Consider the following 174,539-nt stretch of genomic DNA (forward strand, 5'->3'; position numbering starts at 1 on the left):
AAGTACCCGAAGTACCCGAAGTACCCGAAGTACCCGAAGTACCCGAAGTACCCGAGGTGCCGGAAGTACCAGAGCTACCCGAACTACCACCGCCCGACGTCCCCGACGAACCGCCGCCCGACGTACCGGACGTCCCCGAAGTGCCGCCCGTCCCCGAAGTGCCGCCCGTCCCCGACGTGCTCGTCTTGATCGTCGGCGGGGTCGTCGGTCCATCGACCGAGCCGCAACCGTACAGCGCGAGCAGCGACGAGACGGCTATCGTTACCGTCGTCTTCTTGAAAATATGGTGCATGTATTGGCCTCGACATTGGAAGTGTGTCCGAGCCTCCACTGCAAATTCCGCGCCACAACATCTGTTTCGAAAAGGCGTCGCGTTTTGTTGCGGAAATCGGGAATATCAACGCGATTTAAACGAAGTAGTGACGGTTTCGCGCGACGGGCTCGCGCGGCGCTCGGGCGTGGCGGTTGCGATGTTCCCGGAAGGCGCCGTAACGCGCGGCCGGATGTTACGTAGCGTTCGGCCGCCGGTTACGCGAACGACCACGAACCGAGGGCTGCATCTTTGACGAAACGCGTCGGCCCCATGAACATGGCGCGAAATCTCCCGCCTGCCGGCGATGCCGACGCCGACGAGGCCACGACCACGACCACGACTTCACACAGGACACGGACATGAGCGAACAGGACAGGGAATACGGCAAGGCGCGGCGGATCGAGGTGATGGGCGAGGCGTTCGTCGAGCGCGCGATGCGCGACCTCGACGGATTTTCGCGTCCGTTGCAGAACTGGCTGAACGAACACGCGTGGGGCAGCACGTGGCAGCGGAGCGGGATCGACCTGAAGACGCGCAGCCTGTGCACGTGCGCGATGCTGGCGGCACTCGGCCGCGGCACGGAACTGAAGGGTCACATTCGCGGCGCGCTCAACAACGGCGCGAGCCTCGTCGAGATCCGCGAGGTGCTGCTGCACAGCGCGCTGTACGCGGGCGCGCCGGCTGCGGTCGAGGCATTCCGCAGCGCGCGTGAGGTGATCGCGGATCTCGGGCTGTCGGTGCCCGACGACGAAGCCTGATTCCGCCGCGGCGCCGGCTGCACGGCGCTGAATCAGGCTCCGCGTCGCTCGCGCTCAGGACTCGATACGCGCAGCTCGTGCGGCGGCGTCGGCCGGCGCGGCGGCGACTTCGAGCAGCCAGTCGGCCGTCGCATCCGGAAGCGTGACCGGCAGCATGTGCCCGCCCTCGACGACCTTCAGCCGCACGTGCGCCGATTTCTTCGCGAGCGCGTCGCCGTGCTCGCGCCAGTTCAGGATCGGATCGGCGTGGCCGTACAGCACGTCGACCGGCAGCGTGAGTTCCGCATAGCGGCGCACCATCGCGGGCAGGTCGACGGGCGCCGACAGCAGGTCGGTCGCGGTCGCGTAGAACACATGCGGCCGCATCCCGAGCAGCCCGCCGCCCTTGGTGGGGAAGTCGCGCGGCACGTCTTCCGGCTCGAACACCTGGCGCACGGCGTTGCGGCCGGTCAGGATCGTCAGCGGGATTGCGAAGGTCCACGACACGAAGCGGCGCACCAGCGGCGACGGTAACATCAGCGGCCGGAACGGCGCCGGCGGCTCGGATTGCTCGTGCGACAGCGGCGCGATCAGCGCGAGCCGGCTCACGCGGTCCGGATGGTTGAGGCCGACCGCGAGCGCGATCGCGCCGCCGAGCGAATGGCCGACGAGCACGGGTTTGTCGAGCCGCAGCGCGTCGATGAACGCGGCGACCGTGCGCGCCTGCGCGAACACGTTCGCCTGCGAGCCCGCGCCGCGGGTCGAGCGGCCGGCGCCGGGCCGGTCGATCAGGATCACGCGATGCTGCTGCGCGAGCCGCGCGAGCGGCAGGTACGCGAAGTTGCGCAGTTGCCCCGCGAGCCCGTGGACGAACACGATCGGCGGGCCGTTGCCGTATTCGACGTAATGGATGCGGTCGCCGCCGATGTCGACGAAGCGGCCTTCGGGCGGAAACGCGCGCGTCACGCGGCTGGCGACGTAGCCGGAAAACAGCGCGAGCGCGGCGAGCACCGCGACGCCGCCGAGCAGCACGTTCTGGATCAGATGGAGCGTAGGGGTCATGTCGGCCTCAGCGGGTTTCGAGTGCGGGTTCGGCAACCGGCGCTGTTGCGGCCGGCCCGGCTTTCGCGCGGCGTTCGAAATGCATCGCCGAATCGGCGAGGGCGCTGAACTTCAGCGATGCGAGATCGAGCACGTAGTTTTGATGGAATTTCCACGGCTTGCGATGGCCCTGCTTCGGCAGGATGCCGGCCGCGCGCTGGATGTAGCCCGAGCTCAGGTTGACGGCCGGCACGTCGCCGAGATCGCCGGCGCCGAGCCGCGGCACGCAGGTGTCATAGCCGTTCGCGCGCATGTGGTTGAGCAACCGGCACACGTAGCGCGCGATCAGCTCGGCCTTCAGCGTCCACGACGCATTCGTGTAGCCGAACGACGACGCGAGGTTCGGCACGTCGCTATACATCATTCCCTTGTACGACACGGTCTCCGGCAGGTCGACCGCGCGGCCGTCGACCGTGACGCGCGCGCCGCCGAGCAGCTTCACCTTCAGCCCGGTCGCGGTGACGATCACGTCCGCGTCGAGCTGCTGGCCGCTCTTCAGCTGGAGGCCGGTCGGCGTGAAGCGCTCGATCTCGTCGGTGACGATCGACGCGCGGCCCGCGCGGATCGACTTGAACAGGTCGCCGTTCGGCACGAGGCACACGCGCTGGTCCCACGGCATGTAGCGCGGCGTCAGGTGCTTCGCGATGTCGAAGCCGGGGCCGAGCTGCTTGCTGGCCGCGCGGATGATGAATTTCTTCGTCTGGTCGGGCTTGCGGCGCGACACGTTGTACAGGTACATCGTCAGCAGTACGTTCTTTACGCGCACGAGCCGGTGCGCGAGCCGCGACGGCAGCACGCGGCGCAGCGCGTTCGCGATCCTGTCGCGCGCGGGCAGCGACACGATGTAGGTCGGCGAGCGCTGCAGCATCGTCACGTGCCGCGCGTCGGCCGCCATCGACGGCACGAGCGTGACGGCCGTCGCGCCGCTGCCGATCACGACGACGCGCCGGTTCGCGTAGGACAGATCCTTCGGCCAGTGCTGCGGATGCACAAGCTTGCCCTCGAACGTGTCCATGCCGGGCCAGTCGGGCAGGTAGCCTGCGTCGTAGTCGTAATAGCCGCTGCACATGAACAGGAAGCGGCAGGTATGGACGAGCGTGTCGGCCGCGCCGTCGCGCGTGCGCTCGATGCGCACCGTCCAGCGCGCGCGGTTCGAGTCCCAGTCGGCCGCGACGACTTTCTGGCCGTAGCGGATCGTCTTGTCGATCCCGTACGTGCGCGCGGTGTCGCGGATGTAGTCGAGGATCGTCTGGCCGTCGGAGATCGCGTTGTCGCTGTGCCACGGGCGGAAGCTGTAGCCGAGCGTGAACATGTCGGAATCCGAACGGACGCCCGGATAGCGGAACAGGTCCCAGGTGCCGCCGATCGCGTCGCGCGCCTCGACGATCGCGACGCTCGCATGCGGGCAGCGCTGCTTCAGGTGATACGCGGCGCCGATGCCGGACAGGCCGGCGCCGACGATCAGCACGTCGAGGTCGTTGCCGTCGCCACGGTCATGGCGGGCGCCGGGGGCGGGCGGCGCGTCGCGCCGGTCGGTCGTCGTCGAGGTCATGCGAGGTCCTTGGTCGGCGTGGCCGGGCGTGCGGCCGGGGCGTGGGTGCGTTCGAGATTGCGTGCACGGGCGCGGCGCACATGGCGCAGCATCAGCCACTGGTAACCGGCGCCGAGCAGGCGCGCGATCCGGTCGAGGCGGCGCGCGTCGGCGCCGACGAGCACGCGGCGCGCATTGCGCTCGACGCCCGCGAGGATCTGCCGCGCGGCATCGTCGGCCGTCGTCGCGTTGATCAGGCGGTTCGCCTGCCGGCGGTGGGTCGCTTCGTCCTGGCCCGTGAGTGCGTGGATGCTGGTATCGACGCGGCCCGCATCGACGATGTTCGTCGCGACGCCGCCCGGATGCACGCAGGTTGCGCTCACCGGCGCGCCGTCGAGTTCGAGCTCCATCCTGAGCGCCTCGGTGAAGCCGCGCACCGCGAACTTGGTGGCGTTGTACGCGCTTTGCGTCGGCATCGCGACGAGCCCGAACAGGCTCGACGTGTTGACGACATGCCCGTCGCCCGACGCGCGCAGGTGCGGCAGGAACGCCTGCGTGCCGTGCACGACGCCCCAGAAGTTGATGCCGACGATCCATTCGAGATCGGCGATGCGCGCGGTTTCGGCGCTGGCGGCGAGCGACACGCCCGCGTTGTTGAAGATCAGGTTGACCTTGCCGTGTTCGGCGCGGACGAAATCGGCCCATGCGAACACCGCGTCGCGGTCGGCGACGTCGAGCCGCCGCGTGCTCACGCGCACGCCGTGCTGCGCGCACGCGGCCGCCGTGCCGGCGAGCCCGGTTTCGCTGACGTCGGCGAGCGCGACCTCGCAGCCGCGCCGCGCGAGCTCGACCGCGAGGCTGCGGCCCATGCCCGAACCGGCGCCCGTGATCGCGGCGACCTTGCCGGAAAACCCGTTCATCCGTTGCTCCTCCCGTTCCGCTTGTGCTGCGCCGGCGGCACGTCTATTGTGGTGTTGGTCGTCACCACTTTAGTTTTCGGGTGTCCTGATGTCAAATAGCGGAATGGAGAAAGCACTCGAAACGGAAAAACGGGGCCGGTCGTATGGTGGCGTGGCGCCCGAGGTGCGTGCCGCCGAGCGGCGCGACGCGCTGATCCGCGCGGCGACGCGCGTGTTCGGCACGGTCGGGTTCCGCAAGGCGACCGTGCGGTCGATCTGCCAGGAAGCGAAGCTGAACGATCGCTATTTCTATGCGGCGTTCGACAGCACCGAGGATTTGCTGCGCTGCACCTACCTGCATCACGCGGAGCAGCTGCATGACGCGGTCGCGCAGGCGGTCGCCGCGCGCGGCGGCGATCTGCGCGAGAGCGTCGACGCGGGGCTCGCCGCGTTCTTCGCATTCCTGCGCGACCCGTGTGCGGCGCGCGTGCTGCTGCTCGAGGTGATGGGCGTGAGCGCGGATACCGACATGACGTACCAGCGCATGCTGATCGACTTCGGCAAGCTGATCATGGCGATCGGCGCGCCGCGCGAGGCCGCAACGCCCGCGGAGCGCACGGAGCAGCGGCTGATCGGGCTCGCGCTCGTCGGCGCGATGACGAACGTCGGCGCCGCATGGCTGCTCACCGGCTATCGCGATCCGGAAGCGCAGATGGTCGCGAGCTGCAGGAAGGTGCTGCTGGGGACGTTGCGGGAGATCGGCTGACCGGATGGCATCGCACTGTTCGTGTTACCCCCGGCAATTGCGGGCTGGAAATGAAAAGAAAGCGGCAACCGCACGGCGCACGGGCGCCGTTTTGTTTTTTCGTGCGATTTAGTCGTCTTTTTAATAATTAATAGGCGATCGTTTTCAGGTGGGTAATAAGTTCCGGGAAATCTCCATTGTTTTTGATTTCGCTTCCATGTGGCGATTAATTGATAAAAACAATGTGGAGCGAATTAAAAAAGCGGCGCAACGCAAAAAAACAGCTCGCATTGCGCCGATCGTGGCGCGAAACCCTCCGCGCCCCAGGCACGATTGATCAGGATCCCGTGTATCCGCCCCGGGTCCAGCCGTCGCCGTCCCAGCAATACTCGGTCGTCGTGCCGCCGCTCGTCGCGTACACGCGGATGTGAATAGCGCTCCCGACCAGCCAGCACGTGGCGGACACGTTGTCGCCGGCCTGGTTGAACGCGCCCGTGTACCATTTCTGCCCGTCGTAGCAGCGCTCGGTGATCTTGTTGCCGTTGGCCGTGTAGACACGAATCGACGGCGTGGTTCCCCATGAAATCGCAGCGGTTTGCATTTCCAGACTCCTTGTTCGATTGAATAAAGCGGGGAATTGAAACGTTTCGGTAAACGCGAATTGGCGTATTACCGGGAATAAGGTTAGTAGAAAATCTGGAAAGCGATGCGCGTTTTTTATGATAAATAAAAGGGCGTATTTGTTCGGGGCAAGAAAGCCCCGCGAAAGGAGAGTGGAGGCGCCGTGAGAACGCGCGGCGATCCGGATCCAGCCTGCCGCGCGTTTCGATCGTGTCGGCGCCGCCGGCTCAGGCCGGCGCGACGCTCGTCGCGCGCTCGCGTTCGTCCGCGATCCAGCCGCCGAACAGCCGGATCTTCTGCTGCTGTTCGACACCGTCCGGATACACGAAGTAGTAGCCCATGCCCGTCGGCAGCGATACGTCGAACGGCATCACGAGCCGGTGTGCCGCCACGCTTTCGTCGACGAGCGACCGGTCGCCGATCGCGATGCCGTAGCCGTCGATCGCCGCATGCGTCGCGAGGTCGAGCGTCTCGAAGCTCAGCCCGCGAGTCGAGTCGATGTGCGGTGCGCCGGCATGTGCGAGCCAGCGTTTCCAGTCCCGGTGGTCGCGAGTCGGATGCAGCAGCGTATGGCCGGCCAGATCGTCGAGGCTCGCGAGCGGCTGCCGGTCCAGCAAGCCCGGCGCACACACGGGCGTGAGCCGCTCTTCGAACAGCGGGATCGCATGCATGTCGGGGCCGGCGCCGGGGGCGTAGATCACCGCGGCGTCGAACGGTTCCATGCGGAAATCGACATGGTGGCCCCAGGTCGTCGTGATCTGCACCTGGAGTTCCGGGTGTTCGGACTGGAATCGCATGATCCGCGGCAGCATCCACTGCATCATGCAGGTCGGCACCTTCAGCGCGAGTTCGGTGCGCCGGCGCGACAGGCGCATCGATACCTCTTCGATGCGCGCGAAGCTTTCGCGAACGGTCGGCAGCAGCAGTTCGCCTTCCGCCGTCAGCGTCAAGCCTTTCGGCGTGCGCTTGAACAGCGAAAACTGGTAGTAGCTCTCGAGCGCGAGGATCTGCCGGCTCACGGCGCCCTGGGTCAGGCACAGGTGCTCGGCGGCGCGCGTGAAGCTGCCGTGGTGCGCGACGATGTCGAAGATCTGCAGCGCGTTGAGGGAGGGAAGTCGTCTCATCGGGAAGGCCGGCGTCGAACAGGCGATCGGAAGGGGCAGGTGCGGCTCGTCGGGCGGGGCGCGCGCATGACCGCCGCTCAGTGCAGGATCTTCGCGAGGAAGTCCTTCGCGCGTTCCGACTTCGGGTTCGAGAAGAAATCGTCCTTGCGGTCGTCCTCGACGATCGCGCCCTTGTCCATGAAGATCACGCGATGCGCGACCTTCTTCGCGAAGCCCATCTCGTGCGTGACGACCATCATCGTCATCCCTTCCTGCGCGAGTTCGACCATCACGTCGAGCACTTCGTTGATCATCTCCGGATCGAGCGCGGACGTCGGTTCGTCGAACAGCATCGCGATCGGGTCCATCGACAGCGCGCGCGCGATCGCGACACGCTGCTGCTGGCCGCCCGACAGCTGGCCCGGAAACTTGTGTGCATGCGCCTTCAGGCCGACGCGATCGAGCAGCTTCATGCCCTTCTCGGCCGCCTCGTCCTTGCTGCGGCCGAGCACCTTGATCTGCGCGAGCGTCAGGTTCTCGGTGATCGACAGGTGCGGGAACAGCTCGAAATGCTGGAACACCATCCCGACCTTCGAGCGCAGCTTCGACAGGTTCGTCTTCCTGTCGCCGACCGACTGGCCGTTCACGAGGATCTCGCCCTGCTGGAACGGCTCGAGGCCGTTCACCGTCTTGATCAGCGTCGACTTGCCGGAGCCCGACGGGCCGCACACGACGACCACTTCGCCTTTCCTGACCTCGGTCGTGCAGTCGGTGAGAACCTGAAACTGGCCGTACCACTTCGAAACGTTGCTGATGGAAATCATGTCTGACCTTGAGTCGTATTGAGGCGCGCGCGGCGCCGGTTCAGCGCGCTTTCGCGACGCGATAGCGCCGTTCGAGCGTGCGCGCGTACCACGTCAACGGAAAGCACATCGCGAAGTAGAGCAGCGCAACCATCGCGTAGATCGGAAACGGCTTGAACACCGCGTTGGTGATGATGTTGCCGGTCTTGGTGAGCTCGGTCAGCCCGATGATCGACGTGAGCGCGGTGCTCTTCACCGCCTGCACGAGAAAGCCGACGGTCGGCGGCAGAGCGATCTTCCACGCTTGCGGCCAGACCGCGTAGCGCAACTGCTGCGTCCACGTCATGCCGAGACTCGCCGCGGCATGCCACTGGCCGCGCGGCACGGCGTCGACGCAGCCGCGCCAGATGTCGGCCAGATACGCGCTCGCGTTCAACGTCAGCACGACCGAGGCGGCGATCCACGGCGTCACGTCGATGCCGACGAGCGGCAGTCCGAAGAAACCGAGGAACAACTGCATCAGCAGCGGCGTGCCCTGAAACACCTCGACATACAGGCTCACGAAGCGGCGCAGCGCGGGCACCGGCGATACGCGCATCGCGAGCAGCACGAATCCGGCCAGGCCGCCGCCGGCGAACGTGATCAGCGACAGCAGAACGGTCCAGCGCGCGGCGAGCAGCAGGTTCCGCGCAATGTCCCACAGAGTGAATTCGATCATCGTGCACGCTCCGTCGGGAGGTGGGTTTCGAGGGGGCGGGCGCGCCGCATGATGCGGGCAACACGCGCGAGTCGCGGTGCCGCGGCTGCACCGTGCGGCGTGCGGCCCGTGAAGAGGCGGCGGCCGGCGCGATTGAGCAGCATGCGCAGCGCGATCGACAGCAGCAGGTAGATCGCGGTGACGACGATGTAGATCTCGAACGCGCGGAAGTTGCGCGACTGGATGAAGTTCGCCGCGTACGTCAGGTCGGGTACCGAGATCTGAGATACGACGGCCGAGCCCAGCATCACGATCAGCACCTGCCCGAGCAGCGCGGGATACACGTTCGCGAGCGCCTGCGGCAGCACGATGTGGCCGAACACTTGACGGCCGTGCAAGCCTAGCGCCTGCGCGGCCTGGGCCTGTCCGTGCGGTACCGATTCGATGCCGGCGCGCAGGATCTCGACCGCATAGGCGCCGAGGTTGACCGTCATCGCCAGCACGGCCGCCTGCGCTTCGTCGATATGCACACCGATTCCGGGCAGGCCGAAGAAGATGAAGAACAGCTGGACCAGGAACGGCGTGTTGCGGATCAATTCGACATAGGCCGCGACGAGCGCGCGCGCCCAGCGGGGGCCGGCGAGCGAGATCCATGCGCCGGCCGTGCCGATCAGGCCGCCGAGCACGGTCGAGGCCGCGGTAAGGCCAAGCGTCACGCCGATCCCGCGCGCGAGCATGCCGGCGTACAGGCTGAAATCGCTGAAATCGAACACGTAGGTCATTGCGGTGCCTCGGGTCGTGAATGCGGGGCGGGTACGGAGCGCATCACAGGTCGGCCGGCAGTGCCGCATGCAGCCACTTCTGCGACAGCGTGTTCAGCGTGCCGTTCTTTTTCGCGCTGGCGATCGCGTCGTTGACCTTCTGCATCAGGCGCGGCTCGTTCTTGTTCAGGCCGACATGATCGGGAGAACTGAACAGCGAGAACTTCTGCTCCGGGTCGATCGAAGGATGGCGGGCGATGATCGTCGCACCGACGTCGTTGCCGACCACGAGCAGTTGCGCCTGTCCCGACAGGAAGGCGGCGATCGCGCCGTTCGGATCGTCGAAGCGCTTGATCGTCGCGCTCGGCGGCGCGACCTTGCTCACGCTCAGGTCCTCGAGCGTGCCGCGCGCGACCGCGACCGATTTGCCGGCGAGGTCGGCGGTGCCCTTCACGGCGAGCGATTTCGAGCCGAATACCGCGAGATAGTACGGTGCATACGCGTTCGAGAAGTCGATCACCTTCGCGCGCTCGGGCGTCTGGCCGACCGACAGCAGCATGTCGGTCTTGCGGTCGGCAAGGTACGCCATCCGGTTGTCGCCGGTAACCTGCACGAGCTCGACCTTCGCGTTGAGCGCCTTGCCGAGCAGGTTGGCCATGTCGATGTCATAGCCTTGCGGCTTCATGTCGGCGCCGATCGAGCCGAACGGCGGATAGTCCTCGAATATGCCGATGCGAACGACCCCGGATTTCGCGATCGTGTCGAGTGCGTCGGCATGCGCGAGCGGTGCGAAGGCGGCGAGCCCCGCGCCGGTGCACGCGCAGAGGAGGGCGGTACGGACGAGCAGGCGTTGCACGAGACGGGTGGCTTGGGTCGATGAGTTCATGGTGAGATCCTTGTCGCTGCGGTGGTGAATGGGAAGGGTGTCAGGCGCCGCGTGCGGCGATCAGCTTGCATGCGCGTGCCGGCAGTTCGGCGAATACCGGCATGCCGACGTGCAGGTCGGGCGTTTCGCGCGGCGTCGTTGCGGCCGTCAGCGTGAAGCCGCGACAATCGATCGTCGCTTCGATCGACGCGCCGACGTCGCGCACGAACGTGATCGTGCCGGCAAGCGTATTGGGCGTGGACGACGGCGCCGCGCTCGGGCGAACGCAGACGTCCTCCGGACGGATCAGCAGGCGCACGGCGTCGGCCGCCGGCCGCGTGTCCGGCGCGCACCGGATCGTGAGCCGTTGTCCGCCCGGCAGGACAATCGCATCGTCGCCGTCGCGGGCGACCGGCAGGATATTGCCGAGGCCGATGAAATCGGCGACGAATTCGTTGACCGGATCGCGGTAGATATCGAGCGGCCGGCCAACCTGCTGAATCCGGCCTTTGTCCATCACGACGATCTCGTCGGCCATCGTCATCGCTTCGCGCTGGTCGTGCGTGACCATGATCGTCGTGATGCCGAGCCGCTGCTGGAGCAGCCGGATCTCGACCTGCATCGCCTCGCGCAGCTTCGCGTCGAGCGCGGAGAGCGGCTCGTCGAGCAGCAGCAGGCGCGGCGACGAAGCGATCGCGCGTGCAATCGCGACGCGCTGGCGCTGCCCGCCCGACAATTGCGTGACGAGTCGGTCGGCCATGTGCGGCAGCTGGATCAGCTCCAGCAGCTCGGCGACGCGCCGGGCCTGCGCGGCCCTGGCGGTCTTGCGCAGCCGCAGCGGATACGCGATGTTCTGCGCGACCGTCATGTGCGGGAACAGCGCGAGGGACTGGAACACCATGCCGAAATCGCGCCGGTTGGCGGGAACGTGCGTGAGTTCGCGGCCGGCGAACGAGATCGTGCCCGATGTCGGCGTCTCGAGGCCGGCGATGATCCGCATCAGCGTTGTCTTGCCGCAACCCGACGGGCCGAGAAAGCAGACGAGCTTGCCGTCCGGCACGGACAGGTCGACGTGGTCGACGGCATACGCCTGGTGGAAGCGCTTCGTGACGTGCTGGAGGATGAGCTGGGACATGAGGTCTCCTTGAACGGGCGAGGACGGCGCGCGGATCAGAGCGCAACGCCCTTGTCGCCGACGAGTTTTTCGAGCATCCAGATCAGCGCGAAGTCGATCGCGACGGTGAACACCGCGAAGCAGAACACGGTCGGGTCGAGCGACGACACGGTGCGGCTGTAGAGCCAGACCGGCAGCGTCATCGTGTCGACGCTGTACAGAAAGAACGTCACCGTGAATTCGTTGAACGACACGATGAACGCGAACAGCATGCCGGCGAGGATGCCCGGCCGCATCAGCGGCAGCACGACGTCGACGAGCGCGCGGCGCGGGCTCGCGCCCATCAGGCACGCGGCTTCCTCGAATTCCGGGCCGATCGACGCAACCGATGCCGCGCAGTTCTTCACGGTGAACGGCAGCGTCAGGATCACGTGCGCGACCACGAGCCGCACGAGTCCGAGTTCGGCCGGCAGCGCGTTGAACACGAGCAGCAGTGCGAGACCGAGCATTACGAGCGGGTAGACGATCGGCAGCGCGACCAGCTGCTCGACGAGCGCCTTGCCGCGAAAGCGATAGCGCGACAGCGCGTAGGCCGCGGGTACCGAGACGGCGGTCGCGATCAGCATCGTCGCGATCGCGACGACGAGACTCGTCGTCAGCGCGGTGCCCATCGATTGCGCGCTGCCCGCGTCGGTCGACACGAAGGTCTGCCATGCGGAGCGGTACCAGTGCAGGCTGAACTGGCGCGGCGGGAATTCGAGCGTGCCCGACGAGCCGAACGACATCGTGATCATCGTCACGATCGGCAGCGCCGCGAGGCCCAACACGAGCGTCGCGAGCGCGCCGGTCGTGCGCCCGAGGCGGCCGGGCAGCGGGGTGCGCAGCAGGAAGGCATTCATCGGGCGACCTCGTCGTGACGTTGCAGGACGCGCGCGAGGCGCTGGGAAACCGCCATCGCGACGAGCGTCGCACCCATCAGCACGATGCCGGAAGCGGCGGCGGCAGGCCAGTTGAGCAGGGGCGCGACCTGGTCGTGCACGAGCACCGCGAGCATCGGCACGCGCCGGCCGCCCAGCAGCAGCGGCACCGCGAACGCGCTCGCGTTGTACGCGAACACGAGCAGCGCACCTGATACAAGGCCCGGCATCGCGAGCGGCAGCGTCACGTGGCGCAGCGTTTGCCAGCGCGTCGCGCCGAGGGTCGCGGCTGCTTCGTCGTATGCGCGGGACACCGCGCGCAGCGCGCTCGACAGCGGCAGCACGGCGAGCGGGAACGCCGTCTGGATCAGCCCGAGCAGCACACCGTGCTCGCGGTACAGCAGTTGCAGCGGCTGTTCGATCAGGCCGGTCGCCAGCAACGCGCGGTTGAGCAGGCCCGCCGGCCCGAGCATGACGAGCCAGCCGTAGCCCTGCAGCAGCAGATTCACGAGCAGCGGCAGCAACACGCCGGCGAGCATCAGCCGGCGGGCGAGCCGCGATTCGGCACGCGCCATTGCCAGCGCGACCGGGATCGCGAGCAGCACCGCGCACACCATGCTCTGGAACGCGAGGCGCAGCGTGAGCCACAGCGAGTGCGTGAAGTATGGATCGGCGAGATCGGCGTAGTTCTGCAGCGTGAACGTGTGCCATTCGTCGCCCGGCGTGCCGACGCTCATCCGCAGCACGGTGAGCGTCGCGGCCGCGAGCACCGCGAGGAAGGCGAGGATCGGCGCCAGCAGCAGCCACGGCGGCACGCCGGGCAGCGGGCTTGCGGCGGCGGAACCGGCGTGGCCGGCGGCGGCCGGCCCCGCGTCACGGGAGGTAGACAGCGAAGTCATGTCGTTACGCCGCGAAGAGGCTCGTATAGCGCTTGATCCACGCAGGCTGGACAGCCGCCAGCGCCTTGTCGTCGTGCAGGACGGCCTTCTCCGCGATTTGCCGCGGCGACGGCACGAACGCGCGGCTTTCCGCCGGGATCACGGCCTTCGAATTCACCGGCCCGTTCAGCACGTCGGCCGCCATCCGGCCCTGCACACCCGCATCGAGCGAGTGGTTGATGAACGCGTGGATCAGGTCGAGGTCGCCCGGGTGCGCTTTCGGGATCACCGTGAACATCAACTGCGTCGCGAAGCCTTCCTTCATCCCGTACGTGACGCCCATCCGGTATTCGGGCTTGCGGATCTGGTCCGGGAAGAACGCGGGCGAATAGATCCCGCCGATGTCGAGCGAGCCGGTGCGGAACAGGTCGGCGACCTGGTTCGGGTTTTCGCCGAGCGTCATCACGCGGTCCTTGAGCTCCGCGAGCTTGCGGAAGCCCGGCTCGATGTTCTGCTGGGAACCACCGGCCAGCTTCGCGGCGACGATCGCGAGATCGACTGCCTCGGCCCATTCCGGCGGCGGCAGGAACAGGCGCCCTGCGTATTTCGGATCCCAAAGCGCTTCGTAGCTCGACGGCGCGCTCTTCACGGTCGACGTGTTGTAGATCAGCCCGTCGGACCACAGCAGGTAGCCGATGCCGAAGCCGTTCGCGCCCGTGCGGTACGGCGGCGCGACGTCCTTCAGGTTCGGCAGCCGGTTCAGGTCCGGCTTCGCGAGCAGGCCCGCGTCGGCGAGGCCGGCCGCGCCGACACCGGCCAGCGTGATCACGTCGTAGGTCGGCCGCTCGCCGGCGGCCTTGACCTTGGCGACCATGCCCGAAGTGCCGTCCGCGCGGTCGGCGATCACACGGGCGCCGGTTTGCTTGCTGAAGGTTTCCGCGATGTTGCGCAGTGCGGCCGCACCGGTATCGTCAGACCACGTGAGCAAGCGCAGCGTCTTGCCCGCGAAGCTGCTCGACTGTGCCTTCGCAGTACTGATGAACGGCATCGGAAGGGCGGATGCGGCGAGTGCCGTGCCGAGGGTTTTGATCACCTGCCTTCTGCCCGCCTTGAAGTGTTGCATGGCCGTCTCCTGATGAACGATGCCGTGTGGTTCGATGCCGGTCGCCGAACGGCGGCGCGGGTGTGGATGAACTGTAGGGAGGTCAAATTTCCGCAACAAACGAAATATCCGCATGCGCGGCATGACATAAACGCATGGACCGGTCGGTCTCAGCGGGTCGGCATCATGACCTGCTTGATCTCCTGGAATGCTGCCAGCCCGAACGGGCCGAGCTCGCGTCCGATGCTGCTGCGCTTGTAGCCGCCCCATGAGGTTTGCGGATAGATCAGTTGTGGCGTATTGATCCAGACGACACCTGCCTCGAGCGCGTCGGCGACCCGCTTGCCGCGTGCGGCGTCGCGCGTGACGACGGTCGCGACGAGCCCGTACTCGGTATCGTTGGCGGCCGCGATCGCGTCGTCCTCGGTGTCGAACGCGCGTACGCACAGCACCGGGCCGAAGATTTCCTCGCGCCATAGCGCGCTGTCGGCCGGCACGTCGGCGAACAGCGCGGGCCGGATGAAGTAGCCGGGGCCCGCGAGCACGTCGCCGCCCGTCACGAGCCGCGCGCCGTCGGCCTTGCCTTGCGCGATGTGACGCTTCACGCGTTCGTATTGCGCGCGGTTCGTCAGCGGCCCCATCTGCACGCCGGCGGCGAACGGCGGGCCGACCACGGTCGAGTCGATCCGCCGCGCGAGGCGCGCGATCAGGTCGTCGGCGAGCGGCGCGGCGACGAGCACACGTGAGGTCGCCGAACACATCTGCCCGGCGTTGAACAGGCCGCCGCCCGCGATCAACTCGACCGCGTGGTCGGGGTCGGCGTCGTCGAACACGACGATCGACGATTTGCCGCCGAGTTCGAGGCCGACGCCCTTGATCGTGTCCGCCGCCGTCTTCATGACCTGCGCGCCGACCGCCGTGCTGCCGGTAAACGACACCTTCGCGACGAGCGGATGCGCGCACAGCCGGGCGCCGACGTCGTGGCCGGTACCCGTCACGACGTTCAGCACGCCGGGCGGCAGGCCCGCTTCGGCGGCGATCGCGGCGAGTTCGAGTTCGGGCAGCGGTGTGATCTCGGACGGCTTCAGCACGACGGTGCAGCCGGCCGCGAGCGCGGGCGCGAGCTTCCACGCGGTCGTCACCATCGGAAAATTCCACGGCACGATCAGTGCGGCGACGCCGGCCGGCTCGCGCCGTATCCATGCGCGGTGGTCGTCGCCGGGCAGCGCGACCTCGGTTTCGCCGTCCGTGTCGAGGCGTTCCGCGAGGCCCGCGTAGTAGTCGAACGTGGCGATCACGTCGGCGACGTCGATCTCGGCTTCGGCGAACGGCTTGCCGTTGTTGAGCGATTGCAGTGTCGCGAGCCGCGTGCGGCGTGCGTCGACGCCGCGCGCGATTGCGCGGAGCAGGGCCGCGCGCACGGCGCCCGTCGTGCGTTTCCAGCCCGGAAACGCGCGGGCCGCAGCCCGGACGGCGCGCTCGACGTCCGCGTCGCCGCCGGCATCCACATGCACGATGACCGCTTCCGTCGACGGATCGACGACGGGCAGCGTGGCGCCGTCGATGCCGGGGCCCCACGCGCCGTCGATGAAGAGCCCGGTATGCAGCGGCGGATCGAAGCGAAGCTCGGCAGCTCGACTCATTGCTGCACCTGGCCGAACCATGTCGCTTCGTCGATCTCGATCACGGTCGGAATCGCGCGCGCCTCGGCGTCGCGCAACGCGGCGGCGAGCGCGTCGGGTGTCGCGGCCGCGTGCGCCGCGCAGCCGAAACCGCACGCGAGCGCCAGGAAATCGGGCGTGTACGGATCGACGCCGATCGGCGTGATGTCGCGCGCGACCATGAATTTGCGGATCTCGCCGTAGCCGCGGTTGTTCCAGACGATCACGATCACCGGCAGGCGGGCCTCGACCGCGCTCGCGAGCTCCGGCAACGTGAACTGCAGGCCGCCATCGCCGATCAGGCAGACAACCGGGCGCGCGGGCGCGGCGAGCTTTGCGCCGATCGCCGCGGGCAGCCCGTAGCCGAGCGTGCCGTAGCCGGTCGACGAGTTGAACCAGCTGCGCGGCGCCGGCGCGTCGTGGGTGAAGTTGCCGACGTAGACGGGGCTCGTCGAATCGCCCGCGACGATCGCGCCGGGCAGCGCCGAGACGATCGTGTCGATCAGCAGCGCTTGCGCGCGCGCGGGGCCGTCGTGGCCGGCCGCGATCGCGGCGCGCACGGCGGCCACGCGCAGCGCGCCCCAACCGGCCGCGGGTGTCGGCGCCGGCTTCTCGTGCAGGCGGGTCGACAGCGCGCCGAGCGCCAGCCGCGAATCGCCGGCGATGGCGATCTCCGCACGGGCATTGCGCATCAGCTGTTGCGCATCGATGTCGATGCGGATCAGCCGGCCGTCGATCGCGAAGCCGCCATCGAACGTCACGTCGTAATCCGTTTCGCCGAGCTCGGTGCCGACGGCGAGCACGACATCCGCGTCGCGGATCGCCGCGCGGGTGGGCGGCAGCGACTGCGTGGAGCCGATCAGCAACGGATGACCGGCCGGCAGCAAGCCCTTCGCGTTGATCGTCAGCGCGACCGGCGCGTGCAGGCGCTCGGCGAGTTCGCGCAGTTCGGCCGCCGCGTGGACGGCGCCGCCGCCTGCCAGGATCAGCGGCCGGCGCGCGTGCGCGAGCAGGTCCGCGGCCGCTGCGAGCGCATTTGCGTCGGGCGCGGGTTTCGTGGGCAGGGCAACCGGGGCGTCGGGCATCGCGCTGGCCGGCATGACGATCACGTCGAGCGGAATCTCGATATGCACGGGCCGCGGCCGCGCGCTTTCGAAGACTGCGAATGCGCGCGCGAGGACCTGCGGCAGGTCGGCCGCGTCGAGCAGCGTGTGCGAGAACGCGGTGAGGCCCGCGAACACATCGCGCTGCGACGGCAGCTCGTGCAGGCGGCCGTCGCCGCTGCCGAGCTCGCGCCGCGCGTTGACGCTCGAGATCACCAGCATCGGGATCGAATCCGCGTAGGCCTGTGCCATCGCGGTCGCGATATTGGTCATCCCCGGCCCGGTGATGATGAAGCAGACGCCCGGCCGGCCCGTGACGCGTGCATAGCCGTCGGCCATGAAGCCGGCTCCCTGTTCGTGGCGCGGCGTCACATGGCGGATCGACGATGCGGCGAGACCGCGATAGAGCTCGACGGTATGCACGCCGGGAATGCCGAACACGCATTCGACGCCATAGCGTTCGAGCAGGTCGACGAGCGCTTCGCCGCAGGTGCGGGGGCGGCCATGGAACGGTGCCGGCGCGGCCGTGCGGGCCTCGGCGATGCAGGAGAGGGAAGCTGGGTGGTTCATGGATCGTGATGTGCCGGTTGGGAGGGTGAGTGGCCCGTACCGCAAACGAGGGGGCATGAAGCGGATTGTCGGCGTCGATCCGGGTCGCCAACAATCGATTAGTTCTCATGCGGCGCATGAGTGACGTGCATGGCGACGCCCGCTGATGGAGCGTCGCGATTCGTCGGTGGAATGCACGGGCCGGCATGGGCGATTAGGTCGCCGCTCAGGAGACGGTGCGAACTCCGGTGCGGCCGGCGACCGTCAAAGCGCGGCAGCCGCAACGGATTTCAGCTTGCGTCAATGCTCGCGCTTCCCCTTTCGTACCGGCCGCGTGTCCCCGATCCTCCCCTTCATCGCATCGATGAACGCCCGCACCTTCGACGAAGGCAATCGTGTCGACGGATACACCGCATGGATCCCGGCCGGCGCCGAGCGCCATGCGGGCAGCAGTCGCACGAGCCGGCCGTCCGCGATGTCGTCGGCGGTCGAGAAATCCGTCAGCAAGCCGAATGCGCCGCCGGCCAGCACGATCGCGCGGCAGGCGGTCGCGGTGTTCGACACGAAACGCGGCACGCAGCGCACCGATGCCTTGCCGCCGCGCGCGCTTTCAAGCTCGAGCGTCTGCGGGCGCGCCAGCGTCGACAGCATCACGAACGGCAGCGCGGCGAGCGTGTCCGTATCGCGCGGCAGCCCGTAGCGCGCGACGAACGCAGGGCTCGCGACCAGCCATTTCTCGTACGTGCCGAGCTGCACCGCGCGATAGTTCGAATCGGCGAGGCGGCCGATGCGGATCGCGACGTCGAGGTTGTCCGCGACGAGATCGACGACGCGGTCGTTCGCGACGAGTTCGATGTCGAGCCCCGGATGCAAGTCGCGCAGCGCGACGACGGCCGGCGCGACGACCTGTGCGCCGTAGTCGATCGGCACGCTCACGCGCAGCGTGCCGCGAAGCGGCCCCGCGTCGGACGACACCGCATCGAGCGCGGTTTCGGTGGCGCGCACGATGGCGCGGCACGCGTCGTAGAAGGTACGTCCGGCGTCGGTCACGCTCAGCCGCCGCGTCGTGCGCACCAGCAGGTTCGCGCCGACCTCGGATTCGAGGCGCTGCATGTGCGTGCTGACGACCGTCTTCGCGAGGCCGAGCCGCTCGGCCGCGGCCGTCAGCGAGCCGGCATCGACCACCGCGACGAAGATCGCCAGCCGGTTCAGGTTCACGTCACGCAGATCGGCCATCGTCGATTGTCCTATAGGAGCGGATAATGTTTCAGCGATTATCCGTCTTCTGGCCATGAACCGCGAGCGCTACTGTGGGGCTGTTCGTCGCCGACTCCCGGCGACGCGAGATTCCGGAGTGTTTTCCATGTCCGTCGCCAGCAAGCACGCTGCCGTTGAGCCTGTCACCGGTAAGCCTGTCACCGGTAAGCCCGTCGCCGGTGTGCCCGTCGCCGGTGTGCCCGTCGCCCCGATTCGCGTCTATTCGTTCCTGCTTTCCGGGCACGCGCATCGCGTCCGGTTGTTCCTGTCGCTGCTCGGCTTGCCGTCCGAGATCGTCGACGTCGACCTCGCGGCCGGCGCGCAGCGCGAACCGGCGTTCCTCGCGCTCAATCCGCTCGGGCAGGTGCCGGTGATCGACGACGGCGGCACCGTGCTCGCCGATTCGAACGCGATCCTCGTGTATCTCGCGAAACGCTACGGCGACGCGCACTGGCTGCCGGACGACCCGGCCGGCGCGGCGGCCGTGCAGCGCTGGCTGTCGTACGCGGCCGGCCCGATCGCGTCGGGGCCCGCGGCGGCACGGCTCGTGACCGTGTTCGGCGCGCCGCTCGACCAGGAGGCGGCCAAGCGTACGGCCGCGAAGCTGCTCGACGTGATCGACCGCGAACTGGCCGGCAAGCCGTTTGCGGCCGGCGCGCAGCCGACGATCGCGGACATTGCCGCATACACGTACATCGCGCACGCGCCGGAAGGCGGCGTGTCGCTCGAACCGTATCCGCACGTGCGCGCATGGCTGGCACGTGTCGAGGCGCTGCCGGGTTTCGTCGGCATGCCGACGACGCGCGCGGGCCTGCTCGCCGCATAACGTCAACCGAAGCCGCGCCTGTTCAGGAGAACGCGATGAACGCCCCGACCGCCGCCGTACCGGGCTGGGAACTCGATGCCGCGCCGTTTCACGCGGGCGAGCTCGCCGTGCAGCAGCGCGCGGGCGTGACGGACGCCGCGGGTGCGGCCGGCCGGCGCGGAATCCGGCGCTTCATGCCGGATCAGCACCGGACGTTTTTCGCGCAACTGCCGTTTTTCGTGCTCGGCGGCGTCGATGCGCACGGCCAGCCGTGGGCGACGCTGCGCGCCGGCGCGCCGGGGTTCGTCACGTCGCCGGATGCGCGCACGCTGCGCATCGCGGCGCCCGCGCTGCCGGGCGATCCGCTGGCCGGCGCGTGGCGGCCGGGCGCGCCGCTCGGCGGGCTCGGGATCGAATTCGATACGCGCCGGCGCAATCGCGTCAACGGCGTCGTGCGCGCGGTCGACGGCGATGCGCTGACGATCGCGGTCGAGCAGAGCTTCGGCAACTGCGCGAAGTACATCCAGGGCCGTACGCCGACGTTCGTCGCGCGCGACCGCGATGCGGATGTCGAGCCCGATGTGTCGGACCGGCTGAACGATGCGGATCGTGCGCTGCTCGCGCAGGCCGATACGTTCTTCGTCGCGAGCGCGAACACGTCGGCGGACGCGGGCGCCGCGCGCGGCGCGGACGTGTCGCATCGCGGCGGCATGCCGGGCTTCGTGCGCGTCGACGATGCGCACACGCTGACGACGCCGGATTTCAGCGGCAACCGTTTCTTCAACACGCTTGGGAACCTGCTGCACGATCCGCGCGCGGGGCTGCTGTTCGTCGATTTCGACAGCGGCGACCTGCTGTATGTCGCCGCGCGCGCGGAGATCGTGTGGGGTGGGCCGCTCGTCGCGTCGTTCGACGGCGCGCAGCGTGTCGTGCGGTTTCATGTGCGGGAGGTGCGGCGCATGCGTGCGGTGCTGCCGTTCCGGTGGTCGGCGGTCGAGCGTGCGCCGCAGTTCGCGGTGATGACGGCGGCCGCTGGTGGAGCGGTGACGGTGGCGGTCGCGCCGGTACCGTCCGCATCGGCAACCGGATTGGCAAGTGCATCGGCAAGCACATCGGCAAGCACATCGGCAAGCGCATCGGCAAGCGCATCGGCAAGCACATCGGCAAGCACATCGGCAAGCACATCGGCAAGCACATCGGCAAGTGCATGGCGATCGCTGCGCATCGCGAAGATCGTCGACGAAGCGCGCGCGATCCGCTCGTTCCATTTCGAACTGGTGGACGACGGCGCGTTGCCCGCGTACGAAGCCGGGCAGCATCTGACGCTGCGTGTTGCGTTGCCGGGCAGCGATGCACCGTCGATACGCAGCTACACGCTTTCCGACGCACCGGGCGACGCGCATTACCGGATCACGGTGAAGCGCGAAGGGCGTGTGTCGACATGGCTGCACGATCACGCACAGGTGGGCATGACGCTCGACGCGCAGATGCCGCGCGGCCGCTTCACGTTCGATTTCGCAAGCCCGCGCCCGGCCGTGCTCGTATCGGCCGGCATCGGCATCACGCCGATGATCGCGATGCTGCGCCGTGCGCTGGCCGACGCCGCGCCGTCGCGCCGCGTGGTGTTCGTGCATGGCGCGCGCGAAGCGGCCGACCGGCCGTTCGCGGCGGAACTGGCGCGTATCGCGGCCACCGATGCGCGGCTGTCGCTCCACTGTTTCGACAGCCGTCCGCACGGCGACACGGCCGCGCGGGCCGGCCGCATCGACATCGCGCAACTGAAGCGGCTCCTGCCGTTCGACGACTACGACTTCTACCTGTGCGGCCCGTCGGCGTTCATGCGCGACCTGTACGACGGGCTGCACGCGCTGAACGTGCCGGACGAACGCATCCGTTTCGAGGCGTTCGGGCCGTCGAGCGTGGCGCGCAGCGTGACCCGAGCGGCAGGCACGGCAGGCGCGCCGGCGGCGAGCGTGCCCGTCGTGTTCCGGCGCACCGGGCGTGAAGCCGCATGGACGCACGCCGACGGCACGCTGCTCGACTTCGCGGAAGGGCAGCGCGTCGCCGTGCCGTCCGAATGTCGCTCCGGATCGTGCGGCACGTGCGCGACGCGCGTGCTGTCCGGAGCGGTCGACTACGAGCAAGCGCCCGATGCGGCGGTCGAACCCGGTTGCGCGCTGCTGTGCGTCGCACGGCCCGCGCAAGGCGCCACGGAGCCGCTCGTGCTCGACCGCTGACGCGCCTGCGACATGCGGCCGCAGACGGCCTGCTGCGCGAAAAGCGCGCGCAACTGCTTCTTTTTTCGGATGCCGGTCGGATCGACGATAGCGTCAACCGATTCGATGAAAGGAGCGTAATCATGAAACTGCTCGGCATGATCAAGCTGGTCTTGTGGAGTTTCTTCGGCGTACGCAACAGCAAGGCGCACGCGGCCGATCTCGCGAACGTCAACTTCACGCTGCTGCCGTTCGTGGCGATCCTGCTCGCGCTGCTCGTCGGCGCGGTCATCTACGGCGTCGTGCATCTGGTCGTCGATCCGACCGTGACGATGCAGGGGTTCTGAGCCGCGTATGAACCGCGAGCGGGCTGTCACGCCCGCTGCGGTTTCCGGCCTCCTGACCTTGAAGACCCGCGCGTGGCGTGCGCCGGCCTTCAAGATTGCACCGCGCGACGCGCGTGGCGGTCACATTGCGGCCTCTGTCGTCCCGCCCGATCGCGTTTCTCCGTCCCCACCTCCCGTTCTGCCCGATTCCACGGTCCTGATCCCCGCCCGGGGTAAAATGCGCGCCACGCCGCGATGTCGCGCGCGCTGGGCAGGCCGCCGTTCCGACGAACGGCGCGCGCAACTGCCCGGCGCCCGCGCCGCGGCGTTCGAAGCGTCCCCCGCATGACATGACCGCGCGATGCAGCCGGCCGCCCGACAGGCACCCGACGAACCGTCGACGGCTGCGTCGGCTCCCGGTGCGTCACCCGAATCCGATGTCCCATCCTGCGTCTCCCCGATCGACCGGCACGCATGCGTGCCGTCTCGTCCGGTTCGTCCGATGAATGTCGTACCGGCCGGATGCGCCGCGGGTGACGATTCGTCCGCGAGCGTGCGCTTCGCAGCTTCGTAACGTGTTTCGACAGGGTCGAGTGGCGAGTTTTCCATCCAGAACAATGACGGTGAATAGAACAACAGCGTCGCCCGCACGGCGGCGGCGCGCGAAGGTCGGGCTCGGCGTCGGTCTCGGCATCACGCTTTTCGCGGCGCAGGCCGCCGCGGCACAGGGCGACGCGCCGGCGCCGGACGCCGATGCGGCCGGCAGCGCGACGTTGCCGACGATCACGGTGAGCGGCGAGCGCGGCAACGCGTTTCGCGTGCGCAACGCGTCGGTCGCGGGGCTCGACGACACGCCGCTGCGCGACACGCCGGCGTCGGTGAGCGTCGTCACGCGCGCGCAACTCGACGACCAGCAGGCGAAACGACTCAGCGACGTCGTGCGCAACGACGCGTCGGTCGTCAACGACTATGCGCCGGTCGGCTATTTCGAAGGCTTCGCGATCCGCGGCTTTCCGGTCGATCTCGCGAGCGCGATCCGGATCGACGGGCTGACGGTGTCCGGCGAGCAGAACGTGCCGCTCGAGAACAAGGAGCGCGTCGAGATCCTGAAGGGGCTCGCCGGCATCGACAGCGGTGTCGTCGCGCCCGGTGGCGTGATCAACTTCGTGACGAAGCGCTCCGCGAACGTCGCGAGCGTGACGGGCGGCGTCGACAGTCGCGGCTCGACGTCGGCGGCCCTCGATCTCGGCCGCCGCTTCGGCCCCGACAATCAGTTCGGCTTCCGGATCAATGCCGCGAAGGAGAACATGCACTCGTATATCGACGGCACGAACGGGCGGCGCACGTTCGGCTCAATCGCCGCCGACTGGGACATCGGCCCGCGCGCGAGCCTGCAGCTCAATGCCGAATTCCAGCAGTGGATCCAGCGCTCCGCGCCCGGCTATCAGCTGCTCGGCGGCACCGTCGTGCCGTCGGTCAAGACGACGTCGAAGGCGCTCGGCACGCAGCCGTGGGCGAAACCGGTGACGACCGACGCGCTGAACCTGAATGCGCGCTTCGACTACCAGTTCAACGACGACTGGAAGGCATACGTCGCCGCCGGCCGCAGCCGCACGATGATCGACGACAACAGCGCGTTCGCGTACGGCTGCTCGTACGCGGCAAGCTGCACGGCCGGCACGACGTCGCCGTTCTTCTTCGGCGCGAACGGCGACTACGACGTATACGATTTCCGCAGCCCCGGCGAATACCGGCGCAACGACGATCTGCGCGCGGTCACGACGGGCAAGTTCGCGACGGGGCCGCTGCGGCACGAGCTGACGCTCGGCGTGAGCGTGCAGCGCCGCGTCGTGCACATGGCCGACGCCGTGTACGACTACGTGGGCAGCGAGAATATCTACGGGCCCGACGTGGCGTTCCCGCCGTCGCCGAATTCGCCCGGGCCGTCGTATCCGCGCCTCGACGCGTGGCAGTACGGCGTGTTCGGGCTCGACCGCATCAGCATCGGCGAGCACTGGCAGGTGCTCGCAGGCGGCAAGGAAGTGTTGCTGCGCCAGCGTAGCTGGAGCAGCCTCGACGGCCCGACGACGCATACCGACCGCTCGGTGTTCCTGCCGCAGGTCGCGCTCGTCTACAAGCCGGTGAACGTGCTGTCGCTGTACGCGTCGTACAGCAAGGCGCTGTCGCTCGGCGACCAGGCGCCCGTGCGCGCGACCAACGCGTATGCGTTCCTGCCGCCGGTCGAATCGCACCAGATCGAGGTCGGCGCGAAATACGACTGGCTCGACCGGCTGAGCCTCACGGCCGCCGTGTTCTCGATCAGCAAGCCGTTCCAGTTCGCCGACCCGGACGCGTCGGGCACGACCTACACGTTCGTGCAGCGCGGCACGCAGCGGCACCAGGGGATCGAGCTCGGCGCGGCCGGGCGCATGACCGAGCGCCTCGCGCTGACGGCCAGCGTCGCCGCGATCCGCGCCCGCGCGGTCGATTCGGGTTCGCCGGCGTACGAAGGACACCAGATCATCAACGTGCCCGCGCTGCGCGCGTCGCTGTATGCGGACTACGCGGTGCCGGGCGTCGCGGGCTTGAACGTGCTCGGCGGCGTCGAGTACAGCGCGGCCCGCAACGCGAACGAGGAAGGCACCGCGCGCGTGCCGTCGTGGTTCGTGTTCAATCTCGGCGCACGCTATACGACGAAGATCGGCGGCCATCGCACGGTGCTGCGCTTATCGGTGGACAATCTGTTCAACAAGTTCTACTGGCGCGATGCGGGCGAGCAGCAGGGCGATGCGTACTTGTTCCCGGGTGCGCCGCGCACCGCGCGCGTATCGTTGACCTATGATTTCTGATCGTCCGGAACCGGCCGCGTGACGCGCGGCCCCGGCAGCTACCCAGGAGAGCACAGACGATGTCCCCACTCGAAATCGCCGGCGTGATCGTCAGCGCGCTCGCGATCTGGCTGACCGCGAAGCGGCGCATGCTGTGCTGGCCGGTCGGGCTCGCGTCGGTCGCGCTGTACGGCTGGATCTTCTTCGACGCGAAGCTGTACTCGGACATGCTGCTGCAGGGCGCGTTCGCGGTGCTGCAGGTGTACGGCTGGCAGCGCTGGCTCGCGCAGCGCGCGAGCGAAGCCGACGGCGGCGCGGCGCCGGCCGGCGACGTGGCGCCCGTCACGGGTGTGCGGCCGCGCCAGATGCTGCCCGACCTGATCGCGGCCGTCGTCGGCAGCGCGCTGCTCGGCGGCATGATGGCGCGCTGGACCGATGCGGCGCTGCCGTTCGTCGATGCGTCGCTGACCGCGTTCAGCCTCGTCGCGCAATACTGGACCGCGCGGCGCTACATCGCGTCGTGGGGGCTGTGGATCGTCGTGAACGTCGTGTACGTCGGGATGTTCGTGTTCAAGGAACTGTATCTGACGGCCGGACTCTATGCGCTGTTCATCGGGCTCGCTGTCATCGGCTGGCGCGACTGGAGCCGGACGGCCGCGACGCTGCGCGCGGCGGCCGGCGGCGCGCTCGCGTCGGGCAGCGGTGCGCGCTGATTCACGCATCGATTCAACTACGGAGCAACGTCGGTCATGTCATTCCCACTCGAGCCGGACGGGCCAGTATCGCGTGACGTCGCGCCGCCGCAATTCGGCGTCGACGGCGAGCAGGCCGAACGCGACTGGCCGCTGATGACGCACGACGAGGTCGCGGCGGTGCTCGCGCGGATCGACGGCGCCGGCGATCCGGCCCGGCTGACGTGGCACAGCCCGCGGCAGTTCGCGGCGGCCGTGCTGGTGCGGATGGCGGACGGGCGCGGGTTGTTCGTCAAGCGTCATCACGTGAGCCTGCGCGATGTCGAGGGGCTCGAGGAAGAGCATCGCTTCATCGCGCATCTGCGCGAACGCGGCATGCCCGTGGTCGACGTGCTCGCCGGCCGCGACGGCGCGACCGCGTTCGCCTCCGGCGAATGGACCTACGAGGTGCATGTGCTCGCGCCCGGCGTCGATCCGTATCGCGGCGTGATGTCGTGGCAGCCGTTCACGCATCCGTCGCATGCGTATGCGGCCGGCCGCGCGCTGGCCGAGCTGCATCGCGCGTCGGCCGGCTACGATGCGCCCGCGCGGCCCGTGCGCACGCTGCTGTCGAGTTTCCGCGTGCTGTCGTGCGCCGATCTGGCGGGTGCGCTCGAACGCTGGGTCGAATCACAGCCGCTGCTTGTGCGCGCGCTCGGCGCGCGCGACTGGCGCGGCGACGTTGCCGACGCGATCGGCCCGTATCACGCGCGCCTCGTGCCGCTGCTGCCCGCGTTGCCGCCGTTGTGGACGCATGGCGACTGGCATGCGTCGAACCTGCTGTGGACCGATGCGGGGCCCGGCGCGCAGGTGCGGACCGTGCTCGATTTCGGGTTGTCGGATCGAACCTGTGCGGTGATGGACCTCGCGCTCGCGATCGAGCGCAATACGGTCGACTGGATGGCGCCGGCCGACGCGCGGCGCATCGAATACGAGCAGATCGACGCGCTGCTCGATGGCTACGAATCGCTCGAACCGCTGAGCGACGACGCGTATGCGGCGCTGGTCGCGCTGTTGCCGATCGTGCATACGGAGTTCGCGCTGTCGGAGGTCGCGTATTTCGGCTGCATCATCGATGCGCCGGCCATCGTCGACATCGCGTACGACGGCTACCTGATCGGGCACGCGCGCTGGTTCGGCGAACGCGACGGGCGGCAATTGCTCGACTGGCTCGAACGGCGCCGGCGGATGAAGACGCGCAACGTCTGAGCGTCGTGGCGCGCTCTTCGGTTCATTCAGACGAAACGCAGGTCTTCTGATCGAGTGCGGCGGTTCTCGCCGCGCTCAAGTTCTTCTCTCGTGCGCAGCGTATGATCCCCGCGCGCCACGTTCCTGCCGGATCGCTTCAACGAAGATGACGGAAATATCATCTTCGCCTCATGTTTGCACTGCGGTTGCTCCGTAGCATCGGTCGCGAAACAGTAACCGCAGGCTCGCACATGTTCACGCACACTCTGGTTGCGCTCGCCGTCCTCGCGACGGCGGCGACAGCCCATGCCCAATCGTCCCCGCCACCCGCCACGCCAGGCGAGCTGCCTGCAGCCGTTTCGCCACAGCCCGATGCGACCGCCGCAGCACCGCTGACGCTCGCCGACGCGCTCGACACGGCCGCGCGCAGCAATCCGGCGCTGCGCGGCGCGCGCGCCGACGTCGATGCGTCCGCGGGCGTGCTGATGCAGGCCGGCGCACGCCCGAACCCGGAACTCTCGTTGCTGCAGGAGGGCTTTCGCCGCGCGGAGCGCACGTCGACCGTGCTGCTCAACCAGACGATCGAACTCGGCGGCAAGCGCAACGCGCGGCTCGACGTCGCGTCGTACGGCAGGGAAGCGGCCGATGCGTCGCTCGACGAGCAGCGCGCCGTCGTGCGCGCCGACGTGACCGCCGCGTTCTACGGCTTGCTCGCCGCGCAGCGGCAGCTTCAGGTGACCGAGGAGTCGGCTGCGATCGCCGCGCGTTCGGCGGATCTCGCCGGGCGGCGCGCGCAGGCCGGCAAGGTGTCGCCGGTTGAGGCGACCAAGGCGCAGGTGGCCGCGGCGGCCGTGCTGATCGAAGTCGCGACCGCACGCGGCCGCGTCGACGTCGCCCGCGAAAAGCTGAATGCGGCGATGGGTGGCGCGCGCACCGACCGGCGCGATGCGGTCGGCGATCTTGAAGTCGTACCGACGGTCGACCCGCTGCCCGCGCTCGTCGAACGGCTCGACGACGCGCCGCTCGCGCGCATCGCGCGCGCCGAGATGCTGCGCTCGAACGCGGCCGTGTCGCTCGAACGCGCGCGGCGCATTCCGGACGTGACGGTCAGCGCGGGCGTGAAACGCGTGACCACGGGCGGCGTGCCGGACAACCAGGCCGTCGTCGGCGTGTCGATCCCGATTCCGCTGTTCAACACGAACAAGGGCGCGCTGCTCGAAGCGACGCACAAGGCCGAGCGCGCGAACGCCGATCTCGATCGCGAACGCGCACGGCTGCGACTGGATCTGACGCAGGCCTATGCGAATTTCGAGGCCGCCGCGCAGGAGGCACGGCGCCTGAAGACCGACATCCTGCCCGGCGCGCGCACGGCGCTCGACGCGATGTCGCGCGGCTACCAGCTCGGGAAGTTCGGCTTCCTCGACGTGCTCGACGCGCAGCGCACGCTGTTCCAGGGGCAATCGCAATACGTGCGCGCGCTCGCCGACGCGCACACGGCGCGCGCCGACATCGGCCGGCTCGTCGGCACGCCGCTCGCGGCCGTCGCGCAATAAGCGCCCCTCTCACCTGAAGGATCATCATGTCACGCAGCAGAATCTTCATCATTGCGGCGGCCGTGCTCGGCGGCGCAGGAATCGTGCTCGGCGCGCTCGCCGTCACGCGGGGCGGCAGCGCGCCGGCGCCATCGGCCGCCGAAGCCGCACAGTCGGCCGATGGCGCCGGCGCGCGCGGCGGTGTCGTGCTGAAGCGCGGCAGGCTGTCCGTCGAGATCGTCATGACGGAAAAGCCCGGCGACGCGCGGCTCGTCGTCTATCCGTTCGTCGACGGCAAGCCGGCCGACACGGGCGTGACCGTGTCCGGCACGCTGGTCCGGTACGAGCGCACGCACGAACCGATGCGTTTCGACGCGGTCGGCCAGAAGTTCGTGTCTGCGCAGCCGATCGCGAAGCCGCACGTGTTCGATGCGACGATCGACGTCAAGGCGGGCAGCGACGCGGCGTCGTTCCCGTTCGCGCGCGCCGACGGCGCGATCGCGCTGACCGACGCGCAGTTGGCCACCTCGAAGATCGCGCTCGCGAAGGCCGGCCCCGCACAGATCGCGACACCGTTCCAGTTGCCGGGCGAGATCAAGTTCAACGAGGATCGCACCGCGCACGTCGTGCCGCGCGTGGCCGGCATCGTCGAGCAGGTATCGGTGTCGCTCGGGCAGAACGTCGCGAAAGGGCAGGTGCTGGCCGTGATCGCGAGCACCGATCTTGCGGACCGGCGCAGCGAACTGCTGACGGCCGAGCGCCGGCTGTCGGGTGCGCGCGCAACCTACGAGCGCGAACGCACGCTGTGGCAGGAGCGCATCTCGGCGGAACAGGACTACCAGCAGGCACAGGTGCAGTTGCGCGAGGCCGAGATCGCCGTGCAGAACGCGCGGCAGAAGCTCGCCGCGCTGAACGCGCCGGCGGGCGCGGGCGCGCTGAACCGCTACGAGCTGCGCGCGCCGTTCGCGGGCACGATCGTCGAGAAGCATGCGACGCCCGGCGAAGCGATCGCCGCCGATGCGAGCATGTTCGTGATCTCCGACCTGTCGACGGTGTGGGCCGAGATGGCCGTGCCGGCGCAGCGACTGAACGATGTGCGGGTCGGCCGCGACGCGACCGTCAGCGCGACCGCGTTCGAATCGCGTTCGAGCGGCCCGATCGCGTATGTGGGCTCGCTGCTCGGCGAACAGACACGCACCGCGCCGGCGCGCGTCGTGCTGCCGAACCCCGATGGCGTGTGGCGGCCGGGCATGTTCGTGAACGTGTCGGTCGACGCGGGCAAGCAGGGCGTGGCGCTCGCGGTCGCGAGCGATGCATTGCAGGACGTCGACGGCGCGCCGTCGGTGTTCGTGCGCTCGCCGAAGGGGTTCGTCGCGCAGGCGGTCGAGACGGGGCGGCGCGACGAACGCGCGACCGAAGTACTGAAGGGGCTCAAGCCCGGGCAGGAATACGCGGCGGCGAACAGCTTCGTGCTGAAGGCCGAGCTCGGCAAGGGGGGCGCGGAACATGAATGAGCGTCGCGCGCGTGCCATTGCACGAATTTCGGCCCGATATTCGGTCCGCCATGCGGCTCGCCATGCGACCTGCCGAATGACCGGTCGCGCGGCCCGTCCGGCGAGGGTGACCGTTCCCCGTTTCAAGGAATCTCGCAATGTTTGAGCGCCTGATCCGCTTTGCGATTGCGCACCGCTGGCTCGTGATGCTGGCGATCGCGGCCGTGGCCGCGCTGGGTGTCTTCAGCTACCAGAAGCTGCCGATCGACGCGGTGCCCGACATCACGAACGTGCAGGTCCAGATCAACACGGCCGTGCCCGGTTATTCGCCGCTCGAGGCCGAGCAGCGGATCACCTACCCGATCGAGACCGTGATGGCCGGGCTGCCTGGCCTCGAGCAGACGCGCTCGATCTCGCGCTACGGGCTGTCGCAGGTCACCGTGATCTTCAAGGACGGCACCGACATCTACTTCGCGCGTCAGCTCGTCAACGAGCGCATCCAGGAAGCGAAGGACAAGCTGCCGCCCGGCATCGCGCCCGCGATGGGTCCGACGTCGACGGGCCTCGGCGAAATCTACCTGTGGACCGTCGAAGCCGACGCCGCCGCGCGCAAGCCCGACGGCACGCGCTATACGGCGGCCGACCTGCGCGAGCTGCAGGACTGGGTCGTGCGGCCGCAGCTCAGGAACGTACGCGGCGTGACCGAGGTCAACTCCATCGGCGGCTACGTGAAGGAATACCGTGTCGCGCCGAACCCGGCGAAGCTGATGTCGTACGGGCTGACGCTCGCCGACGTCGTGCGCGCGCTCGAACGCAACAACGACAACGTCGGCGCCGGCTACATCGAAAAGCGCGGCGAGCAGTATCTCGTGCGCGTGCCGGGCCAGGCGCGCACCGTCGACGACATCGCCAACGTCGTGCTGACCAACGTCGGTGGCGTGCCGGTGCGGATGAAGGACGTGGGGCTGGTCGACATCGGCCGCGAGCTGCGCACCGGCGCCGCGACGTCGAACGGCGAGGAGGTCGTGCTCGGCACGGTCTTCATGCTGATGGGCGAGAACAGCCGGACGGTCTCGAAGGCCGTCGCGGCAAAGATGGAAGACGTGAACCGCACGCTGCCGGCCGGCGTGAAGGCGATTCCCGTGTACGACCGCACGGTGCTCGTCGAGAAAGCCGTCGCGACGGTGAAGAAGAACCTGCTCGAAGGCGCGATCCTCGTGATCGCCGTGCTGTTCCTGTTCCTCGGCAACATCCGCGCGGCGCTGATTACCGCGCTCGTGATTCCGCTGTCGATGCTGATGACCTTCACCGGCATGGTCAACGCGAAGGTGAGCGCGAACCTGATGAGCCTCGGCGCGCTCGACTTCGGGATCATCGTCGACGGCGCGGTGGTGATCGTCGAGAACTGCGTGCGGCGGCTCGCACATGCGCAAGCGGCGGCCGGGCGGCCGCTCACGCGCGACGAGCGCTTCGCCGAAGTGTTCGGCGCGTCGCAGGAAGCGCGCCGCGCGCTGATCTTCGGGCAACTGATCATCATGGTCGTGTACCTGCCGATCTTTGCGTTGACCGGCGTCGAAGGCAAGATGTTCCATCCGATGGCCATCACCGTCGTGATGGCGCTCGCGGCCGCGATGGTGCTGACCGTCACGTTCATTCCGGCGGCGGTCGCGCTGTTCATCGGCGAGCGGGTCGAGGAGAAGGAGAACCGGCTGATGGGCTGGGCGCGGCGCGCCTACGAACCGGTGCTCACCGTGTTCATGACGCGCCCGGCGCGCGTGATGTTCGGCGCGGGCGCGATCGTGCTCGTCACGCTCGGGCTTGCCACGCGGCTCGGCAGCGAGTTCATCCCGAGCCTCAACGAAGGCGACCTGGCCGTCGCCGCGCTGCGGATTCCCGGCACGAGCCTGTCGCAGTCGGTCGAGATGCAGAAGTCGATCGAGAAGACGCTGAAGGCGCGTTTCCCCGAGATCGAGCGTGTGTTCGCGCGCACCGGCACGGCCGAGATCGCGGCCGACCCGATGCCGCCGAACCTGTCGGACGGCTACATCATGCTGAAACCGGCCGACCGGTGGCCCGATCCGAAGAAGCCGCGCGACACGCTCGTGCGCGAGATCGAGGAAGCGCTCGCCGAGCTGCCGGGTAATGCGTACGAGTTCTCGCAGCCGATCCAGCTGCGCTTCAACGAACTGATCTCGGGCGTGCGCAGCGACGTCGCCGTGAAGATCTTCGGCGACGACATGGCCGTGCTGAACCAGACCGGCGAGCAGATCGCGGCCGCGCTGCAGAAGGTGCCGGGCGCATCGGAGGTGAAGGTCGAGCAGACGACCGGGCTGCCGGTACTCACCGTCAACCTCGACCGCGACAAGCTCGCGCGCTACGGCGTGAGCGTCGCCGACCTGCAGGACACGGTGGCCGCGGCCGTCGGCGGGCAGAAGGCCGGCACGCTGTTCCAGGGCGACCGCCGCTTCGACATCGTCGTGAGGCTCCCCGACGAGCTGCGCTCGGACATCGACGCGATCAAGCGGCTGCCGATCGCGCTGCCCGCGCCGGCAGCGGGCGCCAGCGCGCCGCTCGCGGCGGCGCCGTACGTGCCGCTCGCGGAACTCGCGACGATCGACGTCGCGCCGGGCCCGAACCAGATCAGCCGCGAGGACGGCAAGCGGCGCGTCGTCGTCAGCGCGAACGTGCGCGGCCGCGACGTCGGCTCGTTCGTCGCCGATGCGCGCGAGCAGTTGCAGCAGGACGTGCGCGTGCCGGCCGGCTACTGGGTGTCGTGGGGCGGGCAGTTCGAGCAGTTGCAAAGCGCGAGCGAGCGCCTGAAGCTCGTCGTGCCGCTCGCGCTGTTCATGGTGTTCGTGCTGCTGTTCGTGATGTTCAACAACGTAAAGGACGGCTTGCTCGTGTTCACCGGCATTCCGTTCGCGCTGAGCGGCGGCGTCGTGTCGCTGTGGCTGCGCGGGATTCCGCTGTCGATCACGGCGGCGGTCGGCTTCATCGCGCTGTCCGGCGTCGCCGTGCTCAACGGTCTCGTGATGATCTCGTTCATCCGCAACCTGCGCGACGAAGGGGTGCCGCTCGACGCCGCCGTGCGCGAAGGCGCGCTCACGCGGTTGCGGCCGGTGCTGATGACCGCACTCGTCGCGTCGCTCGGTTTCCTGCCGATGGCGTTCGCAACCGGCACCGGCGCCGAGGTGCAGCGCCCGCTTGCGACGGTCGTGATCGGCGGTATCCTGTCGTCCACGGCGCTGACGCTGCTGGTGCTGCCCGTGCTGTATCGCGTCAGCCATGCGGTGTCGTGGCGCGCCGCGCTTCTGGGCAGCTTCGGCGGCGGCTTCGGCATGGGCGTGCTGCGCCGGCTGGGTTTCTTCAAGGGTAATGCGTAATGCGAATTCTGATTGTCGAGGATGAACCGAAGACGGGCGCCTATCTGCGCAAGGGCCTGACCGAGGCCGGTTATGTCGTCGACTGGGTCGAGGACGGCATCACGGGCCAGCACCAGGCCGAGACCGAGGAATACGACCTGCTCGTGCTCGACGTGATGCTGCCGGGGCAGGACGGCTGGACGCTGTTGCAGAACCTGCGGCGCAGCAAGTCGACGCCCGTGCTGTTCCTCACCGCGCGCGACGACGTCGGCGATCGCGTGAAGGGGCTCGAACTCGGCGCCGACGACTATCTCGCGAAGCCGTTCGACTTCGTCGAGCTGACCGCGCGCATCAAGTCGATCCTGCGGCGCGGCCAGCCGCGCGATTCGAACACGCTGCGCGTGGCCGACCTCGAACTCGACCTGACGCGCCGCAAGGCCACGCGGCAGGGCGACACGATCCTGCTGACCGCGAAGGAGTTCGCGCTGCTGTGGCTGTTGATGCGTCGCGAGGGCGAGATCCTGCCGCGCGCGACGATCGCATCGCAGGTGTGGGACATGAACTTCAACAGCGATACGAACGTCGTCGATTCGGCGATCCGGCGGCTGCGCTCGAAGATCGACGACGCATACGAACCCAAGCTGATCCACACCGTGCGCGGGATGGGCTACGTGCTCGAAGCGCGCGGCGGCGCGGCCGCATGATCGCGCGCCTGCTGCCGCGCACGTTGCGCGGACGCCTGACCGCGCTGATCATCCTGTCGACGTCGGTGATCCTTGCGTCGAGCGGCGTCGCGCTTTACGAAGCGCTGAGCAACCGCGTCGAAATGACGGCGGCCGAGCAGATGGCCGGAATATCCGCCGCACTGGGCACGCATCTGGCCGAAGCGCGCACGACGGCCGACGTTGCGCGCAACACCGACATCTGGATCGACCAGCTGCACGGCCATCCGAACATGGATCTCGCGATCTACGATGCGACGGGCGCGCGCCTCGTCGGCACGCCCGGTTTCCGCTCGTACGCGCCGCTGCTGTCGCTGGACGCGGGGCGCGTGCCGGTCGGCGTCGCGCCGCCTGGCGCGCGGCATCAGTACCTGGTGACGACCGTGCCGCTTGCGGGCATGGGTGCACCGGTGGTGCGGGTCGCGGTGCAGTACGACCGCAGCGCCGACGTGCTGCTGTTGCGTACGCATGCTTATACGATCGTCGTGATCGAGGTGTTCGGCGTGGTGCTCGCGACCGCGATCGCGTATGGCATCGCGGCGCTCGGGCTGAGCCCGCTGCGGCGTTTCGCGGCGCGCGCCGAGCAGATGTCGTCGAGCCGGCTCGCGCATCCGCTGCCGGAGCTCGATACGTCCGGCGAGCTGAAGGAGCTCGAGCACGCATTCAACGGGATGCTCGCACGGCTGAACGAATCGTTTACGCGGCTGAGCCAGTTCTCGTCGAATCTCGCGCACGACATGCGCACGCCGCTCACGAACCTGCAGGCGGCCGCACAGGTCGTGCTGTCGCAGCCGCGCAGCGCGGACGAATACCGGAACGTGATCGAGTCGAGCATCGACGAGTATCAGCGGCTGTCGCGAATGATCGAGGACATGCTGTTTATCGCGCGCTCGGAACAGGCCGGCACGTCGATCGACGTGCGACGGCTGAATGCGGCGGAAGAGGCCGGGCGTGTCGCCGGTTACTACGAGCCGCTTGCGGAGGATGCGGGCGTGTCGGTGAAGGTCGACGGCCACGCGTGGGTCGATGCGGATCTCACGCTGTACCAGCGCGCGTTGAGCAACCTGCTGTCGAATGCGCTGGCTTACGCGCCGCGCGGCAGCGTCGTGACGATCGACTGCGTGGAGCAGGGCGGCGCGACGACGATCGCCGTGTCGGATACGGGGCCCGGCATCGCGGCGGAACATGTCGGGCTGATCTTCGAACGCTTCTATCGCGTCGATCCGTCGCGGCACAATTCGGCATCGGGAACCGGGCTCGGCCTCGCGATCGTCCGGTCGATCATGGACAACCACGGCGGCGAATGCGGCGTCGACAGCGATCCCGGCCGGCGCACGACGTTCTGGCTGCGCTTCCCGCGACACACGGCCGAGCCGACGCGGCCGGCCGCCATCCGCACCTGACATCGCGGGCGGGCACGCCCGCGCGTTCGCCGCCAGGCGGTTGCGCGCGGCACGTTGCCCGCAGTCATGCGACCGAGCGGCATCAACGCGTCGCCAGGTTGTCGTGGTTATCGGCCTGCGGCGCCTTCTCGCCGCCATGCACCGAGATCCCGTGCAGTTCCTTGTTGCGCGCGACGAGTTCGCCGCTCGGCGGGTACTGCGTCTTGCCCGTCGGTACGACGCCGTCGTGCTGCGCCTGCTTCAGTTCGTTGACCACCTGCGTGCGGGTCTTGCCCTGCGTTTGCGTCTGCGTCTGTGCGAACGCGGCCTGCGCGGCCATGCCGAGCGACAGCGTGGCGGTGACGAACAGTGCTGCGAGTTTTGCCGTTTTCATTGAGCTCTCTCCTTGATCAGGGTCGCCGGGTGGCGAACCATGGACCCAGTATGCGAAAGCAGCCATGCGCCACCGTGATCGGCAGATGAAAAAAAAGTCAGATTGCGCGAGGCGGCGGCGCGCCGTACGCGCTCGATCGACGTGACGCAATCGTCATGTTCGCGTCATGAGCGCGATGAGCGGAAAGCGGAACATGAAGCCTGCCGGTGGCCTGTGCGGCCGATGGCATTCGCGCCGTTCGCGCCAGCAGCATCGAAAGCGAACGGTCCTGTTCAGACTTTCATTCCGGACCGAAACGTGCATCGCCCCGTCATTCGCCTGTCGTTGATCGCAGTCCTGATCGTCCCATTGTTCGCGGGCTGCGTATCGCCACGTTCCGACACCGGCACGACCGCGTCGACCGCCGCGCGCAAGCCGGTGCCGGCCGACCTCATGCCCGGCGAGCAGATCGACTATGCCGGGCACCGCTGCGGCAATCCGAACCTGTACGTGAAGACGCATCCGTGCCTGTTTCCGCAACGCAGTCCAACGCCCTGATCGTCTGCCTCGCGACCAAAAAAAGGCCCGGTACTCGATGAGTCCGGGCCTAACGCGTGATCGTGCCGTACGACAGCGACCCGCTGCGTGGATGGGAACGGGCATCGCCCGTTACCGTTCCGATCGTAGCGAAACGACGCATCGTGAACCTGATCGGAACATGAAATTTTTGTCACGCAGGCGCGAGCGTACCGCCGCCGCGATCAGAACCGATGGCGCAACCCGAGATTGACGATGCCTTGCGTGCGCGTTCCGCCGTAGCCATAGGAGCCGATCGACGCCTGCGCCGTTTGCGTGCCGCCGTCGAGCGTGCGCTGTTCGCCGTTCGCGCGTTGCCACGCGCCGACCGCATAGAGATCGGTGCGTTTCGACAGCACATAGTCGGCGCCGGCGGACACCTGGTGGTAGGCCGCGCTCGTATCGCCGCGCGCTCGCGTGTAGCTGTAGCCGACGCCGACGAGCAGGCTGGGCGTTGCCTGATAGTTGAAGAAGCCGCGTGCGGTGTCGTACTTTTGCGTGCTGCGAAACGCAGACATCGCGTCGGCCTTGTACAGCGCGTTGCTGTAGTCGACGCCGACCGCGAACGGCGCGAAGTTGTAGCGCAACGCGCCGCGCGCAATGCCGATCGATTTCGCGGAGATGTAGCCGCCGTTGACCAGTGACCCGTCGAATGTCCCGTCCGAGGTGCCGTTCCAGCCGGTTCGGATGCCGTTGGCGAGCGACGAACGATTGGCCGCGTAATAGTAGCCGCCTGCCACGTCGACCGGACCGTTGCTGTACGACAGGCCGGCCGACCAGGTTTGCCCGGCGCCGCTCTTGCCGGCCACGCCGCCGAGCGCATACATGCCGACGAACTGGAAGCCGGCGATCATGGGAGACGTGTACTTCACCGCGTTGTCGGTTCGCGACGACGTGTCGTAGTTGTCGACGTCGCCGGGCGTCGCATAGACGCTGCCGAAGTAGAAGTCGCCGGTCACGGGCCACGCGACATCAGCAAGCGCGTCGTACTGGCGGCCGAGCGTCAGCGTGCCCCAGCGCGCGCTTTCGATACCGACGAACGCCTGCCGGCCGAACATCCGGTTGCCTTGCCCGAGCGCGCCGGTGTTCGGATTGAAGCCGTTTTCGAGCGTGAAGATCGCTTTCAGCCCGCCACCCAGATCCTCCGCGCCTTTCACCCCAAAGCGGTTGCCGAGCAGGTTGCCGTTGCCGAGGCCGACGAGATTATTGCCTTTCGCATTGGCGTTCCACACATACGTCAGCGACGTATCGAACAGGCCGTACAGCATGACTTCCGACGCGTGCGCCGCGTGGGCGGTCGTGAGCAGCGCACCCGACAACATGACGAGCCGAACTGGAGTTTTCATGGTGTGTCCCTGAAGTTCAAGATGATCGTTTCGTGCATCGGTCGATTCCAGTGCCGTACCTGCGGCCGGCGCTCGGAAATGTCGCGAGTGCGTTGGCGATTCTGGAAAGCGTTCGGATCGTGAAGGTGAGGGACAAATGAGAAAAATGTCATCGCCGCGTCATGAGCGCTGAAATCAATGACGAATTTAATTCGTATTGCGACGCAGTGAATGTGTGAATCGTGACGAAACCGTCATGCCGGGATCACGATGCCGCACCGCCGCCGGATCAAAGTGAAGGCTCCTGTCACGGATTCCCGGCAAGGAGCGAACGACATGAACATTCCGCGACCGGTGATCGCCATGACCGTTGCCGCGCTGTCGATCGCGGCCTTCTCGCAGACCGTCGCCGCGCAGGCGAAGACCCGGCAGGAAGTGCGTCGGGAACTGATGCGCGCGCGGCACGATGGCGTGATCCCGAGCCCGAATCACGACTACCCGGCGAGCCCGGCCGCCGTCGCACGCAATCAGGAAATCCATCGATCGACGGTTCACCGCGGCGAGAACGCACCGATGGTCGACGCGCACGACAACCGCTTCGCGGTGCGTTGATCCGTCATTCACGGCCGGCCGCGACGACGCGGTTCGGCCGGTTCCACCTCTGAAAAGGAGCATGCCATGCGCACTATCGCAACAGGAATCGTGCTGTCTGTCTGTTTGATGTCGACGGCCGCGATGGCGGCCGGCTGGCCGGAACGCGCGCTTTCGCATGCGTCGGCGCACGACGCCGGACGCCGCACGAACGAGCGGATGCACTGCGAATTCGCGGCGGTGCCGTCGGGCGAGTGGAGTGCGACGTTTACGCGCGGGCAATGCGAGGTCGACAACGGCCGGCTGACGTTCGTGCCGACCGACGCGGGCGGCGAGCCGAAGGTCGCGGAGAAGCGGATCGTGCTGGGCGATGTCCGTACCGCTTCGTATCAGTCGCGCAAGTTGAAGGAACAACTGCAACTGACGACACGCGACGAAGTGATCGCGCTGAACGTGCTGACCGACGACGGCAGCCGCAAATCGCGCGAGCATGCGATCGACTTGTGGGCCGCATTGCGCAACGCAGGCGTCACGCCCGTCAACGGCGCGCGCATCGTCGACACGTATCCGGCGGGCGCGACGACGTGGTAGCCGGCGCGCCCGTTCCGGTCAAAGCTGCGCGAGCGCCTGGTCGAGATCGGCGAGCAGGTCGTCGATATGCTCGATGCCGATCGACAGCCGCACCGTTTCCTCCTTCACGCCGGCCTTCGCGAGTTCGGCCGGCGACAGTTGCCGGTGCGTCGTCGATGCCGGGTGCGTCGCGAGCGACTTCGTATCGCCGATGTTGACGAGCCGCGTGAACAGCTTCAGCGCGTCCTGGAACTTCGCGCCGCCGTCGCGGCCGCCCTTCACGCCGAACGTCAGGATGCCCGGCGCGCGGCCCGACAGGTAGCGTGCGACGAGCGGATGGTCCGGGTGATCGGGCAGCCCCGCATAGTTCACCCATTTGACGTGCTCGTGGCGCGCGAGATGCCGCGCGATCTTCAGTGCGTTGTCGCTGATCCGTTCGACGCGCAGCGCGAGCGTTTCGATGCCCTGCAGGATCTGGAATGCATTGAACGGCGAGATCGCCGCGCCCATGTTGCGCAGCGGCACCACGCGCGCGCGGCCGATATAGGCGGCCGGCCCGAACGCCTCCGTATAGACGACGCCGTGATAGCTGACGTCCGGCTCGTTCAGCCGCTTGAAGCGGTCCGCGTGCTCGACCCACGGGAATTTGCCCGAATCGACGATCGCGCCGCCGAGGCTCGTGCCGTGCCCGCCGAGATACTTCGTCAGCGAGTGCACGACGATGTCCGCACCGTGCTCGAACGGGCGCAGCAGATACGGCGACGGCACGGTGTTGTCGACGATCAGCGGGATCCCGTGGCGATGCGCGATTTCCGCGAGCGCGGCGATATCGGTGATGTTGCCGAGCGGGTTGCCGACCGATTCCGCGAAGATCGCCTTCGTGCGCGCGTCGATCAGCGGCTCGAACGACGCGGGGTCGCGCGGATCGGCGAAGCGCGTCGTGATCCCGTATTGCGGCAGCGTATGCGCGAACAGGTTGTAGGTGCCGCCGTACAGCGAACTCGCGGACACGATGTTGTCGCCGGCTTCGGCGATCGTCTGGATCGCATACGTGACCGCGGATTGTCCCGACGCGAGCGCAAGCGCGCCGATGCCGCCCTCGAGCGCGGCGATCCGCTTCTCGAGCACATCTGTCGTCGGGTTCATGATTCGCGTATAGATGTTGCCCTGGACCTTCAGGTCGAACAGGTCGGCGCCGTGCTGCGTGTCGTCGAATGCGTACGCAACGGTCTGGTAGATCGGTACGGCGACCGCGCGCGTGGTCGGGTCGGGACGATAACCGCCGTGCACGGCGATGGTTTCGAGGCGCCAGTTCGAAGAGGCCTGATCGGTCATGGGTGCTCCGTCTGTTGTTGTGAAGTTCGAGAGGTACGGCCGTCCGGCGATTATAGGAGTACGAGTGCTGCTGTCCTTAGAACGAATGGTGTGTTGCTTATGGGGATGCCGCGCATAGAATGCCTTTTCCGAAGACAGGAGGCGTGCGATGGATCAGGACCAGTGGAACCAGGTGGATGCGTATTTTTCCGCGACGCTCGTGCCGTCCGACGATGCGCTCGACGCCGCGCTGGCGGCCAGCCACGCGGCCGGGCTGCCCGCGATCAACGTCGCGCCGAACCAGGGCAAGCTGCTGCAACTGCTCGCGACGATACGCGGCGCGCGGCGCATCCTCGAGGTCGGCACGCTCGGCGGCTACAGCACGATCTGGCTTGCGCGCGCGTTGCCGCCGGGCGGCACGCTCGTGACGCTCGAACTGCGCCCCGAGCACGCAAAGGTCGCGACGCAGAACATCGCGCGAGCCGGGTTCGCGGAGGTCGTGTCGGTGATCGTCGGCAGCGCGAAGGACAGTCTCGCGCGGCTCGTCGATGCGGGTGGCGCGCCGTTCGATTTCATCTTCATCGATGCGGACAAGGACAACAATCCGGTCTATCTCGACGCGGCGCTGAAGCTGTCGCGGCCCGGCACGGTGATCGTGGTCGACAACGTCGTGCGCGGCGGGCGCGTGGCCGATCCGGGCAATCGTGAGCCCGATGTGGTTGGCGTGCGCGACGGGTTCGCGCGTCTCGCGGCCGAGCAGAAGCTCACGACGACGGCCGTGCAGACGGTCGGACAGAAGGGCTGGGACGGGTTCTCGATCTCGATCGTCGGCGCGTGACGTGATGGCGGCACGCCACGCGCGTCAGCGGTTTTCCGACGCGGCGGCCCGGCGATACAGGCGCGGCCATTGATCCTGGAACAGGCCGTTGCAGGTGCCGTGCGTTGCGATGTCGGCGAGCAGGAAGCGCCGGCCGTCGAAGATCCACGACGCGGTCGAGCCGCAATCGCCGGCACTGCGCAGGCGGACCTTGCTCGACAGCATCGCGCTGGCGGAATCGTAGCCGGCCTCGGTCAGTTCGTTTGCGAACGACGCCGAATCGAGCCCCGCGTTCGCGTTCTCGCCGAAATTCATCGCCGTCGGCGCGTACGGCGCCGCACGTCGCACGCGGTACCACAGGTCGGTGTGGTTATACATGCTGCTGGTCTGGCACGGGATCGCGACAAGCGCGTCGTCGGCCGAGATCGCCACGGCGCGCGACGCCTTCCTGCGATCGCCGGCCGACATTTCGTCTTCGACATCGGCGGCGCATTGCTTCACGTCGGCGCCGAATTTCGCGAGCACGGCATCGACGAGCGGGCGCTGTTCGGCGGCCGACAGGTTCGCGACGGGCGGCGCCGGAACGACGGCGGGCGGCAGAGCCGGCGCGGGCGGCACCGACGACGCCGGCCGGGGGCCGGGGCGCAGCAGCGCCGTGACCGTGCCGACGCGGCCCTGCGTGTCGTCGATCAGCAGCAGTGCGGCATTCAATCCCGACAGCGGCGTGCGGGATGTTTGTGCCGACGCCGGATCGCCGAAGCTCAGCAGTTGCGCATTGCGCGACGCGGCGAGCCACGCGGCAACCGTTGCCGGATCGCTCGTCCGGATCCGGAACGGGTGCGCGTCGTTATTGTCCGACTTGTCGCCGAACGCATGCCATTGGGCCGGCATCGCGTCGAACGGTCGGCCATCGACGCGTGCCGTGCGCAGATCCAGTGGCGCCGACGCGAAGATGTCGAGCGATGGTTGCGCGTCGGGGCCGGCATCGCGCGTCACGCGCAGGATGAGGTTGGCGCGTGCATCGTCGATATCGTCGGCGTGGCTTTCTGCGATGCAGCGGTTGCCGTTGTCGCAGACGACCGACCAGCTCTTGAAGTCGCGCTCGACCGGCGGCCGCGAAAGCGGGCGGGCCTGTGCAGCGAGCGGGGAAGTGGCAAGGAGGGCGGCGAGGGCGAGCGAAAAGCGGTGCGACATGACGGTTCGTATCGGCTGTGAATGGGCGGGCGGAAGACGTCGGACTGCAAGCGCATCGTCAGCAAGCGGTGCACGTCGAGTGCAGCGGCGCATGACGCGGCGCGCTTTGCCGAATGACGCCAAGTATACCGCCGCAACGGATGGCGTTCGGTGCGACGACGCGTAGTATGCGGGCACGCACGTTGCTCACCGGCAGCGGCCGGGCGCGTGCAGATGCGGAAACGGCGCGATGCCCGCAGGCATCGCGCCGTTCGTCTTTCACCGACCGTCGACCACGTCGCGCAGGAACGTGTCGAGCATCGCCACATCGCCCCACGGCCGCTTGTATTCGCGATCGTGTTCGGCATCCGCGAGCATCGTCTCGACGAGCGCGTGGATCGCGCGCCGCACTATCCTTTCACGCACACCACCTGGCGCAGCGTATGCACCACTTCCACGAGGCTGCGCTGAGCCGCCATCACCGCATCGATGTCCTTGTAGGCCATCGGGATTTCGTCGACGACACCCGCGTCCTTCCGGCATTCGACGCCTTGCGTCGCCTTCACCTGGTCGTCGGCCGTGAAGCGGCGCTTCGCTTCGGTGCGGCTCATCGTCCGGCCTGCGCCGTGGCTGCACGAACAGAAGCTTTCCGGGTTGCCGAGCCCGCGCACGATGAAGCTCTTTGCCCCCATCGAACCCGGAATGATCCCGAGCTGCCCCTTCTGCGCGGATACCGCGCCCTTGCGCGTCACGAACACGTCTTCGCCGAAGTGGCGTTCGCGCTGCACGTAGTTGTGGTGGCAGTTCACCGCGTGCTCGTCGACCGCGAACGGCTTGCCGATCACGCCGCGCGCCGCGCCGATCACCGCGTCCATCATCGCCTGCCGGTTGCGCCGCGCGTAGTCCTGCGCCCAGCCGACCGCTTCGACGTAATCGTCGAAGTGCCGGCTGCCCTCGGTGAAATACGCGAGGTTGCGGTCCGGCAGGTTCGCGATGTGCTGGCGCATGTCGGCCTGCGCGAGTTCGATGAACAGGCTGCCGATCGCGTTGCCGACGCCGCGCGAGCCGCTGTGCAGCATGAACCACACATGGTCCGCTTCGTCGACGCACACTTCGATGAAGTGGTTGCCGGTGCCGAGCGTGCCGAGATGCGCGTAGTGGTTCGTCTTTTCCAGCTTCGGATACTTGTCGACGATCCGCTGGAAACCCGGCAGCAGCGATTTCCACGATTCGGTCACGGCGGCCGGCGTGCGATCGCCCCACGCGCCCGGATCGCGGCGGCCGGGCGCGCGGCCGTGCGGCACCGCGCGTTCGATCGCGCTGCGCAGCCCGCCAAGCGAGTCCGGCAGGTCGGACGCCGTCAGCGTCGTGCGCGCGGCCATCATCCCGCAGCCGATGTCGACGCCGACCGCGGCCGGAATGATCGCGCCCTTCGTCGGAATCACGCTGCCGATCGTCGAGCCCTTGCCGAGGTGCACGTCCGGCATCACCGCGACGTGGCGGAAGATGAACGGCATCTGCGCGGTGTTGCGCAGTTGCGCGCGCGCTTCGTCCTCGACGGCGACGCCTTGCGTCCACATCTTCACCGGCTTGCCGTTCGCCAGTTCCATCACCTGATAATCCATGTCAGCCATTTGCTTCACCTGATTCGTTCATTCGTGCGGCGCGGTGCACATGCGCCGCGCCGCTTGTTTCGAGCCTTATGCACCCTTGATGCTGACGAGTCCGTTCAGCACCTGGTCGAGACCGCCGAACACCGAGATGCGGTCGATCCGTTCCGCGACGCGCTCGAGCGTTTCCAGCTCCTTGAGCCGCAGCGCGGTCGGGTTTTCTTCCATCACCTTCGCGGTGTTCAGCAGCGAACGCGTCGCCGCCGTTTCCTCGCGGCGGCGAATCACGTTCGCCTGCGCGGCCTTTTCGGCTTCGACCACCTGCGCGAGGATCGTCTTCATGTCGCCCGGCAGCACGATATCCTTCACACCGACGCTGCGCACGTCCACGCCCGAGTTTTCGAGGCGCGCACGCACCTGTGCGATCACGACCTCGTCGATCGACTGCTTGTCCTCCAGCAGTTCGTCGAGCGAGCGCGTACCGACGGCCGCACGCAGTGCGAACTGCAGCTCGCGATACAGGTGCTCGACCGGCTTCTGCAACTGGCCGAACGCATGCAGCACGTCCGCATAGCACCACGTCGCCGACAGGTTCAGCCGCAGCGCGACCTTGTCGCGCGTCAGGATTTCCTGTCCGCCGACTTCGAGCGCCTGCACGCGCAGGTCGACGAGTTCGACCGCGACGTCGCGGTTGAAGCGCCAGAACGCCGACACGCCCGCGTCGAGCAGCCGCTCGATCTTGCCGTCGATCTTCAGCACACCGACGTGGTATGCCGGCACCTGCGCCAGCAGCACGCCCGTCAGGCCCGCCACGCCGCGCGCACGCAGCGTCGGTTGCACGATGCGCTTCACGAGCGCGGCCGGCAGCATGCTGTTCTCCGCGAGATCGACGCGTTCGAGACGGTGCGTGGTCAGGCCGCGCCAGTACAGGCGGCGCGTGCCCGGTGCCAGGATCTCGACGAGCACGTCGTCTTCATAGCGCAGGCCGGCTTCGTCGTCGGCCAGATCCATCGCGACGAAGTATTGCGCGAGCACGTCCTGTGCGTCGTGACGCAGGTAGTCGGCCAGCGCTTCGTCGGCGAGCGGCGCGTCGAGACGCGCGGTCTGCACCGACAGGCGCTTGAACGGATCGAAGGCCTTGAACACGCCCGGTTCCAGCACCTTCACGAAATCGCCCTCGCTCATCAGCAGCGCGCGTTCGTTCTTTTTCACTACATGACGCTTCCACATATTCTTGTCCTTTTCTTCAACGACCGCCGGGTGACGCGCATCGTGCGGATCGCGGTGCGACGCAATCGGGCGGGCGGCGCGGGGGCCGGCGCGGGCGCGGCACGGCGACGCATCCTGCATCGCGTCGTCGTGCGCGTTCGCGCGGGCTGTCCGGCCGCCTGGCCGATCGCGCGGAGCCGTGACCGGTCCGACGCGCGGCGGGCCTTGCGGCCCGCACCGGCGGGTACTGCCTTCATAACGAGACTGTCCTTGCGGACAGCGTTCGGACGGGATTCGAACCCGCCACACACCGGCTTTCGCCGGCTGCTCCACCTGAATGAGCTTCCGAACAGTGGGCGCCCCGGGATTCGAACCCGGACGTGGCATGCCTCGCGCGCCCCTTTGCCTTCGTCTGTCCATGGCGGCATGCGCTGCCGCGACGAACGAGGTTCGGCGGCGGCGCACCAGCAGGGCTTTGTGAACCCTGGCTCGCGGGCCAGCGGGACATCCGGCGCTTTCTATTTAGCGAGGAGCGTGCCAGCGGGGAGTTCAGTGCTCGAAGAAATTTCTAGTTAATTGAAATTAAAGGGGAATTGCCTGCGTCGAATTGATTCGCGTCGGCCTTGCCCGCCAGGAGGGATCAGGAAAATCCGATACAATCGGATCGCTTCTTATCCTATGAGATAAACATGCGAAAGACAGTCGTAATCGGCTTTCTCGGCACGGTGCTCGACCAGGGCGGTCGCGCGCCGCGCCGCTACCGCAAATGGCGGCCGACGATCTCGTTGTGCGAGCAGCCCGACCTGCCGATCGACCGGCTCGAGTTGCTGCATCCGCCGAGCTACACGCGCCTCGCCAACCAGGTGCGGGACGATCTCGCGCACCTGTCGCCGCACACCGACGTGCGGCTCACGCCGCTCACGATCCACGACCCGTGGGATTTCGAGGAGGTCTATGCGACGCTGCACGACTACGCGCGCGCCTATCCGTTCGACCTCGAACAAGAGGATTACCTGATCCACATCACGACCGGCACGCACGTCGCTCAGATCTGCTGGTTCCTGCTGGCGGAAGCGCGCTACCTGCCCGCGCGCCTCGTGCAGACGGGGCCGCCGCAGCGGACCGACGAAGGGCCGAGCGGGCCGGGCACGGTGTCGGTGATCGATCTCGACCTGTCGCGCTACAACCGGATCGCCCAGCGCTTCACGCGCGAACGCGACGAAACGGTGTCGTTCCTGAAGGCCGGCATCGCGACGCGCAACGCGCGCTTCAATGCGCTGATCGAGCAACTGGAGCGCGTGGCCGTGCGTTCGCGCGCGCCGATGCTGCTCGTCGGGCCGACGGGCGCCGGCAAGTCGTTTCTCGCCAAGCGCGTGTACGAGCTGAAGCGCGGCCGCCATCGGCTCGCGGGGCCGTTCATCGAGATCAACTGCGCGACGCTGCGCGGCGATGCGGCGATGTCGACGCTGTTCGGCCACGTGAAGGGCGCGTTCACGGGCGCGCAGTCGGCGCGCGCGGGGCTGCTGCGCGCGGCGGACGGCGGCCTGCTGTTTCTCGACGAGATCGGCGAACTCGGGCTCGACGAGCAGGCGATGCTGCTGAAGGCGATCGAGGAGAAGCGCTTCCTGCCGGTCGGCGCGGACGTCGAGGCGACCAGCGATTTCGAGCTGATCGCCGGCACGCACCGCGACTTGCGGCTGATGGTGGCGGCCGGCACGTTCCGCGAGGATCTCTATGCGCGGATCAATCTGTGGACGTACGAACTGCCGGGGCTTGCCGAGCGTCGCGAGGACATCGAGCCGAACCTCGAATTCGAGCTCGACCGTTTCGGCCGCGAGCAGGGCGAGCAGGTGCGGTTCAACGTGGAGGCGAAGCGGCGTTATCTCGCGTTCGCCGCGTCGCCGCGTGCGGCATGGGCCGGCAACTTCCGCGAGCTGTCGGCTTCGGTCACGCGAATGGCGACGCTGGCCGATGCGGGGCGGATTACCGAGGCGCTTGCCGAGCAGGAAGTCGAGCGGCTGGCGCGCACGTGGTCGCTACCCGGCGGCGCGGGCGGGTCCGATACGTGGGTCGATGCGGTGTTCGGCGCGCGTGCGGCGGAACTCGACCTGTTCGACCGCGCGCAGCTCGAACGCGTGCTCGACGTGTGCCGCGTGTCGGCGAGCCTGTCGGAAGCCGGGCGCACGCTGTTCGCGGTGTCGCGGCAGGGCAAGAAGCAGCCGAACGATGCGGATCGGCTGCGCAAGTATCTTGCGCGCTTCGGGCTGGATTGGGAAGCAGTGCGGCAGGTGCTCGACAGGGGCGTACCGTCGACCGGTGGGCGTTAGCGACGTCACATTGCAAGCGCTCGTTGCGCGAGCCATCGGAGCGGCCGTCCCGAACGGTCTGCGGCCAGCCACCGGTCAGGGCGGCTGGCCGCAGGGAACCTTCTCGCTCAAAAAGGAGCTGATTCATCCGCAGCGGCGATTGGAGAAGCTTCATCCCCCCGCGTCTATCGGATATCGCTTCAGGCGAGGCAGGTCACTTCCGGATCCCACTTGTAGTATCCGGAGTTTGCATAATTGATGTCCCCGGTCCTGCGGTCGACCTCCATTGCGTAGAAGGTCACGATGTATTGATCGGTGCCTTGACCGACAACCGATGCGCTGACGCGGTTGTCCAGGAAGTTCTTGATATCGTAGGGTTCCTTCTTGTCGATGTTGTACGCCAGATAGGATCCCGGAACATCGTTCGGCGGGCCCTGGAACTTGAGGACTCTGGAGGCGCCGTTCGGTTCGATCGAAACCAGCGCTCCCGCATGATTGATGTTCCCGCTGAACGAGAGGCCGCGCCAGCGAACGGTGTCGCCGGTGAGGCCGTAGATCGAGATGTCCGGCGTCGCGTTCGTCGAGGGTTTCACATATTCCTCGGGCGCAACCATGTACGCATATTTCACCGAGGTCGGCCCGTGAGGGAGCCAGATTGCGGTCTGAGGCGTCTTGTTACCCACGGGTTTGAAGTCGTGCAGAATCAGCTCGACGTCGAACAGCGAGATGATTTCGATGGTCGCCGGTGCGCCGGCCAGAATTTCGCGGTGTCCCATGATTCGCTCCGAAGAGAAATGATGTACCAAGTGAAGGCGCTCGCGGCACCTTCTCCCCCTTCCAGGTCGATCGTCTTCTCGGTCGAAGAATTCAAATCGTGTGAAAGAGTGCTGGAAGCGTAAGCGGAATGGGCGCGCGAATCGATTACACGCAATTACAGTCCGGTGCAGGTGATGGCCGACGCGGTCTGCGTCGGCCCGGCCGGGAGCGCACGTGCCTTTGCCGTGTAATTTCGTTTCAAAGCTAAATTCGCATGATCGTACGGAGCGTCGAAGTCGTGGCCAAGCAGCAAGAGGAGTCCGTTCTGACGATTACCAGCCCGATCTGTGGACATACGAACTGCCGGGGCTCGCCGAACGTCGCAAGGGCATCGAGCCGAACCTCGAATTCGCGCTCGACCGTTTCGGCCGCGAGCAGGGCGAGCAGGTGCGCTTCAACGTCGAGGCGAAGCGGCGCTATCTCGCGTTCGCCGCCGCCGCGGGTCCGGCACGCGGCCGGCGGGACGAGTCACGCTGCCGCCGCTGCCTCCCGGAACGGCGCGACGAATGCCCAATCCGGCTGCGCCGCCGCCACATCCGCCAACCCGCGCGCGAACGCCTGCACCGGCAGCCACGGATAGCCGAATGCCGTGTGCAGCGCATCGAGTTTCACCGACTGCGGGTCGTCGATCGTATCCATCCGCGCGATATGAATGTGCAGCGCGGCAACCCGCGCAACGCCTTCGCCATCGCACGCGAACTGCCAGCGATACGTGCCGTGCCCGATCCGCAACGCGCCGTTGTCCTTCTGCCGCATCACGACGAGCCACGGCATTCCGCTGACGCCGTGTTCGTCGACGGCCGGTTCCATGCAGACGTAATAGGTCCGGCACCGCTCGAACCGCTCGCCGAATTCCTCGACCAGCGTGCGCGCAATGGCCGCCGCGCCCGTCACGCGCGGCGGAAAATCGATGTCGTCGTTCGCGAGCGAAAAGCTCAGCTCGGCATCGGCCGCGAAGCAGTCGGCGATCAGTGCGGGCCGGTTCAGGTCCTTCGCGCGCAGATAGCATTCGAGCAGTGCGCGAACCTGCGCGGGATGAAGCGGGAAGGGCATGGTCGAGTCTCCGGTATCGGGTTATCGGGCAGCACGCTCCGGCATGCGTATGCGGTGGCCGCGCTGCCGGTTGCGGGCTGACGTATTCGAACGCGCACTCACGCGCGGCAGATCGCGATGATCTCCGCGCTGGTTGCGTCGTCGAACGGTGCGTGTTGCCAGTCGCCGCACCAGTCGGCCGATGCGAATCCGGCCGCGGCTACGCGCGCCTGCAATTCGGGTTGCGCGATGAAGCGCAGCCGGCTCGTGTTCTTCAGCAACATGTCGTCGCGGCGGAAACGGTAGTACGTGTCGAACGTCACGATCGCGCCGTCTACCGCGCGCACCGCGTGATGGAGATCGACGACGCCGGATTCGCGCGATTCGACGCTGCATGCCGAATGCTCCGGTGTCCATGCGCGCCACGGCGCGACGCGCGGGTTGCGGGTGTCGAACAGGAAGCGGCCGCCGTCGGCGAGCACGCGTCGCACGCCGCGCAACGTCGTGTCGATTTCGTCGTCGGTCAGCAGGCACTGGAATGCGTGCCCGGTCATCACGACGACATCGAACGGCGCGCCGGGCGGCAGGCTGCCGAGTTCGCACGCGATCCAGCGTACCGCGTCGGCGTCCGGCTGGCGTCGTGCGTAATCGATCATCGCCGGCGCGGGATCGATCGCGACGACGTCGTGCCCGGCCGCCGCGAGCCGGCGCGCGAACGTGCCGGTGCCGCAGCCGAGATCGAGAATGCGTTGGCGCGCGGCGCCGATAACGGATGCGTAGAACGCAAAATCGCGATCGCCCGCGTTGAACAGGTCGTAGACCGCGACGAGGCGCGGCTCGGTGTAGAGGGCTTCGCCGGCGGGCGCCGCGCGGGACGTCATGCGGCCGCGTGCATCAGCGCTGCTGCACGGCCACGCGCAGCCCGAGCGCGATGAAGATCGAGCCGATGATCTTCCCCTGCCAGCGCGTAAGCCATGTGAGCCGCTTCACGATGCGGCCGAGCGGGCGGATCGAGCATGCGATCAGCGACGTATAGAGCGAGCTGAGCACGACGAAGATCAGCCCGAGCACCGCGAACTGCACGAACGTCGAACCGCGTTCCGGATGCACGAACTGCGGCATGAACGCGAGGAAGAACAGCGCGGTCTTTGGATTCAGCACTTCCGCGGGAATCGCCTGCAGGTACGCGTTGAGCGGCGTGACGGGCGGTACCGTCGGCAGCGACGGGTCGGACGGTTTGTCGAGCAGCGCGCGCACGCCGAGATAGATCAGGTACGCGGCGCCGACCAGCTTCACGACGTTGAATGCGAGCGCCGACGTCATCAGCAGCGCGGACAGCCCGACCGCCGCGAACAGCGTATGCACGAAGTCGCCGCTCGCGACGCCGAGGCCGGTCAGGATGCCGGTCTTGCGGCCGCCCTGCACGGTGCGGCTCAGCACGAGCAGCACGGCGGGGCCGGGGATCAGGAACAGGCCCAGAACGACGGCCGTGAAGGTGGTCAGCGTGGTCAGGTCGAACATGGCGGCTCCGGCAGGTTGGCGCAGCGGCGGGGGATCGGCGCATTGTATTCGGTTCGGCGCGCGGCCGCAGACGCAGCCCGCGAACCGCCCTGCTGCGCCGCTGCCATTCTGGTTTAAGCACGAAAGGGCGCGCGGGCACGGCATGCGCTTCCTCCGCCGCCTACCGTTTCATGCGCAAGCTTCCATCGACCACCGATCCCGCAGCGGACGCTGATGTCTACCATGTGCCGCGTGCGCTCGTCGTGTTCATCGTGTTCATCGACTGGATCGCCGAGCGGTTTGCGCAGTACCGGAAGGGCGTGGTCGTCGCGGGGGCCATGCGCTCGTGCTCGCGGCCGGGAATCGCGAGTCGCGTTCCAGGATGAAGTCCGGTGCATCGAGATGTAAATATTCTGGCGATTATTTGCGATGTTTCGCCAGAATATTTTCCTTTTGATGTCCACCCAGGCGAGGCAAACCCGTGTGCATCCGGAGCGATGCGTGAGCAGGTGCAGAGCGTTCGGCCGTCGAGCGCTGTCGGTGCCGGACGCTTGTAGCGACGGTGGTTTGCGCGATCCGTACGGTTTTCCCTACACCGCCCTCAGCCGCCCCAGCTCGTCCGCCAGAAAATCGACGAACGCGCGAATCCGCGCGGACATCTGGTGACGTTGCGCGTACACCGCATAGATGTCGGCGCCCGGCGTTTCGTGGTCGGGCAGCACGACCACGAGGCGGCCGTCGGCCAGATAGTCGCGGAGGTCCCATTCCGCGCGCATCAGAATCCCGTGCCCGTCGAGCGCCCACTTCACGGCGATCTCGCCGTCGTTCGTCGTCAGGTTGCCGTCGATCCGCACGACTTCCGTGTTGCGCGCCGCGCCGCGCCCGCTGGTCAGGCGCCAGATTCCGTAACCTTCGTCGCCTTGCCGGATGCCGATGCAGTTGTGCCGCGTCAGGTCGTGCGGCGTGCCGGGCGTCCCGTGCCGCGCGAGATACGCGGGCGCCGCGCACAGCAGCCGGCGGTTCGGCGCGAGCCGCCGCGCGACGACGCGCGTGTCGGGCGGCTCGCCGAAGCGGATGCACACGTCGAACGCGTCGTCGGTGAGCGGCGGCGGCATCACCGACAACTGCAACTGCACCGACACCTCCGGATAGCGCGCGACGAAGCGCGAGATCGCGGGGCCGACGTGGCTGCGCCCGAAACCGAGCGTCGCGTTCACGCGCAGCAGCCCCTTCGGGCGCTGCTTCGCGCTGCCGAGCAGCTCGCCGAGTTCGTCCATCTGGTCGAGGATCCGGCGCGCGTAGTCGAGATACACGTCGCCTTCGGGCGTCAGCATCATCCGCCGCGTCGTTCGGTTGACGAGCGTCACGCCCGCGCGCCGCTCCATCTGCGTGAGCCGCTTGCTGACGGCCGCCGCGGTCAGCCCGAGTTCGCGCGCGGCCGCGCTCAGGCTGCCCGACGCGGCCAGCGTCGAGAAGAAGCCGAGATCGGCCGGCTGGACAGTATCCGCCATGACGGGATTCATGAATCGAAGTTAAAGATGCTTTGATTCTAGCGCCAGTTCCTGCACTCCTGGTTCGGTAAAGTGCGTTCACGCTCACGATCAATCGAGGATGTCCGCATGAAGACCTACCGTATCGCAACGATTCCCGGCGACGGCATCGGCAAGGAAGTGGTGCCGGCCGGCAAGCAGGTGCTGGAAGCGCTGGCCCGCGGCAGCGATCGTTTCGCGTTCGAGTTCGAGGATTTCGACTGGGGCGCCGATTACTACCGCCTGCATGGCGCGATGATGCCGGCCGACGGCCTCGACGCGCTGCGCGGCAAGGACGCGATCCTGTTCGGCTCGGCGGGCGACCCCGACGTGCCCGATCACGTCACGCTGTGGGGGCTGCGCCTGAAGATCTGCCAGGGCTTCGACCAGTACGCGAACGTGCGCCCGACGCGCATCCTGCCCGGCATCGACGCGCCGCTGAAGCGCTGCGGGCCGGACGACCTGAACTGGGTCATCGTCCGCGAGAACTCCGAAGGCGAATACGCGGGCGTCGGTGGCCGCGTGCACCAGGGCCATCCGATCGAGGTTGCCACCGACGTGTCGATCCTCACGCGTGCCGGCGTCGAACGCATCATGCGCTTCGCGTTCCGGCTCGCGCAGTCGCGCCCGCGCAAGATGCTGACCGTGATCACGAAGAGCAACGCGCAGCGGCACGCGATGGTGATGTGGGACGAGATCGCGAAGCAGGTCGCGCAGGAATTCCCCGACGTCACATGGGACAAGGAGCTCGTCGACGCGGCGACCGCGCGCATGGTCAACCGGCCGGCGTCGCTCGACACGATCGTCGCGACCAACCTGCACGCGGACATCCTCAGCGATCTCGCCGCCGCGCTCGCCGGCAGCCTCGGCATCGCGCCGACCGGCAACATCGATCCCGAGCGCCGCTATCCGTCGATGTTCGAGCCGATCCACGGCTCCGCGTTCGACATCATGGGCCAGGGGCTCGCGAATCCGGTCGGCACGTTCTGGTCGGTCGTGATGCTGCTCGAGCATCTCGGCGAGACAGAAGCCGCGGCGCGCGTGATGCAGGCGATCGAGGCCGTGACGGCCGACCCGTCGCTGCATACGCGCGACCTCGGCGGCAGAGCGACGACCGCGCAGGTGACGGCGGCTGTGTGCGAGCGCGTCGCGAACGCAGCGGTCGCGGCCTGACGATCGACGCGGCGCTGCGCATGCGCGCCGCGATGTAGCGGCGGCGCGAGTGCGGAACCGGCAGCCGGCCGCTGCCCGTTCGTCGTCCTACCGGTTTTTTATGCCCGCGACTCGCGCATCCGACGCGAGCCGGGCGCCGGCCCGCGCGCTTCGTCGCGGCGCCGGCGAGTATTCACAGACAGAGCACGGCTCGACCTCGAAGGAGGAGACACATGCAAACGGATCTGGAAACCCGCGTCGCGCGGAAACTGATGTGGCGCATCATTCCGTTCGTGATGCTGCTTTATTTCGTCAGCTTTCTCGATCGCGTCAACGTCGGCTTTGCCGCGATGACGATGAACAAGGCGATCGGCCTGTCGCCGACCGCGTTCGGGTTCGGCGGCGGCCTGTTCTTCATCGGCTACTTCCTGTTCGAGGTGCCGTCCAATCTGATCCTCCATCGCGTCGGCGCACGCATCTGGATCGCGCGCGTGATGATCACGTGGGGCCTCGTGTCGGCCGTGTCCGCGTTCGCGGCCGGGCCGACCAGCTTCTATGTGCTGCGCTTCCTGCTTGGCGTGGCCGAAGCCGGGTTCTTCCCCGGCATCATCCTGTATCTCAGCCTGTGGTTCCCCGCGAAGCAGCGCGCGGTGGCGGCCGCGTGGTTCATGGCGGCCGCGCCGATCTCGACCGCGATCGGTTCGCCGTTGTCGGGCGCGATCATGCAGATGCCGCCGATGTTCGGGCTCGCCGACTGGCAGATGCTGTACATCGTCGAAGCGCTGCCGGCGGTCGCGCTCGGCTTCGTCGTGCTGAAGTGCCTGACCGATTCGCCGTCGAAGGCCGCGTGGCTGCGGCCGGACGAGCGCGACTGGCTGATCGCGAAGCTGAAGGCCGAAGCCGAGGTGCGCCACACGCATGCCGGTCATACGGCCGGCGCGTGGCAGGCGCTGCGCGATCCGCGCGTGCTGGCGCTCGCGCTGATCTACTTCGGCACGTCGGCGGGGCTGTATACGCTCGGGCTGTGGGCGCCGCTGATGGTCAAGCAGTTCGGCTTCACCGCGCTGCAGACGGGCCTGCTGACCGGCATCCCCAGCATCGCCGCGGTCGTCGCGATGATCGTCTGGGCGCGGCATTCGGATCGCACCGGCGAGCGCACGTGGCACGTGGTGATTCCGTGCGTGCTCGCGTGCATCGGCTTCGTGTTCGCGGGGCAGGCGAGCACCGCGTTGCTGACCGTGCTCGCGCTGGTCGTCGTCAACATCGGGATCAGCGCCGCGAAGGCGCCGCTGTGGGCGATGCCGAGCGCGTTCCTGTCGGGCGCCGGCGCGGCCGCGGGGATCGCGATGATCAATTCGATCGGCAATCTCGGCGGGTTCGTCGGGCCGTTCGCGATCGGCTGGCTCAAGCACGTGACGGGTGGGTATGCGGCGGGGCTTTATGTGGTGGCGGGCACGCTGGCGGTGTCAGCGGTCGTTACGCTGATGTTGAGCCGGAAGGGGGCGCGGGAGGCGGTCGTGCCGGGGGCGCGGCCGCATCATTGAAGGCGGCGCGCGCCCGCGATCATGCATCCGGACGCGCACGCTGCGCGGTCACGACGGTGAGCGCGAGCGGATTCACCGGCCGGGGTATTGCTTACGCAGGGAGCCAGAACCACAAGCCCGGAATGCAGAGCAGAAGGTGCAGCGGGAGCGCGACGCGGAATGATGCTCGTGGGGGTTGGTCCGGTTTCGGCGCGTCGGCCGCGAGACAAACGATGCCGACGGCAAGCGCCAGGACGGAGATGGTGGCCATGCTCCGCAGGCCGAAGCCGAGAACGCCGACACCCGCATAGGGATCGGCCATCGAGCTGGCGTAGCCGTAGCACATCACCATCGCGATGATTTCAATGACCGCGATCCACGCGAGGATAGAGCCGCATCGCGTCGTCATGTTGTCTCCGGTGTCGTTCCCGGTTGGCGAAAAGTCTCGAGGATACACGGGGCTGCGGTGAGGTTCTTCGCGACGATGCGCGGCCGAAGCGGCCGCGTCAATGTGCGGGAAGCGCCGCGCGGCGAGTGATCTCCGCTGCGCATGCGTCGGCCGACGCCTTCGACGTATCGATCACGCAATCGCTGAACGCGCGCGCCGCATACCCTTCCCGATACATCTCGGCGATACGTTGCCGCTCCCAATCCGTCAGCGCGCGCGTGCCGCGATTCGAAGCCGCGACCGCTTCGGGCGGCGCGAGCGTCACGACGAACAGGCGCGCAGCGCGTGCGGCGCAGGCGGCGCGCAGCCGTTCGAATTCCACGTCGCCGATCGGATAGGCGATCACCAGATGGCGTTCGCGCGCCTGCGTGATTTGCGTGACGAGACGCTCCAGCGCGATCGCCCACTGCACGTCGAACGGTGCGTCTTCGGGCGCATCGTGATCGTCGCCGTCGATGAAGCGCGCGTCGGGCAGCGCGCGTGCGAGTGCGAGTCCGATCGTCGTCTTGCCGCTGTTGATCGGGCCGTTCAGGTGGATGACGGTGAGAGGGCTCATGAGGACGGACAGGAATCGGACGACTCGCAGCTTGCCATGACTGGCGCGGCGGTGCAGTGCCGTTTGCGCGTGGCGCGGGTTGGTGCGGGTGGTGCGATTGCGGAGGGAAAGCGAAACGGCGGGGAGAGGCGGGAGGAACAGCAGGCTGCGTGCGCGATGATTTGCACACGCAGCCTGCCCGGCCGTGCCGCATTCAGCGATGCGGCACGGCGTCGAGCGAGGCGACTTACTTGTCGTCGCCCTTGATCTGCGGCAACGCCGACGCCTCGCCCGGCGTCAGCAGCCCGACTTGCGCATACACGCGCAGCTTGTCGCGCGTATCGGTGATGTCGAGGTTGCGCATCGTCAGCTGGCCGATCCGGTCGCGCGGCGAGAACGTCGATGCCACCTTCTCCATCGACAGGCGTTCCGGCTGGTACGTGAGGTTCGGCGACTTCGTGCTCAGGATCGAGTAGTCGTTGCCGCGGCGCAGTTCGATCTTCACTTCGCCGGTGATCGCGCGCGCGACCCAGCGCTGGGCCGTTTCGCGCAGCATGATCGCCTGCGGGTCGAACCAGCGGCCCTGGTACAGCAGGCGGCCGAGACGGCGGCCGTTCTCGCGGTACTGCTCGATCGTGTCTTCGTTGTGGATGCCGGTGACGAGACGCTCGTACGCGATGTACAGCAGCGCGAGGCCCGGGGCTTCATAGATGCCGCGGCTCTTCGCCTCGATGATCCGGTTCTCGATCTGGTCGCTCATGCCGAGGCCGTGGCGGCCGCCGATGCGGTTGGCTTCCAGCAGCAGCTCGACCTGATCCTTGAACTCGACGCCGTTCAGCGCGACCGGCTGGCCGGCTTCGAAGCGCACCGTCACTTCTTCCGCGGCGATCTTCACGTCGTCGCGCCAGAACGCGACGCCCATGATCGGGTTCACGATCTTGATGCCGCTTTCGAGGCTTTCGAGATCCTTCGCCTCGTGCGTCGCGCCGAGCAGGTTCGAATCGGTCGAATACGCCTTTTCGGCCGACATCTTGTACGCGAAGCCCGCCTGGTTCATGAATTCGGACATTTCGGCGCGGCCGCCGAGCTCGTCGATGAACGTCTGGTCGAGCCACGGCTTGTAGATCTTCAGGTCCGGGTTCACGAGCAGGCCGTAGCGGTAGAAGCGCTCGATGTCGTTGCCCTTGTACGTGCTGCCGTCGCCCCAGATGTTGACGCCGTCTTCCTTCATCGCGGCGACGAGCATCGTGCCCGTCACGGCGCGGCCGATCGGCGTCGTGTTGAAGTACGTGACGCCGGCCGTCGTGATGTGGAATGCGCCGCTTTGCAGCGCCGCGATGCCTTCGGCGACGAGCTGCGCGCGGCAGTCGATCAGGCGGGCGCCGGCTGCGCCGTATTCGATCGCACGCTTCGGGATCGCGTCGTAATCGTCTTCGTCGGGCTGGCCGAGGTTCGCCGTGTATGCGTACGGGACGGCGCCCTTCAGTTTCATCCAGTGCAGCGCGGCGCTGGTGTCCAGGCCGCCGGAGAAGGCGATACCGACCTTCTGGCCGGTCGGGAGGCTTTCGAGAATCGTGCTCATAGGAATTACCGTGGATTGGGTCCGGTGGGATCGTATTTCGCGGAATATGCGAGTATCGGCTGTCCGGGAAGTTGGGGCAAGGGCTGATTTTCGCGCGGATACGTCGTCCGGCCTGTCGCGGCGGGCCCGGCGGCCGGTTAACCAGGCGGAGAACGCCGCGCGAACGGGCGCTGAATGGCGGCCCAAACGGGCTTGGACGAGCGCCGTCGCGGGCCGTGCTTCCGGGGCCGGATCGGCCGAACGGCGGGGCTGCCGCCGTCAGGATAGCGGTCCGCCAACTCGAAAGGCATATGAAAGGCGGGCGTGTGAAGCCCGGAATCCCGCGAACCTCAGATATTCCACGACTGCGCGGTGTCGAGCAGCTTCTCGCGCAACTGATCGACTTCGCCGGCCAGCTTGGCCGTGATCGACACGTAGCCCGACAGCTGCGGCGGCGGCGCGTCGTGCGGCGGGTCGGCCGGTCGGCGGCGCGGCGCGAGCCGGCTCGGCTTGCCGAACTTGAGCGCGCGGCTCGCGCCGACCAGCGTGTCGCGGATGCGCCGGTTCACGGCCTTCATCCCGACGCGCATGTATTCGCGGGCCGCCACGTCGTCGCGGGCCGGCACCGCGCTCGACAGGATCTCCAGATAGCCGATGCAGAGGCGCAGGCTGCGCTGGATCGCCTCGAGCTGCGCCATCGACGTTTCGCATTCCTTCGACACCGACGGCATCAGCGAACGCAACTGCACGAGCAGCGCGCTCAGCGCGGCCATTTCCTTCAGGTGCGCGTCGTCGCCGACCTGGCGGTCGCCGGCGACCCGCGCATGCACGGCCGCGCACGCGCGCAGCGCGTCGGCGAGCTTGTAGCGCCACGAATAGGTCGCATAGAGCGGCAGCGCGAACGAGAACGCCAGCGCGATCGCGATGCCGATCAGCACGTTCACCGCGCGCCACAAGCCGTCGACGATCTCGTTGTCGCCGTGCCCGGCGACGATCACCATCGTGATCGCCGACAGCAGCGCGATATAGCCGGCCTTGCCGATCGCGTGATACGCGCAGATGCCGCAGGCAACCGCCATCAGCAGGTAGATCGCGATCGGTGCGTGCGCGGCGGAATACAGCAGGATCAGCCCGAGCCCCGCGAGCGCGCCGATCGACGTGCCGAGCGCGCGCTCGGCCGCCTTCTTGCGGATGTTGCCGTGATGCTGCAGCCCGCCGACGACGATCAGCACGGTGATCGTGGACCACTCGCCGTGCGGCACGCGCAGGCCGGTGGACAGGCCGATCGACACGAGAATCGCGAGCGCGACGCGCGCGGCATGAATCAGCTTCGCGTGCCGATAGCGACGGTACGGATCGAGTAGCGGGCGGAGCGCGTGGCGCAAGAGGGAGGGGAGCCGGGTAGGGAGCGGGGCGGTCATGACGGAGCTGGAGTGGCCGGAACGCGCACGGCGGCTTGCGCGGGGCGGCGCCGCGCCGCATGCGCAGCAGCCGTAACGCTAGCCGAACGCGCGCGGGCTGTCCACGGCGCTGCTGTCCGGCGCGGCCGGCAGCCACATCGTGTCACGACGACACGTCACGCCGTGTCACGCCATGCGTCGGCCGAGCTCGGCTGCGCGTCCGACACGCGGTTGCGCCCGCCGGACTTCGCGCGGTACAGCGCCTCGTCGGCGCGCCGCAGCAGCGTCGCGGCGGTCATGCGACCGTCGGCGGCGGTCGCCGTGCCGATGCTCGCCGTGACGCGCCCGTACGGGCTTTTCACGTGCTCGATGCCGAGCTCCGCGATTGCTTGCCGGATGCCTTCGGCAACGGTCGCCGCGCCTTGCGCGTCGGTGTCGGGCAGCGTGACGACGAACTCCTCGCCGCCGTAGCGCGCGACGTGGTCGCCTTCGCGGCGCAGGCAGCGCGACGCGGATTGCGCGACGCGGCGCAGCACGTCGTCGCCGGCCGGGTGGCCGTAGTAGTCGTTGAACGCCTTGAAGTGATCGACGTCGACGAACAGCACCGACAGCGGGCGGCCGCTGCGCGCCGCACGCTGCGCCTCCTTCGCGAGCACCGTGTCGAACGTGCCGCGGTTGTCGAGGCCCGTCAGCGAATCGGTGTGCGCGAGGCGGTACAGCTTCGATTCGGCGATCTGCCGGCGCCGCAGTTCGCGCGACAGCGCCAGCGAGCCCCACGCGATGAACCCGGTGAACATGCACATCAGTACGACGGTCCAGATCGCGCGGTGGTGCCACGACGCGTAGACGTCGATCTCGGCCGGCGCGACGTCGACGATCAGCGGCAGGCCGGGGAGATGCTTGTAAACATAGATGCGCCGCACGCCGTCGATGCTGCCGATGCCCGACAGCACGCCTTCGCGGCTGCGCAGCGCCGCGATGAACAGCGGCGAAGTGCGCAGGTCGAGGCCGACCACGCGCGCGTCGTAAGGCAGGCGGCTCACGAGCATGCCGTTGAGCTCGGCGATTGCCGCGCTGCCGTGCTTGCCGACCGCGAGGCCGTCGAGCAGCGCGCGGAAGTAGTCGATGCTGAGCGTGCCGACGACGACGCCGCCGAACGTGCCGTCGGACAGCGTGATTCGGCGGCTGAGCGCGATCGTCAGCGCGCCGCCGCGCAGCCGGGACGCGTAGGGGCGGCTGATGTAGAGGCCCTGCGCGAGATCGTTGCGATGCACGGTGAAATAATCGCGGTCCGCAAAGTTGCCTTGCCGCGCGGGCGTCGCGCTCGAATCGATCACGATATTGCCGTGCGCATCCATCACGAAAAGCGAACCGAGATACGCGCCGGTGGCGGCGCGGTCGAACAGCAGCCGGTGGCGCTGGCGCGGCGGCAATGTCATCAGTTCCGGATCGACTACACCGTCGACGACGTTTTGCAGCGACAAATCGTAGAGTTCGATATTGCGTGCGATATCGCGTTCGATCAGCAGCATCAGGTTGCGCGCATTTTCGACCGCATGGTCATGCGCGTCGCGTCGCGCCTCGATTAAAAGCGACGTGGAAAGTCCCCAACTGAACATCAGCAGGACGATGCCCGCAACGAGCACGCCGCGGGGCGACAGAATGCGTGCCACGATCGACGCGGTATGGCGGCGCAGTGCGGCGGGCAGCGGGAATGACTTCATCCTCTGGACGGGGCAGGGCGGCGGATATTCGCGTAGTCGACGGTTCCGCGCGCTGATTATTTCGAATTAGCCCGCATTATCTCGCGAATTCCTGCAATTCGTGTGTACATGCAAAACATGCATGTGGAAATGGCGATTCGAAACGATTACGCATCATTACCGCATTGCGCGCGGGCAATTTGATTTGAATCAATTATCAGTTTCGGTCGTTTTGTCTGATTAATGATGTTCTGATCGGTCGATTTTTCGTATCGGCGCGGTATTTGGCGGATTGAGACAGGATTGCGCGCTTGCCGGGGCGGAATGAAAAGCCGAATAACCATGAATTATTTATGGTTTTTGCGCCGGCATGCGGCTGCGGCCGCGCCGGCGGAGCCAACTCGTTGATTCCGCGAAATCTCGCCGGCCGCCGCAGGCGTGTGCGCCTGAGTTCCCCCATGACGAATCGGGTAGAATCCGCGCTTCGCCGCAGGCGCCCGACGCGCAACGCGTATCGGGGCCGCATCGAATGCATCGCAGGACGCGCACCGCGCTCCGATTCCGCATGCGCCGGCTACGGATGCCGGCCCGCTCAACGTTCGTCTCGTTTATGTCCGCAATTCCGAATTCCGACCAACCCGGTTCGTCCGCGAACCCACCCAAGCTTCATCGCGCGCTGAAGGCGCGCCACCTGACGATGATCGCCATCGGCGGCTCGATCGGCACGGGCCTGTTCGTCGCGTCCGGCGCGTCGATCTCGCAGGCCGGCCCCGGCGGCGCGATGGTCGCGTACATGCTGATCGGCCTGATGGTCTACTTCCTGATGACGAGCCTCGGCGAGATGGCCGCGTTCATGCCCGTGTCGGGTTCGTTCGCGACCTACGGCGCGAAATACGTGGACGAAGGCTTCGGCTTCGCGCTCGGCTGGAACTACTGGTACAACTGGGCCGTGACGATCGCGGTGGAGCTCGTCGCCGCGCAGCTCGTGATGCACTACTGGTTTCCGGACGTGCCGGGCGTGTGGTGGAGCGCGGCCTTCCTCGGCGTGATGTTCCTGCTCAACGCGCTCACCGTGCGCGGCTTTGGCGAAGCCGAATACTGGTTCGCGCTGATCAAGGTCGTCACCGTGGTTGCGTTCATCGGCGTCGGCCTGCTGATGATCTTCGGCATTCTGAAGGGTGCGCCGAGCAACGGCTGGGGCAACCTGACGATCGGCGACGCGCCGTTCGCGGGCGGCCTGCCGGCGTTGATGGGCGTCGCGATGATCGCGGGCTTCTCGTTCCAGGGCACCGAGCTGATCGGCGTCGCGGCCGGCGAATCGGAAAACCCGCGCACGACGATCCCGCGCGCGGTAAAGCAGATCTTTTGGCGGATTCTGCTGTTCTACGTGTTCGCGATCTTCGTGATCGGCGTGCTGATTCCTTACACCGACCCGAACCTGCTGAAGACGGACGTGACCGACATCGGCGTGAGCCCGTTTACGCTCGTATTCCGCCACGCGGGCCTTGCGTTCGCGGCCGGCGTGATGAACGCGGTGATCCTGACGGCCGTGCTGTCGGCCGGCAACTCGGGCATGTACGCGTCGACGCGGATGCTCTACAACCTCGCGGTCGAAGGTCGCGCGCCGAAGGTGTTCGCGAAGCTGTCGCCGGGCGGCGTGCCGCGCAATGCGCTGTATGCGACGACGGCCGTCGGCGCGCTGTGTTTCTTCACGTCGCTGTACGGCGACAAGACCGTGTACCTGTGGCTGCTGAACACGTCGGGGATGACCGGCTTCATCGCGTGGCTCGGCATCGCGGTCAGTCACTACCGGTTCCGCAAGGGCTACGTGAAGCAGGGTTATTCGCTCGACCAGCTGCCGTACCGGTCGAAGTGGTTCCCGTTCGGCCCGCTGTTCGCGTTCGTGCTGTGCCTCGTGATCGCGCTCGGGCAGGATTACCAGGCGTTCCTCGCGAACCGGATCGACTGGGCCGGCGTCACCGCGACCTATGTCGGCATTCCGCTGTTCCTCGTCGTGTGGCTCGGCTTCCGGTTCCTGAACAAGAGCCGTTTCGTGCGCTACGAGGACATGGAGATCGCGCCGTGGGTCGCCGCGAGCCGCGGCGCGCAGCGGCAGTTGGTGGTGAACCGCGAAACCGCGGGCTGACGCGCGTGCGGCAGGCGGCCGCGCGACGTGCGATGAAACGGGAAGCCTCGCGCTTCCCGTTTTTTTTGCCCGGCTTTTGCCTGCACGGGGTCAAAGCCGGTTATATTGCCCGACCCTACCGGGCCACGGCCCGGCCGGCGCGACAGGCGCAGCGCGGATCGGCATCCGGCGCGCGCGGCGCGCGGCGGCCGGCGGCGCCCGGCGTTTTCATCGTTCCATCCGGGCCGGCATGGCCCGCGGAGCGCGCAACCCAGAGGAATCCATGAGCGCATCACCCGCCGAGCGGAAGGCCGGACCCGTTTCCATCGTGCGAATCGAAGCCGCGATCAATGCGTGGCGCGAAGTGTACCCGCCGGCACCGGACGGCGAGGACGGCTACGCGCTCGACGCCGGCAGCAATTGCCTCGCCGAGCTGTACGGCACGATGATCTGCTATCGGCTGCCGGATGTGCCGCTCGACTCGCTGAGCAACGAGCAGCGCGACGCGCTGTACGCGACCGAGGTGTGACAAGCGGTCGTGACGCTGCCGGGACACGGCGGTGTCGATCGGAAACGGGAAGCTCGAGGGCTTCCCGTTTTGCTTTGGGCGGCGCGTGGCTGTGTGCGTGGAGGTTTGCGCCGCCTGCGGTATCGTGATGACATCGTCCGGCCGTGGTTTGACGTCGGATCGCTGTCCGGGAGGCATCGAAAATGGAGTTGAGACACCTCCGCTACTTCGTCGCGGTTGCCGAGGAGCGGAATTTCACGCGTGCGGCCGAACGGCTGCATATCGCGCAGCCGCCGCTGAGCCGGCAGATCCAGCAGCTCGAGGAGGCGCTCGGCGTGCCGCTGTTCGAGCGCAACGCACGACCGCTGAAACTGACCGACGCCGGGCGCTTCTTCTATTCGCACGCGGTGCAGTTGCTCGCGCAGACCACCGAGCTCGAATCGATGACGAAGCGGGTCGGCAAGATCGAGCGCAGCATGTCGGTCGGCTTCGTCGGCTCGACGCTGTACGGGATGCTGCCGAAGATCATCCGGCGCTTTCGCAGCGAATATCCGGCCGTCGAGCTGAGCCTGCACGAGATGTCGACGATGGACCAGATCAAGGCGTTGAAGGAAGGGCGCATCGACGTCGGGTTCGGGCGCATCCGCCATGAAGATCCGAGCGTGCGGCGCGTCGTGCTGCGCGAGGAGCGGATGATCGTCGCGCTGCCGGTCGGCCATCCGCTCGACGGCGCGAAGCCCGTGCTGTCGCTGCACGATCTCGTGAACGACACGCTGATCATCTTCCCGAAGGCGCCGCGCCCGAGCTATGCGGACCAGGTGCTCGCGGCCTTTCACGATCGCGCGTTGCAGCCGCGGCGGATCTACGAAACGCGCGAACTGCAGATCGCGCTCGGCCTCGTCGCGATGGGCGAGGGCGTGTCGGTCGTGCCGCACAGCGTGTACGGGCTGAAGCGCGACGACATCAGCTACAAGCCGCTCGACGATCCGAACCTCGTGTCGCCGATCATCATGAGCATGCGGATGCTCGACGAATCGGAGGACATCCGCGCGATGCAGGCGCTGATCTACCGGCTGTACGACGAAGCGCAGATGGAGTATCTGCCGCCGCAGCCCGAATGAGCGCGCGAGCGGTGGGGGCTTGCTTGACGCTGCGCGCGCCGCCGGGACAACATGCGGCATCCACTGGGGCCGCCGACCTGCGGCCGCTTTCACGCAGACGACCGACACATGACCGATAGCCCGACCGACGAGACAATCGTTGAGACGCCGCAAGGGCGTCTCCTTGCGAAACGCTGGCGTGCTCGTCCGGTGCAAGACGCGACGAACACGTCCAGGCCCGCCGCGCCCGAGCCGGCCGCGCCCATCATTCTGCTGCACGATTCGCTCGGCTGCGTCGACCTGTGGCGCGACTTTCCCGCGCAGCTCGCAAACGCCACGCAACGCGACGTGATCGCATACGACCGCCTCGGCTTCGGCCGTTCGGATCGTCATCCGGGGAAGCTCGGCACGACGTTCGTGCGCGACGAGGCCGATCACGCATTCGAAGCCGTGCTCGAGCAACTGCGCGTCGATGCGTTCGTCGCGTTCGGGCACAGCGTCGGCGGCGGGATGGCGGTGAGCTGCGCCGCCGTGCATCCGGAGCGTTGCCGCGCGCTCGTGACGGTCGCCGCGCAGGCGTTCGTCGAGGATCGCACGCTGGCCGGCATTCGCGACGCGGCGCTGCAGTTCGACGAACCGGGCCAGCTCGATCGGCTCGCGCGCTATCACGGCGACAAGGCCGAATGGGTGCTGCGCGCGTGGGTCGACACGTGGCTGTCGCCGGCGTTTCGCGACTGGAATCTCGACGACGACTTGCCGCGCGTGCAATGCGCGACGCTCGCGATTCACGGCGAAGACGACGAATACGGATCCGACGTGCATCCGAAGCGGATCGCCGCGCGCGTCGCGGGGCCGGCGTCGTTCCTGTTGCTCGCCGGATGCGGGCACATGCCGCACCGCGAGCGGACGGACGACGTGCTGGCCGCCGTGGCGGCGTTCCTGCGCGACGCAGGCGCTTGAGCGTCCGACAACCGGCGGGCGTGTGCCCGCCGGCCGTCAGAACGCCAGCTGGATCGCGAGATCGATCGCGAGCAGCGCGATCGAGCAGCCGATGCCGAGGATCACATTCGGCAGCCGATGCTCGAAGTCGCGATCGCGACGCATCGCGGCACCGAGCAGGAAGATCGCCTCGACGACGATCTGCAGCCCGACGAACAGCAGCATCAGCAGATACTCGTAACCCATCTGCTTGAACGCGGCGAATTGCATGCCGTGATCGCGGATCCACTGGCCGACGCGCAGCAATTCATAGACGAACAGCAGGGCGGGAAACAGGTAGCTGATGAAATAGGTCGGCGCGGTGGCGTGCCGTAGTTCGAGGTGGAAGTGCTGATGCGTGGTAGCCATCACGAATCCCTCCTTGCAACGCATGGTTGCGGTCGCGACGGCGGCGCGACAACGTGCGAATTACGGGATTACCCGATGCACCGTGCGCAGCCGTTCGACACCAGCATACTGCTGCGCGGCAAATTTGGCATGCGATGCGTGCATTCGTCGTGAAAATCCGTATGCGCCGCGCGACGCGCTTACCGCGATCTACTTGCCGGATGCGGCGTATCGGCCGGTTGCGTGGCGCCCGAAGCATTCGGCAGCAACCATTCCGGATGCTGTTCCAGATCGCCGGCCAATGCGCGCAGTGCGCTCGACGTGCGTGCGAATTGCGTCAGCGTGCGGTGGACGTTCGATGTGGTCGCACCCTGTTGCACGAGCATCGCCTGCGCGGCCGTGAACGCCTGTCGCGCGGTGCCGAGCGCATCGCGCGCATGCGGCGCGAGTTCGGTATCGAGTTGCGTGAATAGCGCATTGGTGCGCATAAGCGCTGCGTTCAGGTCCGTGCCCATGCGATCGAGCGGCAATCGCGAAAGTGTTCCGGCGATATCGGCAATATGTACGCGCAGCACGTCGAGCGTGCCGGGCACGGTCGGCAACACGATCGGCATGCGGTCCGTATCGACCGAGGCGGGCGGCGCGTGCGGGAACATGTCGAGCGCGACATACGAGCGGTTCGCGATCGGATTGCCGACACGCAACTGTCCGCGCAAACCGCGCGCGACGAGCGTGCGCAGCAGCGCCTTGCCGGCATCGGTGTCGCCGTTGCCGAGCACGTTGCGATAGCGCTGCCCGAGGCGATCGGGGTAAAGCGCGATCGTCACGCGCATCGTGACGCCGCCGCGTGCCGCGTCGTATTCGGTGCCGACCGCCGTCACGTTGCCGAGTTCGATGCCGCGAAAATCCACCGGCGCGCCGACATCGAGCCCGCGCAGCGACCGGTCGAAACGCATCACGACCGGCGCGGCCGGTGCGTTCGGCGTGCGCATCGCGTCGATTTCATCGTCGGCCATGCGAAAGCGCGCGCCGTCCGGCGCCGCGACGTTCGAGGTGCGCCCGGGTGGCGCCGCGAACGCGAGCGCGCCGGCGAGCAGCGCGGCGATCGACGGCGTGCCGAGCCTCATGCCGCCCGCGTCGAGCCGCAGACCGAGACCGCCCGCCTGCCACCAGCGCGCATCGACGTCGACGTATCGATCGAATGGCGCGGCGACGAACACGTCGATCGATACGCCGCGTCCGTCGGCATCGAGCGTATAGCCGGCCACCTGACCGACGCGAGCGCGCCGGTGATAGACCGGCGAACCGATCGCGACCGAGCCGAGCGACGTCGCGCGCAGCGTGTAGTGACGGCCGCCGTTCTCGTTGACGGGCGGCGCGTCGAGCCCGGTGAACGTCGTGCGCGGTTCGCGCGAACTGCCAGTTGCGGCCGCGATATACGAACCGGACAGCACCGAATCGAGACCGGAGAGGCCACCGGGCCCGATGCGCGGCCGCACGATCCAGAAGCGTGTGTCCGCAACCGCCAGGGCCTGCGCGTCGGCGTCCAGTCGCACGTCGATCATCACGCCGGGTTGCCCGCGCAACGCGCGAACGCGCGTGACGCGACCGATTTCGACATTGCGCAGCCGCAGCGTCGATCGGCCGGCTTCCAGCCCGTCGGCGGTCGCGAATGCGATCGTGATCGTCGGCCCGCGGCTGCCGAGCGACGAGATGCCCCATGCGATACAGAACGCGGCGGCCGCGAGCGGCGCGACCCAGAAAATCGCCGCTCGCGGCCAGCGCGCGAGCACCTGCCTGAAACGCGCCAAGGTGCACAGAAGGATGTCAGTCGAACTGCGCGACGAGTGCATCGGCGCCCTTGTCGATGCCGGTCTTTGCCGCGCTCAGCGCGCCGAAACTCGCGCCGATGTTCATCGCATTCGGATACTGCTTCGTCACGTACGCGTTGATCAACCGGTTCGTCGATGCATCGCGGATCTCCACCGCGTAGATGACCGAGCCCGTGAATGCGCCTTCGCGGCCGCGGATCGCCTGCACGCCGTTGTACACGTTGCCCGCGAGATCGAAATGCGCGAATGTGCCGGCAAATGTCGTCGTCGTCACGGCGCCCGTCAGCGTCAGCTTCACGCGCAGCGTGTCGGGACCCGGCGCGCTCGTCAGCTCGAAGCGCTTGCCGAGCTTCTTCGCGAACGTGTCGCCCATGTACGTCGCGAGTGTCGACTTGTCCTGGTCGCTCAGGTCGCCGAACTGATGGTCGGTGCCGCGATAGACGGCCACCGGGTCGAGAATCAGCTTTCGGTACTTGTGCCAGTCCGCCGGCAGCGCGTAGCGGTAGGGCACGCGCCCGGACTTGTCCTGCGGATCGCTGCGCAGGTAGGGCGACGATTCGATGCCGCTGTAGCGGGTGGGCTGGACGCCTGCGCATCCGGCGAGCGCGACGCAAAGCGCGGCGTTGAGCAGGTGGCTGGGCTTGATCGATCGGTTCATTTGATGCTCCGGGTCGGGGTTCGCGCCGGTAGAGCCGGTGCGAAGGGGGGGTGCAACAGGGCGGCATCGCCGCTCGGGGTTCTTGAAAAAAGCCAACCAGACGGTTTGTTTTTGACGCGCAATCACCGCATGAATCGACGGAGCGGCAAGCCGGCCGGCAGCGTCTATCGGTCGGCCAGCCTTGCCACAGGCGGCATTCGCGCCGCGCCATGCGGTGCGCGACGCGGGCCGTCATCCGGCCGGGGCCGATGCGGGAGCCGATCGTAGCACCGCCATTTCAAGATGTAAACCGACCAGGCGGTTTGTTTGTGATAGACTCCGCGCACTTCCTTCATGCGGTCATGCCGGTTCGGCGCGATCGTGTGGCGTTTTTTCATACCGGGGAAAGTTCATGGATAACCCGACGCGTTCCGAGCGAACGCGCACTGCCGCGATCCAGGCGGCGCTCGCGATCCTCGAGCGCGACGGCCCGGGCAAGCTCACGTTCGATGCGATCTCGCGCGAAAGCGGCATCAGCAAGGGCGGGCTGATGCATCAGTTCCGCACGAAAGGCGATGTGCTGAATGCGTTGATGGAACATCAACAGGACTACTACCAACGATTCCAGCGCGATTACCTGGCCGCGCGGGATCCGCGCGAAGCGCAGCCGACGCTGTCCGCGCAGATCGCGACGATGCGCGAAGTGATCGACCAGCAGCCGTCGGCCGCGCTCGCGATCATGGCGGCGCTAGTCGAGGATCCGGCGCCGCTGCAGCAGGTTCGGGATACCGACGGCGAGAACGCGAAGCGCATTGCGGCCGAATCCGACGATCCCGATCTTGCGCTGCTGCGATGGAAAGCGGCCTGGGGGCTCGCGCTATCGGCGATGTTCGGGCTGTGCCCGCTGTCGGCCGACGAGCGCGCGCGGCTGTTCGACCGGCTGCTCGACGAGACGCAATGGCCGTCGGGCGGCGGTAATGCCGCGAAGCGCAGTGTGCCGGCGGCGAAAGCGTCGCGGAAGAAATGAAGCGAGCGTTTGCCGCATGCGGTGCGGCGGTCGCCCGTTTCGGGCGCTCGCTGCTCGCGGTCGTGCTCGGGCAATTGTGAGCCGCCGGTGAGCCGTGAGCCGGTGAGCTTGTGAGCGCCCGACCGGCGCCTTGCACTGCTCAGCGTTGCGCTTGCGCGCCTTCAATAAACAACTTCGCGACCGACTGGAACTCCCGTTTCAGCGACAGCCCCGGCACGGTCAGCCAGCGCAACATCGCCGCGAGATACAGGTGATGGAACCACGTCGCGAGCTGGTCGGCCCGCAGCGTTGCGTTCAGTTCGCCGGACTGCTGCCCCGCGGCGATCAGTTGCTGCCACACCAGCGCGATATCGCTGCCGTTCTCCCCGCCGTTTTCAGGTTCGACCGCACCGATGCTCAGGAAGCGGTGCCGCAGATACGCGAGCAGGTACACCGGATGCTGCTCGCACCACGCAGCCGATGCGTCGAGCACACAGCCGATGCGCGACGCAAAGGTCTTGCGCCGCGCGACGTCGCGCTGCAGATGCGCGAGGTCACGCGCGAGCTCGCCTTCGAGCCAGTGCGCGAGCACGGCTTCCTTGGTCGGAAAATGGTTGTACAGCGTGCGCTTCGCGACATCGGCCTGCGCGGCGATCTGCTCCATCGTGACGGCTTCGTAGCCGTGCGCGTCGAACAGGCGCGCGCCGGTGGCGGCGAGATGCGCGAGCATCTGGATGCGCTTGCGCGCGCGGCGGCCCGGATCGTCGGTCGGAATCGGCATGGCAGGAGGATCGACTTAAAGTGCACGAATTACATTAGTATACGACGTGCATTTTTTTAGGTCCACCTGTTCCCGTCGACGGGAACGAGGAGTCGCGCATGAAGCTTGTCATCGCCACCTACGGCACCGAAGGAGACACGCGCCCGCTCGCGGCGCTCGGCCGCGCGCTGATGGATGCCGGCCACGATGTCCGGCTGCTGGCCGATGCCGCGACGCTTGGCTCGGCTGACGCGCTCGGCGTGCCGTCGGCGCGGTTGTCCGGCGATATCCGCCGCGCGATCGCGCCGGACGGTGCGTTGTCGGACGCGGTGCGCGGGAGCGGCGGTTTCAACGACACGTCGAAGGCGCTCGCGGCGATCGCGAATGCGAACACGGCCGCATGGATGCGCGAAATCGCGGACGCATCGGCCGGTTGCGATGCGATCCTCGTGTCCGGGCTCGCGTCGTTCGTCGGGTTGTCGGTTGCCGAATTTCGCCGCGTGCCGGCGATCGGCACCGGCATGATCCCGATCACGCCGACCGCCGAATTCGCGTCGCCGTTCCTGCCGCCGGGCAAGCTGCCGCGCTGGCTGAACCGTGCGAGCCACCGGTTCGTCAACGCACTGTTGTGGCAGGCGTTCAGGAAAGCGACGAATGCGGCGCGCGCAAGCGTGTGCGCGCTGCCGCCGCGCAAGCAGGTGTGGACCGATCATCCGATGCTGTACGGCGTGTCGCCGGCGCTGCTGTCCGGCCCGGCGGATTGGCCGTCGCAGGTGCTCGCATGCGGCCAGTGGCGTATCGATGCGCGCGCATGGGCGCCGCCGCCTGAACTTTCCGCCTTTCTCGAATCGGGCGATCCGCCGGTATACATCGGCTTCGGCAGCATGGCCGGCTTCGACCGCGCGGCGATGGCGGGCGCGCTGGTGCGTGCGCTCGGCGGCCGGCGCGCGCTGTTCTATCCGGGCTGGAGCGGCATCGATGCGTCGCTGTTGCCGGCGCACGTACGCATGATCGGCGACACACCGCACGACTGGCTGTTCCCGCGCGTGTCGATGGCGATCCATCACGGCGGATCGGGCACCACGCATTCGGCCGCGCGGGCCGGCATTCCGTCGATCGTCGTGCCGTTCGCGGGCGATCAGTTCTTCTGGGCGAACCGGCTGCGGCGGCTCGGCGTCGCGGATGGGCCGGTCGCGGGGCGGCGCGTGGACGCTGCCGCGCTTGCTCGGGCGATCGCCTTTGCCGAACGTGGCGACACGAAAGCGCGCGCAACGGAACTCGGCGAGCGCATCGAGCAGGAGGACGGCTTGAAGCTTGCGGTCAGCGCGATCGAGCGATGGGGGCGGCCCGGCGCGCGGTGAGCCAGCGGGTCAGAAATGCCCGGTGAACCGGTAACGGCTGCCCGGGTGCCACAGGTTGGCTACCGACGCGACCAACCCTTGCGACCACGTGCGCCGATGCAGCAGCAGGCACGGCTCGCGGTCGTCCATCGTCAGATGGCGGCGCGTTTCGGCGTCGGGCATCGCGGCCTCGATCCGGTATTCCACACGCTGCAACGGTGCGACGCGCGTCAGGTACTGGTTCGGCGTCGTCGTCGTGAAGTCCTGCAACGCGTATTCGGGTGCGCAGGTCGGATTGACCCAGCGTTCCTCGAGCTGCACGGGCGTGTCGTTCTCGAAATGCAGCACGCGCGAATGGAAGATCGGGCTGCCGGTGTCGATTTGCAGCTCGTCGGCGAGCTTCGCATCGGCGACGGCCGCGCCGACCTGCAGCACCTGCGCGCGATAGCCGTGGCCGCGCGCGGCGACTTCGTCCGAGATGCTGCGGATCGCGACGAGCGTCGATTCGTACTTCGGCGATGCGACGTACGTGCCCGAGCCGCGCGTGCGCGTGAGCACCTGTTCGGCCGTCAGCTCGCGCAGCGCGCGGTTGACGGTCATCCGCGCGACGTTGAATTCGCGCGCGAGCTCGTTCTCCGACGGCACCTGGTCGCCTTCCGCCCACTCGCCGGCATGAATGCGCGCGAGGATGAAGTCCTTGATTTCCTGATAGATCGGTGTGGTCATGGGATCACGATTCGAGAGTCGGCAGCGGCCCGCCGCCGAATGCCGATCCGGCGCGCGCCCGGCGCCGAGTGTACCGGTTTCGCGGGCGCGCGGGCCCGGATTCCACGAATGATCCCTGTTCGGCCGGCGCGCGTCCATGCGGGATTGCACAGAGCGGCCGGCCGTCGATGGCCGGCGCGCGGTCAGAACCGATGCCGGATGCCGACCGTCGCGACCACCTGCGTGTTCGTCGACGAAGCCGCGAGCCCCGTGACGTTCGCGAACCCGAGCGGCGCGCCCGACGGCACGCCGAACTGGTGCTGGTACACGGTTTCCGCATACACGTCGGTGCGCTTGCTCAGCGCGTAGTCGGCCATCAGCGTCACCTGGTGCCATTTCGGCCGGTGGCTGCCGGTTGCGTCGTCGTAGCGGCCTTCGGTGAACGTGTAGGCGCCCGCGAACGAGACCGCCGGTGTCAGCGCATAGCGCGCGTTGATCTCGTAGTTGTCGAAGCGCAGCGCGTTCAGCGCGCCGGGCAGCGACGACGCGGCCGTTTCGTCGAACATCGAATGCGTCCAAAGCGCGCCGACCGTCAGCCGGTCGAACGCATAGCTGCCGCCGGCGCCCATCACGCGCTGGCGTACCGCCGGGAAGTTCGGCGCGTCGTTCGTCGACAGCGCCCCACCGTCCGTCAACCCACCGCGGTTGAGCTGCAGGTACGCGGCGCCGAGGCTGACCGGCCCGTTCGCATACGACACGCCCGCGCTGTACGCACGGTTGTTCGCGAAGCTGCCGGCCGCGTTGCTGAACCCGTACAGGCCGCCGAACTGCCAGCCGGCGAGCGTCGGGCTCGTGTATTTCACCGCGTTGTCGATGTAGAACGAATCGTCGATGTTGTCGTTGTCGAACGGATGCGATGCGAGGTTGTTGCCGTCGCCGTTGTTTGCCATTGCCAGCGGGCCGAGATAGTCGACCACGGAGTCGTATTGCCGGCCGAGCGTCAGCGCGCCGTATTGGTCGCTTTGCAGGCCGACGTACGCGCGGCGGCCGAACATCGAGTTTCGGTAGGACTGCGTGCCGTTGTTCAGGTTGAAACCGTTCTCGAGGCGGAACAGCGCATGCAGGCCACCGCCGAGATCTTCGCTGCCGCTCAGCCCGAAGACCGTATTCGACAGCAGGCCACTGCCTTGCTGCCATACGCTCTTGCCCGACTGGTTGTTCGTATAGGCGATACCGGCATCCAGCATCCCGTAGAGCGTGACGCTGCTTTGCGCATGCGCGGCGGCGCTGAAGAACGCGACAGAGAGGGTACCGACGACTGCTTTTTTCATTGTTTGTGCTTCCTGGGAAAGGCCCGTAACGACGGGAACGACGATCCGACGCGCGCGTCGGCCGCGAACGCGCGCGGTTCGTGAAGAACCGCGTGCGTTCGTGCCGGCTGCGTGCGTTCGGATCGATGAAAGGGTGGCGTCGCGCGGCCGAAATGGCTGCCGGCTAGTGCTGCAACAAGCGGATCGTGCCGAACTCGGCGGCCGGCAGCAGGCGGAGGATCGCCATGATGGCCGGCGACGCCTGCGACCGCGCGACTTCCAGTTCGATGCACGCGCGCCCGGTGCGCTTGTCGATCGCGGCCGTGTAGAAATTGAGCGCGGCGCCGACAGCCTGATGCAACAGGCGCCGCACGACGGCGAGATTGTCCGATTCGACGCGGATCGACAGCAGCACGAGGTCGTCCGCGGGGCACCGGCGCCGCGAACGAACGGGCGGCAGATCGCGTGAAGCAGCGGATTCGGTTCTGGTCGGTTTCATGCGTTCATCCCCGGGTCGCATCGTGCTCCGCACCGCGGAGATCTCGTGTTGGACATGGCGCTCATTCTAGGAATCGCCGTGACGATACGGTGTATAGACTCGAACCGGCCGTGAAAAGAACGCATAAAAACACCGCGCCAACCGGTTTCTGTCTTTACAGCTTTTTTATTCCCCGTAAGGAAATTGAACACCGCTTTGATACGCGGATTTCTACACTGTCGCATCCCATTCGCCAGATGAGCATGGGGGCGTCATCCGGGCCCGCGCCGACACGGCAAGGGTCGATACGCCGACGATCGCGTGGATATTCCGCGCATACGAACAAAAAGGGGAAAGCCATGTTGTGGATCACCGGCGCGTTATCGATCGCGCTCTTTATCTATCTGTTTCATGCATTGATCAAGCCCGAGCGGTATTGATCGGCGCGATTCAACAGGAATTCGAAAATATCGGTGAATGTCATGAGCGATCTGCTTTTCGTATTGTTCACGCTTGCGTTTTTTGCACTGACGGCCGGTTTCATCACCGGCCTCGACCGGATCTGAGCGAGCGTCGACATGTTTAACAACTTCATTCAATTCGCGATCGTTCTCGCGATCATGCTGGCGCTGGTGCCCGTCGTCGGGAAATGGCTTGCGCACGCCTTTACGAGCCCGCGCCACGCGTGGGTCGAACGCCGCACCTATGCGCTGCTCGGCGTGAATCCCGACGAAGCGATGCCGTGGCAGCGTTACGGGATGGTGCTGCTGCTCAGTAATGCCGGGATGATGCTGCTCGGCTATCTGCTGCTGCGCATCCAGGACGCGCTGCCGTTCGATGCGCTGCAGCGCGCCGCGCAAAGCCCCGACCTCGCGTTCAACACGGCCGCGTCGTTCATCACGAACACGAACTGGCAGGCGTATGCGGGCGAGAGCAGCCTGTCGAACTTCTCGCAGATGGCCGTCATCACGTTCCTGATGATGGTCAGCGCCGCAACCGGCATCGCGGCCGCGGGCGGCTTCATCCGCGGGTTGAGCCGCAAGAGCGCGGCCGACATCGGCAACTACTGGGTCGATTTCACGCGCGTGACCTATCGCGTGCTGCTGCCGCTCAGCTTCGCGATGGCGCTCGTGTACGTGTGGCAGGGCATGCCGCAGACGCTCGCGTCCGACGCGTGGGCGACCACGCTCGAAGGCGCGCGCCAGCAGATCGTGATGGGGCCTGTCGCGAGCCTCGAATCGATCAAGCACATCGGCACGAACGGCGGCGGCTTCTTCAGCATGAACGCCGCGCATCCGTTCGAGAACCCGACGCCGCTCACCAACACGTTGCACATGCTGTCGATGCTGCTGATTCCGTCCGCGCTGACCTATACGCTCGGCACGATGATCGGCCGGCGCCGCCAGGGCCGGGTGATCCTCGGCGCGTTCGTCGTGATGTTCGTCGGCTTCCTGGCCGTGATCTATCAGGCCGAGCAGCACGGCAACCCACTGCTGACCGGGCTCGGCGTCGACCAGCAGATGAGCGCCGTGCAGCCGGGCGGCAACATGGAAGGCAAGGAGATGCGCTTCGGCATCGCGCAGACGAGCCTGTTCGCGACCGTCACGACGGCGGCGACCACCGGCTCGGTCGACGCGATGCACGACTCGCTGACGCCGCTCGGCGGACTCGTGCCGATCGCGCAGATGATGCTGAACAACGTGTTCGGCGGCGACGGCGTCGGGCTGATCAACCTGTTCACGTTCGCGATCCTCACGGTGTTCCTCGTCGGGATGATGATCGGCCGCACGCCGGAATTCCTCGGCAAGAAGATCGAGGCGCGCGAGATGAAGCTCGTGATGCTCGCGGTGCTCGCGCATCCGTTCAGCATCCTCGGCTTCACCGCGCTGGCCGCGATGCTGCATTCGACGCTGGACAGCCTCGCGAACCTCGGGCCGCACGGCTTCAGCGAAGTGCTGTACGCGTACACGTCGGGCACGGCCAACAACGGCTCCGCGTTCGCGGGCCTGAATGCGAACACGCCGTTCTTCAACACGACGATCGGCTTCGCGATGCTGATCGGCCGCTACCTGACGCTGCTGCCGATGCTCGCGGTCGCGGGCAGCCTCGCCGCGAAGAAGAGCGTGCCCGAAAGCGCCGGCACGCTGTCGACGTCGACGGGCCTGTTCGCCGGCCTGCTGATCTTCGTGATCCTCGTCGTCGGCGGTCTCACGTTCCTGCCCGCGCTCGCGCTTGGCCCGGTCGTCGAGCACCTGCTGATGTCGGGCGGCCAACTGTTCTGAGGGAAACATCATGATTCAACGCAATCACCAGGCAGCGGCCGTCGCCGCGCCGGCACCCGGTTCTTCGTTCGGCGCGGCGACGCGCGGCCTCGTGCGGCCCGTGATCGCATCGTCGGTGCTGTTCATGCTCGCGACGGGCATCGCGTATCCGCTGCTCACCACGGGTGTCGCGAACGTGCTGTTCCCGGCGCAGGCGCGTGGCAGTCTCGTCGAGCGCAACGGCACGACGATCGGCTCGGCGGTGATCGGGCAGCACTTCACGCGCGCCGGCTACTTCCATTCGCGTCCGAGTGCGACGGTCGGCGCCGATCCGGCCGATCCGTCGAAGACGGTCGACCAGCCGTACAACGCGGCCGGCAGCGGCGCGAGCAACCAGGGCGCGACCAGCAAGAAGCTGCTCGCGGACATCGCGCAGCGCGTGCGTGCGTACCGCCACGAGAACGCGCTCGCCGACGGCACGCCGGTGCCGGCGGATGCCGTCACCGCGTCCGCGTCGGGGCTCGATCCGGAGATCTCGGTCGCGAACGCGCGGCTGCAGGCGGCGCGGGTCGCCCATGCGCGCGGCGTCGATGCCGTGCAGGTCGCGGCGCTGGTCGACCGTATCGCATCGCCGCGCCAACTGGGCGTGCTCGGCGAACCGCGCGTGCGCGTGCTCGACCTGAATCTCGCGCTCGACCGCGCATTCGGCGCTCGGAAAGAGCAGGAATAACGGAGTCATTCATGTCCCATATCGAAACCCCGATCAACCCCGCGGCCATGCCGATCGGCGGCATGCCGCCGATGCGCTGGACGGCCGTGCTGCGCGAGGCGTTCCGCAAGCTCGCACCGCGCGTGCAGTTGAAGAACCCGGTGATGTTCGTCGTCTATCTCGGCAGCATCGTCACGACCGTGCTGTGGCTGCAGGCGCTGACCGGCGCCGCCGACGCGCCGGCCGGCTTCATCTTCGCGGTCGCGTGCTGGCTGTGGTTCACCGTGCTGTTCGCGAACGCGGCCGAGGCGCTGGCCGAAGGGCGCGGCAAGGCGCAGGCCGATGCGCTGCGCGCGGCGCGCAAGCGCGTGTACGCGAAGGTGCTCGACGAGCCGAAGCAATACGGCAGCACCAGCCATCGCGTGCCGAGCGACGAACTCGCCGCCGGCAGCATCGTGCTCGTCGAGGCCGGCGACACGATTCCGGCTGACGGCGAAGTGATCGACGGCGTCGCGTCGGTCGACGAATCGGCGATCACCGGCGAATCGGCGCCGGTGATCCGCGAATCGGGCGGCGATTTCTCGTCGGTGACGGGCGGCACGCGCGTGCTGTCCGACTGGATCGTCGTGAAGATCACCGCGCAACCCGGCGAAGCGTTTCTCGACCGGATGATCGCGATGGTCGAAGGCGCGAAACGCGGCAAGACGCCGAACGAGATCGCGCTGACGATCCTGCTCGTCGCGCTGACGATCATCTTCCTGCTCGTGTGCGTGACGCTGCTGCCGTTCTCGCAATTCAGCGTGCTGCTGAACGCATCGGGTGCGGCCGTGAGCCTGACCGTGCTGATCGCGCTGCTCGTTTGCCTGATCCCGACGACGATCGGCGCGCTGCTGTCGGCGATCGGCATCGCCGGGATGAGCCGCATGATGCGTGCGAACGTGCTCGCGACGTCGGGCCGCGCGATCGAGGCGGCCGGCGACGTCGACGTGCTGCTGCTCGACAAGACCGGCACGATCACGCTCGGCAACCGCGAGGCCGTGCAGTTCCGGCCGGCGCCCGGCGTGGACGAGCGCGCGCTGGCCGAGGCCGCGCAACTGTCGTCGCTGGCCGACGAGACACCCGAAGGGCGCTCGATCGTCGCGCTCGCGAAGCAGCGCTTTTCGCTGGAGGTAGCCGCAATCGATGGCGGCATCGCGGTGCCGTTCAGCGCACGTACGCGGATGAGCGGCCTCGATATCGGCGAGCGGCAGGTGCGCAAGGGCGCGGCGTCGGCGATCCGCGCGCACGTCGATGCGCTCGGCGGCGCGTTTCCGCATGCGGTCGAGACGGCCGTCAACGACATCGCGCGGCGCGGCGGCACGCCGCTCGTCGTTGCCGACGGCTTGCGCGTGCTGGGCACGATCGAGCTGAAGGACATCGTCAAGCACGGGATCGGCGCGCGCTTCGCCGAGTTGCGCAAGGTCGGCGTGAAGACCGTGATGATCACCGGCGACAACCGGCTGACCGCTGCCGCGATCGCGGCGGAAGCCGGTGTCGACGACTACCTTGCCGAAGCGACGCCCGAGGACAAGCTGCGGCTGATCCGCGAGCACCAGGCGAAGGGCCATCTCGTCGCGATGACGGGCGACGGCACCAACGACGCGCCCGCGCTCGCGCAGGCCGACGTGGCCGTCGCGATGCACAGCGGCACGCAGGCGGCGAAGGAGGCGGCCAACATGGTCGACCTCGACAGCAACCCGACGAAGCTGATGCAGGTGGTCGAAGTCGGCAAGCAGATGATCATGACGCGCGGCGCGCTGACCACGTTCAGCGTCGCCAACGATCTCGCGAAGTACTTCGCGATCATCCCGGCCGCGTTCGTCGCGACGTATCCGGCGCTCGGCGCGCTGAACGTGATGGGGCTGCACAGCCCGACGTCGGCGATCCTGTCGGCGGTGATCTTCAATGCGCTGATCATCGTCGCGCTGATTCCGCTCGCGCTGAAGGGCGTGAAGTATCGCGCGGAGCCGGCCGGGAAGCTGCTCGCGCGCAACCTGCTGATCTACGGCGTGGGCGGAATCGTCGCACCGTTCATCGGCATCAAGCTGATCGACATGCTGTTGACGCCGTTTATCTGACCGAACGCGCCGTCGCGGCCCCGCTCACGCCTTCGCGGCGTGCGCGGGGCCGTTCGGCGTTTCAATTGCCGGAAGCGATCATGGATGCGAATGTGGACGTGAACGAAGCGAATCGACGGGCGAGGGTGCCGCTGGAAACCGCGTCGGGCCGCGACCGCTGGCGGCGTGTGCTGCGTGCGTGCGCTGGGGTGGCCGACCACATCGCGGGCGCCGGGCCCGATACGCGGCCGGGGCTGGCCGTGCGCGAAGCACGCCCGCGCACGCGCGTGTGGGCGTCGCAGTACGCGGCGCCGCTGCTGTGGGCCACGCTCGTCTGCGCGCTGGCGACGCTCGCGGCGAGCGCGCTGCTGCGTGTGTTCGACCTGTCGAACGTCGTGATGCTGTTCCTGATGACCGTCGTGCTGATCGCGTTGCGGCTCGGCCGGCTGGCCGGCGCGTGGGCCGCATTCGTCTGCGTCGGCTGCTTCGACTTCTTCTTCGTCGAGCCGCGATTGTCGTTCGCGGTGTCCGATACGCAGTACGTGTTCACGTTCGCGCTGATGCTGGCCGTCGCGCTCGCGATCGGCCAGCTCGCGGCGCGCCTGCGCGCGGAGGCGCGCGCCGCGCGTGCGAACGAGAAGCGCTCGGCCGCGCTCGCGCGGGTCGCGCACGATCTGTCGGCCGCGATCGAGACCGAGCAGATCGCATCGATCTGCACCGGCACGATTGCGCCGCTGCTCGGCGTGCGCGTCGCGCTCGTGCTGCCCGACGAGAACGACCGGCTGATGCCGACGCAACACGCAGGCTTCGTGGAAACGCCGATCGCGCGCTGGGCGTACGAGCACGCGCGCGGCGCCGGGTGCGGGATCGCGCCGTTCGAGCGCGCGGCCGCGCAGTATCTGCCGCTGAAGGCGCCGATGCGCGTGCGCGGCGTGCTCGTGCTGTTCGGCGACGCGCAGCCGGTGCCGACGGACCCCGACGATCGCCGCCTGATCGACGCGCTGTGCTCGTCGATCGCGATGGCGCTCGAACGCGTGCACTACGTCGACGTCGCGCAGCACACGCTCGTCCGGATCGAAGGCGAGCGGTTGCGCAATGCGCTGCTGGCCGCCGTGTCGCACGACCTGAAGACGCCGCTCACCGCGATTCGCGGGCTCGCCGAGACGCTGGAGCGGCCGGAACGTCTGGCGGACGGGCAGCCGGCGGCGCTCGCGCACGGCATCCGCAATCAGGCCGAGGCCCTGCACGGGCTCGTCGTGAACCTGCTCGACCTCGCGCGGATGCAGAGCGAAGGCGTGCGGCTCAATCGCGAGTGGCACATGCTCGACGAGATCGTCGGCAGCGCGCTCGCGCATTCGGCCGGCGTGCTGGCCGGCCGTGACGTGAGCGCCGACTTGCCCGCCGACCTGCCGCTGATCGACGTCGACGCGCTGCTGATCGAGCGCGTGCTGATGAACCTGCTCGACAACGCCGCGAAGTACGCGGGCGCGGACGCGGCCGTGGCGGTGCGCGCGCGCGTGTTCGGCGAAACGCTCTATGTGTTCGTCGAGGACGACGGGCCCGGCTTCGTCGCGCGCAACACCGAGCCGCTGTTCGAGCCGTTCGAGCGCGAACGCAAGGAATCGTCGATCAGCGGCGTGGGGCTCGGGCTCGCACTGTGCCGCAGCATCGTCAACGCGCACGGCGGTTCGATCCGCGCGGTGCCGCTCGATCCGCACGGCGCGCGGTTCGAGATTCGACTGCCATTGGGCGCGCCGCCCGACATCGAACACGAGAGCCGGACATGATCAGATCGCGCGTACTTATCGTTGAAGACGAAGCGGATATTCGCCGTTTCGTCCGGATGGCGCTGGAACAGGAAGGGCTCGACACCTGCGAGGCGTCGACGGCCCGCGAGGCGCGGATGTATGCGTCGAGCAGCAAGCCCGATCTCGTGATCGTCGATCTCGGGTTGCCGGACGACGACGGCAAGACGTTCATCCGCGAACTGCGCGAGTGGTCGACGGTGCCCGTGATCGTGCTGTCGGCGCGGCAGCAGGAAGTGGAGAAGGTCGCGGCGCTCGACGCGGGCGCGGACGATTACCTCGCGAAGCCGTTCGGCGTGCCCGAACTGCTCGCGCGTGCGCGTGCGCTGTTGCGGCGCGCGGCGTTCGTGCAGGCCGACGGGCAAGCGTCGTCGGTCGTGCGGTTCGGCGACGTGACGGTCGATCTCGGCCGGCATGAAGTCGTGCGCGGTGGCGAGCCCGTCCATCTGACGCGCCTCGAATTCCGGCTGCTCGCCGCGCTGATCCGCGCGCGCGGCGGCGTGATTGCCGCGCGACAACTGCTGGCCGAGGTCTGGGGCATTCACGACGCGGATCGCGCGCACTACGTGCGCGTGTACATGACGAACCTGCGGCAGAAGCTCGAACCCGTTCCGGCGAGGCCACGGCACCTGCTGACGGAACTGCAGTTCGGCTACCGGCTGGTCGGACTGGAAACCGTCGGCGCGGCTCGCGAGGTCTAGACAGGTGGCGCGTCCCCTTTGGCCGCTCCCGGACGCGTCAAGAAAGCCGGAATTCAGCATCGCGTAACCAATAGGTAATTGAAAATTAAGGAAAATTGCGTTCGATGGCCATAATCATCCGACAATTAGAGATAAACACGGATTGCTGGCGATACCTGTGAAAAGGCAAAGTTGTATGTACAACTTGGGGCGTCGCCTGGCAGGGCGATTCCCGGGTTGGAAGGGGTCGCGGCGGAGTTCGCCGTGCCGGCAGCGCCGGTACGGGCCGCCCGGCGGGACCCCTGCCCAGTTCGCCTCTGACAGGAACACCATGAAGAAACTCGCGCTCAGTATTGCCCTTGCCTGCATCGCGGTCGGTGCCCACGCCAAGGATTGGTCGACGATCCGGTTCGGCGTCGACGCCAGCTATCCGCCGTTCGAATCGAAGGACGCAAGCGGCAAGGTCGTCGGCTTCGACGTCGATCTCGGCAACGAGATCTGCGCTCGCCTGAAGGCGAAATGCGTGTGGATCGAGAACGACTTCGACGGGATGATTCCGGCGCTGAAGGCGAAGAAGTTCGACGGCGTGCTGTCGTCGATGTCGATGACGCCGGCGCGCGCCGAGCAGATCGCGTTCTCCGACAAGCTGTTCAACACGCCGACGCGCCTCGTCGCGAAGAAAGGCGCGAACCTGCAGCCGACGGCCGAATCGCTGAAGGGCAAGTCGGTCGGCGTCGAGCAGGGCACCATTCAGGAAACCTACGCGAAGGCGTACTGGGCGCCGAAGGGCGTGCAGGTCGTGCCTTATCAGAACCAGGACGGCGTGTACCAGGACCTGATGTCCGGCCGCCTCGACGCGGCGCTGCAGGACGCGGTTCAGGCCGACATCGGCTTCCTGAAGACGCCGCGCGGCGCGAACTTCGATTTCGCCGGCAAGGATATCGACGATCCGAAGACGCTCGGCAACGGCGCGGGTATCGGCCTGCGCAAGGACGACGCCGACCTGAAGGCGAAGATCGACCACGCGATCGCCGACATCATCAAGGACGGCACGTACAAGAAGCTCGAGAAGAAATACTTCGCGTTCGACGTCTACGGCGGCTGAACGTCCATGCGGCGCGCATCGGCTGCGGTGCGCGCCGCGTCTGTTGCCGGGCGCCGCCCGCGTCACGGGATGCGTCGGGCTTGATGAGCAGGTTGCATCAGGTAGTGCGTAGATATCGTTTGATGCGCGGTTAATGGCTATTAACAATCCAGCCACATCGTTCTGGATCCCTTATATGATCTTCCAAGGATTTGGCCCGCTGCTGTGGGCCGGCACGGTCGAGACCGTGAAGCTCGCGGTGCTGTCGCTTGCCGCGTCGCTCGTGCTGGGGCTCGCCGGCGCGGGCGCGAAACTGTCGACCAACCGTGTGCTCAAGTCGATCGGCACCTTCTATACGACGCTGATCCGCGCGGTGCCGGACCTCGTGCTGATGCTGCTGCTGTTCTACGGGATCCAGATCCTGCTGAACAACGCGACCGACCTGATCGGCTGGGACCAGATCGACATCGACCCGTTCGTGGCCGGCGTCGTGACGCTCGGCTTCATCTACGGCGCGTATTTCACCGAGACGTTCCGCGGCGCGTTCCTCGCGGTGCCGCGCGGCCAGCTCGAAGCAGGCTTCGCGTACGGAATGGGCGGCTGGCGCGTGTTTCGCCGCATCCTGTTCCCGCAGATGATGCGCTTCGCGCTGCCCGGCATCGGCAACAACTGGCAGGTGCTCGTGAAAGCCACCGCGCTCGTGTCGATCATCGGCTTGGCCGACGTGGTCAAGGCGTCGCAGGACGCGGGCAAGAGCACGCTCGATTTCTTTTTCTTCACGCTGGCCGCGGGCGCGATCTACCTCGCGATCACGACGGTATCCAACGTCGTGCTGCACCACCTCGAGAAGCGCTATTCCGTCGGCGTCCGGAGGCTCGCACTGTGATCGAACTCGTCAGCCAGTACTGGCAAAGCTATCTGTACACCGACGGCTACCGCTTCAGCGGCCTCGCGATCACGCTGTGGCTGCTGGTCGTGTCGATCGCGCTCGGTTTCGCGCTCGCCGTGCCGCTCGCGATCGCGCGCGCATCGTCGAACCGCTGGATTTCGGGCCCCGTGTGGCTCTATACGTATGTGTTCCGCGGCACGCCGCTCTACGTGCAGCTGCTGATGTGCTACACGGGCATCTACAGCCTTCAGGTCGTGCACAACCACGTGCTGCTCGATACGTTCTTCCGCAACGCGATGAACTGCACGCTGCTCGCGTTCGTGCTGAACGAATGCGCGTATGCGACGGAGATCTTCGCGGGCGCGATCAAGGCCACGTCGGCCGGCGAGATCGAGGCCGGGCTCGCGTACGGGATGTCGCGCTTCAAGCTCTATACGCGGATCATCGTGCCTTCCGCGCTGCGCCGCTCGCTGCCGAGCTACAGCAACGAGGTGATCCTGATGCTGCACGCGACCACGCTCGCGTTCACCGCGACCGTGCCCGACATCCTGAAGGTCACGCGCGACGTCAATTCGGCGACGTACATGTCGTTCCAGGCCTACGGCATCGCAGCCGTGCTGTACGCCGCCGTCGTGTTCGCGCTCATCTGGGCGTTCCGCAAGCTCGAGACGCGCTGGCTCGCGTACCTCTCGCCGCGCGGCCACTAATGCATTCGCAAGGAAGGACCAAGCATGTACAAGCTCACCGTTGACAACCTGCACAAGAAATTCGGCGACAACGAGGTGTTGAAGGGCGTGTCGATGAAGGCGAAGGCCGGCGACGTGATCAGCATCATCGGCTCGAGCGGCTCCGGCAAGAGCACGTTCCTGCGCTGCATCAACTTCCTCGAGCAGCCGTGCTCGGGGCAGATCACGATCGGCAGCGAGCCGATCCAGACCACGCGCGATCGCAACGGGGCGCTGCGCGTGGCCGACCAGAAGCAGCTTCAGCGGATGCGTACGAAGCTGTCGATGGTGTTCCAGCACTTCAACCTGTGGGCGCACATGACGGTGCTGGAGAACGTGATCGAGGCGCCGATGGCCGTGCTCGGGATCGGCAAGGACGAAGCGATCGCGCGGGCCCGCAAGTATCTGGAGAAGGTCGGCCTCGCGCCGCGCGTCGAGGGCATGTATCCGTCGCACCTGTCGGGCGGCCAGCAGCAGCGTGTCGCGATCGCGCGCGCGCTCGCGATGGAGCCGGAAGTGATGCTGTTCGACGAGCCGACGTCGGCGCTCGATCCGGAACTCGTCGGCGAGGTGCTGAAGGTGATGCAGAAGCTCGCCGAGGAGGGCCGCACGATGGTCGTCGTCACGCACGAGATGGGCTTCGCCCGCAACGTGTCGAATCACGTGATCTTCCTGCATCAGGGGAAGATCGAGGAGGAAGGGAATCCGCAGGAGATTCTCGTGAATCCGAAGAGCGAACGGCTCGGGCAGTTCTTGTCGGGTCGGTTGAAGTAGGCAGCGTTGCGCATCGCTCGTGACATCGCCCGTGAAGCTGCAATGGCGTCACGGGCGATGCGGAGATTGAAGTACGCTTACAGTTGCGCGAGCGCGTCCGTCAAAGGCCGCTGCGCGACACGCATGAGCGGTAACCCGCATGGCTTCGCGCCGTCGCAAACTGGAACGCAAAATGCTTGTCAGGCTTGATCCTTTCGATGAAGGAGCACCACGATGAGCACACCGACCGCCACCGCCTTTTCCCACGTGAAGCCGCACGAAACCGCGTATCAAGGCGAGGGCCTGCGCGACTTCTTCCTGTATCGCGATCTCGGCATCGCGGCCGCGACGAACGGCAAGGTGGTCGCGCAACTCGTCAGGGCGAATCATGCACCGACGGCGGGCACCGGCTGGCACCGTCACGAGGCCGAGTTCCATATCGTGTTCATGCTGAAGGGTTGGGCGCGTTTCATGTACGGCGAGCAGGAAACGCTGGTGTCCGCCGGAGACTGCGTGCATCAGGCTCCAGGGATCGTTCATTACCTGTTCGACTACTCGCCGGACATGGAGTATCTGGAGATCGTCGGGCCCGCCGATTTCAAGTCGATCGACGTCGAAGGGCCGTGCGCCGTGCCCGCGCCGACGCCGTGGGGAGAGACGGGCGCGTAGCTGCCCGGTTTCCCGACGCGCGCATGCGCCGACCGACGTGCACCGTGCGCACGTTCGCGACAAACCGCCTTCGGGCGGTTTTTTGTTGATCCTTCCCGGAATTTTCCGCTTGCTCCGCCGACACCGGCGGCTTGCTTTCCCCTTCGATCCGATCATTCGAATTCCGTAGGATCGCGAAGCTGAAGATCCGGAAAGAAAGGAAAGATATTCGTCAGCTTCGCGTGACGGATTGTTACGCGGTGTCAAAGATCGTCAATTGCGGGCTGCGCGGTGCACGGCCTGTCGACGGCCGGCGTTAAGGAGGTACCAGCCGGATCACCGGCTGCTCTACCCGGGAGAAATCCATGAAGCGCATCGCGAAGATCCTGACGGCCACCGCAGTGGCTTGCGCCGTTCTCGCTCCGGCGCTTGCCGAAGCCCATTCGCACCGTGTGTGCCACTACGACCATCACCACCATCGCGTGTGCCGCTGGGTGCGGTAACCGGGATTTCCCTCGGGTACGCCCGAGACGCATTGATCATTCAGGCAAATCAGGAGAGGAATATGAAAAAGACGATGTTGATCGCCGCGCTGGTCGCCGGCATGGGTGTGTCGATCGGTGCGTTCGCGCAGGTTCCGGCCAGCGCGCCGGCCGGCACGACCGGTCTGTGCAAGGACGGTTCGTTCTACTCGGGCGCATCGAAGAAGGGCGCGTGTGCGGGCCATAAGGGCGTGAAGACCTGGTACGGCGCATCGTCGGCGGCAGCAGCCAGCGCGCCGGCCGCGATGGCGCCGGCAACGGCGGCTTCCGCTGCCGCTGCGTCCGGTGCCGCGCCCGCGAAGAGCGCCTCCGCGACGACCGCCGCTGCTGCGCCGGGCGGTGGCGCGGGCAAGGTGTGGGCCAACGACAGCACGAAGGTCTATCACTGCTCGACCGACAAGTACTACGGCAAGACGAAGCACGGCAGCTACATGTCGGAAGCGGATGCGAAGGCGAAGGGCTTCCATGCGTCGCACGGCAAGGCCTGTTCGTAACGCAAGCCGGGCGCGCGGGTTCATTCGCTCGCGCGTCGCCTGAAGGCTGCTGGAAATCACGCCCCGCCATCCCGGCGGGGCGATTCATTTGCGACGCCAGTCGTTGCGTCGTTGCCCGGATTCAGTGGGCGTGATGCGATGAGGGTTCGACGGTCCCCGCATCGTGTTCGGTTGCGCGCGCATCGAGCAGCGCGCGCAGCGTGACGTAGTGCGTGCCGTTCGCATTGCCTTCCGCATCCGCGGTGCGATCGTACGGTTCGTTGTCGTGGATCGTCGCGCGCACGATCGGATAGATCTGCGTTTCCCATCGGCTGCCGTTGAACACGCCGTAATGGCCCGCGCCCGTCTGCACATGGTGCGTCTTCAGATACGGCGGCAACCCCGAACACAGCTCCTGCGCGGCCACCGTCTGGCCCACCGCGCAGATATCGTCCTTCTCGCCTTCGATCGTCAGCAGCGCGGTGCGGTGAATCGCCGCCGGTTCGACGAGCCTGTCGCCCACCGTCAGTTCGCCGCGCGCGAGCGCGTATTGCTGGAACACCTTCTCGACCGTCTCCAGATAGAACTCCGCGGTGAGGTCGGCCGTCGCGAAGTATTCGTCGTAGAAGTGCCGCAGCGTGTCGGCTTTCGCGGGGTCGCCTTTCGCGCGCTCGTAATACAGGTCGGCGAACGACGCCGCATGCCGGTCGGGGTTCATCGACATGAACGCGCCGACCTGCACGAAGCCCGGATACACGCACCGCTGCGCACCGACGAAACCCGCCGGCACCACACTGATCAGGTTCTTCGCGAACCACTCGATCGGCTGGCTCGTGGCGAGCGCGTTGACCTTCGTGGGATTCACGCGGCAGTCGATCGGGCCCGCCATCAGCGTCAGGCTCGCGGGCTGCGCCGGATCGCCGCCGGCCGCCATCAGCGCGACCGCCGCGAGCGCGGCGACGGTCGGCTGGCAGATCGCAAGCACATGCGTGTCCGGGCCGATCTGGCGAATGAAGTCGATCACGTGCGTGACGTATTCGTCGAAACCGAAGCGCCCGGCCGTCAGCGGGATGTCGCGCGGGTTGTGCCAGTCGGTGATGTACACGTCGTGGTCGGCCAGCATCGTGTGCACCGTGCCGCGCAGCAGCGTCGCGAAATGCCCGGACATCGGCGCGACGATCAGCACGCGCGGCTGTCGCGCGACCGGCCGCGCCTTGCGGAAATGCAGCAGCGTGCCGAACGGCGTGGCCGCTGCCGCTTCCTCGACGATCGGCACCGTTTCCCCGTCGACGGCGATCGACGCGATCCCGAACGGCGGACGCCGATGCGAGAACGCGCAGCATTCGAGCAGTTCGCACAGTGCGTCGAGCATGCGGCCCGTCGGCGTTGACGTAGATGGGGGCCACAGCGACATCGTCGCGCGCGTGGTCGCAGCCCATGCGCGCGCCGGCCGCAGGCATTCGGCAGACCATTGGTAAAACGGGTAGGCAAGCAGGTTCATGGCCATCGCTCGTTGCGCTGCGTTGCATTGAACGAGGCAAGGCGTGTGCCAGCACGTAGCTGGCACGCGCGTTGCACGCAGTTCGGGAGTGCAGCGGTTCAGGCGGCACGCGACGACCGGCAGCCGAACGCGACGCGTTGCCGCGCCGGTCTCGCGAGCGGCCCGTGCCGCGACGCGGTGCGGCGCTGCGCCAGTTCGGCGAATGCGTCGCACAGGCGTGGTGCGGGTGACGGGTGCGGCGTCCGCTTTCGGTGCAGGGGCACGAACGGCTTTCAGCAGGGGAGCGACATGGAATCAACCGAACTGACGACGCTGACCATCAGCAGCCGCAATTACTCGTCGTGGTCGATGCGCGGCTGGCTGCTCACGAAGCTCAGCGGGCTTCCGTTCGAGACCGTCAGCGTGCCGATCGATGCCGCGTCGCGCGCGGAGCTGCTGCTGCTGTCGCCGTCGATTCTCGTGCCATGCCTGACGCACGACGGCAACAAGGTGTGGGATACCCTCGCGATCGCCGAATACCTGAACGAAATCCGGCCGCAGGCGCGGCTGCTGCCTGAAGGCCGGCGTGCGCGCGCGCATTGCCGGTCGATCTGCGGCGAGATGCATTCCGGTTTCAGCGCGCTGCGCTCCGCGCTGCCGATGAACCTGCGCGCGCATTTCCCCGGCTTCCGGATCTGGTCGCGCGCGCAGCACGACATCCAGCGGATCGTGACGATCTGGCACGAGTGTCTGGCCGCGTACGGCGGCCCCTGGCTGTTCGGCGCGGAGATCGGCGTTGCCGACGCGATGTATGCGCCGGTCGTCACGCGCTTCCTGACCTACGACGTGAAGCTGGAACCGGAAATCGCCGAGTACTGCATGCGTGTGCTCGCGCATCCGTTCGTCGCCGAGTGGATCGACGCGGCGAAGGCGGAGCAGGAAGACATCGACGAACTCGACATGGAGTTTTGATGCGCGCGATCGCGGCGTGCTTTCAATTGCAATACACGCGCAAGCATCGAAATTGACTTCCCGATGCAGCCGCGCGATCCGCAAACGTTTTACCTTGATTTCGCGCAGAAACGAGTGCGAATTCCCTAAAGGATGTTGAGCCCGATGACGTAAACGAGTCACGGGGACGACTCGCGACACGCATGCTTTCGACGTGCGGCGCGCAGTCTGCAATATTCAGCGCAGCAGGGGAATCGACGTGAATCGTCAGCAATCGTGGACGCGTACAGCGGCGCCCGGAGAAATCATTTACTCGGAGGGCTTCGCGGGCGAGCCCGTGATCTTTCTGATCACCGACGGCAAGGTCGAGCTGTCCACGCGGTGCGACGACAAGCGCGTCATCGTCGCGACGCTCGGCCGCGGCGAGTTCTTCGGCGAATCGGCGCTGCTCGCCGCCGAGCCGCGTGCCCATACCGCGAAGGCGCTTTCATTCTGTCAGCTCACGGTCGTGCCGGCCGGCATGCTCGATGAAGAAATCGAGCGCGTGTCGGCGCTGCTGCGCCATATCGTGCGAACGATGATCCGGCGCGTGAAGCGCAAGGACGACCAGCTCGCGACCTACACGCACGCGGACTTCATGCCCGGCGTGCTGTCGTATGCGCATGTGCTGTCGCTGATGGCCGGCGCCGATGCGCGCGAATCCGGCGACGGGTGGGCGCGCCGGCCGATGCAGGCCCATGCGACCGAAACCTCGGTGCCGCTCGCCGAAGTGATCCGCAAATGCCGCGCGATTGCCGGCCATTCGCGGCCGCACGTGCTCGCGATGCTGCGGCGCATGGAGAAGCTCAATCTCGTCACGATCGAAGCCGCGCAGGCCGACCACGTCGGCGGTGCAGCCGACTATGCGGCTTCGTCGGATGCGCGCCAGGTCGTCACATTCGATGCCGCGCGCGTGATCGATCGCGCGCAGCAAGTTGCCGATCACGATCTCGACTTGTCGATCAACAGCGAACTCGAGCTCATCGAGCTGGCCGATCTCGAATCGCTGATCGGCGTCGAGAAGACGCTGTTGCTCAACAAGCTGTCGAACGGCGAGATTGCCGACGAGGTGTTCGCGTTCCGCAAATCGAAGGTGCTCAGTTACGTCGAGCAAAAGGGTGTCGCGTACTTTTCGCGGCGCAACGCGCGTCGCGGTGGCGACGTGCGCGCGCTGGAGGATCTCGTATGGGTCGACCAGCGCACGCTGTTCGACGTGATCAGCGCGTTCGATACGTACGATCTCGCGAAGCTGATCGCGAACCTCGACGATCGCGCGGTGGCCGACAAGCTGTTTTCCGTGATGACCGAGGCGCGGCGCAACGAGGTGTCGTGGGTGATGCGCCGCGAGCTCAAGCTCGATCCGATCGAGATCGAGGATATCGAACAGCGCGTGCTGGATGCCGTTCGAGCGGCCAAGGCGCCGGCGACGGGTGCGGCGTCCGTGGCGTCGGATGCGTGACACGGGGAGGCGTATGGATCTGTTGACCTTGGCCGGTGTGGTGCTGGGCGGCGCGGCGATCGTGTTCGGTTTCGCGCTGGAAGGCGGGCATTTCACGATGCTGTTCCAGTTCGAGGCGCTCGTCATCGTGCTCGGCGGCACGCTCGGCGCGGTGATGATCCAGAACACCTCGGCGCGGTTCTTCGACGCGGTAAGGCAGTTGCGGCTTGCGTTCGTGCGCGCGAGAGAGGTCGATCGCAAGCACCTGTTCGACCTGCTCGAATGGGGCGATCGCGCGAAGCTCGACGGGCTGCTCGCGTTCGAATCGATGGACGTGAGCGGCATCCATCCGTTCGCGCGCCGCGGGCTCGAACTGCTGGCGAACGGCGTGTCGACCGCCGTGCTCGAGGATGCACTGCAGCGCGAACTCGACGCATACGAGCGCAGCCGGCTGGCCGCCGTGCGCGTATGGCAGCAGGCCGGCGGTTATGCGCCGACGTTCGGCATTCTCGGATCGGTGCTCGGGCTCGTTCAGGTGACGAGTCATATCCTCGAACCCGCGCAGCTCGGGCCGGGCATCGCGGTTGCGTTCATCGCGACGCTGTACGGGCTGGCGTTTGCGAACCTCGTGTTTCTGCCGCTTTACGGCAAGCTGCGTGCGCAGATCGATAGCGAACTGCGGTTTCGCAAGCTGTATCTCGATGGATTGCTGGCGATCTCGCGCAAGGAGTCGCCGCATACGATCGAAACGCGGCTGACCGGCGATGTGCGTGGGCGTGCGGCCGAGTCGCTCGCGTGATGTGCTGCGTATGCGGTACGACAGACAGGGATCTTCGGTATGACAGCCCGAGCTGACGGTACGACCGCCGCCGATCGCGACCACGACGAACTCGAAGGCACGCAGTCCGGACGCTGGCTGATTTCGTACGCGGATCTCATCACGACGCTGATGGTGCTGTTTCTCGCGCTGTATGTGCTCCAGCTCGCGAAATACAACGCGCTCGACGCGCGATACCAGACGCTCGCGCGACACGCCGGTGGCGCTGCGAATACTGCCAATATCGTCACACCCGAACGCACGCCGGCCTGGCTCGCGTTGCTCGATTCGTTGAAGACGAACGGCCGGATCTCGCTGGTGAAGGCGCCGCACGGCGTCGAGATCGGCATCGACGCGAAGATCCTGTTCAATGTCGGCGATGCGCGCTTGCTGCCCGATTCGTCGCCCGTGCTGAACCAGATCGCGCAGGCACTGAGCGAGCACGCGACCGGCGACATTCTCGTCGAAGGGCATACGGACAACGTGCCGATCGCGAACGCGAAATACGAATCGAACTGGGAGCTTTCGTCGGCGCGCGCGGGAAGCGTCGTGCGCTACCTGACCGAACGCGGTGTGGCACCGCACCGCCTCGCGGCGATCGGGCGGGCCGATACGCAGCCGCTTGTGACGGGTGATGATGCCGCTGCGCGGGCGCGGAATCGGCGCGTGACGATCTTCGTTGCGTATTGATCGGATTACTCACGCTTACCCAAGATTTGAACCTGAGGGAATTTGTCGATGTCGACGGAGAATAATGTGGTGGCAGTTGTAAATCGCACTGGGAAGCGAAGTGTTCGGGCTTTTGCCCAACTGCTGATGCGCGCATTGACAGCCGATTTGTCGCCCAGATTCTTGATCATCCAGACGATTGCCACCACGTTGGTGATCACACTGGTGTGCCATTTCTGGCTGGATCCATGGATGGCAAGTCATGTTACGTACCCGTGGTTGAGCCAGTGGCGCTGGATACCGTTACCGTGGGCTATCGGTTATGTGGCGTTAATCGGAACCATGCGGCATCGATCGCTGATGGCGGTACATGCAAGATTTGGTGATCTGCCGAAGGACGCACCTGATGATCTGAAGCGCAGCCTCAAGAGCCAGGTTGAAAGAAAGCGCACTCTGTATAAGATGATTGGGGAGATATTCGCGGCGATGTCAGTATTTGGAGCCGCGTTTTCTCTGGTGACTTCCTACTATTCGTTCGATACGCGATTCCTGCGGCCGGCTGCCGCAGCGGTCGATGCGGATCTCGCGAGAATTCGGGAATTGACCGAGCAGACATGCCGTCTTGGTGTGACTACGGACGCGTGTACTTCCCGACCGTCGGTGAGCCAGATGGTCAAGATCATCGAGAAAGAAACCGACGTGATTCAGAGGCACGCTGCGGTGACAGCGATGCTGGACCGTTTGCGCCCGGTGCTGTTGACTATTCAGGGAAACGGCCGTGACGAACTGGCGCAACTGCTCGATGAAGTCGATGCCGCGTTCCCGAATGATGTGCTGTTTTCGTTGCTACAGATGACCGCAGCATCGTTTCTAGTTTTGACTGTTACAGTCGCAGTCGGCTTCAAACTTGCCGTCGCCGTGTACGAATACAGGATCACGCCTCAGTCGGCGGGAGACGGTGCCTCGCCTGCAGCTGCACACGACGCTCAACGGCGCGAGAGTGCACCGAATCCAATTGAGCAAAAACGTTAGCTCGAATATCTATCTGACGCCCGCCTGTCAACGACATAACCAATCCCGCATGATCGATATCTGAAATCTGCGATGCGCTTCTGTGCGTGCATGCCGATAACTCAAACTGGCTCAGACCGAGCGGTTACCGAGGGTTCCCATGCATTTCTGGCGCAAGCTTTCCATTCAGAACAAGCTGATTCTCAGCATGACGAGTTGCCTGCTCGTGTTCGTCGCGATTTCGAGCGGGCTGAGCGTCCGTCTGATCGGCAACGCGGTGCGCGATCGCGTCGTCCGCGAAGAGTTGCCGACCGCCGTGAACGGCATCCGCGCCGACGTGCAGCGTCAGATGGCCGGGCCGATCGCCGCGTCGCGCATTCTCGCGCGCGATGCGTTCCTGCTGCAATGGGAAGCCGATGGTGAGCCCGACGCCGGCACGCGCAACTGGATCCAACTCGCGAAGAACGTGAAGGACGAGCAGAAGGCGGCGTCCGTGCAGTGGGTGTCGGTGAAGAGCGGCAACTACTACAACGAAGCCGGCCTGCAGCGGAAGGTTACCGACAAGGATCAGTGGCTGACTAGTTTCCTGTCGTCCGGCAAGGCGTTCGACGTGAACATGGATCGCGAGGTGACCGTCGGCGGCTACATGATGTTCATCAACAGCCGCGTCGAACTCGATGGCATGCCGATCGGCGCGGCGAGCATGAGCCTGTCCGTCGACGCGCTCGCGAAGGGCATCTCGGCATACCGGATTGGCGAGACCGGGTTCGCGTATCTCGTGCGTCCGGACGGCGCGATCATGATGCATCGCGATACGTCGCTGATCGACGGCAAGCATTTCCTGAAGGATCAGCATGGCCTGCCTGACGATGCGTCTTCGACGCTGCTCGCCGGCAAGCCGTATGCGTACCTGAGCTACGACGGCGACGGCGGCGCGCGCTTCATCGCGACGTCGTTCGTTCCGGAGCTGAATGCGTATGTCGTCGTCGAGGTGCCGCAGGCGGAACTGCTCGGGCCGGTGACGCGCGCGATCCGCAGCGCGGCACTGGTCGCGGCCGTGGTGGGGCTGGGTGTCGCGCTGCTCGTGATCTGGCTGGTCGGGCGCGCGATTGCCGCGCCGATCCGGCGTGCGGCGACGTTGCTGTCGGAGATTGCGAGCGGCCAGGGCGATCTGACGCGCCGGATGACGGTCGAGAGCCAGGACGAGATCGGGCAGTTGTCGGATGCGTTCAACCGGTTCGTGTCGTCGCTGTCGACGCTGGTTCACCGGATTCGTGCGGCTTCCGCGTCGATTGCGACAGGGTCGGCGCAGATCGCTTCGGGGAACGCGGATCTGAGCGAACGCACCGAAGGGCAATCGAGCAACCTGGAGCGGACGGCTTCGTCGATGGAAGAGATCACGGCCGTGGTGCGGAACAATACCGAGACGGCGACGACGGCCGCGAAGATGATCAACGGCGCGTCGGATGCGGCGGCGCGCGGCGGGCAGGTGGTGGGTGAAGTTGTGAGCACGATGGAGCAGATCAGCGACGCGTCGCAGCGGATCTCCGAGATCATCGTGATGATCGATAGCATCTCGTTTCAGACGAATATTCTTGCGTTGAATGCCGCGGTTGAGGCGGCGCGGGCCGGGGAGCAGGGGCGTGGGTTTGCGGTAGTGGCTTCGGAGGTGCGGAATCTGGCGCAGCGCAGCGCGCAGGCGGCGAAGGAGATCAAGGCGCTGATCGAACATAGCGCGGGGACGGTGAATACCGGGTCGCGGTTGGTTAGCGAGGCGGGGAAGGTGATGAGGGATGTCGTCTCGCGGGTGCAGGGCGTCAGCGCGATGATGAGTGAGATTGCTGAGGCTAGCCTGGAGCAGAGTGCTGGGATCGACCAGATTGGGGACGCGGTGCAGTCGCTCGATCAGATGACGCAGCAGAATGCGGCTTTGGTCGAGGAAAGTGCGGCGGCCGCCGAGAGCTTGAAACAGCAGGCGGCGGAATTGACCAAACTGGTGTCGGCGTTCAAGGTGGATGAATAAAGTCTGCTTCGCGTTTTAGAATGAGGCGTTTCTGAGGGACGGCTGCCGTGGGTTCACGGCAGCCGTTTTGCATCCGGGCTTGGTTTCGGGACGTCATAGAAGAATGAAAAGCATTTCCAAACTGAAAGTCGGGGTGGGGGCGGTTGTGCTTCTGGCTCTGATCGCTGTTGTCGGGGCGAAGGTCATTACGTCGCCGACCGATTCTTATCTCGCGGATCGGAAGAAGGCTGCCGAGGCAGTTAATGCGGCTCGGATGGAAGATCGGGCGGATCTGGAAAGGAAATACACCGCCGAGTTGAATGCGAAGCTGGTAAAGCTTGTCGGGACGGTCAAGGCGAAAGGGTTTTCCGGGAAGGCCGGAAGTACCGTGCAAAGCGCCGTTCCTGACGACGGGATGACGCCGGGGCCGGACGGGCTGTCCTTCAAGTCGGATGACGGGAAGGTGAATCTTGTTGTTACGACGGTTCCACTTTTGAAGGCTTGGGCGAAGTCGGCGGATGCGGGGCTCAAGGCAACGGATGATGTTGCCGTTATCTTCGATAACGAGACGTTTTATACCGACGTGTTCAGTGATGATGCTGCGGCATTTCGATTTGCCGAGTTGCCGGTGAAGCGGAAGCCGGCTGATGCGGTGGTGAAGGCGTTGCTGCTGGGGGGAAGCCAGGACGGAGTGCCGGAGGGGCCGAATACGCTGGCGGTGGCGGTCAGGCAGGGGGAGCGGGTTTATATCGTCTGGAGGGAGGTAACGATGCCGGCGATTGCTGCTTGTGGTGCGGGGCGGGTGGCGGAGGAGCAGCGGCAGGAATGTTTCGCGAAGCATTTGCCGGTGCAGAAGAGCTATTCGAGGCTTGGGTCAGAGGTGCAGGCGGTAGTGGATAGAGTCGTTCAATAGCTCACAATCGTTTCGACGTCGTTCAGCCGGTTGAGGAATCTACTAGATGCGATTATCGACATCTTTTGATTTGCGGCTCTTTGCATCATGCGAAGGTGATGTCTCGGTGCGTTTCATGACCGGATTCGGTCACAAACGAACGATGAAATTCCTCCTGCGTTGACGCTACAATGTCGCTTTCGCCAAAGAACCGGTCATTTATGACACGGAAAGTTAAATCGTAAGTTTTTGGGGCGGCTTATGCTAATCGCATATTCCGACAGTATTCCATCCGAGCGCCAATGGCGTCCGGTGGAGTTCTGCTATTACGTACGTCACGCTTCGCGGAGGAACAGTGATATCTAATCCGCGTATGGGGCGTATAACGCAAGGGACCGTCTTCTGTGGGGCATATGCAGAAGAGTATCCGGAACGTCCGGTTTGGGGAATTGTGATTACGGCTCGATGCGATACCACACATGAGAAAACTCCAATCGTTAATTACCTCCCCGTCGTTACCGTGGAGGATTGGTTGCAAGCGCATGGTGGGTTGCTGAGCATCGACCGCGAATACGCAGAAACGAGGAATCGATACAAAAATCTCTTGGCGAAGAAGCAGTTGAGCGATAGCCTGTTGGATGTTCACTCGCCGTCACAAGTCGCAGAACTCAACTTTCCTTTCCCAGAAGAGTCGACGGGCCAAAAAGCAGTGAAGGAACGAAAGGACGCTGAAGATGCCCGAGCTATCGCGTCTCGCTTGACTGAGTTTGACGACTGTCTTACGAGCCCGCTCCCAAATCGTAGGGCAATCGGTCCCCTTTTGCCCTCATGTCTCAGGGCGGTTGAAGCCGTGGTCAAAGACCTAGTCAGCCACAAACTTGCGGGATACTACTTTCTTCCAACTCTAGGTGAACTCACCGAGCAGGCGTCGGAAAAAGGATACGTCGTTCTACTTCGAGAAGTTCACCACATTCCTAGGGAAACGGTACGACGTTTGATGTCAGGTGTGACGCAAGATGTATTCGATCCCGCTGTTCAGTCACTGCGCTTCGACTGTTTCGATTTTGCGTACCCGGTCGCAGAACTTCAATCGCCTTGGACTGAGCACTTGATGCAGGTGTTTTGCAACCTTTTCGGTCGAATTGGCGTCGCCGACGCAGACAAGGGCCTTGTTGCTCAAATCGTCACAAACTTGGTATTTACAGATTAGAGGGCAATATGCGTCGCTTTATTTTGGTTGATGGTGCTGCCGCAGACGATCTCGTGTCGACTCGTACATTACAATCAGATGACTTCGAGCATGGAAAAATCCTCGGAGAGGTTCTAAAAGGGAATTCTGCCATCAAGCAATTAACTACCCGAGCTTACTTGGTGGAGGACGAACACGGCTTGTATTTTCTTCATGACGCGCCCAAGGATGAGAATATCCTCGTCATTGATCTAGATGCTGCTCCGGTATTCATCGACGGTTCGACGCGCGACGCGATCATCAGGTTTCAGAAGTTGTTGCGATTCGCAAGGCGTCGGTGGGCCAAAGTTGGTCCGGCTCAGAACGAAAAATTATTCAATGGCAGCTCAAAAGCTGTAGTGTTCCCATATCCGATTACTACCCAGTCGTCGATTCGAATGTCGGTTGAGATGGCTCCGGACCGCCACCGACGCGAAAAACGAGCCAAAGGTATCGAACTGCTGGTGTATCGTATCGGTACTAATGAAGGCGGAGGTCTGCAAGAAGAGGCGCCTGTAACAAACTTCAGGAAGGCAATTGAAGGTCTCGCCGCGGCGAGGACGGCGCTGTATGAGCGTATTCGAACGGAGAATCGAGTCCCATCCGCATCTTCGGTCGATAGTCTCAGTGTGACAAAGTTGACCGAAGGCACAGTCCGCGGTGCAATCGCTGGATGCGATTTTGACCAGTGGGAAGACTACCTGACGGATGCACAGAAGGCGTTCATTCATCAAGAACTCAAGGCGCCCCACCGAATTGAAGGCCCTGCAGGCACGGGTAAGACGCTTAGTCTAGTGCTGAAATGTATTTTCCAGATGCGCGCGGCGAAAAAGCGGGGCGAGGCACACTCTGCGCTGTTCGTCGCACATAGTGAGGCAACCCGCCGAACGATCGAGTCCATGTTTGATCCGGAAACGGAAAAGGAGAGAATGGGGCCGACCGATTTTTCCCTTCAATCGGTCAAGATCACGACGCTGCATGAACTGTGTGGGGAATTGCTCAGATACGAAATTTCGGATACGGAACTTCTCGACCGAGATGCATTTGAATCGAAACAATCTCAACTGCTTTACGCGGTAGAGGCGCTTCAGGAGGTGATGAAGTCCGATTTGCCCAGTCATCGTTCTCACATGAGCACCGCATTCTGCGAGTACCTCGCGTCAAATGACGAATGGGTTGTGGCAGAAATGCTTCAGCACGAAATCAGTGTAATGATTAAAGGTAGAGCAGACGAGGACCTGGAGAAGTATAAGAGGCTTGCGAGGCTGCGATATGGTTTGCCGGTTGAAAACGAAGGCGATAAGGCGTTCACATACTTACTGTTTTCTGCGTACCAGCGTAGACTGCGCGCCAGTGGACAATTCGATACTGACGATGTGGTGCTAAGCGCACTGCAGCAATTGGATACTCCTATTTGGAGAAGGCGTCGAGAAAAGGAGGGTTATGATAGTATTTTTGTCGATGAAACCCATCTTTTTAACATCAATGAGCTATCGATCTTCCATCGGCTGACACGGTCGGCGAATCATTTTCCAATTGCGTATTCAGCCGATATATCTCAATCGTTGGCCGATAAAGGCTGGGCGGACAACCAATTGAGCGATGCGCTACTGGGCCCCACGACACGTGATGAGAACGAGAAAGAGACCACTTTTAGCTCCATCTTCCGATGCTCGCCTGAAATCGTGAATCTCGCCTTCAGTGTTACGTCGTCGGGAGCCACGTTATTTACAAATTTTCATGACCCACTGCGAGCAGCATCGTCAGCTTTCACCGAAACTGAGGAGCGAAAGTGCCAGCCGCCCCGTTATATTTTGTATCCAACGGACGAGGCCATGATTTCGGGGGCGTTCGATCTCGCTGACGCACTTGCGAGTGAGATGCAAAGCACTCGAGGAGATATCGCTCTAATTGTGTTTGGCAGCGTACTTTTTTCGGAGATTGAGCGCCACGTGAGATCCGCGAACAAGCCGGCCGAAATGTTGAAGCATCGTGGGGATATGGCAGTGGTCCGTCAGGCCCGTTCCTCGGGGAGATTCGTTGTCTCCACACCGGATTATGTGGGCGGCTTGGAGTTTGACGCCGTCATCCTCATTGGTGTGGATAAGGGTCGTGTGCCGCCTAAGGTGTCGGCTGATTCTGCCGATAGCGAAAATTTTGTGAGCTATGCAACGCACCAGCGGCTGTATGTTGCCATAACCAGAGCCCGATATCGGATCGCCTTGCTTGGTGTCAAAGCACGCGGAATATCCGAAGTCTTGGGAAGTGCAGTGACTCACGGGCTAGTTCAACAGGAACAGTGACGCACCGAGCTTGGATTTCGGACCAACTTCAATCAAGGGCATCGCGATCTGCGTCTACCTGATACTGGTCGTTGTTCATTTCTATTAGTGGTGGGGATCAATCGATCCGGAGCAGCAGCCGCTAATCTGCCCGGACAGGTTCCCCCGGCTTGATCAAAGGAGCGGCTACCAATGATCAGAAGCACGGTGGTAACCCCAGCGCCACTTACAGGTGTAAATGGTCCCCCTAGCGTTGGGTGCCTCGGTTATTTGCGATCAGCGATTGATTGAGGTCTGCGTCGGACCATCTACGGCCATTGGATTGATGAAAGTTGTGGTCGTTCGAATGGCTTCTTCGCTTCGGCACCGGCCTGTCTATCATCAGCCTAAAGCACTGCTCGGTAGAAAGGGACGTCGATTGCGTCGCTACCTGTGGCGGTCGCATGAGTAAACGCGGATCTGGCATGGAGAATAGGTACAAGTAAATCCCCGTCAAGCTATTACACGGGGATTTTTATTTAATTATGTATGCGTTGAGAGATTCATCATTAAATTTCAGCGCCAGTGCGCTTTCACAACGAGGCGCCATTGAATTGGGCCTTGGCCATATTGATGTTGATGATGGTTCTGGGGAGGGAGTGCATTCCCGAGTGTCGATACTGCGCTTCCCCCGCAGCCCTCACATCGATAAATGCCAGAGTGCGGTGTCAGCCCGCCGGGAGCGTGCAAAGCATCGAATTCGGCTCCCTGTTGTTGCACGAGATAATTTCCGTTTTTGTAATATGCCATTCCAAGTCTCCTTTGTTTAGTCTGGCTAAATTGGGCGCAGTGATATTTTCAGGTGCGGCTGGATTGTCGCCGACGTGGCGATTTTTTATCATAGTAGATGGAAGTTGTGGTTTCAATCACGACGCTCACGGAGATGAGTCGCCATTGATGTGCGCCGCCTGAACAATCGGAAATGGTCTGGCGAGCTGGAATAACTCCAGCAAACAGTGTCTCTTTCAATGTCGACTACCGATATTGGTACTTGACGCAGTCGCACGCGACCGGTATTCCTGTGCCGTACTTCTGGGTTCAACCGCTAGCGGTCGCGTGCCGCAGAGCTTAAAAAGGGCAGTGGTCTAGGTCATTTCCCACGATTGAAATGGCTCTGAACCGGCCAGCCTTAGCGATTCGACAGGTACAAAAGATCGCCAAACGACCGACCGGCAATATCGGTCCCGCCTCCTGCCCATTCCTATACCTAACGGCCAATCCCCCCAACTCCCCATTTCTGAGATGCCAGCGCGACTACACTGGTCATGAAGCCTTGCTTCTCGTCCATCGGAGTTGGTCGCAGCACCCTTCGCACCGATGGTCGAAAAAAATCCGTCTTGCCCAACAAGACGCAGCGAAGGGGGAGAGAGAAGGGAAATCCACGGCAACAAAAAAGCGCGGGCCGCATGGGCGGCAACCCATACGACCCGCTGACCACCACCAACTCGAACCAGGAGTCGGAAATGGCTAACGCCTATAGTAAGTCACGTCCCAAGAAGCGCAAACTGTACCCCGAGGTTGAGCTGACGCTCGACAACAAGCCTGACCTTCCGCAGGATGGCCAGCCGTACATGCGATGGATGCGCGCCATCGACGCGCATTTCGAGATGTTCGGATTCAAACCGGGCGATCGCGTCTATCTCGAGTTCAATTTCGATCTCCGAAAGGTCACGATCACGCCGGACCACAGCGCGCTGAACTGGCGAGAGCAGCCTTACGGTGCGGCTGCCCAGGAAGACGAGGCGAAATAAACAGCAAGGGCCGCTTTGCGCGGCCCTTGCGGGTGCATCGAAAGCTTTGCACGAACGCGACTGACTGCCGGGGCGCAACTGCCCCGGCCATGGTCTCGAATAGTGCGATTCGCGCTCACATCCACCGTCAACAACTGTCACGGCCGCATGGCACGTGAGGCCGCGCCGTGGGTGTCGAAACAATCGGGTGGCGTGCGTGAACAAACAACGCGTCAACGCTCACCATCCCGCGCCTTCACGATCCGTCCGCGCTGCATCACATAGGCGACGTGCTCGCCTTCACCGGCCACGACGCCGATATCGTCGAGCGGGTTTCCGTCGAGCACGACCATGTCGGCGATCGCACCGGCGGCCACGACGCCCAGTTGCCCCGTCATGTTCACGATCTCCGCCGCCACCGTCGTCGCCGACCTGAGCGCTTCCAGATTCCCCAGCACCTCAGCCCGAATCCGAAACTCACCGGATTGAAACGCGTGCATCTCGCCAAGCAGATCCGACCCGAACCCCATCTTCACGCCGGCCTTCGCATAGATCTCCAGCGACTCGCGTCCTTTCTGCTGCACGGAAGCGACCTTTGCCACGGAGTCCGCCGGCATCCCGAACTCCGCTCCATGTTTGGCAAGCGCGTCATAGGTAACCAGCGTAGGCACCACAAACGCCCCATGCTCATGCATGACCTTCGCGGCCGCTTCATCCACGAGGTTCCCGTGCTCGATCGTCCTCACGCCACATCGCACAGCCCGCGCAATCGCCCGCCCGGTATACGCATGCGCCATCACATAAGTATTCGCGGCCTCGGCTTCATCGACGATCGCCCGAATCTCGTCCTCCGAATATTGCGTGTTGGCAATCGGATCAGTCGGCGACGCAACCCCACCGGAAGCCATGATCTTGATCTGCGTCGCGCCTTTCTGAATCTCTTCGCGCACGGCGAGCCGCACACCTTCAACGCCATCCACGACCCGCGCAATCGCCCCCGTCCGAAAACAGCACGAACAGGGCTCCAGCAAATCCCCCCGAGGCCGAAAATCCCCATGCCCGCCGGTCTGCGACAACGCCTTCCCCGACGGAAAAATCCTCGGCCCTGAAACCAGCCCTGTCTCGACCGCTTGCATCAACCCCCAATCCGCCCCCCCGGCATCCCGCACACTGGTAAACCCACGCGACAACATCGCATCGAGAATCGGCAACGATCGAATCGCCGCGAGAATATTCGGCTGCACCGCATTGGCACCAAGATTCGCATTCGAAGCCAGCACATGCACGTGGCAATCGATGAATCCCGGCATCACGGTTTTACCGCGCACATCGACCACCTGCGCATTCGGCAAATCCACCGGCCGATCGGTGACTTCGACAATCCGCTCGCCGTCGATCACGACATGATGATGTTCGAGCAACACGCCTCGTTCGAGGTCCAGAACGTTGCCGCCTTGAAGCACGGTAATGGTCATGAGGCAATATCCTTATCGAGTCATGGAGGCAGCCCGCTTCGCATCCTTCACGAAGCGCGTTCCGACGAAACTGACTGCCGCCGCGAGGATCACGTAGCAGGCGGGCGCCATATTGCTGCCCGTGCGGGCGATGAGCCACGTGATCAGGAACGGCGCGAACCCGCCGAAGATCGTCACCGCGAAGTTGTACGCAACGGAAAGCCCCGTCGACAGCACCTTGGTCGGAAACAGCTCCGCAAACGCCGCGAGGATCGGCCCGGTATAAGTCGCGATCAGCACGCCGAACACGGCCTGGAACACGATCAGCGACGTGAACCCGGGCGCGTGGTTGATCCACGCGAACATCGGCCACGCAAGCACGAGGATCGCGAGCGCCGAGCCGGACAGGAACACGCGTCGCCCCCACACGTCGGCGAGCCTGCCGACGATCGGCGAGCAGCACATGATCATCAGCCCGCCGACCATGCCGGCCGCGAAGCCGGTCGACTGCGGCAGATGCAGCGTGCGCACGGAATACGTCGGCATGTAGAAGAGCAGTACGTAGGTGCAGACGGTCCACAGGATGACCATCGAAAAGCTCGCGAACGTCTCGCGCGGGTAGGTGGACAGCACTTCCTTCAGCGGCGAGCTTTCCTTCGCCTGCGCTTCGACGGCACTGAACGCGGGCGTCTCGTCGATATGGCTGCGGATGAAGTAACCGACCGGCCCGACGATGATCCCGAGCAGGAACGGCAGCCGCCAGCCCCAGCTATGCAGCGCCTGCGCGTCGAGCGACGTCGTGACGAACGTGCCGGTCGCCGCGCCGAGCAGCACCGCGAAGCCGATGCTCGACTGGATCCAGCTCGAGTAATACGCGCGTTTCTCCGGCGGCGCGTATTCGGTGAGGAACGCGGTGGCGCCGCCCATCTCGCCGCCGGCCGAGAAGCCTTGCAGCAGCCGCGCGACGACGATCAACAGCGGCGCGGCGATGCCGGCCTGTTCGTAGGTTGGCGCGATCCCGATGAGCGCGGTGCCGGCTGCCATCAGCAGGATGGTGAGCGACAGCGCTGCCTTGCGTCCGACCTTGTCCGCATAGACGCCGAGCACGATGCCGCCCACCGGCCGCATGAAGAAGCCGACGCCGAACGTCGCGACGGTCAGCAGCACGGACGTCAGTTCGTTGCCGGTCGGGAAGAACAGCTTCGCGATGATTACCGCGAAGAAGCTGTAGACGGTGAAGTCGAACCATTCGAGGCCGTTGCCGATCACGGTCGCGACGATGGCGCGGCGGCGCTGCTGCACTGCCACATCGATGGAAGGCGCGGCGCGCGGGGAAAGCGTTCCTTGCATGGTCTCTTCCTTTGTCAGAAGACGGGACGGCTGCCCCGCGTGAATCCCATGCTAAGGACAGCCGGATTTTTTTCTGAAACGAAAGATTCGCATGCACGCATGCGCTGCACGCATGCATCGCGCTCAGGGCACGGTTTGCTTCTCGGCCTGTTCGAACAGCCAGCGCGTGAACAGGCGGGCGGCCTGGTTCTGTGCGCGGTCGTTGGGCGAGATCACGTAATAACCGCCGCCGTGGCTCGCGGACGCGTCCGTCACACGCACGAGCAGGCCGGCCTCGATGCATGCGTCGATCATGTAGCGCCAGCCGAGCGACACGCCCTGGCCGAGAATGGTCATCTGCACGATCTGCGGATAGGAGTTGATCATGATGTCCTGCGGCTGCGCCTTCTGCCGGTCGACGTCGTTCATGTCGAACCATTCGGACCAGGACATCCATTGGCGTTGCCCGTCCTCGAGGCGCAACAGCGTCTCGTTCGCGAGATCGGCCGCGTCGAGCGTGCGGCCGGCCAGATAGCCGGGCGAACAGACGGGGAACACTTCCTCGTCGAACAGCCGGCGCGCGGTGTATTCGGCCGGCGCTTGCTGGCGCACGTAGTAGACGCCGACGTCGAATTCCGCGGGCGACATCGACGCAAGGCCGTCGCGCACGATCAGACGCAGCTTGATGTTCGGATACGCGGCGCGAAAGTCCGGCAGCCGGGGCGTGAGCCACAGGAGGGCGACGCCGGACGAGCACGCGATCGTCAGTTCGAGGTCGCCGTACGGCTTCATCACGTCTTGCGTGGCTTCCGCGCATTGGGTGAGCAGGTGGTGGACCTGCGTCGCATATTGCTCGCCGGCGATCGTCAGCCGCAACGAACGATGTTCGCGGACGAATAGCGAGCGGCCGAGGAATTCCTCGAGCTGCTGGATCTGGCGGCTGATCGCGCTTTGGGTCAGGTGCAGTTCGGCGGCGGCTTTCGTGAAGCTCGCGTGCCGCACGGCGGCTTCGAACGCGACGAGGCACTGAAGGGGCGGCAGGGGCGTGATGCGCATGGCGGGCAGGGGAGTCGATGGCGCTGCCGACATGATACGGGGGGATCGAAAGGAAATCACAAGGCGGGAAGGGGGCTGAGGCCAGCGGACAGACGCAGTGTGGGTGAGCGGGGCGCATCGAAAAATACCGGTTCAGTCAGTCCATTTCACATCGGGAGTGGGAAGCGTTTGGGGGGGATCGTCCATCCGGCGCCGCTTTGCGAGCGACGCTCGTCGCTACGCGGTCAGTCGCAGCGGTATCTCGTCAGTTGCCCGGTGCTTTAACCACTGACGACTACGCACGTACTCGTGACTCCGGCCGTGTTTTCTGTCCCTAACATGCGAGAGCATCTCTTACGTTTTAACGTTTCGTGACACGGAAACGGTCCTAGAAGCTGGCGGCATGCGATCGATAAGGTGAGTCACAGTATTGAACGCGCTGCACACTCTGCGTGTTGGTACTGGAGAAAGGGAAGCAATTGAGGGGATATAAACCCAAAGGCGGATAAGAATGATTTCTACGCAATTACAGTGGCAGTTAACGGTGGTTTCAATCACGTGGATGATCGATTTGTTGCCTTGAATAAGCTGGTAAAATTGTTGGGAGCAGAACAGTGTGCGACGAATCCAGGGCTGACGTTCAAGGATTACGATATGGAAAAGAGCTCGATCTGCGGTTCTAAATTTTACAAAGCTCATTCGGATGGTGTAAAAAAAGCTGTGGAGGATGTTAATGCAAAGAAATCGCAAGTTTGATTTCGCAATAAAAAACCTGTTCTTGCTTGCGTTCTGGTTGATTTTTTTGCCAGATGTTGCGAGGGCGGAATCGGTGCATGGGAAGTTTTTTAATGGGCAGGCATATAGTGGTGAGTATTTGGTTGCAGAGGCCACTAATTCTGACGGGATGCGTGTTCATCCCGTGACGGTAAGGCTGAAGGTCGATGGAGAAAAATTTCCGTTACCGTACTCATACATTGCAGATGATATTCCGTCTGTAAAATCAAATGATGCGGGTTTCTTGTTAATCGTTGTGAGTTCGGGTGGAATGGAGGGGAGTGTTACGTACAATTACGTGGTCCCTATTCGCGGGAAATTGGCATCAATTGGTACCGTTCAAACAACGCTCCATCTCGGAAAAATTGAAAGTATCGATGTGCAGTCAAACAAAGGGTTGGAGAAAAAAGAAATCAATGAGCTTGTAGAGGGGATTGTGAGGTACAATCCATCGGCATTGACCGACCCCCTAAACGCATATCCTACTGCGATCCTGTTGCTTCTTGGTCAAGGTAAATTTTTGACGCCTGATGATGATTCTAGGTTGTCGAAGCTTTATGTGAATAAAGAAATATCCGATGATCCAGTTTTGCTGAAGGCGATCAAGACGGTGATCGGCAAAGATGTGAAAGAGAACGGAGAGGCTCAAGCGTCGAACGGGAAAGTTGTTGTTAGCAATAGAGCATATTTCTATAACTATCCGGAATCATCGAATATTGGGAAATCCTACTTGATTAAAGGGGGTGTTGTGAATTTGGTTAAAAAATCGGATGATGGTCAGTACTGGCTCGTTGATTATGTTTCATCGCATGGCCGGAGGGCGGAAAAGTGGCTCCGCTGCGAAGACATAGGCTACTGCCGCTGATGCGTATTAAATACTTAACATATGCTTTTGTGAATCGGTGGAATTGCGCGAAACGCCTTCTGGCTGCAGTAGTGGCGGCGGCTGATAAGGTGTGGCTGTGAGGTGGAAATTTTGATTAATTTGCAAAGATATACTCCGTAAAATTTTGGATAATTGAATTGATTTATATTGGTGATTTTTGATATTTTGTGAGATATCGTATGAAATGGGTGTGCTGGTATCCTGAGGTGGGTTGGGGGTGGTGTCTTTTTTGAAATTAAATTATTTGCTTTTTGGATGGGGTGGGTTTGTATAATTAAAAGTGGTGAATATTTCTAAATTTAAATGATCAATCTAATTAGGGTTGGAGATGACACCGACCACGGTGGCAAGGTTGAAGCCGGGTCAACGACTATGCGTTTCGACGGTCGCTTTGTTGCGCGCAAAGGCGATCTTGTTTCATGCCCTCAGCACCCCGGCGTCTCGCCGAATGTCATTGAGGAGGGGGATCCGTCTATGACGGATGACGGTATTCCGATTGCGCGTCACGGGCATCGTGCGACATGCGGTTGTCACCTGATTTCCAGTCTCTTGTAGCGTATGGCACGCGTGGCATTCTGCGCCGCTTTACCGGCGACCGCTCGTCGCTACGCGGCATTCATGCGAAGATTGACCGCAAATTACACTCGCTCGAGACTGACGTGACCCGATCGACCCCCGAGGGCAATCGAGAATCGACCGCCCACCCACCCTGGATGCCCGTCGCCCTGGCCGAACTCGGCATCCGCCGCCACCCGCCCGGCAGCATCAACCCGCGCATCGTCGAGTACAACAACCACACGAACCTGGTCGGCTACGACGACAAGATTTCCTGGTGCTCGTCGTTCGTCAACTGGTGCATGGCACACGCCGGACTCCGCGGCACGGGCTCCGCGCTCGCGCGCTCGTGGCTCGAATGGGGCCGCCCGCTGGAGCGTCCGGTCTACGGTTGCATCGCGATCCTGACGCGCGACGACCCGGCAAGCTGGAAAGGGCACGTCGGTTTCTACCTGCGTCACGACGACGAATACGTGCATCTGTTCGGCGGCAACCAACTGGAAGAAGTGCGCGAACTCGCGTACCCGTTGAACGAAGTGATCGGATACCGCTGGCCCGACGCCGGGTGACCGCATCGCCGCGCTTGCGTAAAAGTGCAGGCCGTCGACGCGGCCTGCATTCGTATCGGGCCCCGGCCTCAATTCCTCGCCACAGCCTCTGTCTCCACCTCCGGCCCACCCGCCGCCTCATTCCTGCTCCACCCACCCCCAAGCGACCGATAAAGCGCGACCGCCGCCAGCGCATGCTCGCGCTTGACCTGATTGAGCGAATCCGAGTCCCTTAGATAAACCTCCTGCGCCGACAGCACATCCAGAAAATCCGTCGCGCCCCCCTTATAGAGCTGATTCGCCAGCCCAAGCGCCTTGTCCGACGCGGAAAGCGCGCTATCGAGCCGCCGTGTCGCCTCATCGGAACTGACGAGATTCGCGCGCGCATCCTCGACTTCCCTCAACGCCTGCAGCATCGTCTGCCTTAACCCGAGTTCGGACTCGCGCATCCGGCTTTCGCTCTGCGTGATATCGGCGGTAATACGCCCCGCATTGAAGATCGGGCTTGTCGCGCTCAACGCCGCGCTGAACAGGTTGTCGGTCAACGTAGGCAACCCGAGATACGACGCCGCCAGAATCCCGTCCGTCAAATTCAGCGAAAACTTCGGATACCGCTCGGCCTTCGCAACCCCCACTTGCGCCGCTCTCCGCTCGACCTGCGCATAAGCAGTCAGCACATCGGGTCGCCGCAACAAAGCCTGCGAAGGCAATGTCCCCGGCGCACCAGCCGGCGGCGCGGGAATCTCCCCCGCCTGCGCCAACACGAGCCGATCAACCGATTCCGGCGTCCGCCCCGAATACACGGCAATCAGATTGAGTTGATGCGAAATCTGCGCCTGCGTCGGCGGAATCCGCGCTTCGAGCGCATCGAGCTGGTTCTGCGCGCGCGTGACATCGAGTTCCGTCGACAGCCCGAACGCCTGCCGCTTGCGCGTGAGTTCGAGCGCGTGCTGCCGGATCTTCGCGTTGTCCTGCAGGATCTTCATTTCCTGCTGCGCCCAGCGCAGGTCGACATACGCGGATGCCGCATCGGCCGCGAGCGCGAGCCGCATCGCATCTTCCGCGTGCTTCTGCCCGACCAGTTCGGCCTGCGCGGCGAGCAGATCGAGCCGTTCGCCGCCGAATACATCGGGCGACCAGCTCAGCGCGAGCCCCACGCCGGCCTGCCGCACATAGCCGAGCGGCGGCGGCGTGTTCTGGCGCGCGTCGGCCGCGTGCGCGGTCGCGTCGAGTTCGGGCAGCAGCACCGCGCGCTTCTGCACGGTCAGCGCCTGCGCCTGCTTCACGCGTTCGGCGGCGGCCTGCAGATCGAGGTTGCCGTCGAGCACGGTCGCGATCAGCCGGTCGAGCACGGGATCGTGGAATTGCGCCCACCATGCGGCGGCGTCGATGTCCGCGCGCGGCACGTCGGTATCCCATGCGGTGGGCGCGAGCGTCTGAACGGATTCGTTAAGCGCCGGATGCTGCGCGGGCTGCACCGCACACCCTGCGGCGAATGCGCTGACAGCCAGCGCGACGAGTAGCTTTTTCATGATGATGACCTCAACCTCAGTGCGCGTCCGGCGGCGGCGCGTTCAACGTAATGGGTTTGGAAAACGCGACGGCAAGCAGCGCGACGACGAAGCACAGCGACAGCGCGTAGTACGCATCCGCATAGGTGAGCGTCAGCGCTTCGCGATAAATCAGCCGATGCAGGTTCGCGAGCCCCGCCTGCGCCGTATTCAGCGTGTTGCCCGCAACAGCCGTCCAGTACGCGGCCTGATGATCGAGCAGCGACGCGATCTGCGGCTCGCCCGCGCTCACGTGCTCGTTCAGGCGCAGGTAGTGAAAGTTCAGACGGTCGTTGAGCATCGTCGCGCTCACCGCGATGCCGATCGCACCGCCGAGATTGCGCATCAGGTTGAACAGCCCGCTCGCCGATTTCAGCCGCGACTGCGGCAGCGAACCGAGCGCCATCGTCACGATCGGCGGCACGCTGAACTGCTGACCAATCCCGCGCAGCGCCTGCGGCAGCAGCAGTTCCCGCCAGCCCCAGTCGTGCGTGATCGGCGTGTACAGGTAGCAGCCGAGGCCGAAGCAGATCAGCCCGAACACGAGCAGCGCGCGCATGCTGAAGTAGCGCGCCGCGAATGCATACACGCAAAGCGCGACCAACTGGAACGCGCCGACCGACAGCAGCGCCAGGCCGATCTGCAGCGAACTGAACGCGCGTACCTGTGCAAGGAACAATGGCGTCAGGAACACGGTCACGAAGATCCCGATGCCGGTCACGAAAGACAGCAGGCTGCCGATCCCGAAGTTGCGCACGGCGAGCGCGCGCAGGTCGACGATCGGATCTTCCGCGGTCAGCGCATGCACGATGAACAGGAAGCCGCAGATGCCGGAGATCCATGCGCAGATGACGATCGCATCGTCGCCGAACCAGTTCTTGCGGGGGCCTTCTTCCAGCACGTATTCGAGGCAGCCGAGGAAGCCGGACATCAGCGCGATGCCGAGATAGTCGCCGCGCTTGACGAGGCTGAAGTCGGGTTCGTCGATATGCACGTAGCGCGGCACGAGTGCGGCCACGGCGATACCCGGCACGAGGTTCAGGTAGAACAGCCAGTGCCACGACCATTGGTCGGTGATCCAGCCGCCGATCACGGGGCCGATCGCCGGCGCGAGCGACGCGAGCGCGCCGATGGTCGTCGACGCGATCAGCCGCTGCTTGCCGGGGAACAGCACGAACGCGGTGGTGAACACGGTCGGGATCATCGCGGCGCCGAGCGCACCCTGCAGCCCGCGAAACAGGATCATCGAGTTGATGTCCCACGCGAGCCCGCACAGCATGCTGGTAATCGTGAAGCCGACGGCCGACGCGACGAACAGCCAGCGCGTCGACATCACCTTCGACAGCCAGCCCGACATCGGGATCACGATGATCTCGGCGATCAGGTAGGCCGTTTGCACCCACGACAATTCGTCCTGGCTCGCGGACAAGCCGCCGCCGATGTCGCGCAGCGACGACGCGACGATCTGGATGTCGAGCGTCGCCATGAAGAAGCCGACGCACATCAGCGCGAACGCGAATACGCGCTGCCTGGTCGGTTGCGATGCGGGGTCGCCGGAAAACGTGGTGGTCATGGTCGGCTCCCGCTCAGTTCGCGTGGTCGGTATGCACGGTCACGACCGCGGACAGGCCGGGGCGCAGCACGTGCTCGAGGCCCGGCTGCGGATCGAGATGCACGCGCACGGGCACGCGCTGGACGATCTTCGTGAAGTTGCCGGTGGCGTTCTCGGGCGGCAGCACGCTGAAGGTCGCGCCGGTCGCGGGCGCGACGCTGTCGACGCGGCCGTGCAGGCGCGTGCTCGACGCATCGAGCGACACATCGACGCGATCGCCCGCGCGCATCTTGCGAAGCTGGTCTTCCTTGAAGTTCGCGTCGATCCACAGCCCGGAAGCCGGCACGACCGTCAGCAGCGGCACGCCGACGTTCGCGAGCATGCCGACGCGGCCCGTGCGGTTGCCGACGTAACCGTCGACCGGCGAGCGGATCGTCGTGTATTCGACGTTGAGCGCCGCGACGCGTTGCGCGGCGAGCGCGGTGTTCACGCGGGCCCGCGCATCGGCGAGCTGCGCGCCGAGCACGTCGAGCTGCCGCTTCGAAGCGAGCAGCGCGGCGTCGCTGCGGTCGACGGCCGCGCCTGCCTTCGAATAGTCGGCGTCCGCGCGCTCGACGATCTGGTTCGACACGGCGTCGGATTTCACGAGCTCGCGATAGCGCACGCGGTCCGATGCGGTGCGCGTCAATTCGGCCGACGATGCGTTCTTGTCGGCCGCGTGCTGGCCGATCACCGCGAATTGCAGTTGCTGCTTCGCTTCGAGTTCGGTCACGGCGGAGCGCGCGCTGTCGACTTCGGCGCTGGCCTGCGCGAGCTTTGCGTCGTAGTCGCGCGCATCGAGCTGCACGAGCACGTCGCCGGTCTTCACGCGCTGGTTGTCGGTCACGAGAATCCGGTCGACGAAGCCGTTGACCTTCGGCGCGAGCACCGTTACGTCGCCGCCGACATACGCATCGTCGGTGCTTTCCTGGAAGCGCAGCACGAACGTCCAGTCGAGCGCGGCCGCCGCAACCGCGACGACGACGGCGCCTACCGCGATGCGCATCCACGGCACGCGGCGTCGCTGCTTCGCGGGCGGGTCGATTGTGGCTGCCTCGCGGGAAGCAGCGGCTTCTTGGGTCGTTTCCATCGATTCACCTATGTATATGCACTTATTAAAACGACCGACGACAACGCGTCGATCGGGGAAGGGGTTAGCGCTCCGGCAGGTTGTGCGTGATCCGGAACAATTCGTCTCTCAGCCGGGCTGCCTGCGCCGGCCCGAATCGCCGTTCGAACGCTTCCTGTGCGGCGAGCCAGTGCACGTGTGCGTCGGCGATCTTCGTTTCGCCGTGCGCGGTCAGCGCGAATGTCTGGCGGCGGTGCGGCGTCTCGATCCGGCCCGTCACCAGCGCCGCGCCGACGAGTGGCTTGAGTGCGCGCAGCAGCGCGGTGCGCTCGATCACCAATACGGACGACAGCGCCGCCATCGTCTGATGCGGCCGGTCGCGCAGCAACGCGAGAATGCTGTACTGCGACGGCGTGACGCCCGCCCGCGACAGGTAACGCTCGTAGAACTGCGAGATCCGGCGGGCGGCTTGCCGGACCGCGAAGCAATCGTCATCGGTAAGCGTGATCTTGTGCATGTGCACATGTTAGGGCGCGGGGCGCCGCGAAGCGAGGGGCGGAGCGGGATCAGATTGGTGTCGTGGCGGTACCAATCGGCGTCGCGCGGGCGCGTTCGCGCGCCGGATCAGGCCGCCGCCGGAGCGATCCGGCCGACGCGGTCGCAATAGGCTGCCGTGTAGTCGATGAACGCTTTCACCTTCGCGGGCAGCAGCGCGCGGTTCGCGTACGCGAGCTTGATCTCGACGAACGCGTCGACGAGATCGGCGTCCTCCAGCAACTGCACGAGCGCACCCGACGCGAGTTCGGCTTCGACGAGCGTTTTCGGGACGACGCCGATGCCGAAGTCGTGCATCACCATTTCGCGGTTGAAGACGGGGCTGTTCGACGAGATGTCGAAGCGGTACGGCACGGTCAGCGTGTCGCCGTCGACGCGGAACGACAGCGCGGGCCGGCGCAGAGACGGCGACAGCGGCACGAACGGATGATCGGCCAGGTCGGCCGGCGTTTCGGGGCGCGAATGCGCGCCCAGATACGCGGGCGTCGCGACGATCACGACCGGAATGCGCTCGACCAGCCGCACGACGGTCGTCTCGCTCGTCAGCATGTACGGCACGACGATGCCGATGTCGTAGCCTTCGCCGACGAGGTCGACCGGGCGCTCGGTCAGCGTGACATCGAGGCGCACCTTCGGATGCGCGCGCTTGAAGCCGGCGATCAGCGGCACGAGCCGGTTCAGCGCGGCCGTCGTGTGCGCGACGAGACGCAGCAGGCCCTCGGGCTCGCGCGTCTGCGTCTGCGCTTCAACTTCCAGCGCGTCGAGTTCGTCGAGCACGGCCGCGCAGCGCTCGTAGATGCGCTCGGCGGTTTCGGTCAGCGACACCTGGCGCGTGGTCCGGTGCAACAGCCGGCTGCCGAAGCGCGCCTCCAGATCCGCGACCGCACGCGATACGACAGGTCGCGCGAGGCCGTGCATGTCGGCGGCGCGCGTGAAACTGCGCATCTCGACCACCGACCGGAAGATCCGCAGCTTGTCGATGTAGTCCATGTCCGTCTCCTTGACGCGATGGCGGGGCGCCGTACGCGCCCGGCCGGCCTCGTTACGGCGGAGTGTACATTGACTTTATGCATATGCACATATAAATTGCCGAGCATGAACGACATCCCGATTGCCCTTGCGTGCAACTGCCTCGCGCTGCGTCAGGCGGCGCGCTTCGTCACGCAACTGTACGAACGCCATCTGGCCCCGGTCGGCGTTACGCCCGCACAGTTCTCGATCATGGCGAATTTGACGCGTCGACCCGGCCTGCTGATGAGCGAACTGGCCGACGCGCTCGTAATGGATCGCACGACGCTGCTGCGCGCGCTGAAACCGTTGCAGCGCGACGGTTTGGTCGCGACGGCCGCGTCCGAGCACGATGTGCGTGCGCATGTGCTGAGCCTCACGAAGCTCGGCGAGCGCACGTTCGCGCAGGCGTTGGTCGCATGGCAGGCCGCGCAGGACGAATTCGAGACGCAGTTCGGCCAGGGGCGCGCGAAGGCGCTGCGCGATGAGCTGTTCAGCCTTACCGCGGAACGCTAGGCTGACAGCAGGTGGCTCGCGCGTTGCGACGAACTGGAGCGGAGTTCGAGCCATCGGCCGCTTCGGCGGCGTTCGATGCGCGGAAGCATGGCACCCATGTCCAAAAATTGGTTTTAAAACTGTCCGGGTCGATGGTTATCTGGACAGTTTTTATTTCCAGTTGTAGAGTCCTCTGACGGATTTCACGGGCCGGCGTCGCCGGCACGAGTCATGAGGAGCAACCGATGCTGCAGTTGAGCGACCGCGAGGGCGCGATGTTGCGCGGGGATTTCGGCGACGGCGTCGCGCGCGCGATGCGGATCGTCGCACGCACGGCGGAAGTGATGTCCGCGCCGCACCTGATCGACATCACGTCCGCGCATATCGACGGCTGTCTTTATCACGGCCAGACCAGTCTCGACTTCGTCGAGTATTTCGTCGATACGGGCGCGAAGGTCGCGGTGCCGACCACGCTTAACGTCGGGTCGCTCGACCTGATCCATCCCGAGCTGTATCACGGCGACCGCACGATCCAGCGCGATGCGCAGCGCCTGATGGACGCGCATCTGCAGCTCGGCTGCGAATCGAGTTTCACGTGCGCGCCGTATCAGTTGAAGAACCGTCCCGCGAAAGGCGAGCAGATCGCGTGGGCCGAATCCAATGCGATCGTGTTCGCGAACTCGGTGCTCGGCGCGCGCACGAGCCGGTACGGCGATTTTCTCGATCTGGCCGCCGCGATTACCGGCCGCGCGCCGTATGCGGGGCTGCATGTCGAAGCGAACCGCGCTGCGCGGATCGTGTTCAACGCGCCGGATTTCAGCGGCCTGCCGTCGCGCGACATCTATTTCGCCGCGCTTGGTTTGGCTGTCGGCAAAATCGCGGGCGCGATCGTGCCGGCGATCGTCGGGCTGCCGGCGGATACCACCGAAGACGAACTCAAGGCGCTCGGCGCGGCCGCCGCATCGAGCGGGGCCGTCGCGCTGTTCCATGCGGTCGGCGTGACGCCCGAGGCGCCGACGCTCGACGCGGCATTGCACGGCCGCGCGGCGCAGCGCACGGTCGACGTCGCGATGGCCGATCTCGACGAGATTCGCCGCACGCTGAACCACGGCGCGGCCGGCGACGCGCTCGTCGCGGTGGCGCTCGGCACGCCGCATTTCTCGCTGGCCGAGTTCCGCACGCTCGACACGCTGCTCGACGCATTCGACGGCAAGCCGGCCTGCGATTTCTACGTGAACACGAGCCGCTTCATTTTGTGGGAACTGGGCGAGGCCGGCCTCGCGGACAAGTTCGCCGCGCGCGGCATCCAGATCGTCGTCGATACCTGCACGTACATCACGCCGGTGATGAAGCAATTGTCGGGGCTGGTGATGACCAACTCGGGGAAATGGGCGTCGTATGCGCCCGCGAACATCGGCGTGACGGTCGCGTACGGCAGCATGCGCGAATGCGTGCGGTCGGCGTACGAAGGAAAGGTGCGATTCGATGACTGAAGCGACGGGCAAAGGTCTGACGGGCGACACGCTTGTGCCGGGCAGCGCGTGCGCGAGCGCGTTCGTGCTCGACAAGCCGCTCAGCTTCTGGGGCGGCTACGATTCCGGCGCGGGCAGGATCGTCGATCGCGGGCATCCACAGGCCGGCGCGAGTCTCGCCGGCAAGGTGATGGTGATGCCGCACGCGAAGGGCTCGAGTTCGAGCAGCAGCGTGCTCGCGGAAGCCGTGCGCAACGGCACGGGGCCCGTCGCGATCGTGCTGAAGGAGCGCGACCTGATCATCTCGATCGGCGCGATCGTCGCCGCCGAGCTGTATGCGATCGCGGTGCCGGTGGTGTGCGTGACCGATGACGTGTATGACGCGATCGTCGCCGCAACCGGCGAGGTGCGGATCGATGCGGGCGACGGGGATGGCGGCGCGCGGATCTATCTGGGCGGCGATGCGCGTTCGGGCGGATCCGGTTTGACTTGAACGCGCGGCGAGCGCTGACGGCGAGTCAGGCGGCGACCGCAGCGGTGTGGTCCGAGGCGTGCAGCCTCGTTCGCCCGCGCAGTGGCCGCGCGTGGCCCGGTCAGATGAAGCGCACGTGCCGGGTTTCTTCCGGCGTGAGCGAGAGCGCTTGCGTTGCCGCCTTCATTTCGCGTTTGCCGCCCGGTTGCGCCAGTCTTCTGATTTCGGGCCACACGATCACGCCGAACAGCACGCGCAGGATCGCACTCAGCACGCACAAACCGATCGTACTCGCGCTGATCAGCGCAAATACGTCGAACATCGATTCCGTGCTGAGCGTCACCGCGGATACGATCCCGCTGACCACGGCGGCGGCGACCACGCAAATGAGCATGACGACGAGGTCGGTTCGGGCGCCGGCGACTTTGGCGGGGCGCAGCAGATACGCCGAGCCGTCGGTCATGTTGCGGATGCCGTAGACGATCTGGCGATCCTCGCCGTCGGCATAGGCGACATTCAATCGATCGCCGTCGGCGAGGAACAGGCGCGTCGTCCGGTTGGTCCTGAACACGAGGGGAGACGCGAGCGAATCGAGTTGAAGCGTGATTTCCTCGATGCTTTGCGTGGTCGCACCCAGGTTGTTGCTCCAGACCTTCGTCTCGATCGATTGCTGGCCGATCGCCGTCACGCGGCCGGATGTGGTCTGCATCGCGTGGTTCGTCATGGGCTGCTCCGTTCCACGTCGAAACCGGACGGTTCGCATCGCCAGCTATCCTGGGCTTCGCGTCGCTGCGGCTGGGAGATCAGGTCGGACAGGCCGCCGATGGCGAGCAGGCTGCCCACCAGACTGACGATGGCCACGACGGTGGCCAGTGCCGAGACGAACGCCCAACCCGAATGAAGTGCCGCGGCAGCGATACCCAGGCTCAGCACGAGCAGGCACGACGCCCATGCAAGCAGCGACAGGTTTCGCTGCTTTTGCGCGAGCACGTCGTACGGCGCGATGGCAAGGTTGCCGCTCCTGATCCAGGCGATCCGGCGACGGCCGCGATGCTCGAATGTGCAGGCGCGCACCGACATGCCGGGCCTCAGTTTCCCGATCTGCTTGAACGCTTCCGCGTCGACGTCGTTGGCCGTGACGAAGTAGCAGACGTTCTGCATCGTCAAACGGTAGGGCGGGGCCTTCCTGACATCGGCCTTGAATCGGATGAGGTTGGTATCGACGCGGTCGATCGTGGCCTCGATCAGGGTGGTGCGATTGGGCATGGGTCGGAGAGGGCGCCGGTTCGCTCGGCATCGTTTTGATGTGGCGCCCATCATACGCCAACGCGTTCGGCCGTCCGTCCGGTATTGCCGGGCGACGGGTTGCCCTTTGCGTGACGCTGAAATGCTCGGGCACGCACGAACCGTGCCGCCGATATCCCGACGTTATTCGAGTGCCGGTGCGCCGGTCGCCGCCGATAGCATCGAATCGGCCGCTGCTTCCCGATACGCGCTCGGTGTCTGCCCGGCCCAGCGCCGGAACGCGCGCGTGAAATTCGCCGGATCGGTGAATTGCAGCCGCTCGGCGATCGTCTTCAGGTCGAGATCCGATGCGGCGAGCAACTGCTTCGCGTCGCGAAACCGCGCTTCGTCGAGCAATTGCCGATAGCTCGAACCTGCTTCCTCCAGCCGGCGCCGCAATGTGCGCGTCGACACAAGCAGCGCGTCGGCGAGCGATTCCGGGCCGGGATAGACGCCGGTTGCTCTCGCCAGCTCCGCGCGCACGCGCTCGACCAGATCGCCTTCCTCCTGCCGCACCTGCGCGTACTCGCGCTCGACCTGCACGAGCGCTTGCCGGTGCGCGACTTCGTCGGCGAGCGGCAGCGGCCAGTCGAGCACGTCCCGTGCGATCCACAGCGCGTTCGCCGCACAGCCGAATTCGACCGGCGGCAACTGGTCGCGATAGCGCGCGAAATACGCGGGCTCCGGCCACATGAATTGCAGCGCGATCGGCGGTGACGCGCGCCCGGACCATTGCGAGATGTTCTGCGCGAGCCCGGTCAGCACGAATTCGAACATCACGTGATGCTGCAGCACCGGGCTGGCCTGCACGCCGTGCAGTTCGAGCGTCGCGCCGCGTTCGTCTTCCGCATAGGTCAGCCGATATTGGCGGTTGCGCATCCGGAAGTAGCGTTGCGTGACGGACAGTGCTTCGCGGATGTCCCGTGCGGTCAGCGTCGCATAGCCGAGAAAGCCGTGCACGGTCGGCTTCAGCAGCAGCCCGAACGCGAGCCCGATGCCCGGATCGCCGCCGATCTCGATCGCATTGAGCACGAGCCGCCCCCATTGCGACGGCGCGACGCGCGCGTCGGGTTCGGCCAGCACCGCGTCGCGCAGGCCCGTACCGGCACGTACGGCGGCCAGGTCGACGCCGCGCGCGGCCAGCGCCTGCAGCAGCAGGCGCGTATAGGCCACCGGAATCGTCGGCCGGCGCAGCCCGAGGCGGTCCTTGGCGAGTGGGGAGGTCATGTCGATTTGGCCGGAAATGACAAGCATTATGGCTGTTTGCCCCCTCACGTTCAAGGCGGCGCGCGCCTACGATGGCAGGCATCGCTTACCGGCAGGATCATCATGACGACCACCTTTCCCCATCTGCTCGCGCCGCTCGATCTCGGCTTCACGACGCTGAAGAACCGCGTGCTGATGGGCTCGATGCACACGGGCCTCGAGGACAGCCGCAAGACGCTGCCGCGGCTCGCCGAGTATTTCGCCGAACGCGCGCGCGGCGGCGTCGGCCTGATCGTGACGGGCGGCTTCGCGCCGAACGTGGCCGGCTGGACCAAGCCGTTCGGCGGCACGCTGATGACGTCGGCCGCCGCGCGGCGGCATCGCGAGATCACCGGCGCCGTGCATGCGGAGGACGGCAAGATCGCGCTGCAGATCCTGCATACGGGCCGCTACGGTTATCACCCGTTCGCGGTCGCGCCGTCGAAGATCAAATCGCCGATTTCGCCGTTCGTGCCGCACGAACTGAGCGCGGGCGGCGTCGAGCGGCAGATTCGCGCGTTCGTCCGCTGCGCGAAGCTCGCGCGCGAAGCCGGCTACGACGGCGTCGAGATCATGGGCTCCGAGGGCTACCTGATCAACCAGTTCATCTCGATGCATACGAACAAGCGCACCGACCAGTGGGGCGGTTCGTACGAGAACCGCATCCGCTTGCCGATCGAGATCATCGAGCGCACGCGCGAAGCGGTCGGCCGCGATTTCATCCTGATCTACCGGCTGTCGATGCTCGACCTGATTCCCGACGGCAGCGACTGGAACGAAACCGTGCAGCTCGCGAAGGCTGTCGAGCGCGCGGGCGCGACGATCATCAACACGGGGATCGGCTGGCACGAGGCGCGCGTGCCGACCATCGCGACGTCGGTGCCGCGCGGCGCGTTCGCATGGGTGACGAAGAAAATGAAGGGCGAGGTCGGCATTCCGCTCGTGACAACCAACCGGATCAACCGGCCGGAAGTGGCCGAGCAGATTCTCGCGGATGGCTGCGCGGACATGGTGTCGATGGCGCGCCCGCTGCTCGCGGATGCCGAGTTCGTCGTCAAGGCCGCGCAGGGCCGCGCCGACGAGATCAACACCTGCATCGGCTGCAACCAGGCGTGCCTCGATCACGCGTTCAAGAACAAGATCGCGTCGTGCCTGCTGAATCCGCGCGCGTGCCACGAGACGGAATTGAAATACACGCGTGCGCAGCAGCCGAAGCGCATCGCGGTGGTCGGCGCGGGGCCGGCCGGGCTCGCCTGCTCTACCGTGCTCGCGCAGCGCGGCCATCAGGTCGACCTGTTCGACGGCGCAGCCGAGATCGGCGGCCAGTTCAACATGGCGAAGCGGGTTCCGGGCAAGGAAGAGTTTCATGAAGCGTTGCGCTACTTCGGCCGCCAGGTCGAGTTGACCGGCGTGAACCTGCACCTGAACCGCCGCGTCGACGCGAGCGACCTGATCGCGGGCGGCTACGACGAGATCGTGCTCGCAACGGGCGTCGCGCCGCGCGACCCGAAGATTCCGGGGCAGGACGGGCCGAACGTGCTCAGCTATATCGACGTGCTCGCGGGCAAGCAGCCGGTCGGCCGGCGTGTCGCGGTGGTCGGCGCGGGCGGGATCGGTTTCGACGTCGCCGAGTATCTGGTGCAGGACGGCGAGTCGCCGGCGCTCGATCTGGAAGAGTGGAAGGCCGAGTGGGGCGTGACCGACCCGGCCGCGACGCGCGGTGGCGTGACGCGTGCGCAGGTCGCGGCGCCCGCGCGTGAAGTGACGCTGCTGCAGCGCAAGGCCGCGCCGCTCGGCAAGGGGCTCGGCAAGACGACCGGCTGGATTCACCGTGCGACGCTGAAGATGAAGCAGGTGAAGATGATCGGCGGCGTGAACTACGAGCTGATCGATGCGCGCGGGCTGCATGTGTCGTACGGCGAGCAGCGCACCGATCACGAGCTGATCGAAGCCGACACGATCGTGCTCTGCACGGGGCAGGAGCCGCAGCGCGCATTGCTCGCGCCGCTGCAGGCGGCCGGGCGCTCGGTGCACCTGATCGGCGGCGCGGAACTGGCCGCCGAACTCGATGCGAAGCGCGCGATCGATCAGGGCGCGCGGCTCGCGGCGCGGCTGTAACGGGCGGTCGGTTCGATGGTCATTACGACGGTCGTCGCGTGGCGGTGGTCTGCCTGCGCGACGGCCCGTGATTGTCCATCCGATGCGCTGATTTGCGGGCGCAGGATGGCAGCGAAGAAGACGTACCGCGTCGCCACGCAACGTGGCGGCGCGCTCCCGGCAGACCGCGATCGGCCGGCGCGGCTCAGGCCGCTTCGGCGCGTTCTTCCTCTTCCGCTTCGAGCATCGCCTTGACGATCAGGTAGACGGCCGGCAGATCGTCGTCGTCGCGACGCCAGTCGACCGGTTCCTCGACGTCCGCGGCGACCAGCCGGCTGTCGCGCAGCCGGATGAATGCGTCGACGACGGTCGGATCGTTGCGGTTCAGGAAGCCGGCATTCGAGAAGGCCAGCTCCTCGACGTTCAGCAGCGCCTGCCAGCTCATCGTGCGAACGGCGGCAGGGTGGGTGCGGCGTCGCAGGCCGAGCGCCCGCTGCGCGGGGCCGCCGACGACACGCTGCAGATCGACGACCGCCCGCTGCGCGGCGCGCTCGAAGTGGACGGGGTTGAAGCCAGGTTGCTCGGGATCGAATGCGGATGACTGGAACATGGTCGCCTCACAAAAGTCCGTCCGTCTGTGGATGACGGAATTCGGGTCAAATGGTGCAAAAGCACTGTAAATATATACAGTGTTCAAGGCGGTTTCAAGTCCCGGATGAAGAATCTTGCCGGCGCGGACACGAGTGGACGTCGGGAAGCCGATGGAAGCCGGTACGCGAGCGCTGCCGGCGCGTTGTCGCGCCGATTCCGTGGGCCGCATTCGGCTTACACCGATTCCGCGATGGTCTCCCGCAGCCACCGATGCGCGGGATCGCGATGCACGCGCTCGTGCCACAGCATCGACATTTCATAGCCGGGCACCTCGACCGGCGCTTCCACGACGCGCAGTGCGGGCACGTCGCGCACCAGCCGCTCGGGCAGCATTGCGACGAGATCGGTGCTGGCGACGGCCGACATCACGAACAGGAAATGCGGCACGGACAGCACGACGCGTCGCGTGGCGCCAACTTTCGCGAGCGCTTCGTCCGTCACGCCGAAGAAGCCGCCGCCATCGGGCGACACGATCACGTGTTCGAGTGTGCCGAACTGCGCGAGCGTCGGGCGCCGCTTCAGCTTCGGATGCCCGGCGCGGCCGATGAGCACGTATCGCTCGACGAACAGCGGCAGGCGCCGCATGCCTGGCGGCGAGCCCTCGGTCGTATGAAAGGCCAGGTCGATGCCGTTTCGCTCGGCGTCCTGCTCGATGCGCGGCGGCACGAGCTCGACGACGGCGAGCCGCGTACCGGGCGCGGCCGCCCGCAGCGTGTTCAGCGCGGGCAGCACGATCGTCGATTCCCCGTAGTCGGTCGCGGCCACGCGCCATGTGTTCGTCGCGGTCGCGGGATCGAATGGCGTGGCCGGAACCACCGCGCGTTCGACGGCTTCGAGCGCATCCCGCAGCGGCTCGCGCAGCGCTTCCGCGCGCGCGGTCGGCCGCATTCCGCGCGGCCCCGGCAGCAGCAGGGGATCGCCGAACAGGTCGCGCAGTTTCTGCAACTGCACGCTCACCGACGGTTGCGACATGTTCAGCTTTTCGGCCGCGCGCGTGACGTTGTGCTCGGCGAGCAGCACGTCCAGCGTGACCAGCAGGTTCAGATCGAGTCGCCTGAGATTATTCATGGCTATACCTGGAATATCAGGAATTCATTTCAAATATACCTTCGGCGGGGGCATCCTGCAGTTATCCAATCAACGGAGTGACGAACATGAATGTGCTGATCGTTTATGCCCATCCCGAACCGCGTTCGCTGAACGGCGCGCTGCGCGACTTTGCCGTCGAGCATCTCGAAGCGGCCGGCCACACCGTGCAGGTGACCGACCTGTATGCGATGAACTGGAAGGCGGCGTTTGATGCGAGCGACGTGATCGATCGAGCGCCCGATGCGCGCTTCGATCCTGCGCTCGACTCGAAGCGTGCATTCGAGACGGGCACGCAACGCGACGATATCGCGTGCGAACAGGACAAGCTGAAGTGGGCCGATGCCGTGATCCTGCAGTTTCCGCTGTGGTGGTTCTCGATGCCGGCGATCATGAAGGGCTGGGTCGAGCGCGTGTATGCGTACGGTTTCGCATACGGCGTCGGCGAGCATTCCGACAAGCACTGGGGCGACCGTTACGGCGAGGGCTCGCTGGCAGGCAAGCGTGCGATGGTGATCGTGACGACCGGCGGCTGGGAGTCGCACTACAGCCCGCGCGGCATCAACGGGCCGATCGACGACGTGCTGTTCCCGATTCATCACGGGATTCTGTATTACCCGGGTTTCGATGTGCTGCCGCCGTTCGTGATTTACCGGACGGGAAAGATGAACGACGCGCGCTTCGAGGAAACGCGCGCGGCACTCGGCAGGCGTCTCGACGATCTGTGGACCGCGCAGCCGATTCCGTTCCGGCGGCAGAATGCAGGCGATTACGAGATTCCGGCGTTGACGCTGAAGGAGGAGGTTGCGCCGGGGAAGGCGGGGTTCGCGGCGCATCTCGTGCATGGGCGCTGATTGCGCACGATCATGACCGATCGATACGTCGTTCGACGCGCAGGCGGCCCGGCGGCTCGAAGTAGGTGCCGAATCGCACGAGCCCGGCATTCTTCAGGTGGCACGTCATCTCGAAGCTGACCAGGATGCCGGGATCGCGGTTGTCGACGATCCCGACGTCGATCGAGCGAATGCGCGGCTCGTATTTCAGCAGCGTTGCTTCCATCTGCTGCTTGAGCAAGTGCGCGGATGCGGGCAGTGCCTTGTAGATGTTCGTGAGATCGGGTAGCCCGTAGTCGGGCAGATGCTTGAGCGCACCGGCCCGTGTATTGAGAATGCGGCGTACGTTTTGCTGCACGCTCAGGCATTCGAGCGTCCGGTCGTCATAAGCGCCGATCGGTTCGCCACCGATCTGGCCGAGCAGCATGTCGTAGAGCGAGGGGCCGGCGGTCATCGGTCGTTCCATCGCGTAGTGCCGGGATCGCCGGCTGTCGGCGCGTCGACGAAGTCGATCGTCAACGATCCTTCGGCGGTGGCCGACAACAGGATTTGCCCTGGCGTAATGCCCGATGCCATCCGTCCAAGCAGTTCGCGGGATACGACCGGAAGCACGCGCTGGTTCAGGAATGCGTCGACGCCGCGTGCGCCGGATTCGCGCGACACGCAGTGCTGCGCGATCGATGCGATCAGATCGTCCGCACACGTCAGTGTCACCGCGTGTTGCCGATGAAGGCGTTCGGCGATCTTGTCCAGCTTGATCCGGACGATCGACGCGAGCGCCGCCGCACCGAGCGGTCGATAGACGAGTGTCTGAAAGCGTGCGAGCAGCGCAGGCTGGAAGTGAGCGACCAACTGAGGATGAACGGCTTCGCGCAGCGCCTCGTGCGTGATTGCCGGATCCTCGGCCGTTGCATCGTCGATTTGCGCGCTGCCGAGATTGGACGTCATCACGATCACGCAATGTCGGAAATCGATCTCGCGCCCTTCGCCGTCGCGCATCGTGCCGCGGTCGAACACCTGATAGAAAATGTCGAGCACGTCGCGATGCGCTTTCTCCACTTCGTCCAGCAGCACGACGCTGTACGGACGCTGACGCACGGCTTCGGTCAGGACGCCGCCGCGTCCGTAACCGACGTAGCCGGGCGGCGAGCCCTTGAGCTGCGATACCGTATGCGCTTCCTGGTACTCGGACAGGTTGATCGTCGTCAGCGCGGCTTCGCCGCCGAACAGCAGGTCGGCGAGTGCCAGCGCGGTTTCGGTCTTGCCGACGCCGGACGGCCCGGTGAGCAGGAACACGCCGAGCGGTGCGTGCTCGTTCTTCAGGCCGGCCTTGGCGGTACGCAGGCTCTCCGCCAGCGCACCGATCGCATCGTCCTGCGCAACCACGCGCGCAGCGAGCGTCGCTTCGAGCGTGAGCAGGCTCCGGAGTTCGTCGTCGACGAGATTGCCGACCGGCACACCGGTCCATTCAGCGACAACGCGCGCGATGGATTGCGCATCAACGTCGGCGTCGATCATCGGCGACTTGCCCTGAACGGTGGACAGCGCATCGATGGCATCGGAAATGGCTGCCGGATCAGGCGCGGGGCCGGCCGCGCCGCGAAGGGTGCGCAAGACGTCGACGAGTTCGCGTTCTCGCGTGTACCGGCCGAGCAGCGTGTCTGCGGTGTCGCGCACTGCGTTGTGTTCCGTGTCGATCGTGGCGCGCCGCTCGGTGAGGTCGCCTATTCCAGCACGGGAATCCGCATCGAGCGCGGCGCGTTCCAGTTCGAGTGCCGTCAGTGTCGCGCGTGCCTGTTGCAGCTCCACCGGCGGCACGTCGAGCGCCATGCGCACGCGCGCGGCAGCCGTGTCGATCAGATCGACGGCCTTGTCCGGCAACTGCCGGGCCGGAATGTAGCGGCGTGATAGCCGAACGGCCGCGACGATCGCCTCGTCGCGAATGTGGACGTCGTGATGCTTTGCATAGCGGCTTGCGAGCCCGCGCAGCATCAGGCAGGCCGTATCGTCGTCCGGCTCGTCGACCTTGATGATCTGGAAGCGCCGTTCGAGCGCGGCATCGCGTTCGAAATATTCCTTGTACTCGGCCCACGTGGTTGCCGCGATCGTGCGTAACTCGCCGCGCGCGAGCGCCGGCTTGAGCAGGTTGGCCGCGTCGGCGCCGCCCGCCGCGTTGCCCGCGCCGATCAGCGTATGCGCTTCGTCGATGAACAGCAGAATGGGTGTCGCCGATGTCCGCACCTCGTCGATCACGTTCTTCAGCCGTTGCTCGAATTCGCCCTTCACGCCTGCGCCGGCCTGCAGCAAGCCGAGGTCGAGCGTCAGGATGCGCGTGTCGCGGATCGTTTCCGGAACGCTGCCTTCGATCACGCGCAACGCGAGCCCTTCGACCAGCGCGGTCTTGCCGACACCCGGCTCGCCGACCAGGATCGGGTTGTTCTTGCGACGGCGCGCCAGCACGTCGATCATCTGCCGGATCTCCCGGTCGCGGCCGAAGACGGGGTCGATCTCGCCACGGCGGGCCTTCTCGGTCAGGTCGAGCGCAAAGCGCGCGAGTGCATTGTCGTCGGTGGCGCGAGACGGTGCCGGGAGCGCATGACGATCGATGGAAGCTTCCGTCGCGACATTGCCGGACGGATCGGCGGTTGGCGACGTTATCGGCTGCAACGCCATTTCATCGGACGCGTTCTCGGATGAGCGTCGACCGATCCGGGGCAGCACGCGCCGGATCTGCGCGCTCGAAACCGACAACAGCGGCCACGCACGTTGCGTGCGCAAGACGTGCGGCGCGTCGACGATCGCCTGCAGCAGATGGCCTGAGCGAATGGTGCCGTTGGAATCGTCCGACACCGCATGCGTCCACGCATCCTCGATCACCGTGGCGAGCTGCCGTGATAGCGCCGGCATGCCGCGCAACGTACGCGGCATGCGGTCGATCACGTCGATCAACGCATCCCACACCGCATCGATATCGAGATCGTAGTGGCGCAGGATCGCCGGAATGTCGCCGTCGTCCGCTTCGATCAGTTTCAGCACCCAGTGCTCGACCGCGATTTCGTCCGCGAGCCGGGTCTGGCACAGGCTCGCGGCGGCTTCGAGCGCGCGCGTGCAATGGGGATTGAGACGGCGAATGAGATGGGAGGCGTCCCGGAGAGGCGGCGTCATGTCGATAGCGGATCAGGAAGGGAGAGGGCGTGATCGTCGATGCCCATGCGAACCTGCGGAACCAGTTGCGAGCGGGCGGGCAGCCGATGCGTCGGAATCCGGCGCGAGCACGCATCGGATTCCGCCAGTCGGTCAGTGCATCAGGAACGTTCGTTCCACGTGTCCTTGTGGATAATGTTGCCGTCCTTGTACGACCACGTGATCGTCTCGTAGCGCAGTTCGACGTCTTCGAGATGGTTGTGCTTCTCGTAGTCGGGGTTCTTGATGTCGAGCATCTTCGGCTTCACGGCGACGATCTTCACGTTGTCGAGCTTCGTATTGAAGTACTCCTTCTCCTTGCCCGCGTCGTCGATCTTGTACCACTTGATCTCGACCGACTTCAGCGTCTGCCCGCTCGTTACGGCCTTGTACAGGTACGGCGTCGACGCGTCCGTCTCCTTCGTCAGCGTGATCGGCTTGTGCACGCGCGTGCCGGTGAGCTTGCCCGTGTTGCCGTCGGTCGGGATGTGCACGCCGTGATCGAACGCGACCAGTTCGACGCTGCCTTCGCGATCCTGGACGGTCACCGAACCCTTGATGTCCGCACCGCCGTCGTCCTTGAGCCACATGTAGGCCGGAATTGCCATATTTCCACTCCTTCTTATTCGTACTGCGAATTGCCGGAACCGGATTCCGGCGCTGACAAACCCGGGGCGGATGCCCCGGGAACCAAAACGCGTGTTACATCGCGGTGCGGATCGAAGTGGCCGGCGCCGGAATATCTGGCACCAGCGTGATTTCGACCCGGCGATTCCTTGCCCGGCCTTCCGGCGTGGCGTTGTCCGCGACCGGCCGTGTATCGCCGTAGCCCTGGATCGCGAATTGCGTCGTCGGCAAGCCCGATGCATCGACGAGCCAGTCGCGCACGGCGGTCGCGCGGTCGATCGACAGCTTCAGGTTGCGGTCGGGGCGGCCCTGGTCGTCCGTATAGCCGGCGACAAGTACGCGTTTGCCGCGATGCGCCTTGATCAGTTCGAGCGCATCGACCATCGCGCGCGTGGTGCCCGGCTTCAGCTGTGCTTTGCCGCTGTCGAACAGCGACATGCTGTCCAGCGTGACGACGGCGGGCGGCGGCGCGGGCGGTTCGTAGGAGGCGATCGCGTCGTCGAGCATCGGCAGCAGTCGAGCGCCGCGATACGTGCCGAACGAAAGGCGGAGCGGAACGCCGACGCGGGCATAGCGGTCGAGCTGGTCGCGGTCCGACGAGAGGGATTTGAGCGCGTCACGCTTCGCGGCGTCTTGCGTAGCGGGGAGGCGGCGGTAGCGCTCGACGTGTTCGCCGATTCGGGTCATCAGCGTTTCGTTGTTTTTCGCGGCGCCGCAGATGGCGGCGGTGGCCGCGCAAGCAACGACCGCGACGACATGCGCGACTGCGGTGACGCGCGGAGAGCGCCGCGACCGGCGCGGCATCGCGTCGATCAGCGGCTGCGGCAGCGGCCACGGCGCAGGTGACGCAGGCAGCGCGGCCGGTGCGATACCGATGCGCGCCCGGACTTCGCGTTCCCATGGCTTGCCGGGGCCCGTCGCGGGGCCATGGTCGAGCCAGCCGGCGCCGAACAACGGCCAGGGAGACGCAGGCTGGCGTCGGTCCGTCAGCGTGTCGAACACGGTACGGCGAGTCCATCCGATCAATGATCCGATCCCGGCGGCGCGTGCCGCGACTGCGTGGCTTGCGTCGGCATGGAGGGCATCGGATTCGGCTGCGTCGATCGCGGAGTCGAAACGGTGCGTGTCCGCGATCGGTGAGCCTGCCGATACGCCATACCACTGGGCCGCCGGCTCCGCTGAAACGGCTGTATCGGAGAGTCGCTGATAGATCGCGACGTAGCCCGGCAGCGGCGCGCCAAGCATGCGCGACGTGTCTGCAACTGCCTGCCGGATGACGCGTAGCGTTTGCGACAGGAGATCGTCGTTCGCATGAAGTCCCGGCGCGACCGACAACACGACGCAATCGGGGGCATGACCGTCCCGCCACTGGCGGACGGCGACGGCAAGGCGGGGAAGATCCTTGGGGCGATCGGCCCGCAACCAGATTGCGCCGTCGCCGACGTGGACGAAACGCGACCGCGTTGCGTCGCGATCGAACAAGGCGGGCAGGCCGTCCCCGGTGACGAGGGCGAGCGGCATCCTGGTGCGCAGCGAGACGGGCAGGTCGGCGGTCGCCGCGCCGAGTTGCGCGATCACGTGCACGTTTTGTTCGCGGGCATGTGTCAATCTGCGCGAATGCAACCAGACGATCAGCATCGAAAGCGCGCCGACGATCGCAATCAATCCCCACATGACGCCGCGGTCGACGGGCAAAACCCATCCGATGACGGCAAGCGCCAGTGCGGCCGAGATCATCACGACCGTGCGCAGCGGGTAGCCGAGCCCCGACAGGGCCGCGCGCGCGGCATCGGCGTCGGCACGGGTTGCCACCGACGGGAGAGCGGTATCGGAAGTCACGGCCGCTTCGCTTTCTGGACGAGTTGTGCCAGTTCCGCATCGAGGATGCGATCCCACGCGAACCACACGAACATCGCGACCACGCATGCCGTTCCCGCAATCGCCCACGGAGACAGGCGTCTGAGCCGGTCGATCAGCCGCGTGTGCGAGCGGTCGGTGACGAACCCCGGCCGTGAGGTCGGTCGCAACTGATCGATCCGAGCGACCAGCGCAGCGATCAATGCCTGCCGCTTCGCTTCGCCTTCGTTGGCATTCGCCTGTGGGCCCGAACGGGCAGCGTAACGGCCGCGGAACCCCAGGCCGAGCACGGCTGCATAGCATTCGAGCAGATCGACGTTCGGTGCAGGTTCGCGCATCCGGTGCTCGAGGCGCTCGTAGATGCGCGTTCCCGCGTCGTGAGTGCCGAATCGGTCGACCTGCAGCGGTCGGGACTCCCAGTTCCCCTTGTCCGATGCGGGAAGGTGCCGCAATGCCGCTTCATCGATCAGCCCGCACTGGGCGAGGACGGCGTCGTCCCGGATATCGGCGGCGATCCCTTGAGCATCGAGTGCCGTCGCGAACTGCGCGATGAGCCGGACGCACTGTTGACGCAGATTTTCCTGGCTGTCGACCTGCCCACCGTTCGACAGATGGGTGACGAGCAGCGCCGTATCGCGCAGTTGTGCCCGCATCGAAGGCCGGGGCGAGCGGTCGGGCGATGGCTCCCGCGCCAGTAGCGCGGAATCTTGACGCGTGGAGACGATGGCATTCATCAGCGCAGCACCGCATAGAGTTCGATCGACGCGTCCGGAATCGACGCGGGCAGGTAGATCTGGCAAGCGCGTGCGGCGAGCATCCGCGCATGCGCGGCGTCATGCGCATCGAGCGCGAAGTAGTGGTTGTCCAGCCGGACCGGAATGGCGCCGGGCACGCGCTGCACGGCCTTGAGCGGAATGCCGGCCACCGCGGAATTGACGATGTGCTCGACGTCGTCCGGCGCACCGATCTTGCACAGGCGCGGAAACTGCTCGACGAGCTCGAATGCCGGCAGCGCGGCGTTGACGGACAGGTACCAGTCCGCCGCACCTACGACGATCCGCTCGTCACGGAACTGGCCGGCCCAGGTTGTCGGCGTCGTATGCGAAAGCCCGATCGACACGACGCGCGACGGGATGATTGCGTCCAGCAGATCGCGGATCAGAGATTCGAGCGTCGCGAAGACTTCATGTGCGCCGGCATGATCGTAGGGCGGGATGTCGGTCAGCGACACGCGCGTCGAGAACGTGGTCAACGACCCTGCCAACTGAGCGAGTACCTGGTACAGGCGATCCGTGGGCTGCCCCGGATGCGACGCGAGGAAGCGCAGTTGCGGCCACGCTTGATGAATGCAGTGCAGGAGCCAGTAGAGCTGGACATCGGCGACGCCGTATTCGGCTACCTGCTCGATCCGTTCACTGCGGCGCGCGCCGAGGAGCGCGCTTTTGGCGGCGAGGATATCCGCAAGCCGCCGGATGCGCTCGATATGCAGTGGATGACCCGACAGCGACAGGCAGGGCGGCACATATCCGCGATCGATCTGGAACTGGCCGCTCGTCGTGCGCGTCAGGCGGGCGATCGCGCATGCCGTATCGTCGGCGTGCGATTCGTAGCCGTACAGCAACCGGACCGCGTGGCGCTCGGCGGCGATTTCGGTTTCCGCCGTTCCGTTCAGGTCCGTCACCTTGACGAATTCGCGGTACGCACGACGCGGGCGGGCCAGCGCCGTTTCGTCGAAACGGCAGTTGCTGCCGTTCGCATCGGGCAGCGCGAGTGCGGCGAGCACATCGACGGTCTGGGTCTCGGCAGGAATTTCACCGACGAGGTCGCGAGCGGGCGGCAGTGCGTCGGCGACGGTCGTGTCGACCGGCGTGCCATCCGGGAAGCGTAGCCGCAGCCGCGTGAGCTTCAGGCGGCCGGAGGCCAGTGCTTCTTCGTCGACGTCGACGTTCAGCGTTCCCCAAGGCGATACGGCGATGGCCGACGCCAGCTGTTGCAGCGCGAACCCGTTCCAGCGGTCCTGCTGCTGGAAATGCTGCTGCGTAAGAATCAGCCCTTCATGCCAGAGCGGCTTTTCGATCCGCATGGTTTGGTCTATATCGATTAGGAATTATGAGGCGCCGATTCTAACCATCGTTTTCAGATTTCGTATACCCCGGAATTGGGTGAATCGTTGACGAATGTGTCATTTATATCGAGATAAGAAAGAGGTTGATTTTGAGATTTAGTGACTTGGTGGATTTCCTAGTGGATGGATTTGTGGTGCGTTGATTTATTGGGATTTGTCCGATCTTGCTGATCGGTTTTTATTCATAAAAATCAGTTGCTTGGGTGGTGTGGTGCGTTATTTGGGATTGGTTTTGTATATGGGTTGGTCTCGATCCGATAAGTTGGGGTGGGGTTTTGTGTATTCGTACTAGTATTGTTTGTGAAATTTAATTTGTGGTTGGTGATCGGTTTTCAATTTTGATGGTTTACTTCGTGTGAGGGTGCGTGATATTTTTTGCCGCCTGAATCGGATGTCGTGCCGCGAATATCCGATTCGGTCGTCCGTCAATACGTGTTGCGGGGTTGAGCAAAGGTGACGTGAACGACAGAGCACCAGCGGTTGCCGGTGCACATCGCGGAGTCTTCAAGCTTCCCGAGATAAGGAGAACGAATTGGATAGCTTTCAGCGAGAGATCCCGAAGAGCCGGGTGTCGATCACTCTTGATCTGCATACGGGCGGGGCGCAAAAGAAGGTCGAACTGCCGCTGAAGCTGCTGGTGGCGAGCGACTTCAGCGCCGGCCGCGAGCAGGCGCCGCTGGCCGAGCGGAAGAAAGTGAACATCGACAAGAACAACTTCGATGCCGTGCTGGCCGACTACGCACCGGATCTCAGGATCGCTGCGATCAACACGCTGGCCGGCGACGGCTCGGAATTGCCCGTCAACCTGTCGTTCCGGTCGATCAAGGATTTCGAGCCCGAGCAGGTGGCGCGCCAGATTCCGGAGCTTCAGGCGCTCCTCGCGATGCGCAATCTGTTGCGCGACCTGAAATCGAACCTGCTCGACAACGGCACGTTCCGTCGCGAGTTCGAGAAGGTGCTGAAGGACGACCGACTGTCCGCGAAGCTCCGTGGAGAACTCGCGCAGATCGCGACCGCCGCGACGCAGCCGGAAGGGCATGCGTGAGCGACGCCGGGCAAAGCGCGCGTTCAGCGCATTCCGCAACATCGTAGCGATTCGATCGCAGACAGGACCCGAAATGAAATCCACTGAAACGCAGCAGGCCGGCGCGACCGAGACCGTCGTGCTGGATGCCCCGCACGGGGATATCGACAGCGTCTATGCATCGCTGTGCAGCAAGATCAACCTGAAGCCCGTCAACGAAGCGCGCCCGCTCGAGGCGTTCCGCGACAACGACATGCTGTCCGAGGCGTCGGCCGACGAGCGCATCGCACGCGGGATGGGCGCGTTCCTCGAGCTCGTCGCGAAGGCGAGCCAGCCGGTCGATCGTCTGGACAAGTCGCTGCTCGACTTTCATATCGGCCAGATCGACCGGCAGATCGGTCGCCAGCTCGACGCGGTGATGCATGCACCGGAATTCCAGGCGCTCGAAGCGCGCTGGCGTGGCCTGAAGATGCTCGTGAGCCGTACCGATTTCCGCAAGAACGCGCGAATCGAGGTGCTGGACGTGTCGAAGGATGCGCTGCAGCGCGATTTCGAGGACACGCCCGAACTGATCCAGAGCGGCCTGTATCGCCTGACGTACATCGAGGAATACGACACGCCGGGCGGCCAGCCGATCAGCGCGATGATCAGCGACTTCGAGTTTGCGAATTCGCCGATGGATGTTGCGCTGCTGCGGAACATCTCGAAGGTGGCCGCTGCCGCGCACATGCCGTTCATCGGCTCGGTCGGGCCGGCGTTCTTCGGCAAGCAGTCGATGGAGGAAGTGGCGGCGATCCAGGACATCGGCAACTACTTCGATCGCGCCGAATACATCAAGTGGAAGAGCTTCCGCGATACCGACGACGCCCGCTACGTCGGTCTGACGATGCCTCGCGTGCTCGGCCGTCTGCCGTACGGCAAGGATACGGCGCCGGTGCGGGCGTTCAACTACGAGGAAGCCGTCAAGGGCCCCGATCACAACAAGTACCTGTGGGTGAACGCGTCGTTCGCGTTCGCGGCGAACATGGTGCGCAGCTTTGTCAGCAATGGCTGGTGCGTGCAGATTCGCGGGCCGCAGGCGGGCGGCAAGGTCGAGGATCTGCCGGTTCACCTGTACGACCTCGGCACCGGCTATCAGCCGAAGATTCCGACCGAGGTGCTGATTCCGGAAACGCGCGAATTCGAGTTTGCGAATCTCGGCTTCATCCCGTTGTCGTTCTACAAGAACCACGACTTCGCATGTTTCTTCTCCGCGAGCTCGACGCAGAAGCCTGCGCTGTACGAGACCAAGGAAGCCACGGCGAACAGTCGCATCAACGCGCGGTTGCCGTACATCTTCCTGCTGTCGCGTATCGCGCACTACCTGAAGCTGATCCAGCGCGAAAACATCGGCACGACCAAGGATCGTCGGTTGCTGGAACTCGAACTGAACGGCTGGATCAAGGGGCTCGTGACCGAGATGAAGGATCCCGGCGACGAGCTGCAGGCATCGCACCCGCTGCGCGACGCGAAGGTGACGGTCGAGGACATCGACGACAACCCGGGTTTCTTCCGGATCAAGCTGTTCATCGTGCCGCACTTCCAGGTCGAAGGGATGGATATCGGGCTGTCGCTCGTGTCGCAGATGCCGAAGGCCAAGAACTGATCTGACGTTTGTGTGCGAGCCGCCGGGGTATCGATGGTTGCCCCGGCGGCGCAGCGCGTGTTGCGCGACCGGGAGAATCCATGTCGATGATTTTGCCTACGCAGGCTTATGAATTGAAGCTGGCGCCGCATCCGGCGCCGTTCTCGATCCTGACGTTCACCGGGCTGGACCGCGTGAGCCAGCTTTATCGATACGAGATCGAATTCACAAGCCCGGCGGCGGGGATTCCGATGGATCAGGTGCTGGGCCGGCCGGCGAAGTTCAGTGCCGATCCGATCGATCCGAACATGGATTACCTGCGGAAGATGTTCGGGGAGAACGCGGCGCAGTTCAGTGCGAAGCCTGCGGCGTATACGGTTCATGGCGTGATCACGCAGTTCGACGAGTTGGAGACGTCGGCGGATGAAACGCGCTATCGGGTCGTGCTTGAGCCGACGCTGGCCGATCTCGACCGTGGTGTGACCAGCCGTTTGTTTCAGAAGCAGTCGGTCGAGGAGATCGTGACCGATACGCTGCGGCATTACGGGTATCGCGCAGGTGTCGATTTCCAGTTTCAGTTGCGCGGGCAGTACAAGCGTCGCGAGTACGTGACGCAGTATCACGAGACGACGTTCGCGTTTATCCGGCGCATTTGCGCGGAAGAGGGAATCTGGTTTCGCTGGGAGCAGAAGAAGGATCGCGCCGTGGTCGTGTTCGGCGACGATCTGGATGCGTATGCGCGCAAGCAGCGCACGGTGCCGTATCGACGTGACTCGGGGCTGGAGAGCGTCGGCGCCGATGCGATCAAGACACTCGGGCGCGAGATGAAGCGTGTGCTGGAAGCGGTGCGGTTGCATGACTACAACCATCGGCAGGCCGAGGTGTCGTTGCTGGTTGAGGAAAACACGGCGCGCGACGACAAGACGACGAACGCCGTCGATTATCGCTGGGGCGAGCATTACGAGACGCCCGAAGAAGGTAAGCGGGTGGCCCGGTTGCGGCACGAAGCCCATCTGGCCGAGCAGATCACGTTCAAGGGGACGGGCAATCCGTTCTGGCTCGAAGCCGGTGAGGTGATGCGGGTCGAGCCGAATCAGGTCGATGCGAAGCACGGGATTTTCGTGACGTCGGTCGAGTCGTGTGGCGGGCGGAACGAGGCGTACTGGGTGGCGTTCGAGGGGATTCCGTCGGATCGGGTGTGGCGTACGTCGGTAGCTTCGGTTTCGCGGCCGGTGGTTGACGGGATTCTGCCGGCTCGGATTACGTCACCGGGGAATTACAAGTATGCGTATCTGACCGAGCAGGGCTGGTACGTGATCAAGCTGCCGTTCGATCTCGACGAATGGAGCCCGGGTGGGACGAGCCGGCCGGTGCGGTTTGCGAAGCCTTATAGCGGTGACAACTACGGGCATCACTTTCCACTGATCGATGGGGCGGAGGTGGCCATTGTCCATACGGACGGCGATCCGAATCGGCCGGTGATCATCGGTGCGATGCACGACAGCGTGCATCCGGATCTGGTCAACAACCTGAACCATACGCGGAATCTTATTCGTACGGCTGCGCGGAATGAGTTGCGGATGGAGGATAAGGAGGGTGTCGAGCATATTCACCTGACTACTCCGTTTCAGACCAGTGAGCTGAATCTGGGGCACATGGTTGATGATGCCCGCAACGAACGAGGTCAGGGGGCCGAGCTACGTACCGACGGACATCTTGCGGCACGCGGCCCGAAGGGCATGCTGCTGAGTACTGAAGCGCAGGTTGGCGCCGCGGGTCGCCAGCTCGACATGAAAGACGCCCAGGAGCAGTTGCAGCGGGCGATCGATCGCATGGAGTCGCTTTCCGAGGCAGTGCGAGCCGCAGAGGCGACCGTCGCCGAACTGCAGCAACAGAAGTCGTTCTATGCGGAAGCGCTCGACGGCTTGAAACGCTCGGCAATTCTCGCGAGTGCGCCCTCAGGTATTGGGCTCACGTCCGGGGAGCATTTGCAGGTCAATGCGGACCGGAATCTGATTGCGACCGCCGGCGGGAATTTCGACATCGGAATCATGCGGAACTTCACCGTTGCGGCCGGAAGACAGGTGTCGCTCTTTGCGCAGGCACTGGGGGTGCGGGTCACCGCGGCCAAACAGGATGTTGTTGTCCAGGCCCGCACGGGGGCGATGGCGCTGTCGGCGTCGAAGAACATCAACTTCACCAGTACCGATGGTGAGATTCTTGCCGCCTCGCACGGCGCGCTTACGCTGACGAGCGGAGGCGCCTACCTCAAGATCGACGGCGGCAACATCGAACTCGGATGCCCGGGTGATATCACGCTCAAGTGCGGAAATTTCCACTGGACTGACCCTGCCTCGCTTTCGGTTCCACTGCCGAGCATGCCAATTGGGCCATGCAAGGAGTGTTTGCTCGATGCGCACCGCGGTGTCGAAGCAATGACGGAGGTCGCCTGATGACCGGAACCGAGCGTGTGATGTCAGCCGGCGACTCGGACGCGGCATGGGAGGTATGGCGCAATCGATTGTTGTCGCAGTTCGAAGCATTCGACGCAAGCGATGTTTCGGCGTACCTGTACGTACTCGCCGATGCACGCGCGAACCAGGATCTCGACAAGCTGCTGGTTCGGGTTCCAAGGCTGGAATGGCACTCGCTGTGGGACGGCACCGTCCTCGAGTCCTACACGGACATCGCGCCCTATCTGATTGCGATCGATCGTTTCGCATTTGATGATCCACGCGATCTGCAGAGCCGGCTCGTCCGGCGGTTCTGGAAAGAGTCGAGCGGGCAGCACATGCTGACTTGGATATGGTCTCCGTTCCCGACGCGGCTTCTGGTTGAGCACTTTCGAGCGTTCTGTCGTTACTCGACGCCGGACAGGCGCGCGTACTTCCTGCATTTCTACGACAACCGGATTCTTGCCCGGTTACGGGCAGTCTGGAGCGGAGAACAGGCCCAGGCGTTTCTCTCGCCGTGTGCCGAGATCTGGTATCGCGATCGCGAATCGAACGAGATCGTATGGCGGAACGATGCAGGTGTGACCGCTGGTGTCGTCGAGGGAGAGCGCGCAATGACCATCGAGCAGCACATGGCTTTGCTGCGACTCGGTAGCGCGGACAAGCTCGCGATGCAGTTGCGCACGATGTACGGGGCGATGCTCGACGATCTCACGGATTCGGCGCTTTACCGACGTGTTGCGGAACAGTTGGAGCGGGCGGGTCGATACGACATCAAGGATGCCGATGATCTCTTGAACTACGTTTCGAAGGGCATCGCCATTTCGCCGCGATTCGACGAGCATCCGGTGATCCATGAGCGATTGGTGCGCGCCATGAACGGCGGGCAGACGTATCGGGACGCGCTGAGTTGTATCGACGCCGTCGCTTTGTGCGAGGCGTCTGGCGTGGCACCGGACGTCGAGGGACCTGGAGGGTTCTCGCATGATTAAACGGGTCTTCATATCGCTTGCGGTGGTGCTGACGCTGGCTGGCTGCGACGCATTTTCATCGGAGCCGACCTACGGAGGTGTCAGCATCATGGGACTCAATTACACGCCGTTCAATCTGAGTGAATTCACTATTCGTGACAAGTATGGCAATAGGGCGAGCGGTGGGGGCGATCTGCCGCCAAGTGCGGGCGCTGGTAGGTTGAGCTGTTGCTACAAACTGAAGGGAACGGATTTTACGGTCGACTGGGAAGTGTATGACCAAGATGAGTTCATGAAGGATCCGTACGCACCAATCAAGACGATTCACAAGACAACCGAAGTCAAGTTCCCGCCAACCAAGGTCACAGGTGGAGCGGGGGAGGTGGTGCTCGCGGTGCATTTCTATCCGGACGATCACATCGAGTTCGAATTTCGTAACGACATGAGCGGGACGAGGATCGCCTATACGAAGGTGGATCACTGGTTTCAAACCAACTACGGGAAAGCGGCCAACCCGAATGATGACGACATGGCCGTTGCGTATAGACGTACTGCGCGGATTGCGTCACAGGGCTGGTTGAAGTATCGCCTGACTGACACGAAGGATCTGGAGCAGTACGTGTACTACACACAGTTAGTCAATCCAAGATTTGACGAGCATCCGGTCGTGCAACGGATCTTGACGGAGACGAAAGGCAAGCCTGGTGCGTTCGGTGCGGCGATGCAGAGCCTGCCGGATACCGTTATTCAGGATATCAGAGGAGGTCGGCTTGACTAGACGACATCTAGTGGTGAGTGGCGCTCGTCTGAGTCGACACGGTTTTGATTCGAGCACGTTTCGCTCGAGAGACGAGGATCATGCGTCGGATCGAGTTCTTGCGTTGGGATGTTTCATCAATGATTAAACGAATCTTCATCTTGTGGGCTGTGACCCTGACATTGGTCGGTTGCGACGCGGTTTCATCGGAGCCGACCTACGGCGGTATCAGCATCATGGGACTCAATTACACACCGTTCAATCTGAGCAGATTCACTATTCGTGACAAGTATGGCAACAGGGCGAGAGGCGGGGGCGATTTGCCGCCAAGCGCGGGCGCTGGCAGGCTGAGTTGTTGCTACAAACTGAAGGGAACGGATTTTACGGTCGACTGGGAGATATATGACCAGGACGAATTCATGAAAGATCCGTATGCGCCAATCAAGAAGATACACAAGACGACCGAGGTCAAGTTCCCGCCAACCAAGGTCACTGGTGGAGCGGGGGAGGTGGTGCTCGCGGTGCATTTCTATCCGGACGATCACATCGAGTTCGAATTGCGTAACGACATGAGCGGGACGAGGATTGACTATACGGAAGTGGATCACTGGCTTCAAACCAACTACGGGAAAGCAGCTAATCCGGATGACGATGACATGGCCGTGGCGTATAGACGTACTGCACGGATTGCGTCACAGGGGTGGTTGAAGTATCGCCTGACTGACACGAAGGATCTGGAGCAGTACGTGTACTACGCGCAACTAGTCAATCCAAGATTTGATGAGCATCCGGTCGTGCAACGGATCTTGAAGGAGACGAAAGGCAAGCCTGGTGCGTTCGGTGCAGCGATGCAGAGCCTGCCGGACGCAGTCGTCCGAGAAATCAAGAGTAATCGCTTTGAACGAGTCACGGTAAGAGGCCAGCATGACTGATAAAACTCTCCTGGATCCAGCGGAACGAACTCCGCCCGAAGTGCGTGCTGCAATCGGGGAGAATCAGAGGGCATATCCAAATGACGCGTGCATTCCCTGCGGAGCCGTTATACACGTCGGATTTTTTTTCGATGGATTCGGCCGCCATCGAGACTACGACGATGAGAATACTTCTCGATATTCAAATATTTGTCGACTCTGGGAAGCTCATCGCGATAACAAGGATCGACGTCGGAGGCAAGAGTCCAACCAATTTTGGTATCCACTCTACTATTCTGGAATCGGAACCGAGTTGAATAAGGAGGCTCGAAAGGGTCAGATTGTTTCTGCCGGATTTAAGCTTGGAAAACAAGGAGCCAAAGCAGCAGGCTCGATCGCAACTAGTGTCGGCAAGAACGTAACCGGTGTAAAACGACTTCCCGTCGACCCGGAAGACACTATCACGGAAGGACTCAAGAAGGGGTTCAAGGAATTTTCGTACCGTCCGATCGTGAAGTCTTTCAAGGACTTGGTCGACTCTGTCGAATCCGCGCCGCGCAATATCGGTCGAATGTTGCAACTGCAGCGCGACAATCGCTGGCTTCGACGCGGTCGTGCCGCCACTCGCGCGATTCTTTACGACGCGAAGAAGAATTTTCCGTCAATTGCCTGGAGTACCGCCAAGTCGGTGTTCTTTGGCGTCGGACTTGATTCGATTCCATGGTTTCGCGACAACCGTGCGATCGCCCGTGTATTTGGAACAGGCATCGAGGACCGATTGGCGGCCGCGATGAACCAGTTTGAAAAATCGATCGACGACGTCAAGCAGAAAATGCCGAAGATCCAGCGGATCCAGGTATCCATCTTCGGTGCTGATCGTGGCTGTGTTCTGGCTCGAGCACTCGCGAATGAGCTGACTCAAAGGTACCAGCGCCCGAGCGATACGAAGCTGGCCTTTGTCGATCCGAAAGATCCCAACCAGACGGCTATTCCGATCGAAATCAAGTTCCTCGGACTGCTGGATGCCGTGTCTTCGTTGATGGAGGAAAACAAGCTACTAGGGATCGTGCCGGTCCTTGGCTTGCTCAAACAGAACTACGGAGACCGCGATCTATCGGTGCCGGCGTCGGTGCAGCGATGCGTGCATTTTGCTGCGGCTCACGAGCTGCGTTTCTATCAGCGACTTGATAGCCTTGAGAACACGCGCGGGCTTCAATACCTCTATCCCGGAACGAGCGAAGACATCACGGGCGGCGCGCCTCCGGGGACGCATGGGGCACGCGCGGAACTGCAGCGTGTCGTTTTACGCGACATGCTTAACGAGGCGGTCTCACATGGAGTCGTGCTCGATACGATGGAGGACCTGTTTAAGTTCAAGGGTGAAACGTTTGCCAAGTTCACCCTCGCAAATCCCGTCTCCGACGGCAAAGCAACTTACAAAATCGGAGAACTGGTTGACGCGTACCGTCAGATGGTTCCCTACGTCGCGCGCCTGAATTTCCTTGAACACATGCAGGTGTTCCTGCGCTGGATGGCGGTTCGCTATCAATCGCCCGCGTTTCGCGCAACCATGACGAGTCGATTCGACGGGCTTGCGTCGCGGCACCGGGAGCTTTTGAAGGAGCGCAACGACGCAGAGGCCGCGTATGTCGCACTGCGCAACCAGCGACCACCGGCCGATAGCGTGACGCTCGGAAAAGCTTTGGCACGTTGGCAGAACTCGCTCATTCCGGAAATGCTTTCCAGTCGTGACGCAGGCATCGAGAAAGCGCGCCCTTCCGTGGGCGTTTGGGAGCGTATCCAAAGCGAATCCGAAGAGCTGATGCGACGCGAATCCCAGCAAACCGGGTTGCAGAAATCGGCAAATGTCATACGTGAAATGGCTCAACACGGTGCGTTGCCATGGGACGCCGACCCGGAGTTCAGCGCAACGGCGATCGAAGCCTGGATGATGACGCCAGAACAGGAAGCGCTGATCCAGGCATGGAAGATGGGCCTGAGCGGCAAGAACCCGCTGCCGCCGAAAGTCATGGCGCTATTCGATCTGCTGGTTCACGACACGATGTTGACGAGTTGGCATGACCACGTGCTGTCGTCGAATCTGTACTTCCAGACACGCGCTATCGACACGTTCGGAAATAGCGACTATGTCGACGAGGAAAAAAAACGCAAGCGCGTCGAAAAGCATGGAGAACGCGTCAAGCGGACCAGCGAGGCGATGGCACCTGCTGCCCGGTTGCCGGGACGCTTGTAACGCAAGATCAATCGCTCACTGTCGAACTGCGGTGGCGATTCCAGTTTATTTCGGGGGGACATATGGCAGGCATCATTCGCGTCGGAGACAGCCACACCGGCGGTGGCAACGTAACGGCTGGTTCGGACAAGCGCCTTTTCATGGGCCGTCCGCTGGCCCGGCTCCACGATCCCGTGACCTGCCCGCGGCACGGTGACAACCATATCGCAACCGCAACCTCGGGTGCATTCGATGATGGTCGCGAAGTCGCGCAGCACGACGATGTGTGCGAGTGCGGCTGTCGTTTGCTTTCCACTCTTCCGAACAGCGGGCGCTGCTAATCAATGGCGCTGGATTTCTCGTCCCTTCCGCCTGAAAAACCGGTTCCCGACAAATCGCCATCGCGGTTTCTCTGGGGCGCGGTGTTCGTCGCGCTGACGTCGGCCGGCATATTTGCCGTACTGATGCTTTGGCCGAAAAGCGAACCGACCGACACGCCATGGTTCTGGATATGCGTGTCCGTTTACCCGGCGGTTTTTTCCGCCTTCATCGTGTCCCGGCGCTATCGGGCATACGAACTCGAGCGCGCGAAAGTCCAGGCATGGAACGATGCAAGTAGGAAGTATAACGCGCAAGCTTTTGCGCGAGAGAGCGTGCCGATGCTTGTCCTGGGAGCGACCGCACGTGTAACCGCAGATGATACGGAAAATGGTATCGACCAGATCGTCGATGGAACGATGAAGTTGCGTGCCAAGGCTTCGGAGCCGAAAGCAAACGAATCGGTTTCGACAAGATGGTTTGAGCCGATTGAGGCCCGCCTGGCCGCAGACGATGCGGAACGTCATGAGTCGGTTCTTGAATGGCTGTACGAGCGACTGCTGAACGATTTGAAGCAAACCCTGGCCGCGCTTCATCCGGATCTGCCGTTGCGCGTTTTGCTCGATCTTTCCGGTTATGCCGGAGCGGTCGACGCGGTCGAGTTTTGGCGGAGCGAATGGCGACGTCACGAGTTGCCATTCGCGAGAACGGACCGTGCTCCAGAGCCACTCGATCTGATGACGGTCGATTCCTGGCTCGACGATCAGAACGGGCCGCTGCATCAGCATGCGGTATTGCTCGTATCCATAACACTCAACAAAGTGATTGACGAGCCGCCGGCAAAGGGTTCGGCGGAAGCCGGGGTGGGATTGTTGTTGGTTTCCGAGGCGCTTGCGTCGCGCTTCGAATTGCAACCGATTGCTGCGTTCCACCGACCCCGTCGAGCCGGTCATGACAACCCCGAGTGTGCGCTGACCTACGGGCTTCGTTGGGGCGGTGCCACACCGGATGACATAGGAGCGCTCTGGATGACCGGATTCGATAGCCTGGCAGCCGGTTCCGTGCGCACGGCGTTGAGCGCAGGCAGTCCGGAAGGAGAGAACGGCGAACCCGTACCGGAGTTTGAACTCGATCGAATCGTTGGCGAGGCGGGAACCTCGGCGGGATGGCTCGCCGCAGCTTGCGCAACGTATATGGCCGGTCAATCGCCAAAGCCGCAGTTGGTCGTACAGCGCGACGAGGCCGATATGTTCATCGCTGTCGTGACGAACCTGGATAACGCATCAACAACACACGCACTTCCGCATGAATCGGATATTCAAACTTGACCTGTTCGGGACCATTGTTTTTGTCGTTCTTCCTGGGCTGATCGTCTGGATGCGACCGCACTGGGTTGGAATATCCGTGGCGGATCGGGGATTGGCGCTGGCCGCTTTATGCGCCATATTCGTGGCGCTCTTGCTCATTTTCAGCTTCAGTGATTCGTCCCGGTCGGCCAATGGCTGGCGCGCAGTGAAGAAGTGGGTCAATGACCACGTTCGTCGTGCACCGGCTTCGTCGGGAAACGACCCGACGGGTAATGCCGCGATTCGAGTCGAATCGCTTAAGCAGGCCCAGATGGAGAGACACGGCTGGCGATGGCGCTATCGCGATCGCTGGGTGCTTATTGCAGGTGACTATCCGCTGGTCCGGCGTCTCGCGCCTGGGTTGGCCGATACCGGCTACGCGATTTTCGGCAATACGATCGTGCTATATGCGCGTCAAATTGACGGCAAACTCGACACCGAATGGCTCGATCGGATTCGTCGTCTGCGCCGTTGTCGTCCGATCGATGCGATCGTCGCTGTCACGCGTCATCGAAGCGCCGGCGATGCATCTTTCGACGTCGACGAACTCGCCGCGCGGCTTGCTCGCCACGCACGCACGCTGCGCTGGGCTGCGCCGGCCTATCTTCTGGACGTGACGGATTTCGGCAGCGAACGAGTTGGTCCGGACGAATCGATGGGTTTTACGTGGACAAATACACGCTTGAATGATGAAGCGATTGACGAGTCGTTGCGAAATCTCGTCGACAATCTCTCGGACGCTGGTGTCGCGCGCCTCGCCTTGAATGCCGATGATCGCTACCCGGCCGAACTATCGCAGCATGTTTCGAGGTTGCGCGGGACGTTGTCGGATCTGCTGCTTCGAACCGCCGAATCCACCGTTTCGAGACATGCGCTTCACGGGCTGATGTTCGCGCCTCTATTCAAGGAGCGGGATCTGGCGACGCCAGATTCCGGTCTGCCGAGAGGCGATTCGATTGATGGCAACCTACTGCCCAATCCCCAACACCGAACGATCTGGCAAACCGTCGCCGATCACAGCCGCAAGGTTCATGGTCGCCGCGTCGGCTTTTCGCTGTCGACCACGGCGGCGTGGATGGCGACTGCCGTGATCGGCTTCTGGATTGCCGGCACGATGCTGTCCGGCTTCGTCAACCGCGCAACGATCGGAAGTGCTGCAGACACGGTCTCGAAGCTCAAGGGAATCCGGAATCCGACGCAGTCACTGCAAACGCTCACCTACCTTGACCGACAGATCGACACGCTTGAAATTCACCAGCGCACCCGCGCACCGCTGAGTGCCCGCTTCGGCATGAATCGCGACCGCGCATTGCTCGATGCCCTCTGGCCACACTATGCCGATGCGGCGAACCGCATTCTCGTCGGCCCGATTCGCCGGCAGCTCGAGGCGCGACTGCATCAACTGGCATCGCTATCCGACGCAGAAATCGCCAGCGGCGGCGATACGCAAGTACAGGCCGCATACGACACGCTCAAGACCTATCTGATGCTCGCGAAGCCGGAGCGCACGGTGGCCGCATTCCTGACACCCCAGCTCGTCGCGACGTCCATGCCGGCGCGCCCCGTCAGTTCATCGTTGTCGCCAGGCAGATGGGAGGACTTGCGGCAGCAAGCCATCACATTCTTCACGAACCATCTGGGACCCGGTGCGAAGTCGACGGCGGCTGCGTTGGCAATCGCACCGGACAGTACCTTGATCGCAGCAACCCGCCAGACGGTGATCGGCGTTCGGGGCATTCAGAATTCGCGGGACGCGGTCTACCAGCAGATCCTCGACGAAGCGACGCCGAAGTACCCGCCGGTATCGCTTGCCACGCTGCTGGGTGACGCGGCATCCCAGGCTGGTGCCGGTGGCGCGACAAGCCGCGGCTTGTTCAACACGACCATGACCATACCGGGCGTATTCACGCGCGCAGCATGGGACGAACGGATCGCCAAGGCCATCGACGAAGCTGGCGAGCAACACGACGTGTCGAGCGACTGGGTGCTTTCCGACACCAACGCCGCCGGCCAGTCCTCGTCGACCCTAAAGGACGAACTGCGCCAACGCTATTTCGACGACTATGCGCGCGCGTGGGCACAGTTCCTCAACAGCGTGCGCTGGCAACCGGCACCGACGCTTTCCGCCACGGCCGATCAACTGACCTTGCTGGGCGATCCGCAACGTTCGCCGCTCGTCGCGCTGATCAACGCGATCGTCTATCAGGCGGGAACGGGAGCCAACACGCAGTCGCTGTCCGACACGCTGATCAGCAAGGCGCAGCAGCTCGTCGGCGCCGATGAAAAAGATCCGTCGAAGCAGGTCAAGCCACTGCTCGCGCCGCTGGCGGGCGCGTTCGGCCCGATCCTGCGTCTGACCGGCAGCGATCTCGTCCCCGTTGCGCCGGTCAACGGCAAAACCGCCGCCGCGCAAATGGCCGCGACCGGTGACCTGAGCCTCGCCCGATATCTGGAGCGCATCACGGCCGTGCGCCTGAAGACGTCGCAGATCGTCTCCAGCGCCGATCCGGATGCGGTTGCGCGACTGGCCGCCCAGTCGGTGTTGCAGGGCAAGACATCCGATATTGCCGACAGCCGCGACTATGCGAGCCGGGTCGCCGCGAGCCTCGGCGAACAGTGGTCCGGCTTCGGCGCATTGTTCCGGGCGCCGTTCGATCAGGCATGGCAGGTCATCGTGCAGCCGGCCGCGTCGAGCCTGAACGAGATCTGGCGCGCGGCGATCGTGGCCGACTGGAACAAGTCGTTCGGCGGCCGCTATCCGTTCGCGGATTCGGACAACGACGCGTCGCTGCCCGAAATGGCACGCTTCATGCGGCCGGATGGCGGCGTGATCACGCAATTCGTGACGACGCAGCTCGCCGGCGTCATCGAACGGCAGGGCGACCGCTGGGTGCCCGCGCAGGGCACCGATTCCGGTGCGCTGACGATCGATCCGGGTTTCCTGAGCGGGTTGAACAAACTCACGCGCATTTCGACGGTGCTATTCCCGTCCGGCGATGCGCGCGTGCGCTACGAGTTGCAGGCGGTGCCGACGCCGGGCGTCACCGACATGCGATTCGTGTTGTCCGGCCGCGAATTGCACTACTTCAACCAGAAGCAGGAATGGACGCCGTTCGAATGGCCCGGCCAGTCGCTCGAAAACCTGTCGCATATCGAATGGCAGACGGAGCAGGGCGGTTTGCGGACGGCGCTCGATTCGCAGGGGCGCTTCGGACTGATTCGCCTGTTCGAGCGAGCGAAGGTCACGCAACAGGACAACGCACGCTACCTGCTGACCTGGACGCCGGACACCAGCCAGGGCATCCCGCTGAAGGTGCAACTGCGCAGCGAGGCGGGCGCCGGCCCGCTCGACGTTCTCCAGTTGCGCAACTTCGTGCTGCCTGCACGGATTTTCATGACCGGTGCGGTGAGCGCCGGGCCTAAGGTGTCGACGGTCAGTCCGCCGCCGTTGCCGGCTGCGGCGATTGCCGCAGCCAGGCACGCTGCCGTGCCGCTGCCACCGGGGCTGCCGGGTGCGATGACGTGGCCGGATGAAGCGATGCCGATGGAGGCCGAGAAGGCATCCCGTCAGACGACCGCGATAGCGGAAGCGCGACCGGGCACACCTGGTGAGAAACCGCCAAAGAGCGATCCGCGGATGGAGGTGTCTTCGCTGGCGACGACGTCGGCATCTTCCGATGCCTCCACCAGACCGTTTGGACACGCCCTCCGTTTGCTGGGCGACGCATTTGCGTTCTGAGACCTGCCATGACGCTTGCCAATTTCGTAAAGACACTCGTCGGCGGTCCTCGCGTCGATTTGCTGCAGGCATCCCGACAGACCACCTGGGCGGCATGGCTGGCCCCGATACCGGGCGAACACGCGTGCGGCCGCGATCCCGGCTACGAGGATGCGTTCTTCGAATTGGAGGACGAAGCAAACAAGCTGTCGGGAATCGACGACGGACTGATCGTCCGCACCTGCGAGCAATTGCTCAAGGAAACCGGGAAGGATCTGCGTCTGGTCGGCTACTACACGTTTGCGAGGTTGCGGCAGGACGGTCCGGCCGGTTTTGCCGACGGACTCGAACTGGCTGCTTCGCTCGTCGACCGGTTCGGCGAGGCTGTGCTGCCCGCGCGGGCCGAGGCGAAGCGGGCGGCGCTGGAAATGCTGGCGACTTCGCGCATGATCGAGACGCTGGACAGCCGTGGCGACCTTGCGCCGACCGATCTCGAGCGTGCGCTTGCTGCGCTCGACGTGCTCGTCGAACAAACGGGACACTGGCCGGAAGCCGCGCGGCCGAATTTGCAGCCGCTGGTTGTCCGTTTCGAGCGCACGGAGGAACCAGCTCGGGGTGTGAATCCTGGCGTGGACCCGCCGCAAAAGATCGCTTCGGTTCCCGCGTCGAGCGGATCGATCGCCTCGACGCGCGACCTGCTCGATCAGGCACGCGCGATGTCTGCGTGGCTTCGAGATCAGGAAAACGGCTACTTGCCGTCGGTACGCCTCGTGCGCAGCGTTCGCTGGGACACGTTGCACGACGTGCCGCCGTCGGATGCCGCGTCGCACACGCGTCTGGCGCCTCCACGTGCCGAATTGCGCCAGCAGATGAAGCGTCTCGTGCTGCAGAAGCATTGGCACGAATTGCTCGAGCGGGTCGAAGGTGCGTTCATGGAAGGCGTGAATCACCTGTGGTTCGACCTGCAGTACTTCCAGCACGTCGCGCTCGATCATGTCGGCACACCGTACAGCGCGTGGCGCGAATTGCTGCGCGCCGACTTTGCACTGTTCCTTGAGCGACTACCGGGCATCGAACGACTGGCATTCAGCGACGGCACGCCGTTCGCCGACGACACGACGCTCGAATGGATTGCCCGGCACGCGGTCGTCCGCGATCTGGAGGCGGGCGAGACGGTGTCGCCGTTGCCCGTCTCCGCCGATAGCGAAAGCGATGCCGCCGGCGCCTGGCCTGAGATCGAAACCCAGGCCCGTGAACTGGCCGCACGCGAAGGCATCGAGACGGCCTTCGCATGGCTCGAAACGCTGCCGGGCATGAAGACCGATCGCCATCGCTACTTGCAGCGGCTCGTGATGGCCCGTCTGGCCGACCATGCCGGCCGGCCCGATACGTCGCTCGCGCTGCTGGCCGAACTCGATGCGTCCGCCCGGTCGCTGCCTCTGATGCGCTGGGAGCCGGCGCTGACGTTCGATGTCAAGCAGCAACTGGTGAGGGCACTTAAGGCGATGAGCAACCGCAAGGATGCCGACAAGCCGGCACTCGCGCGGCGCGTCGCCGAACTGCAGGCCGAGCTGACCGTACTTGATCCCGCCCGCGCATTGACCCTGTCGTAACGGATTCCCATGGACAACAACGATCCCATCCTGCGCTACTACGAAGCCGAAATGCGCTATTTGCGCGAATCCGGCAAGGAATTCGCGAAGGCGCATCCCGACCGTGCGCGCCTGCTCAATCTCGACCGCGTCGGCGATCGCGATCCGTATGTCGAACGTTTGTTCGAAGGGTTTGCGTTCCTGACCGGCAGGCTCAGGCAAAAACTCGACGACGAATTGCCCGAACTCACCGAGGGGCTTGTCAGCCTGTTGTGGCCGCACTATCTGCGGATGATCCCTTCGCTGTCGATCGTCGAACTGACGCCGTTCGCGGAGAAGCTGCAGAAAACGGTAGTCGTGCCGGCCGGCGTGCCGGTGCGTTCCGCGCCGATCAACGTGCCTTCTCCGAGCGGTGCGGAAGGCGTGGCGCCGCGGACGGTGCAATGTCTGTATCGGACGACGCAGGCCGTTGCGCTGCAGCCGGTCTCGATCACGCATGCCGGGCCGGCCGTGCGTCACGATGGCCGCTCGGTGATCCGCCTCGGCTTCGCGTTGCAAGGATCGGCGCTGCGCAAGGAGACGGATCTGTCGCGGCTGCGGCTGCATCTGAACGCCGATCTGCCGACCGCGTTCGCGATGCATCTCGCATTGACGCGCCAGGTCGATTCAATTCACTGGCGCGTTCCGGAAATACGCGATGGCGAATCCGTGCCGCTCCCGGGCGTCACGATCGAGCCGGCGGGATTTTCGACGGAAGAGCGGCTGTGGCCCAAAGCCGATGCGGCGTTTTCCGGATATCAGCTGCTGCTCGAATACTTCACGTTCCGCGAAAAATTCCTGTTCGTCGATCTGTGCGGACTGGAGGTCACGAAGTTGCCCGAAAAATCGACCCGCTTCGAACTGGAGATCGTTCTGAAGGAGGTCTATCCGCCGGATCAGCGGTTCAACGCAGATAACGTGCGACTGTTCTGTTCGCCGGTGATCAACCTGTTCGAACTGGATGCCGAGCCGATCGAGATCGACCATCACGAAACGGAATATCGCGTCGTGCCGGCCGGTCATCAAGGCGAGCATGTCGAAACGTATTCGGTCGATGCGATCGCGACGTTCGACCACGATACGGCCGAGCGACACGAATACGTGCCGTTCGCGACGTTCCGGCACCGCGGCGGCATGCTGCGGCACGAGGCGCCCGAACGCTATTTCCACACACGCGTGCGTTCCGGCGTATCGGAGCTGCACGAGATGTGGGTGATTCTCGGCGGCCACGCTTGGGAAACGATGGATACGTTGCCGGAGGAAAGCCTGTCACTGCGCGTGACAGGCACGAACGGGTTGCTGCCGCGCAAGGGGCTGCGTGAGGCGAGCCTCGAGGAGTTGGTGGCCAGCATGCCGAACGTCGCGGGCGTGCGCAATCTCGTGTCGCCGACGTTGCCGCTGTATCCGCCGACGGAAGATCGTTTCCAGTGGCGCGTGCTGTCGCATCTCGCGCCGAATTTCCTGTCGATGATGAACGCGGAAGTGTTGCGCGGCGCAATGGCGCTGTACGACTGGACGAACGAAGAGCTGAACCGGCGGCGGCTCGAAGGCATCCTGCATGTGTCGCAGCAAATTATCGAGGAGGTGTCGGGCGGCGCGGTCGAGCGCGGCGTGCTGATCGAGGTCACGCTCGATTCGCATGCGTTCTCCGGCGAAGGCGACGTGATGCTGTTCGGCGAGTTGCTGCACCGGTTCTTCGGCGCGTATGCGGAGATCAATCTGTTTACGAAGCTGGCGATCGTCAGCCTGCCGTCCCGATCCCGGACGGAATGGCCGCGCAGCAAGGCACAGCGGGCGCCGCTATGACGGCTTCGATCGATCGGATGGCGGCCGAAGCTGCCGCGTCGAAGGGGCCGCCGACGGTTGCCGGGACGCTGTTCCAGCGGGCGCCAAAGATGACTTTCATGCAGTTCTGTCGTCTGCTGGAGGCATGTGCGCCCGAACGTCCCGGGTTCGGCATGTGCGATACGCCGGAACACGAGCCGGTGCGGTTCCGGCCGCGTCCGCGGTTGGGGTTTCCGGCGGGCGAGGTGGCCGCTGTCGAATTCGACGACGAGCACCCCGATGCGCCTCCGACCGTACGCACGACTTTCATGGGGCTATACGGCGTTGACGCGGCCATGCCGTCGCACATGATCGACGAGATCGTGCTGCGGGAGGAGGGGCATGAGGCGGTCGAGGCATTTCTAGATCCGTTCAATCACCGCGCGGCGACACTGCTGTATCGCGCATGGAAGAAGTATCGCTATCCGGAGCGTTTTCGGGCCGGTGGTGTCGACGATTATTCGCAGAGCCTGCTGTGTCTGGCGGGATTCGGATGGGGCGACAAGCCGTTGCGGGCGGGCTTGCCGAATTCCCGGATGCTTGCGTTGCTGGGTTTGCTGATCCAGCGCACGCGTACATCGGAAGGGCTGGCCGGGGTGGTGGCGCTCGCGGCGCCCGGGGTCGATGTTCGCGTCGACGAGTTCTGGGCGGTGACGACGAGTACCGGGCGACCGACGCCGTTGACGTCGGCGAAGCCGGATGCGGACATGCTGGCGGAAGGGAAGCGCAGCGGGCTCGGCGGCGGCTACGTGCTCGGCAGGCGCCTCACGTATCGCAGCCGAGCAGTGCGCGTGACATTGCGGCCGGTCGACGAGCGGCAGGCTCAGGACCTGCTGCCCGATGCGGGGCTGCATCGGGAGGTGATGGCATTCATCCAGCTGTATGTCGGCGTCAAGGCCGATGTGCATTTGCGGATGGAAGTGTCGTCACGGTTCGTTCCGCACCCGACCGTCGGCGTCGAACGTGCCGGCCCGGCGCCGCGTCTCGGCTGGACGACGGTGCTGCCGTCAGTCGATGAACGCGTGATTCGCATCGCGCTTGGCGTGTACGAGGCGTTTCCCGTACCGCAACCCAACCCGCACCTCGTGCCGCACACGATCTGATTTTGGAGGTTTCATGTTCCATCGAATGAGTGCGGCTACTGCTGCCGCCGCATTGCTGCTGTCAGGTTGCGGTGCCTGGCAGTCCGTGTCGGACGCGTCGTCGAATGCGTATCGAGCCGTATTTTTCAAGCAGGTGAAGGTGCTTGACGTCGATCTGTCTGCGCGCGCCGCACTGAACCCGGACGACGCAGGGCGGCCGACATCGGTGGCCGTTCGCGTCTACCAACTGAAGGACCGCAAGATGTTCGATACAGCATCGTACGACGATCTGTTGAAGCACGACCGGACGGTGCTTGCCCAGGATCTGCAGGCGGATATGTCGGCTGTCGTGAATCCCGGAGCTTCGTCGAGTTTGTCTCAACCGATGCAACGCGAGACGGAGTATGTGGCGATCGTTGCGTTGTACCGCGTCCCCGGAGCCGCCGGAGACTGGAGGCGAGTCATCGAGAAAAAGAAGCTTGATCCGGATAAGCCTTTGCGCCTCGATCTGACATCGAGCAGATTACAGATGACGGGGGACATGCCTAAGTGAAAGTCGCGCAATCTATTCGGAGTGGGAGCAAGCCCTTCGGGTTCTCTAAACAGCTAGGACTGGCAATTTGGCTTGGCGCCATCGTGTCCGCTCGCGTGGTGGCTCAAGATGTACCGTCCCCACTCATCGTGCCGCTCGCTGGAAAGCCCGAAGACTTTGTTCCTAAGGGCTGGAAGCTCGAACTTCAGACGAAGGGCGATCTGAACGGCGATGGCCGCGACGATCTTGCGCTGGTTCTGCGTGACAATGACCCCGAGAACGTGATATCGGATGACGGCATGTGCGAGAGTCCGTTCGACGCGAATCCGCGCATCCTTGTCGTTGCCTTTGCACAGCCAGATGGCCAGTACGCTCTCGCGCTGCGAAACGAAACGCTGATACCGACCCGGGAATCACCGTGTCTAGCGGATCCCCTGGAAGAGGGGAACGTGAGCATCGACCGGGGTACGTTGCAGGTCAGGCTGGGTCGCTTTGCCAGCGCGGGAAGTTGGGAAATGGGATCGACCACCTATACGTTTCGGTGGCAGGATCGGAATTTCATACTGATCGGCTATGACAACTTCTCGGTGATGCGTAATACGGGCGCCGTGCGTACGCTCAGTGTGAACTACTCGACGGGCAAGGCCAAAATGTCGATCGGGCGTGTATCTGACGACCGCGAACGCACCCGATGGGTAAAGCTGCACGCGCCGCGTCGCTGGACGCTCGACCAGGTCGGCGATGGCTTCGAATTAGCCAAGTCGTTGCCGACAGTCGAATAGTCGTTAATGCAGGTTTGCGTAGCGTCACCGCGACGCCATGTCTCGCGGCCCATGCCGCCGGTTACCCGGCGGCATGGGCCACTGCCGGAATTACCGATCGTCTTCCCGAACCGAAGACGGATGCCGGCACAGCGCCCGCACTTCCATCTCCATATACGGAAACAGCGGCAACTGGCTGAGCAGATCATGCAATTGCTGCACGCTCTCGACATCGAAGATACTGACGTTCGCATAGCGCCCGGCGATCCGCCACAGATGCCGCCAGATCCCTTCGTTCATCAGCCGCTGGCACATCGCCTTTTCTTCCGCCTTCAGCGTCGCCGCCTTGACCGGATCCATGTCCGCCGGCAGACGGACCGTCATTTCCACATGAAACAGCATCCTGCACTCCTTGCGTTATCGATTCGTCGAACGGGAAGGCCGCTCAGGCCTGCGCGCGGGCACGCTCGACTTCGCTTGCCGGCACGTCCTGCTTTTCCTTGAGCAGCGAGAAATCGAAGTCGATCAGCGCGAACTGCCCGTCGACACCGTACGGCTTGCCTTCCGCGCCTTCGGCCTGCTTGATCTTCGGGATCAGCCCTTCGCGGGTCGCGAATGCGAAGTCGTCCCAGATGTGCGGATCGCCTTCGATGTTGATCTGCGTCGTCAGCTTACGATAACCGTCCGCCGAAACGAAGAAGTGAATGTGCGCCGGACGATGGCCGTGGCGGCCGAGCTGGTCGAGCAGCTGCTCGGTCTTGCTGCCCGGCGGCACGCTGTAGCCGACCGGCAGCACGCTGCGGAAGCTGTAGCGGCCTTCGGCGTCGGTGCGGATCGAGCGGCGCAGGTTGAATGCGGGCTGCGATTGATCGAAGTACGAATAGTTGCCGAGATGGTTCGCGTGCCATACCTCGACCAGTGCATTCGCGATCGGCGCGCCATCGTTGCCGAGCACCTGGCCGCGCATGATGAGCGTCTGGCCCGGGTCGGTGCCGTCGTCGAGGCGCGCATGGCCAACCGATTCCGGCGCACCGGCGACATACAGCGGCCCTTCGATCGTGCGCGGCGTGCCGCCCTGGATGCCGGCCTTTTCCTCGGCCTCGTCCATCCGCACGTCGAGGAAGCGCTCGAGGCCGAGGCCCGCGGCGATCAGCCCGAATTCGCGGCCGGCTTCGTTCAGGTAGTTGAGCGCCGTCCAGAACTCGCTCGGCTGCACGTCGAAGTCCTCGATCGTGTAGCAGATGTCCTTCACGATCCGGTTGACGATCGCGCGTACGCGCGGGTTGCCGGGCTTCTCGGCAGCGTCGTCGAAGGTCTTCAGCAGTGCGTCGATGGCTTGCTTGTTCATCTGTGTCTCCGGTTTCGGTTGTCGTGTGGGGATCAGCGGGCGTCGCGTCGCATCCGTTCGATGCGGGCCCAGTCGAAGGTGATGCCGAGGCCGGGCGTCGCCGGCAAGTGCAGCTTGAAATCCTGGTAGCGCAGCGGCTCGACGAGGATCTCCTCGGTGAGCAGCAGCGGGCCGAACAGCTCGGTGCCCCATTTCAGCGAGTCGAACGTGCTGAACAGTTGCGCGGACGCCATCGTGCCGGCCGCGCCCTCGAGCATCGTGCCGCCGTACAGTTCGATGCCGGCCGCCGCCGCGATCGACGCGACGCTCGCCGCGCCCTGCAGGCCGCCCGATTGCGCGATCTTCACCGCGAACACGTCGGCCGCGCGATCCTGCGCGAGCGCGAACGCATCGACGGGGCCGTGCAGCGCCTCGTCGGCCATGATCGGAACCTGCGCGAGCTGCGTGAGGCGCTTCAGCCCCGCGCGATTGGTCGCGGCGATCGGCTGTTCGACCAGGCTCACGCCGGCTTCCGCGAGCCGCGCGCCGGCCCAGATCGCGTCGGTTTCGCTCCATGCCTGGTTCACGTCGACCCGCACGTCGCCGCGCTCGCCGAGCGCGCGCTTGATCGCGACCACGTGCGCGACGTCGTCGGCGACCGCGTTCGAGCCGATCTTCAGCTTGAACGCGCGGTGGCGGCGCGCTTCGAGCATCGCCTCGGCTTCCGCGATGTCGCGCTGCGTGTCGCCGCTCGCGAGCGTCCAGGCGACGTCCACCGCATCGGTCCTGCGGCCGCCGAACAGCTCGGACAGCGGCACGCCGAGACGTTGCGCCTGTGCGTCGAACAGCGCGGTCTCGATCGCGCACTTCGCGAAGCGGTTGCCCTGGAACAGCTTGCGCGCCCGCGCCATCGCGGCGCCCGGACGCGTCGCGTCCATGCCTTGCAGCAGCGGCGCGAAGTAGGTGTCGATGTTGACCTTGATGCTTTCGGGGCTCTCCTCGCCGTATGCGAGACCGCCGATGGTCGTTGCCTCGCCGACGCCTTCGATACCGTCCGTGCATCGAATACGGACCAGTACGAGGGTCTGGCAATTCATCGTGGCGACCGATAATTTGTGGGGCCTGATCGTTGGCACGTCGACGAGCAGCGTCTCGATGCGTTCGATGGTGGCGGCAGTTGCTATCATGCGATTCCTCCTGTTGGTGCACATGGTAGGAATTCCCGCCCCGCATCGTCCAACACTCTTTCCGACTACTTCCATACCTTTGAGGCATGAAATGGAATTGCGCCAGCTCCGCTACTTCATCGCCGTCGCCGAGGAAATGAACATCACGCGGGCTGCCGAGCGGCTGCACATGACGCAGCCGCCGCTGAGCCGCCAGCTCCAGGCGATCGAGGACGAAATCGGGTTGCCGTTGTTCGAGCGCGGCGCGCGGCCGCTGAAGCTGACGGACGCCGGGCGCGTGTTCTATACGCAGGCGAAGCGCCTCGTCGACCAGGCGGACGAGCTCGGCCCGCTGACGCGGCGGCTCGCGCAACTGTCGGAGCGGATCGTGATCGGCTTCGTGCCGTCGACGCTGTACGGCGCGCTGCCGGACGTGATCCGCGCGTTTCGCGAGGCGCAGCCGGACGTCGAGCTGTCGCTGATCGAAATGTTCACGCTGGAGCAGCTTGGTGCGCTGAAGGGCGGGCGGATCGACGTCGGGTTCGGCCGCCTGCGTTTCGACGACGACCAGCTCGTGCGCGAGGCGCTGATCGAGGAAAAGCTGATCGCGGCGCTGCCGGTCGGGCATCCGCTTGCCGATCCCGACCGGCCGCTCACGCTCGCGGATATCGCGAACGAGACACTGATCGTCTACCCAAGCACGCCGCGGCCGAGCTTCGCGGACCAGCAGTTATCCGCATTGCGCGATGGCGGGCTGGTGCCGGCGGCCGTCCACGAGGTGCGCGAACTGCAGACGGCGCTCGGGCTGGTTGCCGCGAAAGTCGGCGTGTCGCTGGTGCCGGAGAGCGTGGAGGGCGTGCGCGTGAGGGGCGTCGTGTACCGGCGGCTGCCTGAGCCCGTCGCGACGTCGCCGATCATCATGAGCCGCCGGCTGCACGGCGAAAGCGCGGCGACGGCCGCGTTCTGCGCGATCGCGCGGGAGATGATCGTACCGACGGCATAAGGGCTGCTGCCGGGTACCCGCCACCGCAACTAACGGTCCATTTCGATGCACCCATTCGAATCGGGTCAAGGTGTCGCGATGTCACGTTATTCAGGATATTCAGCACGCCGGGCCGCGTTGGTTTCCTGCATGAATCAATTTCAAACCGTGCTCGCGGAATGCTTCGAGGTCAGTTAACGAGAAAAAGATTATCGGCGCGCATCTGGATTATTGCCGTGCATGGTTTTTACTATCCCATCATCGACCGATAAATCGGCCGTGTTGCCCTCCGTTAACAAGGGTTGGAGAACGGGTTTCCCGTTCCGCATCGACCTGGAGCATTACAAGGAGAGCAACGTGGGCCGATTTGAAAAAAGCATAAAGTTCAGGATTTTTTTCGCGCTCGCCACATGCGTCACGTTAATGGTGGCAATCGGCGTGTTCGGCATATTCGGCCTGTCGAGGTTGAATTCGAACGTCCATAGCGCTTATGCGGGCAATACGCTGCCGATCAGCGAATTATCGGAAATTCGCGCCGCCACATTCGGGATGCAGCTTCAGATGCGTCGGGTGCAGGCCGCGCGCGATCCCGAGCGGACCCGTAGAGGGATCGACGAGATTCGTGCCGAGCAAGGCCGTCTCGACACGATCTGGAACCGCTACTACAGCGAATCGATCACGAGCGACAAGGAGCGCCAGATCGCGGACCGCATCCATGGCGTGCTGCCGCGGTTCGGGGCGGGCGTCGACGAAGCGGTCAGCGCTGCGAGCGGCGGGGACTACGATGCGGCCGCCGCGGCGATCGACCGGCTGTCGCCGGCAGCCGGCGCGCTCAAGCAGGCGCTCGACGACGACATTGCACTGAACATTACCCAGGCGAAATCGTTCGTCGACGATAGCGCGTCGACATTCAGGATCATTTTATGGATTGCGATCAGCCTGATCGGCATCGGCGTGCTGATCGCGGCGTGGGTGTCCGCGCACTTGCTGCGGCACATCTCGACTCCGCTCGGAAAGGCCGTGCGCGTGGCCGACGAAATCGCCGGCGGCACGCTGGACAACCGGATCGACATCGACTCGCACGACGAATTCGGCCGGTTGCTCGGCGCGCTGGCGACGATGGATCGACAGCTCAGTACGACGGTGCGCGGCATCAAGCGCAGCGCGGAAGCGGTTGCGGTCGCGTCGCGCCAGATCGCGAGCGGCAATTCGGATCTGTCGGCCCGCACGGAAGAGCAGGCCGCGTCGCTCCAGGAAACCGCGTCGAGCATGACGCAACTGACCGAGACCGTGAAGCAGAACGCCGACAACGCGCAGCAGGCCAATACGCTCGCGACGCGCGCGACCGGGATGGCCGATACCGGCAACGACGCCGTGCAGAACATGGTCGCGACGATCGAGCAGATCAGCAGCAGTTCCAGCCAGGTTTCCGACATCACGGGCGTCATCGAGGGCATCGCGTTCCAGACCAACATCCTCGCGCTCAACGCCGCGGTGGAAGCGGCGCGCGCAGGCGAGCAGGGGCGCGGCTTCGCGGTGGTCGCGAGCGAGGTACGCAGCCTCGCGCAGCGCTCGGCGGCCGCCGCGAAGGAGATCAAGGAGCTGATCGGCGCATCGGTGTCGATGATCCGGGACAGCGCGCAGCAGGCCACCGGCGTTGGCGCGACGATGGGGCAGGTGAAGCAGGCGATCAAGCAGGTGTCCGATATCGTCGCCGAAATCGCGGCCGCGTCGCGGGAGCAGAGCCAGGGGATCGAGCAGGTCAATCTGGCGATCGAGCAGATGGATACGGTGACGCAGCAGAACGCGGCGCTCGTCGAGCAGGCGGCCGCGGCGGCGCATTCGCTGGAAGAGCAGGCCGGCCATCTGCAGGACGCGATGTCGGCGTTCAAGCTTGCCCCGAACCCCGTCGATGCGCCCGCCACGATGGTGCCGGCGTCGGCGCGTTTGCCCATGCCGGCGAAACCGCCGGTGGTCGCGCCGCTGGCGCGGGCGCTGACCGCGCAGGCGCCAGGCGGGTCCGCGGAATGGAATGCGTTTTGATCGGGGTAACGGTCCGCGGCCTGCTGCGACGGAGAGCATCTACCCATGAAAGTCTTGACGTGTCCGACCCACGCGGCACTTACCCTCGATGCGCTCGTCGACGCATGTGCGCGTTTCGATCCGTCGGACCGTGATCAGCGGCTGATCGTCCGAACGCTGGTCGTGCCGATGCTCGCCCGGCGGTTGAAGTGGCTGGGGCTTTTGCTGCGCGCGAGTCCGTGCAGCGAGGCGACGCGCACGATGATCAAACAGGTGGAAGGCGCGCTGGCGTGCGCGTCGGCCCGGCTCGCCAACGTGCGCCGGCCGCCTGCGGATGCCGCGCACGACGCCGCGTCGGGGCGTGGACTGCCGGGGTGAGCGTCGAGGCTACGCCGAAAATGCAACCGGCCGTCAATTCCGGCGCGGCTGCCCGTGCGGGTGGAAAGCGCGAGTCGTGTCGATGGCGATCGGCAAGACGTCCAGGGGAAATACAACGTGCAGCGTGGAGCGGTGGTGTGCGCGTGCCGATGCGGTTCCGGCCTCACCGCTTCCCGTCGAGCGTCTCCGACGGCGATTCCCCGAACTTCTCACGGTACGCGATCGCGAACCGTCCGAGGTGGGTGAACCCGCAGTCGAGCGCGACATCGGCAATCCGCCGGCCGGACGCCGCGCCGTGCAGCAGCTCGCGCGCATGGCCGAGCCGCGTTGCGCGCAGGTATTGCATCGGGCTCATCCCGCGGAACTGCAGGAACGCGTCGCGCAGCGTCCGTTCCGGCACGTTGGCGGCGCGGACGATATCGGCGAGTTGCAGCGGCTGCGCGTAATGCTCGTTCACGAACTCCTGCGCGCGCCGCACGAAGCCCGGCGCCGGGTCGCGGTGCGACGCGTGCAGCACGGACGGCGGATGGCCTTCGATCAGCAGGTCGATCAGCAGGTGCTCGAGCTGCGACGCGACGCGCGGGTTCGCGTTCGCGCGTTCGAGCAGTTCGGGCGAACGCGCGACGAGCATCAGTTGCTGGCGCCATGCGGCGAGCGCGGCGTCGCTGATATGCAGCACGGGGTCGAGCGTCGCGCGCGGGTCGCCGGTCAGCGAGCCGACGGTCGCCGCGTCGATGCGCAGCACGAACTGCTCGCAATCGGCGGACAGCACCGCGTCGAAGCGCTCGCCGGGTGCGCACAGCACGCCGGTCTGGCCGTCGACGCCGAGCTGCCGCCCCATTGCGCGCACCTCGGCCTGGCCGGACAGGCAGAACATCAGCAGGTAATAACCGTCGACCGCGTCGACCTGCACGCGCATCGCGTCGCCGAACGCGATCGTGCCGATCCCGAGCCCGCCGAGCCTGACGAAATCCATGTGCGACGCCCCATGCACGCGGCCGTTCGGCAGCAGCGCGTGCGGCTGCATCACGCGCGAGATCCGCTCGCGCGTCTCGTCGAGATCACGGGATTCGAACAGCCGGTGCGCGCGCAGCGCGAGCGGCTCGAACGACATTGGGGACATGGGCATCAGCCTGATTGTGGACGGCGCGCTTCGATCCGACGAATGGGGCGTGATCGGACGCGGTGTCGCGTGTGCCGTCATGCTAGCTCAGAAATCCGCCGAAAGTGGATATTGCGCCGCCGCAATCGCACTTTCCGGATAGACGGCGAATATTAGCCTCTCAAAAATGGACTCCATCTTATTAATGAAACGGATCAACAAGGAGTCCGACATGGAGCAGACAGAATCGCCCGTCGTATTCGCCGCGCGCGACGACGCGTCCGACGTGAGGTTTCCGCACGACGACGGCTCGCGCGTGCCGTACAAGGTGTTCAGCTCGCAGGCCGTCTATGAACGCGAGCAGGAACGCATCTTCCGCGGGCCGACGTGGAACTTCGTCGCGCTGGAAGCGGAAATCCCGAACGCCGGCGACTTCAAGAGCACGTTCGTCGGCGACACGCCGGTGGTCGTCACGCGCGCCGAGGACGGCACGCTCGCCGCATGGGTGAACCGCTGCGCGCACCGCGGCGCGCAGGTGTGCCGCAAGTCGCGCGGCAACGCGAGCTCGCACACGTGCGTGTATCACCAGTGGAGCTTCGACAACACGGGCAACCTGCTCGGCGTGCCGTTCCGGCGCGGCCAGAAGGGGATGACCGGGATGCCGGCGGATTTCGATCCGAAGCAGCACGGGCTGCGCAAGCTGCGCGTCGACAGCTATCGCGGGCTGGTGTTCGCGACCTTCAGCGACGACGTGATGCCGCTGCCCGACTACCTCGGCGAGCAGATGCGCCCGTGGATCGACCGGATCTTCCACAAGCCGATCGAGTATCTCGGCTGTACGCGCCAGTATTCGAAGTCGAACTGGAAGCTGTACATGGAGAACGTGAAGGACCCGTATCACGCGAGCATGCTGCACTTGTTCCATACGACCTTCAACATCTTCCGCGTCGGGATGAAGGCGCGTTCGATTCCGGACGCGAACCACGGGCTGCACAGCATCATCACGGTGACGAAGACGAATGACGACACGTCGGCCGCGTACAAGCAGCAGAACATCCGTTCGTTCGACGAGGGCTTCCACCTCGAAGACGAATCGATCCTCGATCTCGTATCGGAATACGACGAGGACTGCACGAACCATATCCAGCCGATCTTCCCGCAGCTCGTGATCCAGCAGATCCACAACACGCTGGTCGCGCGACAGATCCTGCCGAAGGGCCCCGACAACTTCGAGCTGATCTTCCATTTCTTCGGCTATGCAGACGACACGCCCGAGCTGCGCGCGCTGCGCATCAAGCAGGCGAACCTCGTCGGGCCGGCCGGCTATATCTCGATGGAGGACACGGAGGCGACCGAGCTCGTGCAGCGCGGCACGGTGCGCGACGGCGATGCGACGTCGGTGATCGAGATGTCGCGCGGCAATCCGGACCAGCAGGACACGGTGATCACCGAAAGCCTGATCCGCAAGTTCTGGGTCGGCTACCAGAAGCTGATGGGCTATTGAAGCGGGAGCGAGAAATGACGGAAGACATGAAGACGTGGTTCGAGATTTACATGCTCCAGAACCGCTACATCGGGCACCTCGACAACGACCGGCTCGAACGCTGGCCGGAAATGTTCACCGAGGACTGCACATACGAAATCGTGCCGAAGGAGAACGCGGATCTCGGGTTGCCGGTCGGGATCGTCCACTGCACGAACCAGCGGATGCTGCGCGACCGCGTGGTGTCGCTGCGGCACGCGAACATTTTTGAAGAGCACACGTACCGGCACATGACGTCGGGCCTGACGATCGTCGCGGAACGCGACGGCGAGATCGACACCGAGAGCAACTACGTGGTCGTGCAGACGCGCAGCAACGGCGAGTCGAACGTGTACCAGGCCGGCAAGTACTACGACACGGTCGTGCGCACACCCGACGGGCTGCGCTACAAGACCAAGCGCGTGATCTACGACACGTCGCGGGTGCAGACGCTGCTCGCAACCCCGATCTGACGAAGCAAGGAACCGACATGACCGAAGCAACGCTCGCCGAGTGGCATCCGCTTGGCGCTTTCGACGAATTCTCCGAAGACGAACCGGCGGCGCGCGTCGCCGGCCAGAAGCCGGTCGCCGTGTTCCGGATCGGCGACGAACTGTTCGCGATGCACGACCTTTGCACGCACGGCCATGCGCGGCTGTCCGAAGGTTATGTGGAGGACGGTTGCGTCGAATGCCCGCTGCACCAGGGGCTGATCGACATCCGCACCGGCGCGCCGAAATGCGCGCCGATCACGGAGCCGGTGCGGACCTATCCGATCCGGATCGTCGACGGGCAGGTGGAAGTCAATGTCGGCTGATCCGTTCGTGATCGTCGGCGCGGGCCACGCGGCCCGGCGCACGGCCGAAGCGCTGCGCGAACGCGATGCCGCCGCGCGCATCGTGATGATCGGCGCGGAGCGCGAGCTGCCGTACGACCGGCCCGCGCTGTCGAAGGATGCGCTGCTGAGCGACGGTGGCGAGCAGCGCGCGTTCGTGCGCGATGCGGCGTGGTACGACACGCAGCGTATCGAGCTGCGGCTCGGCACGCGCGTCGATGCGATCGAGCGCGACGCGCAGCGCGTGCGGCTCGACGACGGCACGACGCTGCCGTACGCGCGGCTCGTGCTCGCGACGGGCTCGCGGGTGCGCACGTTCGGCGGCGCGATCGACGAAGGTGTCGAGCCGCATTACGTCCGTACCGTTGACGATGCACGTGCATTGCGCGCACGACTTGCGCCGGGCCGCCGCGTCGCGGTGCTCGGCGGCGGGTTCATTGGCCTCGAGGTCGCGGCTGCGGCGCGCCAGCTCGGTTGCGACGTGACGGTGATCGATCCTGCTCCCCGATTGCTGCAGCGTGCGTTGCCGGAAGTCGTCGGCGCGTATGCGCGTCAGTTGCACGACGCGCGCGGCGTGGTGTTTCAGGTGGCGACGCTGCCGCGTGCGATTCGTCGTGCGCCGTCCGGCGGTGCGATCGTCGAGACCGATCGCGGCGACGTGCAGGCCGATATCGTCGTGGTCGGCATTGGTGTCGTGCCCAATGTCGAGCTTGCACAGGCGGCCGGGCTCGACGTCGACAACGGGATACGCGTCGACGCGGGCTGCCGCACCGCCGATCCCGCGATTTTCGCAGCGGGCGAGGTGACGATGCACTTCAATCCGCTGCTCGGGCGTCACGTGCGGATCGAATCGTGGCAGGTCGCCGAAAACCAGCCGGCCGTTGCGGCCGCGAACCTGCTCGGCGCGGACGAAGCCTATGCCGAGCTGCCGTGGCTGTGGTCCGATCAGTACGACTGCAACCTGCAGATGCTGGGGCTGTTCGGCAGCGAACGCACGATCGTCGTGCGCGGCGATCCGGCGAGCGGGCCGTTCACGGTGTTCGGGCTGGGCGACGACGGCAAGATTGTCGCGGTGGCCGCGGCGAACCTGGGGCGCGACATCGGCGCATCGCGCCGGCTGATCGCGGCGGGGGCGGTGCCCGATCCGGCGAAACTCGCCGATCCGGCGGTGAACCTGAAGACGTTCCTGTAACGGCGGCAGGCGCGGCGAGTATGGCAAGCGCGGCGATCGGATTGCATCGGCGATGACGTCGCCGGCCGCGCGTTTGCCGGACGGTTGCGCGACGTGGCGGGTGACGTGATGCGCGGCGGCGGTCGCGCGGGCTCGTCGCGCATCATGCCGCGCGTTTGTCTGCCGGTGCGAAATCGGGGATATTAGCGGCATCGCCGATCCACCCGTCCTCCATGCCGCCCGACAAAGCCCTCGAACTGAAACGAAGCAAGCGCCGCGCGCTGTGGCTGCTGCTGGCCGCGGTCGCGGTGTTCGTCACGACGATCGTGCTGCCGCGCGGCCCGTGGGTCGACGGCTTCAAGGCCGTGGCCGAGGCCGCGATGGTCGGCGCGCTCGCCGACTGGTTCGCGGTCGTCGCGCTGTTCCGCCGCGTGCCGATCCCGTTCGTGTCGCGCCATACCGAGATCATCCCGAAGAACAAGGACAAGATCGCCGACAACCTCGCGGTGTTCGTGCGCGAGAAGTTCCTCGGCCCCGATGCGCTTGCCGCGCAGATCCGCCAGCACGATCCCGCGCAGAAACTAGGCGCGTGGCTCGGCGAGCCGGCGAACACCGACGCGCTCGGCGGTTATGTGACGAAGCTGATGAGCTTCGCGCTCGACATGACCGACGACGCGCGGATCCAGTCGTTCGTCCACGACGCGTTCCGCGCGGTGATCGACCGGGTCGACCTGTCGCAATCGGTTGGCGCGATCCTCGACACGCTGACGAAGGACGGCCGCCACCAGGCGCTGCTCGACGATGCAATCGAACAGGTGGTCGACGTGCTAGACAAGGAGGAGAACCGCGAGGTGATCGCGGGCTTCATCGTCGAATGGCTGAAGACGCAGTACCCGAAGGTCGAGAAGATCATGCCGACGCAGTGGTTCGGCGAGAACGGCGCGCGGATGCTCGCCAGCGCGGTGAGCCGCGTGCTGGAAGGCGTGGCGGCCGACCCCGAGCACGAGTTGCGGCAGCGCTTCGACCGGACGGTCGTGCGGCTGACCGAGCGGCTGAAGCACGATCCCGCGTTCATCGAAAAGGGCGAGGAGATCAAGCGCTACATCCGCGACGGCGATGCGTTCAACGCGTATGCGCGCGACTTGTGGGACCAGTTGCGCGCGTGGCTGAAGGCCGATCTCGCGCGCCCCGATTCGACGCTGCACCGGCAGGCCGCGACGCTCGGCGGCTGGCTCGGCGCGCGGCTCGCCGAGAGCCCGGCACTGCGCGCGTCGCTGAACGAGCATATCGAGAAGGCCGTGCACGAGATGGCGCCGGATTTCGCCGATTTCCTGATGCGTCACATCCGCGACACGGTGCGCAACTGGGATGCGCGCGAGATGTCGCGGCAGATCGAGCTGAACATCGGCAAGGATCTGCAGTACATCCGCATCAACGGCACGCTGGTCGGCGGGCTGATCGGGCTCGGGTTGTATCTGGTGTCGCTGGTGCCGCACTGGGTGGCTGGGTGACTGCACTGACGCGGCCACGGACATCGCGGAAAGGGCGCGATGCCGCGCGCCCGCGCATCACGCGTGCGCTTTCGAGCCGTGCAGTTGCAGGCCGAGCGCCTTGATGACCTTCAGGATCGTGCCGAAGCTCGGGTTGCCGTCGTGCGACAGCGCCTTGTACAGCCCTTCGCGCGACAGGCCCGCATCGCGCGCGACCTGCGACATGCCGCGTGCGCGTGCGATCACGCCGAGCGCGTGCGCGATGAAGGCCGGATCGTCGCCGGCCTCTTGCAGGCAGGCCTCGAAGTAATCGGCCATGTCGTCTTCGGTTTGCAGATGGTCGGCCGAATCCCACGGCCGGGTGCTGATCTTGTCCATCGATCACTCCATGTCGAGATGCGCAAGCATCGCGTGCGCGGCGCGTATGTCGGCCTGTTGCGTCGATTTATCGCCGCCGCAGAGCAGGATGACCCAGATCGTTCCGCGCCGGACGTAGTAGACGCGATAACCGGGGCCATGGTCGATACGCATCTCGACGACCGGCGAGCCGGCGGATTTCCAGTCGCCCGGATTGCCCATCGACAGGCGGTCGATGCGCGCCTGGATGCGGCGCTTCGCGATGCGATCCTGCAGGCCGGCAAACCATGCGTCGAAGACGTCGGTGGTCCGGATGCTGTACGTAGGCGCACTGTAGGGCATTGATTGCAGTATGTCAACCATGGTTCACATATGTATCGGGCTATTCCGTAGTCGCTACATTAGGGCTGCCCGCTTCGTTTGCGCGCCAGATGGCCGTTCGGCCGAAGTCGAAATCTTTCGAATCCGTCTACAATCAAAAACGTCTTTGCCGCCCGTGCGCGCCCGCCGCGCACGGGCGGGTCCGTTCGTCCTCCGGTATCCGGAGGCGCCACCGCGCATCGCTCATGGCGCGGCGAGCAGTGCCGTGGTTTGTGTCCAGCAGGTAAAGCGTCCGCGTGCCGTAGGCCGGCGCGCGTCATGTCCGCCGCGTGTCCGTAGGCCGGGCAGGCGGCATCAACCGAGAGTCCCCCATGAAAGCATCGGATCTGTTCGTGAAGGCGCTGGAAGCCGAAGGCGTCGAGTACGTATTCGGCATTCCCGGCGAAGAAAACCTCGATCTGCTCGAATCGCTGCGGCGATCCAGGATCAAGCTCGTGCTGACCCGGCACGAGCAGGCGGCCGGGTTCATGGCCGCCACCTACGGCCGCCTGACGGGCCGCACCGGCGTGTGTCTCGCGACGCTCGGGCCCGGCGCCACGAACCTCGTGACGGCCGCCGCGTATGCGCAGCTCGGCGGGATGCCGATGCTGATGATCACCGGGCAAAAACCGATCAAGTCCAGCAAGCAGGGCCATTTCCAGATCGTCGACGTGGTCGACATGATGCAGCCGCTCACGAAGTTCACTCGGCAGATCGTGTCGATCGGCAACATCCCTTCGGCCGTGCGCGAGGCGTTCCGCCGCGCCGAGGAAGAGCGCCCGGGCGCCGCGCACCTCGAGCTGCCGGAAGACATCGCGCACGAGGAAGGCGACGGCAAGCCGATCCCGCGCAGCTACAGCCGGCGGCCGGTGGCCGAGGAGAAGGCGGTCGCGCATGCGGTCGACGCGATCCAGGCCGCGCGCCATCCGCTCCTGATGATCGGCGCGGGCGGCAACCGCAAGACGACCCGCAAGATCCTCGGCGAATTCGTCGACAAGACGGGCATCCCGTTCTTCACGACGCAGATGGGCAAGGGCGTGATCGACGAGACGCACCCGCTGTGGCTCGGCAACGCGACGCTGTCCGACGGCGACTTCGTGCACCGCGCGATCGAGCATGCGGACTGCATCATCAACGTCGGCCACGACGTGATCGAGAAGCCGCCGTTCTTCATGCGCGCGGACGACAAGACCGTGATCCACGTGAACTTCCTCGGCGCGCAGGTCGATCCCGTCTATTTCCCGCAGATCGAGGTGGTCGGCGACATCGCGAACGCGGTGTGGCAGATGACGGAAGCGATCGTCCCGCAGCCGCACTGGGATTTCGTGCGCTTCGCGATGATCAAGGAGCATTTCGACGCGCATCTGGAGAAGGGCCAGCACGACCCGCGCTTCCCGATGTACCCGGTACGCATCGTCAACGACCTGTACAACGCGCTGCCTACCGACGGGATCGTCTGTCTCGACAACGGGATGTACAAGATCTGGTTCGCGCGCTACTGGCGCGCGCACGAGCCGAACTCGCTGTTGCTCGACAACGCGCTCGCATCGATGGGCGCGGGCCTGCCGTCGGCGATCGCGACGAAGATCGTGCATCCGCAGCGCAAGGTGATCGCCGTGTGCGGCGACGGCGGTTTCATGATGAATTCGCAGGAACTCGAGACCGCCGTGCGGCTGAAGCTCGACATCGTCGTGATGATCCTGCGCGACGATGCCTTCGGGATGATCCGCTGGAAGCAGGAGAACATGAACTTCCCCGATTTCGCGATGACGCTGCAGAACCCCGATTTCGTGGCGTATGCGCAAAGCTACGGCGCGCACGGGCATCGCGTCGAATCGGCCGACGATCTCGAACCGCTGCTGCGCGAGTGCTTCTCGGCGCCGGGCGTGCACGTGATCGACGTGCCGATCGACTATTCGGACAACGAGCGCGTGCTGAACCGCGAGATCAAGCGGCTGTCGGCGCAACTCTGAATTCCCCGTTCACAGGAAGGAGTCGTTCCATGTTGAAGGAAACCTATCCGTACTACCTCGCCAACGAAGCCGTCTACGCGAACACGGATCTGGAAGTGACGGACAAGTTCAGCGGCGAGGTCGCGACGCGCGTCGCGCTGGCCGACGCGAAGGCGATCGATGCGGCGATCGGCGCGGCGGTCGATGCCGCAAAACCGATGCGCGAGCTGCCGGCCTACAAGCGGCAGGCGGTGCTCGACCATTGTGTCGCGCGCTTTCGCGAGCGCTTCGACGAGCTGGCGGAGGCGCTGTGCATCGAGGCCGGCAAGCCGATCAACGATTCGAAGGGCGAAGTGACGCGGCTGATCGACACGTTCCGCGTCGCATCCGAGGAATCGGTGCGCATCGACGGCGAGATCATCAACCTCGAAATCTCCGCGCGTGCGCAGGGCTATACCGGCTACACGAAGCGCGTGCCGGTCGGCCCGTGTTCGTTCATCTCGCCGTTCAATTTTCCGCTGAACCTCGCCGCGCACAAGGTCGCGCCCGCGCTCGCGGCTGGCTGTCCGTTCGTGCTGAAGCCCGCGAGCCGCACGCCGATCGGCGCGCTGATCATCGGCGAGGTGCTCGCGGAAACCGACCTGCCGAAGGGCGCGTTCTCGGTGCTGCCCGCGCATCGCGACGGTGCCGATCTCTTCACGACCGACGAGCGCTTCAAGCTGCTGTCGTTCACGGGCTCGCCGGCCGTCGGCTGGGCGCTGAAGGAGAAGGCCGGCAAGAAGAAAGTCGTGCTGGAACTCGGCGGCAACGCGGCCGCGATCGTCGATGCGGACCAGCGCGACCGGCTCGACTACGTGGTCGAGCGTCTCGCGTTCGGCGCGTACTACCAGTCGGGCCAGAGCTGCATCGGCGTGCAGCGGATCCTCGTGCATGCCGATCTTTACGATGCGCTGCGCGAGAAGCTGATCGCGAAGACGCGTTCGCTGAAGATGGGCGATCCGAAGGATCCGTCGACGTTCGTCGGCCCGATGATTTCCGAATCCGAATCCCGCCGGTTGTCGGGCTGGATGGATGCGGCCGTCGCGGCGGGCGCGAAGATCGTCGCGGGCGGCAAGGTCGACGGCGCGATGTTCGAGGCGACGCTGCTGGAAAACGTCGGGCATGAGCAGGACCTGTACCGCAAGGAGGCGTTCGGCCCCGTCGCGATCCTCGAGAAATTCGACCGGTTCGACGACGCGCTCGCGCGCGTGAACGACAGCGACTTCGGGCTGCAGGCCGGCGTGTTCACCGATTCGCTCACGCATGCGCAGCGCGCGTGGGACGAGCTGGAGGTCGGCGGTGTCGTGATCAACGACGTGCCGTCGTTCCGCGTCGACAACATGCCGTACGGCGGCGTGAAGGATTCGGGCCTCGGCCGCGAAGGGATCCGCTACGCGATCGAGGACATGACCGAGCCGCGGCTGATGGTCGTGCGGCGCCGCTAACGCGCGGGTGGGCAGCACGGTGCCGTTTTTCATTGCGGCGCGCGCACCGGGCCGCATCAGGCCCGCACCGCATGGCGGGTCTCCCGAACGCGCTCGACTGCGGGTATCGCATCGTGATGTAATCGCGCCAAACTGCCGACCGGGGCACGACACCGGAACGCGCGAATTCATTCTTCACGAGGTCGATTCATGTCTCCCGTCTCGGCATTCAAGCTGGTTTTGTTGTCATTCCTGGCGATCGTCGCGCTCGAATGCATCGCGAAGCGGCTGCGGCTGCCGCCCGCGGCCGCGCTGCTGATCGGTGGCATCGGCATCGCGTTCATCCCAGGCCTGCCGCCGATCAACCTCGATCCTGAACTGGTGCTGCTAGTGTTCCTGCCGCCGCTGCTGATGGACGGCGCGTATTTCTCCGTGTGGGAGGAGTTCAAGCGCAACGTCGGCGGCATCCTGCTGCTCGCGATCGGCGCGGTCGTGTTCACGACGTTCGCGGTCGGCTTCGCCGTGCATTGGGTCGCGCCGGCGCTGCCGTGGGCCGCATGCTTCGCGCTCGGCGCGATCGTGTCGCCGCCCGACGCGGTCGCCGCGAAGGCCGTGCTCGAACGCGTCGCGCTGCCGCGCCGGCTGATGGTGCTGCTCGAAGGCGAGAGCCTGTTGAACGACGCGGCCGGCCTCGTGCTGTTTCGCTTCGCGGTCGCGGCCGCGCTCACCGGCGCGTTCAGCCTCGAGCATGCGGTCGTGCGCTTCGCGGAGCTCGGGCTCGGCGGCGTGGTGATCGGCTTCGTGGTCGGCAAGCTCGTCGTGTGGTTCCTGAAGCTGCTCGACGACGACTATCTCGTGATCACCGTCGGGGTGATCGCCGGCTGGATCGCGTACATCGCGGGCGAAATGGTCGAGGTGTCGGGCGTGATCGCGACCGTCACGGCCGGCATGATCATCGGCTGGCATCAGCACGAGGTGTTCTCCGCGGCCGTGCGCACGCGCGGCACCGCGTTCTGGCAGGTCATCGTATTCCTGCTCGAAGCGATGGTGTTCGTGCTGATCGGGCTGTCGCTGCGCGGCGCGATGCAGCGGCTCGGCGGCTTCGAACAGGTGCTCGGCACGATGATGCCACCGGTGCTCGCGGTGCTGGCGGCGGTGATCGTGTCGCGCTTCGTGTGGATCTACGCGGTCGAGGCGCTGAAGTGGCCGGTGCGCGGGATCGCGCGGCGCGGCGACGCGCCCGACTGGAAGGCCGCGACGATCATGAGCTGGGCCGGGATGCGCGGTGTCGTCACGCTGGCGATCGCGCTGTCGCTGCCCGAGGCGATGCCCGGCCGCGACCTGATCCTGGTCGCGTCGTTCGCGGTGATCCTCGTCACCGTGCTGCTGCAGGGCACGACGATCGGGCCGCTGATCCGGCTGCTGCGTTTGCCGCAACGTGAAGAGCGCGCCGCGCATCACCTGACCGAGCCGCAGACGTGGGCGTACGTCGAGGCCGCGCAGCTTGCGGCGATCCAGCCGCTCGTGCGCGACGAGAACGGCGTCGTGATCCATCCGCGCCTGCTCGAGCAATACACGTACCGCGCGGAATTGACCGAGCGGGCGAAGGACGAGCCCGCATATCCGGCGGAAGTGCGTACCGCGCACTACGACGTGGTGCTGGCCGCGATCAAGGCCGGGCGCGCGGAGTTGTTGCGCCTGCATCGTTCGGGCCGCATCCACGACGAGATGCTGCACATGCTCGAACGCGATCTCGACCTGCAGGAAGTGTCCGCGCAGCACGGGCGCGGATAGGCGGCCGCGCCGCCATCACGAGGGCTGGCTTCCTGCCGGCTCGATGCGCGTGCGGCGCGGGCCCCGCCCGGCGCGCCGCTTTTTTCTCCCTTCCTCAAGCCGATTCGATGCATTCGCATCAGGCCCCAATACATCTCGCGGGCGGGCCTTGCAGCGCATGCAAACCTCGCTGCGCCGGTCGCGCAAACGTTATCGTCTTTCGAATCCGGAAATGATCTGATTTATCTGATTGCGGCTCTTTCTGCATATTTGGCAAAACTAAACCGGAAGGAGATAGATGCTGTGCTCTAATTTCATTTAGAATCAGCCGGTTATGTTTATTGAGAGAAAGAATGCGGAGGTAATGCGGTCGTCGACGGGGAAAAACCGGCGCCCGGCGCCCCGCAAGGCAGTGCCGACAGGCCAAATCGGCGGAATCAGGCGGGTTTATCAACCCGCAATATAAGATAGCGTCCAAGTCGGATAAACAACCCCTATGAAAGAATCGATTGGAGATTCGGCGTTTGAAACTGTATTTATGAAAGAATCGAGCGGTGATAATGCTCCGGATTGTCTTGAATCGGGGCTTTCGGTTCTCCTGGTCGACGATCAACCGTTCGTCGGCGAAGTGATCCGCCGCGCGCTGCGCAGCGAACACGATATCGATCTGCACGTGTGCACCGACGCGCACCGGGCGATAGCGGTCGCGCGCGACGTGAAGCCGACGGTCATCCTGCAGGATCTCGTGATGCCGGAGTTCGACGGCCTCGATCTCGTCCGCGCATGGCGCGCGAACGCCGGCACCGCTCGCGTGCCGATCATCGTGCTGTCCGCGAAGGAGGAGCCGATCGTCAAGCGCGAGGCGTTCATCGCCGGCGCGAACGACTATCTGGTGAAGCTTCCCGACGCGATGGAGCTGACCGCGCGCATCCGCTATCACTCGAATTCGTATCTGATGTCGCGGCAGCGCGACGAGGCGCTCGATTTCCTGTCGCACGACATGCGTTCGCCGCAGACGTCGATTCTCGCGCTGCTCGACGTCTACCGGACCGAACACGGCGAACTGCCGGCGATCATGGAGCGTATCGCCGGCCATGCGCGGCGCGCGCTCGCGCTAGCCGACGGTTTCATCCACCTGACCCGCGCGCAGTCCGAGCGGCGCGCGCACGAGGTCGTGAGTCTCAACGAGATCGTGCTCGATGCCGTCGACCAGCTTTGGGAGAAGGCGGCCGGGTGCGGCAGCCGGGTCGTCGCGCACGTGCCCGATTCCGAGTGCGTGACGATGGGCGACCGCATGATGCTCACGCGCGCGGTCGCGAACCTGATCGACAACGGGTTGAAGTACGGCCCGGCCGGCACGGACGTGCACTGCACGCTGAGCGGCGAGGACGGTGCCTGGCTGATCGGCGTCGAGGATACCGGCGCCGGTATCGCACCGGAGCAGCGCACGGCCGCGACCGAGTCGTTCGTGCAGCTCGAATCCGCGCATGGCGCGGCGCGCAGCGGCTTCGGCCTCGGGCTCGCGTTCGTCCGCGCGACGGCGGCGCGGCATCGCGGCCGGATCTTGATGCGCAACACGGCGCGCGGCTTCATGGTCGCGCTTCGACTGCCGGCGCAAGCGGAGCGGTGATTTCGCGGCGCGGCCTGCCGGCGCCGCGTCGTCCGCATTCGACCACGAGGCGCTCGTGGCGCGCCTATCGGCGCGCAGGCGGGCGTGGATTTTTTCAACGCTGATTTTAGAAAGCCCATAACGAACATGGCCACAGTGACGCCCCGTGCGACCAATGAAAGCCTGCATCCGACGATCGGCGCTACCCGGCTGACGCTCGGCAATCGCATTCTGCTCAGCTTCGGCGTGCTGTTCGTGCTGATGCTGGTGACAGCCGGCGTGTCGTACGAGCGCCTGCGCGCGATCAACAGCGAAGCCGTCAGCATCGAGCGCGACTCGCTGCCCGGCGTCTACCTCGCGGCGTCGCTGCGCGGCTCGGTCAACGAATCGTTCGCGCAGCTGCAGCAGGCCACGTTCGTCGACACCGACCCCGAAGCCGTGCAGCGCGATCTCGCGAAAATCGCCGAAGCGCTGAAGGAAGTCGAGTCGTTGTCGGTCGATTACCAGAACACGACGTTCCGCGACGACGACCGTCAGCGTTTCGCGACGTTTCGCGGTTCCTACGACCGCTACCTGCCGCTGCTGAACGAAGCCGTGCAGAAACACCGCATATCGCGCGACGATGCCGTTGCCGCCTACGCGAAGGTGCAGCCCGTGTGGGTCGAGGTCGTGCGCAATGCGAATACGCTGGTACAGGAGAACCGCAAGTTCGCCGACCAGTCCGCGAAGCTGATCCGCGAATCCGTGCAGGACACCGAGGTCGTGCTCGCGACCGCACTGGCGGTCATGCTGCTGTCCGCGATCGCACTCGGCTATTTGCTGTTCCGTTCGGTCACCGTACCGATGGCGCGGCTCGTCGAAGTGCACGACGTGATGCGCACCGGCAACCTGACGCGCCGCCTCGACCTGCGCCGTGGCGACGAATTCGGCACGCTCGAGACGGGCTTCAACCGGATGGCCGACGAGCTGACCGAACTGGTCTCGCGCGCGCAGCAATCGTCGCTTCAGGTGACGACTTCGGTCGCCGAGATCGCGGCGACGTCGCGCGAGCAGCAGGCGACCGCGAACGAAACCGCGGCCACGACGACCGAGATCGGCGCGACCTCGCGCGAGATCTTCGCGACGTCGCGCGACCTGCTGCGCACGATGAACGAGGTGGCCGGCGTGGCCGAGCAGTCGGCGACGCTCGCGGGCGTGAGCCAGAGCGGGCTCACGCGGATGGGCGAGACGATGCGCAGCGTGATGGACGCGGCCGGTTCGGTGAACGCAAAACTCGCGATCCTCAACGAGAAGGCGCTGAACATCAATCAGGTGGTCGCGACGATCACCAAGGTGGCCGACCAGACCAACCTGTTGTCGCTGAACGCGGCGATCGAGGCCGAGAAGGCCGGCGAGTACGGCCGCGGCTTCGCGGTCGTGGCGACCGAGATCCGCCGCCTCGCCGACCAGACGGCCGTCGCGACCTACGACATCGAGCAGACGGTGAAGGAAATCCAGTCGGCCGTGTCGGCGGGCGTGATGGGAATGGACAAGTTCTCGGAGGAAGTGCGCCGCGGGATGCTCGACGTGCAGCAGGTCGGCGGGCAGCTGTCGCAGATCATCGCCGAGGTGCAGACGCTCGCGCCGCGCTTCCAGATGGTCAACGAAGGGATGCAGACGCAGGCGAACGGCGCCGAGCAGATCACGCAGGCGCTGTCGCAGCTGTCCGAAGCCGCGCAGCAGACCGCCGAGTCGCTGCGCCAGTCGTCGCAGGCGATCGACGACCTGACGCTCGTCGCGAACCAGTTGCGCACCAGCGTGTCGCGCTTCAAGGTTGACGCGTGACGCGCGCCGACCCGCAGAACGGCGCACCGGCGCTGTTCCTGATGTTCGAGCTCGACGGCGAGCGTTATGCGCTCGACGCGGCCGGCATCGACGAGGTGCTGCCGCTCGCGATCACGAAAGCCGTGCCCGGCGCACCCGAATGGATCGCCGGGCTGCTGATGCGCGGCGGCCAGCCGGTGCCGGTGATCGACGTGCCGATGCTCGCGCTCGGGCGCCGCGCGCACGCGCTGCGCTCGACGCGGCTCGTGATGGTGCGCTACCGCGCGGGCCACGGCGACGGCGAGCGCATGATCGGCCTGATCGTCGAGCGTGCGACGCAGACGATGCGGATCGATCGCGCGGCGTTCCGCGCGAGCGGCATCTCGACCGCGCGCACGCGCTGGCTCGGGCTCGTCGCGAACACGCCCGACGGCGTCGTGCAGCAGGTGTCGGTATCCGACCTGATCGACGACGTTGCGCGCCTGTATCTGTTCGACGGCCTGCCGAGCCACGGGGAGGCGTCCGCATGAAAGAGTCCGAATCGCGATTTCGCGGCTGGCTGCTGCGCGAGACCGGCATCGACCCCGATTCGCTCGGCAACGATTTTCTGATCCGTGCGCTGACGGAGCGTGTGCATGCGCTGCAGGCGGACGGCGAGCGCCTGCCGTCGGCCGCGCGGCCGCCCGTGACGCAGGACGCGCTCGATGCGTACTGGCAGCAGCTCAACGCGTCGGCCGACGAGCGGCGCGCGCTGATCGAACTGTTCGTCGTGCCCGAGACGTGGTTCTTCCGCGACCGCGAGGCCTTCGCGACGCTCGCGCGGCTCGCGGCCGAACGGCTCGCCGCGACGCCCGGGCGCGTGATCCGCGTGCTGAGCGCGCCGTGCTCGACGGGCGAGGAGCCATATTCGGCGGCGATGGCGCTGCTCGACGCGGGGCTCGAACCGGCCAGCTTCACGATCGACGCGATCGACCTCAGTGCACGCGCGATCGAACAGGCTCGCCTCGGCAGTTACGGGCGCAACGCGTTTCGCGGCACCGCGACGGAATTTCGCGCACGCTACTTCACGCCGTCCGCCGACGGCTGGCTGCTCGACGAGCGCGTGCGTGCGCGCGTGCAGTTCCGGCACGCGAACCTTGTCGAACCGATCGCCGATACGGGCTTTCGCTACGATTTCGTGTTCTGCCGCAACGTGCTGATCTACTTCGACCGCGACGCGCAGGATCGCGTGATCCGTTCGCTCGACGCGTGTCTGGCCGACGACGGCATGCTGTTCGTCGGGCCGGCCGAAACGGGCGTCGCGATGCGGCACGGGATGCGCTCGGCGCGCGTGCCGCTCGCGTTCGCATTTCATCGCGAGCCGGCCGGTACGGCGGCCGATGCAGGCGCGGCCCGGGCTGCGGCGCCGCTGTCCGCGGCAGCGGCGCACCCGCGCGCGGAGCGCTTCAAGGTCGCGCCGCTCGTGGCGACGCGCCCGGTGCTGGCC

At 65.3% G+C, this 174,539-nt stretch carries 155 protein-coding genes, 1 tRNA gene and 3 pseudogenes; 92 read left to right on the plus strand and 67 right to left on the minus strand.

The genetic code is table 11. The features are described from left to right. Both OEJ37_RS21125 and OEJ37_RS21130 read left to right on the plus strand, forming a co-directional pair. A pseudogene (locus tag OEJ37_RS21125) lies at nt 1–566 on the plus strand (hypothetical protein); the annotation flags it as partial. Between the two features lie 106 nt (nt 567–672). Continuing rightward, nucleotides 673–1,071, plus strand: coding sequence for a carboxymuconolactone decarboxylase family protein (locus OEJ37_RS21130; protein WP_152862010.1), 399 nt, complete (start codon nt 673–675; stop codon nt 1,069–1,071). Between the two features lie 54 nt (nt 1,072–1,125). Here OEJ37_RS21130 and OEJ37_RS21135 read toward each other — a convergent pair whose 3' ends face one another. The 3 genes from OEJ37_RS21135 to OEJ37_RS21145 are packed head-to-tail and all read right to left on the minus strand — an operon-like array spanning nt 1,126 to nt 4,602. Continuing rightward, on the minus strand, nt 1,126–2,112 hold the full coding sequence (locus OEJ37_RS21135) for an alpha/beta fold hydrolase (protein ID WP_174421522.1): 987 nt from the start codon (nt 2,110–2,112) through the stop codon (nt 1,126–1,128). Between the two features lie 7 nt (nt 2,113–2,119). Further along, nucleotides 2,120–3,703 (minus strand): flavin-containing monooxygenase, encoded by a 1,584-nt coding sequence (locus OEJ37_RS21140; protein WP_263345378.1) that lies wholly within the window; start codon nt 3,701–3,703, stop codon nt 2,120–2,122. After that, a complete protein-coding gene (locus OEJ37_RS21145) occupies nt 3,700–4,602 on the minus strand; it encodes an SDR family NAD(P)-dependent oxidoreductase (RefSeq protein ID WP_175943502.1) in 903 nt (300 codons plus the stop codon). The genes OEJ37_RS21140 and OEJ37_RS21145 overlap by 4 nt, the downstream gene beginning before the upstream one ends. An 88-nt stretch (nt 4,603–4,690) precedes the next feature. Here OEJ37_RS21145 and OEJ37_RS21150 point away from each other — a divergent pair, with 88 nt between their 5' ends. After that, nucleotides 4,691–5,347, plus strand: a complete 657-nt coding sequence (locus OEJ37_RS21150; RefSeq protein ID WP_152862018.1) for a TetR/AcrR family transcriptional regulator — start codon at nt 4,691–4,693, stop codon at nt 5,345–5,347. Between the two features lie 148 nt (nt 5,348–5,495). Beyond that, nucleotides 5,496–5,663: a hypothetical protein gene (locus OEJ37_RS21155; RefSeq protein ID WP_263345379.1), complete on the plus strand. Its 168-nt coding sequence runs from the start codon at nt 5,496–5,498 to the stop codon at nt 5,661–5,663. On the opposite strand, the gene OEJ37_RS21160 is transcribed toward OEJ37_RS21155, so the two are convergent. From OEJ37_RS21160 to OEJ37_RS21220, 13 genes are all read right to left on the minus strand, one after another. Beyond that, nucleotides 5,664–5,927 (minus strand): fucose-binding lectin protein, encoded by a 264-nt coding sequence (locus OEJ37_RS21160; RefSeq protein ID WP_174383081.1) that lies wholly within the window; start codon nt 5,925–5,927, stop codon nt 5,664–5,666. Nucleotides 5,928–6,174: 247 nt separating this feature from the next. Then, the gene (locus OEJ37_RS21165) at nt 6,175–7,071 is read right to left on the minus strand and encodes a LysR substrate-binding domain-containing protein (RefSeq protein WP_263345381.1); all 897 of its coding nucleotides are present in this window, start codon (nt 7,069–7,071) and stop codon (nt 6,175–6,177) included. Nucleotides 7,072–7,148: 77 nt separating this feature from the next. Next, nucleotides 7,149–7,874 (minus strand): amino acid ABC transporter ATP-binding protein, encoded by a 726-nt coding sequence (locus OEJ37_RS21170; protein WP_263345383.1) that lies wholly within the window; start codon nt 7,872–7,874, stop codon nt 7,149–7,151. Between the two features lie 40 nt (nt 7,875–7,914). Further along, the gene (locus tag OEJ37_RS21175) at nt 7,915–8,571 is read right to left on the minus strand and encodes an amino acid ABC transporter permease (RefSeq protein WP_175917525.1); all 657 of its coding nucleotides are present in this window, start codon (nt 8,569–8,571) and stop codon (nt 7,915–7,917) included. Further along, nucleotides 8,568–9,332: an amino acid ABC transporter permease gene (locus OEJ37_RS21180; protein WP_175917526.1), complete on the minus strand. Its 765-nt coding sequence runs from the start codon at nt 9,330–9,332 to the stop codon at nt 8,568–8,570. The genes OEJ37_RS21175 and OEJ37_RS21180 overlap by 4 nt, the downstream gene beginning before the upstream one ends. A gap of 43 nt (nt 9,333–9,375) precedes the next feature. Beyond that, complete coding sequence (locus OEJ37_RS21185; protein WP_263345384.1) at nt 9,376–10,197, minus strand: transporter substrate-binding domain-containing protein; 822 nt, start codon at nt 10,195–10,197, stop codon at nt 9,376–9,378. Between the two features lie 40 nt (nt 10,198–10,237). After that, nucleotides 10,238–11,311: an ABC transporter ATP-binding protein gene (locus OEJ37_RS21190; protein ID WP_174421512.1), complete on the minus strand. Its 1,074-nt coding sequence runs from the start codon at nt 11,309–11,311 to the stop codon at nt 10,238–10,240. Between the two features lie 35 nt (nt 11,312–11,346). Further along, nucleotides 11,347–12,189 (minus strand): ABC transporter permease, encoded by an 843-nt coding sequence (locus OEJ37_RS21195; RefSeq protein WP_263345386.1) that lies wholly within the window; start codon nt 12,187–12,189, stop codon nt 11,347–11,349. Next, nucleotides 12,186–13,106, minus strand: coding sequence for an ABC transporter permease (locus OEJ37_RS21200; RefSeq protein WP_263345388.1), 921 nt, complete (start codon nt 13,104–13,106; stop codon nt 12,186–12,188). The genes OEJ37_RS21195 and OEJ37_RS21200 overlap by 4 nt, the downstream gene beginning before the upstream one ends. Nucleotides 13,107–13,110: 4 nt before the next feature. Next, nucleotides 13,111–14,208, minus strand: a complete 1,098-nt coding sequence (locus OEJ37_RS21205) for a PotD/PotF family extracellular solute-binding protein (RefSeq protein WP_263345390.1) — start codon at nt 14,206–14,208, stop codon at nt 13,111–13,113. A 149-nt stretch (nt 14,209–14,357) separates the two neighbouring features. Next, nucleotides 14,358–15,830 carry an aldehyde dehydrogenase family protein gene (locus OEJ37_RS21210; protein WP_263345392.1) on the minus strand — a complete coding sequence of 491 codons (1,473 nt, stop codon included), beginning with the start codon at nt 15,828–15,830 and terminating at the stop codon, nt 14,358–14,360. Further along, nucleotides 15,827–17,521: a 5-guanidino-2-oxopentanoate decarboxylase gene (locus OEJ37_RS21215; protein WP_263345394.1), complete on the minus strand. Its 1,695-nt coding sequence runs from the start codon at nt 17,519–17,521 to the stop codon at nt 15,827–15,829. Before OEJ37_RS21215 ends, OEJ37_RS21210 begins: the two co-directional genes overlap by 4 nt. Nucleotides 17,522–17,800: 279 nt before the next feature. Then, on the minus strand, nt 17,801–18,736 hold the full coding sequence (locus OEJ37_RS21220; protein ID WP_175943481.1) for a LysR family transcriptional regulator: 936 nt from the start codon (nt 18,734–18,736) through the stop codon (nt 17,801–17,803). 202 nt (nt 18,737–18,938) lie between these two features. Between OEJ37_RS21220 and OEJ37_RS21225 the strand changes: the two genes are divergently transcribed. From OEJ37_RS21225 to OEJ37_RS21275, 11 genes are all read left to right on the plus strand, one after another. Continuing rightward, a complete protein-coding gene (locus OEJ37_RS21225) occupies nt 18,939–19,583 on the plus strand; it encodes a glutathione S-transferase family protein (RefSeq protein ID WP_263345586.1) in 645 nt (214 codons plus the stop codon). A gap of 35 nt (nt 19,584–19,618) precedes the next feature. Continuing rightward, nucleotides 19,619–21,799, plus strand: coding sequence for a pyridoxamine 5'-phosphate oxidase family protein (locus OEJ37_RS21230; RefSeq protein ID WP_263345396.1), 2,181 nt, complete (start codon nt 19,619–19,621; stop codon nt 21,797–21,799). A gap of 122 nt (nt 21,800–21,921) precedes the next feature. After that, entirely contained in the window at nt 21,922–22,125 is a 204-nt protein-coding gene (locus OEJ37_RS21235) for a DUF2970 domain-containing protein (protein WP_034182111.1), read from the plus strand. A 596-nt stretch (nt 22,126–22,721) separates the two neighbouring features. Beyond that, nucleotides 22,722–24,953 carry a TonB-dependent siderophore receptor gene (locus tag OEJ37_RS21240; protein WP_263345399.1) on the plus strand — a complete coding sequence of 744 codons (2,232 nt, stop codon included), beginning with the start codon at nt 22,722–22,724 and terminating at the stop codon, nt 24,951–24,953. A gap of 59 nt (nt 24,954–25,012) precedes the next feature. Further along, the gene (gene pnuC / locus OEJ37_RS21245) at nt 25,013–25,645 is read left to right on the plus strand and encodes a nicotinamide riboside transporter PnuC (RefSeq protein WP_152862053.1); all 633 of its coding nucleotides are present in this window, start codon (nt 25,013–25,015) and stop codon (nt 25,643–25,645) included. Between the two features lie 36 nt (nt 25,646–25,681). Then, a complete protein-coding gene (locus OEJ37_RS21250) occupies nt 25,682–26,872 on the plus strand; it encodes a phosphotransferase enzyme family protein (RefSeq protein WP_175943473.1) in 1,191 nt (396 codons plus the stop codon). Between the two features lie 230 nt (nt 26,873–27,102). Further along, nucleotides 27,103–28,404 (plus strand): TolC family protein, encoded by a 1,302-nt coding sequence (locus tag OEJ37_RS21255; protein WP_263345400.1) that lies wholly within the window; start codon nt 27,103–27,105, stop codon nt 28,402–28,404. Between the two features lie 26 nt (nt 28,405–28,430). Next, nucleotides 28,431–29,897: an efflux RND transporter periplasmic adaptor subunit gene (locus OEJ37_RS21260; protein WP_263345402.1), complete on the plus strand. Its 1,467-nt coding sequence runs from the start codon at nt 28,431–28,433 to the stop codon at nt 29,895–29,897. 137 nt (nt 29,898–30,034) lie between these two features. Continuing rightward, nucleotides 30,035–33,259: an efflux RND transporter permease subunit gene (locus OEJ37_RS21265; RefSeq protein WP_263345404.1), complete on the plus strand. Its 3,225-nt coding sequence runs from the start codon at nt 30,035–30,037 to the stop codon at nt 33,257–33,259. Further along, nucleotides 33,259–33,942 (plus strand): heavy metal response regulator transcription factor IrlR, encoded by a 684-nt coding sequence (gene irlR, locus OEJ37_RS21270; RefSeq protein ID WP_006490455.1) that lies wholly within the window; start codon nt 33,259–33,261, stop codon nt 33,940–33,942. Before OEJ37_RS21265 ends, irlR begins: the two co-directional genes overlap by 1 nt. Next, the gene (locus OEJ37_RS21275; protein WP_263345405.1) at nt 33,939–35,363 is read left to right on the plus strand and encodes a heavy metal sensor histidine kinase; all 1,425 of its coding nucleotides are present in this window, start codon (nt 33,939–33,941) and stop codon (nt 35,361–35,363) included. The genes irlR and OEJ37_RS21275 overlap by 4 nt, the downstream gene beginning before the upstream one ends. 82 nt (nt 35,364–35,445) lie before the next feature. On the opposite strand, the gene OEJ37_RS21280 is transcribed toward OEJ37_RS21275, so the two are convergent. Beyond that, entirely contained in the window at nt 35,446–35,736 is a 291-nt protein-coding gene (locus OEJ37_RS21280) for a DUF4148 domain-containing protein (protein WP_174421497.1), read from the minus strand. 222 nt (nt 35,737–35,958) lie between these two features. On the opposite strand from OEJ37_RS21280, the gene OEJ37_RS21285 reads away from it, so the two are divergent. Then, nucleotides 35,959–36,273: a hypothetical protein gene (locus OEJ37_RS21285; protein WP_174421496.1), complete on the plus strand. Its 315-nt coding sequence runs from the start codon at nt 35,959–35,961 to the stop codon at nt 36,271–36,273. A gap of 203 nt (nt 36,274–36,476) precedes the next feature. Here the strand turns inward: OEJ37_RS21285 and OEJ37_RS21290 are convergent, their stop codons facing one another. Next, the gene (locus tag OEJ37_RS21290) at nt 36,477–37,637 is read right to left on the minus strand and encodes a porin (RefSeq protein ID WP_263345408.1); all 1,161 of its coding nucleotides are present in this window, start codon (nt 37,635–37,637) and stop codon (nt 36,477–36,479) included. 315 nt (nt 37,638–37,952) lie between these two features. On the opposite strand from OEJ37_RS21290, the gene OEJ37_RS21295 reads away from it, so the two are divergent. Together OEJ37_RS21295 and OEJ37_RS21300 are read left to right on the plus strand one after the other, a co-directional pair. Beyond that, nucleotides 37,953–38,228, plus strand: a complete 276-nt coding sequence (locus OEJ37_RS21295) for a DUF4148 domain-containing protein (RefSeq protein WP_263345410.1) — start codon at nt 37,953–37,955, stop codon at nt 38,226–38,228. A gap of 66 nt (nt 38,229–38,294) precedes the next feature. Further along, nucleotides 38,295–38,798: a hypothetical protein gene (locus tag OEJ37_RS21300; protein ID WP_263345411.1), complete on the plus strand. Its 504-nt coding sequence runs from the start codon at nt 38,295–38,297 to the stop codon at nt 38,796–38,798. Between the two features lie 18 nt (nt 38,799–38,816). Here OEJ37_RS21300 and OEJ37_RS21305 read toward each other — a convergent pair whose 3' ends face one another. Beyond that, nucleotides 38,817–40,112 (minus strand): O-acetylhomoserine aminocarboxypropyltransferase/cysteine synthase family protein, encoded by a 1,296-nt coding sequence (locus OEJ37_RS21305; protein ID WP_263345412.1) that lies wholly within the window; start codon nt 40,110–40,112, stop codon nt 38,817–38,819. A 148-nt stretch (nt 40,113–40,260) separates the two neighbouring features. On the opposite strand from OEJ37_RS21305, the gene OEJ37_RS21310 reads away from it, so the two are divergent. Then, nucleotides 40,261–40,929 (plus strand): O-methyltransferase, encoded by a 669-nt coding sequence (locus OEJ37_RS21310; RefSeq protein WP_263345413.1) that lies wholly within the window; start codon nt 40,261–40,263, stop codon nt 40,927–40,929. A gap of 24 nt (nt 40,930–40,953) precedes the next feature. Here OEJ37_RS21310 and OEJ37_RS21315 read toward each other — a convergent pair whose 3' ends face one another. The 5 genes and pseudogenes from OEJ37_RS21315 to OEJ37_RS21335 form a co-directional block, all read right to left on the minus strand. Beyond that, entirely contained in the window at nt 40,954–42,102 is a 1,149-nt protein-coding gene (locus OEJ37_RS21315) for a DUF1176 domain-containing protein (RefSeq protein ID WP_263345414.1), read from the minus strand. A gap of 258 nt (nt 42,103–42,360) precedes the next feature. Then, nucleotides 42,361–42,489, minus strand: a pseudogene (locus OEJ37_RS21320) (nucleotidyltransferase); the annotation flags it as partial. Nucleotides 42,490–42,491: 2 nt separating this feature from the next. Beyond that, entirely contained in the window at nt 42,492–43,715 is a 1,224-nt protein-coding gene (locus OEJ37_RS21325; RefSeq protein WP_317891539.1) for an RtcB family protein, read from the minus strand. 66 nt (nt 43,716–43,781) lie between these two features. Further along, nucleotides 43,782–44,921: a slipin family protein gene (locus OEJ37_RS21330; protein WP_174422140.1), complete on the minus strand. Its 1,140-nt coding sequence runs from the start codon at nt 44,919–44,921 to the stop codon at nt 43,782–43,784. Nucleotides 44,922–45,179: 258 nt separating this feature from the next. Next, nucleotides 45,180–45,252 (minus strand) — tRNA-Phe (locus tag OEJ37_RS21335). A 337-nt stretch (nt 45,253–45,589) separates the two neighbouring features. Here OEJ37_RS21335 and rtcR point away from each other — a divergent pair. After that, nucleotides 45,590–47,227 (plus strand): RNA repair transcriptional activator RtcR, encoded by a 1,638-nt coding sequence (gene rtcR / locus OEJ37_RS21340; protein WP_263345418.1) that lies wholly within the window; start codon nt 45,590–45,592, stop codon nt 47,225–47,227. A gap of 179 nt (nt 47,228–47,406) precedes the next feature. On the opposite strand, the gene OEJ37_RS21345 is transcribed toward rtcR, so the two are convergent. Beyond that, a complete protein-coding gene (locus tag OEJ37_RS21345; protein ID WP_175917552.1) occupies nt 47,407–47,982 on the minus strand; it encodes an AidA/PixA family protein in 576 nt (191 codons plus the stop codon). 295 nt (nt 47,983–48,277) lie between these two features. Between OEJ37_RS21345 and OEJ37_RS35150 the strand changes: the two are divergent. Then, nucleotides 48,278–48,460 (plus strand): annotated as a pseudogene (locus OEJ37_RS35150) (hypothetical protein); the annotation flags it as partial. A 30-nt stretch (nt 48,461–48,490) separates the two neighbouring features. On the opposite strand, the gene OEJ37_RS21350 reads toward OEJ37_RS35150, so the two are convergent. From OEJ37_RS21350 to OEJ37_RS21360, 3 genes are all read right to left on the minus strand, one after another. Then, a complete protein-coding gene (locus tag OEJ37_RS21350) occupies nt 48,491–49,075 on the minus strand; it encodes a nuclear transport factor 2 family protein (RefSeq protein WP_263345421.1) in 585 nt (194 codons plus the stop codon). A 98-nt stretch (nt 49,076–49,173) separates the two neighbouring features. Further along, on the minus strand, nt 49,174–49,935 hold the full coding sequence (locus tag OEJ37_RS21355) for a class I SAM-dependent methyltransferase (RefSeq protein ID WP_263345422.1): 762 nt from the start codon (nt 49,933–49,935) through the stop codon (nt 49,174–49,176). 13 nt (nt 49,936–49,948) lie between these two features. Continuing rightward, a complete protein-coding gene (locus tag OEJ37_RS21360; RefSeq protein ID WP_174422135.1) occupies nt 49,949–50,575 on the minus strand; it encodes a LysE family translocator in 627 nt (208 codons plus the stop codon). Nucleotides 50,576–50,745: 170 nt separating this feature from the next. Between OEJ37_RS21360 and OEJ37_RS21365 the strand changes: the two genes are divergently transcribed. Then, complete coding sequence (locus tag OEJ37_RS21365; RefSeq protein WP_263345424.1) at nt 50,746–50,940, plus strand: hypothetical protein; 195 nt, start codon at nt 50,746–50,748, stop codon at nt 50,938–50,940. 204 nt (nt 50,941–51,144) lie between these two features. Here the strand turns inward: OEJ37_RS21365 and OEJ37_RS21370 are convergent, their stop codons facing one another. After that, the gene (locus OEJ37_RS21370) at nt 51,145–52,065 is read right to left on the minus strand and encodes a LysR substrate-binding domain-containing protein (RefSeq protein ID WP_175943442.1); all 921 of its coding nucleotides are present in this window, start codon (nt 52,063–52,065) and stop codon (nt 51,145–51,147) included. A 108-nt stretch (nt 52,066–52,173) separates the two neighbouring features. Here OEJ37_RS21370 and OEJ37_RS21375 point away from each other — a divergent pair, with 108 nt between their 5' ends. Next, entirely contained in the window at nt 52,174–53,256 is a 1,083-nt protein-coding gene (locus OEJ37_RS21375) for a tartrate dehydrogenase (RefSeq protein WP_263345425.1), read from the plus strand. A gap of 212 nt (nt 53,257–53,468) precedes the next feature. Then, nucleotides 53,469–54,779 (plus strand): MFS transporter, encoded by a 1,311-nt coding sequence (locus OEJ37_RS21380; protein WP_263345427.1) that lies wholly within the window; start codon nt 53,469–53,471, stop codon nt 54,777–54,779. Nucleotides 54,780–54,870: 91 nt separating this feature from the next. On the opposite strand, the gene OEJ37_RS21385 is transcribed toward OEJ37_RS21380, so the two are convergent. From OEJ37_RS21385 to OEJ37_RS21405, 5 genes are all read right to left on the minus strand, one after another. Then, nucleotides 54,871–55,167, minus strand: coding sequence for a hypothetical protein (locus OEJ37_RS21385; RefSeq protein WP_263345429.1), 297 nt, complete (start codon nt 55,165–55,167; stop codon nt 54,871–54,873). A 97-nt stretch (nt 55,168–55,264) separates the two neighbouring features. Beyond that, nucleotides 55,265–55,762, minus strand: a complete 498-nt coding sequence (locus tag OEJ37_RS21390; RefSeq protein ID WP_263345431.1) for a shikimate kinase — start codon at nt 55,760–55,762, stop codon at nt 55,265–55,267. A gap of 226 nt (nt 55,763–55,988) precedes the next feature. Then, nucleotides 55,989–57,323, minus strand: coding sequence for an argininosuccinate synthase (gene argG, locus OEJ37_RS21395; RefSeq protein WP_034185610.1), 1,335 nt, complete (start codon nt 57,321–57,323; stop codon nt 55,989–55,991). 329 nt (nt 57,324–57,652) lie between these two features. Next, nucleotides 57,653–58,723 (minus strand): FUSC family protein, encoded by a 1,071-nt coding sequence (locus OEJ37_RS21400; RefSeq protein ID WP_175917564.1) that lies wholly within the window; start codon nt 58,721–58,723, stop codon nt 57,653–57,655. A gap of 155 nt (nt 58,724–58,878) precedes the next feature. Next, nucleotides 58,879–60,426 carry a sensor domain-containing diguanylate cyclase gene (locus tag OEJ37_RS21405; protein ID WP_263345436.1) on the minus strand — a complete coding sequence of 516 codons (1,548 nt, stop codon included), beginning with the start codon at nt 60,424–60,426 and terminating at the stop codon, nt 58,879–58,881. A gap of 589 nt (nt 60,427–61,015) precedes the next feature. On the opposite strand from OEJ37_RS21405, the gene OEJ37_RS21410 reads away from it, so the two are divergent. The 4 genes from OEJ37_RS21410 (at nt 61,016) to OEJ37_RS21425 (ending at nt 65,098) form a co-directional block, all read left to right on the plus strand. Next, a complete protein-coding gene (locus tag OEJ37_RS21410; RefSeq protein ID WP_263345439.1) occupies nt 61,016–62,551 on the plus strand; it encodes an amino acid permease in 1,536 nt (511 codons plus the stop codon). 262 nt (nt 62,552–62,813) lie between these two features. Beyond that, a complete protein-coding gene (locus OEJ37_RS21415) occupies nt 62,814–63,059 on the plus strand; it encodes a DUF3717 domain-containing protein (protein ID WP_034182147.1) in 246 nt (81 codons plus the stop codon). A 182-nt stretch (nt 63,060–63,241) separates the two neighbouring features. Then, the gene (locus OEJ37_RS21420; RefSeq protein WP_096474968.1) at nt 63,242–64,159 is read left to right on the plus strand and encodes a LysR family transcriptional regulator; all 918 of its coding nucleotides are present in this window, start codon (nt 63,242–63,244) and stop codon (nt 64,157–64,159) included. A 108-nt stretch (nt 64,160–64,267) separates the two neighbouring features. Continuing rightward, nucleotides 64,268–65,098 carry an alpha/beta fold hydrolase gene (locus OEJ37_RS21425; RefSeq protein ID WP_263345441.1) on the plus strand — a complete coding sequence of 277 codons (831 nt, stop codon included), beginning with the start codon at nt 64,268–64,270 and terminating at the stop codon, nt 65,096–65,098. Nucleotides 65,099–65,134: 36 nt separating this feature from the next. Here OEJ37_RS21425 and OEJ37_RS21430 read toward each other — a convergent pair whose 3' ends face one another. From OEJ37_RS21430 to OEJ37_RS21440, 3 genes are all read right to left on the minus strand, one after another. Then, complete coding sequence (locus tag OEJ37_RS21430; protein WP_174420157.1) at nt 65,135–65,485, minus strand: hypothetical protein; 351 nt, start codon at nt 65,483–65,485, stop codon at nt 65,135–65,137. 179 nt (nt 65,486–65,664) lie between these two features. Continuing rightward, entirely contained in the window at nt 65,665–67,275 is a 1,611-nt protein-coding gene (locus tag OEJ37_RS21435; protein ID WP_263345444.1) for an intermembrane transport protein PqiB, read from the minus strand. Nucleotides 67,276–67,291: 16 nt separating this feature from the next. Beyond that, a complete protein-coding gene (locus OEJ37_RS21440) occupies nt 67,292–67,954 on the minus strand; it encodes a DUF3313 domain-containing protein (RefSeq protein ID WP_263345446.1) in 663 nt (220 codons plus the stop codon). Nucleotides 67,955–68,345: 391 nt separating this feature from the next. Here OEJ37_RS21440 and OEJ37_RS21445 point away from each other — a divergent pair, with 391 nt between their 5' ends. Then, the gene (locus tag OEJ37_RS21445) at nt 68,346–68,960 is read left to right on the plus strand and encodes a TetR family transcriptional regulator (protein WP_175917571.1); all 615 of its coding nucleotides are present in this window, start codon (nt 68,346–68,348) and stop codon (nt 68,958–68,960) included. A gap of 139 nt (nt 68,961–69,099) precedes the next feature. Here OEJ37_RS21445 and OEJ37_RS21450 read toward each other — a convergent pair whose 3' ends face one another. Beyond that, nucleotides 69,100–69,720 (minus strand): TetR/AcrR family transcriptional regulator, encoded by a 621-nt coding sequence (locus OEJ37_RS21450; protein ID WP_174420153.1) that lies wholly within the window; start codon nt 69,718–69,720, stop codon nt 69,100–69,102. Between the two features lie 98 nt (nt 69,721–69,818). On the opposite strand from OEJ37_RS21450, the gene OEJ37_RS21455 reads away from it, so the two are divergent. Continuing rightward, nucleotides 69,819–71,060, plus strand: a complete 1,242-nt coding sequence (locus OEJ37_RS21455; protein ID WP_263345449.1) for a glycosyltransferase — start codon at nt 69,819–69,821, stop codon at nt 71,058–71,060. 9 nt (nt 71,061–71,069) lie between these two features. Here the strand turns inward: OEJ37_RS21455 and hutC are convergent, their stop codons facing one another. The 3 genes from hutC to OEJ37_RS21470 form a co-directional block, all read right to left on the minus strand. Beyond that, nucleotides 71,070–71,765, minus strand: a complete 696-nt coding sequence (gene hutC / locus OEJ37_RS21460; RefSeq protein WP_174420151.1) for a histidine utilization repressor — start codon at nt 71,763–71,765, stop codon at nt 71,070–71,072. A 182-nt stretch (nt 71,766–71,947) separates the two neighbouring features. Then, nucleotides 71,948–73,075 carry a porin gene (locus tag OEJ37_RS21465; protein WP_263345451.1) on the minus strand — a complete coding sequence of 376 codons (1,128 nt, stop codon included), beginning with the start codon at nt 73,073–73,075 and terminating at the stop codon, nt 71,948–71,950. Nucleotides 73,076–73,238: 163 nt separating this feature from the next. Beyond that, complete coding sequence (locus OEJ37_RS21470; protein WP_217443157.1) at nt 73,239–73,553, minus strand: hypothetical protein; 315 nt, start codon at nt 73,551–73,553, stop codon at nt 73,239–73,241. A 110-nt stretch (nt 73,554–73,663) separates the two neighbouring features. Here OEJ37_RS21470 and kdpF point away from each other — a divergent pair, with 110 nt between their 5' ends. The 13 genes from kdpF (at nt 73,664) to OEJ37_RS21535 (ending at nt 86,218) form a co-directional block, all read left to right on the plus strand. After that, nucleotides 73,664–73,972, plus strand: coding sequence for a K(+)-transporting ATPase subunit F (gene kdpF / locus OEJ37_RS21475; RefSeq protein WP_208459172.1), 309 nt, complete (start codon nt 73,664–73,666; stop codon nt 73,970–73,972). Nucleotides 73,973–74,110: 138 nt separating this feature from the next. Further along, nucleotides 74,111–75,814, plus strand: a complete 1,704-nt coding sequence (kdpA, locus tag OEJ37_RS21480; RefSeq protein ID WP_263345454.1) for a potassium-transporting ATPase subunit KdpA — start codon at nt 74,111–74,113, stop codon at nt 75,812–75,814. Nucleotides 75,815–75,824: 10 nt separating this feature from the next. Continuing rightward, nucleotides 75,825–76,523 carry a potassium-transporting ATPase subunit KdpC gene (gene kdpC, locus OEJ37_RS21485; RefSeq protein ID WP_217443156.1) on the plus strand — a complete coding sequence of 233 codons (699 nt, stop codon included), beginning with the start codon at nt 75,825–75,827 and terminating at the stop codon, nt 76,521–76,523. A 47-nt stretch (nt 76,524–76,570) separates the two neighbouring features. Then, the gene (kdpB, locus tag OEJ37_RS21490) at nt 76,571–78,619 is read left to right on the plus strand and encodes a potassium-transporting ATPase subunit KdpB (protein WP_263345590.1); all 2,049 of its coding nucleotides are present in this window, start codon (nt 76,571–76,573) and stop codon (nt 78,617–78,619) included. 80 nt (nt 78,620–78,699) lie between these two features. Beyond that, entirely contained in the window at nt 78,700–80,385 is a 1,686-nt protein-coding gene (locus OEJ37_RS21495; RefSeq protein ID WP_263345457.1) for a DUF4118 domain-containing protein, read from the plus strand. Beyond that, nucleotides 80,382–81,104 carry a response regulator gene (locus OEJ37_RS21500; protein ID WP_174420147.1) on the plus strand — a complete coding sequence of 241 codons (723 nt, stop codon included), beginning with the start codon at nt 80,382–80,384 and terminating at the stop codon, nt 81,102–81,104. Before OEJ37_RS21495 ends, OEJ37_RS21500 begins: the two co-directional genes overlap by 4 nt. A 310-nt stretch (nt 81,105–81,414) precedes the next feature. Next, the gene (locus OEJ37_RS21505; RefSeq protein WP_034182159.1) at nt 81,415–82,188 is read left to right on the plus strand and encodes an ABC transporter substrate-binding protein; all 774 of its coding nucleotides are present in this window, start codon (nt 81,415–81,417) and stop codon (nt 82,186–82,188) included. A 175-nt stretch (nt 82,189–82,363) separates the two neighbouring features. After that, complete coding sequence (locus OEJ37_RS21510; protein WP_174420146.1) at nt 82,364–83,053, plus strand: ABC transporter permease; 690 nt, start codon at nt 82,364–82,366, stop codon at nt 83,051–83,053. After that, entirely contained in the window at nt 83,050–83,763 is a 714-nt protein-coding gene (locus OEJ37_RS21515; protein WP_258283195.1) for an ABC transporter permease, read from the plus strand. Before OEJ37_RS21510 ends, OEJ37_RS21515 begins: the two co-directional genes overlap by 4 nt. Nucleotides 83,764–83,787: 24 nt before the next feature. Continuing rightward, nucleotides 83,788–84,555: an ABC transporter ATP-binding protein gene (locus OEJ37_RS21520; protein ID WP_152862146.1), complete on the plus strand. Its 768-nt coding sequence runs from the start codon at nt 83,788–83,790 to the stop codon at nt 84,553–84,555. Between the two features lie 213 nt (nt 84,556–84,768). After that, nucleotides 84,769–85,203, plus strand: a complete 435-nt coding sequence (locus OEJ37_RS21525; protein ID WP_263345461.1) for a cupin domain-containing protein — start codon at nt 84,769–84,771, stop codon at nt 85,201–85,203. A 344-nt stretch (nt 85,204–85,547) separates the two neighbouring features. Beyond that, complete coding sequence (locus tag OEJ37_RS21530) at nt 85,548–85,685, plus strand: HHHH-motif protein (protein ID WP_175917578.1); 138 nt, start codon at nt 85,548–85,550, stop codon at nt 85,683–85,685. A gap of 62 nt (nt 85,686–85,747) precedes the next feature. Then, a complete protein-coding gene (locus tag OEJ37_RS21535) occupies nt 85,748–86,218 on the plus strand; it encodes a DUF3761 domain-containing protein (protein WP_047901531.1) in 471 nt (156 codons plus the stop codon). Between the two features lie 121 nt (nt 86,219–86,339). Here the strand turns inward: OEJ37_RS21535 and OEJ37_RS21540 are convergent, their stop codons facing one another. Further along, nucleotides 86,340–87,698, minus strand: coding sequence for a polyhydroxyalkanoate depolymerase (locus OEJ37_RS21540; protein ID WP_175943403.1), 1,359 nt, complete (start codon nt 87,696–87,698; stop codon nt 86,340–86,342). A gap of 288 nt (nt 87,699–87,986) precedes the next feature. On the opposite strand from OEJ37_RS21540, the gene OEJ37_RS21545 reads away from it, so the two are divergent. From OEJ37_RS21545 to OEJ37_RS21590, 10 genes are all read left to right on the plus strand, one after another. Then, on the plus strand, nt 87,987–88,649 hold the full coding sequence (locus OEJ37_RS21545; RefSeq protein WP_174420141.1) for a glutathione S-transferase family protein: 663 nt from the start codon (nt 87,987–87,989) through the stop codon (nt 88,647–88,649). A gap of 238 nt (nt 88,650–88,887) precedes the next feature. Next, on the plus strand, nt 88,888–90,126 hold the full coding sequence (locus OEJ37_RS21550) for a cyclic nucleotide-binding domain-containing protein (RefSeq protein WP_263345466.1): 1,239 nt from the start codon (nt 88,888–88,890) through the stop codon (nt 90,124–90,126). Between the two features lie 13 nt (nt 90,127–90,139). Next, entirely contained in the window at nt 90,140–90,904 is a 765-nt protein-coding gene (locus OEJ37_RS21555) for a flagellar motor protein (RefSeq protein ID WP_263345468.1), read from the plus strand. A gap of 39 nt (nt 90,905–90,943) precedes the next feature. Next, a complete protein-coding gene (locus tag OEJ37_RS21560; RefSeq protein WP_263345470.1) occupies nt 90,944–91,612 on the plus strand; it encodes a flagellar motor protein MotB in 669 nt (222 codons plus the stop codon). A 48-nt stretch (nt 91,613–91,660) separates the two neighbouring features. Then, nucleotides 91,661–92,623, plus strand: a complete 963-nt coding sequence (locus OEJ37_RS21565) for a hypothetical protein (protein ID WP_263345471.1) — start codon at nt 91,661–91,663, stop codon at nt 92,621–92,623. A 139-nt stretch (nt 92,624–92,762) separates the two neighbouring features. After that, on the plus strand, nt 92,763–94,625 hold the full coding sequence (locus OEJ37_RS21570) for a methyl-accepting chemotaxis protein (protein ID WP_263345472.1): 1,863 nt from the start codon (nt 92,763–92,765) through the stop codon (nt 94,623–94,625). Between the two features lie 103 nt (nt 94,626–94,728). Beyond that, nucleotides 94,729–95,517, plus strand: coding sequence for a hypothetical protein (locus OEJ37_RS21575; protein WP_263345473.1), 789 nt, complete (start codon nt 94,729–94,731; stop codon nt 95,515–95,517). Nucleotides 95,518–96,046: 529 nt separating this feature from the next. Next, nucleotides 96,047–96,706: a hypothetical protein gene (locus tag OEJ37_RS21580; protein ID WP_263345474.1), complete on the plus strand. Its 660-nt coding sequence runs from the start codon at nt 96,047–96,049 to the stop codon at nt 96,704–96,706. Between the two features lie 8 nt (nt 96,707–96,714). Next, nucleotides 96,715–99,027, plus strand: a complete 2,313-nt coding sequence (locus OEJ37_RS21585; RefSeq protein WP_263345476.1) for a UvrD-helicase domain-containing protein — start codon at nt 96,715–96,717, stop codon at nt 99,025–99,027. 1,355 nt (nt 99,028–100,382) lie between these two features. Further along, a complete protein-coding gene (locus OEJ37_RS21590; RefSeq protein ID WP_263345477.1) occupies nt 100,383–100,796 on the plus strand; it encodes a hypothetical protein in 414 nt (137 codons plus the stop codon). Nucleotides 100,797–101,008: 212 nt separating this feature from the next. Here the strand turns inward: OEJ37_RS21590 and OEJ37_RS21595 are convergent, their stop codons facing one another. The 3 genes from OEJ37_RS21595 to OEJ37_RS21605 all read right to left on the minus strand — a co-directional run bounded on the left by OEJ37_RS21595 (nt 101,009) and on the right by OEJ37_RS21605 (nt 104,614). Next, nucleotides 101,009–102,250, minus strand: coding sequence for a metal-dependent hydrolase family protein (locus tag OEJ37_RS21595; RefSeq protein ID WP_263345478.1), 1,242 nt, complete (start codon nt 102,248–102,250; stop codon nt 101,009–101,011). Between the two features lie 12 nt (nt 102,251–102,262). Further along, entirely contained in the window at nt 102,263–103,579 is a 1,317-nt protein-coding gene (locus OEJ37_RS21600) for an MFS transporter (RefSeq protein ID WP_072439189.1), read from the minus strand. A 123-nt stretch (nt 103,580–103,702) separates the two neighbouring features. Then, the gene (locus OEJ37_RS21605) at nt 103,703–104,614 is read right to left on the minus strand and encodes a LysR substrate-binding domain-containing protein (protein ID WP_263345482.1); all 912 of its coding nucleotides are present in this window, start codon (nt 104,612–104,614) and stop codon (nt 103,703–103,705) included. Between the two features lie 558 nt (nt 104,615–105,172). On the opposite strand from OEJ37_RS21605, the gene OEJ37_RS21610 reads away from it, so the two are divergent. The 4 genes from OEJ37_RS21610 to OEJ37_RS21625 all read left to right on the plus strand — a co-directional run bounded on the left by OEJ37_RS21610 (nt 105,173) and on the right by OEJ37_RS21625 (nt 107,377). Then, nucleotides 105,173–105,349: a hypothetical protein gene (locus OEJ37_RS21610; protein ID WP_263345484.1), complete on the plus strand. Its 177-nt coding sequence runs from the start codon at nt 105,173–105,175 to the stop codon at nt 105,347–105,349. Then, nucleotides 105,327–106,232 carry a hypothetical protein gene (locus OEJ37_RS21615; protein ID WP_263345485.1) on the plus strand — a complete coding sequence of 302 codons (906 nt, stop codon included), beginning with the start codon at nt 105,327–105,329 and terminating at the stop codon, nt 106,230–106,232. The genes OEJ37_RS21610 and OEJ37_RS21615 overlap by 23 nt, the downstream gene beginning before the upstream one ends. 324 nt (nt 106,233–106,556) lie before the next feature. Further along, entirely contained in the window at nt 106,557–106,808 is a 252-nt protein-coding gene (locus OEJ37_RS21620) for a PAAR domain-containing protein (protein ID WP_263345487.1), read from the plus strand. A gap of 158 nt (nt 106,809–106,966) precedes the next feature. Beyond that, entirely contained in the window at nt 106,967–107,377 is a 411-nt protein-coding gene (locus OEJ37_RS21625) for a TIGR02594 family protein (RefSeq protein ID WP_263345592.1), read from the plus strand. 68 nt (nt 107,378–107,445) lie between these two features. Here OEJ37_RS21625 and OEJ37_RS21630 read toward each other — a convergent pair whose 3' ends face one another. The 5 genes from OEJ37_RS21630 to OEJ37_RS21650 form a co-directional block, all read right to left on the minus strand. Beyond that, nucleotides 107,446–108,888, minus strand: coding sequence for an efflux transporter outer membrane subunit (locus tag OEJ37_RS21630; protein WP_263345489.1), 1,443 nt, complete (start codon nt 108,886–108,888; stop codon nt 107,446–107,448). A gap of 16 nt (nt 108,889–108,904) precedes the next feature. After that, a complete protein-coding gene (locus OEJ37_RS21635; protein ID WP_175917591.1) occupies nt 108,905–110,479 on the minus strand; it encodes a DHA2 family efflux MFS transporter permease subunit in 1,575 nt (524 codons plus the stop codon). Nucleotides 110,480–110,492: 13 nt separating this feature from the next. After that, entirely contained in the window at nt 110,493–111,587 is a 1,095-nt protein-coding gene (locus OEJ37_RS21640) for an HlyD family secretion protein (RefSeq protein WP_263345491.1), read from the minus strand. A gap of 64 nt (nt 111,588–111,651) precedes the next feature. Next, nucleotides 111,652–112,083 (minus strand): MarR family winged helix-turn-helix transcriptional regulator, encoded by a 432-nt coding sequence (locus OEJ37_RS21645; RefSeq protein WP_175917593.1) that lies wholly within the window; start codon nt 112,081–112,083, stop codon nt 111,652–111,654. Between the two features lie 107 nt (nt 112,084–112,190). Further along, nucleotides 112,191–113,111: a LysR family transcriptional regulator gene (locus OEJ37_RS21650; RefSeq protein WP_263345494.1), complete on the minus strand. Its 921-nt coding sequence runs from the start codon at nt 113,109–113,111 to the stop codon at nt 112,191–112,193. A 105-nt stretch (nt 113,112–113,216) separates the two neighbouring features. On the opposite strand from OEJ37_RS21650, the gene OEJ37_RS21655 reads away from it, so the two are divergent. The 3 genes from OEJ37_RS21655 (at nt 113,217) to OEJ37_RS21665 (ending at nt 115,589) form a co-directional block, all read left to right on the plus strand. Beyond that, on the plus strand, nt 113,217–113,645 hold the full coding sequence (locus OEJ37_RS21655; RefSeq protein WP_263345495.1) for a MarR family winged helix-turn-helix transcriptional regulator: 429 nt from the start codon (nt 113,217–113,219) through the stop codon (nt 113,643–113,645). Nucleotides 113,646–113,869: 224 nt separating this feature from the next. Beyond that, a complete protein-coding gene (locus OEJ37_RS21660) occupies nt 113,870–115,117 on the plus strand; it encodes an aconitase X (RefSeq protein ID WP_263345497.1) in 1,248 nt (415 codons plus the stop codon). Continuing rightward, nucleotides 115,110–115,589 carry an aconitase X swivel domain-containing protein gene (locus tag OEJ37_RS21665; RefSeq protein ID WP_263345500.1) on the plus strand — a complete coding sequence of 160 codons (480 nt, stop codon included), beginning with the start codon at nt 115,110–115,112 and terminating at the stop codon, nt 115,587–115,589. Before OEJ37_RS21660 ends, OEJ37_RS21665 begins: the two co-directional genes overlap by 8 nt. Before the next feature lie 100 nt (nt 115,590–115,689). Here the strand turns inward: OEJ37_RS21665 and OEJ37_RS21670 are convergent, their stop codons facing one another. The 3 genes from OEJ37_RS21670 to OEJ37_RS21680 all read right to left on the minus strand — a co-directional run bounded on the left by OEJ37_RS21670 (nt 115,690) and on the right by OEJ37_RS21680 (nt 118,106). Continuing rightward, a complete protein-coding gene (locus tag OEJ37_RS21670; protein WP_263345502.1) occupies nt 115,690–116,292 on the minus strand; it encodes a hypothetical protein in 603 nt (200 codons plus the stop codon). Then, entirely contained in the window at nt 116,289–116,834 is a 546-nt protein-coding gene (locus tag OEJ37_RS21675; protein ID WP_263345504.1) for a hypothetical protein, read from the minus strand. Before OEJ37_RS21675 ends, OEJ37_RS21670 begins: the two co-directional genes overlap by 4 nt. Nucleotides 116,835–116,996: 162 nt before the next feature. Next, nucleotides 116,997–118,106, minus strand: a complete 1,110-nt coding sequence (locus OEJ37_RS21680; RefSeq protein WP_263345506.1) for an AraC family transcriptional regulator — start codon at nt 118,104–118,106, stop codon at nt 116,997–116,999. Nucleotides 118,107–118,181: 75 nt separating this feature from the next. Here OEJ37_RS21680 and OEJ37_RS21685 point away from each other — a divergent pair, with 75 nt between their 5' ends. After that, nucleotides 118,182–120,215 carry an NADPH-dependent 2,4-dienoyl-CoA reductase gene (locus OEJ37_RS21685; protein ID WP_263345508.1) on the plus strand — a complete coding sequence of 678 codons (2,034 nt, stop codon included), beginning with the start codon at nt 118,182–118,184 and terminating at the stop codon, nt 120,213–120,215. 184 nt (nt 120,216–120,399) lie between these two features. Here the strand turns inward: OEJ37_RS21685 and OEJ37_RS21690 are convergent, their stop codons facing one another. Further along, entirely contained in the window at nt 120,400–120,804 is a 405-nt protein-coding gene (locus tag OEJ37_RS21690) for a DUF2471 family protein (RefSeq protein ID WP_124446315.1), read from the minus strand. Nucleotides 120,805–121,019: 215 nt separating this feature from the next. After that, nucleotides 121,020–121,913, minus strand: a complete 894-nt coding sequence (locus OEJ37_RS21695; protein WP_174420114.1) for a LysR family transcriptional regulator — start codon at nt 121,911–121,913, stop codon at nt 121,020–121,022. 86 nt (nt 121,914–121,999) lie between these two features. Here OEJ37_RS21695 and OEJ37_RS21700 point away from each other — a divergent pair, with 86 nt between their 5' ends. Further along, entirely contained in the window at nt 122,000–122,785 is a 786-nt protein-coding gene (locus tag OEJ37_RS21700; RefSeq protein WP_175917603.1) for an NAD(P)H-dependent oxidoreductase, read from the plus strand. Between the two features lie 10 nt (nt 122,786–122,795). On the opposite strand, the gene tssE is transcribed toward OEJ37_RS21700, so the two are convergent. The 6 genes from tssE to tssK form a co-directional block, all read right to left on the minus strand. Beyond that, on the minus strand, nt 122,796–123,218 hold the full coding sequence (gene tssE, locus OEJ37_RS21705) for a type VI secretion system baseplate subunit TssE (RefSeq protein WP_047903624.1): 423 nt from the start codon (nt 123,216–123,218) through the stop codon (nt 122,796–122,798). Then, on the minus strand, nt 123,215–125,929 hold the full coding sequence (gene tssH, locus OEJ37_RS21710) for a type VI secretion system ATPase TssH (protein ID WP_263345513.1): 2,715 nt from the start codon (nt 125,927–125,929) through the stop codon (nt 123,215–123,217). The genes tssE and tssH overlap by 4 nt, the downstream gene beginning before the upstream one ends. A gap of 140 nt (nt 125,930–126,069) precedes the next feature. Further along, complete coding sequence (locus tag OEJ37_RS21715; protein ID WP_006479553.1) at nt 126,070–126,555, minus strand: Hcp family type VI secretion system effector; 486 nt, start codon at nt 126,553–126,555, stop codon at nt 126,070–126,072. A 94-nt stretch (nt 126,556–126,649) separates the two neighbouring features. Beyond that, a complete protein-coding gene (locus tag OEJ37_RS21720; RefSeq protein WP_411859276.1) occupies nt 126,650–128,500 on the minus strand; it encodes an OmpA family protein in 1,851 nt (616 codons plus the stop codon). After that, on the minus strand, nt 128,410–129,165 hold the full coding sequence (locus OEJ37_RS21725; protein WP_263345536.1) for a DotU family type IV/VI secretion system protein: 756 nt from the start codon (nt 129,163–129,165) through the stop codon (nt 128,410–128,412). Before OEJ37_RS21725 ends, OEJ37_RS21720 begins: the two co-directional genes overlap by 91 nt. Then, nucleotides 129,165–130,514 carry a type VI secretion system baseplate subunit TssK gene (tssK, locus tag OEJ37_RS21730; protein ID WP_263345538.1) on the minus strand — a complete coding sequence of 450 codons (1,350 nt, stop codon included), beginning with the start codon at nt 130,512–130,514 and terminating at the stop codon, nt 129,165–129,167. Before tssK ends, OEJ37_RS21725 begins: the two co-directional genes overlap by 1 nt. A 574-nt stretch (nt 130,515–131,088) precedes the next feature. On the opposite strand from tssK, the gene tssB reads away from it, so the two are divergent. The 15 genes from tssB to OEJ37_RS21805 all read left to right on the plus strand — a co-directional run bounded on the left by tssB (nt 131,089) and on the right by OEJ37_RS21805 (nt 151,762). Next, nucleotides 131,089–131,601 (plus strand): type VI secretion system contractile sheath small subunit, encoded by a 513-nt coding sequence (gene tssB / locus OEJ37_RS21735; protein WP_263345539.1) that lies wholly within the window; start codon nt 131,089–131,091, stop codon nt 131,599–131,601. A 73-nt stretch (nt 131,602–131,674) separates the two neighbouring features. Continuing rightward, nucleotides 131,675–133,225 (plus strand): type VI secretion system contractile sheath large subunit, encoded by a 1,551-nt coding sequence (tssC, locus tag OEJ37_RS21740; protein WP_174420108.1) that lies wholly within the window; start codon nt 131,675–131,677, stop codon nt 133,223–133,225. A gap of 80 nt (nt 133,226–133,305) precedes the next feature. Beyond that, nucleotides 133,306–135,657: a type VI secretion system Vgr family protein gene (locus OEJ37_RS21745; protein ID WP_263345541.1), complete on the plus strand. Its 2,352-nt coding sequence runs from the start codon at nt 133,306–133,308 to the stop codon at nt 135,655–135,657. After that, on the plus strand, nt 135,657–136,649 hold the full coding sequence (locus OEJ37_RS21750; protein ID WP_263345543.1) for a DUF4123 domain-containing protein: 993 nt from the start codon (nt 135,657–135,659) through the stop codon (nt 136,647–136,649). The genes OEJ37_RS21745 and OEJ37_RS21750 overlap by 1 nt, the downstream gene beginning before the upstream one ends. Next, on the plus strand, nt 136,642–137,406 hold the full coding sequence (locus tag OEJ37_RS21755) for a DUF3304 domain-containing protein (RefSeq protein WP_263345545.1): 765 nt from the start codon (nt 136,642–136,644) through the stop codon (nt 137,404–137,406). The genes OEJ37_RS21750 and OEJ37_RS21755 overlap by 8 nt, the downstream gene beginning before the upstream one ends. 119 nt (nt 137,407–137,525) lie before the next feature. Continuing rightward, complete coding sequence (locus tag OEJ37_RS21760) at nt 137,526–138,317, plus strand: DUF3304 domain-containing protein (protein WP_263345594.1); 792 nt, start codon at nt 137,526–137,528, stop codon at nt 138,315–138,317. A 292-nt stretch (nt 138,318–138,609) separates the two neighbouring features. Continuing rightward, nucleotides 138,610–140,550: a DUF2235 domain-containing protein gene (locus tag OEJ37_RS21765; protein ID WP_263345546.1), complete on the plus strand. Its 1,941-nt coding sequence runs from the start codon at nt 138,610–138,612 to the stop codon at nt 140,548–140,550. Between the two features lie 62 nt (nt 140,551–140,612). Beyond that, nucleotides 140,613–140,870, plus strand: coding sequence for a PAAR domain-containing protein (locus tag OEJ37_RS21770; RefSeq protein ID WP_263345547.1), 258 nt, complete (start codon nt 140,613–140,615; stop codon nt 140,868–140,870). A 3-nt stretch (nt 140,871–140,873) separates the two neighbouring features. After that, nucleotides 140,874–142,175, plus strand: coding sequence for a hypothetical protein (locus OEJ37_RS21775; protein WP_263345549.1), 1,302 nt, complete (start codon nt 140,874–140,876; stop codon nt 142,173–142,175). After that, entirely contained in the window at nt 142,153–145,932 is a 3,780-nt protein-coding gene (locus OEJ37_RS21780) for an ImcF-related family protein (RefSeq protein WP_263345551.1), read from the plus strand. Before OEJ37_RS21775 ends, OEJ37_RS21780 begins: the two co-directional genes overlap by 23 nt. An 8-nt stretch (nt 145,933–145,940) precedes the next feature. Then, a complete protein-coding gene (gene tssA, locus OEJ37_RS21785; RefSeq protein WP_263345553.1) occupies nt 145,941–147,524 on the plus strand; it encodes a type VI secretion system protein TssA in 1,584 nt (527 codons plus the stop codon). A 9-nt stretch (nt 147,525–147,533) separates the two neighbouring features. Beyond that, complete coding sequence (gene tssF, locus OEJ37_RS21790) at nt 147,534–149,348, plus strand: type VI secretion system baseplate subunit TssF (protein WP_263345554.1); 1,815 nt, start codon at nt 147,534–147,536, stop codon at nt 149,346–149,348. Between the two features lie 17 nt (nt 149,349–149,365). After that, nucleotides 149,366–150,469, plus strand: a complete 1,104-nt coding sequence (tssG, locus tag OEJ37_RS21795) for a type VI secretion system baseplate subunit TssG (RefSeq protein ID WP_411859277.1) — start codon at nt 149,366–149,368, stop codon at nt 150,467–150,469. Between the two features lie 13 nt (nt 150,470–150,482). Then, nucleotides 150,483–151,001, plus strand: a complete 519-nt coding sequence (tssJ, locus tag OEJ37_RS21800; protein WP_174421487.1) for a type VI secretion system lipoprotein TssJ — start codon at nt 150,483–150,485, stop codon at nt 150,999–151,001. Next, nucleotides 150,998–151,762, plus strand: a complete 765-nt coding sequence (locus OEJ37_RS21805) for a hypothetical protein (RefSeq protein ID WP_263345558.1) — start codon at nt 150,998–151,000, stop codon at nt 151,760–151,762. Before tssJ ends, OEJ37_RS21805 begins: the two co-directional genes overlap by 4 nt. Before the next feature lie 90 nt (nt 151,763–151,852). Here OEJ37_RS21805 and catC read toward each other — a convergent pair whose 3' ends face one another. Genes catC through OEJ37_RS21820 form a run of 3 tightly spaced genes read right to left on the minus strand, consistent with a single transcriptional unit; the run spans nt 151,853 to nt 154,255 of the window. Further along, nucleotides 151,853–152,143 (minus strand): muconolactone Delta-isomerase, encoded by a 291-nt coding sequence (gene catC, locus OEJ37_RS21810; RefSeq protein WP_072439273.1) that lies wholly within the window; start codon nt 152,141–152,143, stop codon nt 151,853–151,855. Between the two features lie 43 nt (nt 152,144–152,186). Continuing rightward, complete coding sequence (catA, locus tag OEJ37_RS21815; RefSeq protein ID WP_175917621.1) at nt 152,187–153,089, minus strand: catechol 1,2-dioxygenase; 903 nt, start codon at nt 153,087–153,089, stop codon at nt 152,187–152,189. 32 nt (nt 153,090–153,121) lie between these two features. Next, entirely contained in the window at nt 153,122–154,255 is a 1,134-nt protein-coding gene (locus OEJ37_RS21820; RefSeq protein ID WP_174421484.1) for a muconate/chloromuconate family cycloisomerase, read from the minus strand. Nucleotides 154,256–154,346: 91 nt separating this feature from the next. On the opposite strand from OEJ37_RS21820, the gene OEJ37_RS21825 reads away from it, so the two are divergent. The 3 genes from OEJ37_RS21825 (at nt 154,347) to OEJ37_RS21835 (ending at nt 157,616) form a co-directional block, all read left to right on the plus strand. Next, nucleotides 154,347–155,237 (plus strand): LysR family transcriptional regulator, encoded by an 891-nt coding sequence (locus tag OEJ37_RS21825; RefSeq protein ID WP_174421483.1) that lies wholly within the window; start codon nt 154,347–154,349, stop codon nt 155,235–155,237. 336 nt (nt 155,238–155,573) lie between these two features. Beyond that, on the plus strand, nt 155,574–157,259 hold the full coding sequence (locus OEJ37_RS21830) for a methyl-accepting chemotaxis protein (RefSeq protein WP_263345563.1): 1,686 nt from the start codon (nt 155,574–155,576) through the stop codon (nt 157,257–157,259). 45 nt (nt 157,260–157,304) lie between these two features. Then, on the plus strand, nt 157,305–157,616 hold the full coding sequence (locus OEJ37_RS21835; protein WP_263345565.1) for a hypothetical protein: 312 nt from the start codon (nt 157,305–157,307) through the stop codon (nt 157,614–157,616). 163 nt (nt 157,617–157,779) lie between these two features. Here OEJ37_RS21835 and andR read toward each other — a convergent pair whose 3' ends face one another. Continuing rightward, on the minus strand, nt 157,780–158,739 hold the full coding sequence (gene andR, locus OEJ37_RS21840) for an anthranilate 1,2-dioxygenase regulatory protein AndR (RefSeq protein WP_174421480.1): 960 nt from the start codon (nt 158,737–158,739) through the stop codon (nt 157,780–157,782). 211 nt (nt 158,740–158,950) lie between these two features. Here andR and andAc point away from each other — a divergent pair, with 211 nt between their 5' ends. The 5 genes from andAc to OEJ37_RS21865 all read left to right on the plus strand — a co-directional run bounded on the left by andAc (nt 158,951) and on the right by OEJ37_RS21865 (nt 163,757). Then, nucleotides 158,951–160,222 (plus strand): anthranilate 1,2-dioxygenase large subunit AndAc, encoded by a 1,272-nt coding sequence (andAc, locus tag OEJ37_RS21845; protein WP_175917623.1) that lies wholly within the window; start codon nt 158,951–158,953, stop codon nt 160,220–160,222. A gap of 14 nt (nt 160,223–160,236) precedes the next feature. Further along, nucleotides 160,237–160,713 (plus strand): anthranilate 1,2-dioxygenase small subunit AndAd, encoded by a 477-nt coding sequence (gene andAd, locus OEJ37_RS21850; protein ID WP_131948025.1) that lies wholly within the window; start codon nt 160,237–160,239, stop codon nt 160,711–160,713. A 17-nt stretch (nt 160,714–160,730) separates the two neighbouring features. Beyond that, complete coding sequence (andAb, locus tag OEJ37_RS21855) at nt 160,731–161,057, plus strand: anthranilate 1,2-dioxygenase ferredoxin subunit AndAb (RefSeq protein ID WP_048022186.1); 327 nt, start codon at nt 160,731–160,733, stop codon at nt 161,055–161,057. Further along, nucleotides 161,047–162,267, plus strand: a complete 1,221-nt coding sequence (gene andAa, locus OEJ37_RS21860; protein ID WP_175917625.1) for an anthranilate 1,2-dioxygenase system ferredoxin--NAD(+) reductase — start codon at nt 161,047–161,049, stop codon at nt 162,265–162,267. Before andAb ends, andAa begins: the two co-directional genes overlap by 11 nt. Nucleotides 162,268–162,479: 212 nt before the next feature. Further along, entirely contained in the window at nt 162,480–163,757 is a 1,278-nt protein-coding gene (locus OEJ37_RS21865) for a DUF445 domain-containing protein (RefSeq protein ID WP_263345575.1), read from the plus strand. A 57-nt stretch (nt 163,758–163,814) separates the two neighbouring features. On the opposite strand, the gene OEJ37_RS21870 is transcribed toward OEJ37_RS21865, so the two are convergent. Together OEJ37_RS21870 and OEJ37_RS21875 are read right to left on the minus strand one after the other, a co-directional pair. Next, complete coding sequence (locus OEJ37_RS21870; protein WP_072439284.1) at nt 163,815–164,114, minus strand: addiction module antidote protein; 300 nt, start codon at nt 164,112–164,114, stop codon at nt 163,815–163,817. A gap of 3 nt (nt 164,115–164,117) precedes the next feature. Next, the gene (locus OEJ37_RS21875) at nt 164,118–164,435 is read right to left on the minus strand and encodes a type II toxin-antitoxin system RelE/ParE family toxin (protein WP_263345578.1); all 318 of its coding nucleotides are present in this window, start codon (nt 164,433–164,435) and stop codon (nt 164,118–164,120) included. 350 nt (nt 164,436–164,785) lie between these two features. Between OEJ37_RS21875 and OEJ37_RS21880 the strand changes: the two genes are divergently transcribed. The 7 genes from OEJ37_RS21880 to OEJ37_RS21910 all read left to right on the plus strand — a co-directional run. Beyond that, a complete protein-coding gene (locus tag OEJ37_RS21880) occupies nt 164,786–166,426 on the plus strand; it encodes an acetolactate synthase large subunit (protein WP_175917627.1) in 1,641 nt (546 codons plus the stop codon). Between the two features lie 29 nt (nt 166,427–166,455). Further along, nucleotides 166,456–167,889 carry an aldehyde dehydrogenase family protein gene (locus OEJ37_RS21885; protein WP_263345581.1) on the plus strand — a complete coding sequence of 478 codons (1,434 nt, stop codon included), beginning with the start codon at nt 166,456–166,458 and terminating at the stop codon, nt 167,887–167,889. A gap of 189 nt (nt 167,890–168,078) precedes the next feature. Further along, complete coding sequence (locus OEJ37_RS21890) at nt 168,079–169,662, plus strand: Na+/H+ antiporter (RefSeq protein WP_174421472.1); 1,584 nt, start codon at nt 168,079–168,081, stop codon at nt 169,660–169,662. A gap of 475 nt (nt 169,663–170,137) precedes the next feature. Continuing rightward, nucleotides 170,138–171,271: a hybrid sensor histidine kinase/response regulator gene (locus OEJ37_RS21895; RefSeq protein WP_174421471.1), complete on the plus strand. Its 1,134-nt coding sequence runs from the start codon at nt 170,138–170,140 to the stop codon at nt 171,269–171,271. Between the two features lie 126 nt (nt 171,272–171,397). Then, nucleotides 171,398–173,074, plus strand: coding sequence for a methyl-accepting chemotaxis protein (locus tag OEJ37_RS21900; protein ID WP_175917631.1), 1,677 nt, complete (start codon nt 171,398–171,400; stop codon nt 173,072–173,074). Continuing rightward, nucleotides 173,071–173,583 (plus strand): chemotaxis protein CheW, encoded by a 513-nt coding sequence (locus OEJ37_RS21905; RefSeq protein ID WP_263345584.1) that lies wholly within the window; start codon nt 173,071–173,073, stop codon nt 173,581–173,583. The genes OEJ37_RS21900 and OEJ37_RS21905 overlap by 4 nt, the downstream gene beginning before the upstream one ends. Further along, nucleotides 173,580–174,539, plus strand: a 960-nt coding sequence (locus OEJ37_RS21910) for a CheR family methyltransferase (RefSeq protein WP_263345585.1), incomplete at its 3' end; no start/stop codon positions are given. The genes OEJ37_RS21905 and OEJ37_RS21910, both read left to right, overlap by 4 nt.

The organism is Burkholderia sp. BKH01 (assembly GCF_025685725.1).
GTDB lineage: Bacteria > Pseudomonadota > Gammaproteobacteria > Burkholderiales > Burkholderiaceae > Burkholderia > Burkholderia pyrrocinia_C.

Bases quoted from the DNA above. Each gene is read 5' to 3' on its own strand.
- OEJ37_RS21280 (WP_174421497.1), bottom strand. From the start codon at position 35,736: ATGAAAACGGCAAAACTCGCAGCACTGTTCGTCACCGCCACGCTGTCG.
- OEJ37_RS21750 (WP_263345543.1), top strand. From the start codon at position 135,657: ATGACCGGAACCGAGCGTGTGATGTCAGCCGGCGACTCGGACGCGGCA.
- OEJ37_RS21210 (WP_263345392.1), bottom strand. From the start codon at position 15,830: ATGAGTCGAGCTGCCGAGCTTCGCTTCGATCCGCCGCTGCATACCGGG.
- catA (WP_175917621.1), bottom strand. From the start codon at position 153,089: ATGAACAAGCAAGCCATCGACGCACTGCTGAAGACCTTCGACGACGCT.
- OEJ37_RS21430 (WP_174420157.1), bottom strand. From the start codon at position 65,485: ATGGCTACCACGCATCAGCACTTCCACCTCGAACTACGGCACGCCACC.
- OEJ37_RS21130 (WP_152862010.1), top strand. From the start codon at position 673: ATGAGCGAACAGGACAGGGAATACGGCAAGGCGCGGCGGATCGAGGTG.
- OEJ37_RS21220 (WP_175943481.1), bottom strand. From the start codon at position 18,736: ATGGCCGATCTGCGTGACGTGAACCTGAACCGGCTGGCGATCTTCGTC.
- OEJ37_RS21720 (WP_411859276.1), bottom strand. From the start codon at position 128,500: ATGCGTGGTCGCGATGTTCGTGTGGTTCGCGTGGGATCGCATCCTCGA.
- OEJ37_RS21595 (WP_263345478.1), bottom strand. From the start codon at position 102,250: ATGACCATTACCGTGCTTCAAGGCGGCAACGTTCTGGACCTCGAACGA.
- OEJ37_RS21135 (WP_174421522.1), bottom strand. From the start codon at position 2,112: ATGACCCCTACGCTCCATCTGATCCAGAACGTGCTGCTCGGCGGCGTC.
- tssH (WP_263345513.1), bottom strand. From the start codon at position 125,929: ATGACGCCGCCTCTCCGGGACGCCTCCCATCTCATTCGCCGTCTCAAT.
- OEJ37_RS21170 (WP_263345383.1), bottom strand. From the start codon at position 7,874: ATGATTTCCATCAGCAACGTTTCGAAGTGGTACGGCCAGTTTCAGGTT.
- tssG (WP_411859277.1), top strand. From the start codon at position 149,366: ATGGCGGCCGAAGCTGCCGCGTCGAAGGGGCCGCCGACGGTTGCCGGG.
- OEJ37_RS21385 (WP_263345429.1), bottom strand. From the start codon at position 55,167: ATGACGACGCGATGCGGCTCTATCCTCGCGTGGATCGCGGTCATTGAA.
- OEJ37_RS21525 (WP_263345461.1), top strand. From the start codon at position 84,769: ATGAGCACACCGACCGCCACCGCCTTTTCCCACGTGAAGCCGCACGAA.
- OEJ37_RS21310 (WP_263345413.1), top strand. From the start codon at position 40,261: ATGGATCAGGACCAGTGGAACCAGGTGGATGCGTATTTTTCCGCGACG.
- pnuC (WP_152862053.1), top strand. From the start codon at position 25,013: ATGTCCCCACTCGAAATCGCCGGCGTGATCGTCAGCGCGCTCGCGATC.
- OEJ37_RS21640 (WP_263345491.1), bottom strand. From the start codon at position 111,587: ATGGAAACGACCCAAGAAGCCGCTGCTTCCCGCGAGGCAGCCACAATC.
- OEJ37_RS21350 (WP_263345421.1), bottom strand. From the start codon at position 49,075: ATGCCCTTCCCGCTTCATCCCGCGCAGGTTCGCGCACTGCTCGAATGC.
- OEJ37_RS21630 (WP_263345489.1), bottom strand. From the start codon at position 108,888: ATGAAAAAGCTACTCGTCGCGCTGGCTGTCAGCGCATTCGCCGCAGGG.
- OEJ37_RS21425 (WP_263345441.1), top strand. From the start codon at position 64,268: ATGACCGATAGCCCGACCGACGAGACAATCGTTGAGACGCCGCAAGGG.
- tssJ (WP_174421487.1), top strand. From the start codon at position 150,483: ATGTTCCATCGAATGAGTGCGGCTACTGCTGCCGCCGCATTGCTGCTG.
- rtcR (WP_263345418.1), top strand. From the start codon at position 45,590: ATGCGAAAGACAGTCGTAATCGGCTTTCTCGGCACGGTGCTCGACCAG.
- argG (WP_034185610.1), bottom strand. From the start codon at position 57,323: ATGAGCACGATTCTCGAAAGCCTCCCGACCGGCCAGAAGGTCGGTATC.
- OEJ37_RS21375 (WP_263345425.1), top strand. From the start codon at position 52,174: ATGAAGACCTACCGTATCGCAACGATTCCCGGCGACGGCATCGGCAAG.
- andAb (WP_048022186.1), top strand. From the start codon at position 160,731: ATGACCGAAGCAACGCTCGCCGAGTGGCATCCGCTTGGCGCTTTCGAC.
- irlR (WP_006490455.1), top strand. From the start codon at position 33,259: ATGCGAATTCTGATTGTCGAGGATGAACCGAAGACGGGCGCCTATCTG.
- OEJ37_RS21635 (WP_175917591.1), bottom strand. From the start codon at position 110,479: ATGACCACCACGTTTTCCGGCGACCCCGCATCGCAACCGACCAGGCAG.
- OEJ37_RS21180 (WP_175917526.1), bottom strand. From the start codon at position 9,332: ATGACCTACGTGTTCGATTTCAGCGATTTCAGCCTGTACGCCGGCATG.
- OEJ37_RS21420 (WP_096474968.1), top strand. From the start codon at position 63,242: ATGGAGTTGAGACACCTCCGCTACTTCGTCGCGGTTGCCGAGGAGCGG.
- OEJ37_RS21755 (WP_263345545.1), top strand. From the start codon at position 136,642: ATGATTAAACGGGTCTTCATATCGCTTGCGGTGGTGCTGACGCTGGCT.
- OEJ37_RS21290 (WP_263345408.1), bottom strand. From the start codon at position 37,637: ATGAAAACTCCAGTTCGGCTCGTCATGTTGTCGGGTGCGCTGCTCACG.
- hutC (WP_174420151.1), bottom strand. From the start codon at position 71,765: ATGACCACACCGATCTATCAGGAAATCAAGGACTTCATCCTCGCGCGC.
- OEJ37_RS21650 (WP_263345494.1), bottom strand. From the start codon at position 113,111: ATGGACTACATCGACAAGCTGCGGATCTTCCGGTCGGTGGTCGAGATG.
- OEJ37_RS21465 (WP_263345451.1), bottom strand. From the start codon at position 73,075: ATGAAAAAAGCAGTCGTCGGTACCCTCTCTGTCGCGTTCTTCAGCGCC.
- OEJ37_RS21295 (WP_263345410.1), top strand. From the start codon at position 37,953: ATGAACATTCCGCGACCGGTGATCGCCATGACCGTTGCCGCGCTGTCG.
- OEJ37_RS21300 (WP_263345411.1), top strand. From the start codon at position 38,295: ATGCGCACTATCGCAACAGGAATCGTGCTGTCTGTCTGTTTGATGTCG.
- OEJ37_RS21240 (WP_263345399.1), top strand. From the start codon at position 22,722: ATGACGGTGAATAGAACAACAGCGTCGCCCGCACGGCGGCGGCGCGCG.
- tssA (WP_263345553.1), top strand. From the start codon at position 145,941: ATGACGCTTGCCAATTTCGTAAAGACACTCGTCGGCGGTCCTCGCGTC.
- OEJ37_RS21575 (WP_263345473.1), top strand. From the start codon at position 94,729: ATGAAAAGCATTTCCAAACTGAAAGTCGGGGTGGGGGCGGTTGTGCTT.
- tssE (WP_047903624.1), bottom strand. From the start codon at position 123,218: ATGACCGCCGGCCCCTCGCTCTACGACATGCTGCTCGGCCAGATCGGT.
- OEJ37_RS21440 (WP_263345446.1), bottom strand. From the start codon at position 67,954: ATGAACCGATCGATCAAGCCCAGCCACCTGCTCAACGCCGCGCTTTGC.
- OEJ37_RS21470 (WP_217443157.1), bottom strand. From the start codon at position 73,553: ATGAAACCGACCAGAACCGAATCCGCTGCTTCACGCGATCTGCCGCCC.
- OEJ37_RS21285 (WP_174421496.1), top strand. From the start codon at position 35,959: ATGGCATTCGCGCCGTTCGCGCCAGCAGCATCGAAAGCGAACGGTCCT.
- OEJ37_RS21380 (WP_263345427.1), top strand. From the start codon at position 53,469: ATGCAAACGGATCTGGAAACCCGCGTCGCGCGGAAACTGATGTGGCGC.
- OEJ37_RS21175 (WP_175917525.1), bottom strand. From the start codon at position 8,571: ATGATCGAATTCACTCTGTGGGACATTGCGCGGAACCTGCTGCTCGCC.
- OEJ37_RS21390 (WP_263345431.1), bottom strand. From the start codon at position 55,762: ATGAGCCCTCTCACCGTCATCCACCTGAACGGCCCGATCAACAGCGGC.
- OEJ37_RS21150 (WP_152862018.1), top strand. From the start codon at position 4,691: ATGTCAAATAGCGGAATGGAGAAAGCACTCGAAACGGAAAAACGGGGC.
- OEJ37_RS21445 (WP_175917571.1), top strand. From the start codon at position 68,346: ATGGATAACCCGACGCGTTCCGAGCGAACGCGCACTGCCGCGATCCAG.
- OEJ37_RS21250 (WP_175943473.1), top strand. From the start codon at position 25,682: ATGTCATTCCCACTCGAGCCGGACGGGCCAGTATCGCGTGACGTCGCG.
- OEJ37_RS21195 (WP_263345386.1), bottom strand. From the start codon at position 12,189: ATGAATGCCTTCCTGCTGCGCACCCCGCTGCCCGGCCGCCTCGGGCGC.
- tssF (WP_263345554.1), top strand. From the start codon at position 147,534: ATGGACAACAACGATCCCATCCTGCGCTACTACGAAGCCGAAATGCGC.
- OEJ37_RS21615 (WP_263345485.1), top strand. From the start codon at position 105,327: ATGCAAAGAAATCGCAAGTTTGATTTCGCAATAAAAAACCTGTTCTTG.
- OEJ37_RS21325 (WP_317891539.1), bottom strand. From the start codon at position 43,715: ATGGCTGACATGGATTATCAGGTGATGGAACTGGCGAACGGCAAGCCG.
- catC (WP_072439273.1), bottom strand. From the start codon at position 152,143: ATGCTGTTTCATGTGGAAATGACGGTCCGTCTGCCGGCGGACATGGAT.
- OEJ37_RS21885 (WP_263345581.1), top strand. From the start codon at position 166,456: ATGTTGAAGGAAACCTATCCGTACTACCTCGCCAACGAAGCCGTCTAC.
- OEJ37_RS21835 (WP_263345565.1), top strand. From the start codon at position 157,305: ATGAAAGTCTTGACGTGTCCGACCCACGCGGCACTTACCCTCGATGCG.
- OEJ37_RS21360 (WP_174422135.1), bottom strand. From the start codon at position 50,575: ATGTTCGACCTGACCACGCTGACCACCTTCACGGCCGTCGTTCTGGGC.
- OEJ37_RS21215 (WP_263345394.1), bottom strand. From the start codon at position 17,521: ATGAACCACCCAGCTTCCCTCTCCTGCATCGCCGAGGCCCGCACGGCC.
- OEJ37_RS21880 (WP_175917627.1), top strand. From the start codon at position 164,786: ATGAAAGCATCGGATCTGTTCGTGAAGGCGCTGGAAGCCGAAGGCGTC.
- OEJ37_RS21365 (WP_263345424.1), top strand. From the start codon at position 50,746: ATGCGCAAGCTTCCATCGACCACCGATCCCGCAGCGGACGCTGATGTC.
- OEJ37_RS21760 (WP_263345594.1), top strand. From the start codon at position 137,526: ATGATTAAACGAATCTTCATCTTGTGGGCTGTGACCCTGACATTGGTC.
- OEJ37_RS21330 (WP_174422140.1), bottom strand. From the start codon at position 44,921: ATGTGGAAGCGTCATGTAGTGAAAAAGAACGAACGCGCGCTGCTGATG.
- OEJ37_RS21275 (WP_263345405.1), top strand. From the start codon at position 33,939: ATGATCGCGCGCCTGCTGCCGCGCACGTTGCGCGGACGCCTGACCGCG.
- OEJ37_RS21895 (WP_174421471.1), top strand. From the start codon at position 170,138: ATGAAAGAATCGATTGGAGATTCGGCGTTTGAAACTGTATTTATGAAA.
- OEJ37_RS21620 (WP_263345487.1), top strand. From the start codon at position 106,557: ATGATCAATCTAATTAGGGTTGGAGATGACACCGACCACGGTGGCAAG.
- OEJ37_RS21235 (WP_034182111.1), top strand. From the start codon at position 21,922: ATGAAACTGCTCGGCATGATCAAGCTGGTCTTGTGGAGTTTCTTCGGC.
- OEJ37_RS21265 (WP_263345404.1), top strand. From the start codon at position 30,035: ATGTTTGAGCGCCTGATCCGCTTTGCGATTGCGCACCGCTGGCTCGTG.
- OEJ37_RS21545 (WP_174420141.1), top strand. From the start codon at position 87,987: ATGGAATCAACCGAACTGACGACGCTGACCATCAGCAGCCGCAATTAC.
- OEJ37_RS21415 (WP_034182147.1), top strand. From the start codon at position 62,814: ATGAGCGCATCACCCGCCGAGCGGAAGGCCGGACCCGTTTCCATCGTG.
- OEJ37_RS21305 (WP_263345412.1), bottom strand. From the start codon at position 40,112: ATGACCGATCAGGCCTCTTCGAACTGGCGCCTCGAAACCATCGCCGTG.
- OEJ37_RS21865 (WP_263345575.1), top strand. From the start codon at position 162,480: ATGCCGCCCGACAAAGCCCTCGAACTGAAACGAAGCAAGCGCCGCGCG.
- tssC (WP_174420108.1), top strand. From the start codon at position 131,675: ATGAAATCCACTGAAACGCAGCAGGCCGGCGCGACCGAGACCGTCGTG.
- OEJ37_RS21715 (WP_006479553.1), bottom strand. From the start codon at position 126,555: ATGGCAATTCCGGCCTACATGTGGCTCAAGGACGACGGCGGTGCGGAC.
- OEJ37_RS21355 (WP_263345422.1), bottom strand. From the start codon at position 49,935: ATGACGTCCCGCGCGGCGCCCGCCGGCGAAGCCCTCTACACCGAGCCG.
- tssK (WP_263345538.1), bottom strand. From the start codon at position 130,514: ATGCGGATCGAAAAGCCGCTCTGGCATGAAGGGCTGATTCTTACGCAG.
- OEJ37_RS21400 (WP_175917564.1), bottom strand. From the start codon at position 58,723: ATGACCGCCCCGCTCCCTACCCGGCTCCCCTCCCTCTTGCGCCACGCG.
- OEJ37_RS21585 (WP_263345476.1), top strand. From the start codon at position 96,715: ATGCGTCGCTTTATTTTGGTTGATGGTGCTGCCGCAGACGATCTCGTG.
- OEJ37_RS21875 (WP_263345578.1), bottom strand. From the start codon at position 164,435: ATGCCCTACAGTGCGCCTACGTACAGCATCCGGACCACCGACGTCTTC.
- OEJ37_RS21455 (WP_263345449.1), top strand. From the start codon at position 69,819: ATGAAGCTTGTCATCGCCACCTACGGCACCGAAGGAGACACGCGCCCG.
- OEJ37_RS21535 (WP_047901531.1), top strand. From the start codon at position 85,748: ATGAAAAAGACGATGTTGATCGCCGCGCTGGTCGCCGGCATGGGTGTG.
- OEJ37_RS21495 (WP_263345457.1), top strand. From the start codon at position 78,700: ATGGATGCGAATGTGGACGTGAACGAAGCGAATCGACGGGCGAGGGTG.
- OEJ37_RS21555 (WP_263345468.1), top strand. From the start codon at position 90,140: ATGGATCTGTTGACCTTGGCCGGTGTGGTGCTGGGCGGCGCGGCGATC.
- OEJ37_RS21315 (WP_263345414.1), bottom strand. From the start codon at position 42,102: ATGTCGCACCGCTTTTCGCTCGCCCTCGCCGCCCTCCTTGCCACTTCC.
- OEJ37_RS21165 (WP_263345381.1), bottom strand. From the start codon at position 7,071: ATGAGACGACTTCCCTCCCTCAACGCGCTGCAGATCTTCGACATCGTC.
- OEJ37_RS21255 (WP_263345400.1), top strand. From the start codon at position 27,103: ATGTTCACGCACACTCTGGTTGCGCTCGCCGTCCTCGCGACGGCGGCG.
- OEJ37_RS21510 (WP_174420146.1), top strand. From the start codon at position 82,364: ATGATCTTCCAAGGATTTGGCCCGCTGCTGTGGGCCGGCACGGTCGAG.
- OEJ37_RS21410 (WP_263345439.1), top strand. From the start codon at position 61,016: ATGTCCGCAATTCCGAATTCCGACCAACCCGGTTCGTCCGCGAACCCA.
- OEJ37_RS21600 (WP_072439189.1), bottom strand. From the start codon at position 103,579: ATGCAAGGAACGCTTTCCCCGCGCGCCGCGCCTTCCATCGATGTGGCA.
- OEJ37_RS21645 (WP_175917593.1), bottom strand. From the start codon at position 112,083: ATGCACAAGATCACGCTTACCGATGACGATTGCTTCGCGGTCCGGCAA.
- OEJ37_RS21660 (WP_263345497.1), top strand. From the start codon at position 113,870: ATGCTGCAGTTGAGCGACCGCGAGGGCGCGATGTTGCGCGGGGATTTC.
- OEJ37_RS21505 (WP_034182159.1), top strand. From the start codon at position 81,415: ATGAAGAAACTCGCGCTCAGTATTGCCCTTGCCTGCATCGCGGTCGGT.
- OEJ37_RS21695 (WP_174420114.1), bottom strand. From the start codon at position 121,913: ATGAATAATCTCAGGCGACTCGATCTGAACCTGCTGGTCACGCTGGAC.
- OEJ37_RS21570 (WP_263345472.1), top strand. From the start codon at position 92,763: ATGCATTTCTGGCGCAAGCTTTCCATTCAGAACAAGCTGATTCTCAGC.
- OEJ37_RS21520 (WP_152862146.1), top strand. From the start codon at position 83,788: ATGTACAAGCTCACCGTTGACAACCTGCACAAGAAATTCGGCGACAAC.
- OEJ37_RS21725 (WP_263345536.1), bottom strand. From the start codon at position 129,165: ATGAATGCCATCGTCTCCACGCGTCAAGATTCCGCGCTACTGGCGCGG.
- kdpA (WP_263345454.1), top strand. From the start codon at position 74,111: ATGTTTAACAACTTCATTCAATTCGCGATCGTTCTCGCGATCATGCTG.
- OEJ37_RS21685 (WP_263345508.1), top strand. From the start codon at position 118,182: ATGACGACCACCTTTCCCCATCTGCTCGCGCCGCTCGATCTCGGCTTC.
- OEJ37_RS21540 (WP_175943403.1), bottom strand. From the start codon at position 87,698: ATGAACCTGCTTGCCTACCCGTTTTACCAATGGTCTGCCGAATGCCTG.
- OEJ37_RS21140 (WP_263345378.1), bottom strand. From the start codon at position 3,703: ATGACCTCGACGACGACCGACCGGCGCGACGCGCCGCCCGCCCCCGGC.
- OEJ37_RS21780 (WP_263345551.1), top strand. From the start codon at position 142,153: ATGAATCGGATATTCAAACTTGACCTGTTCGGGACCATTGTTTTTGTC.
- OEJ37_RS21605 (WP_263345482.1), bottom strand. From the start codon at position 104,614: ATGCGCATCACGCCCCTGCCGCCCCTTCAGTGCCTCGTCGCGTTCGAA.
- OEJ37_RS21680 (WP_263345506.1), bottom strand. From the start codon at position 118,106: ATGCTTGTCATTTCCGGCCAAATCGACATGACCTCCCCACTCGCCAAG.
- OEJ37_RS21825 (WP_174421483.1), top strand. From the start codon at position 154,347: ATGGAATTGCGCCAGCTCCGCTACTTCATCGCCGTCGCCGAGGAAATG.
- OEJ37_RS21560 (WP_263345470.1), top strand. From the start codon at position 90,944: ATGACAGCCCGAGCTGACGGTACGACCGCCGCCGATCGCGACCACGAC.
- OEJ37_RS21655 (WP_263345495.1), top strand. From the start codon at position 113,217: ATGAACGACATCCCGATTGCCCTTGCGTGCAACTGCCTCGCGCTGCGT.
- OEJ37_RS21890 (WP_174421472.1), top strand. From the start codon at position 168,079: ATGTCTCCCGTCTCGGCATTCAAGCTGGTTTTGTTGTCATTCCTGGCG.
- OEJ37_RS21185 (WP_263345384.1), bottom strand. From the start codon at position 10,197: ATGAACTCATCGACCCAAGCCACCCGTCTCGTGCAACGCCTGCTCGTC.
- OEJ37_RS21145 (WP_175943502.1), bottom strand. From the start codon at position 4,602: ATGAACGGGTTTTCCGGCAAGGTCGCCGCGATCACGGGCGCCGGTTCG.
- kdpB (WP_263345590.1), top strand. From the start codon at position 76,571: ATGCCGATCGGCGGCATGCCGCCGATGCGCTGGACGGCCGTGCTGCGC.
- OEJ37_RS21775 (WP_263345549.1), top strand. From the start codon at position 140,874: ATGGCGCTGGATTTCTCGTCCCTTCCGCCTGAAAAACCGGTTCCCGAC.
- OEJ37_RS21745 (WP_263345541.1), top strand. From the start codon at position 133,306: ATGTCGATGATTTTGCCTACGCAGGCTTATGAATTGAAGCTGGCGCCG.
- OEJ37_RS21870 (WP_072439284.1), bottom strand. From the start codon at position 164,114: ATGGACAAGATCAGCACCCGGCCGTGGGATTCGGCCGACCATCTGCAA.
- OEJ37_RS21770 (WP_263345547.1), top strand. From the start codon at position 140,613: ATGGCAGGCATCATTCGCGTCGGAGACAGCCACACCGGCGGTGGCAAC.
- OEJ37_RS21530 (WP_175917578.1), top strand. From the start codon at position 85,548: ATGAAGCGCATCGCGAAGATCCTGACGGCCACCGCAGTGGCTTGCGCC.
- OEJ37_RS21900 (WP_175917631.1), top strand. From the start codon at position 171,398: ATGGCCACAGTGACGCCCCGTGCGACCAATGAAAGCCTGCATCCGACG.
- OEJ37_RS21820 (WP_174421484.1), bottom strand. From the start codon at position 154,255: ATGATAGCAACTGCCGCCACCATCGAACGCATCGAGACGCTGCTCGTC.
- OEJ37_RS21500 (WP_174420147.1), top strand. From the start codon at position 80,382: ATGATCAGATCGCGCGTACTTATCGTTGAAGACGAAGCGGATATTCGC.
- OEJ37_RS21625 (WP_263345592.1), top strand. From the start codon at position 106,967: ATGCCCGTCGCCCTGGCCGAACTCGGCATCCGCCGCCACCCGCCCGGC.
- OEJ37_RS21345 (WP_175917552.1), bottom strand. From the start codon at position 47,982: ATGGGACACCGCGAAATTCTGGCCGGCGCACCGGCGACCATCGAAATC.
- andAa (WP_175917625.1), top strand. From the start codon at position 161,047: ATGTCGGCTGATCCGTTCGTGATCGTCGGCGCGGGCCACGCGGCCCGG.
- OEJ37_RS21200 (WP_263345388.1), bottom strand. From the start codon at position 13,106: ATGACTTCGCTGTCTACCTCCCGTGACGCGGGGCCGGCCGCCGCCGGC.
- andAc (WP_175917623.1), top strand. From the start codon at position 158,951: ATGGAGCAGACAGAATCGCCCGTCGTATTCGCCGCGCGCGACGACGCG.
- OEJ37_RS21230 (WP_263345396.1), top strand. From the start codon at position 19,619: ATGAACGCCCCGACCGCCGCCGTACCGGGCTGGGAACTCGATGCCGCG.
- OEJ37_RS21565 (WP_263345471.1), top strand. From the start codon at position 91,661: ATGTCGACGGAGAATAATGTGGTGGCAGTTGTAAATCGCACTGGGAAG.
- OEJ37_RS21675 (WP_263345504.1), bottom strand. From the start codon at position 116,834: ATGCCCAATCGCACCACCCTGATCGAGGCCACGATCGACCGCGTCGAT.
- kdpC (WP_217443156.1), top strand. From the start codon at position 75,825: ATGATTCAACGCAATCACCAGGCAGCGGCCGTCGCCGCGCCGGCACCC.
- OEJ37_RS21160 (WP_174383081.1), bottom strand. From the start codon at position 5,927: ATGCAAACCGCTGCGATTTCATGGGGAACCACGCCGTCGATTCGTGTC.
- andR (WP_174421480.1), bottom strand. From the start codon at position 158,739: ATGTCCCCAATGTCGTTCGAGCCGCTCGCGCTGCGCGCGCACCGGCTG.
- OEJ37_RS21700 (WP_175917603.1), top strand. From the start codon at position 122,000: ATGAATGTGCTGATCGTTTATGCCCATCCCGAACCGCGTTCGCTGAAC.
- OEJ37_RS21450 (WP_174420153.1), bottom strand. From the start codon at position 69,720: ATGCCGATTCCGACCGACGATCCGGGCCGCCGCGCGCGCAAGCGCATC.
- OEJ37_RS21260 (WP_263345402.1), top strand. From the start codon at position 28,431: ATGTCACGCAGCAGAATCTTCATCATTGCGGCGGCCGTGCTCGGCGGC.
- OEJ37_RS21690 (WP_124446315.1), bottom strand. From the start codon at position 120,804: ATGTTCCAGTCATCCGCATTCGATCCCGAGCAACCTGGCTTCAACCCC.
- OEJ37_RS21190 (WP_174421512.1), bottom strand. From the start codon at position 11,311: ATGTCCCAGCTCATCCTCCAGCACGTCACGAAGCGCTTCCACCAGGCG.
- OEJ37_RS21205 (WP_263345390.1), bottom strand. From the start codon at position 14,208: ATGCAACACTTCAAGGCGGGCAGAAGGCAGGTGATCAAAACCCTCGGC.
- OEJ37_RS21405 (WP_263345436.1), bottom strand. From the start codon at position 60,426: ATGAAGTCATTCCCGCTGCCCGCCGCACTGCGCCGCCATACCGCGTCG.
- OEJ37_RS21670 (WP_263345502.1), bottom strand. From the start codon at position 116,292: ATGACGAACCACGCGATGCAGACCACATCCGGCCGCGTGACGGCGATC.
- andAd (WP_131948025.1), top strand. From the start codon at position 160,237: ATGACGGAAGACATGAAGACGTGGTTCGAGATTTACATGCTCCAGAAC.
- OEJ37_RS21665 (WP_263345500.1), top strand. From the start codon at position 115,110: ATGACTGAAGCGACGGGCAAAGGTCTGACGGGCGACACGCTTGTGCCG.
- OEJ37_RS21370 (WP_175943442.1), bottom strand. From the start codon at position 52,065: ATGGCGGATACTGTCCAGCCGGCCGATCTCGGCTTCTTCTCGACGCTG.